Annotated in this window: 209 protein-coding genes, 7 tRNA genes, 1 other RNA gene, 1 pseudogene and 1 riboswitch (1 of these 219 cut by a window edge); of the genes and pseudogenes, 76 read left to right on the top strand and 142 right to left on the bottom strand. The window is 71.6% G+C overall.

Annotated features, from left to right (window positions below; translation table 11 throughout):
• The 4 genes from H283_RS27295 to H283_RS0116210 all read right to left on the bottom strand — a co-directional run.
• Positions 1-581 carry the 5' portion of a hypothetical protein gene (locus H283_RS27295; protein WP_156023245.1) on the bottom strand. Its footprint begins 112 nt before the window's first position, so 581 of the gene's 693 nt are visible here — the first part of the coding sequence; it begins with the start codon at positions 579-581; its stop codon lies off the left edge, out of view.
• The gene (locus H283_RS0116220; RefSeq protein ID WP_020144580.1) at positions 578-2320 is read right to left on the bottom strand and encodes an alpha/beta hydrolase; all 1743 of its coding nucleotides are present in this window, start codon (positions 2318-2320) and stop codon (positions 578-580) included. Before H283_RS0116220 ends, H283_RS27295 begins: the two co-directional genes overlap by 4 nt.
• Positions 2321-2355: 35 nt before the next feature.
• Positions 2356-2658 (bottom strand): hypothetical protein, encoded by a 303-nt coding sequence (locus H283_RS0116215; RefSeq protein ID WP_020144579.1) that lies wholly within the window; start codon positions 2656-2658, stop codon positions 2356-2358.
• Between the two features lie 265 nt (positions 2659-2923).
• Complete coding sequence (locus H283_RS0116210) at positions 2924-3337, bottom strand: LysM peptidoglycan-binding domain-containing protein (RefSeq protein ID WP_020144578.1); 414 nt, start codon at positions 3335-3337, stop codon at positions 2924-2926.
• Positions 3338-3565: 228 nt separating this feature from the next.
• On the opposite strand from H283_RS0116210, the gene lexA reads away from it, so the two are divergent.
• Both lexA and H283_RS0116200 read left to right on the top strand, forming a co-directional pair.
• Positions 3566-4291: a transcriptional repressor LexA gene (gene lexA, locus H283_RS0116205; RefSeq protein WP_020144577.1), complete on the top strand. Its 726-nt coding sequence runs from the start codon at positions 3566-3568 to the stop codon at positions 4289-4291.
• 132 nt (positions 4292-4423) lie between these two features.
• The gene (locus tag H283_RS0116200; protein WP_020144576.1) at positions 4424-5338 is read left to right on the top strand and encodes a hypothetical protein; all 915 of its coding nucleotides are present in this window, start codon (positions 4424-4426) and stop codon (positions 5336-5338) included.
• Between the two features lie 3 nt (positions 5339-5341).
• Here H283_RS0116200 and H283_RS26785 read toward each other — a convergent pair whose 3' ends face one another.
• Both H283_RS26785 and H283_RS0116190 read right to left on the bottom strand, forming a co-directional pair.
• The gene (locus H283_RS26785) at positions 5342-6385 is read right to left on the bottom strand and encodes a phosphotransferase (protein WP_020144575.1); all 1044 of its coding nucleotides are present in this window, start codon (positions 6383-6385) and stop codon (positions 5342-5344) included.
• Positions 6369-7331: a Sir2 family NAD-dependent protein deacetylase gene (locus H283_RS0116190; protein ID WP_020144574.1), complete on the bottom strand. Its 963-nt coding sequence runs from the start codon at positions 7329-7331 to the stop codon at positions 6369-6371. Before H283_RS0116190 ends, H283_RS26785 begins: the two co-directional genes overlap by 17 nt.
• 84 nt (positions 7332-7415) lie before the next feature.
• Between H283_RS0116190 and H283_RS0116185 the strand changes: the two genes are divergently transcribed.
• From H283_RS0116185 to H283_RS0116165, 5 genes are all read left to right on the top strand, one after another.
• Positions 7416-8363: a LysR family transcriptional regulator gene (locus tag H283_RS0116185; protein ID WP_020144573.1), complete on the top strand. Its 948-nt coding sequence runs from the start codon at positions 7416-7418 to the stop codon at positions 8361-8363.
• Positions 8364-8443: 80 nt separating this feature from the next.
• Positions 8444-9967: a gamma-glutamyltransferase gene (locus H283_RS0116180; protein ID WP_028785651.1), complete on the top strand. Its 1524-nt coding sequence runs from the start codon at positions 8444-8446 to the stop codon at positions 9965-9967.
• Positions 9968-10045: 78 nt separating this feature from the next.
• Positions 10046-11371 carry a class I SAM-dependent methyltransferase gene (locus H283_RS0116175; protein ID WP_020144571.1) on the top strand — a complete coding sequence of 442 codons (1326 nt, stop codon included), beginning with the start codon at positions 10046-10048 and terminating at the stop codon, positions 11369-11371.
• Positions 11372-11376: 5 nt separating this feature from the next.
• A complete protein-coding gene (locus tag H283_RS0116170; protein WP_231372299.1) occupies positions 11377-12255 on the top strand; it encodes a DUF1295 domain-containing protein in 879 nt (292 codons plus the stop codon).
• Positions 12256-12312: 57 nt separating this feature from the next.
• Positions 12313-12756 (top strand): cupin domain-containing protein, encoded by a 444-nt coding sequence (locus H283_RS0116165; protein WP_020144569.1) that lies wholly within the window; start codon positions 12313-12315, stop codon positions 12754-12756.
• 8 nt (positions 12757-12764) lie between these two features.
• Here H283_RS0116165 and H283_RS0116160 read toward each other — a convergent pair whose 3' ends face one another.
• Together H283_RS0116160 and H283_RS25425 are read right to left on the bottom strand one after the other, a co-directional pair.
• The gene (locus H283_RS0116160; protein WP_020144568.1) at positions 12765-15209 is read right to left on the bottom strand and encodes a ComEC/Rec2 family competence protein; all 2445 of its coding nucleotides are present in this window, start codon (positions 15207-15209) and stop codon (positions 12765-12767) included.
• A gap of 101 nt (positions 15210-15310) precedes the next feature.
• Complete coding sequence (locus tag H283_RS25425) at positions 15311-16348, bottom strand: helix-hairpin-helix domain-containing protein (protein WP_231372298.1); 1038 nt, start codon at positions 16346-16348, stop codon at positions 15311-15313.
• Positions 16349-16503: 155 nt separating this feature from the next.
• Here H283_RS25425 and purU point away from each other — a divergent pair, with 155 nt between their 5' ends.
• Together purU and H283_RS0116145 are read left to right on the top strand one after the other, a co-directional pair.
• Positions 16504-17346, top strand: coding sequence for a formyltetrahydrofolate deformylase (gene purU, locus H283_RS0116150; RefSeq protein WP_020144566.1), 843 nt, complete (start codon positions 16504-16506; stop codon positions 17344-17346).
• A 73-nt stretch (positions 17347-17419) separates the two neighbouring features.
• On the top strand, positions 17420-17971 hold the full coding sequence (locus H283_RS0116145) for a tetratricopeptide repeat protein (protein WP_020144565.1): 552 nt from the start codon (positions 17420-17422) through the stop codon (positions 17969-17971).
• Positions 17972-18049: 78 nt separating this feature from the next.
• Here H283_RS0116145 and H283_RS0116140 read toward each other — a convergent pair whose 3' ends face one another.
• The 6 genes from H283_RS0116140 to H283_RS0116115 all read right to left on the bottom strand — a co-directional run bounded on the left by H283_RS0116140 (position 18050) and on the right by H283_RS0116115 (position 26383).
• A complete protein-coding gene (locus tag H283_RS0116140; protein ID WP_028785649.1) occupies positions 18050-19606 on the bottom strand; it encodes a PQQ-binding-like beta-propeller repeat protein in 1557 nt (518 codons plus the stop codon).
• 153 nt (positions 19607-19759) lie between these two features.
• Positions 19760-20362, bottom strand: coding sequence for a glycerol-3-phosphate 1-O-acyltransferase PlsY (plsY, locus tag H283_RS0116135; protein WP_020144563.1), 603 nt, complete (start codon positions 20360-20362; stop codon positions 19760-19762).
• Positions 20359-21255 (bottom strand): DegV family protein, encoded by an 897-nt coding sequence (locus H283_RS25420; RefSeq protein WP_020144562.1) that lies wholly within the window; start codon positions 21253-21255, stop codon positions 20359-20361. The genes plsY and H283_RS25420 overlap by 4 nt, the downstream gene beginning before the upstream one ends.
• 33 nt (positions 21256-21288) lie before the next feature.
• Complete coding sequence (leuS, locus tag H283_RS0116125; protein ID WP_020144561.1) at positions 21289-24228, bottom strand: leucine--tRNA ligase; 2940 nt, start codon at positions 24226-24228, stop codon at positions 21289-21291.
• Positions 24229-24578: 350 nt separating this feature from the next.
• Positions 24579-25508 (bottom strand): hypothetical protein, encoded by a 930-nt coding sequence (locus tag H283_RS0116120; protein WP_156023244.1) that lies wholly within the window; start codon positions 25506-25508, stop codon positions 24579-24581.
• Positions 25509-25735: 227 nt separating this feature from the next.
• Entirely contained in the window at positions 25736-26383 is a 648-nt protein-coding gene (locus tag H283_RS0116115; RefSeq protein WP_156023243.1) for a lysoplasmalogenase, read from the bottom strand.
• 110 nt (positions 26384-26493) lie between these two features.
• Between H283_RS0116115 and H283_RS0116110 the strand changes: the two genes are divergently transcribed.
• Together H283_RS0116110 and H283_RS25415 are read left to right on the top strand one after the other, a co-directional pair.
• Positions 26494-26868 carry a thioesterase family protein gene (locus H283_RS0116110; RefSeq protein ID WP_020144558.1) on the top strand — a complete coding sequence of 125 codons (375 nt, stop codon included), beginning with the start codon at positions 26494-26496 and terminating at the stop codon, positions 26866-26868.
• A 40-nt stretch (positions 26869-26908) separates the two neighbouring features.
• The gene (locus tag H283_RS25415; RefSeq protein WP_020144557.1) at positions 26909-27880 is read left to right on the top strand and encodes a hypothetical protein; all 972 of its coding nucleotides are present in this window, start codon (positions 26909-26911) and stop codon (positions 27878-27880) included.
• Between the two features lie 7 nt (positions 27881-27887).
• Here the strand turns inward: H283_RS25415 and H283_RS0116100 are convergent, their stop codons facing one another.
• The 5 genes from H283_RS0116100 to H283_RS0116080 all read right to left on the bottom strand — a co-directional run bounded on the left by H283_RS0116100 (position 27888) and on the right by H283_RS0116080 (position 31091).
• Positions 27888-28217, bottom strand: coding sequence for a 2TM domain-containing protein (locus H283_RS0116100; RefSeq protein WP_156023242.1), 330 nt, complete (start codon positions 28215-28217; stop codon positions 27888-27890).
• Positions 28218-28358: 141 nt separating this feature from the next.
• Entirely contained in the window at positions 28359-28970 is a 612-nt protein-coding gene (locus tag H283_RS0116095; RefSeq protein WP_020144555.1) for a YgjV family protein, read from the bottom strand.
• A gap of 89 nt (positions 28971-29059) precedes the next feature.
• Entirely contained in the window at positions 29060-30298 is a 1239-nt protein-coding gene (locus tag H283_RS0116090; protein WP_020144554.1) for a hypothetical protein, read from the bottom strand.
• Between the two features lie 119 nt (positions 30299-30417).
• The gene (locus H283_RS0116085; RefSeq protein ID WP_020144553.1) at positions 30418-30777 is read right to left on the bottom strand and encodes a multidrug efflux SMR transporter; all 360 of its coding nucleotides are present in this window, start codon (positions 30775-30777) and stop codon (positions 30418-30420) included.
• The gene (locus tag H283_RS0116080) at positions 30777-31091 is read right to left on the bottom strand and encodes a multidrug efflux SMR transporter (RefSeq protein WP_020144552.1); all 315 of its coding nucleotides are present in this window, start codon (positions 31089-31091) and stop codon (positions 30777-30779) included. The genes H283_RS0116085 and H283_RS0116080 overlap by 1 nt, the downstream gene beginning before the upstream one ends.
• A 9-nt stretch (positions 31092-31100) precedes the next feature.
• Positions 31101-31166: riboswitch (guanidine-III (ykkC-III) riboswitch) on the bottom strand.
• A 104-nt stretch (positions 31167-31270) separates the two neighbouring features.
• Here H283_RS0116080 and H283_RS0116075 point away from each other — a divergent pair.
• Together H283_RS0116075 and H283_RS0116070 are read left to right on the top strand one after the other, a co-directional pair.
• Positions 31271-33607 carry a CHAT domain-containing protein gene (locus H283_RS0116075; RefSeq protein ID WP_020144551.1) on the top strand — a complete coding sequence of 779 codons (2337 nt, stop codon included), beginning with the start codon at positions 31271-31273 and terminating at the stop codon, positions 33605-33607.
• Position 33608: 1 nt separating this feature from the next.
• Positions 33609-35552, top strand: a complete 1944-nt coding sequence (locus tag H283_RS0116070) for a caspase family protein (protein WP_020144550.1) — start codon at positions 33609-33611, stop codon at positions 35550-35552.
• 55 nt (positions 35553-35607) lie between these two features.
• Here the strand turns inward: H283_RS0116070 and H283_RS0116065 are convergent.
• The 6 genes from H283_RS0116065 to H283_RS25410 all read right to left on the bottom strand — a co-directional run bounded on the left by H283_RS0116065 (position 35608) and on the right by H283_RS25410 (position 38381).
• Positions 35608-35680: transfer RNA gene (locus H283_RS0116065), tRNA-Ala, on the bottom strand.
• 83 nt (positions 35681-35763) lie between these two features.
• Positions 35764-36429: a histidine phosphatase family protein gene (locus H283_RS0116060; protein ID WP_020144549.1), complete on the bottom strand. Its 666-nt coding sequence runs from the start codon at positions 36427-36429 to the stop codon at positions 35764-35766.
• Entirely contained in the window at positions 36426-36839 is a 414-nt protein-coding gene (rsfS, locus tag H283_RS0116055) for a ribosome silencing factor (protein WP_020144548.1), read from the bottom strand. Before rsfS ends, H283_RS0116060 begins: the two co-directional genes overlap by 4 nt.
• Positions 36836-37477 (bottom strand): nicotinate-nucleotide adenylyltransferase, encoded by a 642-nt coding sequence (nadD, locus tag H283_RS0116050; RefSeq protein WP_020144547.1) that lies wholly within the window; start codon positions 37475-37477, stop codon positions 36836-36838. Before nadD ends, rsfS begins: the two co-directional genes overlap by 4 nt.
• 2 nt (positions 37478-37479) lie before the next feature.
• Entirely contained in the window at positions 37480-37698 is a 219-nt protein-coding gene (locus H283_RS27820; protein ID WP_156023241.1) for a hypothetical protein, read from the bottom strand.
• A gap of 74 nt (positions 37699-37772) precedes the next feature.
• The gene (locus tag H283_RS25410; RefSeq protein WP_156023240.1) at positions 37773-38381 is read right to left on the bottom strand and encodes a DUF402 domain-containing protein; all 609 of its coding nucleotides are present in this window, start codon (positions 38379-38381) and stop codon (positions 37773-37775) included.
• 119 nt (positions 38382-38500) lie between these two features.
• On the opposite strand from H283_RS25410, the gene H283_RS0116035 reads away from it, so the two are divergent.
• Positions 38501-39619 (top strand): glycosyltransferase family 2 protein, encoded by a 1119-nt coding sequence (locus H283_RS0116035; protein ID WP_043649767.1) that lies wholly within the window; start codon positions 38501-38503, stop codon positions 39617-39619.
• On the opposite strand, the gene H283_RS0116030 is transcribed toward H283_RS0116035, so the two are convergent.
• Together H283_RS0116030 and H283_RS0116025 are read right to left on the bottom strand one after the other, a co-directional pair.
• A complete protein-coding gene (locus H283_RS0116030) occupies positions 39604-40299 on the bottom strand; it encodes a class I SAM-dependent methyltransferase (RefSeq protein ID WP_020144543.1) in 696 nt (231 codons plus the stop codon). The genes H283_RS0116035 and H283_RS0116030 overlap by 16 nt on opposite strands.
• Positions 40300-40345: 46 nt before the next feature.
• The gene (locus tag H283_RS0116025) at positions 40346-41629 is read right to left on the bottom strand and encodes a glutamate-5-semialdehyde dehydrogenase (protein ID WP_020144542.1); all 1284 of its coding nucleotides are present in this window, start codon (positions 41627-41629) and stop codon (positions 40346-40348) included.
• 114 nt (positions 41630-41743) lie between these two features.
• Here H283_RS0116025 and proB point away from each other — a divergent pair, with 114 nt between their 5' ends.
• Positions 41744-42856, top strand: coding sequence for a glutamate 5-kinase (proB, locus tag H283_RS0116020; protein WP_020144541.1), 1113 nt, complete (start codon positions 41744-41746; stop codon positions 42854-42856).
• Positions 42857-42878: 22 nt separating this feature from the next.
• Here proB and H283_RS0116015 read toward each other — a convergent pair whose 3' ends face one another.
• From H283_RS0116015 to H283_RS0115955, 13 genes are all read right to left on the bottom strand, one after another.
• Entirely contained in the window at positions 42879-43421 is a 543-nt protein-coding gene (locus H283_RS0116015) for a hypothetical protein (protein ID WP_020144540.1), read from the bottom strand.
• 180 nt (positions 43422-43601) lie between these two features.
• Positions 43602-45248 carry a cation acetate symporter gene (locus tag H283_RS0116010; RefSeq protein WP_020144539.1) on the bottom strand — a complete coding sequence of 549 codons (1647 nt, stop codon included), beginning with the start codon at positions 45246-45248 and terminating at the stop codon, positions 43602-43604.
• A complete protein-coding gene (locus H283_RS0116005) occupies positions 45245-45532 on the bottom strand; it encodes a DUF485 domain-containing protein (protein WP_081633909.1) in 288 nt (95 codons plus the stop codon). The genes H283_RS0116010 and H283_RS0116005 overlap by 4 nt, the downstream gene beginning before the upstream one ends.
• A 276-nt stretch (positions 45533-45808) precedes the next feature.
• Positions 45809-47440 (bottom strand): cation acetate symporter, encoded by a 1632-nt coding sequence (locus H283_RS25405; RefSeq protein WP_020144537.1) that lies wholly within the window; start codon positions 47438-47440, stop codon positions 45809-45811.
• Positions 47441-47456: 16 nt separating this feature from the next.
• Positions 47457-47834 (bottom strand): hypothetical protein, encoded by a 378-nt coding sequence (locus tag H283_RS0115995; protein ID WP_020144536.1) that lies wholly within the window; start codon positions 47832-47834, stop codon positions 47457-47459.
• Entirely contained in the window at positions 47831-48604 is a 774-nt protein-coding gene (locus H283_RS25400; protein WP_020144535.1) for a LytTR family DNA-binding domain-containing protein, read from the bottom strand. Before H283_RS25400 ends, H283_RS0115995 begins: the two co-directional genes overlap by 4 nt.
• The gene (locus H283_RS0115985) at positions 48601-49725 is read right to left on the bottom strand and encodes a sensor histidine kinase (RefSeq protein ID WP_043649840.1); all 1125 of its coding nucleotides are present in this window, start codon (positions 49723-49725) and stop codon (positions 48601-48603) included. Before H283_RS0115985 ends, H283_RS25400 begins: the two co-directional genes overlap by 4 nt.
• A 162-nt stretch (positions 49726-49887) precedes the next feature.
• Positions 49888-51420 carry a GTPase ObgE gene (gene obgE, locus H283_RS0115980; protein ID WP_028785645.1) on the bottom strand — a complete coding sequence of 511 codons (1533 nt, stop codon included), beginning with the start codon at positions 51418-51420 and terminating at the stop codon, positions 49888-49890.
• Between the two features lie 131 nt (positions 51421-51551).
• Positions 51552-51821 carry a 50S ribosomal protein L27 gene (gene rpmA, locus H283_RS0115975; RefSeq protein WP_020144532.1) on the bottom strand — a complete coding sequence of 90 codons (270 nt, stop codon included), beginning with the start codon at positions 51819-51821 and terminating at the stop codon, positions 51552-51554.
• 39 nt (positions 51822-51860) lie between these two features.
• Complete coding sequence (rplU, locus tag H283_RS0115970; RefSeq protein WP_028785644.1) at positions 51861-52169, bottom strand: 50S ribosomal protein L21; 309 nt, start codon at positions 52167-52169, stop codon at positions 51861-51863.
• A gap of 125 nt (positions 52170-52294) precedes the next feature.
• On the bottom strand, positions 52295-55594 hold the full coding sequence (locus H283_RS0115965) for an Rne/Rng family ribonuclease (RefSeq protein WP_020144530.1): 3300 nt from the start codon (positions 55592-55594) through the stop codon (positions 52295-52297).
• A gap of 209 nt (positions 55595-55803) precedes the next feature.
• Positions 55804-56577, bottom strand: a complete 774-nt coding sequence (locus H283_RS0115960) for a TIGR03936 family radical SAM-associated protein (RefSeq protein WP_020144529.1) — start codon at positions 56575-56577, stop codon at positions 55804-55806.
• 58 nt (positions 56578-56635) lie between these two features.
• A complete protein-coding gene (locus H283_RS0115955; protein WP_020144528.1) occupies positions 56636-57409 on the bottom strand; it encodes a 1-acyl-sn-glycerol-3-phosphate acyltransferase in 774 nt (257 codons plus the stop codon).
• A gap of 249 nt (positions 57410-57658) precedes the next feature.
• On the opposite strand from H283_RS0115955, the gene valS reads away from it, so the two are divergent.
• The 8 genes from valS to H283_RS0115915 all read left to right on the top strand — a co-directional run bounded on the left by valS (position 57659) and on the right by H283_RS0115915 (position 67127).
• Entirely contained in the window at positions 57659-60325 is a 2667-nt protein-coding gene (gene valS, locus H283_RS0115950; RefSeq protein ID WP_020144527.1) for a valine--tRNA ligase, read from the top strand.
• Positions 60326-60429: 104 nt separating this feature from the next.
• Complete coding sequence (locus H283_RS26780) at positions 60430-61164, top strand: DUF4129 domain-containing protein (protein WP_020144526.1); 735 nt, start codon at positions 60430-60432, stop codon at positions 61162-61164.
• Positions 61161-61817 carry a hypothetical protein gene (locus H283_RS0115940; protein WP_020144525.1) on the top strand — a complete coding sequence of 219 codons (657 nt, stop codon included), beginning with the start codon at positions 61161-61163 and terminating at the stop codon, positions 61815-61817. The genes H283_RS26780 and H283_RS0115940 overlap by 4 nt, the downstream gene beginning before the upstream one ends.
• A 3-nt stretch (positions 61818-61820) precedes the next feature.
• Positions 61821-62837, top strand: a complete 1017-nt coding sequence (locus H283_RS0115935; protein ID WP_020144524.1) for a MoxR family ATPase — start codon at positions 61821-61823, stop codon at positions 62835-62837.
• Between the two features lie 4 nt (positions 62838-62841).
• Positions 62842-64155 (top strand): DUF58 domain-containing protein, encoded by a 1314-nt coding sequence (locus H283_RS0115930; RefSeq protein WP_020144523.1) that lies wholly within the window; start codon positions 62842-62844, stop codon positions 64153-64155.
• Positions 64152-64763, top strand: coding sequence for a hypothetical protein (locus H283_RS0115925; RefSeq protein WP_231372297.1), 612 nt, complete (start codon positions 64152-64154; stop codon positions 64761-64763). The genes H283_RS0115930 and H283_RS0115925 overlap by 4 nt, the downstream gene beginning before the upstream one ends.
• 119 nt (positions 64764-64882) lie before the next feature.
• Positions 64883-65521 (top strand): TetR/AcrR family transcriptional regulator, encoded by a 639-nt coding sequence (locus tag H283_RS0115920; protein WP_043649835.1) that lies wholly within the window; start codon positions 64883-64885, stop codon positions 65519-65521.
• A 58-nt stretch (positions 65522-65579) separates the two neighbouring features.
• Complete coding sequence (locus H283_RS0115915) at positions 65580-67127, top strand: DHA2 family efflux MFS transporter permease subunit (RefSeq protein WP_020144520.1); 1548 nt, start codon at positions 65580-65582, stop codon at positions 67125-67127.
• A 62-nt stretch (positions 67128-67189) separates the two neighbouring features.
• On the opposite strand, the gene H283_RS0115910 is transcribed toward H283_RS0115915, so the two are convergent.
• From H283_RS0115910 to tig, 9 genes are all read right to left on the bottom strand, one after another.
• On the bottom strand, positions 67190-67828 hold the full coding sequence (locus tag H283_RS0115910) for a hypothetical protein (protein WP_020144519.1): 639 nt from the start codon (positions 67826-67828) through the stop codon (positions 67190-67192).
• Between the two features lie 45 nt (positions 67829-67873).
• Positions 67874-69151, bottom strand: coding sequence for an ATP-dependent Clp protease ATP-binding subunit ClpX (clpX, locus tag H283_RS0115905; RefSeq protein WP_020144518.1), 1278 nt, complete (start codon positions 69149-69151; stop codon positions 67874-67876).
• Between the two features lie 148 nt (positions 69152-69299).
• On the bottom strand, positions 69300-69956 hold the full coding sequence (locus tag H283_RS0115900; protein ID WP_156023239.1) for a hypothetical protein: 657 nt from the start codon (positions 69954-69956) through the stop codon (positions 69300-69302).
• 108 nt (positions 69957-70064) lie between these two features.
• Complete coding sequence (locus H283_RS0115895) at positions 70065-71024, bottom strand: hypothetical protein (RefSeq protein ID WP_156023238.1); 960 nt, start codon at positions 71022-71024, stop codon at positions 70065-70067.
• 174 nt (positions 71025-71198) lie between these two features.
• The gene (locus H283_RS0115890; RefSeq protein ID WP_020144515.1) at positions 71199-71453 is read right to left on the bottom strand and encodes an acyl-CoA-binding protein; all 255 of its coding nucleotides are present in this window, start codon (positions 71451-71453) and stop codon (positions 71199-71201) included.
• Positions 71454-71567: 114 nt separating this feature from the next.
• Positions 71568-72221 carry an ATP-dependent Clp protease proteolytic subunit gene (locus tag H283_RS0115885; protein WP_020144514.1) on the bottom strand — a complete coding sequence of 218 codons (654 nt, stop codon included), beginning with the start codon at positions 72219-72221 and terminating at the stop codon, positions 71568-71570.
• A 34-nt stretch (positions 72222-72255) separates the two neighbouring features.
• A complete protein-coding gene (locus tag H283_RS0115880) occupies positions 72256-72858 on the bottom strand; it encodes an ATP-dependent Clp protease proteolytic subunit (RefSeq protein ID WP_051103674.1) in 603 nt (200 codons plus the stop codon).
• Positions 72859-73135: 277 nt separating this feature from the next.
• Positions 73136-73438 (bottom strand): hypothetical protein, encoded by a 303-nt coding sequence (locus H283_RS0115875; protein ID WP_020144512.1) that lies wholly within the window; start codon positions 73436-73438, stop codon positions 73136-73138.
• A gap of 166 nt (positions 73439-73604) precedes the next feature.
• The gene (gene tig, locus H283_RS0115870; protein ID WP_020144511.1) at positions 73605-74948 is read right to left on the bottom strand and encodes a trigger factor; all 1344 of its coding nucleotides are present in this window, start codon (positions 74946-74948) and stop codon (positions 73605-73607) included.
• A 139-nt stretch (positions 74949-75087) separates the two neighbouring features.
• On the opposite strand from tig, the gene H283_RS0115865 reads away from it, so the two are divergent.
• On the top strand, positions 75088-75603 hold the full coding sequence (locus tag H283_RS0115865; RefSeq protein ID WP_020144510.1) for a hypothetical protein: 516 nt from the start codon (positions 75088-75090) through the stop codon (positions 75601-75603).
• A gap of 48 nt (positions 75604-75651) precedes the next feature.
• On the opposite strand, the gene H283_RS0115860 is transcribed toward H283_RS0115865, so the two are convergent.
• Together H283_RS0115860 and H283_RS0115855 are read right to left on the bottom strand one after the other, a co-directional pair.
• Positions 75652-75948, bottom strand: coding sequence for a DUF2087 domain-containing protein (locus H283_RS0115860; protein ID WP_020144509.1), 297 nt, complete (start codon positions 75946-75948; stop codon positions 75652-75654).
• Positions 75949-75992: 44 nt separating this feature from the next.
• A tRNA-Gly gene (locus tag H283_RS0115855) sits at positions 75993-76066 on the bottom strand.
• Positions 76067-76199: 133 nt separating this feature from the next.
• On the opposite strand from H283_RS0115855, the gene H283_RS0115850 reads away from it, so the two are divergent.
• Positions 76200-76273: transfer RNA gene (locus H283_RS0115850), tRNA-Pro, on the top strand.
• Between the two features lie 228 nt (positions 76274-76501).
• Here the strand turns inward: H283_RS0115850 and trmB are convergent.
• The 4 genes from trmB to H283_RS0115830 form a co-directional block, all read right to left on the bottom strand.
• On the bottom strand, positions 76502-77248 hold the full coding sequence (gene trmB, locus H283_RS0115845; protein ID WP_020144508.1) for a tRNA (guanosine(46)-N7)-methyltransferase TrmB: 747 nt from the start codon (positions 77246-77248) through the stop codon (positions 76502-76504).
• A gap of 159 nt (positions 77249-77407) precedes the next feature.
• Positions 77408-78469 carry a PP2C family protein-serine/threonine phosphatase gene (locus H283_RS0115840; RefSeq protein WP_231372296.1) on the bottom strand — a complete coding sequence of 354 codons (1062 nt, stop codon included), beginning with the start codon at positions 78467-78469 and terminating at the stop codon, positions 77408-77410.
• Positions 78470-78568: 99 nt separating this feature from the next.
• On the bottom strand, positions 78569-79051 hold the full coding sequence (locus H283_RS0115835; protein ID WP_020144506.1) for a ribose-5-phosphate isomerase: 483 nt from the start codon (positions 79049-79051) through the stop codon (positions 78569-78571).
• A 35-nt stretch (positions 79052-79086) separates the two neighbouring features.
• Positions 79087-79722, bottom strand: a complete 636-nt coding sequence (locus H283_RS0115830; RefSeq protein WP_020144505.1) for a DsbA family protein — start codon at positions 79720-79722, stop codon at positions 79087-79089.
• A 139-nt stretch (positions 79723-79861) separates the two neighbouring features.
• Here H283_RS0115830 and pepN point away from each other — a divergent pair, with 139 nt between their 5' ends.
• From pepN to H283_RS0115810, 4 genes are all read left to right on the top strand, one after another.
• Positions 79862-82435, top strand: a complete 2574-nt coding sequence (pepN, locus tag H283_RS0115825) for an aminopeptidase N (protein WP_020144504.1) — start codon at positions 79862-79864, stop codon at positions 82433-82435.
• 167 nt (positions 82436-82602) lie between these two features.
• Positions 82603-83526, top strand: a complete 924-nt coding sequence (locus tag H283_RS0115820) for a mechanosensitive ion channel family protein (RefSeq protein ID WP_043649830.1) — start codon at positions 82603-82605, stop codon at positions 83524-83526.
• Between the two features lie 31 nt (positions 83527-83557).
• Complete coding sequence (locus tag H283_RS0115815; protein WP_020144502.1) at positions 83558-83944, top strand: globin; 387 nt, start codon at positions 83558-83560, stop codon at positions 83942-83944.
• A gap of 138 nt (positions 83945-84082) precedes the next feature.
• A complete protein-coding gene (locus tag H283_RS0115810) occupies positions 84083-84694 on the top strand; it encodes a hypothetical protein (RefSeq protein WP_020144501.1) in 612 nt (203 codons plus the stop codon).
• Positions 84695-84746: 52 nt separating this feature from the next.
• Here H283_RS0115810 and H283_RS0115805 read toward each other — a convergent pair whose 3' ends face one another.
• Positions 84747-85154 (bottom strand): NUDIX domain-containing protein, encoded by a 408-nt coding sequence (locus H283_RS0115805; RefSeq protein ID WP_020144500.1) that lies wholly within the window; start codon positions 85152-85154, stop codon positions 84747-84749.
• Entirely contained in the window at positions 85151-86374 is a 1224-nt protein-coding gene (locus H283_RS0115800) for an NAD(P)/FAD-dependent oxidoreductase (RefSeq protein WP_020144499.1), read from the bottom strand. Before H283_RS0115800 ends, H283_RS0115805 begins: the two co-directional genes overlap by 4 nt.
• Positions 86375-86429: 55 nt before the next feature.
• Between H283_RS0115800 and H283_RS0115795 the strand changes: the two genes are divergently transcribed.
• Positions 86430-86927 (top strand): MarR family winged helix-turn-helix transcriptional regulator, encoded by a 498-nt coding sequence (locus H283_RS0115795; protein ID WP_020144498.1) that lies wholly within the window; start codon positions 86430-86432, stop codon positions 86925-86927.
• A 52-nt stretch (positions 86928-86979) separates the two neighbouring features.
• On the opposite strand, the gene H283_RS0115790 is transcribed toward H283_RS0115795, so the two are convergent.
• On the bottom strand, positions 86980-87834 hold the full coding sequence (locus H283_RS0115790) for an LLM class flavin-dependent oxidoreductase (RefSeq protein WP_020144497.1): 855 nt from the start codon (positions 87832-87834) through the stop codon (positions 86980-86982).
• 108 nt (positions 87835-87942) lie between these two features.
• On the opposite strand from H283_RS0115790, the gene H283_RS0115785 reads away from it, so the two are divergent.
• The 5 genes from H283_RS0115785 (at position 87943) to H283_RS0115765 (ending at position 94733) form a co-directional block, all read left to right on the top strand.
• A complete protein-coding gene (locus H283_RS0115785) occupies positions 87943-89760 on the top strand; it encodes an alpha-amylase family glycosyl hydrolase (RefSeq protein ID WP_020144496.1) in 1818 nt (605 codons plus the stop codon).
• Between the two features lie 129 nt (positions 89761-89889).
• A complete protein-coding gene (locus H283_RS0115780) occupies positions 89890-90243 on the top strand; it encodes a hypothetical protein (RefSeq protein WP_020144495.1) in 354 nt (117 codons plus the stop codon).
• Positions 90240-93134: a hypothetical protein gene (locus tag H283_RS0115775; protein WP_020144494.1), complete on the top strand. Its 2895-nt coding sequence runs from the start codon at positions 90240-90242 to the stop codon at positions 93132-93134. The genes H283_RS0115780 and H283_RS0115775 overlap by 4 nt, the downstream gene beginning before the upstream one ends.
• A gap of 167 nt (positions 93135-93301) precedes the next feature.
• On the top strand, positions 93302-93886 hold the full coding sequence (locus H283_RS0115770) for a hypothetical protein (RefSeq protein WP_156023237.1): 585 nt from the start codon (positions 93302-93304) through the stop codon (positions 93884-93886).
• Between the two features lie 55 nt (positions 93887-93941).
• Entirely contained in the window at positions 93942-94733 is a 792-nt protein-coding gene (locus H283_RS0115765; RefSeq protein ID WP_020144492.1) for a glycerophosphodiester phosphodiesterase, read from the top strand.
• A 68-nt stretch (positions 94734-94801) separates the two neighbouring features.
• On the opposite strand, the gene H283_RS0115760 is transcribed toward H283_RS0115765, so the two are convergent.
• Together H283_RS0115760 and H283_RS0115755 are read right to left on the bottom strand one after the other, a co-directional pair.
• Complete coding sequence (locus H283_RS0115760; protein ID WP_020144491.1) at positions 94802-95440, bottom strand: hypothetical protein; 639 nt, start codon at positions 95438-95440, stop codon at positions 94802-94804.
• Positions 95437-95922 carry a thioesterase family protein gene (locus H283_RS0115755; protein WP_020144490.1) on the bottom strand — a complete coding sequence of 162 codons (486 nt, stop codon included), beginning with the start codon at positions 95920-95922 and terminating at the stop codon, positions 95437-95439. Before H283_RS0115755 ends, H283_RS0115760 begins: the two co-directional genes overlap by 4 nt.
• 122 nt (positions 95923-96044) lie before the next feature.
• Between H283_RS0115755 and H283_RS0115750 the strand changes: the two genes are divergently transcribed.
• Positions 96045-98186: a RecQ family ATP-dependent DNA helicase gene (locus H283_RS0115750; RefSeq protein WP_020144489.1), complete on the top strand. Its 2142-nt coding sequence runs from the start codon at positions 96045-96047 to the stop codon at positions 98184-98186.
• A gap of 52 nt (positions 98187-98238) precedes the next feature.
• Positions 98239-99207, top strand: a complete 969-nt coding sequence (locus tag H283_RS0115745) for an acyl-CoA thioesterase II (protein WP_020144488.1) — start codon at positions 98239-98241, stop codon at positions 99205-99207.
• Between the two features lie 55 nt (positions 99208-99262).
• On the opposite strand, the gene treZ is transcribed toward H283_RS0115745, so the two are convergent.
• From treZ to H283_RS0115690, 11 genes are all read right to left on the bottom strand, one after another.
• On the bottom strand, positions 99263-101086 hold the full coding sequence (gene treZ / locus H283_RS0115740; protein WP_020144487.1) for a malto-oligosyltrehalose trehalohydrolase: 1824 nt from the start codon (positions 101084-101086) through the stop codon (positions 99263-99265).
• Positions 101083-103512, bottom strand: coding sequence for a malto-oligosyltrehalose synthase (treY, locus tag H283_RS0115735; RefSeq protein ID WP_020144486.1), 2430 nt, complete (start codon positions 103510-103512; stop codon positions 101083-101085). The genes treZ and treY overlap by 4 nt, the downstream gene beginning before the upstream one ends.
• Positions 103509-105680 carry a glycogen debranching protein GlgX gene (gene glgX / locus H283_RS0115730; RefSeq protein ID WP_020144485.1) on the bottom strand — a complete coding sequence of 724 codons (2172 nt, stop codon included), beginning with the start codon at positions 105678-105680 and terminating at the stop codon, positions 103509-103511. Before glgX ends, treY begins: the two co-directional genes overlap by 4 nt.
• A gap of 180 nt (positions 105681-105860) precedes the next feature.
• On the bottom strand, positions 105861-106847 hold the full coding sequence (locus tag H283_RS0115725; RefSeq protein WP_020144484.1) for a siderophore-interacting protein: 987 nt from the start codon (positions 106845-106847) through the stop codon (positions 105861-105863).
• Positions 106844-107695 carry an ABC transporter ATP-binding protein gene (locus H283_RS0115720; RefSeq protein WP_020144483.1) on the bottom strand — a complete coding sequence of 284 codons (852 nt, stop codon included), beginning with the start codon at positions 107693-107695 and terminating at the stop codon, positions 106844-106846. The genes H283_RS0115725 and H283_RS0115720 overlap by 4 nt, the downstream gene beginning before the upstream one ends.
• Before the next feature lies 1 nt (position 107696).
• Complete coding sequence (locus tag H283_RS0115715) at positions 107697-108794, bottom strand: iron chelate uptake ABC transporter family permease subunit (protein WP_020144482.1); 1098 nt, start codon at positions 108792-108794, stop codon at positions 107697-107699.
• Positions 108791-109870, bottom strand: a complete 1080-nt coding sequence (locus H283_RS0115710) for an iron ABC transporter permease (RefSeq protein ID WP_020144481.1) — start codon at positions 109868-109870, stop codon at positions 108791-108793. Before H283_RS0115710 ends, H283_RS0115715 begins: the two co-directional genes overlap by 4 nt.
• Positions 109867-110928, bottom strand: a complete 1062-nt coding sequence (locus H283_RS0115705) for an iron-siderophore ABC transporter substrate-binding protein (RefSeq protein ID WP_156023236.1) — start codon at positions 110926-110928, stop codon at positions 109867-109869. The genes H283_RS0115710 and H283_RS0115705 overlap by 4 nt, the downstream gene beginning before the upstream one ends.
• Before the next feature lie 119 nt (positions 110929-111047).
• Positions 111048-111785 (bottom strand): SDR family NAD(P)-dependent oxidoreductase, encoded by a 738-nt coding sequence (locus tag H283_RS0115700; protein ID WP_020144479.1) that lies wholly within the window; start codon positions 111783-111785, stop codon positions 111048-111050.
• Between the two features lie 110 nt (positions 111786-111895).
• Positions 111896-112672, bottom strand: a complete 777-nt coding sequence (locus H283_RS0115695) for an SDR family oxidoreductase (protein ID WP_020144478.1) — start codon at positions 112670-112672, stop codon at positions 111896-111898.
• Positions 112672-113817: an acyl-CoA dehydrogenase family protein gene (locus H283_RS0115690; RefSeq protein ID WP_020144477.1), complete on the bottom strand. Its 1146-nt coding sequence runs from the start codon at positions 113815-113817 to the stop codon at positions 112672-112674. Before H283_RS0115690 ends, H283_RS0115695 begins: the two co-directional genes overlap by 1 nt.
• A 98-nt stretch (positions 113818-113915) precedes the next feature.
• Between H283_RS0115690 and H283_RS0115685 the strand changes: the two genes are divergently transcribed.
• Both H283_RS0115685 and H283_RS0115680 read left to right on the top strand, forming a co-directional pair.
• Positions 113916-114542, top strand: a complete 627-nt coding sequence (locus tag H283_RS0115685) for a TetR/AcrR family transcriptional regulator (protein ID WP_020144476.1) — start codon at positions 113916-113918, stop codon at positions 114540-114542.
• 11 nt (positions 114543-114553) lie between these two features.
• Entirely contained in the window at positions 114554-115096 is a 543-nt protein-coding gene (locus H283_RS0115680) for a 2'-5' RNA ligase family protein (RefSeq protein WP_020144475.1), read from the top strand.
• Between the two features lie 4 nt (positions 115097-115100).
• Here H283_RS0115680 and H283_RS25390 read toward each other — a convergent pair whose 3' ends face one another.
• The gene (locus tag H283_RS25390; protein ID WP_020144474.1) at positions 115101-115820 is read right to left on the bottom strand and encodes a YitT family protein; all 720 of its coding nucleotides are present in this window, start codon (positions 115818-115820) and stop codon (positions 115101-115103) included.
• A 61-nt stretch (positions 115821-115881) separates the two neighbouring features.
• Here H283_RS25390 and H283_RS0115670 point away from each other — a divergent pair, with 61 nt between their 5' ends.
• Both H283_RS0115670 and H283_RS0115665 read left to right on the top strand, forming a co-directional pair.
• Positions 115882-117327 carry a PLP-dependent aminotransferase family protein gene (locus H283_RS0115670; protein WP_020144473.1) on the top strand — a complete coding sequence of 482 codons (1446 nt, stop codon included), beginning with the start codon at positions 115882-115884 and terminating at the stop codon, positions 117325-117327.
• A gap of 35 nt (positions 117328-117362) precedes the next feature.
• Entirely contained in the window at positions 117363-118403 is a 1041-nt protein-coding gene (locus H283_RS0115665; protein ID WP_020144472.1) for a magnesium transporter CorA family protein, read from the top strand.
• 63 nt (positions 118404-118466) lie between these two features.
• On the opposite strand, the gene ettA is transcribed toward H283_RS0115665, so the two are convergent.
• The 7 genes from ettA to H283_RS0115630 all read right to left on the bottom strand — a co-directional run bounded on the left by ettA (position 118467) and on the right by H283_RS0115630 (position 127685).
• Positions 118467-120149: an energy-dependent translational throttle protein EttA gene (ettA, locus tag H283_RS0115660; RefSeq protein ID WP_020144471.1), complete on the bottom strand. Its 1683-nt coding sequence runs from the start codon at positions 120147-120149 to the stop codon at positions 118467-118469.
• Positions 120150-120217: 68 nt separating this feature from the next.
• A complete protein-coding gene (locus tag H283_RS0115655; RefSeq protein WP_020144470.1) occupies positions 120218-120820 on the bottom strand; it encodes a single-stranded DNA-binding protein in 603 nt (200 codons plus the stop codon).
• Between the two features lie 151 nt (positions 120821-120971).
• Positions 120972-122684 (bottom strand): GTPase, encoded by a 1713-nt coding sequence (locus H283_RS0115650; RefSeq protein WP_028785637.1) that lies wholly within the window; start codon positions 122682-122684, stop codon positions 120972-120974.
• Complete coding sequence (locus tag H283_RS0115645) at positions 122681-124390, bottom strand: dynamin family protein (RefSeq protein WP_156023235.1); 1710 nt, start codon at positions 124388-124390, stop codon at positions 122681-122683. Before H283_RS0115645 ends, H283_RS0115650 begins: the two co-directional genes overlap by 4 nt.
• Positions 124391-124523: 133 nt before the next feature.
• Positions 124524-126233: a SulP family inorganic anion transporter gene (locus H283_RS0115640; protein WP_020144467.1), complete on the bottom strand. Its 1710-nt coding sequence runs from the start codon at positions 126231-126233 to the stop codon at positions 124524-124526.
• A 132-nt stretch (positions 126234-126365) separates the two neighbouring features.
• Positions 126366-126438, bottom strand: a tRNA-Arg gene (locus tag H283_RS0115635).
• Between the two features lie 56 nt (positions 126439-126494).
• Positions 126495-127685 (bottom strand): PrsW family intramembrane metalloprotease, encoded by a 1191-nt coding sequence (locus H283_RS0115630; RefSeq protein WP_231372295.1) that lies wholly within the window; start codon positions 127683-127685, stop codon positions 126495-126497.
• A 69-nt stretch (positions 127686-127754) separates the two neighbouring features.
• Here H283_RS0115630 and orn point away from each other — a divergent pair, with 69 nt between their 5' ends.
• The 4 genes from orn (at position 127755) to H283_RS0115610 (ending at position 130576) form a co-directional block, all read left to right on the top strand.
• Positions 127755-128378, top strand: coding sequence for an oligoribonuclease (gene orn, locus H283_RS0115625; RefSeq protein WP_020144465.1), 624 nt, complete (start codon positions 127755-127757; stop codon positions 128376-128378).
• Between the two features lie 146 nt (positions 128379-128524).
• Positions 128525-128600: transfer RNA gene (locus tag H283_RS0115620), tRNA-His, on the top strand.
• 269 nt (positions 128601-128869) lie between these two features.
• The gene (locus H283_RS0115615) at positions 128870-129523 is read left to right on the top strand and encodes a hypothetical protein (protein WP_156023234.1); all 654 of its coding nucleotides are present in this window, start codon (positions 128870-128872) and stop codon (positions 129521-129523) included.
• An 18-nt stretch (positions 129524-129541) separates the two neighbouring features.
• Positions 129542-130576: an XRE family transcriptional regulator gene (locus H283_RS0115610; RefSeq protein WP_020144463.1), complete on the top strand. Its 1035-nt coding sequence runs from the start codon at positions 129542-129544 to the stop codon at positions 130574-130576.
• Here the strand turns inward: H283_RS0115610 and H283_RS27815 are convergent.
• Together H283_RS27815 and H283_RS28700 are read right to left on the bottom strand one after the other, a co-directional pair.
• Positions 130560-130967, bottom strand: a complete 408-nt coding sequence (locus tag H283_RS27815; RefSeq protein WP_156023233.1) for a hypothetical protein — start codon at positions 130965-130967, stop codon at positions 130560-130562. The genes H283_RS0115610 and H283_RS27815 overlap by 17 nt on opposite strands.
• Before the next feature lie 50 nt (positions 130968-131017).
• Positions 131018-131353 (bottom strand): helix-turn-helix transcriptional regulator, encoded by a 336-nt coding sequence (locus H283_RS28700; RefSeq protein ID WP_081633898.1) that lies wholly within the window; start codon positions 131351-131353, stop codon positions 131018-131020.
• A gap of 176 nt (positions 131354-131529) precedes the next feature.
• Here H283_RS28700 and H283_RS28695 point away from each other — a divergent pair, with 176 nt between their 5' ends.
• The gene (locus tag H283_RS28695; protein WP_020144461.1) at positions 131530-131769 is read left to right on the top strand and encodes a helix-turn-helix domain-containing protein; all 240 of its coding nucleotides are present in this window, start codon (positions 131530-131532) and stop codon (positions 131767-131769) included.
• A gap of 290 nt (positions 131770-132059) precedes the next feature.
• A complete protein-coding gene (locus H283_RS0115595; RefSeq protein WP_020144460.1) occupies positions 132060-133232 on the top strand; it encodes a glutamate--cysteine ligase in 1173 nt (390 codons plus the stop codon).
• A gap of 35 nt (positions 133233-133267) precedes the next feature.
• On the opposite strand, the gene H283_RS25380 is transcribed toward H283_RS0115595, so the two are convergent.
• On the bottom strand, positions 133268-133687 hold the full coding sequence (locus tag H283_RS25380) for a DUF5994 family protein (protein ID WP_231372308.1): 420 nt from the start codon (positions 133685-133687) through the stop codon (positions 133268-133270).
• Between the two features lie 437 nt (positions 133688-134124).
• Here H283_RS25380 and H283_RS0115575 point away from each other — a divergent pair.
• Positions 134125-134197 (top strand) — tRNA-Lys (locus H283_RS0115575).
• Between the two features lie 153 nt (positions 134198-134350).
• Positions 134351-135157, top strand: coding sequence for a hypothetical protein (locus tag H283_RS27810; protein WP_020144457.1), 807 nt, complete (start codon positions 134351-134353; stop codon positions 135155-135157).
• Between the two features lie 41 nt (positions 135158-135198).
• On the opposite strand, the pseudogene H283_RS27285 reads toward H283_RS27810, so the two are convergent.
• From H283_RS27285 to H283_RS0115555, 4 genes and pseudogenes are all read right to left on the bottom strand, one after another.
• Positions 135199-135489 (bottom strand): annotated as a pseudogene (locus H283_RS27285) (co-chaperone GroES); the annotation flags it as partial.
• Positions 135490-135559: 70 nt separating this feature from the next.
• Positions 135560-135811, bottom strand: coding sequence for a DUF3618 domain-containing protein (locus H283_RS0115565; RefSeq protein WP_020144456.1), 252 nt, complete (start codon positions 135809-135811; stop codon positions 135560-135562).
• Positions 135812-135841: 30 nt separating this feature from the next.
• Entirely contained in the window at positions 135842-136315 is a 474-nt protein-coding gene (gene bcp, locus H283_RS0115560) for a thioredoxin-dependent thiol peroxidase (protein WP_028785635.1), read from the bottom strand.
• A gap of 65 nt (positions 136316-136380) precedes the next feature.
• Positions 136381-136464: transfer RNA gene (locus H283_RS0115555), tRNA-Leu, on the bottom strand.
• Between the two features lie 100 nt (positions 136465-136564).
• On the opposite strand from H283_RS0115555, the gene H283_RS0115550 reads away from it, so the two are divergent.
• Together H283_RS0115550 and H283_RS0115545 are read left to right on the top strand one after the other, a co-directional pair.
• The gene (locus H283_RS0115550) at positions 136565-136789 is read left to right on the top strand and encodes a hypothetical protein (RefSeq protein WP_020144454.1); all 225 of its coding nucleotides are present in this window, start codon (positions 136565-136567) and stop codon (positions 136787-136789) included.
• Positions 136786-137193, top strand: coding sequence for a RidA family protein (locus H283_RS0115545; RefSeq protein WP_020144453.1), 408 nt, complete (start codon positions 136786-136788; stop codon positions 137191-137193). Before H283_RS0115550 ends, H283_RS0115545 begins: the two co-directional genes overlap by 4 nt.
• On the opposite strand, the gene H283_RS0115540 is transcribed toward H283_RS0115545, so the two are convergent.
• From H283_RS0115540 to clpS, 7 genes are all read right to left on the bottom strand, one after another.
• Entirely contained in the window at positions 137180-138745 is a 1566-nt protein-coding gene (locus H283_RS0115540) for a molybdopterin-dependent oxidoreductase (protein ID WP_020144452.1), read from the bottom strand. The genes H283_RS0115545 and H283_RS0115540 overlap by 14 nt on opposite strands.
• A complete protein-coding gene (gene rdgB, locus H283_RS0115535) occupies positions 138742-139362 on the bottom strand; it encodes an RdgB/HAM1 family non-canonical purine NTP pyrophosphatase (RefSeq protein ID WP_020144451.1) in 621 nt (206 codons plus the stop codon). Before rdgB ends, H283_RS0115540 begins: the two co-directional genes overlap by 4 nt.
• Positions 139359-140099: a ribonuclease PH gene (rph, locus tag H283_RS0115530; RefSeq protein ID WP_051103666.1), complete on the bottom strand. Its 741-nt coding sequence runs from the start codon at positions 140097-140099 to the stop codon at positions 139359-139361. Before rph ends, rdgB begins: the two co-directional genes overlap by 4 nt.
• Positions 140100-140215: 116 nt before the next feature.
• On the bottom strand, positions 140216-141085 hold the full coding sequence (locus H283_RS0115525; RefSeq protein WP_028785633.1) for an aldo/keto reductase: 870 nt from the start codon (positions 141083-141085) through the stop codon (positions 140216-140218).
• A gap of 118 nt (positions 141086-141203) precedes the next feature.
• Complete coding sequence (locus H283_RS0115520; RefSeq protein ID WP_020144448.1) at positions 141204-141971, bottom strand: MBL fold metallo-hydrolase; 768 nt, start codon at positions 141969-141971, stop codon at positions 141204-141206.
• Positions 141972-142027: 56 nt separating this feature from the next.
• Positions 142028-142723 (bottom strand): DUF2017 domain-containing protein, encoded by a 696-nt coding sequence (locus H283_RS0115515; RefSeq protein ID WP_020144447.1) that lies wholly within the window; start codon positions 142721-142723, stop codon positions 142028-142030.
• Positions 142723-143028, bottom strand: coding sequence for an ATP-dependent Clp protease adapter ClpS (gene clpS / locus H283_RS0115510; RefSeq protein WP_020144446.1), 306 nt, complete (start codon positions 143026-143028; stop codon positions 142723-142725). Before clpS ends, H283_RS0115515 begins: the two co-directional genes overlap by 1 nt.
• 72 nt (positions 143029-143100) lie before the next feature.
• Here clpS and H283_RS0115505 point away from each other — a divergent pair, with 72 nt between their 5' ends.
• Together H283_RS0115505 and H283_RS0115500 are read left to right on the top strand one after the other, a co-directional pair.
• Positions 143101-144414 carry a nicotinate phosphoribosyltransferase gene (locus H283_RS0115505; RefSeq protein WP_020144445.1) on the top strand — a complete coding sequence of 438 codons (1314 nt, stop codon included), beginning with the start codon at positions 143101-143103 and terminating at the stop codon, positions 144412-144414.
• Positions 144415-144417: 3 nt separating this feature from the next.
• Entirely contained in the window at positions 144418-145032 is a 615-nt protein-coding gene (locus H283_RS0115500; protein WP_020144444.1) for an isochorismatase family protein, read from the top strand.
• 236 nt (positions 145033-145268) lie between these two features.
• Here the strand turns inward: H283_RS0115500 and H283_RS0115495 are convergent, their stop codons facing one another.
• Together H283_RS0115495 and H283_RS0115490 are read right to left on the bottom strand one after the other, a co-directional pair.
• The gene (locus H283_RS0115495) at positions 145269-145940 is read right to left on the bottom strand and encodes an IclR family transcriptional regulator (protein WP_020144443.1); all 672 of its coding nucleotides are present in this window, start codon (positions 145938-145940) and stop codon (positions 145269-145271) included.
• A gap of 4 nt (positions 145941-145944) precedes the next feature.
• Positions 145945-147219 (bottom strand): homogentisate 1,2-dioxygenase, encoded by a 1275-nt coding sequence (locus H283_RS0115490; protein ID WP_020144442.1) that lies wholly within the window; start codon positions 147217-147219, stop codon positions 145945-145947.
• 82 nt (positions 147220-147301) lie between these two features.
• On the opposite strand from H283_RS0115490, the gene H283_RS0115485 reads away from it, so the two are divergent.
• Both H283_RS0115485 and fahA read left to right on the top strand, forming a co-directional pair.
• Positions 147302-148171 carry a hypothetical protein gene (locus H283_RS0115485; protein ID WP_020144441.1) on the top strand — a complete coding sequence of 290 codons (870 nt, stop codon included), beginning with the start codon at positions 147302-147304 and terminating at the stop codon, positions 148169-148171.
• Entirely contained in the window at positions 148168-149421 is a 1254-nt protein-coding gene (gene fahA, locus H283_RS0115480; RefSeq protein WP_020144440.1) for a fumarylacetoacetase, read from the top strand. Before H283_RS0115485 ends, fahA begins: the two co-directional genes overlap by 4 nt.
• Before the next feature lie 18 nt (positions 149422-149439).
• Here fahA and H283_RS0115475 read toward each other — a convergent pair whose 3' ends face one another.
• From H283_RS0115475 to hppD, 3 genes are all read right to left on the bottom strand, one after another.
• On the bottom strand, positions 149440-151002 hold the full coding sequence (locus tag H283_RS0115475; protein ID WP_020144439.1) for a DHA2 family efflux MFS transporter permease subunit: 1563 nt from the start codon (positions 151000-151002) through the stop codon (positions 149440-149442).
• 134 nt (positions 151003-151136) lie between these two features.
• Complete coding sequence (locus H283_RS0115470) at positions 151137-151961, bottom strand: RDD family protein (protein WP_020144438.1); 825 nt, start codon at positions 151959-151961, stop codon at positions 151137-151139.
• A 133-nt stretch (positions 151962-152094) separates the two neighbouring features.
• Positions 152095-153327, bottom strand: coding sequence for a 4-hydroxyphenylpyruvate dioxygenase (hppD, locus tag H283_RS0115465; protein ID WP_020144437.1), 1233 nt, complete (start codon positions 153325-153327; stop codon positions 152095-152097).
• 107 nt (positions 153328-153434) lie between these two features.
• Here hppD and H283_RS0115460 point away from each other — a divergent pair, with 107 nt between their 5' ends.
• Together H283_RS0115460 and H283_RS0115455 are read left to right on the top strand one after the other, a co-directional pair.
• Positions 153435-153944 (top strand): Lrp/AsnC family transcriptional regulator, encoded by a 510-nt coding sequence (locus tag H283_RS0115460; RefSeq protein WP_020144436.1) that lies wholly within the window; start codon positions 153435-153437, stop codon positions 153942-153944.
• Positions 153945-154023: 79 nt separating this feature from the next.
• Positions 154024-155334, top strand: coding sequence for an alpha-amylase family glycosyl hydrolase (locus H283_RS0115455; protein ID WP_020144435.1), 1311 nt, complete (start codon positions 154024-154026; stop codon positions 155332-155334).
• Positions 155335-155625: 291 nt separating this feature from the next.
• Here the strand turns inward: H283_RS0115455 and H283_RS0115450 are convergent, their stop codons facing one another.
• The 9 genes from H283_RS0115450 to H283_RS25375 form a co-directional block, all read right to left on the bottom strand.
• The gene (locus H283_RS0115450; protein ID WP_020144434.1) at positions 155626-156378 is read right to left on the bottom strand and encodes a class I SAM-dependent methyltransferase; all 753 of its coding nucleotides are present in this window, start codon (positions 156376-156378) and stop codon (positions 155626-155628) included.
• An 86-nt stretch (positions 156379-156464) separates the two neighbouring features.
• Positions 156465-158315 (bottom strand): bifunctional UDP-sugar hydrolase/5'-nucleotidase, encoded by a 1851-nt coding sequence (locus tag H283_RS0115445; RefSeq protein WP_020144433.1) that lies wholly within the window; start codon positions 158313-158315, stop codon positions 156465-156467.
• 136 nt (positions 158316-158451) lie between these two features.
• A complete protein-coding gene (locus H283_RS0115440) occupies positions 158452-160212 on the bottom strand; it encodes a DEAD/DEAH box helicase (RefSeq protein WP_020144432.1) in 1761 nt (586 codons plus the stop codon).
• Positions 160213-160338: 126 nt separating this feature from the next.
• A complete protein-coding gene (locus tag H283_RS0115435; RefSeq protein WP_020144431.1) occupies positions 160339-161307 on the bottom strand; it encodes a zinc metalloprotease in 969 nt (322 codons plus the stop codon).
• 157 nt (positions 161308-161464) lie between these two features.
• The gene (locus H283_RS0115430) at positions 161465-161785 is read right to left on the bottom strand and encodes a DUF3039 domain-containing protein (protein ID WP_020144430.1); all 321 of its coding nucleotides are present in this window, start codon (positions 161783-161785) and stop codon (positions 161465-161467) included.
• The gene (locus H283_RS0115425; RefSeq protein WP_028785632.1) at positions 161782-162585 is read right to left on the bottom strand and encodes a glutamate racemase; all 804 of its coding nucleotides are present in this window, start codon (positions 162583-162585) and stop codon (positions 161782-161784) included. Before H283_RS0115425 ends, H283_RS0115430 begins: the two co-directional genes overlap by 4 nt.
• Positions 162586-162634: 49 nt before the next feature.
• Positions 162635-163195, bottom strand: a complete 561-nt coding sequence (locus tag H283_RS0115420) for a YqgE/AlgH family protein (RefSeq protein ID WP_028785631.1) — start codon at positions 163193-163195, stop codon at positions 162635-162637.
• Positions 163196-163223: 28 nt separating this feature from the next.
• A complete protein-coding gene (locus H283_RS0115415) occupies positions 163224-165587 on the bottom strand; it encodes a DEAD/DEAH box helicase (protein WP_020144427.1) in 2364 nt (787 codons plus the stop codon).
• A gap of 291 nt (positions 165588-165878) precedes the next feature.
• Positions 165879-166247: a VanZ family protein gene (locus H283_RS25375; protein WP_156023232.1), complete on the bottom strand. Its 369-nt coding sequence runs from the start codon at positions 166245-166247 to the stop codon at positions 165879-165881.
• A 71-nt stretch (positions 166248-166318) separates the two neighbouring features.
• On the opposite strand from H283_RS25375, the gene H283_RS0115405 reads away from it, so the two are divergent.
• Together H283_RS0115405 and trxA are read left to right on the top strand one after the other, a co-directional pair.
• Entirely contained in the window at positions 166319-166939 is a 621-nt protein-coding gene (locus tag H283_RS0115405; RefSeq protein WP_020144425.1) for an SIMPL domain-containing protein, read from the top strand.
• Between the two features lie 39 nt (positions 166940-166978).
• A complete protein-coding gene (gene trxA, locus H283_RS0115400; RefSeq protein WP_020144424.1) occupies positions 166979-167380 on the top strand; it encodes a thioredoxin in 402 nt (133 codons plus the stop codon).
• A gap of 104 nt (positions 167381-167484) precedes the next feature.
• Here the strand turns inward: trxA and ssrA are convergent.
• Positions 167485-167851, bottom strand: a transfer-messenger RNA (tmRNA) gene (gene ssrA, locus H283_RS27280).
• Between the two features lie 213 nt (positions 167852-168064).
• On the opposite strand from ssrA, the gene H283_RS0115395 reads away from it, so the two are divergent.
• Complete coding sequence (locus tag H283_RS0115395) at positions 168065-171439, top strand: pyruvate carboxylase (RefSeq protein ID WP_020144423.1); 3375 nt, start codon at positions 168065-168067, stop codon at positions 171437-171439.
• An 11-nt stretch (positions 171440-171450) separates the two neighbouring features.
• On the opposite strand, the gene H283_RS0115390 is transcribed toward H283_RS0115395, so the two are convergent.
• Positions 171451-172293, bottom strand: coding sequence for a winged helix-turn-helix transcriptional regulator (locus H283_RS0115390; protein ID WP_020144422.1), 843 nt, complete (start codon positions 172291-172293; stop codon positions 171451-171453).
• 53 nt (positions 172294-172346) lie between these two features.
• Here H283_RS0115390 and H283_RS0115385 point away from each other — a divergent pair, with 53 nt between their 5' ends.
• Positions 172347-173528: an MFS transporter gene (locus H283_RS0115385; protein WP_020144421.1), complete on the top strand. Its 1182-nt coding sequence runs from the start codon at positions 172347-172349 to the stop codon at positions 173526-173528.
• Between the two features lie 116 nt (positions 173529-173644).
• Positions 173645-174544 (top strand): hypothetical protein, encoded by a 900-nt coding sequence (locus tag H283_RS0115380; protein WP_020144420.1) that lies wholly within the window; start codon positions 173645-173647, stop codon positions 174542-174544.
• A gap of 112 nt (positions 174545-174656) precedes the next feature.
• On the opposite strand, the gene H283_RS0115375 is transcribed toward H283_RS0115380, so the two are convergent.
• The 17 genes from H283_RS0115375 to H283_RS0115295 all read right to left on the bottom strand — a co-directional run bounded on the left by H283_RS0115375 (position 174657) and on the right by H283_RS0115295 (position 190762).
• Complete coding sequence (locus H283_RS0115375; RefSeq protein ID WP_020144419.1) at positions 174657-176633, bottom strand: DUF2207 domain-containing protein; 1977 nt, start codon at positions 176631-176633, stop codon at positions 174657-174659.
• A gap of 78 nt (positions 176634-176711) precedes the next feature.
• Positions 176712-177185: an SsrA-binding protein SmpB gene (smpB, locus tag H283_RS0115370; RefSeq protein ID WP_020144418.1), complete on the bottom strand. Its 474-nt coding sequence runs from the start codon at positions 177183-177185 to the stop codon at positions 176712-176714.
• Between the two features lie 91 nt (positions 177186-177276).
• Positions 177277-178779 (bottom strand): M23 family metallopeptidase, encoded by a 1503-nt coding sequence (locus H283_RS0115365; RefSeq protein WP_156023231.1) that lies wholly within the window; start codon positions 178777-178779, stop codon positions 177277-177279.
• Between the two features lie 171 nt (positions 178780-178950).
• Entirely contained in the window at positions 178951-179856 is a 906-nt protein-coding gene (gene ftsX, locus H283_RS0115360; RefSeq protein ID WP_020144416.1) for a permease-like cell division protein FtsX, read from the bottom strand.
• 24 nt (positions 179857-179880) lie between these two features.
• The gene (gene ftsE, locus H283_RS0115355; protein ID WP_020144415.1) at positions 179881-180780 is read right to left on the bottom strand and encodes a cell division ATP-binding protein FtsE; all 900 of its coding nucleotides are present in this window, start codon (positions 180778-180780) and stop codon (positions 179881-179883) included.
• A gap of 181 nt (positions 180781-180961) precedes the next feature.
• The gene (locus H283_RS0115350; protein WP_020144414.1) at positions 180962-181432 is read right to left on the bottom strand and encodes a hypothetical protein; all 471 of its coding nucleotides are present in this window, start codon (positions 181430-181432) and stop codon (positions 180962-180964) included.
• Between the two features lie 134 nt (positions 181433-181566).
• The gene (gene prfB / locus H283_RS0115345) at positions 181567-182679 is read right to left on the bottom strand and encodes a peptide chain release factor 2 (RefSeq protein ID WP_028785630.1); all 1113 of its coding nucleotides are present in this window, start codon (positions 182677-182679) and stop codon (positions 181567-181569) included.
• A gap of 172 nt (positions 182680-182851) precedes the next feature.
• Entirely contained in the window at positions 182852-183370 is a 519-nt protein-coding gene (locus H283_RS0115340) for a matrixin family metalloprotease (RefSeq protein WP_020144412.1), read from the bottom strand.
• A 283-nt stretch (positions 183371-183653) separates the two neighbouring features.
• Positions 183654-184112, bottom strand: coding sequence for a lamin tail domain-containing protein (locus tag H283_RS0115335; RefSeq protein ID WP_020144411.1), 459 nt, complete (start codon positions 184110-184112; stop codon positions 183654-183656).
• 204 nt (positions 184113-184316) lie between these two features.
• Positions 184317-185825, bottom strand: coding sequence for a hypothetical protein (locus tag H283_RS0115330; protein WP_020144410.1), 1509 nt, complete (start codon positions 185823-185825; stop codon positions 184317-184319).
• Positions 185826-185941: 116 nt separating this feature from the next.
• Positions 185942-186463: a pilus assembly protein TadG-related protein gene (locus tag H283_RS0115325; RefSeq protein ID WP_020144409.1), complete on the bottom strand. Its 522-nt coding sequence runs from the start codon at positions 186461-186463 to the stop codon at positions 185942-185944.
• Positions 186460-186948: a hypothetical protein gene (locus tag H283_RS0115320; RefSeq protein ID WP_020144408.1), complete on the bottom strand. Its 489-nt coding sequence runs from the start codon at positions 186946-186948 to the stop codon at positions 186460-186462. The genes H283_RS0115325 and H283_RS0115320 overlap by 4 nt, the downstream gene beginning before the upstream one ends.
• Complete coding sequence (locus H283_RS0115315; protein WP_028785628.1) at positions 186945-187367, bottom strand: TadE/TadG family type IV pilus assembly protein; 423 nt, start codon at positions 187365-187367, stop codon at positions 186945-186947. The genes H283_RS0115320 and H283_RS0115315 overlap by 4 nt, the downstream gene beginning before the upstream one ends.
• 47 nt (positions 187368-187414) lie before the next feature.
• Positions 187415-187630, bottom strand: a complete 216-nt coding sequence (locus H283_RS0115310) for a hypothetical protein (RefSeq protein WP_020144406.1) — start codon at positions 187628-187630, stop codon at positions 187415-187417.
• A 53-nt stretch (positions 187631-187683) separates the two neighbouring features.
• Entirely contained in the window at positions 187684-188661 is a 978-nt protein-coding gene (locus H283_RS0115305; protein WP_020144405.1) for a type II secretion system F family protein, read from the bottom strand.
• The gene (locus tag H283_RS0115300; protein ID WP_020144404.1) at positions 188658-189527 is read right to left on the bottom strand and encodes a type II secretion system F family protein; all 870 of its coding nucleotides are present in this window, start codon (positions 189525-189527) and stop codon (positions 188658-188660) included. Before H283_RS0115300 ends, H283_RS0115305 begins: the two co-directional genes overlap by 4 nt.
• Positions 189524-190762 (bottom strand): CpaF family protein, encoded by a 1239-nt coding sequence (locus H283_RS0115295; RefSeq protein WP_028785626.1) that lies wholly within the window; start codon positions 190760-190762, stop codon positions 189524-189526. The genes H283_RS0115300 and H283_RS0115295 overlap by 4 nt, the downstream gene beginning before the upstream one ends.
• 251 nt (positions 190763-191013) lie before the next feature.
• Between H283_RS0115295 and H283_RS0115290 the strand changes: the two genes are divergently transcribed.
• From H283_RS0115290 to H283_RS0115280, 3 genes are all read left to right on the top strand, one after another.
• Positions 191014-195294, top strand: a complete 4281-nt coding sequence (locus H283_RS0115290) for an FtsK/SpoIIIE domain-containing protein (RefSeq protein WP_020144402.1) — start codon at positions 191014-191016, stop codon at positions 195292-195294.
• Between the two features lie 28 nt (positions 195295-195322).
• On the top strand, positions 195323-196273 hold the full coding sequence (locus H283_RS0115285) for an acyl-CoA thioesterase (RefSeq protein WP_020144401.1): 951 nt from the start codon (positions 195323-195325) through the stop codon (positions 196271-196273).
• Between the two features lie 93 nt (positions 196274-196366).
• Positions 196367-197239, top strand: coding sequence for a hypothetical protein (locus H283_RS0115280; protein ID WP_020144400.1), 873 nt, complete (start codon positions 196367-196369; stop codon positions 197237-197239).
• A 37-nt stretch (positions 197240-197276) separates the two neighbouring features.
• On the opposite strand, the gene H283_RS26775 is transcribed toward H283_RS0115280, so the two are convergent.
• Positions 197277-198557 carry a glycosyltransferase gene (locus H283_RS26775; RefSeq protein WP_156023230.1) on the bottom strand — a complete coding sequence of 427 codons (1281 nt, stop codon included), beginning with the start codon at positions 198555-198557 and terminating at the stop codon, positions 197277-197279.
• Positions 198558-198685: 128 nt separating this feature from the next.
• Between H283_RS26775 and H283_RS0115270 the strand changes: the two genes are divergently transcribed.
• Entirely contained in the window at positions 198686-200740 is a 2055-nt protein-coding gene (locus H283_RS0115270; RefSeq protein WP_020144398.1) for a PhoX family phosphatase, read from the top strand.
• A gap of 78 nt (positions 200741-200818) precedes the next feature.
• On the opposite strand, the gene H283_RS26770 is transcribed toward H283_RS0115270, so the two are convergent.
• Positions 200819-203041, bottom strand: coding sequence for an FG-GAP-like repeat-containing protein (locus H283_RS26770; protein WP_020144397.1), 2223 nt, complete (start codon positions 203039-203041; stop codon positions 200819-200821).
• A gap of 157 nt (positions 203042-203198) precedes the next feature.
• Positions 203199-204125 (bottom strand): hypothetical protein, encoded by a 927-nt coding sequence (locus H283_RS0115260; protein ID WP_020144396.1) that lies wholly within the window; start codon positions 204123-204125, stop codon positions 203199-203201.
• Positions 204126-204250: 125 nt separating this feature from the next.
• On the opposite strand from H283_RS0115260, the gene H283_RS0115255 reads away from it, so the two are divergent.
• Together H283_RS0115255 and H283_RS0115250 are read left to right on the top strand one after the other, a co-directional pair.
• A complete protein-coding gene (locus H283_RS0115255) occupies positions 204251-204994 on the top strand; it encodes a DUF3105 domain-containing protein (protein ID WP_020144395.1) in 744 nt (247 codons plus the stop codon).
• Between the two features lie 77 nt (positions 204995-205071).
• A complete protein-coding gene (locus H283_RS0115250) occupies positions 205072-205506 on the top strand; it encodes a nitroreductase family deazaflavin-dependent oxidoreductase (protein ID WP_020144394.1) in 435 nt (144 codons plus the stop codon).
• Positions 205507-205539: 33 nt separating this feature from the next.
• On the opposite strand, the gene H283_RS0115245 is transcribed toward H283_RS0115250, so the two are convergent.
• Positions 205540-206502 (bottom strand): lysylphosphatidylglycerol synthase domain-containing protein, encoded by a 963-nt coding sequence (locus H283_RS0115245; protein ID WP_020144393.1) that lies wholly within the window; start codon positions 206500-206502, stop codon positions 205540-205542.
• 33 nt (positions 206503-206535) lie between these two features.
• The gene (locus tag H283_RS0115240; RefSeq protein ID WP_020144392.1) at positions 206536-208551 is read right to left on the bottom strand and encodes a glycosyltransferase family 4 protein; all 2016 of its coding nucleotides are present in this window, start codon (positions 208549-208551) and stop codon (positions 206536-206538) included.
• A 98-nt stretch (positions 208552-208649) separates the two neighbouring features.
• On the opposite strand from H283_RS0115240, the gene H283_RS0115235 reads away from it, so the two are divergent.
• Genes H283_RS0115235 through H283_RS0115220 form a run of 4 tightly spaced genes read left to right on the top strand, consistent with a single transcriptional unit; the run spans position 208650 to position 211633 of the window.
• Complete coding sequence (locus H283_RS0115235) at positions 208650-209336, top strand: glycosyltransferase family 2 protein (protein WP_028785625.1); 687 nt, start codon at positions 208650-208652, stop codon at positions 209334-209336.
• Positions 209333-209761, top strand: a complete 429-nt coding sequence (locus H283_RS25360) for a DUF2304 domain-containing protein (protein WP_020144390.1) — start codon at positions 209333-209335, stop codon at positions 209759-209761. The genes H283_RS0115235 and H283_RS25360 overlap by 4 nt, the downstream gene beginning before the upstream one ends.
• Positions 209751-210905, top strand: a complete 1155-nt coding sequence (locus tag H283_RS0115225) for an LCP family protein (protein ID WP_020144389.1) — start codon at positions 209751-209753, stop codon at positions 210903-210905. The genes H283_RS25360 and H283_RS0115225 overlap by 11 nt, the downstream gene beginning before the upstream one ends.
• Positions 210905-211633, top strand: a complete 729-nt coding sequence (locus tag H283_RS0115220; protein WP_020144388.1) for a TIGR03089 family protein — start codon at positions 210905-210907, stop codon at positions 211631-211633. Before H283_RS0115225 ends, H283_RS0115220 begins: the two co-directional genes overlap by 1 nt.
• A gap of 11 nt (positions 211634-211644) precedes the next feature.
• Here the strand turns inward: H283_RS0115220 and H283_RS0115215 are convergent, their stop codons facing one another.
• Positions 211645-213507, bottom strand: a complete 1863-nt coding sequence (locus H283_RS0115215; protein ID WP_020144387.1) for a peptidoglycan-binding protein — start codon at positions 213505-213507, stop codon at positions 211645-211647.
• 247 nt (positions 213508-213754) lie between these two features.
• Between H283_RS0115215 and H283_RS0115205 the strand changes: the two genes are divergently transcribed.
• From H283_RS0115205 to H283_RS26765, 3 genes are all read left to right on the top strand, one after another.
• On the top strand, positions 213755-214546 hold the full coding sequence (locus H283_RS0115205; RefSeq protein WP_020144386.1) for a CoA transferase subunit A: 792 nt from the start codon (positions 213755-213757) through the stop codon (positions 214544-214546).
• Between the two features lies 1 nt (position 214547).
• Positions 214548-215204 (top strand): 3-oxoacid CoA-transferase subunit B, encoded by a 657-nt coding sequence (locus H283_RS0115200; RefSeq protein WP_020144385.1) that lies wholly within the window; start codon positions 214548-214550, stop codon positions 215202-215204.
• Positions 215205-215437: 233 nt separating this feature from the next.
• A complete protein-coding gene (locus tag H283_RS26765) occupies positions 215438-218572 on the top strand; it encodes a SpoIID/LytB domain-containing protein (protein ID WP_020144384.1) in 3135 nt (1044 codons plus the stop codon).
• A 71-nt stretch (positions 218573-218643) separates the two neighbouring features.
• Here H283_RS26765 and H283_RS0115190 read toward each other — a convergent pair whose 3' ends face one another.
• The 8 genes from H283_RS0115190 to H283_RS0115155 all read right to left on the bottom strand — a co-directional run bounded on the left by H283_RS0115190 (position 218644) and on the right by H283_RS0115155 (position 226789).
• Positions 218644-219045: an adenylyltransferase/cytidyltransferase family protein gene (locus tag H283_RS0115190; protein ID WP_020144383.1), complete on the bottom strand. Its 402-nt coding sequence runs from the start codon at positions 219043-219045 to the stop codon at positions 218644-218646.
• Positions 219046-219115: 70 nt separating this feature from the next.
• Positions 219116-220090 carry a glycosyltransferase gene (locus tag H283_RS0115185; RefSeq protein WP_020144382.1) on the bottom strand — a complete coding sequence of 325 codons (975 nt, stop codon included), beginning with the start codon at positions 220088-220090 and terminating at the stop codon, positions 219116-219118.
• Positions 220090-220896 carry a CDP-alcohol phosphatidyltransferase family protein gene (locus H283_RS0115180; protein ID WP_020144381.1) on the bottom strand — a complete coding sequence of 269 codons (807 nt, stop codon included), beginning with the start codon at positions 220894-220896 and terminating at the stop codon, positions 220090-220092. The genes H283_RS0115185 and H283_RS0115180 overlap by 1 nt, the downstream gene beginning before the upstream one ends.
• Positions 220893-222812, bottom strand: a complete 1920-nt coding sequence (locus tag H283_RS0115175) for a DUF5941 domain-containing protein (protein ID WP_020144380.1) — start codon at positions 222810-222812, stop codon at positions 220893-220895. The genes H283_RS0115180 and H283_RS0115175 overlap by 4 nt, the downstream gene beginning before the upstream one ends.
• Positions 222809-223564, bottom strand: a complete 756-nt coding sequence (locus H283_RS0115170) for an ABC transporter ATP-binding protein (RefSeq protein ID WP_020144379.1) — start codon at positions 223562-223564, stop codon at positions 222809-222811. Before H283_RS0115170 ends, H283_RS0115175 begins: the two co-directional genes overlap by 4 nt.
• Complete coding sequence (locus tag H283_RS0115165; protein ID WP_020144378.1) at positions 223564-224364, bottom strand: ABC transporter permease; 801 nt, start codon at positions 224362-224364, stop codon at positions 223564-223566. Before H283_RS0115165 ends, H283_RS0115170 begins: the two co-directional genes overlap by 1 nt.
• 161 nt (positions 224365-224525) lie before the next feature.
• Complete coding sequence (locus H283_RS0115160) at positions 224526-225746, bottom strand: CDP-glycerol glycerophosphotransferase family protein (protein WP_020144377.1); 1221 nt, start codon at positions 225744-225746, stop codon at positions 224526-224528.
• Between the two features lie 62 nt (positions 225747-225808).
• A complete protein-coding gene (locus tag H283_RS0115155; protein ID WP_020144376.1) occupies positions 225809-226789 on the bottom strand; it encodes a glycosyltransferase in 981 nt (326 codons plus the stop codon).
• Positions 226790-226952: 163 nt separating this feature from the next.
• Between H283_RS0115155 and H283_RS0115150 the strand changes: the two genes are divergently transcribed.
• Positions 226953-228971: a DUF6541 family protein gene (locus tag H283_RS0115150; protein ID WP_020144375.1), complete on the top strand. Its 2019-nt coding sequence runs from the start codon at positions 226953-226955 to the stop codon at positions 228969-228971.
• Here the strand turns inward: H283_RS0115150 and H283_RS0115145 are convergent.
• Both H283_RS0115145 and H283_RS28230 read right to left on the bottom strand, forming a co-directional pair.
• Positions 228946-230109: an acyl-CoA dehydrogenase family protein gene (locus H283_RS0115145; RefSeq protein ID WP_020144374.1), complete on the bottom strand. Its 1164-nt coding sequence runs from the start codon at positions 230107-230109 to the stop codon at positions 228946-228948. The genes H283_RS0115150 and H283_RS0115145 overlap by 26 nt on opposite strands.
• Positions 230110-230183: 74 nt before the next feature.
• Positions 230184-230686: HNH endonuclease signature motif containing protein (locus tag H283_RS28230; protein WP_020144373.1), on the bottom strand; the 503-nt coding region annotated here is incomplete at its 5' end.

The following is a 230686-nucleotide window of genomic DNA, read 5'->3' as shown; positions in this document are numbered from 1 at the left end:
CGAGCGCGGGCGAGCACGACGAACGCCACGAGGAAGGCCGTCGGTGCCCTGACGTCCATGAGGAGCACCTGGCCGACCGTGCCGACGTAGGCCCAGAGGACGGATCCCACGTCGAGAGCCTTGCCGGCGGCGGAGGCACCCGAGGTCGCGGCGCCCTCGAGCAGGGCTGCTCCAGCGACGCTCGCCGCCTCGGCGAGTGCCGTGAGGGCAGCCCACCGCAGTCGGGGCAGGACGGACCCGGTCGTTCCCGTGTGTGGCGTCGGCCGTGTGGGCAGCCGACCGACCACCGGCCCGTCGACAGCCGACCCCGTGCTGACGACGGGCTGCATCCCCCTCCGCGAGAGGGCGACCGCGAGGACGACCCCGAAGCCCACGACGCCCAGCAGAGAGGTGGGTGCGAGCACATACAGGGCGCCGTCGCCCGCGGCGGTCCCGCCGTCGGTGATCCATCCGACGGCGACGTAGGGCAGCGCCTGGAGCACGACGAGCCACAGGCACGCCGACGCGACGAGGCGGTCGCGCCGGTCGAAGACGGCCGCCCCGTCGAGATGCCCGGTCTGCTCGTCGTCGAACGAGATCACGGGACGAGCCTCGGCCAGCGCAGGGGATCGGTCCCGAGGCTCGGTCCGGTCGTCGTGCACGCCCTCTCGTCGGGGCCCTGGAGGAGCCGCAGGTCGGGACGACCGGCCGCCACGGCGACGAGGTTGCGCGCACTGTCGGTGCCGGGCTGGAGGTAGTCGGAGTGACCCGCCGAGGTGCGACGGACGTCGACGAAGTCGGATCGCGGGTGGAGCCAGTGGTTGCACCCGGTCCCGGTCTGCTTGAGCGCGAAGGTCGAGAGCCGGCTCGCGCCCACGACGTCCGCCGGGGCTGTGCCGTGCACCATCCAGCCGTAGCCGAACACGTCGTCCCCCACCGCGCCGAGGACGTTGAGGGAGCCGGGCTTGAGAGCCGTGTGCGCCACGTCCGAGAACGGCAGCCCGGGCGCACCGAAGACGGCGACGTCGTCGATGGCACTCGTGCGCAGCGAGGCGTGGCCGGCCAGAGTGCCGCCGTAGGAATGGGCCCAGACCGTCTGGTGGGCCGGACGGTCACGCGCGGCCTCGACACCGGTCACGAAGTCAGCCAGCAAGCCGGCGCTGTCGCGGGCGAGCCTGCCGTTGAGGACGTTCCGGTCCACGGACGTGACGATCTCGTGGACCTGCGGCGCGTCGTAGCCCATCCACGTCACGAGTGCGACGTCCTCACCGCGCGCCACCGCCTTGACCTCCGAACGCATCCGCACGAAGGTGTCGTCGTAGCGCCGGAGATCGGCCCCGACCCTGGTCGAGAGCCCACCGACGAACGTGACGACGTGCTCGGCCCGGTCGACGTCGCCGATCGCGACGACCGCCCTGACGTCGGGCCCGGTGGCGTCGACGAGGAGCAGGCGCCGGGGTCCACCGTCGCGACGCGCGAGCACGTCGCGCACCGCCTGCAGGGCCTCCATGTGCTCGGCCGCACGGGTGCGCTCGGCGGCGTTGATCGCAGACGCCACCCGCTCCGCCTCCCGTTGGCGGGTCGAGGCCGCTTGCTCCGCTCGGCCCAGCAGGACGAGGTTGGCCTCGTGGCGAGCGGCGGCCGGCACTCCGTCGCGGGGCCCGACCCAGACCGGACGCTCACGGATGACGCGGCGTCGCTCCTCGTCGGTCAGGGACCGCCACCAGGCGGCGGAGGCGAACACCCGACCGTCGACTCCAGCACTCGTCGAGGACCCCGCCGGCGGAGGTGGCAGCTGCGGAACCAGCTGCGCGGCGGTCCCCAGTGATGAGGTCGCGCCACGGGCAGCGGTCAGCAGCGCCCTCCACAGCTCGTCGTCGGTCTGGCTCGCGGCCTGACGGGCCTGCGCCAGACAGGCGTGCACCTCGACCCTCAACAGCTCGTCGAGCCGCGCCCGGTGCGCCTCGCCCGCCAGGTCTCCGAGCGACGCGCGCACGGGAAGGAAGAGCCGTCCCTCGCCGTCGACCCAGGCGCCCTCGTCGGCGGCCCGACGGTCGGCGCGAGCGACGAGGTCGCGCGCCGAGTGCAGACGTGCCGCGGCGTGCCCGACCGCGTGACCGGTCGCCGCGATGCTCCCCGCGAGTCGTCCGAGGCCGGCGACGACGAGGCCGTAGCGGTCGGCGGCCGCCGAGGAGGCGACACCCGACCACCGCGGCGCGGCGGAGCGACGCCACAGCACGAGCTCTGCGAGGCCGAGGACCCGAAGGCGCTGCTCCTCCAGGCGCCGGCCCACCTCGAGCAAGGACTGCGGTCGGCAGCCCCGGACGTCTGCGACGGTCATCGTCAGCGGGGCACCGGCACCTGCCGCACCCGGCCTCATCGGAGGCCACCGGACGACCGTCGCAGGGCCTGCCGGGACGTCTGCTCGACGGCGTCGTAGGCGTCGGCCGCCGCGGCGAGGCAGCGGCCCAGCTCACGCAGCTCCCAGCGGGTGCCGGCCAGGCGCGCCTGCCACGCCGCGGCGACCTGGCCGAGGCCGCCGGCGACTCGACCACCGGGGATCGCCCCTCCGAGCGGCCGCAGCTCCTCGGCGATCCTCAGCCGGTGCACCCGGGCCAGCACCTCGCCGACCGAGGCGGCGTCGTCGCGCAGCGCGTCGGTGTCCACGTCGTAGCGCATCCCCTGCTCCCTTCCGAGGACAGCCACGCTAGGCACGGCACCCTCGGACTCGAGCCCGTCATCCACAGGGTTCGGTCACGGCGACTGCGGGAACAGCAGGACGCCGCACCCCAGGTCAGGGGTGCGGCGTCCGGGGCAGGAACGGCGGGGTCGAAGCGCCGCTACCGCCAGCCGCTGAAGGTGGAGCCAACGCGGCGGATCGGAGGGCCTGGACGGGCGGCCGGTCACACGGCATACGCCCTGGGCGGGCCCGGGAGAGGCTGGGTCAGCGACCCGGGACGACGAGCTGCTGGCCGGCATGGATCGAGGAGGTGCTGAGCGCGTTGGCGATCTGCAGCTCGACGACACCCTCGGCCGTGGTCAGCTCTGGCAGCTCGCGGGCGGCGATGCCCGAGAGCGTCTGCCCTGCCTGGACCGTGACGGTGCGGGGCTCACCCGTGGCCGACGCGAGCTGGCCGGCAAGGCCGACACCGAGCACGGAGACGACCCCGGCGACGAGGAGGGTCACGACGAGACGACCGAAACGCGTCAGGCGCATCGGCGGCCTCGCGGCCCGCGCTGCGCGGGCGGCCTCGGGTCCGGTGGGGACGAGGACGAGACGGGGCCGACCGGTCGGCTGCGACCGCGCGGGCTCCTCGGTGTGCGGCTGACGAACGGCCTCGAGGACGATGGCGCTCATGGTGACCTCCCCTTGCTCCTGATCTGGCGAACACGTGTTCGATAGAACGTCTGTACGAGTTGTAGCACGTATGTTCGATGAAGTCGAGACACGCATCGAACAGGTGTTTGGCAACTGTGTTCGAACTGCGTAGTCTTTCCTCACACCACAGACCTCACCAGCCACCACTGACACTGGCCCCTCATCCAGCGTCACGAGACGGACTGACGAGCCGACGAAGGGGACACCATGGGCGTGACCGAGCTTCCCGATCGCGAGACCGGCGACGGTCTCACCGTCCGCCAGCGGCGGGTGCTCGAGGTCATCCGCAACTCCGTCGACCGGCGCGGCTACCCGCCGAGCATGCGCGAGATCGGCGACGCCGTCGGCCTGGCCAGCCCCTCGAGCGTCTCCCACCAGCTCAACGCCCTCGTCGCCAAGGGCTACCTGCGACGCGACCCCAACCGGCCCCGGGCCCTCGAGGTCGTCTCACCCGACGCGAAGGCCGAGGAGCTCGGCTACCGCGGGGGTGACCCGAGCGCGCCACGTCCACGGGGTGACCACTACGACACCGAGACCGACTCCGGCGATGCGCGGCCCGAGGCCTCCTACGTCCCGGTGCTCGGCCAGATCGCGGCCGGCGTGCCGATCACGGCCGAGGAGGTCGTCGAGGACGTCTTCCCGCTGCCCAAGCAGCTCGTCGGCGAGGGTGACCTCTTCCTGCTCAAGGTCAACGGCGACTCGATGGTCGACGCCGCGATCTGCGACGGCGACTGGGTCGTCGTGCGCCAGCAGCAGCACGCCGACAACGGGGACGTCGTGGCCGCCATGCTCGACAACGAGGCGACGGTCAAGACGTTCAAGCGCACCGACGGGCACGTGTGGCTCATGCCGCACAACCCCGACTTCTCGCCCATCGACGGCGACCACGCGACGATCCTCGGCAAGGTCACGGCGGTCCTGCGCCGGCTCTGATCGCGCCCCCTCCTCCACGGACGACGTATGCCGTCGGCGCCCCCCGCGCCGGCGGCGTCGTCGCGTCCGGGCTGCGTATCGGACGCGGCGACGCGAGACTCTGATGTCGTGAGTCCAGCGAAGGAGACCGCCATGGCACCCGGCCGCACCCGCGACGTCGTCTTCACCTACCGCTACCTGCGGGGCGCGATGATCGCCCTGCTCCTCATGCTGCTGCTCTCGGTGGGCTACCAGTGGTGGTGGGAGACCGACCACTCGTGCTGGCTCGGCTCGATCAGCGCGTACTACTACACGCCGGCGCGGACCGTCTTCGTGGGCTCCCTGTGCGCGCTCGGGGCCAGCCTCATCGCCTACAAGGGGCACTCCCCCCAGGAGGACGTGCTGCTCAACTTCTCGGGCTTCATGGCCTTCGTCGTCGCCATGGTCCCGACGGTGCCGGACGGCCGGTGCGGCCCGAACGCGTACACCCAGACCCCGGCCGAGATCGCCGCGGCCGTGCGCAACAACATCTGGTCCCTCGTGGTCGTCGGGGTCCTCGCTGCCGTCGTGGCCGCCTGGCTCAGGCGTGGCGCCATGACACGTGACCCGTCGGACCGGCCCACGGTGCGCTCGGTCGTCGTCACCGTGGCGTGCGGGCTCGTGCTCCTCGCCGAGCTGGCCCTCTTCCTCGTCCTGCGCGACCGGTTCATCGCACTGAGCCACGGCATCGCCGCGGGCACCATGGTGGCGGGGGTGATCGCCGTCATGGTCTTCAGCGCGATGCGGGCCGAGGAGCGGCACCAGGGCAGCGCAGCGGGCGGCACCGGCACGACCGGGACCACCTACAAGCGCATCTACATCGCGATCGCGGTCGCCCTGGCCGTCGCCCTCGGGGTGACGGTGCTGACGGCCGTGACGGTGCGCGGCTTCGACCACCTCATCCTCATCGCCGAGGTCATCATCATCGTGCTCTTCGCTGCGTACTGGGGCGTGCAGACCAAGGAGCTGTGGGACCTGCGCGACGCCGATGGCGCCGAGGCGCGTTCGGCTCGGTCCGTCGCCGAATAGCCTTCAGGTCAGGGGCGGTTCGTCACCGAGGGCGCCCAGCCACCACGTGCCGGAGTCGCCGTACTCGGCCGCCTCGCCCGGCGTCAGCGTCGCCGTGACGCGGAGCCACGACTCGGCACGCCCGAGCCGACCCAGCCGCAGCGCGGACGGCAGGGCCGTCCGCAGCTCGCCGACCGGGACGACGTCACCCCAGACTTCGATCGCGGCGTCCGCCACCCGCCTCAACCGGGCGTCGTCGGGGGTGGTCTCGAAGCGGTGGAGCAGCACGTTGAGCGGGACGAAGAGCGCCGACAGGGGGTGCGTGAGCAGGGCGTCACCGAAGTCGAAGAAGCGCATGCCCTCCGCCGTCGCGAAGACGTTGCTGGCGTGGAGGTCGTTGTGCACGAGGCTGTCCGGCAGGCCGAGGCTCACCACGTCGTCGGCCCACGTCGTGACCGCCGGCACCAGCTCACGCAACCGTCGTGCGACGTCGTCACCCATGCGGCGCGGGTCCTCCCGGGCCAGGGTCGTCAGGGACGCGACCCTCGCCTCGACATAGGCCGCCGACTCGACGGGAGGCAGGGTCGTGACGCCTGCGCCGACGAGGTCCGCCGTGTGGCCGACGAGCTCGCGCTGGAGGTGCATCGCCTCGGCCGCGACCCGGCACCAGGCATCGACGTCGTCGTCCGCGACCGTCAGGGCGAAGATAGGTCCCTGGTCGGGCACGAGGTGCAGGCCGCGCTCGAGGTCGGCCGCGGTGACCGGGACGACCCGGTGCGGTGACAGGCGGTCGAGGACGACGAGCAGGGCCGCCTCGAACGACTGGTGCACGCAGTTCTGCTTGGCCCAGTAGGTGGCGCCGTCGGATGCGACGCCGCGCCACACCGTCGACCAGGGGCGCTGGTGCACCGCTTCGAGCGACACGAGGTCAGTGCCCAGACCGCCCAGGACCCCGCCGACCCACTCGCGCAGCTCGGTCTCGAACGCGCTGGACGACCAGCGGACGGACGGACCCTCCCCGGACTGCGGGAGGGCGGCATACCAAGGCTGCTCAGTGCCCGAGGGCATGGCGCAGCTCCGTCAGGGTCGGGCCGAGGGGCGCGTGGAGGCGCAGGGTCGCCTCGGCGTCGCCGCGCGTCGCCGAGCGCGTGACGATCGCGACGGGCACGTCGCGCTGGTGGGCGCGACGGACGAAGCGGTAGCCGCTCATGACCGACAGCGACGACCCGAGGACGAGGACGGCGCCGGCACCCTCGACGAGGGTGAAGCACTGCTCCACGACGGCCTTGGGCACCGACTCGCCGAAGAAGACGACGTCGGGCTTGACGGTGTCGTGGCCGCAGACGAGGCAGCGCGGGGGGTGGAACGACTCGACGAGCGCGTCGGCCAGCACGATGTCCCCGTCGGGGCGCACCTGCTCACCCCACTGCGACCCCACCGCGTGCGCCGCCTCGGCGAAGCGGTCCATGAAGCCGGGGTTGGCCTCGGTCATCCTCTCGTGCAAGCCGATCCGCGAGGTGTACTCACCGCACGTGAGACAGACCGCGCGGTCGAGGGACCCGTGCAGCTCGATGACGTCCGTCGCGCCGGAGGCCTGGTGCAGCCCGTCGACGTTCTGGGTGATGATCGGTCCGACGTAACCCGCTCTTTGCAGGTCGGTGACGACGCGGTGCCCTTCGTTGGGCGCGGCGGCGTTGAAGCGCTGCCAGCCGATGTAGCTGCGGGCCCAGTACCGCCGACGGGCCTCGCTCGACCCGGCGAACTCGCCGTACGTCATCGGCTCGACCCGGCGGGTCCCGTCGGGCCCGCGGTAGTCGGGGATGCCGGACTCGGTCGAGAGCCCCGCACCGGAGAGGACGACCACCCCGCCGCCGCTGACGAGGTCGACGAGGTCGTCGAAGGTGCCGAGGTCGTGCGTCTGGAGCGGCAGGGTGCGCGACGTGGCGAGCCGGGTCGTCGCCGTGGTGGCCGTTTCGGCCGTCGCCTGCGGAGGTATGCCGTTCGGCTGCTGCACCCGGCAAGCCTACGTGCCGCTGTGAGACCATTCTCGGCCGACTGGATACAGCAGGATTCCATAATCATCGGTTATGATGAGGGCATGATCGATGCTGCCGGCCTGCGGGTCATGAAGGCCATTGCCGACGAGGGAAGCTTCACGAGCGCCGCCAACGCGCTGGGCTTCACCCAACCGGCCATCTCGCAGATGGTCCGTCGCCTCGAGCAGCGCACCGGGACCGTCCTCGTCGAGCGCTACGGCCGTCAGGTCCGCCTCACCGAGGCCGGTCAGGTCCTCGCCCGCCACGCGGTCGGCGTCCTCGCCGCCCTCGACGCGGCCGAGGAGGAGATCACCGCGATCGCCGGCCTGCGCGCCGGACGGGTCCGTCTCCAGGCCTTCCCCAGCTCGTCGGCCACGCTCGTGCCCCGGACCCTCGCCATCCTCAAGGCCCGCCACCCCGACATCACCGTCACCTTCACCGAGGCCGAGCCGCCCGAGTCGCTCGCGGCCCTGCGCAACGGCGACTGCGATGTCGCGGTCGCCTTCGCCTACGAGGGCGGCGACCTCGGTGAGCTCGAGGAGGACCTCTCGCTCCTCGTGACCCGCCGGCTCATGGACGACGAGGTGCGTCTGGTCGTCCCCGGCACGCACCCGCACGCCGGAGACGCGGCGGCATCGCTCGCCGACTTCTCGGGAGAGGAGTGGATCGCGGGCTGCCCACGCTGTCGCGGCCACCTCCTGTCGCTCGCCGACACCGCCGGCTTCCGGCCCAACGTGGCGTTCGAGACCGAGGACTACGTCGCGCAGCTCGGGCTCGTCACGGCCGGGCTGGGCGTGGCCCTCGTGCCCGACCTCATCCTCAACGCCGCCAAGCACGACGAGGTCGCGACCCTGCCGCTCTCCCCCGCGTCACGGCGCCAGATCCTCGCGGTGACGACCCCCGACCTGCAGCGCGTGCCTGCCGTCGCCGCGGCGCTCGACGCGCTGTGCGAGGCGGCCGGCGCCGACCCGAAGGCCACGACCGCCGAGCTCGTCGGCGCCAAGGCCTGAGGGCCGGCCACCCCGACCACGGCCTCATCGGCCACGGCCACCACCACGCGGCCGGCCACGACGCGGCATACGGTGGCCTCATGACCAGGGTCGCCCTCGCCGCTCCCAACGCCTCCGCGCTCGAGGCCGGCCTCGAGGTGGCCGCCGAGGGCGGCAACGCCGTCGACGTGGCCGTCGCCGCCTCGGTGGCGGCCATGAGCACCGAGCCGGGAGTCGTCAGCCTCATGGGCGGCGCCTTCGTCAACGTGTGGCTCGCCGGCACCGACCCGGTCGTCATCGACGGCAACGTCGAGATGCCCGGACGCGGCCTCGACGCGTCGGCGTTCGGCCACGGCGTGCGCCAGGTGCGCACCGACTACGGCGGCGGCGTGACGATCGGCGCGGGACACGGCTCCGTCGCGAACTCCGGTGCGCTCCAAGCCCTTTCGGTGGCACGGGACCGCTTCGGGCTGGTCCCGTGGCGACGCCTCGTCGAACCCTCCGCGCGGGCGTGCCGCGAGGGCTACCGGATCGGTGCGGCCGCAGCTCTCTACCTCGGCCTCGTCCGCGAGAGCCTCTTCGGGGACGACCCCGAGGCGCACGCCCTCGTGACCGGGGCCGACGGCGGGCCGCTCGAGCCCGGCGAGACCTCGCTCAACCTCGACCTCGCCGACATCCTCGATCTCCTTGCGGCGCAGGGTGTCTCGCTCGTCACCACGGGTGCCGTCGGGCACGTGCTCGTCGACGACATGGCCGCGAACGGCGGGCTCATCACGCGGGCCGACCTCACGGCATACGCGCCCGTCGTGCGCACCCCGACGATGCGGACGGTCGGGTCGTGGCGCATCGCGCTCAACCCTCCGCCCTCCGTGGGCGGCCCCATGCTCGCCGTGATGCTGGGAGAGCTCGCACGACACGAGCACTGGACGTGGGGCGAGGTCATCGAGATCCAGCGCCGGGTCCTCGCGTACCGCCTGTCGGTCCACGACCGCAGCCACGACCTCGTCGCCGACGGCCACGCCCTCCTCGAGGCGGTCGAGCGCCACGGCCTGCCGGGCCTGCCGACGTCGGCCTCGACGGCGCACGTCTCGGTCGTCGACGAGCACGGGAACGCGTGCGCCATCACGATGTCCGCCGGCTACGGCGCCGGCATGGTCGTCCCCGGCACCGGCATCCTGCTCAACAACGCGCTCGGCGAGCCGGAGCTCAACGGGCTGGGACTGCACGCCGTCGCGCCCGGCACCCGTCTCGCGTCCAACATGGCGCCGACGACGGGCCGCAGCGCCACCGGTGGCGCGCTCGCCGTGGGCTCGCCAGGTGCCGACCGGATCACGACCACGCTCATGCAGGTGCTCGGCCGGGGCCTGCTCCTGGGCGAGGACCTCCAGCACTCGATCGACGCCCCGCGGCTGCACGTACGCTTCATGGCGGACGGCTCCCCCCGCGTCGAGCACGAGCCGTCCGACGACATCGCCGCCGCCGTGCAGGCGAGCGGTCTGCCCGCGCACCACTACCCCGGACCCCACATGTACTTCGGTGGCGTCGGCGCGGCCGTGCTCGGGGCGGACGGCCTCGTGGCCGCCGGGGACGCGCGACGGGAGGCCGCCGTCGGGGTATCTCCATGAGGAGCTGCCGAACGGTCCCATCCGGGACGCGCCCGGCACCGAATCATCTCGAGTCGACCCCAACGAGAGGCCACCCCGATGACGATGACCGACGACCGCCCCGACGCTCCCGCCCCCTCCGCGGCGTCCTCCCGTCCGAACGGCATCGCCTCCCGGCTGGCGGCCGTCGTCGAGCCCCTCTTCGGCGGCCAGCTCCCCGTGCGCCTCAAGGCGTGGGACGGCACCGTGGCCGGACCCGCCGACGCCCCGACCGTCGTCCTGCGCGACCCCGCGGCGCTACGGCGCCTCGTGCGCCACCCGGGCGAGCTCGGCCTCGCCCAGGCGTACGTCACGGGCGAGCTCGACGTCGAGGGTGACCTGCTCGAGGGCTTCCGGCGCGTGTGGTCGACGGCGCGCACGCTCGCAGGCGGCCGTCCCTCGGCCGGCACCGTGGCTGCCGTCGCGAAGAACGGCATCCGGACGGCGTTCGACCTCGGCGTCGTGGGGCTGCCGCCCGAGCCGCCCGTCTCGCAGGCCCGTCTGCGCGGCCGCCTGCACACCAAGACCCGCGACCGCAGCGCCATCGAGCACCACTACAACCTGTCCAACGAGTTCTACTCGCTCATCCTCGACCCGCACATGGCCTACTCGTGCGGCTACTGGACGAGCACCGAGCCCGGCTACACCGTCGAGGACTCGCAGCGCGACAAGCTCGACCTCGTGTGCCGCAAGCTCGGCATCGAGCCCGGCGGCCGGCACCTCGACATCGGCTGCGGCTGGGGCTCGCTCTCGCTGCACGCGGCAGAGAGGTTCGGCGCCCACGTCGTCGGCGTGACCATCTCGAGCGAGCAGAAGGCCTTCATCGACGAGCGGATCCGCGAGCGCGGCCTGCAGGACCGGGTCGAGATCCGGCTCCAGGACTACCGCGAGGTGCCGGACGGTCCCTTCGACACCATCTCCTCGATCGAGATGGGCGAGCACGTCGGGCAGAAGAACTACCCGACGTTCACCGGGCAGATCCACCGGCTGCTCCGCCCGGGCGGCCGGGCGCTGATCCAGCAGATGTCTCGCACGACCCGTCCGGGTGGCGGTCCTTTCATCGAGGCCTTCATCGCCCCCGACATGCACATGCGCCCCGTCGGCGAGACCGTCGACCTCATCGAGCAGGCCGGGCTCGAGGTTCGCGACGTGCACGCTCTGCGCGAGCACTACGTGTGGACCGTCAACGCCTGGTACGACACGTTCGAGGCCAACTGGGACAAGGTCGTCGAGATGGTCGGCGAGGAGGTCGGCCGCGTCTGGCGCCTCTACCTCGTCGGTGGTGCGCTCGCCTTCGAGGAGGGCCGGATGGGCGTCGACCAGATCCTCGCCGTCAAACCGACGGCCGACGGCCGCAGCGGTATGCCGCCCGTCCGGGCCTGGTGACGGCCGTGGCGTCGGTCCGGACGACCATCACCCCCCTCCTGGCCCCGGCAGCCGAGGCCGCCGGCTTCGACGTCGGGGCCTTCGGGCGCACGCTGCTGCTCACCGCGCTCGCCGTCGTCGTCGTCCTCGGCATCACCTTCGGCGTGGCGCTGCGCGTCGGCAAGCAGGCCGTCATCGACGTCACCTGGGGCCTGGGGTTCGTGGCCATCGCGCTCACGGCCTTCGCCACGAGCGGCGGTCACGGCGACGCGCTCCGCCGGTGGCTCGCGCTCGTGCTCACGGCCCTGTGGGGGCTGCGCCTCGCGGCGCACATCTTCAGCCGGTCTCGCGGCAAGGGCGAGGACCCGCGCTACGAGGCGATGCTGAAGCGCGCCGACGGCAACCCGAACGTCTACGCGCTGCTGCACATCTATCTCCCGCAGGGCGTCATCATGTGGTTCGTCTCGCTGCCGGTGCAGATCGCGATGTTCGTCGAGGGCGGCATCGGCTGGGTGCTGTGGCTGGGCGTCGTCGTCTGGGCCATCGGCTTCTTCTTCGAGTCGGTGGGCGACCTCCAGCTGACGCGCTTCCGCAACGACCCGGCCAACCAGGGCACGGTGCTCGACACCGGCCTCTGGCGCTACACACGGCACCCGAACTACTTCGGCGACGCGAGCGTGTGGACCGGACTCTTCCTCGTCGCGGCGAGCGCCTGGCCCGGCGTGCTGACGGTCCTGTCGCCCGCCGTCATGGTGTGGAACCTCTACGGCGGCACCGGCAAGAAGCTGCTCGAGAAGGACATCGGCGACCGCCGCCCCGACTACGCCGACTACGTGCGCCGCACGAGCGGCTTCTTCCCGTGGCCGCCGAAGCCGGCCGACCCGTCGGTGAAGCAGCAGGGCTGAGCCGTCGGCGGGACGGCTCGCGTAGGTGTGGGCAGGAGGGGCGGGGATGATGGACGCATGCGCCCGCCCCTCGCCGACGTCCTCGACCTGCAGCCACACCCCGAGGGCGGGTGGTTCCGGCAGACGTGGGTCTCCCCCGACAGCGTGACACTGCCCGACGGCCGCGTGCGAGCGACTGCCACCCTCATCCACTTCCTCCTGCCCGCCGGCGAGTCCTCGGCCTGGCACCGGGTGGCCTCCGACGAGGTGTGGCTCGCCCACACCGGCGCCGTCGTGCTCGAGCTGGGCGGCACCGGACCCCAGCCGCCGTCCGAAGGTGGTGCGGCCCCGGTCGTGCTCGGTCTGGACCTCACCGCGGGCCAGGTGGCCCAGGTGGTCGTCCCTGCGCGCGTCTGGCAGCGCACCGTGCCGGGTGACGACGACACGCTCGTCAGCTGTCTCGTGTCCCCCGGCTTCGACTTCGCGGACTTCGAGCTCGCCGCGGCGGTCGGGCGCGGCTGACGGTCCCCTCATCCCGAGACCGCGCGGACCTCGTCCCCGTCGGTCACGACAGCCACGTCGCCCTCGAGGTCGGTGCGGTGCACCTCGAAACCCCGGTCCTGAAGGGCCTTCATCGTGGCAGGCGCGGGGTGGCCGTAGTCGTTGCCGGCACCGACGCTGATCAGCGCGAGTCGTCCGTCGACGTGGTCGAGGATGCGGTCGTCGCGGTTGCTCGACCCGTGGTGCGCGACCTTGAGCACGTCGACGCGACCCCAGCGCTGCGGGTCGAGCTGCGACTCGTGAAGCACCTGCGCGGCCGCCTCCCGCTCGATGTCACCGGCGAGCAGCACGGTGAGCCCGCGCACGTGCATCGTCATCACGACCGAGCCGTTGTTGGGCACCGATCCCGCGTCGATGCGCCGGGCGGGCCACCAGACGTCCGCGCCGACCTCGCCGACGGCGACGCGCTCCCCGGCCCGCAGCTCGCCCAGCGGTACGTGGTGGGCCTCCGCGAGCCGGGCCACACGGGCCGCCTCGGCGGGCGGGTCGAGCACGGGCGAGGCCCGGATCTCGGCGACAGGACGCTCGAGCACCGCGGCCAGTCCGCCGACGTGGTCGGCGTGGTAGTGGGTCAGCACGACGAGGTCGACGGCCGACGCGCCGATGCGGTCGAGGCAGGCCCGCATCGGCTCGGGGTCGGGCCCCGTGTCGACGACGACGACGTGACCGCCGCCGTTGTCGACGACGAGCCCGTCGCCCTGCCCGACGTCGCAGGCGATGAGGGCCCAACCGGGCGGGGGCCAGGCGATCGGGGCTGTCGGCGCCGCGAACCCCGCGGCGAGCACGACCACGGCGACGGCCACCGTCGGCCGGTGTCGCGTGCGGAACCACGCCCACGGCGCCGCGGCGACGACACCGACCGTGAGGACCGCGAGCAGGACCGCCGCGCCGACCGAGTCACACCAGGCGATGCTGCCGAAGGGCAGGTCGGCACACCATCGGGCCACGGCCGAGATCGCTTGTGCGGGCAGCGCGGCCACCCACGCGAGCCAGCCCGCGCCCGTCACCCAGACGACCGAGACGAGCGCGACGACGACGCCGACGACCGTGGTCGGCGCGACGAAGGGCGCAGCGAGGAGGTTCGCGAGCACGGCGACGAGCGAGACGCTCCCCTGCAGGGGCACGACGACCGGCGCGCAGACGGCTTGGGCCGCGACCGGGATCGCGAGCACGGGGCCCAACGGCTTGAGCGGGCCGGGGAGCCTCCGCGAGATGACCCGTCCCCACGGCCGGGCGAGGACCAGCAGCCCGAGGGTGGCGATGCTCGACAGGGCGAAGCCGTAGGAGCGTGACAGCCACGGGTCCCACACGAGCAGCGCGACGATCGCACCGGCGAGCGCGGGGATGCCCGCCCGGCGCCGCGACGTCGAGAGGGCGAGCAACCCGACGAGTCCCATGACCGCGGCACGCACGACGCTGGGCTCGGGTCGGGCGAGGATGACGAAGCCGAACAGGCCCAGCGCGGCCGCCGGAGGACGCCAGCGCCGCGGGACGCCGAGCACTCCGCACAGCCCCACCACCGCGGCCAGCACGAACGTGACGTTGCTGCCGGACACCGCGCTGAGGTGGCTGAGCCCGGTCTCGAGCATCGCCGCCGTGAGGTCGGGTGGTGTCTGCGCGGTGTCGCCGACGACGAGCGCCGGGACGAGCCCGCGCGCGTCCGCCGAGAGGTCAGCCGTGGCGGCCCGGAAGCGCGCGCGCACGGTGTCGGCCGCCTCGAAGACGCCACCGGCTCCCCCGACGACCTGCACGGCCCCCTTGGGGGTCGCGACCGCGACGACGTCGTCACCGGGCTCTGCAGGTCCGAGCCGCAGGACGGCCTCGACCTCGTCGTGCCACCGCAGCGTCGACCACTGGGTGCCGTGCCCGATGACGAGCACGGGCGCGGTCACCGAGGTGGTGCGACCCCGGCCCACCACCTGGCTCGCGTCGAGACGCACGACGGTGACCACCGGGGCATCGGGACGGTCCGCCCCCACGCCGGTCCCGGCACCGACCGCCCGAGGGTCGGTGGCTACGGTGGCCCGGACCGTGACGACGGCCCGCTCGACGGCCAGTCCCTCGACCGGGCCGACGCTCCGTACGGCGCGGTGGCCGGCCGCGGCGCCGAGGAGCAGGGCGAGCACGCCGCAGAACGCCGCGACGCCGCGCAGGACGAGCGGTCCGCAGGGCAGGGCACCGTCGCGCGACGCCCTGCCTCGACGAGAGGTCCGCACGGAGCGACGGCGACTGCCGCCGCCGGTCCTGCGCGTCGTCGCGGCCACACACAGCACAGCCATCGCGAGCGCTGCCACCGCGACCGCGGCGACGGACCAGACCGGGGCGAGAAGACCCCAGAAGCCCACGACGGGCCACGCGACGAGGACGGGCACGAGAAGCCGCAGGTCGAGCCGGTGAGCCGCTCGGGGACGCACCCGGCGCACCGTCTCCCGACCCGTCAGGACGACGAGCGACGGCCCCCGTGGCGCCTGCTCGCGCTCCCTCGGCGGATCCGGCGCCCGTGGCGGCGGTTGCGTCACAGCGTCACTCTGGGGCGCAGCTGGGCCATGAGCTTGTCGCCGATGCCGCTCACCTCACCCAGCTCGTCGATCGACGTGAAGCGGCCGTGCTCGGTGCGCCAGTCGATGATCCGCTGGGCGAGCACCGGCCCGACGCCGGGCAGCGTGTCGAGTGCAGCGGCGTCGGCCGCGTTGAGGCTCACCGGGGCGTTCGAGCCACCGGACGAGCCGGCGCCACCGGCGCCACCCGCGCCACCCGCGCCGGCATCCCCGGCCACTCCGGCCCCTGGAGCCGCGGCCGGCGACTCCCCCGGCCGCGGCACCCGGATCTGCTCGCCGTCGACGACGGGCCGGGCGAGGTTGAGGGCCGCGACGTCCGCGCCCCCGCGGGTCCCACCGGCCGCCGTGATGGCATCGGCCACGCGGGCGCCCGGGCGCAGCCGCACGAGGCCCGGACGCACGACCTGCCCGACGACGTGCACGACGAGCTCCGCGCCGGACGTCGAGCCACCCGCCGAGCCACCCGTCGGCGCACTCCCGGCCGCGCCGGCCGACGGGCCCGCCGTCGTCCGGGCCGCCGCAGCTGTCGCCGTCCCTCCCACGACCTGGACCGATCTCGACGGTCCGGGTGCGACGTCCGGCGCGGACGCCGAGCGTTCGGCCCACAGGACGCGCACCACGAAGAGACACCCCACGGCCACGACGAGAGCAAGCATCGAGACGACGGCCGCGCTGCTCACCCCGCGTCGCCCGGTGCGCAGCTCGTCCGGCACGGTGAGCACACCCGGCCGGCGCGCCCGACGAAGATCGGCGTCGAGCCGCTCCACCTCGTCGTCGTCCGTGGCCCGCTGGGTCAGCCTCCGGACCGCCGACGCCACCGGGTTCTCGCCGACGACCGCGCCGGGAGCGCGAGGCACCCAGCCGCCGACCTCCTCCGACTCCGACGGAGCAGCGCGGGCTCCGTCATCCCCCGGCCCGGCACCACGGGCATCCGCGCCGAGGATCCGGGCCACCCGCTCGAGGTCCGGGGGTCTCTGGGCGGGTCGGAACGGCATACCCCGACGCTAGGAAGCCGGCGACCCACCCACCGCCGACCGAGCACCAGCTGGGGACAACCCGTCCCCGGCCCGAAGGGGTGTGGACGGCCACGGCCCGAGACGGCCCGCGCGTCGATTCACGCGCTCGCGTCCGGCTGGTCCAGACTGCTCCAATGGCTCGGCACATCATGACCCTCACCTGCGACGACCGACCCGGCATCGTGGCGGCCGTCTCCGCGGCGCTCCTGGCCGTCTCGGCCAACATCGTCGAGAACCAGCAGTACTCCGACGAGGACACCGACCTCTTCTTCATGCGCACGGTCTTCGACGCCGAGCCGCACGAGGTCGAGCAGGTCCTGGCCGCGATCCGTGAGAGCCCGGCCATCGCGCACCACCACCTCGCGGCACGGCCCGAGGACGAGCACTGCCGCACCGTCATCCTCGTCAGCAAGTTCGACCACTGCCTGCTCGACCTGCTCTACCGCTGGAAGTCCGGCGACCTGCCCATCGACATCGTGGGGGTCGTCAGCAACCACGAGGACTGCCGCGGGCTCGTCGAGTACTACGGCCTGCCGTTCACCGTCATCCCCGTCACGAAGGACACCAAGGCCGACGCCGAGGCCGAGCTGCTCCGTCTCGTCGAGGCGGAGGACGTGGGGCTCGTGGTGCTCGCGCGCTACATGCAGATCCTCAGCGACGGGCTGTGCCGTGCGCTCGAGGGCCGGGCCATCAACATCCACCACTCGTTCCTGCCGGGCTTCAAGGGCGCCAAGCCCTACCACCAGGCGCACGACCGGGGGGTCAAGCTCATCGGCGCCTCGGCGCACTACGTCACGGCCGACCTCGACGAGGGCCCGATCATCGAGCAGGACGTCGTCCGCGTCACGCACGCCGAGTCCCCCGAGAGGCTCGTCGCCATCGGCCGCGACGTCGAGCGTCGGGTGCTCTCGCGCGCGGTCCGCGACCACGCCGAGTCCCGCGTCTTCCTCTCGGGCCGCCGCACCATCGTCTTCTGAGCGGGAGCCGGGGACCGCGTATGCCGTGTGCCCGGCGCCGGGGACACCTGACCGCGGCCGGTAGCGTGCTCGCATGAGTGGGGCGTCCTTCGTCGTCGGTGAGCCGCACTTCGGTCGGTTCACGCGGACGCCGGAGGAGAACGAGGACGCCCTCGAGGCGGCTCGCGCGCTCCTCACGTCCGCCGTCGACGCAGCGCCGGACGACGACGCGGGCGGGGCCGTGCTCGATGCCGCCGTGGACCTCGCCGAGGCGCTCACCATCGCGGGACGCGAGCACGAGGCGCTCGCGCTGGCCCGTCCGGCGGTCGACGTCGCCCGGGACACCGGGCGCGGCGAGACGCTGCGCTGGGCGCTCCTCGTGCTCGCGACGGCAGAGCACTACGCCGACGAGGCCCTCACAGCCGAGGCGCACTTCCGAGAGGCGCTCGAGCTCGCCCGCTCATCGGGCGACCGGGTCCTCGAGCACTACACGCTGCATCACCTGGGCCGTCTCCTCGTCGACACGGGGCGCACCGACGAGGCCGTCGCGTGCTTCGAGGCGTGCCTCGCGATCCGCGAGGAGCAGGGCGAGCCCCGCGCGGAGTCGACCCGCGCGGCACTCACTGCCCTGAGCGCCGCGTCCTGACGGGCAGGCGGGCACCCGTCGCCGGACGACCCGTCCCGTCATGGTGAGAGCGGCCACGACGGGACGAGCCCCCGAGCGTCAGAGGCCGAAGGCGTACAGCTTGTTGTTCGGCGTGCCGAAGCCGAAGTTGCTGTAGCCGGAGCCCCAGTAGACGGTGCCGTTCGAGATGGCCGCGCCGGAGAGGCACGAGCCGCCGCTGGCGAAGGTCCAGAGCACCGCCCCGGTCACCGCGTTGAGTGCGTACATGTGTCCCTGCGCGTCCAGGGAGCACCCGAACACGACGCCGTTCGCGGTCGTCACCGGTCCGGAGGTGCTGCCGCCGTTCGGCGGACGCGTCTCCCACACCAGCGCCCCGGTGACCGCGTCGAGTCCGGACCACACGCCCGTCGTCAGACCGCTCGGGCCCCAGGGGACGGCGTTGCTGTTGGCGTTGGCGGTGTAGACCCGCTTCCCGTCGACCGCCGAGCCCCACTGCAGTCCGCCCGCGGTGCCGCCGGGACCGGCCTGGGTGCGCCAGATGAGGGCGCCCGAGTCGGCCCGCAGGGCCCAGTACTGGCCGCTCTTCTGACCGGCTCCGACGACGTCGACGGAGCGGCCGGTGGCGTCCTTGACCGTGTAGAGGTTGGGCGCCTGTCCGAAGTCGTAGTCCGGGCCCGCCGGCTCGGGGCAGTTGACCCCGTCACCGAAGAACGGGATGCACCCGACCGTCCAGGCGTCGAACGGCAGGGCCTGCGTCGCCCACTTGATCGCGCCGGTGCGGAGGTCGAGCGACAGGATCGAGTCGAAGTAGTCGTCGGCCGGAAGGCATGCCCGCTTGGCCGCGTCGGAGGCCGCTGCCGCGACGCAGTCGAGTGTGGCGTCGGGCACGTCGTAGTTGTTGCCCGTGGCGATGTAGACCGACCCGCGCTTCGTGTCGATCGAGGGCGAGCTGCCCCACACCGCGTTGCCCGGGTACCCGACGGGCGTCAGGTACGTCTTCCAGAGGATCACACCGGTCCGGAGGTCGAGCGCGGCCATGCTGCCGCGGAACGAGCAGCAGGGGTAGCCGCCCGACGCCGAGAAGGCCTCCTCCTGGGAGGCGACGCCGACGTAGACGACACCGTCGAAGACGGTCGCAGACTGCGTGATGATCGCTGCGGGGTGGCTCTCGACCTGGGTCTTCCACAGCAGCGCGCCGGTGTTCTTGTCGATGGCCATGACGGCGCCACCGCCGCCGAACGGCCCCTGGTTGCCGATGACGATCGCGCTGTCGGTCACGGCCGGCGTGGCCCTGGCCTTGTCACCCGGGATCCCCGTGTAGCTGGTGATCGTGCGCTGCCACACGATCGCACCGGTGGACCGGTTGACGGCATACAGGTTGCCGGCCCAGTCGGGCACGTAGACCCGGCTCCCGTCGACCGCGGGCGTCGCCGAGACGTCTCCGCCTGTCGTCAGCTCCCACTTCTTCGTCAGTCCCCCGACCGTCGCCGCGGAGATCTTGGTCTCGCTCGCGGCGTACCTCGTGTTCTGCCGGTCCCCGCCGGCGGAGTTCCATCCGTTTCCCCCTGGCGCGGCTGCTGCCTGTCCCCCGACCAGCAGGGTCCCTGCGATCCCTGCTGCCACCCACAGCCGTGCATGACGCATCATCCTGGTCATCTCAGCTCCTAGCCCGACGACCTCTCCAGGTCGCCATGGTGACCCCCGAGTGGACGTCTCCGAACGTAGACCCGCCGGGTCGGCGCGGTCTGCCGTTCGCGGGAGACTGCCGTCAGACTCGTGGGACGCAGCGCTCGAACCGGGACAAGCCGTTCAGGGCAGGTGTCGCTGGCGCCACCAGCCGACGACGTTGTTCTTGTGACGGGCCAGGACCAGCAGCCCGATCGCCATGAGCCACAAGCCGGTCCACACATCTCCGGGCGCGTGACCGGTCCAGATGAGCACGGCGACGACGAGCATCGCGAGGGCGCCGAAGATCGATCCGGCCGCGACCCAGCGGGTCACCGCGACGGCGACGGCGAAGACGATGACGACGACCAGTGCCACCCACGGGTGCACCCCGAGGATCGCCCCGAGCGTCGTCGCGACACCCTTGCCCCCGCGTCCCTTGAGGAAGGGTGACCAGATGTGTCCGAGCACGGCGGCGATGCCGACGGCGTATGCCGCGTGGGCACCGAAGAGGTGGCCGGCGACGAACGTCGGGACGAGACCCTTGAGGACGTCCAGCACGCCGACGACGACACCCCACTTGCGGCCGAGGACCCGGCCGGCGTTCGTCGCGCCCGGGTTGCCCGACCCGGACGAGGCGAGGTCCTTGCCGAGGAGGCGGGCGATCATCGTCGCCGGGTTGAGGGAGCCGACGAGGAAGGCTGCGACCACTCCTCCCGCCCAGGCGAGAACCGTGCCGACGTTCACGACCCGGAGACCTCGCCGGGTGACGGACGGTGCGGCAGGGGGTCGCCCGGACGCGGGCTGACGGCGATGGCCACGGTGCCGGGCCCCACGTGGGCGCCGACGACGGCGCCGAGCTCGACGACGAGCACCGTGGGCGACCCCGGGACCATCGTGCGCAGCTCCGACGCGATCTGGTCGGCGCGGGCGGGTGCGTCGAGGTGGTGCACGGCGATGTCGACCGCCAGGCCGCCCTGCTCGACCTGCTCGACGACCATCGCCTCGATGCGGGCCACCGCGCGTGCGGACGTGCGGACCTTCTCGACGGGCACGATGCGGCCGCCGCGCACGGCGAGGATCGGCTTGATGGCGAGGGCCGACCCGAGCAGCGCCGACGCAGCGCCGATCCGGCCGCCGCGCCGGAGGTGCTCGAGCGTGTCGACGTAGAAGAGGACGCCCGAGGGCCGGAGCCGCGAGCGCACGGCGTCGAGGACGGCCGTCACGTCGGCACCACCGGCGGCCGCCTCGGCCGCGGCCACGACGGCGAAGCCCATGGCCATGCCGATGGTCTCGCTGTCGACGACCTCGACCGGGACCGGGGCCTCGGCCGCCGCCAGCCGGGCCGCCTCGACGGTGCCCGACATCTGCGACGACAGGTGGATCGACACGATCGCGGTCGCGCCCTCGTCGGCGAGTCGTTGGTACGTCTCCGCGAACACCTGCGGCGTCGGGCGCGAGGTCGTGACGATCGTGTACTCGCGCAGGGCCGCCGCGACCCGCTCGGCCGAGATGTCCCGGCCTTCGACGTGGTCGCGACCCCCGACGACGACGTGGAGCGGGACGACCTCGATGCCGTGCTCCTCGAGGACCTCACCGGGCAGGTAGGCCGTCGAGTCGGTGACGATCCTCGTGGTCACGTCCCGCTCCCTCCGTCGTCGGTCAGCAGCTCGTCACATCGGGACGACGTTGACGAGCTTCGGTGCGCGCACGATGACGGTGCGGATGCCGCCCTCCGTCGCCGCCCTCACCTTGTCACGACCGAGCGCCAGCTCGCGCAGGTCGTCCTCGGAGATGTCGGGGCTCACCTCGACGCGGTCGCGCACCTTGCCCTTGATCTGGATGACGCAGGTGACCTGCTCCTCGACGATCTTCGCGGCGTCGCTGACGGGGAACGCGGCATACGCCACCCCACCGTCGTGACCGAGGCGCTGCCACATCTCCTCGGCGATGTGCGGGGCCACGGGTGCGAGCATGAGCACCATCGCCTCGACGACCTCGCGCGGCGGGGCGTCGAGCTTCGTCACGGCGTTGTTGAGCTCGATGAGCTTGGCGATGGCCGTGTTGAAGCGCAGTCCCTCGAAGTCCTCGCGGACCCCGGCGATCGTCTGGTGCAGCTGCGTCGTCAGGGTCTGGTCGAGCGGCGCGTCGACGACCCGCACCTCGCCCGTCGACTCGTCGACGACGTTGCGCCACAGGCGCTGCAGGAAGCGCTGGCTGCCGACGACCGCGCGGATCTCCCACGGCTTGCTCAGCTCGAGCGGCCCCATCGACATCTCGTAGACGCGGAAGGTGTCGGCGCCGTACGCGTCGTACATCTCGTCCGGGCTCACGGAGTTCTTCAGCGACTTGCCGATCTTGCCGTACTCGCGGAAGACCTGCTGCCCCTGCCACGTGAACGTCGGCTCGGCGCCGTGGCTGCCCGGGTGCTCCTCCACCTCGGACGCGGTGACGTACTGGCCGCGGCTGTCGGTGTAGGCGTACGCCTGGATGTAGCCCTGCGAGAAGTACTTCCGGAACGGCTCCTCGCTGTGCACGTGGCCGAGGTCGAAGAGGACCTTGTGCCAGAAGCGGGCGTAGAGCAGGTGCAGCACGGCGTGCTCGACACCACCGACGTAGAGGTCGACGCCGCCGGGGTCGCGGGTGCCGGCCGGGGCGCCCTCCACCGGGGTGTCGTGCCGGCCCATCCAGTACGCCTCGTTGGCCGGGTCGACGAACGCGGCATGGTTGGCCGGGTCGAGGTAGCGCAGGTAGTACCAGCACGAGCCGGCCCAGTTGGGCATGGTGTTCGTCTCGCGGCGGAACTTGCGCAGGCCACGACCGTCGCCGAGGTCCTGCTCGACCTCGACCCACTCCGGCACGCGCGACAGCGGCGGCTCCGGGCTGCTCTGCGAGTCGTCGGGGTCGAAGGTCTTGGGGCTGTAGTCCGGCACGTCCGGGAGGGTCAGCGGCAGCTCGTCGTCGGGGACGGCATACGCCACCCCGTCCTCGTCGAACATGATCGGGAAGGGCTCGCCCCAGTAGCGCTGGCGGCTGAAGAGCCAGTCGCGGATGCGGTAGCTGATGGTGCCCTCGCCGATGCCCTCGTCCTCGAGGAACGCGATGATGCGCGCCTTGGCCTCGGCGACGTGCAGTCCGTCCAGCGAGATGCGGTCGTTGGCGGAGTTGATCGCGACGCCGTCGCCGAGGAACGGCTCGTCGTCGGGGTGGCCCTCCGTGGGCTGGACGGTGCGGACGATCGGGATGTCGAACTTCTCGGCGAACTCCCAGTCGCGGGTGTCCTGCCCGGGCACGGCCATGATGGCGCCGGTGCCGTAGCCCATCAGGACGTAGTCGGCCACGAAGACCGGGATGCGCTCTCCCGTCAGGGGATTCGTGGCCCACGACCCGGTGAAGACACCGGTCTTGTCCTTGCCCTCGGTCTGTCGCTCGACGTCTCCCTTGCGAGACGCCGCGAGCTGGTATGCCGTCACGGCCTCCTTCGGGGTCGCGCTCGCGTCGGCGTCCGCCCCCGTCCAGGCGTCCTTCGTGCCCTCGGGCCACGCGCCCTCCGGGACGAGCGCGTCGACGAGCGGGTGCTCCGGCGCGATGACCATGAAGGTCGCGCCGAAGATCGTGTCGGGGCGCGTCGTGAAGACGTCGATGCCGTCCGTCTCGCCCGTGCCGGTGACGACGGGGAACGTGACTCGGGCGCCCTTGGACCGGCCGATCCAGTTGCGCTGCATGAGCTTGACCTTCTCGGGCCAGTCGACGCCGTCGAGGTCGTCGGCCAGGCGGTCGGCGTACGCGGTGATGCGCATCTTCCACTGGCTGAGGTTGCGGCGGAAGACGGGGTAGTTGCCGCGCTCGGAGCGACCCTCGTTGGTGACCTCCTCGTTGGAGAGCACCGTGCCCAGGCCCGGGCACCAGTTGACCGGGGCCTCGTCGGTGTAGGCGAGGCGGTGTCCCTCGAGGACCGTGGCGCGCTCGGTCGCGGTCAGGTCGGCCCAGCCGCGGCCGCCGGCGTCGACGACGGCGCGACGGCCGGACTCGAACTCCTCGACGAGCTCGCTGATGGGGCGCGCCCTGCCGCGGCCGCCGTCCTCGCGCACGGCGTCGACGTCGTACCACGCGTCCCAGATCTGCAGGAAGATCCACTGCGTCCAGCGGTAGTAGTCGTCGTCGATCGTCGCGAAGGTGCGGCGGTTGTCGAAGCCCAGCCCGAGGCGGCGCAGCTGGCGCTTCATGTTCGTCATGTTCTCCTCGGTGGTCTTCCGAGGGTGCTGCCCGGTCTGGACGGCGTACTGCTCGGCGGGCAGGCCGAACGCGTCGTAGCCGAGGGCGTGCAGGACGTTCTTGCCGAGCATCCGGTGGAAGCGGCTGTAGACGTCGGTCGCGATGTAGCCGAGCGGGTGGCCGACGTGCAGGCCGACGCCGGAGGGGTAGGGGAACATGTCGAGGACGACGAGCTTCTCGCCGCGCGCCGCGACCTTCTCAGGCTCGGCCCAGGGACCTGCGGGGTTGGGGGCGTTGAACGTGCCCTCCTCCTCCCACCGGTCCTGCCAGGAGGTCTCGATCTGCTGCGCCATCGCCGCGGTGTACCGGAACGGGTTCTCGGATGTCTGCTCGCTCATGTCTTCTCTTTCGTCGCTGCTCGGTCTGGGCAAAAGAAAACCCCTCGCACAGGAGGGGAAGCCGCGTTGATGTCGGGAGTCCCGACCTTCGTCAACGCGGCTGCGGAAGGAGCAGCAGGCCAGCCATGCGCCCAAGGTTAGCGCAGCCCCGCTCCCCCATCCCTCGGGCGCCCGCTCCGATGGGCCGGCCCAAACCCACCTGGCCCGCGCCGACACCCCAACCACGTCGAGTGGCCCCGCATCCCCACCCATCACACCCTCCGCGGGCCCCCACCCTCGAGTGGCCCCACATCCCCACGGCCACACCCTCACACCCTCGGATCGTCCCGGTGATCGCAGACGTGGACGCATCAGGTCAGTGCCGAGCGCCTCATCTCCCGCTGTATGGCCTCATCGATGGCGTGGCTCGAGAAGAAGCGGGCATCGACGTCCGCCGGCCTGAGCGCGTCGTGCGGCAGGTGCAAGGCATCCGCGAAACGGTGCAACGTCGCACGCCGCGACGACGACCCGTTCAGGTCGCAGTTCCACATCTCCTGCACGTCCCAGCCGTCAGCCTCCAGTCCGGCGCGCCGGTAGGCATCGGCGACCCGCTGCTCGTCGCCGGAGTGGTAGAGCTCGCCCTGGTACTCGCCGACGACCTTGACCTCCTCTCCATCCGGCAGCCGCAGGCGCCACACGAGGTCGCCGACGCCGAGCAGCACCGTGGGATCCCACGAGGCGTAGATCGGCTCGTTGAGCTTCGGCTCCGGCAGACCGCCTCTCGTGAGCACCAGCCTCGCCAGCGACTCTCGTGCAGAGGCCGAACCGACCCGGATCTCGTCGTATGCCTCGACCAGCGTGCGCTTGCCACGTGGCCGGGTGCGAGCGAGACACGCCCGGAGGAGGGGGACACGGGATCCGAGCTGCGTGGCGCACGCATCTCCGAGCACCACCAGATCGTCCAGACCGACCGGTTTGCCCCGGCCGACCAGCTCACCCAGGTCGACCCACGTGTCGGCGATATCGACCACAGGGAGGCCATCGATGTCGATGACTCGGCGGGTGTGCAGCGCGCGGTGCCCGACGACCCCGGGGAGCCGCACCCTGTTGTTGGTGATCGGGCGCATCACATGCAGCCGGCCGTCCTCCTCCATCGCATACGACATCGGAAGACCGAGGAGTCGGGCGGCGGTCAGGTGGGAGAAGGCGCTCGCGGCAGGAAGAGCGGAGAGGGTGGCTCGACACCGGATGAGCAGGGCTTGCCGTGCAGCCACAGCCGCCTCATCGACCACTGAGTCCACGGCTCGCACTCGATCCATCACGCCCACACCATGCGTCGGACCGACGCCGCATTCGAAGGCGTCGTCACGGCCTGTGCACAAGTCCGGTTGCACGCCAAAGGGTGTGGAAACCATGTGACGACGAGGCCACTCGACGGCATACGCCGTCTGCTCCGTGTGACGACGAGGCCACTCGACAGGTGGGGGGTGGGGCCCATCTGGGGCGGGGCGCGGGGGGCGTGGGTGGGTCAGCGGTAGAGGGCTACGACGATGAGGGTCTGGGCGACGTGGTAGGTGACGATGACCGTGAGCGGTGCCCAGCGTCGCTCGTGGACGAAGCGGTCGTGACCGAGCACGGTGTCGGAGACGACGAAGACGAGACACCCGAGGAGCAGCAGCCAGTCGCCCGTGCCCGCCGCCACGAGCACGAGCACGAAGAGGACGAGCTGGTAGACGAACACCGGTCCCTTCTGCGGCCCGGAGTGGCGCACGATGTCCCGACCGGCCTTCGCGTGGAGCACGGCCAGGAAGGGCACGGCCACGAGGAGCGGCCACGGGAAGCCCTCGGCCCGCACCGTCTCGAGGATCGCCCAGACGTAGGCCAGGTGGGCCACGAGGAAGGCCCCCAGGCCGACGAGGAAGCGGGTCTCCGTCGCGTGCAGCAGCGCGACGTCGCCGACGAGGCAGAACGCGAGCGCCACGATGACCGTCAGTAGCGGCGGTGAGCCCGGCACCCGCCCTTCCCAGTAGAGCGACCACGCCAGCCCCATGAGGAGCAGCACGACGAGCGGCTTGGTGATGCGCTCGACGAGGTGGTCGCCGCGCAGGACGGAGCCCCAGTTGATGAGCGCCGTCACCCCGAGCGCCACGCTGGTAACCCACAGATGGGTGGTCACAGGCCCACATTCCCAGCCGCGGCTCAGGTTCGCCGCGCAGACACGCTGCGGACGTCCACCACCTGTCGAGACGAATCGGCGTACGTCCAGTTCTCTGCCAGACTCGTCCAATGCCCATGCGCAAGTTCCAGCACACGGTGACCGCCGACGACACGTCCTCCCGGGTCGGCAGCGGTGACCTCGACGTCCTCGCGACCCCGCGTCTGATCACGTGGTGCGAGAACGCCGCGTTCCAGGTCTGCAAGCAGAACATCGACGCCGACCACACCACCGTCGGCACCATGGTGAGGCTCGAACACGTGAAGGGCAGCGCGGTCGGCTCCGAGATCACCGTGCTGTGCGCCGAGCCGATCAACGACGGACGCCGCCTCGTCTGCCACGTGACGGTCAAGGACTCCGACGGCGAGGAGATCGCCAAGGGCGAGTTCCACCGTGCCGTCGTCGACCCGGACCGCTTCATGAGCAAGTGCCAGCGGGTCCTCTGACCCGCAGCCACCTCCCAGCCGCGGTTGCCACGATGACCGCGTGACGCTCGGACTGCTCGGTGCGCTCCTCGCAGCGCTCGCATACGGCGCGGCCACCGTGCTCCAGGCCGTGGGCGTACGCCGTGTCTCCGCGCTGCCGCCCGGCACCTCCCTGCCGGACCGGGTGCGGACCGGCTGGCCGTATGCCGTGGGCCTCGCCCTCGACGGGGTCGGTTTCCTCGCATCCGTGGCGGCCTTGCGCACGCTGCCGCTCTTCCTCGTCGAGTCCGCGGTCGCCTCGTCGGTCGCCGTCACCGCGGTGCTCTCGGTCGTCGTGCTCCGCGTCCGTCTGGGGAGGGCGGAGGTCGTCGCGCTGCTCGTCATCGTCGCCGGGCTCACCGGCCTCGCCCTGACCGCGTCGACCGGACCGGCCGGGCACCCGCGGCCGGGGGCGACGTGGTGGCTCCTCGCTGCGGCGGCGGTCGTCGCCCTGCTGCTCGTCGTCGGGACCGTCGACCACGACCGCCCGCGCGGAGCCGTCGTCCTCAGCGTCGGCGCGGGCCTCGGCTTCGGGGGCGTCGGCGTGGCGGCCCGTCTGCTCGAGGTGCCGTCACCCGTGTGGGGCCTCGCCACGGACGGCGTCGCCTGGGCCCTCGTCGCCCACGCCGTGCTGGCGACCGTCGCCTACGGCCTGGCCCTGGCCCGCGGCCGGGTGACGACCGTCGCGGCCCTGACCTTCGCCACCGAGACGGTCGTCCCTGCCGTCATCGGGGTGCTCCTGCTCGGCGACCGGGTCGCGCCCGGGCATGGTCCGGCGGCCGCGCTGGCCTTCGTCGCCACACTTGGCGGCTGCATCGCGCTGGCCGGTCGCGCCGAGCCCGCGAGCCCCGAGCGAACGGGCCCGAAGCGAACGGGCCTGGAGCGAACGGGCCCGGAGCGAACGAGCGCCGGGCCAACGGGCACCGACCCGCGGAACCCCGGCACCGACGCGAGGCGCCGCGGTGCCGCGCCCGAGGTGTCCCGGCGACCCTGACCTGGCGTCACCGACGCCGCAGACGCTCCATCTCGGTCTCGATCTGCTCCTCGGTCGGCGCATCGACGACGTAGGCGTCGACGGCGTTCGCCACGACGCCGATGCCCCAGCCGGCGATCGGGAAGATCGGCCAGAAGAAGCCGGCCCCGGTCATGGCCCAGATCAGGACGAGCATCCCGTTGACGAGCACGTAGATGAGCAGGTGGACGCGGAAGTCGGCCTTCTTCTTGAGCCTGCCGAGCGCTCTGCCGCGCAGATCGACCTCCGTGACAGCGCGGTCGACCGTCGGGTCGGGCGCATCGTGGTGGGGGTCGACCGGAAGCTGGTTCGCGGTCATGGTCGTCACCGCTCCTTCGCGGGCCGCCGCGCAGGAACTCCGCGCAGCTCCCTGCTTCCAGCGTAGGCCGGGCCAGAGGGGCCGGCCGGCGGGCGTGCGGGACGTCACGGTCGCAGACGTCCTCCTCCGGGCGACGCGCGGTCAGAGCACGTAGGCGTCGCCGTCGCGATGGAAGCCGAGGCTCTCGTAGTACGGCTCGACCATGTCCGGGGGTGTCAGCACCCGTCGGAACCCGCGCCGGCGGAACGGGCCCTCCGGGCCGAAGACGAACTCCCCCGGCGTCACGTCGCGGTGGCGCGGCGTCACCCAGTCGAGCAGCAGCTGGGCCGTGTGCTGGCCGGCGTCGCGCATGAGGACCACCCCGACCGCCTCGTCACCGCGCAGCACGAGGTAGGACGGGTCCCCCGCGAACGGGTCGTGCACGAACGCCGGGTTGTAGCGCCGGATGTCACCCTCGTGCACCCGCAGCACGTGCCGAAGGTAGGTGTCGTCGCCCGCGACCTCGAGCACCTCGTAGACGGCGGCGTCGTGCTTCTCACGCGACATCTGCGCCAGGTAGTAGATGTTGATGCCGGCGAGCACGACGTTGAGCCCGACCATCGGCCAGACGTGGTTGACCGCGTTGTAGGCGATGAGGACGACGCAACCGACGAGGTTGATGATCCTCAGCCGGCGCAGCTGCGTCTGCAGCAGCGACCAGACGAGGATCGCCGACCCGATCCAGCCGACGGCCTCGAGCCACCAGGTACCCATGGGCGCGACCCTAGCGCCCGGGGTGACCCGGCTCGCCGGGTTCGGGGCGGTCCGCGTCGCCCGGACGCGGACCGCCCCGGTGGCCCTGCTCAGGCGTCGGGCGCGACGAACTGCGGCAGGACCGCCTCGAACCGGGAGTCGAGGGTGAGCGACGGCAGGACCTGCCCCTGCTTCTGCGCATCGGCCGCCACCGACGCGCCCCACGACGAGGCCCGCAGCCGCTGGTCCGGAGTGCCGTGGTGCCCGGCGCTCGTGAAGGCGCAGTCACCGACCTGGTAGAAGGACTGCTCGGCCTCGAGGACGCGCCTGGTGTTGAGGGCGAGGCCCCGCTTGTGCGTGACGAAGTACGTCCCGAAGGCGTCGGCCATCAGCTCGGTGCGCCGGGTCGCCTCGGGACCGGTGAGCGGCGAGGCGAAGAGGTTCTTGTCGTACTGCACGTGATGGCCGTACTCGTGGCCGAGGACGGCGCGCGGCCCGACGTCGCCCACGCCGATGGCGTCGAGCGCGTCGAGCATCCCGTCGCCGAAGATGAGCTTGTCCGGCAGCGAGGAGATGACCGGGTCGGGGTCGCCCGCCCCGCTGAACGCGAAGGCGTTGAGGGTGAAGATCGGACTGGCCCCGCCGGCGAGGCCGGGGTCGGACGTGACGACGTCGACGACGATCGCTGCGAGCTCGGCCGCGTCGGCGTCGGAGACGCCGTAGAGCACGCCGATCAGGCGGGCGAGCCGGGCGGGGTCACGCATGACGTCGCCGTGCATCGCCATGAGCTGGATGTCCGTGCCGTCGGTGTCCCAGAACTTCTGGGCCGCCCGGAACGAGCTCGTCAGCTCGTTGCGCGAGTCCTTGGTCAGGGCATAGGCCGGGTCGCCCGTCGACCCGAAGAGCAGGGCGTCGTAGGTCGGGAAGTCGAGGCCGCCGAGCAGCGAGAGCACGAACAGGCTCGACGGGTCGATGCGGGCGACGAGCCCGTCGACGTACGCGTCGAGCCGGGTCGGCGCGCACTGGTACTGCGTCGGGTCGATGGCGCGCCCCAGGGCCTCCTGGGCCGCGGACGGCTCGACGCCGAACCTCTCGAGGGCGCTCGCCTCGCGGGCCCGCCAGTCGGCGGGCAGGTGCGCCCGTGCCGCCGCGAGCAGCGCGGACGCCCTCGGGTCGGTCGTCGTCCCCGAGACGTAGTCGTAGGTCTGACCGTCGGTGGCGACGGACGCCGTGACGCTCCGGCTCTGGGTCTGGGCAGCCGGCGCCGCCGTGGCGGCCGCCGCCCCGGTGGCCCCCGAGATGGCCAGCGACGTGACGAGAGCGATCGTCCTGGTCGTGGTCCTGCGCACGTGAGAGCTCCTTCGTGTCGTGCCCCGGCCCGCTGCCGGGGCGACCCGCCCATCATCACCGCCGGGGCCGACACCGACCGCCGAAACACCGCATATCCGGGTGAACGACGCGATGCGTCTCAGCCCGCGGGAGCGTCATCCGTGCCCGGGGTCTCGGCAGGCTCGTGCCCGACGAGCTTGAGTCCGACGACGGCAGCGACGATCCCGGCGAGCAGGACGACCTTGACGGCGGAGAACGCCTCACCGCCCGTCGTCATCGCCCACGTCACGGTGAGCGCGGCCCCGAGACCCGTCCACACGGCATACGCCGTCCCGATGGGGATGGTGCGCACGGCGTGCGCGAGCCCGACCATGCTGAGCGCGCCCGCCACGAGGAAGACGAGGGCCGGGACGGGGCGTGAGAGTCCCTCGGACGCGGCGAGCGCCGAGGCCCACACCGCCTCGAGCACGGCGCTGACGAGCAGGACGACCCACGGCATCACGCCACCGCCTTGAGGCCGGCGACGCACGCGACGAGCACGACCAGCAGCGCGGACCGGGCGCCGCCGAGGCGCTCCTCGCCGCGGGCGACCGCGAGCAGGACGGTGCCGACGGCGCCGATCCCGACCCACACGGCATACGCCGTGCCGGTGGGCAGGGAGGTCATGGCCCACGCGAGGCCGACCATGCTGAGCACGAGGGAGACGGCGAAGAGGGCGGTCGGCCGCGGACGGCGGAAACCGCCGGACGCGGCGAGCGCGGTGGCCCAGACGGCCTCCAGCGCGCCGGACAGGATGAGGACGAGCCAGTGCACGGCGTTCCGATCTGGCCGTCTTGTCGCTGTGCGGGTACGGCTCCCTCGTCCGCGAGCGCGGCTCGCGCGCTCACCGACGATTCTACCGAAGGGGCGCGTCCGGGTCGAAACGACGTATCAGGACCACCCGCCCGGCGTACTGTCGAGTGCAGGCGCGCTCCTGCGAACAGAGGATCGCCATGAGCCGTGACTATCTCGACTTCGACGTCGCCGTCACCCGTGAGGGCCAGGGGTATGCCGCTCACGTCCTCGCCTCGCCCGCGGGCGAGGCGTCGGCCCCCTTCACCCTGCCGTTCGCCGCCACGGACCTCGCCCAGTTCATGATCGCGGTGGGACCACCGCGGGTGTCCTCGAGACGCCTCGTGCCGGCCGAGGCGCGCGTCGTCGACGTCAAGGAGTACGGCCGCCGGCTCGGTGACGCACTGCTGTCCGGCGATGTCGGGCGGGCCTTCCGCGAAAGCCTGACGACCGCCACCAGCCAGGGCCGGGACCTGCGGCTACGACTGCGGCTCGACGCCGTGCCGGACCTCGACCCGGTGCCGTGGGAGTACCTCTACGACTCGAGGCTCGGTCGCTTCCTCACGCTCTCGCAGGAGACGCCGATCGTGCGCCTGCTCGACTCGCTCGAGCGCCCACCGGTGGTCCACGTCGATGCGCCCCTGCGCGTCCTCGTCATGATCTCGAGCCCGAGCGACATGCCGGAGCTCGCCGTGGACCGCGAGCGGCAGCTGCTCATGGCGACGACCAACGACCTCGTGGCGAGCGGCCGGCTCACGGTCACGGTCCTCGAGGACGCGACCCTCACCGGCCTCCAGCGCGCCCTGCTCGACGACTTCCACGTCTTCCACTTCATCGGCCACGGCGGCTTCGACCAACAGGCCCAGGAGGGCGTCCTCGTCCTCGAGCGCGAGGACGGCACGGCCCACCGGGTCTCCGGCGCGCGGCTCGGGACGCTGCTCCACGACGCCCGGACCATGCAGCTCGCCGTCCTCAACGCGTGCGAGGGTGCGCGGACGTCGGGACGCGACGCGTTCTCCGGCGTCGGCCAGGCCCTCGTGCGCCAGGGGCTGCCGGCGGTCGTCGCGATGCAGACCGAGATCTCCGACCGTGCCGCGCTCGTCTTCAGCCACGAGTTCTACTACTTCCTCACCCGCGGACTGGGCATCGACGCCGCGATCTGCGAGGTGCGCAAGGCGATGGCCGTCTCCGACGAGGCCTCGGAGTGGGGCACCGCGGTGCTGCTGCGGTCGGGCGCCGACCAGCCCTTCTCGTTCACGACGAGCGCCACCGCCGCGACCGAGCGGCCCGAGAGCCGGCTCGAGTCCCTCTACGACGCCGCGAAGGGCGCGCTGCTCGCCCGCGCCCCGGCGACGGCACTGCCGCTGCTCGAGCAGATCGCCGCCGAGCATCCCGACTACCAGGACGTCACTCAGCTGCTCGAGCGGGTCCGGCCGGAGGCCGCGCCCGCCGACGAGGGGCCGACGCCGCGGCCACGCCGCGAGCCGGTGACGCCGACCCAGCCGCTTCCACTGCTGGACACCCAACCGGACACCCAGCCGAACACCGGGCAGGAGATCCAGCAGGACACCGAGCCGCTGACACGCCCCGAGCCGCAGCCGGACCCACAGCCGGACCGTGGCGGTGAGGACGCTCCCCCACCGCCGGACCCGCACCCGCGCCGCAAGGGCAACGGCTTCGTCCGCAGTCTCGTCGGACTCGTCGTCCTCTTCGGGCTCTTCTGGCTCGGCGCGACCCAGGTCCCGAAGTGGTTCAAGGGGGCCACGGCCGACGTCACGAGCGCGTGCGGGCCGGCCCCCGCGGCCGCGAGCGCTCCGACGACGACGTTCGTCGCCGGGTGCGCCACGACGACTCCGGCCATCGACGGTGACTTCGCCGACTGGGACGGCGTGCCCACGGCACCGATCCCCCACGTCATCGCCCAGGTGGGCACGCCCCAGCCGGAGTTCGGCGGCGACTGGCAGGTCGTCTGGGACAGCAGCGCGCTCTACCTGCGCGTGCACGTCGTCGACCCGGACATCCGCAGCGTCAACCTCGCCACCCCCGGTGCCTGGTTCAACGGCGACGGCTTCTCCTTCGAGTTCGGTCCGGACGCCCGGAACCTCGACCCCGCGGCCACGACCCGACGCGGCCAGGACGTCCACGTCATGGTGGGCCTGTCCCGTGACGCCCCGACGTCCGGCGTCGCCTCGATCAACCCGGCCGGCCGCGGCACCTTCACCACCGGTACGCGCCACCCCGAGATCACCGTGGGGCGTGCCGACACGCTGACCGGCTACGACCTCGAGGCCCGCGTGCCGTGGTCGTCCCTCCAGCTCAGGAAGGCTCCGGTCCGTGGCTCCGTCTTCTCGATGAACGTCAACCTCAGCGACGCGACGAGCGCCCCGGCCACGTGGAGGCTGCGCACCATGAAGAGCACGAATGCCTCCCGCACTGCCGCGACGCAGGGCTTCCCGCACGGCTGGCAGACGATCACCCTCGCCGACGCGGCCTCCTGAGATGGCCGGACGCCTCCTCGCCCTCCTCGTCGGGATCGACGCCTACCCGGCGCCGATCCCGCCCCTGTCGGGCTGCGTCAACGACGTCACCGGCTTCGCGGACGTCCTGCGCGACCGGGTCGGCACGGACGCCCTCGACCTCGTCGTGCTCACCGACGGCCAAGCCACCCGGGCAGCCGTCACCAGCCGGCTCAGCGAGCACCTCGGTCGCGCGAGCGCCCAGGACGTCGCGCTCTTCTACTACAGCGGGCACGGTTCGCAGCAGACGACTCCCGAGGAGCTCTGGTCCATCGAGCCCGACCACCGCAACGAGACCCTCGTGTGCGTCGACAGCCGCTCGCCCGGCAGCTGGGACTTAACCGACAAGGAGCTGGCCGCTCTGCTCGACTCGATCTCGGCGACGGGCTGCCACACGCTCGTCGTGCTCGACTGCTGCCACTCGGGCGACGGCACCCGGGACGCCGACGAGGTGGTGCGGCTCGCGCCCCCGGACCCGCGTCCCCGACCCGCGTCGACGTTCGTGGGGCTCGGCGACGCGACGGCCGGTGCACCCACCCGGGGTGCTGCGCGCTGGACACCGGCAGGCCGTCACGTCCTGCTCGCGGCCTGCCGGTCGTCCGAGAAGGCGAAGGAGGTCACCGTGCTCGGCCGCCAGCGCGGCGCCCTGTCGGCGGCGCTCGAGGCCGCCCTGCTCGGCAGCGACGGGCGCCCGTCCTACCGCGACGTCCTGCGGATGGTGACCGCCGACGTGACGAACCGCGTCAGCGACCAGCACCCCCAGGTCGAGACGGCCGACGCGACCGAGCTCGACCGACCCTTCCTCGGCGGCGCGATCCCGGCCACCCCGAGGCCGCTCACCCTGAGCCGGCTGCCCGACGGCTGGTCCATCGACTCGGGCGCCGTCCACGGCGTGCCGGAGCCCATCGGTGACGACACGACCGAGCTGGCCGTCTACCCCCTGACCGGCGAGACGTCCGGGTCGCCGCTCGCCACCGCGCTCGTCACGAGGGTCCTGCCCGACCGCAGCCTCGTCCGCCTGACGCCCGAGCTCGACGAGGCGTACGTCTACCGTGCCGTCGTCACGTCGATCCCACTCGCGCCGCTGCGCGTCGGGGTCGTCGGCGACGCCGCGGGGACGGCTGCGCTCCGCGCGGCCGCCGACGCCGCGGACGAGACGCTCGTCGACCTCGTCGAGGGAGAAGGGGACGGTGACGGCACCGCGGACCTCCTCGTCGAGGCCACCCACGAGGGCTTCGTCATCACCCGTCCCGGCGTCACGCGCCCCCTCGTGCCCGTCGTCGCGGGCGAGGCCCGCGAGGAGCGCACCATCCTCGCCCTCGAGCGCGTGGCACGCTGGCTGCGCCTCTCCGCCCTCACCAACCCCGCCACCCGCCTGCCCGACGGCGCCGTCCGCGTCGAGGTGGACGCGGGCGCCGGGCCGGTCGGGGCGGGCGGCACCCTGCCGATCGCGTATGCCGGCACGGACGCCCCCCGCTTCACCGTCCGTCTCGCGAACACCACCTCCACCCCCCTCTGGGCGGCGCTCCTCGACCTCACCGAGACCTACGGCATCTTCACCGACGCGTTCCCGGCCGGGTCCGTGGCGCTCGGGCCCGGCGAGACGACGAGCGTCGACCTCGTCGGCCAGGTCGACGACGCGCTGTGGGAGGCGGGCACCGTGTCACTGCGCGACCAGCTCATGGTCGTGACGAGCACGCTCGAGTTCGACCCGAGGTCGCTCGAGCAGGAGGAGCTCGACGTCAGCGCCGTGCCGGCCACCGGGACGACGAGGAGCGCCGACGAGCCACCGGCCCTGCGCTCCAACCTCGAGCGGGTGCTGGGCGGCACCCGGACGCGGCGCCTGGGGCCGCGCCCCGCGTCAGCGGCGGTCGCCGACTGGCGCACCGACTCGGTCTTCGTCGTCACGACCCGCCCACGCGTCTGACGCACCCGGGGACGGAAGAAGGCCGGACACGATGTGTCCGGCCTTCGTCCTTCGGTGGAGCTGAGGGGACTCGAACCCCTGACCCCCTGCATGCCATGCAGGTGCGCTACCAGCTGCGCCACAGCCCCTTGCGGGTGTCACCTCGTCGAAGCGACTGCGTAACCATAGCGGGTCTCCGGCCGAGAGCCAAAATCGGGGGCGGCCTTTCGGGTCAGACGTTCCAGGGCCCGAGGTTCCAGCCGCTGATGCGCCACCGGGTCACCTCGGAGAAGCTCTTGCCGGCCTCGACGAGCTCGATCCAGTGGCAGTTGTCGAGCCCGCGGAACACCGCGTCCGACACGTCCTGGTCGAGCCCCACGAGGGCGCTGGCCGCGACGCGTGCAGAGACGCCGTGGGCCACGACGACGGCGGTCTCGCCGGGAAGCAGCTCCCGGGCGACGTCCCGCACCGCGGCACCGGCACGCTCGGCCACCTGCGCACGCGTCTCCCCCGTGACCCCGCGGGGCGTGTCCTCCCCCCGGTCGAGGGCGGCGATGACGTCCGGGTAGCGCTCACGCACCTCGTCGGCGTGCAGGCCCTGCCACTCGCCGACGTGCACCTCACGCAGGCGGGCGTCGAGCCGCACCTCGAGGCCCGTCAACCCCGCGATGGCGTCGGCCGTCGAGGCCGCACGCCGCAGGTCGCTCGAGACGATGAGCGCCGGCGCGTAGGCGGCCAGGTGCGGGGCCGCGGCCTCCACCTGCTCGTGGCCGCGGTCGGACAGCTCGGTGTCCTTGTGGCCCTGCCAGACGCGGGCCGCGTTGTCGACCGTCTCGGCGTGCCGGACGATGACGATGCGGCGCGGCCCGACGGCCGGCACGGACCCGGCTGCGGTCACGCCTCGTCGACCTCGTCGACCTCGTCGTCGGCACCCGGACGGGCCGGGGCCGACACGGTCGCGAGGTCGATCTCGGGGCAGTCCTTCCAGAGGCGCTCGAGCGCGTAGTACTCGCGCTCCTCCTCGTGCTGGACGTGGACGATGATGTCGCCGAAGTCGATGAGGACCCAGCGCCCCTCGCGCTCGCCCTCACGGCGGATCGGCTTGCTGCCCAGCTCACGCAGCCGGTCCTCGACCTCGTCGACGATGGCGCCGACCTGCCGCTCGGACGGTGCGGAGGCGATGACGAACACGTCGGTGAGCGGCATCTGCTCGCTCACGTCGATGGCCATCACCTTCTCGGCGAGCTTCTCCTCGGAGGCCAGCGCGGCCACCTTCGCGAGCTGGATCGAGTGGTCTGCTGCGGTCACGAATCTCCTCGGGGTGGTGCCGGCGACAGGTGTCTCGGCACGGTGCCTGCGCTCGCCAGGTCGGCGGCGTACAGGCGGTACTTGTTGATGTACTGGACGACCCCGTCGGGCACGAGGTACCAGACCGGGGCGCCCGCGGCGACGCGTGCCCGGCAGTCGGTGGAGCTGATCGCCATGGCCGGCACCTCCTGCAACGTGACCCGGTCCTCGGGCAGGCCCGTGTCGGACAGCTCGTGGCCGGGACGGGTGACTCCGATGAAGTGGGCCAGCTCGAAGAGGTGCTCGGCGTCCTTCCAGGACAGGATCTCGGCCAGGGCGTCGGCGCCGGTGATGAAGAACAGCTCGTCGTCGGGACGCTCGGTCCTGATGTCGCGCAGGGTGTCGATCGTGAACGTCGGCCCGGGTCGGTCGATGTCGACCCTGCTGACGGTGAAGCGCGGGTTGGAGGCCGTCGCGATGACGGTCATGAGGTAGCGGTCCTCGGCGGGCGAGACGTGACGGTCCGCCTTCTGCCACGGCTGGCCCGTGGGGACGAAGACGACCTCGTCGAGGTCGAAGCGCGACTGGACCTCACTGGCGGCCACGAGGTGGCCGTGGTGGATCGGGTCGAACGTCCCGCCCATGACGCCGAGGCGCATGGTCAGTGGTGTGCCCCGTCGGATCCGCTCGTGCTGCCGTGCGTGCCCTCACCCCGGCGCGGGGACTGCACCTTGTAGGCCGTGTTGCGGAAGCTCCACGTGACGGCGAGCGCCACGAGGAACAGCGCGAAGGTGATGAAGAAGTAGGCGATCACCGGCATGGGAAGCTCGCGGGCGGCTTCCTCCCCCTCGGTGACGAGTGCGAGGACACGATCAGACATGCGCCCAGCCTAGCGCCCGCAGGCCCCGGCCGACGCAGCGCGTGCCCACCGAGGGCGTGTGCCGGTCGGCTCGCTCAGTCACCGACCCGCCCCTCCCCCGACTCCGCGCGCTGCAGCCACGCGTGGCCCACGGTCGCGAACGGCTCGTCTCCGGCCGCGACGGCCGTGTGGACGCGGTCGCGCCACCGTTCGGCGAGGGCGACGACCTCCTCCGGGTAGTCGAGCTCGACCTGGTGCTGCGCGAACTCGTCCTCGTCGTCGACGTAGAGGTGACCGTCGCGGGTCAGCACGACGTCGAGGTCGAGGTCCACCATCGTCACCTCCCACTCCGGTCCGTCGTCGGCGCCCTCCCGGCGCTGCCAGACCGGTTCGGTGGTCATGTCGACGTAGACGCTGATCTCGCGGTGGGCCGGGTAGAAGCCCACGACGAATGCCCCCTCGTGCGGCACGAGGGACACCCAGCCGCTCGACTCGACGAACTCGACACCGGGACGCACGCAGCGGGTGCCCACCGGCGCGTACCACCAGTGACCGTGCTCGTCGGACCCGAGATACCGACCGTCCCACTCCCAGTGGCGGCCACCGCCCCACTTCGTGAAGCGCCCGGCGACCGGGGTGCCGGGCTCGAGGCCACCCGGCGGCATACCTCGTCGGGACGGACGGTCGGCGGCGGCAGAGGTCACGCCCGGCACGCTACCGGCGAGGGGGCGGACGTGCAGGGGACGGGCAGGGGACGTGCGGGTACAGCACGCGCACAGCGAGGTGACAGGCACAGCCCATCCGCGGCCGTACCCTAGAACCCATGGTTCCCGAGTTGTCCGTGGTCATCCCGATGTACAACGAGGAGGAGGTGCTCCCCCTCCTCGTCGAGCGGCTCCGACCGCTCCTCGACGGCATGGGCACCACCTACGAGGTCGTCGCCGTCGACGACGGCAGCAAGGACCTGACGGCCGCGCTGCTCCAGCGCTACCACCGCGAGTGGTCCCAGCTGCGCGTCGTGCGCCTGCGCGCCAACGCCGGGCACCAGGCCGCGATCTCGGCCGGCCTCGTCAGCGCCCTCGGCGACTACGTCGTCACGATCGACGCCGACCTGCAGGACCCGCCCGAGATCATCCCGCAGATGCTCGCGGCCGCGAAGGACGACGGCGTCGACGTCGTCTACGGGGTGCGCAACGACCGCTCGACCGACACGTGGTTCAAGCGGGCCTCGGCCCAGGCGTTCTACAAGCTCATCGGTCTCATGTCGCAGACCTCGGCCCACGCAGACGCCGGCGACTACCGCCTCATGTCGCGTGCCACCGTCGACGCGATCAACAGCCTCCCCGAGCACAACCGCGTCCTGCGCTTCATCGTGCCGGCCCTCAACTTCCCGTCCGACACGGTCGAGTACAAGCGCGAGGAGCGCGCGGCCGGGGACTCGAAGTACCCGCTGCTCAAGATGATCAAGCTCTCGCTCGACTCGCTGACCGGCTTCTCGACGGCGCCGCTGCGGCTCGCGACGTTCGCCGGCTTCGGCGGTGCCGTCCTCGCCGTGCTGCTCGTCCTCTACACCCTGATCTCCCGGTCGCAGGGCCACACCGTCGCCGGCTGGACCTCGACCGTCGCCATCGTCGCAGGCGTCGGCGCCGTCCAGCTCGTCTGCGTCGGCATCCTCGGCGAGTACATCGGCCGGATGTACGGCCACATGCAGGGCCGCCCGACCTACTTCATCGCCTACGACTCGATGACGGCCGACACCGGCGCCCACGGTCCGACCGACACGCCCCTGCCGGCCCAGCCGAGCGAGGAGCACATCCTCACGACGTCGGACGAGTCGGAGACCGACACCACCGTGACGCTGCTCGACCCGACTGCCGCCCCCGCGGCCCAGCCGGCACCCGAGCCCAAGCCCGAGCCCGAGCGCACTCAGCTGCGCGGCTGAGCCCGCACGAGCAGGCTGACGCCGGGCAGGCCGCCGACGGGCAGATAGCGCTCGGCGGTGATGATCGTGCGCAGCCCGAAGTTGACGACCGGGTGGAGGTTCTCGAGGTCCGAGCCCGAGCTCGTCCGGCGGCGCATCGCCACGACCGGACGCAGCAGCACGTTCCACGACCGCACGTCGGTGACCTCGAAGCCACCGCGCTCGAGCAGGTCGAGCAGGCCCTCGCGCGTGTAGCGGCGCACGTGGTCGACGGCCTCGTCGTGCTCGGACCACAGCCTCGGGTCGGCCGGAACGGCCACGAGGTAGGTGCCGGTCGGCTTGAGCACGCGGTGCACCTCGGCCACCGCGGCGTCGTCGTCGTCGAGGTGCTCGAGCAGGTCGAAGGCCATGACGAGGTCGAGCGAGTCGTCCGCGACGGGCAGCCGGGTCGCGTCGCCGCGCAGCGTCGCGAGCCCGCGACCGTGCGCCACCTCCGCGCCGTCCGAGCCGTACTCGAGCGCGACGGCGTCCCAGCCGTGCTCGCGCAGGACACGGGTGTTGCCCCCGCCCGCGGCGCCGATGTCGAGGGCGCGTCCGGGCACCAGCCCCGAGATGGCCTTGGCCAGGAGGTGACGCCGCTCGCGGTACCACCAGTGGTCGTCCTCCAGCTCAGCGAGCTTGCGGACCTCGGTGCCTTCCATGGTGCGACATCATGCCACCCGGCGTCGCCGGCCGCGCCGGCACCCGTCAGCGCGTGTGGCCGTCGCCCTCGACGATCCACTTCGTCGTCGTCAGCTCGGGCAGGGCCATCGGCCCGCGTGCGTGCAGCTTCTGCGTCGAGATGCCGATCTCGGCGCCGAATCCGAACTCCCCGCCGTCGGTGAAACGGGTGCTCGCGTTGACCATGACCGCCGCCGCGTCGACCTCCGCGGTGAAGCGCCGGGCCGCCGCCCGGTCCTCCGTGACGATCGCCTCGGTGTGCCCGGTGCCGAATCGACGGATCCGGTCCATCGCCTCGTCGAGGTCGTCGACGACGGCCACGCTCATCTCCAGGCCGTGCCACTCGGTCCCGAAGTCGGCCTCGCTCGCGAGGGCGTATGCCGCCCCGGCCGCCTCGGCGTACGGCGTGACGTCGGGTGCCACGTGCAGTCGCACGCCGGCCCCGGCGAGGTCGGTGAGCGCCTTGGGCAGGAAGTCGGCGGCGACGTCTCGGTGGACGAGGAGCGACTCGGCGGCGTTGCAGACGCTCGGGCGGTGGGTCTTGGCGTTGAGCGTGATGGCCCGGGCCTTGTCGAGGTCGGCGCCGCGGTCGACGTAGACGTGGCACACACCGACACCGGTCTCGATGACGGGGACCGTGGACTCGCGGACCACCGTCTCGATGAGGTCGGCGCCGCCGCGCGGGATGACGAGGTCGACGTGGCCGCGCGCCGTCATGAGGGCCCGAGCCGCGTCGCGGCCTCCCTCCTCGAGCAGGGTCACGGCATCGACCGGGAGACCCTGGTCGGCGAGGGATCCGCGCATCGCCTCGACGAGGGCGTGGTTGCTGCTCGCCGCGGCCGACCCTCCGCGCAGGAGGACCGCGTTGCCGGACTTGAGAGCGAGGCCGGCGGCGTCGACGGTGACGTTGGGGCGTGCCTCGTAGATCATCCCGATGACGCCCATCGGGACGCGCACCTGGCGGATCTGCAGCCCGTTGGCGAGGGTCGAGCCTCGGACGATCTCGCCGACCGGGTCGGGCAGGGCAGCGACGTCACGCAGGGCCTGGGCGACGGCGGCGACGCGGGCCCGGTCGAGGCGTAGCCGGTCCTGCAGGCTCTCGTTCATCCCCGTGGCTCGACCGCGCTCGATGTCCTCGGCGTTGGCCTCGATGACCGCGGGTGCGGCGGCGTCGACGGCGTCGGCGAGCAGCAGCAGGGCCGCGTCCTTCTCGGCACGGGACATGAGGGCGAGCCGTCGTGAGGCGGTGCGGGCGCGCTCCGCCATGGCCGTCACGTGCTCGACGACGGCGGGGTCGATCGTCTGGGACATGCCTCCAGCGTAGGTCGTGACGCACTCGCGCGACCGACCGTTTCCGGGGGCTGGACCGTCGGCCGCGGCGGACAGCCCTGCGTCGTCGCACGGCCCGTCACTAGAGTTCGAGGTGTGTCGCCCCACTCCGTCATCAGCACCGCCCGACGGCTCGTCGTCAAGGTCGGCTCCAGCTCGCTGACCGGGGTGGACGGCGGCATCGACCACGGGCGGCTCGTGGCTCTGGCCAACGCCCTGGCGCACAAGCACCTCGACGGCACCCAGATCGTCCTCGTCAGCTCCGGTGCCATCGCCGCCGGCATCCACCCGCTCGGCCTCACCGCCCGACCCCGGGACCTCGCGACCCAGCAGGCAGCAGCCTCCGTCGGCCAGGGGGCCCTGCTCGCCGGCTACACGCAGGCGTTCGCCGGACACGACATCACCGTCGGGCAGGTCCTGCTCACCGCCGACGACGTCACGCGGCGCACCCACTACGCGAACGCGCGACGCACGCTCGAGCGGCTGCTCGACCTCGGCGTGCTGCCGATCGTCAACGAGAACGACACCGTCGCCACGAGCGAGATCCGCTTCGGCGACAACGACCGGCTCGCCGCCCTCGTGGCCCATCTCATCGACGCCGACGCGCTCGTGCTCCTCTCCGACGTCGACGCCCTCTACGACGGACCCCCGAGCCGCCCCGGGGCCCGGCGCATCCCGGTCGTCCGCGGCCCGCAGGACCTCGTCGGCGTCGAGATCGGGGGCAGCGGCTCGAAGGTGGGCACGGGTGGCATGACGACGAAGATCGAGGCGGCCCGGATCGCGACCGCCGCCGGCGTCGTCACGTCGGTCACGGCCGCGGACCGGGTCACCCAGGTGCTCGCCGGCGAGGACGTCGGCACGGTGTTCCTGCCGATCGGGGTGCGCGGACGGTCGAGACGGCTCTGGCTCGAGCACGCGACGACCGCGCGCGGGCGGCTCATCGTCGACGACGGCGCCGTCACGGCGCTGGTCCAGCGCAAGACGTCGCTGCTCCCCGCCGGCATCACGGCCGTCGAGGGCACCTTCCACGACGGCGACCCCGTCGACGTGTGCTCCCCCGACGGGACCGCGATCGCCCGCGGCCTCGTCAACTACAGCTCGTCCGAGCTCCCGTCCCTGCTGGGACGGTCGACGAGGGAGCTCGCCCGCGAGCTGGGCCCGGAGTACGAGCGGGAGGTCATCCACCGCGACGACCTCGTCGTCATCTGAGGACGGCCACCCGGGCGCTCCGTCACGGTCCGCCCGAGAGGTAGCGGCCGGCCGGCGCCGGCGCGGCCGACGGTCCCGGGACGCCCCCACCGGTCGGCTGCCCGCCCGCGCGGTGGCGCAGGCGCCCGCTCGTGCGCGGGAGCCGGTCGCGCGTCGAGACGAGCGCCGCGACGACGGCGGCGAGGACCGACAGTGCCGCGAGCCCCGCCGTCTGGGGACCGCTCGACGGTTCGACTCCCGCGGCGGAGCCGAGCAACGGCGCGACGAGCAGGCGTGCCACGAGGGCGCCCGCGGCATACCCTCCGACGGCAGCGGTCCGGCCGGCGTCGCGGAGCACCCGCCCGACGAGGGTGAACACGGGGACCGCGACGAGGAGGGTGCCGAGGAACTGTGCCGCGACCAGCGCGACGAGCCCGGCCCGCCACCCGGACCCGATGACGTCGACGACGCCGGTGAGGACGGTGAGCACCGCAGCGAACCAGACCCCGGTCACGGCACCCCCGGCATACCCCCGTCCCGGTCGCCACGCGTACGTCGAGCCTTCGCGTCCTGCGTCGGTCGTCATCGGACCCTCCTGTCTGCGGCCGCACCCTGACGCGGCACCCGACGTGTACGACGGCCCACCCGGTCGAAAGGTTGCCCGTCCACCGGGTCGACCTTCGGACGCGCGAGAGCGGCCGCGCACACCCCTGGCGTGCGCGGCCGCTGCCCGTCCCCCCACCAGCAGGCAGGGGGACGGATCGACTCAGTGGTGCGTCGCCGTCTCGGCACCGTGTCCGGTGAGCGAGCGCACCTCCATCTCGGCGTACTTCGCCGCGTTGTACTCACGGCTCGTGACGGTGCCGATGTAGCCGAGGACGAAGCCGAGCGGGATCGAGATGATGCCCGGGTTGTCGAGCGGGAACCAGTGGAAGTCGACCCCCTGGAGCATCGACGGGCTCTTCTTCGTCAGCGGGTCGATCGGCTTGCCGGAGACGACCGGGCTGAAGATGATCAGCGTGATGGCGCTGATGAGGCCGCCGTAGATGCTCCACAGCGCACCCCTGGTGTTGAACCGCTTCCAGAAGAGCGAGTAGAGGATCGTCGGCAGGTTCGCGCTCGCGGCGATGGCGAAGGCCAGTGCCACGAGGAAGGCGATGTTCTGGCCGAGGGCGAAGATGCCGCCGATGATGGCGATGGCGCCGAGGACGAGCGCTGCGATGCGCGCGACCTTGACCTCCTCCTCGGGGGTGGCGGTCCCCTTCTTGACGACCGTGTTGTAGATGTCGTGCGACAGGGACGCGCTCGCCGTGATGGTCAGGCCGGCGACGACCGCGAGGATCGTCGCGAAGGCGACCGCCGAGATGATCCCGAGCAGGATCTCGCCACCGAGCTCGAATGCGAGCAGCGGTGCGGCGGAGTTGACCCCACCCGGTGCCGCCTTGATGGCTGCCGCCCCGACGAGGTCGGCCGCCCCGAAGCCGAGGATGAGCGTGAAGATGTAGAAGATGCCGATGAGCCAGATGGCCCACACGACGGACCGACGGGCCTCACGCGAGGTCGGCACCGTGTAGAAGCGCATGAGGACGTGCGGCAGACCTGCCGTGCCCAGCACGAGCGCCATCGAGAGGGAGATGAAGTCGACGGGGTTCTTGTACTGCAGACCCGGCTGGAGCAGGTCCTTGCCGCCGGCGTCCTGCGAGGCCGTCGTCGCGTCGCCGAGCAGCGTCGAGAGGCTGAGGCCGAACTTGGCGAGGACCCAGAAGGTCATGATCGCCGCGCCGATGATGAGCAGCACGGCCTTGATGATCTGCACCCAGGTCGTGCCCTTCATGCCGCCGAAGATCACGTAGAAGATCATGAGGATGCCGACGACGACGATGACGAGCCGCTGACCGACCGCGCCCTCGATGCCGAGCAGCAGGGCCACGAGACCACCGGCGCCGGCCATCTGGGCCAGCAGGTAGAAGAACGACACGACGAGCGTCGAGATGGCCGCGGCGATGCGGACCGGCCGCTGACGCAGCCGGAAGCTGAGCACGTCGGCCATCGTGTACTTGCCGACGTTGCGGAGCAGCTCGGCCACGAGCAGCAGGGCGACGAGCCAGGCCACGAGGAAGCCGATGGAGTAGAGGAAGCCGTCGTAGCCGTTGATGGCGATGGCGCCGGCGATGCCGAGGAACGAGGCCGCCGACAGGTAGTCACCGGCGATGGCGATGCCGTTCTGCCGGCCGGTGAAGGCACGGCCACCCGCGTAGTACTCCGCGGCGCTGCGGTTGTTGCGCGACGCCCGGATGACGATGGCGAGGGTGACGACGACGAAGAGGGCGAAGATCCCGATGTTGATCGCCGGGTTGCCGACCGTGGTCGCCGCGGGGACGAGGGACGGGGCCGAGCCGAGGAGGGCGCTCACTTCGTGACCCCCATCTTCTGCGCGAGGGCTTCGGCCTCGGGGTCGAAGACGCGGTCGGCCCAGCGGGCGTAGACCATCGTGATCGTGAAGGTCGAGACGAACTGGAGGAGGCCGAGGATCAGGCCCCACGTGATGTTGCCGAGGACCCGCGTCCCCATGAAGTCCTTCGCGAACACGGACAGCAGGACGTAGAGGAAGTACCACGCGAGGAACAGCGCGGTCAGCGGGAAGACGAACCTGCGGAACTTGCTGCGCAGCTGGTCGAACTCGGGCGAGTTCTGCATGGCGACGTTGGGATCGTCGACCACGCGCTCTGGAGCCTCTTTGCTCACTGGGCCACCTCCGGGGCGGTTGGGTCGTGCCTGGGTGCTGGGCATTCGGCGCGGTCCTGCCGCCGCCGACGCGTCCCCGGACGGTCCCGTGGTGACGTCGACGCCCCTGTCGCTCCGCGCTGCCGGCACAGGGCCGGCGAGAGCCAAGGTAGGAGCACGGGCGGCGCCTCGGCAGGCACAGCGTGGGCGGCATCGCCCAGCGGCGCCGACGGCTCGCCGTGCGCGGGATCAGCTGCGACGAGCGGTCGTCCCGGGGCGACGAACGGTCTCCCCCGTGCTGGGGCGTGTCGGGTGCTGCGTCGCGTCGGACCCCGCCTCCGCGGTCGGCGGGCGACGGTACCAGCGCTCGGGGTGGAACGAGCCCCGGTTCAGGTCGATGTGCTCGGGGGCGTGCAGCCGGACCATCGTCTGCGCGACGTGCTCCGGCGTGCTCGAGCGGGTGGCCAGTGACACGAGCACCATCGTCGCGAAGGCCAACGGCACGCTGACGGCCGCAGGCTGCGTCAGGACGACGCCGAACCAGCCAGCGGTGGCGATGCCGAACGTCGTCGTGACGACGGCGCCCATCGACAGGGCGCCCCCGACGACGAGGCCGGAGATCGCCCCACGCGACGTGAGCCCCCGCCACCAGATCCCGAGCAGGAGCATCGGGCAGAACGTCGACGCGGCCACCGCGAAGGTCAGCTCGACCGCGTGGGCGACGGGCACACCGGCCGAGACGACGGTGAGCAGCAGCGCGCCGGCCACGACGGCGACGGTCGTCAGGCGGAAGGTGCGGATGCCTTGGCGGTGCCCGGCGCCCCAGCGCACGAGGTCCTGGCTCACGACGCCGGCGACCGACACGACGAGGCCGGTCGACGTCGACAGGAACGCGGCGAACGCCCCGGCGGCGAGGACGGCGGTGAGCCCCTCGGCGACCGGGCCGTCGAAGAGCCGGCTCGGCAGCTCGAGCACGACCGAGTCGGCACGGCCGGCGGCGACGAGGTCGGACGCGACGTACCGCCCGATGACGCCGTAGACGACGGGCAGCAGGTAGAAGCCCGAGAGGAGCACGAGCACCGCGAGCGTCGTCCGCCGCGCGGCCCGACCGTCGGGGTTGGTGTAGAAGCGGACGACGACGTGGGGCAGGCCCATCGTCCCGAAGAAGGTCGCCAGGACGAGGGAGTACGTCAGGTAGAGGGCGTGGTCACCCTGGAGCGGCTCGACCCAGTCGGTCACGAACACCGTGCCGACGGCAGGGTCGTCGCTGCGGTCGCCGACCGCGCCGAGCAGGAGGAAGAGGGGCGTCAGCAGCGCGAGCAGCTTGAGCCAGTAGTGGAAGGCCTGCACGAGGGTGACGCTCCGCATGCCGCCGGGGAGGACGTTGAGACAGACGACGACGGCGACGGACAGCTGCCCGACCCACGACGGGGCCCCGGTCAGGGTGCGCAGCGTCAGGCCCGCGCCCTGGAACTGAGGGATGAGGTAGAGCAGACCGATCGCGACGACGAGCAGGCTCGACGCCCGGCGGGCGACGACGGACTCGAGGCGCAGCTGGGCGAAGTCGGGCAGCGTGTAGGCCCCTGACCGCCGCAGGGGCGCCGCGACGAACACGAGCAGCAGCAGGTAGCCGGCAGTCCAGCCGATCGGCAGCCAGAGCATGTCCACGCCGCGCGCGAGGATGAGCCCGGCGACCCCGAGGAACGATGCGGCAGAGAGGTACTCACCGCTGATGGCTGATGCGTTGAGCACCGGGCTGACGCCGCGGGAGGCGACGTAGAAGTCGCTCATGGTCCGCGAGAGCCGCAGCCCGAAGGCGCCGACCGCGAGGGACGCGACCGAGACGAGGACGACGGCGACGATGCTCGCGGCGTTGTTCACCGGTGACGCACCCGGGTCACCGACCGTCGAGCAGGTCGCTGAAGGTGGCCTCGTTGCGCTCGGACCGCCGCACGTAGAAGGCGCCGAGGCCGATGATCTCGGCGAACGCGACGACCGTGAGCAGGATCCACGGCAGCGGCACGCCGAGCAGGTGGATCCCGGCCAGGCCGGGGACTGCCGTGAAGAGCAGGGGCAGCAGCCCGAGCGTCGAGGCGAGCACGAGGAGGACGCCGAGGGCGAGGCGGAGCTGGCTGCGCATGAGCGAGGTGATGTAGACCTCCCCGAGTCGGGTCTGCTCGTCGATCTCGGAGGCGATCGAGACGTTCCGGGTGCGCGCGGCCGAGGTGCGGGGGCTCGTGACGCGGACCCGCGCTCGGGGGGCCTCGGGCGTCATGATCCACCGCGCCCGAGGGGCTGCGCACGTCTCACGAGCAGGTCGCGCAGCGCGCGCGTGTGGCGTCGGCTCACGACGAGCTCGTGCCCGCCGACGACGACGGTCGTGCGCCCGCCCTCGGTGCGCCATTCGGTGATGTGGCCGAGCGCGACGAGCGAGGACCGGTGGATGCGGACGAACCCCGCCTCGCGCCACTGGTCGGCGAGGGTCGTGAGCGGCACACGGACGAGGTGGCTCTCGCTCGCGGTGTGCAGGCGGGCGTAGTCGCCCTGGGCCTCGACGTAGAGGACGTCGGAGCGCGGCACGAGCCGGCTCACCCCGGCCAGCTCGACGACGATGGTCTCGTCGCCCGCCGACGTGGACGTCTCACGCCCGTGGATCTGCCGGACGACGCGGCGCACCGCCTGGTCGAGCCTCTCGTCGCGCACCGGCTTGAGGACGTAGTCGACGACGTTGAGCTCGAACGCGTCGACCGCATGCTGCTCGTGAGCGGTGACGAAGACGATCGGGGGCTGGGTCGTGAAGCGCGACAGCACCCGCGCGAGGTCGAGGCCGCTGAGGCCCGGCATCTGCACGTCCATGAAGATGGCGTCGACCTGCTCCTCGTGGAGCACGCGCAGCGCCGCCTCCCCCGAGCCCGCCGGGACGACCTGGCGCACGCACTCGTGGCGGCCGAGCATCCACGTGAGCTCGTCGAGGGCCGGCGCCTCGTCGTCGACGGCCAGCACCCGCAGCAGCGGCGCCGTCTCGGTGTCCGGGGTCGTGGTCACACGTGCACCCCCGGCCGGAACTTCGGCAGGCGCACGACGACCTTGGTGCCCGCGCCGGGTGCGGTCTCGACGACGAGACCGTAGTCGTCGCCGAAGGCGGTGCGCAGGCGCTCGTCGACGTTGGCCAGGCCCACCGAGTCGCTGCCCGGGTCGCCCGCGAGGACTCGGCGCACCCGCTCAGGGTCCTCGCCGACGCCGTTGTCCTCGATCGTCACGACGCACTCGTGGTCCGCGTCCTGCGCGAGGATGCTGATCTCGCCGCTGCCCGCCCGGCCCTCGATGCCGTGCTGCACGGCGTTCTCGACGAGCGGCTGGAGGCAGAGGAACGGGACGACGACGGGGAGCACCTCGGGCGCTACGCGGACCGTCACGGTGAGCCGGTCACCGAAGCGGGCCTTCTCGATGACGAGGTAGGCCTCGATGGAGCGGAGCTCCTCTGCCAGCGTCGTGAACTCGCCGTGCCGCCGGAAGGAGTAGCGGGTGAACTCGGCGAGGTCGACGAGCAGCTCCCGGGCCCGCTCGGGGTCGGTGCGCGTGAACGACGCGATGGCGGTCAGCGAGTTGTAGATGAAGTGCGGACTGATCTGCGCCCGGAGGGCACGCACCTCGGCCTCCATGAGCCGGGTGCGCGAGGCGTCGAGCTCGGCCAGCTCGAGCTGTCCCGAGACCCAGCGAGCCACCTCGTTCGTGGCGCGGACGAGACCCGCCGACGCCCGCCCGGTGAAGACCTGGAGCGTGCCGACGACCTTCTCGTCGACGTCGAGCGGCGCGACGATCGCCTGGCGCACGATGCACGAGGGCTCGGCACACGCGACGTCCGCGCCGTCGACGACGGTCGTCCGCGCGTGGCCGAGCGTCCCCGCCGAGATGACGGCGGGCTGGTGGGCGTGGTGCGAGCGCCCACCCTCCCAGGCGAGCAACGCGCTCGTGTCGGTCATCGCGACCGCCGGTGCCCCGAGGAGCGAGCGGAGGTGCTTGAGCGATCGCTCAGCGGCGGCCGGCGTCAGCCCCATCCTCAGCGGGGGCGAGGCCAGCAGCGCGGTGTGCAGGGTGCGGTACGTCGCACGGTCGGCCTCCGTGCCGAGGTGACCGCGACGCAGCAACGCGCCCCACGAGCTCATGCCGACACTGTAGGCGGTCACCCCTCGCCGGGTGCCCGTCCCCGCGGCCCTGGAGACCCGACCTCAGGGAGCGCAACACACCGTGCAGGTCGCGACCCACCGGGATCCGATCCGGGCGCGTCGTGACCTGCACGGTGTGTTGCCGCGGAGGTGCGGGTCGACTCAGGCGTCGTCGCCCTCGTCGGCGGCGACGTGCCAGAGGCCGGAGCGACGCTCGGCCTCGAGCTCCTCCTGCGTCTTGGCACGAGCGGCGTAGCGGTCCTTCTGAGCCTCGCGCTTCTCGTCTCGCGTGGGGCGCGAGGACTCCGCGAGCCGGAGGTCGGTGCCACGGGTGCCGAGCAGCTCGGCGCCGGCCTGCAGCGTCGGCTCCCAGTCGAAGACGACGGCGTCCTCGGCGGTGCCGATGACGACCGTGTCGCCGGCGACGGCGCCGACCTTGTAGAGCTCCTCCTCGACACCGAGACGGCCGAGCCGGTCGGCGAGGTAGCCGACGGCCTCGTCGTTGGAGAAGTCGGTCTGGCGCACCCAGCGGTAGGGGCGCTCTCCGGCGACGCGGAAGATCGGCCCGTCCGGACCGTTCTCCTTGACGATGGTGAAGCCCTTGTCGTCGACGGACTTCGGGCGCAGCACGACGCGCTTCGGCACGGCGGCCTCGGCCTCGATCTCGGCGCGGGCGGCGTCGACGTGGCGGGCCATCGCGAAGCTCAGCTCACGCAGGCCCTGGTGGGCGACCGCGGAGACGATGAAGACCTCGATGCCACGCGCCTCGAGGTCCGGCTTGACCATCTCGGCCAGCTCCCGGGCCTCGGGCACGTCGGCCTTGTTGAGCACGACGATGCGGGTGCGGTCGGCGAGCGGCTTGCCACCGAGGTCGGCGTCGGGCACGTAGAGCGACAGCTCGTTCTCGATGACGTCGAGGTCGCTCATCGGGTCACGGTCGGGCTCGAGGGTCGCGCAGTCGATGACGTGGACGAGGACCGAGCAGCGCTCGACGTGGCGCAGGAACTCGAGGCCCAGACCCTTGCCCTCGTGCGCGCCGGGGATGAGGCCCGGCACGTCGGCGACGGTGAAGCGGGCCGAGCCCGCGGTGACGACGCCGAGGTTGGGCACGAGCGTCGTGAAGGGGTAGTCGGCGATCTTGGGCTTCGCGGCCGACAGCACCGAGACGAGCGAGGACTTGCCGGCGCTCGGGAAGCCGATGAGCGCGACGTCGGCGAGCGTCTTGAGCTCGAGCACGACGTCGACCTCCTCGCCGGGCTCGCCGAGGAGCGCGAAGCCGGGCGCCTTGCGGCGGGCCGACGACAGCGCCTTGTTGCCGAGACCTCCGCGGCCGCCCCGGGCGATGACGTGCTCAGTGCCCATGCCGACGAGGTCCATGATGATGCGTCCGTCGCCGTCCTTGACGACCGTTCCCTCCGGAACCGACAGGACGAGGTCGTCGCCGTCGGCGCCGTTCTTCTCGTCGCCGGCACCGGGCAGGCCGTTGACCGCCTTGCGGTGCGGGTGCCGGTGGTAGTCGAGCAGGGTGGTCGCCTGGGGGTCGACCCGCAGGATCACGGAGCCGCCGTGTCCGCCGTTGCCGCCGTCAGGACCGCCGAGCGGCTTGAACTTCTCGCGCTTGACGGAGGCGACGCCGTGCCCCCCGGCGCCGGCGCTGAGGTGCAGCACGACGCGGTCGACGAAGGTCACTGCCATGGGGGTCACTCTTCCAGATCAGGGTGGGCGGACGGCATACGCAGCTTGCGAATGCCGTGTGCCCGGGAAAGGCGGAAGGGCGGGCCACGCGGGCCCGCCCTTCCGGTACAAACTCAGTGGTGATCAGCAGATCACTCGGCAGCTGCGGTCTCGACCTGCTCGATGTTGACCGTCTTGCGGCCGCGCTTGGAGCCGAACTTCACGGCGCCGGCGACGAGGGCGAAGAGCGTGTCGTCGCCACCGCGACCGACACCCTCGCCCGGGTGGAAGTGCGTGCCGCGCTGACGGACGAGGATCTCGCCCGCGTTGACCTTCTGGCCACCGAAACGCTTGACGCCGAGGAACTGTGCGTTCGAGTCGCGACCGTTGCGGGTCGAGGACGCACCCTTCTTGTGTGCCATGTCAGTCCTTCTCTCGTGAGTCTCTGGGTTCCGGGTGGATCACGCGTTGATGGCGGTGATCTTGACCTGGGTCAGCGGCTGACGGTGGCCCTGACGCTTGCGGTAGCCGGTCTTGTTCTTGTACTTCATGATGACGATCTTGGGGCCCTTGGCGGCCTTGACGACCTCGGCCTTGACCGACACCTTGGACAGCTTGTCGGCATCGGACGTGACCGTGGTCCCGTCCACGAGGAGCAGCGGCGTGAGCTCGATGGCATCGCCGGGCTGACCCGTCACCTTGTCGACGAGCAGGACATCGCCCACCGACACCTTCTCCTGGCGACCGCCAGCGCGAACAATCGCGTACACAGTGAAACTCACTCTCTCATCAAGGGTTGGTATCGCCGCTTTCGGCACCGGCCCGTCAACACGGGCCCGGTGGGCGCACCAAGGGAAAAGATTACCGGCTGGGAGGTCCGACCTCCAAACCGAGGTCAGGCCCCGCCGGTGCCGCCCGACTCGCCGCCGGACTCGTTGCTCGCCCGCGGCGGGCCGGCCGGGGCGACGACACGGCCCCGACGACGGCGGCCACGGGCGGCAGGCGCCGCCGCGGCAGCCGGCTCGGGAGCCTCGGGCGCCGAGTCGTGCGTGGTGTCGTCGGAGACGGTGGTCGTGTCGGTCGTGGTGTCGGTCGTGGTGTCGGCGACGTCGGACTCGAGCTCGACGTGCGTGCCGCCCTGGGTCGCCTGCTCGTCGGCGGGGTCGACGTCGTGCGCGTCGTCTCCCGACCACGGGCCGTCGTCCTGGGGGAAGGCCTTGTCACCGTGGACCTCGGCGCTCATCTCGGCGACGGCCTCGGCAGCCGCCTCCCCCGCCGGCTGGCCGGAGGCGCTCTTCAGCGCTGCCGCGTGGGCCGCTGCCGCGATCTGGGCGGCCGTCGGGCCGTTGGTCTTGGACTCCGCCTGCGGTGCCTGCTGGGACTGCTGGCTCGCCTGCTGCCCGCCGTTGGCCTGGTTGCCGCCCTGGCCCGAGGCCTGGCCGGCACCCTGACCGCGGCCCCGACGACGGCCGGTGCCAGCACCTGCGCCGTTGTCGCCATGGCTCTGCTCGTGCGCGTGGGCGCCCTTGTCGACGGGGTCGGTGTGGATGATGAAGCCACGGCCGTTGCAGTGGTCGCACGTCTCGGAGAAGACCTCGATGAGGCCCGACCCGACCCGCTTGCGGGTCATCTGGACGAGGCCGAGCGAGGTGACCTCGGCGACCTGGTGCTTCGTGCGGTCCCGGCCGAGGCACTCGAGCAGGCGACGCACGACGAGGTCGCGGTTGCTCTCGAGGACCATGTCGATGAAGTCGATGACGATGATGCCGCCGATGTCGCGCAGCCGGAGCTGGCGCACGATCTCCTCGGCCGCCTCGATGTTGTTCTTGGTCACCGTCTCCTCGAGGTTGCCGCCCGAGCCGACGAACTTGCCGGTGTTGACGTCGACGACCGTCATCGCCTCGGTGCGGTCGATGACGAGGGAGCCGCCGCTCGGCAGCCAGACCTTGCGGTCCATCGCCTTGGAGAGCTGCTCGTCGACCCGGTGGTGCGTGAAGAGGTCCTCCTCGGAGGTCCACTTCGTGACGCGGTCGGCGAGGTCGGGCGCGACCGAGGAGATGTAGGGGTGGATCTCGTTCCACGCCTGGTCGCCGGCCACGACGAGCTGCTTGAAGTCCTCGTTGAAGACGTCGCGGATGACCCGGACCGTGAGGTCGGGCTCACCGTGCAGGAGCATCGGGGCCTGGCCGCCGGTGACCGAACCCGGCGCACCGTTCTTCTTCTTGCCCTTGCTCTTGCCGGCGCGGGGCGAGGACGCCGCCTCGGCTTTGGCCTGGATGTCCTCCCACGTGCGCGTCAGTCGCTCGACGTCGGCACGCAGCTCCTCCTCGCTGGCGCCCTCGGCCGCCGTGCGCACGATGACGCCCGCCGAGTCCGGGACGACGTCGCGCAGGATCTTCTTGAGACGCGCACGCTCGGTGTCGGGCAGCTTGCGGCTGATCCCGGTCATCGAGCTGTTGGGGACGTAGACGAGGTAGCGACCCGGCAGCGAGATCTGCGAGGTGAGTCGGGCGCCCTTGTGGCCGATCGGGTCCTTGGTGACCTGGACGAGCACCGTCTGGCCCGAGCCGAGGGCGTTCTCGATGCGCTTGGGCTGGTTGGCCTCGAGGCCCGCGGCGTCCCAGTTGACCTCACCGGCGTAGAGCACGGCGTTGCGGCCCTTGCCGATGTCGACGAAGGCGGCCTCCATCGAGGGCAGGACGTTCTGCACGCGACCGAGGTAGATGTTGCCGGCCATCGAGACGTTCGTGGCCTGGTCGATGTAGTGCTCGACGAGGACGCCGTCCTCGAGCACCCCCATCTGGGTGCGCCCCTCCTTGTTGCGCACGACCATGACCCGGTCGACGGCCTCGCGGCGGGCGAGGAACTCGGCCTCGGTGATGATCGTGCGGCGGCGCCCGGCCTCGCGACCTTCGCGCCGGCGCTGCTTCTTGGCCTCGAGGCGGGTCGAGCCCTTGACCGCGACCGGCTCGTCGCTCTGGCTGCGCGGCTGGCGCACCCGGGTCGAGACGTTGGGGGTGTCGTCACCGGAGTCGGGGGTGGAGCCGGCCCGGCGGCGACGACGGCGGCGACGGCTCGAGCCGCCCTCGTCGTCGGAGTCGCCCTCGGAGTCGGAGTCGCCCTCGGAGTCGGAGTCGTCGGAACCCTCGGGGGCCTCACCGCGAGCGTCGCTCGAGCGCCGTGCGTCGCGGGAGTCCCGCTCCTCGGTCTCGGACTGCTGGTCCTGTGCGTCGTCGTCGTCGGTGGCGCGACCCCTGCGGCCCTTGCCGCCGCGACGGCGGCGCGAGCGACGCGGGCTGCTCTCCTCGTCGGTCTGCTCGTCGGTCTGCTCGTCGACGTCGGTCTGGTCCTCGTCGGCGACGGTGGGCTCGTCCTCGACGACGGGGGTCGGCTCCTCCGCCTCGGGCGGGGGCGTGCCGCGGCGTCGGCGCGTCGGCACGGCCTGGCTCGCGTCCGGGGCCTGGAAGAGCACGCTGAAGCTGGGGACGACGGCGCCCTGGCGGTCGTCGTCGGAGTCACCGACCGAGGCAGCGTCGTCGATGTCCTCGGACTCGTCGAGGGCGTCGACGTCGATGAGGGCGGAGAGGTCGATCGCTCCGGGGTCGGCGGCCGTGTAGGTCGCCGTGCTCGCGTCTGCGGCGCTCTCCGTGGTCGCGTCGTCGCCCGAGAGCGCACCGGCGACGAGCTCCTCGACGGCAGCGTTCGCCCGGTCGGCCTTGGTGCGCGACCCACGCTTCGTGGCCCGAGCGGCTCGCGGTGCCCTCGCGGCCCTGGGGGCCTTCTCGGCAGGCGCGGCCTCGGTGGACTCCTCGGCGACCTCGGAGACCTCGGCGACCGGGCTCGGCCCGTCGGTGTCGGGGGCCGGCTCGACCGTCGCCTTCTTGCGCGTCGCGCGCTTGCGGGCCGGACGCTTGGCCTCGGGGGCAGTCTCGGGGGCGGCCTCGGCCGGGGCGTCGCCGGTGGAGACTCCCTCGGGTGCCGTGGCGACCGCGGGCTCGCCGGTGGACGCCTCGGTGGCGGCCTCAGCGGGCGCGTCGGCCGGGGCCGCGGCGGAGGGCACGATCGTCGTGGCCTTCTTCGTCGTGCGACGCGCGGCGCGGCGGCGTGGCGCCGGCGCGTCCGTGCTCTGCTCGTTGCCCTGCTCGGAGGGGAACAGCGTGGCTTCGTCGCCGGTGGTGGTGTCGTTGGGTGCCATCAGGCAGCCTCCCGTCAGGTGCGGTGTGACCCACACGCGGCCGGGGCCGTCGACACCGCACGAGTGCGGTTGCAGTCGTCGCGCCGCGTCTGCGACGGGACGGAAGTCGTCTCGCTACACCCGAAAACGGTTCGCGCTGGGCGCGGCCCCGTGATCGAATGCCGTCGGCGTCCTGGTCGGCAACCATTTCGTCGTCATGACCTGGCAGGTCATTCCAGCGGGTCGGTCACCCGCACGTTTGCGGTGTCGAGCGGTCCCTGCGCCAGTCGCGTCACCAGTGGGGGGCGCGGAGGCTGCAGGTCGGCGATCTCACGCAGCGCGGTCAGAATGTCGTCGGGGCGTACAGCAGGTGTGGTGTGCCGTACGACCATGCGCAGTATCGCACAGTCGGTGCCGACTTCGTGAGTCGTGACCGTGTCGTCGAGCGCGTCGCGCGGGCCCAGGACGCGCGCGGCCACGATCGAGCCACGCACGTCGAAGGTGCGCGGACCGGACTTCGTCAGCCGGGTCACCTCGGCCGTGTCGCGCTCCATGAGCGCCGCGACGGCTGCCCCGAGGACCTCGAGCGGCACCCCGGCGAACTCGAGCACCCAGTCGCTGGCCTCGAGACGGTCGGCGAGCGCCCCGGGGGAAGCCTCGACGACCTGGAGGATGTCGATCCCCTCGGGGAGGGCCTCGTCGAGCGCGGCACGGACCGACTCGGGCTCGACGCGCTGGGTCACCGAGATCTCGAAGTACTCCGCCTCGCTGGCCGTGCCCGTGGCCGCGGCGTTGGCGTAGCTGATCTTCGGGTGCGGGTGGAAGCCGGCCGAGAAGGCCATCGGCACGTCCGCGCGGCGCAGCGCCCGCTCGAGCGCGCGCTGGAAGTCGCGGCTCGAGGTGAACCGCAGCCGACCCCGCTTGGTGTAGCGGATCCGGAGCTTCTGGACCGCGGGGTCCGGGGCCGGACCCTCGGGGACGCGCTGACGTGCCTGACGAGCCATGTCCGGAAGGCTACCGGCGCCGGGTCATCGCCCCGAACGTCAACTCCCCCGGACCGCGTCACTCGGGCGGGAAGCCCCGCTGCTCGTCGGCGCGCCGCTGCCGCTCCAGCGTGTCGGCCTCGTCGAGGCGGGTCGCCTCGGCGAGCGTCGGCGCGGTGCCGCCCATGCTCGCCGGGAGGAACTTGAGGTCGGGGCCGGTCAGGGGCTCGTATGCCGCCCGGGCGACCGCCAGCAGGTCGGCCATGACGGCCTTGTACTGCTCGGTGACGGCCACGGGGTCGGCGTCGGGCGCGACGGCGATCGGCTCGCCGACGTTGATGAGGATCGGCACGTTCGTGCGGCCGAGCCGCTTGGGGTGGCCCTTGGTCCAGACCCGCTGCGAGCCCCAGATCACGACCGGCAGGATCGGCACGCCCGCCTCGAGGGCCATCCGGGCCGCGCCGGTCTTGAACTCCTTGAGCTCGAACGAGCGCGAGATCGTCGCCTCCGGGAAGACGCCGACGATCTCGCCGGAGCGGAGCGCGTCGACAGCGGCGGCGTAGGACGCCGCTCCCGCGGTCCGGTCGACCGGGATGTGCTTCATGCCGCGCATCAGCGGACCACTGACGGCGTGCGAGAAGACACCGTCCTTGGCCATGAACCGCACGAGTCGGTCGGACTTCTGGGCGGCGAGCCCGGCATACGCGAAGTCCATGTAGCCGGTGTGGTTGATCGTCATCACCGCTCCCCCGACGCGCGGGACGTTGTCGTCGCCGAGGATGGTGAACTTCAGCCCCTGCATCGCGAACACCCCGCGGGCGAAACCGATGACGGACGAGTAGACGGGCTCCATGGGGACACTCTGCCCTGCGCCGCTCCGGTTCGGCACGCCGATGGCCCGGTCGCCCCTGCGAACGGTCACGGGATGACCGTGATCGCGGGCGCGGCCGTGACGCACGCCACGCCGGTCACGGCTCGCAGTGCCGACTCCGGGGTGGCGCGCGGACCGCGCCGGACGGCATACGTGCGCCGTTCGACCGTGCCGGCCGATCAGGGGAAAGCCGGTCGAGGGCACCCCGGCGCGCATGGAAGGATTGGGCGCATGACTGACACACCTGCACCCACGACCTCGCGGATCCCCGAGCGACCCACGCTCGACGGGCTCGAGGAGAAGTGGATGCAGGTATGGGCCGACGAGGGCACCTACGCCTTCGACCGCGAGAAGGCCCTCTCGCTCCCGCGCGACCAGGTCTTCGCCATCGACACCCCGCCGCCCACGGCGAGCGGCAGCCTGCACGTCGGCCACGTCTTCAGCTACACCCACACCGACTGCATGGCCCGCTACAAGCGGATGCGGGGCCTCGAGGTCTTCTACCCCATCGGCTGGGACGACAACGGCCTGCCGACCGAGCGGCGGGTCCAGAACTACTACGGCGTGCGCGGCGACGCGAGCCTGCCCTACGAGGAGGGCTTCGCGCCGCCCTTCGAGGAGGGCGTCGACGCCAAGGGAAAGGCGATCAAGGCCGCCGACCAGCGCCCGATCAGCCGCAAGAACTTCATCGAGCTGTGTGACGTCCTCACCGTCAAGGACGAGGTGACCTTCGAGTCGCTCTTCCGTCGCCTCGGCTTCAGCCTCGACTGGAACATCTCCTACCGCACCATCGACGAGCGCTCGCGCGCCGTGGCGCAGCAGGCCTTCCTGCACAACCTCGAGCGCGGCGAGGCCTACCAGAGCGAGGCCCCGGGCCTGTGGGACGTGACGTTCCAGACCGCCGTGGCGCAGGCCGAGCTCGAGGCACGCGACTACCCCGGCGCGTACCACCGGGTCGCCTTCCACCGGGACGGCGGCGAGCCGGTCTTCATCGAGACGACCCGGCCCGAGCTCATCCCGTCGGTCGTGGCCCTCATCGCGCACCCCGACGACGAGCGCTACCAGTCGCTCTTCGGCACGACGGTCACCTCGCCCCTCTTCGGCGTCGAGGTGCCGGTGGTCGCCCACCGCGCCGCCGAGATGGACAAGGGCGCCGGCATCGCCATGTGCTGCACCTTCGGCGATCTCACCGACGTCATGTGGTGGCGCGAGCTGCAGCTGCCGATCCGGTCGCTCATCACCCGCAACGGCCGCCTCCAGGCCGAGACGCCCGAGTGGCTGGCCGGCGGTCCCGGCGAGGCGCTCTACGCCGAGTCGCTCGCGACGAAGACGACGTTCAGCGCGCGCGAGGCCGTCGTGGCCGCGCTCCGCGAGTCCGGCGACCTCGACGGCGAGCCGCAGAAGACCCAGCGCAAGGCGAACTTCTACGAGAAGGGCGACAAGCCGCTCGAGATCGTCACCTCGCGCCAGTGGTACATCCGCAACGGCGGCCGCGAGGAGGCGCTGCGCTCCAAGCTCGTCGGCATGGGTGACGAGGTCGACTTCCACCCCGCCTTCATGCGCTCGCGCTACAAGAACTGGGTCGAGGGGCTCAACGGAGACTGGCTCATCTCGCGCCAGCGCTTCTTCGGCGTGCCGTTCCCCGTCTGGTATCCCGTCGACGCCGCGGGTGAGGTCGACCACGACCACCCGTTGACGCCGCCGGCGTCGGCGCTGCCCGTCGACCCGCAGATCGACGTGCCCGAGGGCTACGAGGAGTCGCAGCGCGGCCAGGCGGGTGGCTTCGTCGCCGACCCCGACATCATGGACACGTGGGCCACGTCGTCGCTGACACCGCAGATCGCCGCCGGCTGGCCGGTCCGCGAGGGAGCCGCCGACGGCGACCGGCTCGGGTCGGACGAGGCGCTCTTCGCGAGCATCTTCCCCTACGACCTGCGCCCCCAGGGGCACGACATCATCCGCACCTGGCTCTTCGCCACGGTGACGCGCTCGTACTTCGAGCACGGGGTGGCGCCGTGGAAGCACGCCGCGATCAGCGGCTGGATCCTCGACCCCGACCGCAAGAAGATGAGCAAGTCCAAGGGCAACGCCGAGACGCCCGAGGACGTCGTCAAGGCCAACGGCGCCGACGCGGTGCGCTACTGGGCGGCCTCCGGGCGCCTCGGCACCGACGCCGCCTACGACACCGGGCAGATGAAGGTCGGGCGACGGCTCGCCATCAAGGTGCTCAACGCGAGCAAGTTCGCCCTCGGCTTCGGTGACGTCGACGGCGACCTGCGGGCCGCCGTGACCCACCCCCTCGACCTCTCGATGCTCGCGGCCCTCGCCGACGTCGTCGACAAGGCCACCCAGGGCTTCGAGGGCTGGGACTACACCCGCTCGCTCGAGGCCACCGAGACCTTCTTCTGGACCTTCTGCGACGACTACCTCGAGCTCGTCAAGGACCGCGCCTACGGCGGCCAGGGCGACGAGGCCGCAGCGAGCGCCCGTGCCGCGCTGCGCCTCGCGCTCGAGACGCTGCTGCGCCTGCTCGCGCCGTTCATCCCCTACGCCACGGCCGAGGTGTGGTCGTGGTTCGGCGAGGGCTCGGTGCACCGCCAGCCGTGGCCGACTCGCGACGAGCTGCCGTCCGGTGGCGAGCCCGCGCTCCTGACGTCGGTCGGCGCGGCCCTCGCGGGCGTGCGCAAGGTCAAGTCCGAGGCCAAGGTCGGCATGCGCGCCGAGGTGCGCACCATGACCCTCGTCGCCCCCGCGGCGTCGGTCGCCCACGTGCAGGCCGCCGAGTCCGACCTGCGGGCCAGCGGTCGCATCAGCGAGCTGTCGTATGCCGAGGGCGAGGTCGTCGAGGTGCGTGACGCCCAGCTCGTCCCCGTCGAGAAGCCGGCCACCCAGGGCTGACCCACGAGGCGACCCGTGGGTCGTCGCCGTCCGGACCTATCGGGACGGCAACGATCGGTCGGCTCCGCGACCGTCGACGAGCCCGCTGGCATAGGGTCACTCGCATGTCGAGGCGGGGGGCTCAGGTCACCATCGTGGGTGGCGCCGTCGTCATGGCCGCACTGGTCGTGGCCGCGCTGGGCCAACCCGTGCCGTTGCTCTCCCGACCGGTCGACACGGAGACGGCCACACCGCTGCCGACCCTCACGTCGCTGCCTCCCTCCGCGACGCCGTCCCGGCCGTCGTCGACGTCGACGGCGATGCCCTTCGACCCGTCTCCGGTGCTGGTCACCCTCGTCCAGATCGTGCTCGTGCTGGCAGCCCTCGTGGTGCTCGTCGTCCTCGCGCAGCTGGTCCGGTCGCTGCTGCGCCGACGCCCGCACCTCGAGCTGCACGAGGAGCCGGACTTCGCCGTCCCGCTCGTGCCGACCGAGCTCCTCGAGGAGGCGCGGGACCGGCTGCGGGACCTGGAGAGCGGCGAGCCGCGCAACGCCATCGTCGCGGCCTGGCTCGGCCTCGAGACCTCCGCCGCCGCGACCGGCCTGCCCCGCCTGCCCGCCGAGACGTCGACGGAGTACACCGAACGCGTCATCGGCGTCTGGCCCGTCGACTCTGCCCGGCTCGGCGACCTCGCCGCCCTCTACCGGGAGGCGCGCTTCTCGGTCCACGACCTCGGCGAGAGCCACCGTGACCGCGCGATCGCCGACCTCCGCGTCCTCATCGCCGACCTCGAGCAGGTGGCCTCGCGGCAGGCTGCCGACCGAGGGGCGTCGGCGGCCGCTCACGAGGAGCTGTCGTGAGCAGCCAGCCGGACGGCACACCACCTCGGACCCGGCGTGAGGCGCGTGAGACGCGGGAGGCCCGTGAGCGCGCCGCTGCCTCCTCGGTCGTACGGCCACTCCCCCGTGGGGCGGTCGGCCGGGCGCCGTCGCGGGCCCGGGAGATCGCCCTGGCGCTGCGCCCGTGGCGTCGTCGACTCGTCGGACTGCTCCTGACGTGGGTGGTCCTCGCGGCGCTCACGGCGGGGCTCGGTCTCGCACCGGACGTGCCGGTGCTCCTCGCGATCCTGCTCGCCGCCGCGCTGCTCGTCTGGCATCTCATCGACCACACCGCGCCGCAGCACCTGACGGTCTGGCCGCTCGTCGACGGCGACCTCGGCGGCCACTCGCGCGGCAACGACTTCCGCGTCACCAACCTCGCCGGGCGGCTCGAGGCGGCCAACACCCGCCGCGAGGGACGCGAGAGCGTCGTGCACGACCTGCACCTGCAGCTGCAGGTGCTCATCCGCGAACGGCTCTACGCCCGGCACGGCATCGTCGCCGAGGAGGAGCCGAAGTGGGCCCAGAGCGTGACGCCTCCCGAGCTGTGGGACCTGCTCGTCGGTCTGCCCCCACCCGACCTGTACCGTCCCCAGCGCCTCGACCCCATCCTCCGACGAATCGAGCAGTGGTAGCGCATGACCGACATGAACCTGACCCGCGTCAGTGAGCTGAGCGGCGCCGTCCTCGACGAGGTCGACCGCGCCGTCGTCGGCAAACGCGAGTCGCTGCAGCTCGTCCTGTCCGGCATCCTCGCCGGCGGCCACGTCCTCATGGAGGACTTCCCCGGCCTCGGCAAGACGCTGGCGGCACGCAGCTTCGCGCAGACCCTGGGGCTCGACTTCAAGCGGGCCCAGTTCACGCCCGACCTCCTGCCCGGAGACATCACCGGATCCTTCATCTACGACCAGCGGTCGGGCGACTTCGAGTTCCGCGCCGGGCCGCTCTTCGCGGGGCTGCTCCTCGCCGACGAGATCAACCGCACGCCGCCGAAGACGCAGGCCGCGCTCCTCGAGGCGATGCAGGAGAAGCAGGTGACGGTCGAGGGCCGCACCTTCCAGCTCCCACGCCCCTTCCACGTCCTCGCGACCGCGAATCCCGTTGAGTACGAAGGGACCTACCCACTCCCGGAGGCGCAGCTCGACCGCTTCCTCATGCGCATCTCGTTCGGCTACCCGACGCTCGACGAAGAGTGGGAGATCCTCTCCAACCGCATGGCCCGCCAGCGCGAGGAGCAGGAGCTGCGCCGCATCGTCGACGCGGAGCAGCTGCTCGCCATGCAGGCCGCCATCGAGGCGACGGCCGTCGACGAGTCGGTCGGGCGCTACTGCGTCGCGTTGACCGCCGCCAGCCGCACGCATGCCGACGTCCTCATGGGCGCCTCGCCCCGTGGCGCCCTCGGTCTGCTCCTGTGCGCCCGGGCGTATGCCGTCGTCGACGGTCGCGACTACGTGACCCCCGAGGACGTCAAGGCCGTCGCCGTGCCGGTCCTCGCGCACCGCATCACGGTCAAGCCCGAGCTGTGGATGAGCAACGCCTCGGGCCGGAGCATCGTCGAGAGCCTCCTGCGTACGGTCGCGACCCCGTCAGCCCGGGAGCACCTGGCTCCGGGGCCGGCCGCCGACTCGGCAGCAGGCCCGGTGGCGGGCGGCTGAGCCGGTGCAGCCCTGGCGCCCCCACCGGACCGCCACGCGCCGACTCGGCGGGTGGGAGCCGACCGCTGCCCACCAGCGGGCGATCCTGCTCGCCGCCGGGGGCGCGATCGTCGCCGTCGTCGGTCGACGGGCCGACCTGCTCGTCATCGTGGCGCCGCTCGTCGTCGCCGCGCTGTGGGGTCACCTCGTGCGGCCACGCACCGAGGTCACCGCGACGGCGCGACTCGGCGACACGACGCTGCGCGAGGGCTCGGCGACCGGGGTCTACGTGACCACCGAGCCGGCCCTGCACGACGTCCACGGCGTCGTCACCCTGGCCCAGGCCCCGTGGGTCGAGCGCAAGCCGTCGAGCGGGATCGCCGAGCTCGAGGACGGGGCCGCGACGCTCGGGCTGCGGTCCACCCGCTGGGGACGTCGTCGCGTCGGCACCGTCAGCGTCGCGCTCGTCAGCACGTGGGGAGCCTTCCGGGCCGGCCCGGTCGACCTGCCCGACCTCGACTCCGCCACCCTCCCCGTGCCGGCCTCCTTCGACGCGAGCGCTCCGACACCGCACCCGCGCGGCATCGTCGGGCTGAACCGGTCGAACCGACCGGGGTCCGGCTCGGAGTTCAACACGATCCGGCGGTTCCACCCGGGAGACCGGCTGCGACGGATCCACTGGCCCGTCTCGATGCGGACGGGAGCCTTGCACGTCACGTCGACGTTCACCGACGAGGACGCACACGTCTTCCTGCTCGTCGACTGCTTCAGCGACGTCGGCCCTCGCGAGGGCATCGACGGACGCCCGACGAGCCTCGACGTCACGGTGCGGGCGGCCGGCGCGATCAGCGAGCACTTCCTCCGGAGCAACGACCGGCTCACCCTGCGCACGGTCGGAGCGGCCGAGGTCCCGACCCTCGGCGTCGGCTCGGGAACGAACCACCTCCGCCGCGTGCTCGACACGCTCGCCGCGATCTCCCCGGCGACGGAGCGACGCGACACCGGCGAGCACGCGATCCGCGGCGTCGACCCCAACGCCCTGTGCCTCGTGCTCTCACCGCTCATCGACCCGACGATGGTGACGCTGGCCCACACGCTCGCGGCGCGCGGCATGACGGTGGTCGTCGTCGACACCTTCCCCGAGCACCTCGTCGCCGACCCGTCGAGCGTCTACCAGGCCCTGGCCTGGCGGATCCGGCTGCTGTCCCGCGACGCCGAGGTGCACAACCTCCGGCTGCGCGGTGTCCCTGTCGTGCCCTGGCGCGGCGCCGGCTCCCTCGACCAGGTCCTCCGCGACATCGCGCGTCGGGCGTCGGCGCCACGGATGGCGAGGCGGTGACCGTGCGCGCGCCCGCCGAGGACCCGCCCGGGCCGACGCGTACGCCGTGGGTGGCCCGCCGCGTCCGGCTGCGCCGCACGGTGCGGTTCGGCGCCGGCCCCGAGTGGTCCCTGAGCCAGCTCGGCGCGACCGGCGCGGCGATGGGAGGTGTGGCCGTCTACCTCGCGAGCCTGTCCTTCGCGGTCGGCGGGTTCGACGCCCTCTGGTGGGCGCTCGTGCTGCTGCCGCTCGTCACGATGGCCTGGGCCGGCTCGGCGGCGCCTGTCGTCTACTGGACCCTGTTGCTCTACGGGTGGTTCACCCTGACCTCGGCCGGGAGCTTCTCGTGGTGGTCGCTGCCGGCCGCCGCCGGCTGCGTCGTCGGCCATGCGGCGGCCGCGCTCTCCGCCTCGTCCCCACCGGCCGGGTCGTTCACCGCCGCCACCACCCGTCGCTGGGTGCGCCACACGGCCCTCGCCTTCGCGGCGGCCGTGCCCGTGGCCATCCTCGCCGGGCTGCTCGCCGGACGTTCGCCGGGACTCGTCCCGGCGGCATACGTCATCGGGCTCGGCGGCGTGGCCGCCGGCCTGTGGTTCGTGCGCACGAGCCCACCCGTCGAGCGCCTGTGAGCGGCCCGGCCCGGCATCGGGCCACGGCTCGACAACGGGTTTGCCAAACGCCGTCGCCGCGACCTACTCTTTGATGAAACGAAACAGTTTCGTTTCATCGGGGTGGGACCGGGGTGAGCATGAGCACGACCAGCGCGAGCACGACGGACGCGGCACACGCGAGCCGTCCGCGTGTCGCCGGTGACCGCGAGGTCGAGATCCTCGAGGCCGCGATCGACGTCCTGCGCGAGAGCGGTTACGACCGGCTCACGTTCGACGCCGTCGCCACGGCCGCACGAGCGTCCAAGGCGACGCTCTACCGGCGGTGGCCGCACAAGCGCGACCTCGTCATCGACGCCGTCGGGCTCTTCATCGACTGCCCCGCCGAGCAGGACCCCGACACCGGGAGCCTGCGCGGCGACCTGCTCGCCCAGGCCTGCGCTGACGGAGGCCTCGACGACGAGGTCGTCATCGGCACGTGGGGGGCGCTGCTCCCCGTCGTCCACCGTGAGCCAGAGCTGGCACGCGGCATCCACGAGCGGTTCCTGGCCCCGAAGATCGAGGCCACCCGCACCATCTTCGAGCACGCCCGAGAGCGGGGTGAGGTCGGCGCAGACGCCGACCTCGACACCCTGCTGATGATCCTCCCGTCCCTGTCGATCCACGAGGCGCTGCTCTCCGGTCGTCGACCCGGGCCGGACCGCATCGCCGAGTTCGTGGACAGCGTCGTCCTCCCGGCCTGCGCCGCCACCCTCGCGCCCGCGCCCAGCACTCGCTGAGCCGGCCCGCGTCGGGGCGACCCACCACCACACCTGCACGTCTTCGAGAGGAACACCCATGTCTTCGACCACGGTCGATCAGGTGGACGAGCCACAGAGCGAGTTCACCTCCCACGACACACCGCCGAAGCGGCTCGGCCTGGCGCTTTTCGTCATCTGCGCTGCCCAGCTCATGATCGTGCTCGACGGCACCATCGTGAACATCGCGCTCCCCCACATCGAGACCGACCTCGGCTTCAGCCAGGCGAACCTCCAGTGGGTCATCACCATCTACACGCTCGCCTTCGGTGGCGTGCTGCTGCTCGGCGGTCGCCTCGGCGACCTCTACGGCCGGCGTCGCCTCTTCTTCTGGGGCATCGTGCTGTTCACGCTGGCCTCGCTCGTCGCCGGCGTCGCCCAGAACGAGGCGATGATGCTCGCGGCCCGCGCCGTCCAGGGCCTCGGTGGCGCCCTCGCGGCCCCCAACGCGCTCGCGCTCATCACGACGACCTTCCCGGCCGGCAAGGAGCGCAACCGCGCCATGGGCGTCTTCGCCGCCATGTCCGGTGCGGGCGCCGCGATCGGCCTCATCCTCGGCGGTGCGCTGACCGAGATCGACTGGCGCTGGAACTTCTTCATCAACCTGCCGATCGGCATCGTCGTCGCGTTCCTCGCCCAGCGGATCCTCACGGAGTCCGAGGACGGCGGCGGCACGCTCGACGTCCCCGGCGCCATCACCTCGATCGCGGGTCTCTCCTCGCTCGTCTACGGTCTGACCCACGCCGCGAGCACCTCGTGGGGTGACGCCACGACGGTCACCTACCTCGCCATCGGTGTCGTCCTGCTCGTCGCGTTCGTCGTCATCGAGACGCGGGTCAAGCACCCGCTCCTGCCGATGCGCATCCCCGGCGACCGGACTCGTGGCACGTCCTACTTCGTCATGCTCATCGTCGGCGCCGGCATGTTCGCGATGTTCTACTTCCTCGGCATCTACATCCAGACGATCCTCGGCTACTCGCCGCTCAAGACGGGCCTCGCGTTCCTGCCCTTCTCGGTCGGCATCGTCGTGGCCGCGCAGGTCGCGTCGTTCCTCATCGCCAAGGTCGACCCCCGCTGGATCTCCGGCGCGGGTGCGGGCTTCGCGGCGCTCGGCATGTGGGGCTTCACCCACCTGACGCCGCAGAGCACGTATGCCGCCGACCTGCTGCCGTGGATCGTCGTCCTCGCCTTCGGCCTGGGCCTCATCTTCGTGCCGCTCACCCTGACGGCCGTCCACGGCGTCGCCCACGAGGACTCCTCGGTGGCCTCGGCCGTGCTCAACACGATGCAGCAGGTCGGCGGCACGCTCGGCCTCGCGACGCTGAGCACGATCTTCGTCAACAACATGGGCGACAAGGTCGCCGAGCTGACCGCGAAGCTGCCGCAGGGTGGCCCGGCTCCGTCCAAGGAGCAGCTGGCTGCGGCCCAGAAGATGATCGCCGACGAGGCGTTCACCTACGGGGCCAGCCGCGCCTACCTCGTCGCGGCGATCATGATCGCCGTCGCCGGCGTCGTCACCCTCGTCGCACTGCACGTGCGGCACCAGGAGCTCGCAACCGACGGGGCCGCTCCGGCCCACATGGGCTGACCCGCTCCGCTCCCCCGCACAGAGGCCACCGTTCATCGCGAACGGTGGCCTCTCCGCGTGGGTCAGGTCCGCGGGTCGTCCCACACGGCGGCCCAGGGCACGTCCCAGCCGGCGATGGCGAGCCGGCGCTCGACGAACGCATGCTCGGGCAGGTCGACGACACGACCGACCGACGGCTCGTAGACGTCGAGCTCCTGCCCACCCGTCGGCGGCATGACGAGGACGACGTGCCGGGGCGCCCACGCGTTGCCGACGTAGAGGAGCGCGGGGCGACCGGGGCGCACCCGGGCGCGCAGGGCGGCATACGTGTGCCGGAGCCCGACCCGGCCGCGCTGGCGGAACCACGCGAGGTCGTAGTCGGCGTCGGGATCGGCGGCGCCGTACTCCAGCTCGTTCAGCGCGCCCCACGGGGGCGTGCCGAGCGCCCGCGGCCACGGCAGCTGCAGCCGGCGCCCCGCGCCGACCAGGGCGTTGGTGCGGGACGCGACGACCTGCTCGTAGGCGGCGAAGCGCTGGGCCTCGGTGCCACCGTCCGGCACGTCCCCGTCACGCGCGTCCTTGCGTATGCCGTCCCGGATCCACTGCGCGAACGCCGGGTTGGCGAGCATGCGGGCGACGGTCAACGAGGCCGACCCGCACGTCGTGCTCGTCTGCTGCACGGGCGCGTGGTCCCCGGCCACGAGGCGGAAGGGAGCGACCACGGGTCAGCCTCCGTTCACGCGGACGCGGCGCGGGCGACCACGAGGTCAGGCGGATTCCTTGCGCGGACGCTTGGCACGCGGCTCGGCCTCACGGCGCACGATCGTCGGGTTGACGTTGTCGAGCACGACCTCGCGGGTCACGACGACCTTGGCGATCTCGTCGTCGCTCGGCACGTCGAACATCACCGGGAGAAGGACCTCCTCCATGATGGCGCGCAGTCCGCGGGCACCCGTGCCGCGCAGCAGCGCCTGGTCGGCGACCGAGGCGATGGCGTCGTCGGTGAACTCGAGGTCGACGCCGTCGATCTCGAACATCTTCTGGTACTGCTTGACGAGCGCGTTGCGCGGCACGGTGAGGATGTTGACGAGGGCCTGCTGGTCGAGCGGCGCCAGCGTCGTCAGGACGGGCAGGCGGCCGATGAACTCCGGGATGAGACCGAACTTCAGCAGGTCCTCGGGCATGACGTCCTGGAAGCTGTCGCCGAGGTCCTTGGGGTTGTGCAGCGGCTGGCCGAAGCCGAGGCCCTTGCGACCCGAGCGCGACTCGATGATCTTCTCGAGGCCGGCGAAGGCGCCGCCGACGATGAAGAGCACGTTCGTCGTGTCGATCTGGATGAACTCCTGGTGCGGGTGCTTGCGCCCGCCCTGCGGAGGCACCGACGCCGTCGTGCCCTCGAGGATCTTGAGCAGCGCCTGCTGGACGCCCTCCCCGGACACGTCGCGCGTGATCGACGGGTTCTCGCTCTTGCGGGCGATCTTGTCGACCTCGTCGATGTAGATGATGCCCGTCTCGGCCTTCTTGACGTCGTAGTCGGCGGCCTGGATGAGCTTGAGGAGGATGTTCTCGACGTCCTCGCCGACGTAGCCGGCCTCGGTCAGGGCCGTCGCGTCCGCGATGGCGAACGGGACGTTGAGCATCTTGGCGAGCGTCTGCGCGAGGTACGTCTTGCCCGAGCCCGTGGGGCCGATGAGCAGGATGTTCGACTTCGCGATGTCGATGTGGTCGTCGTCGCGCTTGACGCCCTCACCGGCCTGGATGCGCTTGTAGTGGTTGTAGACGGCGACGGCGAGCGACTTCTTGGCGACGTCCTGGCCGATGACGTAGTTCTCGAGGAAGTCGAAGATCTCACGCGGCTTCGGCAGGTGGTCGAGACCCAGCTCGCTGCTCTCGGCGAGCTCTTCCTCGATGATCTCGTTGCAGAGGTCGATGCACTCGTCGCAGATGTACACACCGGGACCGGCGATGAGCTTCTTGACCTGCTTCTGGCTCTTTCCGCAGAAAGAGCACTTGAGGAGGTCTCCGCCTTCTCCGATGCGTGCCACCGATTCGCTCCTGGTTCGTCGGCGCCGAACGCTGGGGTGCACCCGGCAGGCCCCAACCTAGGGGCCGACTCCTATTAGACGACGAGGTGACCCCCTCCCGCTCGCGCAACGCCGCTTGTCCGCTGATGGCGGACAAACGACGAGGCTGTCACTTGAACGGCGTTCCATTCGAATCGCGCTGTGTCGCATCGTCGCTGCCATCGGTCCGAGCGCGCCGACGACGGGTGAGGAGCCCGAGTCCGACCGCCAGCGCGAGACCCCCGAACGTCACGACGAGCAGCCCCACGAGCGCGATGACGAGCATCGTCGTCAACGACATCCCGCCGCCGTCGAGGTCGGGCGCCACGCTCCCGGCCAGGTCCGCCGTGTCGGTGCCCGGCGGGGACGCGGTTCCGGCGGCCGCGATCAGCGCTCGCCCCGTGTCGCGCGTCGGGTCGTCGAGGCCCTGGCACGTGTCGAGAACCAGCCGCCCCTCGCGCGCTGACGCCGCGAAGACCTGGAGCCGGCCGGGCTCGGGCGCGGCCGGGCCGCACATGTCCTGGGCGATGACGTAGGTCGTGGTCGCCGCGCGCCCCTTGAAGACCTGGGCCACGTGGAGCGCCCACACCACGTCGTGCGGGCTGCTCGAGCCACCGGGGTCGTCGACGTCGGTGAGCGTCCCGGTGACGACGACGCCGTTGCGTGCGGCCACCACCTCCGGGGTCGCCGGGCCGCACGAGCACGCCGCGGCAACGGATGCCGGCACCACCACGGCACCGAGCAGCAGACCCAGCACCGCAAGAAGCCGGGCGACCTGTGACCTCATGCGCTGCAGCGTACGACGCGCGACAACCCACCACATGGCGTGATGTCGCGGTCCCCGCAGCCGGTCGCCCGCAACAACCCACCATCTGGCGCCCTCACGCGCGCACGATCACCCGGGCACCGCGACGTCACCCGGGAGGCTCGGGAAGTGCAGCCGCCACTCGTCCGAGAGCCGCGGCACGCACATGCCGCGGGCACGCATGACCGCCGTGATCCGGCACAGGGTGCGTGCGGGAGTGCGGTAGACGTCCTTGGACCTCACGACGACGAGCCGCACGTCGTTGCCGTCCATCCACTCGCGCCGGTCGATGTCGTGATCCCACTGCTCGTCGGACTCGGCGTGCTGCCGGCCGTCGTACTCGATCACGATCCTGAACGCCGGGAACGAGAGGTCGAAGCGCCACCGCGTCCGGCCGTCGGGCAAGCGGACCACGTGGTTGACCACGGGCTCCGGGAGGCCGGCGAGGACCATGAGCATCCGCACGCGCGACTCCATCGGGGAGTCCACGCCGTCGCGGACGAGCCCGGCCGCGCGTCGAGCCAGCCGGCGGGCCCTGCCACGGTAGCTCCCTGCCGCCTCGACGAGCTGGCGAGGCGTGACCCGTTCGGCGCGTACGAGGGAGTCACCGAGAATGACGAGGTCGACGAGCCCGAGCTCGTCGCTGAGGTCCAGGAAGGTCGACGTGGGTGTCGTCACCGCGAGTCCGGCGATCGTGGTGCCCCACTGGCCCCGCTTGGGGCGGTGCGCCTTGAGGCCGGCGCCCCGTGGACGTCGCGCGCAGGTCACGTGAATCAGGCCGTCGTCGGGCACGACCCCACCCCACACCCGGGCGGCCGTCTGGTGCGACGCGACGGAGTCTCCGCCGACCATGAGCAGTCCGGCCTCGGCGAGGACGAGGGGCGTCACCCTGGCCGAAGCCGCGATGTAGACGCCGCGCAGCAGCCGTCGGAAGCGGCCCGACCGCAGGTCCCACGGCGTGATCCCGTCAGGCGGGTCAGGGACGCGGCGACCGGTGACGGGGTCAGTCGCGGTGCCGACGCGAAACGGTCGTCGGCTCGAGGTGGTCACGAGCGTGATCGTGCCCGGGTGGCCCGGACCGCGGCACGGGTCGTCCACAGGACGCCAACGACCACCACGACAGGCCGCCATGTGGTCGGTTGCCGCGGCATTCCCCTCTGACCGGCCACGACAACCCGCCAGGTGGCGTGCTGCTGCGGTCACCCCCGGGGTCGCTGGATCCGGTCAGGCGGAGGTGAGGTCGCGGACGATCGCGACGTACTGCTCCTGCGCCGCCTCCGGCGCAGTGCCCGAGAGCCTGGCCCAGGCGTCGTACTTCGCGCGCCCGACCGGGTTGGTGAAGCCGGGACGCGACCCGCTCACGTCGCCGGCCGTCGCCTGCTTGAAGAGGCCGTAGAGCCGCAGCTTCACCTCGTTGCCGGGGTCGGTCGCCAGACCCTTGACCGACTCGACCGCCTGCTCGAACTCCGCACTCGCCATGACCGGACCTCCGTGCTCGACAACAGCTTCACCGCCCATCCAAGCAGGTACGCCGAGGGCCGGGTCCCAGCGGAACCCGGCCCAGCGGCATACGTGCTCGTGACGAGCGGGAAGTCAGTCCTCGAGCGAGGCCTTGCGCGAGGCGAGGACCTCGTCGATGAGGCCGTAGGTCTTGGCGTCCTCGGACGACAGGATCTTGTCGCGCTCGATGTCGCTGCGGACCTGCTCGGAGGTGCGACCGGTGTGGTGCGCGAGGGTGTCCTCGAGCCACGTCCGCATGCGCAGCACCTCGTTGGCCTGGATCTCGATGTCCGAGGCCTGGCCGTAGTCGCCGCCCGAGAGCGCCGGCTGGTGGATGAGGATGCGGGCGTTCGGCAGGGCGAACCGCTTGCCAGGCGCACCGGCGCCGAGGAGCACGGCGGCCGCCGAGGCGGCCTGGCCGATGACGAACGTCTGGATGTCGGGCCGGACGAACTGCATCGTGTCGTAGATGGCCGTCATCGCCGTGAACGAGCCGCCCGGGCTGTTGATGTACATGAGGATGTCGCGGTCGGGGTCGAGCGACTCCAGCACGAGCAGCTGGGCGATGATGTCGTCGGCCGACGCGTCGTCGACCTGCACGCCGAGGAAGATGATGCGGTCCTCGAAGAGCTTGTTGTAGGGGTCGGACCGCTTCATGCCGTAGGAGGTGCGCTCCTCGAACTGCGGCAGGATGTAGCGGCTCGACGGCGCGGCGACCGCGAGGCGGTTGGTGGGTTCGATGTTCATGCGTGTGGTCTCCAAGTCCTGTGTCAGGCCGCGGTCAGTTCTCGGCCTTGGCGTCGGCCTGGCCGACGCCCTTGCCCTCGACGGCCTGGTCGGAGCGGCTGAACACGTGGTCGACGAAGCCGTACTCCTTGGCCTCCTCCGCGCTGAACCAGCGGTCGCGGTCGGAGTCCTTCTCGATCTGCTCGACCGTCTGGCCCGTGTGCTCGGCGATGAGCTGCGCCATCTGCTTCTTGACGTAGAGCATCTGCTCGGCCTGGATCTTGATGTCGGTGGCGGTGCCGCCGATGCCGCCCGAGGGCTGGTGCATCATGACGCGGGCGTGGGGCGTGGCGTAGCGCTTGCCCTTCGTGCCGGCCGACAGCAGGAACTGGCCCATCGAGGCGGCCATGCCCATCGCGACGGTGGCGACGTCGTTGGGGATCCAGTTCATCGTGTCGAAGATGGCCATGCCGGCGGAGATCGAGCCGCCGGGGCTGTTGATGTAGAGCCAGATGTCCTTCTCGGGGTCCTCGGCCGAGAGCAGCAGCAGCTGCGCCGCGATGGCGTTCGCGTTGTCGTCGCGCACGTCGGACCCGAGGAAGATGATCCGCTCCTTGAGCAGGCGGTTGTAGATGTGGTCGTCCAGACCACCCGGCATGCCGTTGCCGTTGGCGGAGGTCTCCGAAATCACCGTGTCTCCATCGTCGAAGTGGTCCAGCCTCTCGCCACGGGATGTGGCGCCTGGCTGGCTCGTCACTGACCCTAACGCCCGACCCCTCGGCCAGATTTCCCGAACCGCGCCGTGTTCGCCGTGAGCGCACAAACCTGAGCGGGAGCGGCGCAACCACGCGCGCGGACCCCGCCGGGTCGTATGCCCTCCGGCGGGGTCCGTGACCAGCTGTCGTGCCCGGTGGGGGCACTGAGCGGCGGGGCGCTCAGTCGCCCCGGCCGTTGTCCTGGCCCGAGTCGCCCAGGTCGGAGGCGTCGCTCTCCGTGCCGGTCTGGTCGGCCGCGTCGTCGAAGGACCCGTTGCCGCCGGCCTGGTCGAGCGAGCGGTCCCGGGGCTCGTCGACGGCGTTGCTGCCGTCGAGGTTGCCGCGGTCGGCGTCGTCGCCCTGGCCCTGCGGCGCGGCCCCGTCACTGCCGTCGTCGTGCCCGGGGACGTTGGTGCCGTCGGCATCGGTGCTGTTGATGTCGGTGTCCGCCATGCCGGCGCCCGACTCGTCGGTGCTGCTCATCTCTGGCTCCCTCGTCGAGGTGCGTGCCGCCGGACGGCGACCGTAGGCCACGTACCCGGGCCACCGCACGGACAACCGCGGGCAGGAGCCGTCGGTCGGGCCCGGACACGGCGTGAGGCCGGCTCCCGTGCGGGAGCCGGCCTCACGGCATACGTGGTGGTGACGGTCAGGCGTCGGCCTTCTCGGCCGTCGCCTCGTCGGTGGCCTCAGCGGCGTCAACGGCCTCGTCCTCGTCGCCCTCGGTGCCGGGGACGGCCTCGTTGAGGTCGATGACGTTGCCGGCGGTGTCCTTGACGGAGACCTTCTCGAGGACCGTGGCGAGCGCCTTGCGGCGGGCGACCTCGGCGACCATGGCGGGGATCTGGCCCTCCTGGTCGAGCGACTGGGCGAACTGGTTCGGGTCCATGCCGTACTGCTGCGAGCTCATGACGAGGAACTCGATGAGCTCCTGCTGCTCGACCTTGACCTCTTCCTTCTCGGCGATGGCGTCGAGGACGAGCTGGGTCTTGAGGCCCTTGCGGGTGCTCTCGCCGACCTCGGCGCGGTGCTCGTCGTCCTCGAGGCGACCCTCGCCCTCGAGGTGGCTGTGCACCTCGGCCTCGACGATGCTCTCGGGGATCGGCACCTCGATCTTGTCGAGGATGGCCTCGAGGAGCTGGTCGCGGGCCGCGACGCCCTGGGCGAACTTGGCGTCGACCTCGGCCTTCGCCGTGAGGTCGGCCTTGAGCTCGTCGAGCGTGTCGAACTCCGAGGCCAGCTGGGCGAACTCGTCGTCGAGCTCGGGCAGCTCGCGCTCCTTGACCGCGGTGACGGTCACGGTGCAGCTGGCGTCCTGGCCCTCCTGGTCGCCACCGGCGAGGGGGGCGGTGAACTGCTTGGTCTCATCGGCCGTCATGCCGACGAGCGCCTCGTCGAGACCCTCGAGCATGTTCTTGCTGCCGACCTCGTAGGAGACGCCGGTGACGGAGTCGATCTCCTCGCCGTCGATCTCGGCGGACAGGTCGATGGAGACGAAGTCGCCGTCCTGGACGGCACGGTCGACGCCCTTGAGGGTGCCGAAACGGGCACGGAGGTCGGTGAGGCGCTGCTCGACGGCCTCGTCCTCGACCTTGGCCTCGTCGACGGTCAGCTCGATGTCGCTGAAGTCGGGCAGGTCGATCTCGGGACGCTTGTCGACCTCGGCCGTGAAGACGAAGTCCTCGCCATCGGTCGCGGGCACCTGGAGGTCGGTGATCTCGGGCTGGCCGAGGGGGCGGACCTCGTTCTCCTCGAGGGCCTGGCCGTAGAACGTCGGGAGGGCGTTGTTGACGGCCTCCTCGAGGACGGCCGCACGGCCGACGCGCTGCTCGATGATGCGGGCCGGCACCTTGCCCTTGCGGAAGCCGGGCACCTGGATGTGCTCACCGATGTGCTTGATGGCCGCGTCGAGGCTCGGCTTGAGCTCCTCGAACGGGACCTCGACGGTCATCTTGACCCGGGTCGGGCTGAGGGTCTCGAGCGCACTCTTCACTGCGGGTTACTCCATTGGGTGGTGCCGACGTGGTCGTCGACGGTGAACGGACGGGCCAGCGCACCATGCTATAGGCCGCGCGCCCGATGGCTAAATGCACGGATCGTCCGCGGACCGTCCGGACCTATGCTCGGGAGCCATGAGCACCCCTCCCGGTCCCTTCGCCTCCCCCGAGAGCGCGGCCCTGCGCCCGATCCAGATGGTGTCGGTGGCGGTCGGCATGGGAGCGCTCATGCTCAGTGCCGTACGCATCCTCGTCGACCCGTCCGCTCCCCTGCCGTCCCCGTGGGCCGTCGGCATCGTGCTGGCGACGCTCGTCGGCTCGGCCACGCTGATCCGCTACGTCGGGTATGCCGTTCCGGCGCTCCCGCACGGCCTGCCCCGCGAGAACGCCGAGGCGACGAGCCTGCGCTACTTCACGTCGACGACGACGCTGCGCACCGCGCTCGCAGAGGCTCCCGTGCTCGTGGCGTTCGCCTGCTCGTTCGTCTTCACGCCGCACTCGTGGCTGACGCTGCTCATCGCGCTGCCCGGGGGTCTCGCCCTCTTCTGGGTGCACGGCTGGCCGTCGCCGCGCACGGCTGCCGCCGTCGAGGCTGGCCTGGAGGCCGACGGCGCGGAGAGCTGGCTGAGCGAGGCGCTCGGCTTCCGCTGAGCCCGACCTGGCGTATGCCGTGTGGCGCGGGCGGAGGCACCGGCGCGGTCAGTCGACGGTCCCGCCGCTGCGCCAGTAGAACCCGTCGGCCCGGTCGAGGAACCCTTCCTCGACGAGGTAGCGGCGCAGGGCGGCGACGTCGGGGTGGAAGGCCCGCAGGCGGTTGTTGACCTCGGTCTCGTCGTAACGCTCCCCGGGCTCGAACTGCTGCGACAGCAGGTCGAGGACGACGAGTCGCTTGCGGATCTTGGTGGGGATGCTCGTCAGGGTGCCGTCGGCGGCGAGGAAGGAGCGGAGGACGGCGTCGCGGTCGCGGAGGGCGTCCTGCAGGTCTGGGCGGAACATGCGACCCACGCTAGGAAGCGGGGCGTGCCGACGCCAAGGGGTTTTGGAGCGGGCGACGAGAATCGAACTCGCGTAATCAGTTTGGAAGACTGAGGCTCTACCATTGAGCTACGCCCGCGGGGCACCGGCGATGCCGGCGATCCGAGGCGTCAGCCTACTGGTTGGCGCCCGATCCGCAGAAATCGACCCGCCCGCGCCGCGTGGGAAGTGGTCGGTCCGCCCGCCGGTTGTCGGCTACGATTCCGACGCCACGGGGTGTGGCGCAGCTTGGTAGCGCATTGCGTTTGGGACGCAAGGGCCGCAGGTTCAAATCCTGTCACCCCGACTGCGCCGATGGGCCTGGTGGAGAGCGACGGAGTCGCCTTCCACCAGGCCCATCGGCTTGTCGGGAGACAGGATGCCGGGAGGCCGAGCAGGCGCGGCGAGGAACGAGCCGCGGCAGCGAGGCCGGCTCCTGTCACCCGTGGCACCTGACCGGACTCGTCGCGAGGGTCGTGGAGTTCTACCGGCGCCAGGTGCCAGGAGAACTCCTCGACCCTCTGGTTCTCGACCCCTAGGGCAGCAGGTCGAGGCGGAGCTCGTTGATCCTGCGGCCGGCCGCGATCCCCTTGGCCTCGAAGCCGTCCCGCGGTCGCCACTGCGGCCGGTCGACACGACGGGCCTCGAAGCGCGGGTGCGCCGCGACCTCGGCGAGCGCATGCTCGGCGTAGAAGTCCTGGTCGGTGGCGATGAGCACGTGGCCGCCGGGCTTGAGCACGCGGGCGAGCAGGTCGAGGTTGGCGGGGCTGACGAAGCGCCGCTTCGTGTGCTTCTGCTTGCGCCACGGGTCGGGGAAGAAGAGGTGGACGGCGTCGAACGTCTCGTCTGCGACGCGGTCCTCGAGGAAGGGCACGGCGTCGCCGATCTCGACGCGCAGGTTCGGCACCCCCGCCTCGTCGGCGTCGGCGAGCATCCGGGCAAGTCCCGGGGTGTGGACGTCCATGGCGAGGACGTCGCGCTCGGGGAACGCGGCGGCATACGCGATCGCGGCGTGGCCGTGGCCGCAGCCGATCTCGAGGACGACGGGGGCGGTGCGCCCGAACGCGACAGCGGCCTCGAAGGGCCCGTCCGGCACGGACCGCGCGGGTGCGAGCCGCTCGACCCGGTCCTTGGTCAGGGACGACAGCCGACCCCGGCGCACGAAGCTGCGGACGCGTGCGGGTGTGACGCCGGGCGGCAGGTCGGGCACGACGTGCTCCTTGCGCCGGTCGGGGCCGGCCTCTCGGGCCGTCGTCGTCGCTTCGGTGGGGAGCTCGCTCACGCAGGCATCGTAGTGACGGCCGCGTTCCACCCGAAGTTCGCAGCGGCACGCCGGCTCCGAGGGTGAGGCGCGGGGCACGGCGACAGGGTGCCCGGGTGACCCGCGTCGGGCCGCTGCCCCGTCGTCCTGCACCCCCCGCTGCCCGGAGGATCGCGACCGTCAGGTGCGCCAGATCGTCACGACGGCGCGGTCGTCGCCGAGGCCGGCCGCGGCCTGGTCGCAGAGCCGCTGGGCGAGCCCCTCGAAGCCGGTGCGGATGAACGACTCGGCGCGGCCCAGCATGCGGTCGATGCCGTCGACGAGGGCCTTGTCGCGGGCTTCGATGACCCCGTCGCTGTAGAGCACGAGGGCGTCGCCGCGACGGATGGTGCCGTTCTCCCGCGGGTACTCGGCGTGGTCGATGACGCCGAGCAGCGGCCCGCGACCGCCGGAGAGCATCCGCCAGCGGCCCGACCCGGCCGCGAACTGCGCGGCGGCGGGGTGACCGGCGTAGCCGATGGTGAAGTTGCCGGTCTCGAGGTTGACGGCGACGTGCACGGCCGTCGCGAAGCCCTCGGGCCAGCGCAGGCGCAGCAGGTGGTTGTTGGCGGACTGGAGGAAGCCCCGCTCGCTCATCTCGCCGAGTAGTCCCCCGAGCGCGCCGGAGAGCAAGAGCGACCGGGCGCCGACCTCGCGACCCTTGCCGGAGACGTCCACGAGGGCGATCTCGAGAGTGCAGCCGTCGGTGGAGCGGCTCGCGACGACGAAGTCACCCGCGAAGCTGTCGCCGTACGCCGACTCGAGCGCGACCTCGGCTCCCCACTGCGCGGGCAGCGGCGGCAGCTCGCCCTGGGCGCGGAGGCGGTCGCGCATGTCGACGAGCATCGACTCACCCGTGACCCCGACGACGCCGACCTGGGCCCTGGCGTGCGAGAGCCAGATCATGAGCAGCATCGTGACGACGGTGACGATCTGCGCCCCCGTGGTGGTCGGCTTCACCGGACCGAGGTAGGCCCCGAGGATCGCCATCGCGAGGAAGAGGCCGATGTAGACGACGAGCAGGTAGCGCGGCTCGAGGAACAGGCCGGCGGCGACGACGATGAGGCCGTAGACGCCCCACGGGACCACCGTCGGCCACACGAAGACGGCAGCCGTCGCGAGGATGCTGAGGAGCAGGAACGCCGTGACGACGACCCAGGGGGCACGGCTGAGCCACGGGCCCAGGAGTCGGAGTCGTCGCATCGGTCCGGCAGCGTAGCGCGGGCGTCGAGAGACGGAGCTCTCGTTGTGGGCCACGTGCCTCCCTTGCGGCGATGAAGGGGGACGGCGGACGTCGCGACGTCAGCGTGCGTCCGAGTCCGGCAAAGCCGGCAAGTCCCCCGTGGTCTCGTACGCGGAAACCATACCCAGACGACGGCTGTGGCGCGCCTCATCGGTGAAGTTCGTCGCCACGAAGGTGTCGACGATCTCCTTGGCGACGTCGTCCGGCGTGAACCGCGCCCCGATCGAGACGACCTGCGCGTTGTTGTGCTCGCGCGCGAGGCTCGCGAGCTCGGCGTTGTAGGCGAGCGCCGCCCGGATGCCGCTGACCTTGTTGGCCGCGATCTGCTCGCCGTTGCCCGACCCGCCGAGCACGACGCCGAGCGAGCCCTCGTCGGCCGCGACGGCCTCGGCCGCACGCAGCACGAAGACCGGGTAGTCGTCCTGGGCGTCGTACGTGAACGGGCCGTGGTCGACGACCTCGTGGCCCGCGTCCCGCAGGTGCGTGGCGAGGGACTGGTGGAGCTCGAAGGCCGCGTGGTCGCCGCCGATGTGGATGCGCATGTCCGTCCTTGGGTGCGTCGGGTGGAGGGGAAAGGTCAGGTGAAGATGGGACCGAGCGTGCGGGTGCGCTTGAGCTCGAAGAAGCCCGGCGTGCTCGCGACGAGCACACACCCGTCCCAGAGCCGGGCGGCGTCCTCGCCCTTGGGCGCCGGCGTCACGACGGGGCCGAAGAAGGCGACGCCGTCGACGGCGATGATCGGCGTGCCGACATCGGTGCCGACGAGGCTGATCCCGCGCTTGTGGCTCCGGTGCAGGGCCGCGTCGTGCTTCTTGTGGTGCGCCTCCTTGGCCAGGTCGACGGGCAGGCCCACCTCCTCGAGCGACTCGCGGATGACCTCGTCGAAGTCGTTCATCCTGCGCAGGTGGATGCGGGTGCCCATGGCGTCGTAGAGCGGCTTGACGACGGAGTCACCGTGCGCCTCGACCGCGGCGATGATGACCCGGACCGGGCCCCACGCCTCGTCCATCCGGGCCCGGTAGGCGGCGTCGAGGTCGTGACGGTGCTCGTTGAGGACCGCGAGACTCATGACCGACCAGGTCACCTCGATGTCGCGCAGCGTCTCGACCTCCATGAGCCAGCGGGAGGTCATCCACGCCCATGGACAGATCGGGTCGAACCACATCTCGACGGCGTCGCGGCTCGTCTTCGGGCTGTCCTTCGCATCGGCCATGCGGCCCATCATGGCACTGCCACCTGCCCACCCATCGCGGTGGTGGACGGGTCGGGGTTCCGTGCGAGGATGGCCCGCGACCACGGCGTCCGACCGACGATCCGTCGCGCCCCCAGCACCCTTCCCAGGAGGTCCCTACGTGCCCGGCAAGAACCTGACCCGCGACGAGGCGGCGAGCCGCGCCAGCCTCCTGCGCGTCGACTCCTACGACGTCCGTCTCGACCTGACGACGGGTCCGGAGAGCTTCCACACCGTCACCACGGTCACGTTCACCTGCTCCGAGCCCGGCGCCGACTCGTTCATCGACCTCATCGCCGACTCCGTCGAGAAGGTCACGCTCAACGGCGTGGACCTCGATCCCGCAGAGGTCTTCGCGGACTCCCGCATCGCCCTCGCCGGCCTGGCCGCCGAGAACGAGCTCACCGTCGACGCCACCGGTCGCTACACCAACACCGGCGAGGGGCTGCACCGCTTCGTGGACCCGGTCGACAACGAGGTCTACCTCTACACGCAGTTCGAGGTCCCGGACTCCCGGCGGATGTACGCCGTCTTCGAGCAGCCCGACCTCAAGGCGTCCTTCCGCTTCACGGTGACCGCCCCCGCGCACTGGAAGGTCATCAGCAACTCCCCCACGCCCGCCCCGCAGGCCGCCGGTGTGGCGGACGGCGTCGAGCGCGCGACGTGGTCGTTCGAGCCGACGCAGCGCATCTCCTCGTACATCACGGCACTCATCGCCGGCCCCTACGACGAGGTCCGTGACGAGGTCGAGACCCGCAAGGGCGTCGTGCCGCTCGGTGTCTTCTGCCGCAAGTCGCTGACGCAGTACCTCGACGCGGTCAACATCTTCGACTGCACCAAGAAGGGCTTCGCGTTCTTCGAGGAGGAGTTCGACCAGCCGTACCCGTTCGAGAAGTACGACCAGATCTTCACGCCCGAGTACAACATGGGAGCGATGGAGAACGCCGGCGCGGTGACCTTCGTCGAGGTCTACATCTTCCGGTCCAAGGTGTCCGAGGCGAAGATCGAGCGCCGGGCCCTGACGATCCTGCACGAGCTGGCCCACATGTGGTTCGGCAACCTCGTGACGATGAAGTGGTGGGACGACCTCTGGCTCAACGAGTCGTTCGCCGAGTGGGCGTCGACGACCTGCCAGGCCGAGGCCACCGAGTGGACGAGCGCGTGGACGACCTTCGGCACGTCGGAGAAGGCGTGGGCCTACACCCAGGACCAGCTCTCGTCGACGCACCCGATCGCGGCCGACATGCGCCACCTCGAGGACGTCGAGGTCAACTTCGACGGCATCACGTACGCCAAGGGTGCGTCCGTGCTCAAGCAGCTCGTCGCGTACGTCGGGCGAGAGCCCTTCGTGGCCGCGCTGCGCGAGTACTTCCGCAAGCACGCCTGGGGCAACACGACGCTGGCCGACCTGCTCGGCGAGCTCGAGAAGGCCTCGGGCCGCGAGCTGACCGAGTGGAGCAAGCTGTGGCTCGAGACGGCCGGCGTCAACACGCTGCGCCCCGTCTTCGAGGTCGACGCCGACGGTCGCTACAGCTCGTTCGCGGTCACGCAGACCGCGACCGAGGAGTACCCGACGCTCCGCCCCCACCGCATCGGCGTCGGGCGGTATGCCGTCCGGCCGAGTGAGGGCGGCGACGTGCTCGAGCGCATCGGCTACGACGAGGTCGACATCGCGGGCGAGCGCACCGACCTGGCCGAGCTCGTCGGTCAGGAGCAGCCGGACCTGCTGCTGCTCAACGACGACGACCTCGCCTACGGCAAGATCCGCCTCGACGAGCGCTCGCTCGCGACGGCGCTCTCGCTCCCCCGCGGTTTCACCGACTCGCTGCCGCGCTCGCTCGTGCTCGGCGCGACGTGGGACATGACGCGTGACGGCGAGATGCCGGCGCGCGACTTCGTCCGCTTCGTCCTCGAGTCGATGCCGGGCGAGACGGACTCCACGCTGCTGCGGGTCCTGCTCGGCCAGGTGTCGACGGCGGCCCGGCTCTACACGGCTCCGGAGCACCGGTCCGAGGTGTCGGCCCTGCTGTCGTCGTCCCTGCGCTCGCTCGCCGAGACGGCCGAGGCCGGCAGCGACGCCCAGTTCCAGCTCGTCGAGGCATGGGCGGGCTCGACGTCCGACCCGGCCGACGAGGCTCGCCTGCGCGCACTGCTGACCGGGACCGAGACGCTGCCGGGCCTGACCACCGACACGGAGCTGCGGTGGACCTTCCTCAAGGCCCTCGCGGCCCTGGGAGTGGCCGACGACATCGAGATCGAGACCGAGCTCGACCGTGACCCGACGGCCACCGGCAAGGAGCGCGCCGCCGAGGCGCTCGCCGCGCGTCCGACCGCCGAGGCCAAGGCCGACGCCTGGGCCAAGGCCGTCGAGCGCAACGACCTGTCCAACCAGATGGTCGAGGCGGTCAGCGCCGGCTTCCGACGCAGCCGCGACCTGACGCTGCTCGAGCCGTACGTCGAGAAGTACCACGCGATGCTCGTCGACGCGTGGGCCGAGCGCAGCGTCGCCATCGGTGAGCGGGTCGTCGGCGGCTTCTACCCGTTCTCGCTCGCCAGCCAGGAGCTCAAGGACGCCTCCGACGCGTGGCTCGCGGCCAACGCCGACGCCGCACCCGGCCTCGTGCGCACGGTCGCCGAGAACCGCGACACCATCGCGCGCGCCCTCGTGGCGCAGGAGCGCGACCGCCGCGGCTGAGTCCGCGGTGCGGGGTCGGCCGTCCTCGGTCGACCCCGCACCCTCTCCACCGAACCTGACCCCCACCCCTGACTGAGACCTCTGTGATCGACGCCTTCACGACCCTGACCCCCTCCACCTCCACGCCACCGCCGACCCCCGTCCCGACGCCTGCCCAGGACCAAGCCATGACGTTCTCCCTGCCTGACCTCAGCACGCTGACGTGGGCCGAGGTCGGCGACTGGCTGACCGGTACGCCGTTGCTGGTCCTCACGACCGTCGTCCTCGGCATCGTCGCGCGCTGGGTGCTGCACCGACTGATCGACCGGGTCGTCACGACGGCCACATCCCGTCGGGCCGAGCACCTCGCCAGGATCCCCGGCGCCGGGAGGGCCCTGCAGGCGGTCGGGGTGGCCAACGCGCGGCACGTGCAACGCACCGAGACCGTCGGCGCGTTGCTGCGAAGCATCACGACCTTCGTCGTCTACGGCATCACCGCGCTCACCGTGATGTCGCTGATCGGCATCCCCCTCGGGCCGATGCTCGCCTCCGCCAGCGTCGGCGGCGTGGCCCTGGCCTTCGGAGCACAGAGCCTCGTCAAGGACTTCCTCTCCGGCGTCTTCATGATCGTCGAGGACCAGTACGGCGTCGGCGACGTCATCGACACGGGCGAGGTCGTCGGCACCGTCGAGAACGTGTCGCTGCGCGTCACCCAGCTGCGCGACGCGGGCGGCATGACGTGGTACGTCCGCAACGGCGAGATCATCCGCATCGGCAACAAGACGCAGGGTTGGTCGACGGCCATCGTCGACGTGCCGATCGCCTACGACCAGGACGTCGAGAAGGCGATCACCGTGATCCGCGACGTCGTCGGCGTCATGGACGACGACGACGCCTACAAGGACATCCTCCTCGAGGAGCCCAACGTCGTCGGCGTCGAGTCGATCGCGAACGGCGTCATCACGATCCGCATCATCGCCAAGACGATCGCCAACGAGCAGTTCGGCGTGCAGCGCGAGATGCGCGAGCGGGTCAAGGCGGCCTTCGACCGCGCCGGTGTGCGCAGCCCCCAGCCCGTCATGCCGCCCTACGGCGGGGCGGCCCCGCAGTGACCACCGGCACGGCTCTGGGAGACTGACCGACGTGACGTTCTACGACGACTTCGGCGGCCACGAGACCTTCGACCGGCTCGTGCGCGAGTTCTACCGCGGTGTCGCCGAGGACGAGCCGCTGCGGGCCCTCTACCCCGAGGAGGACCTCGGGCCGGCGCAGGAGCGGCTGCGGATGTTCTTCGAGCAGTACTGGGGCGGACCGACGACCTACTCCGAACAACGTGGCCACCCCCGACTGCGGATGCGTCACGCGCCGTATGCCGTGACGCCCGACATGCGGGACCGCTGGCTGCTGCACATGATGAACGCCGTCGACTCGCTCGAGCTCTCCCCCGAGAACGACGACCGGCTGCGGGACTACCTCACCCGGGCGGCATACTCCCTCGTCAACGCGCCGGGACCCGACGGCACCTTCTGAGGGCGGCCGCTCGCCCCGACGACTCACAGCAACTCACAGCGCATTCACGGGTCACGGGCCCCGGCCAGGGTGTTCTCTGGAGTCAGGTGTTTCCGCGGTCGGACCACGCGTCCGACGTCCACGACAGAGGGGTGCGGCATGGTGTCGATCAACAAGAAGGTGGCGAGCGTCGCGGTGGTCGGGGCCGCAGCGGCCGCCATCGGACTCGGGGTCTCACAGGGGGCCCGAGCAGACGACGCGACGACGGCGACCCCCACCCCGACGGCGACGTCGACCCAGGGCGACCCCAACCAGGGCACGACCGACAGCACGCCGGGCAACGGTCACGGCTGGGGTCCCGGTGGGCGCCACGGCGGTGGCCTGGGTCCCGGCATGGGCAAGGGCGCGGACCTCTCGGCCCTCGCGACGAAGCTCGGCGTCGACCAGACGAAGCTCGAGGACGCGCTCAAGGCGGTGCGAGACGAGCTCAAGGCCAGCCGTACGCCCGGTCAGGGCACGACGAAGCCCGACCCCGCGACGATGCAGGACGAGCTGGCGACGAAGCTCGCGAGCAAGCTCGGCATCGACGCGGCCAAGGTCAAGGCGGCGTTCGCCGACCTTCGGGCCGCGCACGAGGCCGAGGAGCAGAAGGCGTTCGACGACCGCCTCGCCCAGGCCGTCAAGGACGGCACGCTGACCCAGGCCGAGGCCGACGCGGTCAAGAAGGCCGCGAAGGCCGGCGTCATCGACATGCACGACGGTCCCCACTGACGCAACGGCGCGCGCGCCGCTGAGGGCGTCACCCGGGTCCCGGGTGACGCCCTCAGCGTGTCGCGAGGTGTGCCCGCAAGGAGGGCACGACGTGGTTGCGCAGCAACGGCGCGAGGTCGGCCGGCAGCTCGTCGTCGAGACCCAGCCAGCGCTGCTCGGCGATCTCGGCGAGCGGCGCCGGGCAGTCCCCGGGGAGCAGGTGCGTGACGTAGACCGTCGCGTCGACCCACGCACCCGGCTCGTTCGCCGCCACGTCGTGGAAGCGGCCCAGCGGCTCCCCGACACCCGACACGTCGAGTCCGACCTCCTCCATCACCTCGCGGACGGCCGCCTCGCGCGCGGACTCCCCCGGGTCGATCTTGCCGCCGGGGAGCATGAACCGCGTCGAGCCGGCCTTGCGGACGGTCAGCAGGTGGCCGTCCCGCACGAGGCAGAACGCAGCGGTGACAAAGGTCGTCATGCCTCCGACGGTAGTGCCGACTCCTCGGCGGGCTGCTCCCCGGGCTCCCAACGGACCCGGTGGCCCGTGATCCAGGCGCTCGAGCGCTCGGTGACGACGAAGCGGAAGACGAGCCGCATCATCGCGTCGCGGACCGCGCGCCCGGCCCTGCCAGGGATCTTCGAGCTGCTGCTGCGCGCACCGGCGGCGACGATGCGCTCGACGCGCGTCCGTCGCGCGGCGTCGTAGGCCGTGAGGGCCTCCTCCACCGTGCCCGCGTCGCGCACGCACGTGGCGAGGACGACGGCGTCCTCGAGCGCCAGAGCGGCTCCCTGCCCCGAGCTCGGGGACGGCGCGTGCGCGGCGTCGCCGATGACGACCATCCGGTCGCGGTGCCAGCGGGTGACCCGGGGCAGGTCGTGGGTGTTGTCGGCCCAGAGCTCGAGCCGGCCGCTCCGGACGAGGTCTACGGCGGGTCCGGCGTCGTCGGCCACGAGCTCCGCGAGGTGGTCGCGCCACTGCTCCGGGGTGCGCTCCGCGCGTTCGGCCGGGGTGATCGCCGGGCCGGGGACGTTGACGAACCACACGACGTCGCCGTCAGGGGTCGGATGGGCGCCGAAGAAGGCTCGCGACCCGAAGACGAAGAGCCACTGCCTGGCCGGGAGCGCGCCGGCGATCGGCGTCGCCTCGGTGATGCCTCCGAAGTTCGTCAGCCCGACGTAGCGCGCCGGAACGGCCTCCGGGTCGATCGTGCGACGGACCATCGAGTGGACACCGTCGGCGCCGACGAGCAGGTCTCCCTCGAGCGTCGACCCGTCCTCGAGGGTCACGGTGACCCCGTCGGGGCGGCTCGCCACGTCGACGACGCGGCTGTCGTGACGCACGTCGATCCCGCGCCGCCCGGCCTCGTCGAGGAGAGCCGCGGCGAGGCGCGAGCGCTTCAGGGTCACCGCGACGGTGCCGTCGTCGAGCGGGAGGCCGAGGCTCATCGTGCCGAGCACGCGACCGGTGGCCCCCATCATGACGTTGCGCTCGCTCGGGAAGCCGATCGGTGTGACGAGGTGCCGTGCGCCGAGCAGGTCGAGGGCGTGCAGCCCGTTCGAGGCGAGCGTGAACCACGACCCGGCCTCGCCGTCGGATCGCGGCCAGGCCTCGAGGACGACGGGCTCGATCCCGGCCTGGAGCAGGGCCAGGGCAGCGGCCGGACCGGCGATCCCGCCTCCCACGACGAGAGCCTTCATCTTGGTAACCTTCCTTACGAGAATCGAATGTTTCGAGATTCGAAAGGTAAGGCCCATGTCGTCCGTCCGTCAACCTCCGGCCCCGGGCAGCCGGGAGCAGCTCGTCCACGCGCTCGGAGACGCGATGCAGCAGTACCAGCGCTCCGTGCAGGCCTTCGACGACACGGTCGGGCGGGCCCTCGGCCTCGGTCCGGCCGACCTGCGGTGCCTCGACTGGCTCGTCGACGGCCCGAAGTCCGCCGGCCAGCTGAGCACCGCGACGGGACTGCGTCCCGCGGCGACGACGGCCCTCATCGACCGGCTCGCCAAGCGGGGGCTCGTGCGGCGGACGCGCTCCGAGGCCGACCGCCGCACCGTGCTCGTCGAGATGACCGAGCTCGGCCAGACGAGGACGTGGGAGGCGTACGGTCCCCTGGTCCGGGCCGGCCAGCCGATGCTCGAGGAGCTGGACACCGAGCAGCTGGAGTTCATGGCCGACTACCTGCGCCGGATCACGGCGCTGACCGACGAGCACCGGGCGCTGCTTGCTCAGCACCCCCCGCAGCCCGCCTGACCGACCGACACCACCACACGGCATACGCCGTCCGGTTCGCGCGGTGGCAGGGTCAGCGGGTCGTGGGCGGGCCTGCCTCGACACGACGGCGGACCTCGACGAGCCCGTCGGGGCCCTGCGGCACGTCCCACCAGCTCTCGACCCACCACGTGGCGCCGGCCTGCTCCCAGGCGACCGGGTCGGCCGGCTCGAGCGAGGTGAACGAGCCCCACGAGTCGGCCTCGATGACGACGTCGTAGGGCTCCGGGGGGAGGTCCGCCTCGGCGCGGAGCCGGCGCACCGCGTCGACGACGGCGGCGAAGGACTCGACGGTCTTCGGCCCTCCGTCGGGTGGGTGGATCGCCGGGATGAGCCCTTGCCAGCGGGCCGCCCGCTCGAGCGAACGCTGTCGCCCACCGCCCGGCGTCGGTGCTCCGACGACCCAGACCGGCGGGTGGGGACGCTGCGGCGTCGGCGGCGGGAGCATGAAGTCGTTGGGGCCGGCGCTGTAGTGCTCACCGGCATACGTGAACGTCGCGGCGTCGCCGAGCAGGCCGGCGTAGATCGCCAGGGACTCGTCGAGCTTGCGGGCGCGCACCGCGCGGCCCTCGTCGGCCTCGTAGGCCGTCCACCCGGGATGGAGCGCGCCGAGCCCGACCGACATGAAGGCTCGCCCGCCGCTGATCCGGTCGACCGAGCCGACCCGGGACGCGAGGTCCCACGGGCGGTGGCGGGACGCGGGGGTCAGCAGCGTGCCGAGACGGATGCGCTCGGTCACCATCGCCGCTGCGCCGAGCTGCACCCAGGCATCGACGCCGAAGAGCGCCTCCCAGCCGAGCACGGCGTCCCACCCCCGCTCCTCGCCGAGGCGTGCGAGCTGGGCGAACTCGCGCTCGGTGGCGTACGGGACGACGAAGCCGCTCTGCATGCTCCGTTCCTACCAAGGGGCGGTGACAGGCCGGGTCTCGAGGGCGCGTTGCAAGAAGTTGCAGAACTTTCTTTGAGTTTTCGACGTGATGCGGAACGATGGTGGCCCGTGACGCGATCAGCAACCCAGACCCTGACCCACCCCGGGCACCTCACGGAGGTCCGCGAGGACGCGACCCCGGTGCATGCCGCGGACCGCCTGGACGCCGCCTGGTGGCGCCAAGCGGTGATCTACCAGATCTACCCGCGCTCGTGGGCCGACAGCGACGGCGACGGGATCGGCGACCTCCCCGGCATCACCTCGCGCCTGCCCCACCTGCGCGCGCTCGGGGTCGACGCCATCTGGCTCTCACCCTTCTACACCTCCCCGCAGGCCGACGCGGGCTACGACGTGGCCGACTACCGCGACATCGACCCGATCTTCGGCACGCTCGCCGACGCCGACGCGATGATCGCGCGCGCCCACGAGCTCGACCTCAAGGTCATCGTCGACATGGTGCCCAACCACTCCTCCGACGAGCACGTGTGGTTCCAGGCCGCCTTGGCCGCCGGTCCCGGCTCGGCCGAGCGCGAGCGCTACATGTTCCGTGAGGGACGCGGTGAGCACGGCGAGCTGCCCCCCAACAACTGGGAGTCGGTCTTCGGCGGAGCCGCGTGGACCCGGGTCATCGAGGCCGACGGCAAGCCGGGCCAGTGGTACCTCCACATCTTCGACGCGAAGCAGCCCGACTTCAACTGGGAGCACCCCGAGGTGCGCGCCGAGTTCGAGTCGATCCTGCGCTTCTGGCTCGACCGTGGTGTCGACGGCTTCCGCGTCGACGTCGCCCACGGCCTCATCAAGGAGCAGGGTCTGCCCGACACCGAGGAGGAGCGCACGACGATGCTCGGCCACTCCGAGCACGAGCACGGCCTCGAAGGACTGCACGAGGCAGCCTCCGTCGACGCCGCCGTCGAGGCGCCCCGGATCGACCACACGAAGCGCAGCCCGATGTGGGACCAGGACGGCGTCCACGAGATCTATCGCGCCTGGCGCCAGATCCTCGAGTCCTACGGCACCCCTGACCGCATCCTCTGCGCCGAGGCATGGGTCGAGCCGCAGGAGCGTGCCGTCGCCTACGTCCGTCCCGACGAGATGCACCAGGCGTTCAACTTCGACTTCCTGACCGCCTCCTGGACGGCCGAGGACCTGCGCGCCGTCATCACCTCGTCGCTGCACGCCGCCGACTCGGTCGGTGCGCCGTCGACGTGGGTGCTGTCGAACCACGACGTCGTCCGTCACGCCTCCCGCCTCGGCTTCGCGCCGGGCACGCCTCGCATGAACGGCATCGCGGCCACCGACCCCCAGCCCGACCGCGAGCTCGGTCTGCGCCGGGCCCGCGCGGCCACGTCGCTCATGCTCGCGCTGCCCGGTGGGGCCTACATCTACCAGGGCGAGGAGCTCGGACTGCCCGACTCCACCGACATGCCGGCCGAGTTCCGCCAGGACCCGACCTTCGCCCGTACCCACGGCGCCGAGACGGGCCGCGACGGCTGCCGCGTCCCGATCCCGTGGTCGGCCCACGGCCCCTCGCTCGGCTTCGGCCCGAGCGACAGCACGTGGCTGCCGCAGCCCGCCGTCTACGCCGACTACGCCGTCGACCGCCAGCAGGGCGTGGCGGGGTCGACCCTCGAGCTCTACCGCTCGCTGCTCGCCGCGCGTCGCGAGCTGTCCCTCGGGACCGGCTCGCTCACGTGGGTCGAGGGGTATGCCGGCGACGTCGTCGCGCTGACCAACGGCTCGTCCCGGCGTGACCGGGTTCTCGTCGTCGCCAACCTCGGAGCCGAGCCCGTCGCCCTTCCCGAGGGCGCGGAGATCATCGTGGCCTCCGGGCCGCTCGAGGACGGGCTCGTCCCGACCGACACGACCGTGTGGGCCCGCTGGTCCTGATGTCCTGACGAGCGGGTCCGCGACCCGCCCGCCGTGAGGCCCCCGTCCTGCCGGACGGGGGCCTCACGGCATGTGCGGGCCTGTGGATGACGGCTGAGGCGGCGTCGCCGGCTCTCCTACGGTGCGGGAATGACGCGCTACGCCATCGACTCCGACGGGGTGTCCCGGGAGCGGCTCGCGCTGGCGCACGACCCGGCGGAGCTGCGCGCGTGCGCGTCGCAGGTGGCCACGGCGACGGCCGGCGCGATGGCCTCCGCCGGCGACGCGGGCGCCGTGCTGAGGGTCGAGCTCGATCGCTTCCGGGTGGTCCATGCCCATGCACTCGACGCCGTCGCCGATGCTGCCGGCGCCCTCGGCGACCGGCTCGACCGCTCGACGCTCGAGGCCCGGTCGGTGGAGCTCGTCGTCTCCGCCGGGTTTGCCGGCGTGACGACGAGCAGCGCTGCGGCGCTGAGCGATCCGGCGAGCGCGACGGTCTCGTGAGCCACGTCCACGACGGCGGGCACGCGTCCGCAGCGATCCCCGGCGACGTCGCGCTTCCCCTGCCGGTCGGTGACGCCACGGGCCTGCGGGCTGCGGCGCGCTCGCTCGATCGGGCGGCGTCACGGGCCCGTGCGACGGCCACGGTGCAGGGGACTCTGGGCCCGCGGCTCTCGGCCGTCTGGACCGGTGACGCGGCGGCCGCGGCCTGCTCGGAAGCGGCCGAGCTGGGCACCCGTGCACGCCGTGTCGTCGACGCGTTGCCCGCCGCCTCCCGCTCGCTGGTGACGTATGCCGGAGCGCTCGACGGGGCTGTCGCCCGGGTCCGCTCGCTCCAGCGCGAGTGGGACGCGCTCGACGCCGAGCACGCACTGACGCTGCTTCGTGTCGCGGCGCTGCCCGACCCGACGGGTGCCATCGGGGTGCTGGGCACGGAGCGGGCTCGCACGGAACAGGCGGAGGGGCGGGTCCGGCTGAGCCGTACGTACGCCGGCGTCCTCGACGACCTGCACGCGGCCGCTCGACGATGCGCGCGGCTCGTGGCCGGGACCACCGACGCGACGTTTCCCTCCGCGGCCTCGGCCGGTGCGGGACGGGTGCGGGCTGCTGTCACCGGCGGACTGTGGTTCGCCGACGGCGCGGTCGCAGCACGGGTGTCGCGGGACGCCGCTCTGGCAGACGGCCTGCTGGCACGCCGGGTCCTGGCCGGGGGTGGCGCGTCGGGCAGGCTCGGATTCCCGGACGTGGCCGAGCTGGCGGCGCATGTCCGGGCACGAGTCGACGACCCTGTCTACGCGCAGGCTCTCCTCTCGGAGATCGGGACCGACGGACTCGCCCGGCTGCTCCTGGCCGCCGGTGTGACTCGGGGCGCGTCAGGCGCACACGTCGACACCGTGCGTGCGCTCCTCGGGGCGCTCGGCTCGCTCGTCATCACGGCCACGAGTCACGGAGCGCCCGCCGGGACCGACCCGCGGACACGCACCGAGCTGGGCTCCGGCGCCGCCCTGCTCACGGACGACCTCGTCGCCGACGTCGCCACGGTCCACGTCGACCCCGTGGGCGGAGGTCGGGCGACCGGGGCGTGGCTGCTGGGGCAGCTCCTCTCGGGCGCTCGTGCCTCGGGCGACGACCGTCGCCTGCCCGCGCGCTTCGCTCGACGGGCAGCCGCCGCGGCGGCCACCGCCGAGGTCGCCGAGACCCGCGACGCCGACGCCGTTCTCGCACACGGGACGACGCTGCACGCTGACGCCGGAGCGACGTTCGCCTCGTGGTTCGACGACGGCTCGAGCACCGGTGACCCCGTCCACGTGCTGCTCGGTCACGTCGTCCACGATCCCGCCGAGGAGTCGGCGCTGCTGGCCGAACCGCTTCCGGACTCGGAGGTTGCTGCGGGTGCCGTGACCAACAGCCGGGGTGACCGGATCACCCTCGGTGAGTACCTCGTGCGTCGATGGGTCGTCCACGAGGCCAACGGGATCGAGAGTCATCCCGAGCTCCGCCTCACCACCGACACCGACCTCGCGCAGCTGCTCGCGAGCGTCGCGACGTCCACCGGCGCGGGTGCAGCGGACACCCGTGCGCGCGTGATGCTCGAGGTCTCACGCACGAGTGGACACGCGATGCTCGAGGCCTCGACGACGGGCATCTACAACCGGGCCACGGCGCCGATCGAGCCCCTCGTCGCCGACTGGCTCTCGGCGATGCGTGAGAACGTCGACATCGCGCTGGCGACACCACTGCTGAGCGCGGACACGCCCGCGAGGTACGTCCGGCAGACCTCGGGCGGGGCCGAGCCGTGGCTCGACGCCGAGGAGCTGACCGGAGTGGTCGCCGCCCTGGCCGTCGACACCGGGATGGGGTTGCGCGCCAGGGACCCCGGTGCGGCCTACGGCCGACTCGTCGACCGTGAGCTCGGTGCGGCGCAGGACTCGGTGGGACGTGGTGGCGACGTGCGTCGCGATGTAGTGCGACTGGGCTTCCTCGACCAGGCGGCATCAGCGGAGCTCGTCGCCGTCGCCCGACGACAGGACGTGCTGAACCGCTCGGCCTGGCAGGGACTCGCCGAGGCCGGTCACGTCATCGACGAGATCCGTCGCGGGAGCGTGGCGGGCCTGGCTTCGACGGTGCGTACCTACGTCGACGGCGGGACGATGCGCTCGGCCGACGACGACCTCGTCATCGCACTCGTCCGTTCGGACGTCGAGCTGAGCCAGACCGATCTCGACGACGCACGACGCGCTGAGCTCGTGAACCGTATCGGGGCCATCGCCGCCGGCCGCACCGACGTGCTGGCGGCCATCCGGCTCGGCGCCACCCGCGCTCCCCTGCTCCCGACGGTCGACGAGCTCCGGGCGGCCCGTGACGCCGAGATCCGGGCCGCGTTCGACGCTGTCGTCAAGGACGGCTCACGAGGCCGCGCCATCTCGGCCCTGGACCGTCTCAAACAGCGCACTGGCCCCAGCCACCGAGTCCACGTCACGAGTCATGCCAGCGATCCAGCCAATGGGAGTCCGCGGGTCGGCAGTATCGACCTGTCTCGGGTCAAGAAGGTCGAGGCCCACGAGATGCGGACGGCCGAACGACTGGCAGCCTTGGGCCACGACATCACGTTCCTGCCCCCTAACCATCGAGACAAGTCCGCAGACGGACTCGTCGATGGGGTCGCCTGGGAGTTCAAGGCTCCTGAAGGGAGTTCCAGGGACACCGTGGTGCGCAATCTCCGAAAGGGAAGCATGCAGTCACCGCGTGTGATCGTGGACCTGCAGAGGAGCCCACTGTCCACGTCGGAGGCACTGCGCCAAGCCGAGCAGGCCCTGGCTCGCTACCCTCGGCTCGAGTCGATCCTGATCCTCGACCAGGCCGGCATCGCTCATGAGAGGAAGCGCCAAGGATGACCTCGTGGGACATCACCATCGAGCTGCCCTCGGATGACGTCATCAGGGCTCTGCGGGGCCTTCCCGATGCAAGCGTCCTCGACATCCCGACCGGGATCGGGATCGAGTTCGGGGACGGTCGAGCAGCCTGGGTCGACTCCGAGCCGTTTCCGGGAGACCCCGACGACGTGACCGACATCTGCATCAAGGACTACTCGACGCGCGGCGCCTGGCAGATCTACGTCCGTCTGGAGGAGCAGACGGCCGCCCCGATGTCGATGACCGACTTCGGGGGAATCCTCGTCCGCGACCGCCACTGGAAACCGTTCCCTCCTGCGTACGCCACGCGCCCGGAGTACCGACGCCTGCACACCTGGGACTCCCGCGCGGTGGGCGCGCAACTTCTCGAACAGGCCCGCGCATCCGCGGTATCGCCGGCCGGCGCGCTCGAGGTCGTCCGGGCGTCAGAGCCGCTGCCCTGGCAGCTCCTGGATCGGACCTCCGATCTTGTCGCGTCGCTCGTCGGCGCCGGCCTGCTCACACCGACGCCGATGGTCCTTCCTGAGCCTTCCGACCTACCCCCGTGGGACTCCTCGGATCGGTGGACCTTGCGTCAGACTGTGTCCCAGGCCCACCGGTTCTTTCCGCGAGAGGGCGAACGGCCCGCGCCCGAGGGCGCTCGATTCGAGAGCGGTCCCGTTCTGACGACGCACGGCGACGCACCGATTTCGGCGAGCGACGTCAACGAGTGGCTCCTTGCCGAGGCGGGCTGAGCAGCCACTCGGATGCCAGGGGCTGACAGCAGAACGGGCAGATACCCTCGGGCTCATGGTGACGACGCGGGCCTACCTCGCACACACGCCCGTGGCGCTGGCCCACCGGGGCGGTTCGCTCTACGCACCGAACGTCGGCCTCGAGAACACGATGACGGCCTTCGGCAACGCGGTCGACCTCGGCTACACCCACCTCGAGACCGACGTCCACGTCACCCGCGACGGCGAGCTCGTCGCGTTCCACGACACGAGGCTCGACCGGGTCAGCAACGCTCGCGGGCGCATCCGCGACCTGCCCTGGTCCGAGGTGTCGCACGCCGAGGTCGGCGACGGCGGCCACGTGCCCCTTCTGACCGACGTCCTCGACGCCTGGCCGGACGTCAACCTCAACATCGACCTCAAGGCGCCCGGCACGGCCGAGCCGCTCTGGCGCATCATCGAGGAGCGCGGGCTGCACGACCAGGTCTGCGTCGGATCGTTCTCGCAGCGCAACATCTCCCACTTCCGCCGCCTGTCACGAGGCACCGTGGCGACCGCCGCGGCCCAGGTCGGCACGGGGCTGGCCCGCTTCGGACCCGGCGTCCTGACCTCCGTCTTCCGCACCCCGGCAGACGTCTTCCAGGTCCCGCCGTCGATCCCGCTGCGGGGACGGTCGGTGCCGGTCGTCACCCGTCGCCTCGTCGACACCGCCCACCGCTACGACAAGCAGGTCCACGTCTGGACCATCGACGACGCCGCCGAGATGGGACGGCTGCTCGATCTCGGCGTCGACGGGATCGTCAGCGACCGCATCGACGTGCTCAAGGACGTGCTCGTCGAACGCGGCCTGTGGACCGGACGCGCCTGAGGCAGCTTCCCTGGCCACGTCGCGACCCCGCTGCGCCCGGGCCGCAGCGAAGGGCATACGCCATCCGGTCAGCGGACGAGGACGTGACCCCGCGACGTGCTGAGGCGCGTCCATCGGCCGTGGGCCGCGATCGAGGCCGGCTCGCCCGGAGCCGTGAAGCCGAGCACGTGCGCGCCGAAGGCGAGTCCCGCCGCGATGGGCGGCACGGTGTCGCTCATCGCGCCCCAGGTGCGCCGTCGGAGCGCATCGACCGCATGACCCCCTGCGTTCTCGGGAGTCCCCTCGGCGACCTGCGAGATGCCTTGGCGCGCAATGGAGTCGACGGTCCGGCCATCGAGCTGACCAACCGGCTCCCAGCCGTCTCGCGGGGGCGTGAGCCCACTCCACGGCGCCCGGACGGTCGTCGGCGGGACGCTGAGCACGGCGCCCGCACCGTCTCGGGCGAGGCGGTCGGCGACGGACGCGAACGACACGGTCGTGTCGACGGCGTCGGACGGCGCGATCGTCACGACGCGCATGCCGAGCACCGTGCCCTCACCCATGAGCCCGGTGCCCTCGATGACCGCCACCGTGGTGACGAGGAGGGTGCCGAGCACCTGAAGGCGCACAGCGCCGTCGGGGTTGGCGCGGCTCGCGCGAGCGAGGTAGGTGCCGAGGTCGGCCAGCCCCCGCGGGTCGCCGAAGTCGATCTGCGGCGAGCCCGTCACCGGCGCCGCCTCCGGAAGGGAGCGGGAGCGCCGACGTGGACCTGCACCGACGCCCGCTCGTCGGGGCGCATGCGCCGCGGCGCCTCGCTCGCGAAGTCGTAGAGGGCGAGCTCGGTCTCGGCGACGGCGTAGACGGGCCGCTCGCCCTCGCCGACGCCGTCGGGGTCGGTGACGATGTAGGCGACGTCGAAGCCCGCGCCACCCACCCGCGAGACCCACATCTGGATCTCGACGGGGGCGTGCCGGAAGCCGAGGGGACGGCGGTACTCGATCTCGTGCCGCGACACGAGCACCCCCTCGTCGAGCAGGGTCTTGTCGCCCGCTCCCCCGCCGTCGAACCAGTCGCGGAAGGCGATGACGCGGGCGTCCTCGAGCAGGCGCAGGAACTGCACGTTGTTGATGTGCGCGTAGGCGTCCATGTCGGACCAGCGCAGCGACACGTGCGCGGCATACGGCGTGGCCCGCGGTTCGGTCTCCGTCATGCCCCCATCCTTCCAGCCACGCGCGCCGACGCTCATCCACATCCCCTCGGTGGGACGCCGGCCCGTCCACAGCCCGGGTATGCCGGTCGGCCCGGTCGGCGGGGACACGTAGGTTGGGTGCCATGACGTCACCCCCCGCCGCTCCCCCCGTTGCCGACGTCGACCCCGCCCTGCGCGAGCGGGCGACGACCGCGCTGCGGCGGCTCGTCGGGCGGGACGACGTCGACTTCCGCGACGGGCAGCTCGAGGCGGTGAACGAGCTCGTCGCCGGTCGTCGGCGCGTGCTCGTCGTGCAGCGCACCGGCTGGGGCAAGTCCGCCGTCTACTTCGTGTCCACCGCGCTGCGCCGCGCCGAGGGCGCCGGGCCGACCGTCATCGTCAGCCCGCTCCTCGCGCTCATGCGCGACCAGATCGCCGCCGCTGAGCGCGCCGGCATCAAGGCCGTGACCCTCAACTCGACGAACGCCGACGAGTGGGGCGCCGTGTCCGGCGCCCTCGCCCGCGGCGAGGTCGACGTGCTGCTCGTCAGCCCCGAGCGCCTCAACAACCCCCGGTTCCGCGACGAGCAGCTACCGGCCCTCGCCGAGTCGTGCGGGCTGCTCGTCGTCGACGAGGCGCACTGCATCAGCGACTGGGGCCACGACTTCCGTCCCGACTACCGTCGCATCCGCGACCTGCTTCTCACGCTGCCCGAGCGCACTCCGGTCCTGGCCACGACGGCCACGGCCAACGCGCGCGTCGTCACCGACGTCGTCGAGCAGCTCGGCGCCGGTGGCCGTGACGTCCTGACCCTGCGCGGTCCCCTGGCCCGGGCGTCGCTGCGGCTCGGGGTGCTGCCGCTCGCCGCCCCCGAGCAGCGTCTCGCGTGGCTCATCGCCCACCTGGGCGAGCTCCAGGGGTCGGGCATCGTCTACGCCCTGACGGTGGCCGCCGCCGAGGACGTGGCGGTCGCGCTGCGCGAGGCCGGCCACAAGGTCGCCGCCTACACGGGCCGTACCGAGCCCTCCGAGCGGATCCGTCTCGAGGAGGCGCTGCGCGACAACGAGGTCAAGGCCCTCGTCGCCACCTCGGCCCTCGGCATGGGCTTCGACAAGCCCGACCTGGGCTTCGTCCTGCACCTCGGGGCCCCGTCGTCACCCGTCGCGTACTACCAGCAGGTCGGGCGAGCCGGCCGCGCCACGGAGCGCGCCGACGTCCTGCTCATGCCGGGGCCGGAGGACAAGGACATCTGGCGCTACTTCGCGTCCGCGTCCATGCCCAAGCAGGACCAGGCCGATGCCGTCGTGCGCGCCCTGTCCGAGTCCCCGCGAGCCCTGTCGACGGTCGCCCTCGAGTCCATCGTCGACGTCCGCCGCACGCGCCTCGAGCTGCTCCTCAAGGTCCTCGACGTCGACGGCGCCGTGCACCGCGTGCCCGGTGGATGGACCGCCACCGGCGAGCCGTGGACCTACGACGCCGAACGCTATGGGCGCGTCACCGAGGCGCGTGAGCGTGAGCAGCAGCTCATGGTCGACTACGAACGCACCGACCGCTGCCGCATGGCCTTCCTCCAGCAGACCCTCGACGACGACTCCGCCGAGCCCTGTGGCCGGTGCGACCGGTGCACCGACCCCTGGTTCGACACGACGATCCCCGAGGCCGCCGTCAACACCGCCCGTGCGCGCCTCGAGCGGCCCGGCGTCGTCCTCGAGTCCCGCGCGCAGTGGCCGTCGGGCATGGACCGCCTGGGCGTCCCGCTCAAGGGCAAGATCGCACCATCGGTGTCGATGCAGGAGGGCCGCGCCGTCGCCCGCCTCAGCGACCTCGGATGGGGTCAGCGGCTCCGAGAGCTGCTGCGCGGTGAGGACCGAGAGGTCCCCGCTGAGGTCGTCCGCGCCTGCGTCGACGTGCTCGCCGGATGGGGCTGGCAGGAGCGGCCGGCGGCCATCGTCTCCGTGCCGTCGCGTCGGCGCCCGCTGCTCGTCGAGTCCCTGGCCACCGGCCTCGGACAGCTCGGACGGCTGCCCTACCTCGGTGCGCTCGACCTCGTCGAGGGCGGCCCCGTCGGCGAGCCGGGCGGCAACAGCGCCTTCCGCCTCGCCAACGTGTGGGGTCGGCTCGCCGTCGGCCCCGAGCTCGCGGCGTCGCTCAGTGGCGTCCCGGGTCCGGTGCTGCTGCTCGACGACGTCAGCGACTCGCGGTGGACGCTCACGGTCTGTGCCGGGCTGCTGCGCGAGGCCGGTGCGCCGGCCGTTCTGCCGATGGCCCTGGCGATGGAAGGGTGACGCGGGTCGCGGGCCGCAGCGAGCAGTCGTCCGGGGCCACTAGGGTCGACCTGTGAGTGCCGACGCCCCCGCCGAACCGCGCCCGCTGCCCCCACTCGAGGACCTCATCGAGGTGCTGACCCTCCGTGACGTCGGCACGGCGCACATCGCCGTCACCGACGTCCGTGGACGTGACGCCGCGGAGTCCATCGGCGCATCGTCCGCGCGGGTCTTCGAGGGGCGCTCCCAGAAGATGCCCCACGGGCGCGTCTTCGGTGGTCAGGTCCTCGCCCAGTGCGTCATGGCCGCCGGCATCACGGTGCGTGACCTCAACGACGGCGACGGCGCGCGGCCGATCCACTCGCTGCACGGCTACTTCATGCGTCCCGGCGACGACACGCTGCCCATCCGCTTCGCCGTGGAGGAGATGCGTGACGGCAACTCCTTCTCGACCCGCCGGGTCCATGCCGTGCAGAAGGGTGCGCCGATCATGTCGATGGTGTGCTCCTTCCAGGAGCGCGCCGGGGGTCTCGACCACCAGAACGCGATGCCACAGGTCGCCGGACCCGATGGGCTCACCTCCCTCGCCGACGCGTTCCGGGGCGTCGACCACCCCGGCGCCCGGCACATCGCCGAGTCCCGGCCCATCGAGCTGCGACCCGTCGAGAGCAACATGTTCCTCGACGCCGGGCCCGAGCAGGTCGCGACGAACCACGTGTGGATGCGCGCCATCGACCGGCTGCCGGACGACCCACTGCTGCACGCTGCGGTCCTGGCCTACTCGAGCGACTACTCGCTCCTCGAGCCCGTGCTGCGCCGGCACGGTCTCGTCTGGACCGACCGCCGCCTGCGGGTCGCCAGCCTCGACCACTCGATGTGGTTCCACCGCGACGTGCGCCTCGACGAGTGGCTGCTCTACGCCCAGCAGTCTCCGTCGGCCGTGAGCGGTCGCGGCCTGTCGATCGGTGAGATCTTCAGCCAGGACGGCACTCTCGTCGCCACGACTGCCCAGGAGGGCATGGTCCGCGTCAAGGAGTCGTGACGCAGATCCCTGGTGCGGGCGCGGCGACCGACGGCGCCGCTCGACCCGGGTGAGGTCAGGGAGTCGTGCGCAGGACGGCGACGTCGTGGCCGTCGAGGCTGACACCGTGCGAGTCGACGATCGGCGACCGCCCCCACGAGGCGAGCACGTGCTCGACCTCGCCGGCGAACGGAACGACGCCGGCGCGGCCTGCGAGGTTGGCCACCACGTGCACCGACCCGCGCGACATGATCATCCAGCGGGCCGTCTCGTCGAAGGTCACCGTCGTGGCACGCAGGTCACCGGAGGCGACATCCGGCTGCGTGCGCCGCACCTTGATGAGCTCCCGGTAGAAGTGGAGCATCTCGTTGTGTCCCGGCGCGTTCGGCTCGCTCCAGTCGAGCACGCTGTGCGCCCGGGTGGCGGGGTCCTGCGGGTCCGGGACGTCGGCCTCGTCCCACCCGTGGGCGGCGAACTCGCTACGCCGGCCGGAACGCACGGCGTCGGCCAGCCACTCCTCCTCGAACGAGGTGAAGAACGCAAAGGGAGTGCTCGCGCGCCACTCCTCGCCCATGAAGACCATGGCCGTGAACGGTGAGAGCAGGTAGAGGGCGGCGCCGATCGCCTGCTGCCCGGGCGAGACCTGGTCGCTGATGCGGTCGCCCGTCGCGCGGTTGCCCACCTGGTCGTGGGTCTGCAGGTAGGCGAGGAACTCGTGCCCCGACCGCGTCTCCGGGTCGACCCGTGCACCCCAGACCTCACCCCGGAAGGTGGAGACCCGACCGTCGTGCAGGAAGGCGTCGGTGAGCGTCTTGGCCAGCACCGAGATGGGCCCGCCCTCGGGCCAGGCCTCGTTGCCGCCGGCGAAGTCGGCGTAGTAACCCTGCGTCTCGCCGGTCAGCGCGACGTGGAGGGCGTGGTGGATGTCGTCGTCCCACTGGGCCGTCATGCCACGACCACCCTCGGCCGTGGGCATCACCATGACGGCGTCGTTGAGGTCGCTCTCGGCGATGAGGTCGAGTGGCCGACCGAGCTCCTTTGCGAGAGAGGCGGTCTCGTCGGAGAGCTGGGCGAGGATGTGGGGCTCCGACTCGTCGCGCAGCTCGTGCACGGCGTCGAGCCGGAGTGCGTCGACGTGGAAGTCGCGGAACCACCGGAGGGCGTTGTCGACGACCCAGCGCCGCACCTCGTGGCTGCCGGCCGCGTCGAGGTTGACGGCCGGACCCCACGGTGTCGTGTGGGTGTCGGTGAAGTACGGCCCGAACTCGGCGAGGTAGTTGCCGGTCGGACCGAGGTGGTTGTAGACGACGTCGAGGCACACGCCGAGGCCGCGCGCGTGGCACGCGTCGACGAAGCGCTGGAACGCAGCCGGGCCGCCGTAGCTCTGCTGGACGGCATACGGCGCGACCCCGTCGTAGCCCCAGCCGTGCGTGCCTCCGAAGGCGGCGACGGGCATGACCTCGACGACGTCGACCCCGAGCTCGACGAGGTGCCCGAGGTGGGCGATCGCCGCGTCGAAGGTGCCCTCCGGAGTGAACGTCCCGATGTGCAGCTCGTAGACGACGCCGCCGAGGACACCACGGCCGTCACGGGTGCCGCGCCACGCACCGTCGGCCCAGGCATGGGCCGCCGCGTCGAAGGTGCGACTCGCGCCGTGGACGCCGTGTGGCAGCCAGGCGCTGCGCGGGTCGGGTCGGGCGTCGCCGCCGTCGATGCTGAAGGCGTAGTCGAGGGTGGCGTCGTCGGAGCGCACCCACGTCCACCAGCCACCGTCGGCGGCGGTCATGGCGTGCCGCTGCGCCGCCGAGGTCGGCTCCGCACCCGAGCCGTCGACGCGCGAGACGACGACGTCGACCCGGGACGCCGACGGGGCCCAGACGGTGAGGGTGTCGGAGGTCATGACTCTTCCCGTACCCGCACGAGCAGCGCGACGGGCAGGCCCTCGTCGCCGATGAGGTCGGCCAGACGCGTGGGGCCCCCGTCGAACGTGCGTGGGGAGACGACGTCGGACCACCGGCCGTCGGGGAGGTCGAGGGCGGCGTCCCCGAAGCCGCCCGCGTCGGAGAGGCGACCCGCGAGGCGGGTCACGACGGTGACAGTCCCGAGTCCCTCAGCCGTGCCCCGCCCGAAGGCGACGACGTGCTCGGAGCCGGTCTCGACCGGGACGTAGGTCGCGTCCTCGCCCGTGAAGCACTCGGGCCACTCACGGCGCGTGCGCAGGGCAGCCGTCGTGACGAGCAGCTTCTCGTCGTCGAGGTCCGCGGGCGTCGCCCCGCCGTCGAGCCGGGCGAGCCGGTCTCGCCGGTCGGCGTAGTCGACGAGCCGCCGGTTGTCGGGGTCGACGAGCGACAGGTCGACGAGGTCGGTGCCCTGGTAGACGTCGGGCACGCCCGGCATCGTCAGCTGGACGAGCTTCTGGCCGAGCACGTTGGCTCGCGTCGCGCGCTCCGTCGAGCCGACCCAGGCCTCGACGTGCGCCACGATGGCCGGCGTCGTGACGACGCCCGAGACGAACCGCTCGACCGCCGACTCGTAGGCCTCGTTCGGCTCGGTCCAGCGCGTGTGCAGCTTCGACTCGCGGATCGCCTTGAGCGCGTAGGCCTGCAGGCGCTCCTCACTGATCGGCCACGCCCCGACGACGGTCTGCCAGAGGAAGTACTCGGTGAGCGCGTCGAGCTCCTCGGCGCGGACCGGTGCCGCCAGCTCTCGTGCCGTACGCACCCAGGTCGCCCACGCCTCGGGCCGCTCCGCGAGCACGAAGAGCCGCGCCCGCACGTCCTCGGACCGCTTCGTGTCGTGCGTCGAGAGCGTCGTCATCGACTGCGGCCACTCACCGAGCAGGTCTTCGGCGAAACGATGGAAGTCCGCCGTCGGCACCCCTACCTGCGTCGGGTCGCCGCCGACCTCGTTGAGCCCGACAAGCCGGACGTACCGGTAGTACGCCGTGTCCTCGATCGCCTTGGCCATGGCCGGGCCGCACGTCTGCTGGAAGCGCACGACGACCTCGTCGCGTGCCCCGTCGTCCTGCGAATCTCCCACGCCGAGAGCGAGGTCGACGAGTCCGTCGACGACAGCCTCTGCCAGGGCACCCGACGCACTCTCCGCACCACGCGTCGCCGCCGCCCGCAGCTCGGCAGCGTCCTCGCTCGCAGCAGCTGCTCCGGGCCGCACGTAGACGCGGTAGCGGTCCATGCCGACGAGCATCGCCTCGAGCACCTCGCGCGCGGCGGCCTCGTCGAGGTCCGGCCGCGCACGCGCGACGAGACGCATGAGCCGGTTCACCTCGGCGGCGAGCATGACCTGCACGACCCACCGCTTCGACTGCGTGACGATCGCTCCCAGGTCCTGCCGCTCCCCGAGCAGCTCGGTCGAGAGGTCGTCGAGGGGCCCGGCCCCGGCGGGATCGACGAAGAGCCCGCCGATGCGCAGCAGGGCGTCGTAACCGGTCGTGCCGGCCGTCCGCCAGGCATGTGGAAGGTGCTCGTGACCCTCGAGGATCTTCTCGACGACGACCCAGGCGTCGCCCGTCGCGTCACCGAGCCGCTCGAGGTACCCCTCGGGGTCGGCGAGTCCGTCCGGGTGGTCGATGCGCAGCCCGTCGATGGCGCCGGAGCGGATCCCGTCGACGAGGAGGGCGTGCGTAGCGTCGAACACCTCGGGCTCCTCGACGCGCACCGCGATGAGGGACGTGACGTCGAAGAAGCGGCGGTAGTTCAGCTCGGAGTCGCCGACGGTCCACGACGCGAGGCGGTAGTGCTGCGCGTCAAGCAGGTCACCGATCGGCAGCCCGGGGTCAGTGCCCGGCGCGAGCGGGAAGACGTGGTCGTAGTACGTCACGACCGGCTCGCCCTCGTGGGTCCGGACCGAGATCTCCCCTGCCGCCAGCACCTCGTCGAGCGGGGCGCCGAGCACGGGCATGAGGACGCGCCCGTCCTGGGCGTCCCAGTCGACGTCGAACCACGTGGCGTATGCCGACTGCCGGCCCTCGCGGAGCACCGACCACAGCGGGCGGTTGAGCGAGAGCGGCGTCGGCGTCGTCATGTGGTTGGGCACGACGTCGACGACGACGCCGAGCCCGGCCTCGTGGGCCGCCTCGACGAGGCGGGCGAAGCCGGCGTCACCGCCGAGCCCCTCCGCCACCGACGTGTGGTCGGTGACGTCGTAGCCGTGCTTGGAGCCGACGGTGGCCTGCAGGACCGGCGACAGGTAGACGTGCGTGATCCCCAGTGCCGCAAGGTGTCTCACCTGCGCGACCGCGTCGTCGAGGGTGAAGTCCGGCTCGAGCTGGAGCCGGTGGGTCGAGACGGGTGCGCTGGCATACCTCACGCGGTGGCCTCCTCCGTGACGCCCGGGATGATGGGCGAGACGATCTCGCGCGGGCACCTCAGCACGACGATGCTGCGCGGCTGGACCTGGATCTGCCACGTCGCGTCGAGGTGGTTGGCCTCGACCTCGTGCAGGGCGGTGTCGATGACCGGGATCCACTCGGCGCCGTACTCCTCGTCGGGCAGCGTGAAGGTCAGCGGCTCGTCGTGGGCGTTGAACATGACGAGGAACGAGTCGTCGAGGATCTGCTGCCCGCGTGGGTCCGGCTCGGGGATGGCCGAGCCGTTGAGGAAGATCATGAGCGACTTGGCGAGCCCGTTGCTCCAGGCCTCCTCGTCCATGTGCTGCGCCTCCGGAGTGAACCAGGCGATGTCACCGAGCTCGCTCTCACCGCCGTGGTCGGCGCTGCCGGCGAAGAACCGGCGACGCCGGAACACCGGGTGCTCCCGCCGCAGCTTGACGAGCGACTGGGTGAAGACGAGCAGCTTCTGGTCGTCCTCGTCGAGGACCCACTGGATCCACGAGATGTCGTTGTCCTGGCAGTAGCCGTTGTTGTTGCCGCCCTGGGTGCGGCCGAGCTCGTCACCGTGGAGCATCATCGGCACGCCCTGCGAGAAGAGCAGGGTCGTGAGGAAGTTGCGCTGCTGGCGCAGCCGCAGGTCGCGGATGACCGGGTCGGTGGTGGGCCCCTCGACGCCGCAGTTCCACGAACGGTTGTGGCTCTCCCCGTCGTTGTTGCCCTCGCCGTTGGCCTCGTTGTGCTTGTCGTTGTAGGAGACGAGGTCGCGCAGGGTGAAGCCGTCGTGGGCCGTCACGAAGTTGATCGACGCGATCGGCTTGCGGCCCGAGTGCTCGTAGAGATCGCTGGATCCGGTGAAACGAGAGGCGAACTCGCCGAGGGCGCCTCCCTCTCCGCGCCAGAAGTCGCGCACCGTGTCGCGGAACTTGCCGTTCCACTCGGTCCAGAGCGGCGGGAAGTTGCCGACCTGGTAGCCGCCCTCGCCGACGTCCCATGGCTCGGCGATGAGCTTGACCTGGCTGACGACCGGATCCTGCTGGATGAGGTCGAAGAAGGCCGACAGCTTGTCGACCTCGTGGAACTGGCGAGCCAGGGTCGCGGCGAGGTCGAAGCGGAAGCCGTCGACGTGCATCTCGGTGACCCAGTAGCGCAGCGAGTCCATGATGAGCTGCAGCACGTGCGGGCTGCGCATGAGGAGGCTGTTGCCGGTGCCCGTCGTGTCGTAGTAGTGGCTGAGGTCGTCGCTGACGAGGCGGTAGTAGCTGTTGTTGTCGAGGCCGCGGAACGCCAGCGTCGGGCCCATGTGGTTGCCCTCGGCGGTGTGGTTGTAGACGACGTCGAGGATGACCTCGATGTTCGCCGCGTGCAGCGCCTTGACCATCGCCTTGAACTCGAGCACCTGCTGGCCGCGTTGCCCACCGGCGGCGTACTCGTTGTGCGGCGCGAGGAAGCCGATGGTGTTGTAGCCCCAGTAGTTCGACAGGCCACGGTCGACGAGCGGCGCGTCCTGGACGAACTGGTGGACGGGCATGAGCTCGATGGCGGTGATGCCCAGGTCGCTCAGGTGCTTGATCATCGCGGGGTGCGAGATGCCGGCGTACGTGCCGCGGATCTCCTCGGGGATCTCCGGGTGGAGCATCGTCAGGCCCTTGACGTGGGCCTCGTAGATGATGCTCTCGTGGTACTCGTGGCGCGGCGGGCGGTCGTCGCCCCAGTCGAAGAACGGGTTGATGACGATCGAGTGCATTGTGTGGCGCACGTTGTCGTCGGTGTTGATCTTCGTCGTCGTCGCGGCCTTGGGGTCGCCGAAGGTGTACGAGTAGAGCGACTGGTCGTTCTCGGCCTGGCCCTCGATCGCCTTGGCGTACGGGTCGAGCAGGAACTTGCTCGGGTTGCACCGGTGACCGTTCGCGGGGTCGTAGGGCCCGTGCACCCGGAAGCCGTAGCGCTGCCCCGGCTGGACGTAGGGGACGTAGCCGTGCCACACGAAGCCGTCCGTCTCGGGCAGGTCGAGGCGCGTCTCGTTCAGGTCGTCGTCGAGCAGGCAGAGCTCGATCCGTTCGGCGACCTCGGAGAAGACGGCGAAGTTGACCCCCGAACCGTCGTACGTCGCTCCGAGTGGGTAGGGCTTGCCCGGCCAGATCTCCATGGACCTTCTTCCGTCGTTCGGTCGCGGCAGCGCCGCGGCGCCACGGCGTGGCGACCTGCGGACGACGGTGGCCGCACAGCGCATTCTCCCCTGCCCGGGCCCGTCGAGCGCAAGCGGCCGTATGCCGGTCGGCGCGCCGTGCCGCGACGCGCCGTCCGGGCGGGGTGGAGAAGGCGCTGCTCAGCTGGCGCGTCCCTGCTTCCAGTACCCCATGAAGGCCACCTGCGGACGGTCCATGCCGCCCTCGCCCACGAGGAGCCGTCGACAGGCCTTGACCGTGTCGGAGTCACCGGCGACCCACGCGTACGTCTCCCTGACGTCCGCCCGCACCGGCGCGCTGCTCACCGTCGTGATCTCGGCACCCGAGGAGCTGTGGACCGGGGTCTCCCACACGTCCTCGTCGAGGTCGACGCCAGGACCGAGGCCCGCCACGTCCGCGACGGCGCGCTCGTCCGGTTGCAGGCCCAGGCACGCACGCAGCAGGGCAAGGGTCTGCTCACCCCGCGGTCGGGTCCCGCGAGCGATCCAGTGACGCTCGATCCCGGGAGGGAAGCGGACGTCGAGGAAGTCCGTGGCGTCGGGCACCTCCACGACGGCCACGCCCCGGGTGCCCGCCGGCAGGGACTCGACGATCGAGGCGAGGGCGGGGAGCGCCGTCTCATCGGCGACGAGGACGAGACGCCTCGCCGTCCCCGGGTCGAACTCGATGCCTCCGAAGGCGCGTTCCTGACCGCGGCGCGGCGCGAGCAGGCCGATCTCGTCGCCGACGGCGGCGCCCGCCGCCCACGTTCCGGCGGGACCGGCAGCTGCGCCGGCTGCATCGCGCGGGCCGTGACCGTGCAGGACGAAGTCGACGACGAGATGGCGGTCGTCCCCCTCCCCCTCGACGGCACGGGCCGTGTAGGTGCGCAGGTGCCCACGGTCGGCCTCGGGCAGCGCGAGCCACGCGGCATACCACCCCTCGGGGTGCAGGAGCGCGCTCGGAGCAGGGCGCCCCGGTGCCGGGATGAGGAGCTTGATGCGCTGGTCGAGCGTCGGCCCCTCGGGGCCGACGTGCTCGAAACCACTGCCACCGAACCTGATTCGGACGAACGACGGACTGAGACGCTCGACCCGGCGGACGACCGCCGTGAGGAGCAGGACGGGGCTGACGGTGGTCGTGGTCACGGGGCGGGTCCGCTCTGGTGGTGGGTGGAGGTGGGCACGACGAGCGGCGAACCGGTGACGGGGTCGGCGATGACGCGGCTGCCGAGGCCGAAGACCTGCGCCACGAACTCCTCGTCGACGAGATCCGCCGGCGCGCCGCTGCCGACGAGACGGCCGTCGCGCAGGGCGACGACGTGGTCGGCGTAGCGGGCCGCGAGGTTGAGGTCGTGCAGGACCATGACGACGGTCGTCCCCCGGCTGCGGTTGAGGCCGCGCAGCAGGTCGAGGACGTCGACCTGGTGTGCGAGGTCGAGGTAGGTCGTGGGCTCGTCGAGGAGCACGACGTCGGTCTCCTGGGCGAGGGTCAGGGCGATCCACACGCGCTGCCGCTGGCCGCCGGACAGCTCGTCGACCGGTCGCTCGGCCAGTTCGAGGGTCCCGGTCGCACGCATGGCCCGGGCGACGGCCTCGTCGTCGGCCCCCGACCACCGGCGGACGAGGGTGTGGTGCGGGTGTCGACCGCGACCGACGAGGTCGACGACGCTGATGCCCTCGGGCACCGGCGGGCTCTGCGGGAGGAGCGCGACGCGGCGGGCGAACTCCCTGGGCCGCAGCGACCAGACGTCGTCTCGGGCGCCGTCGGAGGCGAGGTGGACGCTGCCCTCGGTGGGGCGCAACAGACGTGACAGCCCGCGCAGGAGGGTCGACTTGCCGCAGCCGTTGGGCCCGACGACGACGGTGATCCTGCCGGCCGGCACGTCGAGGTCGAGGTGGTCCACGACCCGCCGACCGTCGTAGGAGAGCGTCAGGCCCCGTGCGCGCACGGCGACGCCGTCCGCGGTGGAGCGCGCCAGGGTCGAGGAGGTCATGTCAGGCCTTTCCGGCTCGGCCCGCGGTGACGACGACCGCGAGCATGAGGGGTGCCCCGAGGGCGCCCGTGACGACCCCGACGGGGAGGTTGACGTCGGGGATGAGGTAGTCGCCGGCGAAGTCCGACAGCACGACGACGACCGCTCCGACGAGGGCGGCCGCCCACAGGGAGGGCCGGCCACCGCAGAGCCGACGCGCGGTCGGCCCCGCCAGGAAGGCGACGAACGCGATGGGGCCGGTCGCACTCGTCGCGACGGCGGCGAGGGCCACGGCGACGACGAGACCGAGACGAGCTCGACCCGCGGGCGCCCCGAGCGTCGTCGACAGGTCGTCGCCGAGCTCGGCGAGCCGCATCCACCGCGCACACGCCGCGAGCAGCGGCGCGAGCACGACGGTCGCGACCGAGAGCAGCCCGATGACCGGCCACGTCGCGCGCGCGAGGCTCCCGGTGAGCCAGACGAGGGCAGCCTGCGCGTCCTGGATCGAGGTGCGCGTCATGACGAGCTGGATGACGCTGGACAGCAGGGCGGCGACGCCGATGCCGACGAGCACCATGCGCTGGCCGGCGAACGTGGCCCCCCGGCCCACGGCATACATGATCAGGCAGACGGCCACGGCGCCGACCAGGGCAGCAGCCGGAAGCCAGAGGCCCTGCGCGTCGAGGAACGTCAGGGCGATGACCGCTGCGGCGGACGCGCCGAGGCTGATGCCGATGATGTCGGGGCTCGCCAGCGGGTTGCGCAAGGTGGTCTGGAACATCGCCCCGGAGGCCCCGAACGCCAGACCCGCGAGGAGCCCCAGCAGGGCACGCGGCAGCTTGGCCTCCATGACGATGAAGGAGGCGCCCGGGACGTCGGGCAGCGTCTCGCCCCGGAGGATCGGCAGCAGGTCGGTGAGCGCGACGACGTAGTCGCCGAGGAGCACGCGGACGAGGACTGCGGCGAGCGCAACCACGGCGAGAGTCGCGACGACCAGCCGCACGCGACGCGCGGGACGCCGGCGGGCCCGGACGACGTGCGCGACGTCGACCGAGTCCACGGCCGTCACGTCACGGGCACCGGCGCGAGCCCCGGCGTGGGTGAGCAGGTCGGCGGTCACAGGCTCGCCATCCGTCCGCGGCGCACGAGCACGACGAAGACGGGCACGCCGATGACGGCGGTCATGATGCCGGCCTGCACCTCGCTCGGCTGCGCCACGAGCCGTCCGACGGTGTCTGCGGCGAGCAGCAGGGTCGGGCCCGCGACGAGGCAGACCGGGATGATCCTCCGGTGGTCGGGGCCGACGACGAAGCGGGCGACATGGGGCACGACGAGGCCGAGGAAACCGATCGGCCCCGCGAGGGCGGTCGCGGCGCCACACAGGACGGCGACGCCGACGGCGACGGTGGCGCGGGCGAGGAGGACGTTCTCGCCGAGGCCGCGGGCGAGGTCGTCACCCAGCGCGAGGGCGTTGAGCCGACGGACGGCGAGGAGGACGACGACGAGCCCGACGCCGAAGAAGGGCAGCACGGTGACGACGAGGTCGAACCCCCGTCCCCCGATGGTGCCCACCTGCCAGAAGCGGAAGGAGTCGAAGGACTGCTTGCTCGAGACGAGCAGCCCGGACGACCAGCTCGCGAGGCCGGCCGTGACGGCGGCCCCGGCGAGGGTGAGTCGCAGGGGTGTGACGCCGCCGCCGGCGAGCCCGGCGAGCGCGTGGACGAGGACTGCCGCCAGGCCCGCACCAGCCATGGCCCACCAGACGTAGCCGCTGAGCGAGCCGACGCCGAAGACGGCGATCGCCACGACGACGGCGAGTCCGGCGCCGGCATTGACGCCGAGCAGGCCCGGGTCCGCGAGAGGGTTGCGGGTGAGTCCCTGCATCGCGGCGCCCGCGACGGCGAGGGCCGCACCGACGAGGACACCCACGAGCGTCCGGGCGACCCGGGCATCGACGATGCCTCGATCGGCCACGCCGTCTCCGTGTCCCGTGAGGACCTGCAGGACGTCACCGAGAGGAATCGCCTTGGAGCCCAGCACGATCGACGTGACGACGGCCACGACGAGCAGGGCGGCCAGCGCGACCAGGAGGGCGGCGAGCCCTGGCGTGCGGCGGGGCGCACCCGAGGATCCCCTGCCGCCGCCCCCGGGCGACGTCACCGGGCCCTCCCGTTCGAGCGTCGGGGAGGTGCTCATCGGGCGGCGTCGGCCTTGTCCGCCGCGGCCGCGACGAGCGGCACGAACAGCTCGGTCATGTACGGGATGGACAGCGGCGTCGGCGAGCTCATCGTCAGGCCCACCTTCTGGTCCTTCGTCGCGACGAGCGCACCGGCCCTGATCGCGGGCACCTGGCCGACGAGCGGGTCCTTCGTCATGACCTCGACCTCCGAGTCCTCGGTGATGTAGGTGAGGAAGACGTCGGCCTCGAGGGTCGCGGCCCGCTCGGCGCTGACCGTGAGGTAGAACTCCTTGGAGCCCCTGGCCCGTTCCTCGACGAACGGCGCGTTCTTCATGCCGAGCGCGGTCAGCATCTGCGGGCGGAGGTCGCTCGGGGTGTAGAAGCCGATCTGCGAGAGGTCGGTCGGGGCGACGTAGCCGTAGATGAAGGTCTTGCCCGCGAGCTGCGGGTACCTCGCCCTGGCCGCCTCGAGTGCCCCGACGGTCTTCGCCTCGACGGCAGCCGCCTGCTTCGAGCGCCCGAGTGCCTTCCCGGTCGTCTCGAGCGAGTCCTGCCACGGCGTGCCGTAGGCGACCTCCGGATAGGCGACGACGGGTGCGAGCTTGCTCAGCGTGTCGTACTCGTCCTTCGTGATGCCGGAGTTCGTCGCGAGGATGAGGTCGGGCTGCAGCCGGGCGATCTCCTCGACGGGGTTGCCGTCGGTGTCGTCGAAACGTGTCGGCGCGGTGCCGCCGAAGGTGGCCAGCTGCGCGTCGAACCAGTCCGTCGAGAGGTTCGCGTTGCCGCCCCACGTGACCTTGGGGGCGCCGACGGGGGCAACGCCGAGCGCTGCCACGTGGTCGGCGTCGGACCAGCCGAGGGTCACCACCCGCTGCGGCTCCTTCGTGATGGTGGCCGTGCCGAAGGCGTCCTTCAGGGTGACGGGGTATGCCGTCGGGTCGGCTCCCGTGGCGCCGGCTCCTGCCGCTGCAGTTCCGGCAGGAGAGGCGGAGTCGCCGCTGGGACCGGTGGTGCAGCCGGCGAGGACGAGGGCCGCGGCGACGGCGGCGAGGAGGGCGGTGCGAAGGCGCGACACGGTGACGGTCTCTCTGTCGGGGACGGGTCCCACGCCACCTCTGTCGGACACTCCCCCGAGACGGCATTAGGTGAGGCTTACCTTAGTAAGCCTCACCTAATTCATGTCAAACCGATGCCCTACCAGGGCAGGGGACGGCCGTCGCGGTAGGAACCGCCGGAGGGGCCGCCGTCGGGCAGGGTGGCCGCGAAGACCACCGAGGCCGCCCCTTCGGAGACGGGACGGGCCCCCATCTCCTCGGCTCCGGGCCACGTCGCCGTGAGTCCTGGGCAGACGGCGTTGACGAGGATGCCCGTGCCGTCGAGCTCGGCAGCCAGGGTCGAGGTCAGCGCTCCCAGCGCGGCCTTGCTCACGCCATAGCTGGCCGCCCGGCCACTCCGTCGCGCGAGCCCGAACGCCTCGTCGCCGTGGGAGCCTGCGCCGCTCGAGACGTTGACCACCCGGGCGTGCGCGCTCTCGCGCAGCAGCGGGAGCAGGGCCTGGGTGACCCGCCAGGCACCGAAGAGGTTGGTCTCCATCACCGAACGCGCGAGCTCCAGGTCGGCGTCGGACCCGAGCTCGTCCCAGTCGACGAAGGCCGCCGCGTTGTTGACGAGGACGTCGAGCCTGCCTGCGACGCGTCGCACGGCATCGGGGAGCAGCGCGACCGATGCGGCATCCGCGACGTCCAGGTCGAGACCCAGAGCCCGGACGTCTGCGCCCGGGTCGGCGGCGACGACCCCCGCCGCAGCCGACATCGCGTCGGCGTCGGACCGCCCCGTCGCGATGACCGTGAAGCCGCCCCGACCGAGCTGTGCCACGACCTCCCGCCCGATGCCGCGCGTCGCACCCGTCACCAGCGCCACCTGCCGGTCCATGAGCTCTCCTCTGCCCACAGGGATTCGGGACCACGCTGACATGACGAACGGCCGGCGGGAAGGGTCTTGTCCACCCTTCCCGCCGGCCGTCACGGCGTCTGCCCCCGTGGCTAGAGTGCGCCGCCCAAGGTGACGCCACCGTCGATCGTCAGCGTCTGACCGGTGACCCACGACGCGTCGCTGCTCAGCAGGAAGCTGACGGCGCCCGCGACGTCCTCCGGGAGACCGAGACGCTTCATCGGGTAGGCGCGCACGACCTTGTCCTCGCGCCCCTCGTAGAGCGCCTCGGCGAACTTCGTCTTGACGACGGCCGGCGCGACGGCGTTGACCCGCACGTCGGGACCTAGCTCGTAGCCGAGCTCGGTGGTCAGGTGGATGAGCGCCGCCTTGGACACGCCGTACCAGCCGATGACGCCGCTCGCACCCTGACCGGCGACGGAGGCGAGGTTGACGACCGACCCGGGATGGGTTTCGTCGCCGAGCCCCGCCGCGACCGCCTTCTTGATCCACGAGAACGCCGCGACGACGTTGACGTCGAGCACCTTGCGCGCGATGTCGAGCCCGGAGTCGAGCATCGGGCCGTACGCGGGGTTGATGCCGGTGTTGTTGACGAGCAGGTGGAGCCCGCCGAACGTCTCGCGCGCCGCCGCGATGACGTCGTCCTGGTGGGACTCGTCGGCCGCGTTGCCCGCGATGCCGAGGGCATGAGCCGGTCCGCCCAGCTGCTCCACGGCCTCGGCGAGCGCCTCGGGCTTGCGTGCCGTGATGACCACCTTGGCACCCTCGGCGACCAGGCGTTCGGCGATGCCGAGGCCGATCCCCCGGCTGGCCCCGGTGATGATCGCGACGGCGCCCTCGTGACGCCTGCCGCCCACGTCGGGCGCCATCAGAAGCCGAGGTCCCGGCCGATGAGCTCCTTCATGATCTCGTTGGAGCCGGCCCAGATCTTCGTGACGCGGGCATCGCGCCAGGCGCGGGCCACGCGGTACTCGTTCATGAAGCCGTAGCCACCGTGCAGCTGGACGCAGTGGTCGAGCACGTCGTTCTGCACCTCCGAGCTCCACCACTTCGCCTTGGCGGCGTCGACGGCCGAGAGCTTGCCCTCGGCGTGGGCCGCGATGCAGTCGTCGACGTAGGCCTCGGCGACCTCGATCTTCGTCACGAGCTCGGCCATGAGGAACTTGTTGTGCTGGAAGGCGCCGATCGGCTGGCCGAAGGCCTTGCGGTCCTTGGCGTACTGGATCGTCTCCTCGAGGATCGCCTTGGCGTGGGCGACGTTGGAGACGGCGGCGCCGACGCGCTCCTGCGGGAGGCGCTGCATCATCGAGATGAAGCCCATGCCCTCGGGGCCGAGGCGGTTCTCGTCGGGGACGCGGACGTTCTCGAAGAACAGCTCGGCCGTGTCCGACTCGTCCATGCCGACCTTGTCGAGCTTGCGGCCGTTCTCGAAGCCCTCCATGCCGCGTTCGACCATGAGGAGCGTGATGCCCTTGGCGCCCTTGGACGGGTCGGTGCGCGCCGCCACGATGACGAGGTCGGCCTGGTAGCCGTTGGTGATGAACGTCTTGGAGCCGTTGAGGATCCACGAGTCACCGTCCCGGACGGCGGTCGTCTTGAGCGCGGCGAGGTCGGAGCCGCCGGAGGGCTCGGTCATGGCGATGGCGCAGATGAGCTCACCGCTCGCCATGCCGGGCAGCCAGCGCTGCTTCTGCTCCTCGGTGCCGAGGTCGACGATGTAGGGCGGGCACACGTCGGAGTGGATGCCGAAGCACGAGCTCGTCGCGGCGTTGAAGCGCGACATCTCCTCGGCCACCACGGCGTTGAAGCGGTAGTCGTCGACGCCGGCGCCGCCGAACTCCTCGGGGATGTCGAGGCCGAAGAAGCCCTGCTTGCCGGCCTCGAGCCAGATGTCGCGCGGGATCGACTTGCCCTCGATCATCTCCTCGGCGCGCGGCGCGAGCGTGCGGGCGACGAACTCGCGCGCGGAGGCGCGCATCGCCTCGTGGTCCTCGTCGTAGATGTTGCGGGGCATAACGTCCTCCATCGGGCGTGCTCACGGGTGCGACGCGCCGGTACCCGTCGGTAACTAAGCGCTTGCTTAGTTTCCCTCCCCTGCGGCATGCTGTCAACGTGCCGCAGCCCACCACGACCCCGCCGTCCGTCGGCGCCCGGACGGCCGACCCCGACGCCTCGACCGTCGAGCGGCTGCTGCAGGCCGCGGCGCACGCGTTCGCCGACAAGGGCTTCCACGCCACGACCACGCGCGACATCGCCTCCGGGGCCGGGCTCTCGCCTGCCGGGGTCTACGTCCACTTCGGCTCCAAGGAGGAGCTGCTCTTCGCCCTGAGCCGCAGCGGCCACGAGTCCGCGCTGCGGCTCATGCGCTCGGCCATCGCCGAGGGCTCGACGCCTTCAGAGCAGCTCGTCACCGTCATGGCGCGCTTCACGGAGTGGCACGTCGAGCAGTACCAGGTGGCTCGTGTCGTGCAGTACGAGCACCACCACCTGACCCCCGAGCACCACGCCGAGGTCCTCAAGCTGCGCAAGGAGATGGACTCGCTGGTGCGCGACGTCCTCGACCGCGGTGTCGCCGACGGCACGTTCTCCGTCGACGACAGCGCCGACACGGCCCTGGCCCTGCTCTCGATCGTCGTCGACGTGGCCCGCTGGTACTCCCCGACGATCCGACGCAGTCCCGCCGAGATCGGCGGGACGAACGCCGCCCTCGCGCTGCGGCTCGTGGGCGCCGGCCACTGAGTGTCGCCACCGTGACCTCGGCCGCCACCGGCCACTCGGTGCTCCACGTGCCCGTGCCCGCGCTCGAGCCGTTCGTCCTCTCCCGCACGGCGCACTACGACACCGACTACGTCTCGGCAGACCCGGACTTCGTCCACGCGCACGTCACGGCGCTCGCGCCGTTCCTCGACCTCGGCGCCCTGACCCGGACCGCCCTCGACGTCGTCGCCGAGATCGCAGCGACGACAAAGCCGTTCGCGTTCACGCTCGAGACCGTCGACACCTTCCCCAACGGGATCGTCCACCTGCTGCCCGAGCCGTCGGCGCCCTTCGCCACCCTCACCTCACGGCTGTGGGACGCCTTCCCCCAGTGCCCGCCGTATGCCGGTCGCTTCGGTGACGTGGTGCCGCACCTGACGCTCGACGCCCTCTCCGACGTGGTCACCGAGGAGTCGACCCGCCGACTGGCCGGCCCCCGTCTCCCGGCTCGCTGTCGGGCCGAACGGCTCGACCTCGCGTGGTACGAGCCGGGTGCCTGCAGGCTGCTCCGGTCCTGGCGCCTCACCGGCACCTGAGCCGTCAGCTCGTCGTCGACCCCAGCGCCGACGTCGGCGTCACCGGGACGGCGCCCTCCTCGGGCGTGACCTCAGGCGCTCCCGCGTGGCCGAGGTCGATGGTCAGGCGGGGCAGGAAGAACTGGACCAGGGGGCCGATCGTCACGGCATACAGCACGGTGCCGAGACCGACGGGTCCGCCGAGCAGCCAGCCGGCCGCGAGCACGACGACCTCGATCGTGGTGCGGACGAGGCGGATCGACACCCCGGTGCGCCGCGCGAAGCCCGTCATGAGCCCGTCGCGGGGGCCGGGACCGAGCTGGCTGCCGATGTAGAGGCCGCCGGCGACACCGTTGAGCACGATGCCGGAGGTGAGCAGCAGCACCCGCGCCCACATCGCCTCGGGCGGCTCGATGAGGGCGAGGCCGGCGTCCGCGGCGAGGCCGATGACGACGACGTTGGCCACCGTCCCGAGCCCGGGCCACTGCCGCAGCGGCACCCAGAGCAGCAGGACGAGCGCACCGACGATGATCGTCACCTGCCCGAAGGTCAGCGGCACGTGCGTCGCGATCCCGGCGTGGAAGACGTCCCACGGGTCGAGGCCGAGCGTCGAGCGGATCATCATCGCCATGGAGACGCCGTAGAGCACGAGCCCCACGAGGAGCTGGACGACGCGGCGCGGGAGGCGCCCGGCGCGCAGCTGCTGGCGCGGGGTGAGGTTCGCGAGGGGGACGTGACGTCTCATACCGTCCATGATGCCGACCAGTGGACTGCCTTTTAAGGGCCAGTCGTGCGACAGTGGACCGGTGCGCACCATCTCGGCTCGGTCACTGGCCCTGCTTCTCGGGTCCGGTCCCCTCCCCCGGCCGGCCTATCGCGGCCTCGCCGACGGCATCCGCCGACTCGTCTCCGACGGCCGGCTGCTCGTCGGGACCCGACTGCCCAGCGAGCGCACGCTGACCACCGAGCTGGGCCTGAGCCGCACGACCGTCGGCGCTGCCCTCGACGCCCTGCGCGACGAGGGCTTCGTCGCGACGCGGCGTGGGTCCGGGAGCGTCGTCTGCCTGCCCGCCGGCCCCTCGGGCCTCGCGCTGTCGCAGGCCGGCCTCATCCCCACCGACGTCCCCCCGGACGTCATCGACCTCACGTATGCCGCCCTGCCGGCCGCGGCCGGTGTCACCGCGGCGTACGAGCGGTCCCTCCTGGAGCTCCCGCGGTTCCTCGCGACGGCGGGCTACGACCCACGCGGGCTCGCCGAGACCCGCGCCGCCGTGGCCGCCTGGTTCGAGGACCGGGGGCTGCCCACCTCACCGGACCAGGTCGTCATCACCTCGGGCGCCCACGGCGGCCTGTCGGCCGTGCTGCGCTCACAGCTCGAGATCGGGGACCGGATCCTCGTCGAGAGCCCCACCTACCCGAACGCCCTGGTGGGAGTGAGGCGTTCGGCGTACCGAGCGGTGCCGGCCCAGCTGACGGCGACCGGGTGGGACGTCGAGGCGATCGAGGTCGGGCTGCGCCAGAGCGGCGCGCGGGCGGCCTACCTCATCCCCGACCACCAGAACCCGACCGGGCTCGTCATGGATGCGCCGACGCGACAGGCGCTGGCCGGCGTGCTGGCCCGGGCGAACACCGTCCCGGTCGTCGACGAGACGTTCGTCGAGCTCGGCCTCGAGGACGAGACGACCACGAGTCGACCGTCTCCCTTCGCAGCCTCCTCCCCCGCCGCCCACACCCTCGGCAGCGCCGGCAAGACGTGGTGGGGCGGCCTGCGCGTCGGCTGGGTGCGAGCACCCCGCGGCGGTGCCGAGGCCGTCATCGAGGCTCGCCACAGCCTCGACCTCGGGACGGCGGTCCTCGAGCAGCTCGTCGTCACCGACCTGCTGCGGCAGGGTGAGTCCCTGCTGACCGAGCGCCGCCGCGAGGCGCGCTCCCGGCGCGACGCCCTCGTCACGGCCCTGCGACAGCACGTCCCCGACTGGCGCCTCACCGTGCCCTCGGGCGGCCTCAACCTCTGGTGCGAGCTGCCCGAGGCCCGGGGCGACGAGCTCGCTCGGGTCGCCGAGTCCGCCGGTGTCCGGCTGGCCCGTGGTGGACAGTTCGGGGTCGAGGGCGGTTTCACCCGCTGGGTCCGCGTGCCCTTCTGCGTCGCACCCGACGAGGCCGACGAGGTCGGTCGACGGCTCGCCACCGCCTGGCAGCTCGCGCTCGGCGAGCGCCCCACGACCCGCGACGTCACTCCCCTCATCGCCTGACCGTTCCAGAGCCTCGCGGCTGAGAGACTGGCCGCGTGAGCAACGACGGAACCGGGCGCATCACCTCCTGCCGGTGGGAGCACGGCAAGGTCGTCGACGAGGGCTTCCCGCTCGAGGACGTGTCCGAGCTACTCGCTCGCGAGGACTCGCTCATCTGGGTCGACCTGTGCGAGCCGGACCACGCCGGGCTGCGCGCGCTGTCCGCGGAGCTCGGGCTCGACCCGCACGCCGTCGAGGACGCCGTCTCCGCCGGCGAGCGTCCGAAGGCGACCCGGCACGCCAAGCACACCTTCCTCACCGTCTACGCCACCCGTCTCGAGCACCGCGGCACCTCGACGGGCGCCGACGACCGTGAGCCGCTCGGGCCGGAGTCCCGCCTGCGCACCGCGCGGATCTCGGCGTTCGTGCTCCCCGGCGGCATCATCACCGTCCGCGGCAGCGACGAGGTCGACATGCAGCAGGTGCTCGACCGGTGGAACGACGACCCCGAGCTGCTCGCGCTCGGTGTCGGGGCACTCGTGCACGGACTGCTCGACACCGTCGTCGACGGGCACTTCGAGGCGATCCAGCAGCTCGACGACGCGATCGAGGACCTCGAGGACCTCCTCTTCGACGAGAGCGGACGCACGCACGCCGTCCAGGTGCGCACCTACCGGCTGCGCAAGGAGCTCGTCGAGCTGCGACGTGTCGTGCTGCCGATGCGCGACGTCGTCAACGCGGTGCTCCGGCACCGCGGTGAGCTCGACCAGAGGCACACCGAGCTCGACGGCTTCTACGACGACCTCTACGACCACGTCCTCCGGGCCGCCGAGTGGACCGAGTCGCTGCGCGACATGGTGACGACGATCTTCGAGACCAACCTGTCGCTGCAGGACGCCCGGCTCAACACCGTGATGAAGAAGCTCACCGGCTGGGCCGCGATCATCGCCGTCCCGACCGCCGTGACGGGATGGTTCGGCCAGAACGTGCCCTACCCCGGATTCGGACGACCCTGGGGGGTCCTGCTCAGCGCGGCCGTCATTGCCGGAGTGGCCGTGACGCTCTACGGCGTCTTCCGGCGCAAGGGCTGGATCTGACGCGAGAGGGCCGGGATGCGTGCATCCCGGCCCTCTCGTCGTCGGCGTCGCCGTCGCTCGCGGTCAGTCGCGCGTCAGCTTGCGGTAGGTGACGCGGTGCGGACGGGCGGCCTCCGGACCGAGACGCTCGACCTTGTTGGCCTCGTAGGACTCGAAGTTGCCCTCGAACCAGTACCAGCTGGCGGGGTTCTCCTCGGTGCCCTCGTAGGCGAGGATGTGCGTCGCGACGCGGTCGAGGAACCACCGGTCGTGGGTGATGACGACAGCGCAGCCGGAGAACTCGAGCAGCGCGTTCTCGAGGGAGCCGAGGGTCTCCACGTCGAGGTCGTTGGTCGGCTCGTCGAGGAGCAGCAGGTTGCCGCCCTGCTTGAGCGTGAGCGCGAGGTTGAGGCGGTTGCGCTCACCACCGGAGAGGACGCCCGAGAGCTTCTGCTGGTCGGGACCCTTGAAGCCGAACTGCGACACGTAGGCCCGCGAGGGGATCTCGACGTTGCCGACCTTCATGTGGTCGAGTCCGTCGGACACGATCTCCCAGAGGTTCTTCTTGGGGTCGAGACCCTCGCGGCCCTGGTCGACGTAGGAGATCTTGACGGTCTCGCCGATCTTGACCTCGCCACCGTCCGGCTCCTCGAAGCCGACGATCGTCTTGAAGAGGGTCGACTTGCCGACGCCGTTGGGGCCGATGACCCCGACGATGCCGTTGCGCGGGAGGGAGAAGGAGAGGTTGTCGATGAGGACGCGCTCGCCGAAGCCCTTCTTGAGGTTCTTGACCTCGATGACCGTCGAGCCGAGGCGCGGGCCCGGCGGGATCTGGAGCTCCTCGAAGTCGAGCTTGCGGGTGCGCTCGGCCTCGGCCGCCATCTCCTCGTAACGGGCCAGACGTGCCTTGCTCTTGACCTGACGACCCTTGGCGTTGCTCCGGACCCACTCGAGCTCGGTCTTGAGCCGCTTGGCCAGCTTGGCGTCCTTCTTGCCCTGGATCGTCAGTCGCTCGGACTTCTTCTCGAGGTAGGTCGAGTAGTTGCCCTCGTAGGGGTAGAGGCGACCACGGTCGACCTCGGCGATCCACTGCGCGACGTTGTCGAGGAAGTACCGGTCGTGGGTGACCGCGATGACGGCGCCGGGGTAGCCCTCGAGGTGCTGCTCGAGCCAGAGGACCGACTCGGCGTCGAGGTGGTTGGTGGGCTCGTCGAGCAGCAGCAGATCCGGCTTCTGCAGGAGCAGCTTGCACAGGGCGACGCGGCGGCGCTCACCTCCGGAGAGGTTCGTGACGGGCGAGTCCGGCGGCGGGCAGCGCAGGGCGTCCATCGCCTGCTCGAGCTGGCTGTCGAGGTCCCACGCGTCGGCGTGGTCGATGTCCTCCTGCAGCTTGCCCATCTCCGTGAGCAGCGCGTCGTAGTCGGCGTCGGGGTCGGCCATCTCGGCCGAGATCTCGTTGTAGCGGTCGAGCTTCGCCTTGATCTCGCCGGCGCCCTCCTCGACGTTGCCGAGGACCGTCTTGTCCTCGTTGAGGGGCGGCTCCTGCAGCAGGATGCCGACGGTCGCCCCGGGGGCCAGACGCGCCTCGCCGTTGCTCGGCTGGTCGAGTCCGGCCATGATCTTGAGGATCGTCGACTTGCCGGCGCCGTTGGGGCCGACCATGCCGATCTTCGCGCCGGGGTAGAAGGACATCGAGACGTCATCGAGGATGACTTTCTCGTTGTGTGCCTTGCGCGCACGGGTCATGGTGTAGATGTACTCGGCCATGCGCAGAAGGCTATCTGTCAGCGAGCGCGGCACCGAATCGGTGTCCGCGCTCGCGGACCTCGTCGACGTCAGGCCGTGAGCCGCTCGACGACCTCGTAGTCGTCGGTCTCGGGGTCACCGGTGGCGAGCACCCCGCCGGCGTCGTCGCGCGCCGCGTCCGCCGCGTCCGGGTCGTAGTCGTCGTCGACGACCCCGTCGGCGTCGACGTGGGCGGGGCGCTGGTCGGCGACCGCCGACTCGCCCTCGGCCAGGGCACGCACGGACGCCTGCACGTCGGGGTCGGCCGTGCGGTCCTGGCCGAGCGCGGCCGCGCGGCTGACCCGCTCGAAGCTCGCGCGTCCCCACGACAGGTCGTGACCGACGTGGTCGGCGTCGATCTCGGGCGACGTGCGCGGCTGGCCGTCGTTGCCGACGTACTGCTTGATCGACAGGTTGCCCTCGACGATGACCGGCTGGCCCTTGCGCAGCGCCGAGGCGGCGTTGGCCGCGAGCGCGTTGAACGCGATGACGCTGTAGAAGCTCGTGTCGCCGTCGACGAAGCGACCGTCGGCAGTGCGGCGGTAGGGCGTCGTGGCGACGCGGAAGGTCGTGAAGATGCTGCCGTTGCGGCCGTGTCGCTCGACGGGCTCGGTCACGACGTTGCCGTGCACGGTGATGCGGGTCTCGTTCATCGCTGCTCCTCGGAGGGTTCCAGGGGCGGCCTCGCGCCGCCTGCACCCACCCTCGGACGCGACGGGTCCGGACGACAGGGGGCGTCGGCCGCCTGTGGACAGCAGGGCACCGGCCGGCGGGGATGTGGACGGAGCAGTGCCCTGGCGCGCGTCAGCCGGCCGCGGCCTCGAGGTGCTCCCGGGTCTCGCGGTGACGCAGCAGGACCTCGTCGACGGGGATGAGGATGTGCTCGTCGGCCACCGCCGCGACGGACTCGGTCAGCCGCTTGCCGACGACGGACCGCCGGTGCCTGGCACCGACGCGCGCCCACCACCGGGACAGGATCCCGAGCCCGACACCGATGAGCACGCCGACGACGAGCATGACGAGCGGGAGCGGCAGGATGCCGACAGCGGGGGTCTCGGGGCGCGGGAGCTGCAGCAGCGCGAAGACCCACAGCACGGCATACCAGATGAGTCCGGCGAGGGCGACGAGTCCCAGCACCCACTGGAGGATGTTGACGACGAACCACCAGACGGGGCGGCGCGCGCGCAGGGACGTGCCGATGACCGCACGGTCGAGGGAGTCGCTCATTCCGCCGTCGCCGCCGTCGACGGCGTCCTCGACGGCCTGGGCCCAGCGGACCGGCAGCCCTTCGGTCGCGTCGCGCACGAAGCTGCGCGTCGCGAGGTCGACCGCGGAGACGGTCGACACGGTCGGGGCCGGGATCGACGACCGACCGAGCACGGCCCGCACGTCGGCGCCGTCGATCTCGACGGGGATCGGCGGCCGACCACCGGTGCGGTCGAGACGGAGACGTCGGAGCGGGTCCGAGGCGAAGCCCTTCGTCCACCGGGCGAAGAGCCAGCCGGTGTGCGCGAACGCCTCGCGACGGTAGTCGCGCGCGACGGCGTCGAGGACGATGGGGACACCGGCCGCGCGAGCCAGCGAGGCGTCGAGGGCCTCGCGAGGGACCCGTCCCACATCCGCCTCGGAGTCGGCGACCCCGGGACGCAGCTTCGTCGCGGCACCGACGACATCGGCCTTGAGCCGCTGACGCGAAGCGGCATGTCCGGCAACGGCATTCGCCAGTCGCTGCTTGAGCTCGGGGATCCCCTGACCGGTCAGGGCGGAGGTCGCAAGCACCTTGGCGTCGGCGACTCCGTCGGCCACGAGGAGCTTCGTCAGGTCCTGCGTGAGGACCGTGACAGTCTCGGCGGTGAGGCGGTCGGCCTGGTTGAGCACGCCGAGGGTGACGGCGTCGTGGTGTGACAGGAGGCTCACGAACTCGTCGTGCAGTCGGGCGTCGGCGTACTTCTGCGGGTCGGTCACCCAGACGAAGACGTCGACGAGCTCGAGGACGCGCTCGGCCTCACGTCGGTGCTCGAGCTCGCGGGAGTCGAAGTCGGGCAGGTCGAGGAGCACGAGCCCGTCGAGGGAACCCGCCACCTGGACGGCACCCGCACCGAACCCCACACCGGGCCCCTGCCCCTCACCGGCGGCCGGGTCGACGACGTGACGGGAGGCCACGCCCAGCCAGTCGAGCAGCTCGGACGCGTCGGCGTCGCCCCAGAGCCCGGCCGTCGGCCGGGACGTCGTCGGGCGTCGGGCACCGATCGTGGCGACGTCGGCGCCGACGAGGGCGTTGAAGAGCGAGGACTTGCCGCTGCCCGTCGCCCCGGCGAGCGCGACCACCGTGTGATCACCGGCGATGCCGGAACGCTCGACGGCCCGGTCGACGACCCGTCGCGCGAGCTCGACGCCCGAGGGGTCGAGCTCGTCGGCGCCCGACACGAGCGCCATCGACAGCTCGGTCGTGCGCGTGCCCAGCTCAGCCGCCGAGACCGTCGCCACCCGGGCGCGGCCCATCCTGATCGGGCTCATCGCGCAGCCTTGACCGCTGCTGCGGCCGCGGTCAGGTGCTCGGTCTGGTCGGTGTCGACGTGCAACGTCGTGACAGCTCCTTCGTAACGGGCGAGCTCGGCGGCATACAACGTGTCGACGCGCGCGGTCAGCTGCTCGCGGGCCTGGCGCGCGAGCTCTCGGACGGCCTGGTCGCCGAAGACGGCCTCGAGCAGCTTCTGGCCGACGAGGGCCGTGCCGCCCGCGATGCCGACCTCGGCGCCCGTGATCCCAGCCGTGCTCGCGAAGGTCACGAGCATGAGGACCACGCCGAGACCGTTGACGCCGTAGGCCATGATCCGGGCCGTCGTGCGGCGGTCGCGACCCTCGTCACGGACCATCTGGAGGATGTCGCCCTGCCAGTCGCGGACGAGGCGCTGGATCCGCTTGTCGACGTCGGTGCCGGACCGCGCCAGGGTCGGGTCGGCGGTGAGCAGCTGGTCACCACCGGGCAGGGTGCGCCACGAGCGCGCGATGGCGCCGGCCGCGAGCTCGGCGCGGTTGACGACGAGGGACTCGACGCCCGACTGGAGCGCCTCGCCGAGGTGGTCGGCCCGGGCCGGCTCGCCCTTGAGGAACGACGTGAACCGGTCGCGCACCCTCGAGACGGTCGACTCGACCTGCCGGAAGAACTCTCCGGTGCCGACGAACTCCTGCCACCGAGCGAGCACCTCGCCGCGGAGCAGCGTGCCGTCGAGCATGCCCTCGTGGACCTGCGCCCTGGCCTCGTCGTAGGCCGCTGCGGCCGCGTCGACGAGCGCCCGCCCCGCCGCGGTCTGGTCCTCGGAGGCGGCCACGAGCGACCGGGTGCGGGTGTCGAGCGAGACGAGCGCGCCCTGGAGCGTCTGGCGCACGACGTCGGCGCGAGCCTGCGCATCACCGGCGAGAGCCGCGAGCCAGCCCCGCAGGCGTTCGGTCTGGTCGGCGGGCAGCAGGCCGTCGACGAGCTCGGACTCGACGACCGTGAAGATCGGCGCCTGGTCGAGCCCCTGCTCGCGCAGCATCGACGCGAAGTGCGTGCGGATCTCGTCGACGGCGCCCGCAGGCACGCGGTCGAGGACGACGGCGACGGCGGTGCCACGCTCGGAGGCCTCGCGCAGCAGCTCCCAGGGGACGGCGTCGGCGTAGCGGGCGGCCGTCGTGACGAAGACCCAGAGGTCGGCCGCGGCGAGCAGCTGCGTCGCCAGGTCTCGGTTGGCCTCGACGACGCTGTCTATGTCGGGCGCGTCGAGCAGGGCCAGCCCGGCGGCGACCTCGTCCGTCGAGACGAGGCGCACCGCGCCCGGGCCGTCCGACGACGAGTGGCGACCGGTGATGCGGGCCAGGGTCGGCAGGATGCGCGGACCCGAGAACCACGCGGCGTCGGATGGGTGGTGGATGAGCACCGGCGAGCGGGTGGTCGGCCGCAGGACGCCGGGCAGGGTCACCTCGCGCCCGACGACCGAGTTGACGAGCGTCGACTTGCCGGCGCCGGTCGAGCCGCCGACGACAGCGAGGAGCGGGGCGTCGAGCGAGGTCAGGCGCGGGATGACGTAGTCGTCGAGCTGGTCGAGCAGCCGGGTGCGCGCGAGGCGCGCGGCCGGCGCAGACGAGAGGTCGAGGGGCAGGGAGGCGTCGGCAACGGCAGACCGAAGTGCCTGAACGCTCGCGAGGAGACGGGCATTGCCCACCCCTGAATCACCTGCCACGCCCGTATCCTTCCGTGTCGCACTGGCACAACCAAACTGAAAGGCGGCGCGCCCCTACGACATACCCCGAGTCGTGACCTGAGAGTGCCACGCGGGCACCGGATCCGCCCGACGGACACGGGCGTCCGGCCGCTCACTCGTCCGGCTGACCAGCCCGTTCCCGGCGCTCGGCCGCCACGGCCCGGGCGACGTTGCCGTGGACGTGGTCGGCACCGAGACGCTCCATGACGCCGTCGAGCTCGAGCGTCGACCGCACCGCCGCCTTGAGCCTGGCCAGCCGCAGGACGACTCCGGAGTCCTCCGCGAGGTCGAGCACGTCAGCCATCTTGGCCGACCCCTGGGAGTCGACGAAGTCGATGCCGCCACAGTCCAGCACGATCGCCTTGACCGCCGGGTCCTCGTGGATGACCTCACGGACGCGGTCCTCGAGGGCGTCCGACGTGGCGAAGAACAGCCCGCCGTCCATCCGGATCACCACGATGCCGGGGACGGTCTCACCGTCGGGGTGGTCGGCGAGGTCGCGGAAGACGTCCGTGCCCGGCTCGCGTGCGAGCGTCGGGATGTACGGACGGGTGGAGACCTTGATGAGCCAGAAGATCGACAGCGCCACACCGATCATGACGCCGGCCAGCACGCCGAAGACGAGCGCGCCGAGCAGGGCCGCGACGGCCACCGCGAAGTCGAAGCGCTTGACGCGCAAGAGGCGTCGCATCTCCGGAAGATCCATCATCCCCATGACGACGGCCTCGATGATGATGGCGGCCAGCACGGGCGTGGGCAGGTCGGAGAAGAGGGGCGCCAGCAGCAGCAGCGTCAGGAGGACGGCGAATCCCGTGGTGAGCGAGGCCAGCCCCGACCTGGCCCCGGAGTGGTCGTTGAGCGAGCTCGCCGACAGGCTGGTCGAGACGGGCATCCCCTGGAGGACGCCCGAACCGGCGTTGGCGAACCCCTGCGCGACCGACTCCTGGTCGATGTCGATCTGGTAGCGGTGCTTGGCGGCGAAGGCGCGTGCGTCGCCGGCGGTCTGCGAGAAGCCGATCAGCACCAGGGCGAAGGCCGCCACGGCCCCGACGCCGACGTGGTCCCACATCAGCTGCATGTCGGGCAGGACGACCGTCGGCAGACCTCTCGGTACGTCTCCGACGAGCGCGACGCCGTGGTCACCGAGACCCAGCAGCCACGAGGCGAGCAGACCGCCGACCACCAGGACGAGCGCACCCGGAACCTTCGGCGCGACGACGCGCAGACCGAAGACGACGGCCAGCGAGATGAGGCCCACCACCACCGTCGTGCCGTGCGCGTCGCCGAGCGTCGTGAACCACGAACGCAGCTCCTGGAGCGGGTTGTTCCCCGACACCTTCGTGCCGGTGAGCTTGGGCAGCTCGCCGATGACGACGTCGATCGCGGCCCCGAAGAGGAAACCGGTGACGACGGCACGGGAAAGGAACTGGGCGATCCACCCCATCTTCAGCACCGCGACGAGCAGGTAGAGGACCCCGGACGCGAGGGTGATTCCAGCGACGAACGACGCGACGGCCTTCTCGTCGACGATGCCGGCCGCGAGGACGGCGCTCGCCGCGACGGCCGCGAGTCCCGAGCTCGGCCCGACCGAGATCTGCCGGCTCGTCCCGAAGACGGCGTAGAGGATCGCCCCGGCGGCGGCCGCGTAGAGGCCGTTCTGCACCGGAATCCCTGCGATGCCGGCATACCCGAGGTTCTTCGGGACGACGAGCGCGAGCACGGTGATGCCGGCGATGAGGTCTCCCCTGAGCCAGCTGCGGTCGTACGAGCGCAGCCAGCCGATGATGGGGATCCTGCCGACTCCAGAGGTTCGATCCGACATGAGCGCGCCGCCCTCCCGTCAGGCGCGCGGGCGGCACCGGGGGCGGTGCGATCCCTCACGCGCCGGCTGACGCCTCCCAGCATCGCAGCCGCGGAAGGAGCGCGCCGGGGATTCCGGCAGGCCACGGCACGGTGCCCCCGGCAGGACTCGAACCTGCGACCAAGAGATTAGAAGGCTCTTGCTCTATCCGCTGAGCTACAGGGGCGGGTCGCCCGATCCGGGCGCCGTCCAATGATAGGCACCGCGGACCGGCAGGCCCGCTCAGGTCACGGGCGAGCCGACGAAGTCACGACGGTGCGACGTGATCGCCTCGAGCAGCACCATCTCGCGCTCGGACGCGCCGTCCTCGGCGGTGCCGTGGACGAGCCGCGAGCGCAGCAGCGCCAGGTCGCTCGCGCTGTCATGGAAGGCGTCCATCGACCTCTTCGCAGCGCGACCGCCGTTCTGTCGGGCCCAGGCACGCGCCGCACGACGCAGCCGGAGGTGGGAGAGCATCGTGACCTCCGCGTGCGTGAGCCAGCCGGCGTCGGCGTACGGGGAGAGGTAGCGACCGATGAGCCGGCCCTCCCGGCGCCGCAGCCAGAGCAGGAAGCCGATGAAGGCGAGGAAGAGCGGCACCTGGTAGGAGACGTAGGCCGCGAAGAAGCCGTCCATCCCGGCGAGCGCCGAGAGGTTCCATAGGCCGTGGAGCAGCATGGCGCAGATCCACCCGGCGAGGATCGAGACGACGCGGACGGCCGGACGTCGGGCAGACACGGCGATGCCGATCCCGATGCCCGTCAGCGACGTGAAGAGCGGGTGGCCGAACGGACCCATGAGCCCACGGACGAGGAAGGTCGACGTCAGGCCCTCACCGCCGTATTCGTTGTAGGCCTGCCCGAGGTAGAGGATGTTCTCGCTGAAGGCGAAGCCCGCCCCGATGAGCCCGGCGTAGACGATGCCGTCGATGATGCCGTCGAACTCGCGCCGACGGAACAGGTAGATGAGCAGGATGCCCAGGCCCTTGAGCGTCTCCTCGGTGACCGGGGCGAGGTAGACGGCCCCCGTCTCGAGCGGGTCGGTCCAGCGCGCCTCGAGCAGCATCTTGAGGCCGAAGGTGTTGAGGAAGAAGGCACCGACGACGGCGACGAGCGCCCCCCAGAGGAAGGCGAAGACGATGTAGCGCGCCGGCTCCGCCTCGTAGCGGTCGAGCCAGAGGAAGGTCGGCACGATGACGAGCACCGGGATGATCGCCATGAGCGCCGACGTGACGATCGTCTGGGTCGTGAGCCGCTCGCCCAGGATGCCGAGCAGGATGAGCAGGCAGACGAGGAAGACCGACGCCGCGACGCCGATGGTGAGCGCGGTGCGCAGCATCGGTCGCCGGGTCGGGTTGCGCGCCGGGCTCCATTGCTGCGCCTGCCCGCCCGGGCTCGCGCCGGTCCCCTGCGTCGTCACGTCCCCTGAGGTCATGAGGGCAGGCTAGTGCAGCCCTGTGGCCGCCGAGCGGGGCTCGACCCCGTCAGCCTCTATGGTGGACCGGTGAGCGACACCAACCACCGAGCCATCGCCGACCGGATCATCTGGATCGACTGCGAGATGACGGGCCTGTCCCTGAAGTCCGACGCCCTCGTGGAAGTGGCCGCCCTCGTCACGGACTTCGAGCTCAACCAGCTCGGCGACGGCATCGACGTCGTCGTCAAGCCGCCGGACGAGGCCCTCGAGCAGATGGACGACTTCGTCCGCGACATGCACACCAGCTCGGGCCTCATCACCGAGCTCGACTCCGGGGTGACGCTCCAGGAGGCCGAGCACATCGTCCTCGACTACGTGCGCACCTTCGTCCCGGAGCCCCGCAAGGCCCCGCTCGGCGGCAACACCGTCGCCACCGACCGAGGCTTCCTGTCGCGCGACATGCCGGTGCTCGAGTCCTACCTGCACTACCGCATCATCGACGTCAGCTCGATCAAGGAGCTCTCGCGTCGCTGGTACCCCCGGGTCTACTTCAACGCGCCGAAGAAGTCCGGTGGGCACCGTGCCCTCGCCGACATCCGTGAGTCGATCGCGGAGCTGCGCTACTACCGCGAGGCGGTCTTCGTGCCGCAGCCGGGCCCGGACAGCGCCACGGCGAAGGCGCTCGCGTCGCCGCACGTCATCGACCACTGAGCCCTGCCGGGCAGCCCTTCGGGCGATGGCGTATGCCGTCGACCGCGCCGTCGACGGGGTGGTCACGAGCACCGCACGAGAACATGTAGCATTGTCGACGCCGTGACACGGTGCCGAGCCCCCGGGCCCGGCTCGTGTTGTGCATGGTGGGTGTAGCTCAGCTGGTAGAGCACCTGGTTGTGGTCCAGGTGGCCGCGGGTTCAAGTCCCGTCACTCACCCCATGAGAACGCCTCTGACCTGCGGAAACGCGGGTCAGAGGCGTTTTTTGATGTTCCCAAGGTGTTCCCACGGACACCTTGGGCGTACGGGACCAAGTCCCGTCACTCGGATGGACAGAAGCCCGCTCGCTTGCCGTTTTCTTCAACGGCTCTGCTGCGCTGACGGCCATGCGATCCACCCCCAGACGGACCAGCCGCCGCGACACGCCGCGGTTGCGCGTTTCGCGACCACAAACGTGGTAGCGTTTCGAGCAACAACCGGGAGGGGAATGATGACTGCCGCCAATGCTTCACCGCAGGGAGCCAACGACGAGGGCCGCTTGAAGGCCTTCGGCTTGTCGAGCGAGCTTCTCCACGCAGGATTGCGCGCAGGGGCGTCGCGCGCAGCGAACCGCAGCGCGCTTGCCCTGCGGTCTTCAGCGGGAACCGACATCTACCACGACGGCATGGAGCAGTTCGCTCAGCTTCTCCATGCCGACGGTTGGCGCCTGAGGTCAGTTGATCAGCAGCCGCGACTCCTTCACCCCCAGGGACTTGTCGCCTTCGCCATCTCCTCTGGAGTCAACGTGGGAAAGTCCACGATGCGCATGCCGCGCACGAAGCGCAAAGGACTGGCGACCCGAAAGGCGCTCGCAACCCCGCCCCGCCCGGCCTCGCTGTTCGACTTCAACGACGCCGCGCATGAAGGGCAGATGTCGGGCGCGGCCTCGGACGCACCCCTCTACTTCCTTCTCTGCGAGCGTATTCACCATGGCAACGGGCTGCTCCTTGAGTTCTCAAGGCCTGCTCAAATGACCTGGGGTGGAAGCGTCACCGAATGGGCGGACCGCATCGCGGTCGAGCACTTGGATCTCGATGGAGATCTTTCAGTGTTCGATAATCCCGACGGCGACGACGCTTTCGAAGTCCAGGTCGAACCACGCTGAAAGCAGCTGAGCCTCCACATGTTCAACCCGTCTCGACTCAGACTGGCCCGCCTGCGGCTGGGCCTTACCATCACCAAACTTGCCGAGACCAGCGGCGTGTCGTTGCGCTCGCTCACCGAGTACGAAAACGGCAAACGGGAGCCGAGCGAGGAGAACCTGACCCGCCTCGCTGGCGCACTGTTCGTAGCGCCTCACTTTTTCGAGCGGGAGGCGATTGACCCCGTCCCCGTGGAAGCCGCGAGCTTCCGCAAGTTGAGCAAGGCCACGGCAACTCGACGTGGGGCTGTGCTTGCGACAGCGGCGCTCACGATAGAGTTCTTCAAGACGATTGAGAACCGTTTTCGACTACCCGATCCAAGCATCCCTTCTTTCGACAAGCTTTCCCCAGAGCAGGCCGCCGACTTGGTGCGGCGCCAATGGAACCTGGGCGATCGTCCGATCTCCAGCATGGTCCACCTTTTGGAGTCCAAGGGTGTCCGCTTGGCCTCGCTGAACCACGAATACAGCGATATCGACGCCTTCTGCTTCATCCAGGACGGTGTCCCATATGTGTTTCTCAATACGTCGAAGTCCGGTGAGCGCCAACGGTTCGATGCTGCTCATGAACTGGGCCACCTTGTCCTGCACGGTCACCTAGAGATGGTCCCGGCCACCTCAAAGTCACGTGAGGCAGAAGCCAACGCCTTCGCTGCAAACTTTCTGATGCCCCGAAGTGCCGTGCTCGCTCAGTCCATGAATGGTGCCGGCATCGATCGCATCCTTGCCGCCCGGTCCTATTGGCGGACCTCAGCCATGGCTATGACGCACCGCCTGCGCGAACTGCAGCTGCTAAGTGATTGGCAGTACAGGTCGACTTGCATCACGCTGTCAGACCGCGGGTATAGGAGATCAGAGCCGGACGGGATCATGCCCGAGACTTCGCAGCTACTGCGCAAGGTGATGTATGGCTCGCAGTCACGGGTGAGCGCGAAGGATGCGGCAACTGCACTGGATATCCATCCAGGCGAGATTCGAGAGTACGTCCGTCATCTTGTGCCTATAAGTGCGGCTTAGCGTCACCGGCCTGCACCTCGAGGAAGTCGCCCTGGCCCTCGTCGTAGATCATGCGACGCGCTGCGGGCTGGGCCAGCGACCACTGGATCGCCTCGTCATGGGTCATGCCTTCGGGACCCTCCAGATGTCGGACCACGGGGGAACCCTCATCCGCATGCGCCCAGCTGGCGAACCAGTAACCCTCTACTGGCGTGATCCAGACCGTGCCCGTGCCTGGCGCTGGCGGGGTCCCGTCGAGCGCGTCCACTTGCCCAAGTTCCTTGGGCGTTGGTGGCACCCAGTCGCCACCTTCCTCAGTGGGGACTGTGCGCAGGTCCCGCACTACACCGTTGATGTTGACCACGACCGCGTCGTCTGGGAGCCCATAGTCACGTGGGTTGGGGATGGTCATGCTCCCCATGATGTACCCACACCGGCCATCAGCGGCGAGTGTTGGGGACCCTAGCGACTGGTCCCTAGTCGCCCTGCGAGTTCGGCCAGAAGCTGTTGGTTCGTCGCTTCCGCGAGAAGGGGCCCCTTACCACTGGCAGGAGCGTCACCCTCTACGCGGCTGCCCCGCTCTAGGTAGATCTGACGGGCTGTACCCGGACTCCAGCCCAACCCTGTATCCAATCGGCGGAGGGTGCGTTCCGCCAGACTCGATGGGCTGGCCGATTCGATTTTGGACAACGTGGTGTCGGACGGCCCCCCGCGCTCGGCCACGTCCGACTGGGTCCACCCCATCGAGGCTCGCCGGCTTCGCACGGCGTCTGCGAGAGCCTGAGGTGAGCCGGTCATGCAGCCGTCCTGTCATTTCGTGGTGAGCACGTGGACCGTAGCGGGGGTGGCTAGCGTGCGTCCCGATAGCAGGGGCGCGCCTTCCCGATTGGCTTGTTTTTGCCGACTATTTGGCTCACTCTTGGTCCAGGCGACGCAGGCAACGTTGACGGATCGACGAGAGGGCAGGGGGCGCGATGAAACCGCTCATGACCGTCGCGGAGGTCGCGGAAGTGTTGGGCCTGACCCGAGCGACGGTCTGGCGCATGTGTCGTCAGCGACGGATTCCCCACCACGTGTTCGGGCGTGACATCCGATTCTCGGAGGCGGACTTGTTGGCGATCCTGCAGGAATCGCGCGTCGATCCGGAGACGACGATTGACGCCCTCCCCGTACCCATCCGGGCCCGACGACGGCCAGTCGACGATGTTCCCTGAGGGAACATCGACACCCAACTCAACAGCAGTCCACGCATGAGAGACGCACAGATGGTTGAGCGTGGAGCGTGAATCGGTCGGGTTCAAGTCCCGTCACTCACCCCAACGGTCCTGCTCGTCAGGACGAACGCATGGCCTGGCTCCCCGAGGGGAGCCGGGCCGTGCTGCATCTCGGGCCGGTCCCGGACCGAGGCAGTCCGGCCCGGCTAGGCTCGAGACAGCCGCTCATACCGGCCCGCAGCCCGCAACGCTGCTCTGCGGTCGCTTCCCCGACGACCCCGAGGTGACCCATGAACGACCCGAGCCCGCCGTCGGTGGACGCGCGGTTCTCGCCATCTGCCGGTCAGACCCTGGGCGTCGAGTGGGAGATCGGTCTGCTCGACCCGGCCACGCTCGACCTCACCTCGCGCGCCGTCGAGCTGCTCGGCCTCGCCAACGGACCCGAGGACACCGGTCACGCCCGACCGACGAAGTCCCGGTCGACCGTGACGCAGGAGCTGCTGCGCAACACCGTCGAGATCGTCACCGGCATCTGCGCGAACGCCGAGGAGGCGGCCGCGGACCTCGCCGACGGCCTCGGGCGCGTCCAGCGCGCGGCCTCGGAGCTCGACGTCCTGCTCTACGGCGGTGGCGCGCACCCCTTCGCCCGATGGGAAGACCAGCAGGTCACCGAGGGCCAGCGCTACGCCACCCTCATCGACCGCACCCAGTGGTGGGGTCGCCAGATGGTGATCTTCGGTGTCCACGTCCACGTCGGCGTCCGCTCCGCCGCGAAGGTGTGGCCCCTCGTCAACGCCCTGCTGACCTACCACCCCCATCTCACGGCCCTCTCGGCGTCGTCCCCCTACGGCTCGGGGGCGGACACCGGCTACGCGAGCAACCGCACGATGCTCTTCCAGCAGCTGCCCACGGCCGGCCTGCCCTTCCAGTTCGAGACGTGGGCCCAGTACCGCGCCTACCTCCACGACGTCTTCACGACCGGGGTCGTCACCGACGCGAGCGAGCTGCGCTGGGACGTACGGCCGTCATTGCGCCTCGGCACCATCGAGGTCCGGGCCTGCGACGGCTTCTCGCGGCCGCAGGACGTCGCCGCCGTCGCCGCGCTCATCCACTGCCTCGTCGCCCACCTCGAGCACCAGCTCGACGAGGGCGTCCTCGCGCGCCCGCTGCCCCCGTGGCACGTGCAGGAGAACAAGTGGCGGGCAGCCCGCTACGGGCTCGACGCGATCATCATCCGCGACGCCGACAACACCGAGGTCCACGTCGTCGACGACATCCACGACCTCCTCGAGCAGCTGCAGCCCGCCGCGCGGCGCCTCGCCTGCACCCGTGAGCTCGCAGGGATCGAGGACATCCTGCGTGACGGGGCCGGCTACCAGCGAATGCGCGCTGCCGTCACCGGCGACGGCAGCGGCGACCTGAGGGCGGCGGTACGCGCCATGCTCGTCTCGGACGGCCGCTGACGTCCTGCGGACCGCCGGGATGGCGCCCGCGCCCGCTACTGCCCTGCCGTCGCCAGCGCCGAGCGGGCGGTCTCGTCATCGGTGTCGGGCGGCAGGACCGTGAGCACGAGCCGTCCGTAGTTGCTGAGGGACAGCAGGACGTGGTCGGGGAAGCGACTGTGCTCGAACCAGCCGAGGTGCGTGATCCCGATCGGGCTGCGCACCGTGCGAGGCCCGTCCTCCCACCCGGCACGCTCGTAGCCGAACCGGGCGATCCGAGCGCGAGTGCGGTCGTGGACGGCGACGTCGAGCAGGGGCACCTCGACGCGTAGGTCGCCCGACCTCGGCCACCACACGCCGTCGGAGGCGCTCACCCCCGGACGGGGCGACAGGGCGAGGCGACTCGTGAGGTCCAGGGGCGGCCCGGCGGCGAGGGCCTCCGGCTGGGAGGGGGCGCTGGGCGGGGACAGGGGCATGGCGTTCACGGTGGCTCCTCCGGGAGCATGGCGAGGTGGGTGACCGCGGCTCGCTCGTCACTTCCTGCCCTGGAGGACCGACGCCGCGCAAGGGTCGGGTCCTCTGCTGCCGACGGGCACCCTGACCGGGTGACCCTGTCTCGACCTCAGCGTACGCCCGTGGCGACGCACCGGCCCCTCGGCGGCATACCGCACAATGGGGTCATGCTCATGGGGAACAAGAAGGCCCAGCGGATCACGGTCGGTGTCATCATCGGCGTCATCGTCGTCAGCCTCGCGCTGTCACTCATCTCGACGGCGAGCGCGACCCCGTAGTCACGCGAATCCGCCCGCAGCACCGGGTCGCCCGGGCCCTGCGAGGGTCCTGACGGGCAGCTCGGGACACCCCAGGCCGATTTTGTCCCGGCACGGGACGGCTGCTAACGTTTCCCCTCGTTGCGCCGCTAGCTCAATTGGCAGAGCAAGTGACTCTTAATCACTGGGTTCGGGGTTCGAGTCCCTGGCGGCGCACTTCAAGACCCCCGTTCGGAGCGATCCGGACGGGGGTCTTCCCCTTGTCCCCGTCGATTCGCGTATCAGGCTGACAGCGCCGCGCCTCCCTTGGACGATGGAGGTACCACCCGGGGCGCGGGTGACCGCGTCGCCGGCTCGAGGGGAGATGCGATGAGCGGCTGGGACGACGAGCTGGACCGAGGCGACCAGGGCGAGCGGGAGGTCACGCCGGACCTGCCGTGGGTCGAGGAGCCCCCACCCCCGGGCGGGGGCGACCGCGACGTCACGGTGCGCGGTCCGGGAGCGAGCGTCAGCAAGGCGCGCGCCTTCACGACCTACCTGCCCGTCGGGATGTGCTGCAACTTCGTGTGGAACTGCATCGCCGCTCCTCACACGTTCGGGCTGGCCGACGCCAACGCCGCCTGGGCACGCGCGGCACAGCGCCGCAGCGGCACGGACGCCCCAGCGGGCGCCCCCGTCTACTGGGCCGGCGGCAAGCACGGCCACATCGCCCTGTCCGTCGGCGGGGGCCGGGTCCGTTCGACGGACTGGCCCGCCAAGGGCAAGGTCGGCGAGGTCGACATCGACGTGATCACGAAGGCCTGGGGCATCACCTACCGAGGCTGGTCGGCCGACTTCGCGGGCACCGCGATCCCCGGGATCGGCGCGGGCCAGACCGCGCTGGCCGGTGGCGGCGGTGCCGTCGACGACGAGGCGATCCGACCGGGCAAGCGCAACCCCTCGGTCCGACGGTTCAACAAGGCGCTGTGGGACTCGATGCCCGCCGACTACCGCGCCTCGCACCAGAAGGCGTGGATGAGCGAGGCCTCAGACCTCTACGGGCCGGTGTCGCAGCAGGTCTGCTTCGACAAGTACGCCATGCTCAACCAGAAGGACCCGAAGAAGTGGCCGCTGCCGAGCAAGCCGGTGTGGCCCGGTCCGGGGCTGCTGCGCAAGCTCGGGCTGCGCCCCGACTGACGCCCGGCCGACGCCCGACCCACAGCCGACCGCCGGGGCGAGAGGTAGAGGCCGGTCTGGCCGTCCTCGACGCGACGCGCCGCGACGGCGTGCAGGTCGCGCTCGCGGAGCAGGACGTAGTCCTTGCCGTGCAGCTCGACCTCGCCGCGGTCCTCCGGATCGAAGAGGACACGGTCGCCCAGCTCGACCTGGCGCACGTTGGCGCCGGTGGCGACGACCTCGCCCCACGCGAGGCGCTTGCCCACCGACGCGGTCGCGGGGATGAGGATGCCGCCGCCGGAGCGTCGCTCACCCTCGTTCTCGAGGGAGACGAGGACGCGGTCGTGCAGCATCCGGACGGGCAGTCGGGCCGCCGCGGCGACAGCATCCTTCTTGGCCACGGGAGTGGGTGCGCCGGTCGGCTCAGCGACGGCGACGCAGGAAGCCGACGGCGACCACCACGACGACGGCTGCCGCCACGACGGCGCCGATGCGCTCGATGCGCAGCTCCCCGTCCTCGGTGTGGGTGGCCGCGGCGAGACGCAGCCTGAGGCCCTGCACCTGACGCTGGGCGATGACCTGCGGCTGGGCCCGGTAGGCCAGCTCGTTGACGGTGCCCTCGAGGCGCGCGCGGGCGGCCTGGATGTCCTGCTCGATCCGTGCGGTGTCGCTCATCTGGCTTCCTTTCGGGGGACGGTTGCGACTCTAGTCGGCGATGCCGAGGTCGCGACGGAGCTTGGCCACGTGGCCGGTCGCCTTGACGTTGTAGAACGCGTGGCTGACCTTGCCCTCCTCGTCGACGACGAAGGTCGACCGGATGACGCCCTCGACGGTCTTGCCGTAGAGCTTCTTCTCACCCCAGGCGCCGTATGCCGTGTGGACCGCGAGGTCCTCGTCGCTGAGCAGCGGGATGGTGAGGTGGTCGCGCTCGCGGAACTGCGCGAGCTTCGCCGGCTTGTCCTTGGAGATGCCGACGACGTCGTAGCCGTCCTTCTTGAGCGAGTCGAGCGACTCGGAGAAGTCGCAGGCCTGCTTGGTGCAGCCCGGCGTCATGGCGGCCGGGTAGAAGTAGACGATGACCTTGCGGCCCGCGAAGTCGGCGAGGCTGACGGTCTGGCCGGTGTCGTCGATGAGGCTGAAGGCAGGCGCCTGCTGGCCGGGCTCGAGTCGTGTGGTCACGATCTGCTCCTTCGTCGTCATGTCTGCCGGGCTCGTACCCGTTCCGGACGCGAGGTCGGTCCGGCTGGTGCGGACGGCGGGACTCGAACCCGCACACCTAGGGCACAGGAACCTAAATCCTGCGTGTCTACCAGTTCCACCACGTCCGCTCGCGCGATGCGCGGCCCCCACTGTAGTTGGCGGCGGTCGGGTATCAGGAGCCGCCGTCCCGCCTCCGTCTCCCATGACCCACGGACGAGGAGGTGCGTCATGGACAGGACCAACGCATCGGTCGGGGCCGCGCTCGACACGACGACGTGCCCGGAGTGCGGAGCCCTCGCCGAGGTGACGGAACGCGCGGTGCTGGAGAGCACCGACGGGCCCGTCGAGCACGCGCGGGTGCTCTGCGTTGCCCGGCACTGGTTCCTCCTGCCGGCCGCGTCGCTGTCGAGCCCGCCCGCCCGCTCACCGGTCAGGACTAGCCTGCGCTCATGAGGCGCAACATCGGCACGGGCGGTCCGTGGGAGAGCGTCGTCGGCTACTCGCGGGCCGTCCGCATCGGGGACACCGTGCACGTGGCAGGGACCACGGCGATCCGCGAGGGCCGGGTCGTCGCACCCGGCGACGCCTACACCCAGGCCAAGGTCGCGCTCGAGATCGTCGTCGAGGCCCTCGCGGAGTGCGGAGCCTCGCCCGCGGACGTCGTGCGGACCCGGATGTTCGTCACCGACATCCGTGACTGGGAGGCGGTGGGTCGCGCACACGGCGAGGTCTTCGCCGACGTACGGCCGGCCTCGACGATGGTCCAGGTGACCGCCCTCATCGAGCCCGACCTGCTCGTCGAGATCGAGGCCGACGCCGTCGTCGGCTCGGGGACGTCCGGCGTCACTCCACCCTGACGTTGACGACGTGGATGCCCGTGGCCCCGTCGGGGGCGGGCGGCGCCTCGAGCGGCGACTGCACCTGCCCCTTGGCGTCGTAGGCGCGCACGCGGATGTCGTGGCTACCCGGCGTCGCCTCCCACTCGTAGACCCACTGACGCCACGTGTCGATGCTCGCGTCGGCGGCGAGGCGAGCCGCGGTCCACGGCTGCTGGTCGACCTGGACCTCCACCTTGGAGATGCCGGTGTGCTGCGCCCACGCGACCCCGGCGACGGCGACGGTGCCGGCCTTGACGCTCGCCCCGGCCTGGGGGACGTCGATGCGCGACGCCGTCTTGATCGGTCCGGTCGCCGACCAGCCTCGCGGCGTCCAGTAGGCCACGTCAGCGGCATACGTCGTCACCTTGAGCTCGGTGACCCACTTCGTCGCCGAAACGAAGCCGTAGAGACCCGGCACGACGACACGCACGGGGAAGCCGTGCTCGAAGGGCAGCGGCTCTCCGTTCATCCGGATCGCGAGCAGGGCGTTGCGGTCGTCGGTGAGCGCACCGAGCGGGGTCGAGGCGGTGAAGCCGTCGATGCTCGTCTGGAGCACCATGTCGGCACCGGCCTTGGGGCCGGCCATCGCGAGGAGCTCGCGCACGGGCCAGCCGGTCCAGACGGCGTTGCCGATGAGGTCGCCCCCGACCTCGTTGGAGACGCACGTCAGGGTGACGAGGGCCTCCTGCATCTGCTTGCCCTGCAACGTCTTCCAGTCGATCTCGACCTCGCGGTCGACCATGCCGGTGACCCTGAGCTTCCAGTCGTTGGCGTCGATGCGGGGCACGACGATCGCCGTGTCGATGCGGTAGAAGTCGGCGTTCGGGACGATGTACGGCGTCAGCCCCGGCACCTTGAGGTCGGCTCCGGCGGGGATGGCGAGCTTCGTGCCCTTGAGCGGTGTGCTCTTGAGCGCGTCACGCGAGACCGTGGCGGCTGCGGAGTCGCCGCCGAGGTAGCTGCCGGCGTAGGCCGCGACGGCACCGACCGCTCCCCCGATGACCCAGCGTCGGCCGGGACCCGCAGCGCCCGCCGCGCCGGCCGAGGGGGCGGAGGCGCGGCTGAGGAACCAGATGCCGGCTGCGGTGCCGAGGATCGTCGGCAGGACGTCCGCGGGGCCGGCGCCCGGACGCGTGAGCACCGCGGCCGCACCGATGACGCCGAGGACGGCGAAGACGACGAGGCCCGCGACGAGGTGGCGGCTCGCGAGCACGCCGACCGCGGCGCAGGCGAGGGCGAGCACGACGACGGTGCCGACGAGCAGGGCCCGCTTGTCGTTGGTGCCGAAGGTCGCGATGGCGAAGTCCTTGAGCCACGGCGGAGTCCGGTCGATGAAGGCGCCGCTGACCGCCGCGATCGGGGCCGGCTGGCCCGAGGACTGGCCGACGGCCGTGAGCAGCGCCGCGGCCAGCGTCGCGAGCCCGACCGTGAGCAGCCCGGCCACCAGCCCGTCGACGGCGCCCCACCACAGCGGACGGGCCGGCTGCTGTGGGGCGGTCTCGGGACGGGTTGCCGGGCTGGTGGTGGTCATGGCCTCAGGTGCTCCTTCAGGTGTGGCACGAGTGCACGGAAGGCGAGCGCCCGGTGCGAGACGTGGTTCTTCTCGTCGGCGTCGTACTCCGCCAGTGTGCGTTCGTTGCCGTCCGGCTGGTCGGATGGCAGGAAGATCGGGTCGTAGCCGAAGCCGTTGGTGCCTCTCGGCTCGCGTCCGACGGTGCCGGGGAAGCGACCGAGCTCCGCGGCCGAGCGACCGTCCGGCAGCACGAGGGCGGCGGCGCAGACGAAGGCTGCGGCGCGGTGCTCGTCCCGGACGTCCCCGAGCTGTGCGAGGAGCAGCTCGAGGTTGGCGCGGTCTCCGCGCCCACCGGACCAGCGGGCGCTGAAGATGCCGGGTGAGCCGCCGAGCACGTCGACGGCCAGCCCCGAGTCGTCGGCCAGGGCGGGCAGGCCCGTCACGTGGGCGGCGGACGCGGCCTTGAGGATGGCGTTCTGCTCGAAGGTGACGCCGTCCTCGACGACGTCCGGCGCGTCGGGGAAGCCGTCGAGACCGACGATCTCGAGCCCGAGGTCGGCGCTGACGTCGGCGAGGATCTCGCGCAGCTCCTCGACCTTGTGGGCGTTGCGCGTGGCGAGGACGACCTGCGTCACGGGGCGACCTCCCCGGCCAAGGCGGCGTGCTGCCGGTCGGTGAGGTCGGCGCAGCCCCTCGTCGCGAGATCGAGCAGCTGGCCGAGCAGGTCACGGTCGAAGGGCGCACCCTCGGCGGTGCCCTGGACCTCGATGAACCGGCCGTCGCCGGTCATGACGACGTTCATGTCGGTCTCGGCCGTCGAGTCTTCGGGGTAGTCGAGGTCGAGGACCGCTCGGCCCTCGACGATGCCGACGGACACGGCGGCGACCGAGCCGGTCAGCGGCTGGGCCTTCTTGCCGATGAGGCCCTGGGAGCGGGCGTGCTCGACGGCGTCGGCCAGGGCCACGTACGCGCCGGTGATGGCGGCGGTGCGAGTGCCGCCGTCGGCCTGCAGGACGTCGCAGTCGAGGACGATGGTGTTCTCGCCCAGGGCCTTGGTGTCGATGACAGCACGCAGGCTGCGCCCGATGAGACGGCTGATCTCGTGGGTGCGGCCGCCGATGCGGCCCTTGACGCTCTCGCGGTCGGAACGGGTGTTGGTGGCGCGGGGCAGCATGGCGTACTCGGCGGTGACCCAGCCGGTGCCCTTGCCCTTGAGCCAGCGCGGGACGCCCTCCGTGAAGGACGCCGCGCACAGCACGCGCGTGCGCCCGAACTCGACGAGGACACTGCCCTCCGCGTGGTCGAGCCAGTTGCGGGTGATCCGCACCTCACGGGTCTGGTCGGGGGCACGGCCGTCATGTCGGTCAGTCATGCCCACGAGGCTAGCCATGACTCCACGCTAGGCCTCAATCGCGGGTGCGGGGACGGGCCCGCACGGCTCGTTCGTGAACCGTAAGGACCCGTCCCCGCGACGTGCTGACGGGCTGATCAGTCGAGCGTCTCGGCCGAGAGTCGCTCGACCTCGTCGGCCGACAGCTCGAGGTCGACGGCCTGCACGGAGTCCTCGATGCTCTCCGGCCGGGAGGCGCCCGGGATGGGCACGACGGTCGGCGCGAGCGCCAGCTCCCACGCGAGGGCCACGCGCTGCGGGCTCACGTCGTGGGCCTTCGCCACCTCCGCGAACGCGTCGTGCCGGTTCCCGAGGTCACCCGCCCTGCTGATGCCGCCGAGCGGGCTCCACGGCAGGAAGGCGATGCCGAGCTCGGCGCACAGGTCGAGCTCCGACCGGCTGCTGCGGAAGGCGGGCGAGAACTGGTTCTGCACCGACACGAGCCGGTCCCCGAGCACCTCCTGCGCCTCGCGGATCTGGGCGGGGTCGGCGTTGGAGATGCCGGCCATCTCGATGACGCCCTCGTCGAGCAGGTCGACGAGCGCACCGACGGACTCGGCGTACGGCACGTCGGGGTCGGGCCGGTGGAACTGGTAGAGCCCGATGGCGTCGCCGCCGAGCCTCTGGAGCGAGGCCTTGGCGGCCTCCTTGAGGTGGTCCGGCCGACCGTTCAGGGTCCATGACCCGTCCCCGGGGCGCAGGTGCCCGCCCTTCGTGGCGACGAGGACCTCGGCCGCACTGCCGGACCACGACGAGAGCGCCTTGGCGATGAGGGACTCGTTGTGGCCCACCTCGCCGGCGTCACGGTGGTAGGCGTCGGCCGTGTCGATGAGGGTCACGCCGGCGTCGAGCGCGGCGTGGATGGTCCGGACCGAGCGGTCCTCGTCGGGCCGCCCCTCGATGGACATCGGCATGCCGCCGAGACCGATCGCGCTGACCTTCCTCGATCCGATGGTTCGCTGCTGCAACGGTGCCTCCTTGGTTCGGTCGTTCCGGTCGTCGGCGAACGTCCGGCGACTGCCGGGCGCGCGACGCACCGTCACGGTCCATACCCGGGTTCCGGGGCCGTCACCCGCAGCCGGACCGTCAGAGGCGGTAGGTGGCGTCCGGCTCGGCGAGCTCGACGCATCCCGGCCACACCGCGGCGGCCTCCTCCCGACACACCTCGGGGTCGTTCCAGGCCGGGATGTGGGTGAGCATGAGGCGGCGTACTCCCCCGGCCCGGACGGCCGCCTCGGCGGCGCGGCGACCCGAGAGGTGGATGTCGGGCACCGTGTCGCGACCCTCGACGAAGGCCGAGTCGGCGAGCACGAGGTCGGCGCCCGTCATGAGCTCGTCGAGCTGGTCGCACGAGTCGGTGTCGCCGGTGTAGGCGAGCACGCGACCGTCGGCCTCGACCCGGAAGCCGTAGGCCTCGACCGGGTGGTTGACGTGGACCGGCGTGATCGTGAACGGACCGACCGTGACCGGCTCGCGGTGGCGCAGGTCGTGGAAGTCGAAGACGGACAGGACACCCTCGGCCTCGCCACCGCCGTACGCGCGGGCAAGGTGCACTCCGGTGCCCGCGGGACCCCAGACCGGCATCGTCGCGCGCCCGGGTCCGCCGGGGAGGTAGCGCATCATGACGTAGAGCCCGCACATGTCGATGCAGTGGTCGACGTGCAGGTGGCTGAGCAGCACCGCGTCGACGGCATACGGCTCGATGTGGCGCTGCAGGGCGCCGAGGGCGCCGTTGCCGAGGTCGAGCACGATGCTCCACGTGCGGCCCTCGTGCTCGGTGCGGACGAGGTAGGACGAGGCGGGCGAGCGTGGACCCGCGAAGGATCCCGAGCACCCGACGATCGTGACGTCCACGTCACGAGCCTAGGTGCCGGCACCGACTCCGGCCCGACGGCGCGGCGTCGGGTGCGTCACACCGTGTTGTCCGGGCGCCGACCTTCGTCGTCGTCGAGGTCGTCGTCGAGGTCGTCGTCGAGGTCGTCGTCGTATGCCGCCACGACGTCACGCAGGTCGGTGCCCATGAGCGCGTGGGTGAGGGTCTCCTGCAGCCAGGTGAGGAAGTCGTACCACGCCATGGCGTAGCCGAGCGGGTCGTCGTCCTCGATGTCGTCCATCGCGGCGTGCAGCGCCTCGGCGTCCTCCTCGGTGCGCATGCCCATGCGTTCCCCGAGGAGCAGGCGCACGTCGGTGAGCGCCATGAGGAAGGCCGGCGCCTGCGACTCGTCGAGCACGACCCGGTTGCCGACCGCCTCGTCGACGCACGCGAGCGCGACGTCGAGGTTGCCGCTCTTGCGCTGGCGCAGGCCCTCCTCGGTGAGGCGACGGAACTCGGCCGCGATCTCGTGGTCACCGCGATGGGCCGTCGGCAGGAGCCGGTCGAGAGCCGGGTCGCGGTCCTCGAGCGACGCCGAGTCGGTCTGCTGGTCGGCAGCGCTCAGCGACAGGCCCATGGACGCCACGAGGTCGTCGAACGCGTCACCGGTCGGCTCGATCTCGGGCGAGAGCAGCAGCCGCGTCTGCTGCATGAGGCCGAGGAGCACCGTGCGCTCGGTGGACTCGAGGAGCGCGACGTAGTGGTCCTTCTCGCGCAGGAAGGCGCGGGCCATCAGCTGTCCTTCTCGAACGTGGCCCAGAGGCCGTAGCCCTGCAACGCCTCGGCGTCGCGCTCCATCGACTCGCGGGGACCGTTGGAGACGACCGCGCGGCCCTTGACGTGGACGTCCATCATCAGCTTCTCCGCCTTGGGACGGGCGTAGCCGAAGTACGTCTCGAAGACCCACGTCACGTAGGTCATGAGGTTGACGGGGTCGTTCCAGACGATCGTCACCCACGGCACGTCGGGTGCGACGACCTCGTCGGTGGACGTCACCTCCTGCTCGACGGGAGCGAGGGAGAGGGTGGCTGGGCTCACAGAGCCACCCTAGGTCCACCGAGGGCGTGAGGCGGACGGTCCCCGGGGGCCGGTGACACCTAGGGTGGGCACGTGAGCCCGACGAGCCCTCGCGCCGCGAGCACGGCGCTGCTGACCGACCACTACGAGCTGACGATGCTCCAGGCCGCCCTCGCCTCGGGCGAGGCGCACCGGCGCTGCGTCTTCGAGGCGTTCGCCCGCCGGCTGCCCGACGGACGTCGCTACGGGGTCATCGCGGGGACGGGCCGGGTGCTCGAGGCGCTCGAGCAGTTCCGCTTCGGTGACGACGAGCTGCGTTTCCTCTCCGACCGCAAGGTCGTCGACCGGGCCACCGTCGAGTGGCTCGCCGACTACCGCTTCTCCGGTCACGTCAGCGGCTACGCCGAGGGCGAGTGCTACTTCCCGCAGTCTCCGGTGCTCGTCGTCGAGTCCACCTTCGCCGAGGGCGTCATCCTCGAGACGCTCGTTCTCTCGATCCTCAACCACGACACGGCGATCGCGTCCGCGGCCTCGCGCATGACGACCGCCGCCATGGGCAGGCCGTGCATCGAGATGGGCTCACGACGCACCCACGAGGAGTCGGCCGTCGCGGCCGCTCGGGCGGCCTACGTCGCCGGGTTCGACGCGACGAGCAACCTCGAGGCCGGGCGTCGCTACGGCGTGCCGACGACGGGCACGGCCGCGCACGCCTTCACCCTCCTCTACGACTCGGAGAAGGAGGCCTTCACCGCTCAGGTCGAGTCGCTCGGCAAGGGCACCACCCTCCTCGTCGACACCTACGACGTCCGGACGGCCGTCGCCCTCGCCATGGAGATCGCCGGACCCGAGCTGGGAGCGGTTCGGCTCGACTCGGGCGACCTGCTCATCCAGGCCACCGAGGTGCGCGCCCAGCTCGACGCCGCGGGCAACACCGACACGAGGATCATCGTCACCTCCGACCTCGACGAGTACGCCATCGCCGGCCTCGCGGCCGGTCCGGTCAGCGGCTACGGCGTCGGCACGGCGCTCGTGACCGGATCCGGAGCGCCCACGGCTTCCATGGTCTACAAGCTCGTCCAGCGAGAGGACGCGTCGGGGCAGATGCGGGGCGTCGAGAAGAAGAGCAAGGACAAGACGTCGATCGGGGGACGCAAGTGGGCCATGCGGCGCCTCGGCCGCGACGGGATCGCGCAGGCCGAGGTCATCGGCATCGGTGAGCAGCCGCGCGACGACGGCAACGACCGTCGGCTCATGATCGACCTCGTCCGCGCCGGCGAGGTCGTCGACCACCAGGACATCCACGAGGCCCGTGCCCGCCATGAGGCCTCGCGCGCGGAGCTGCCCCGGGCGGCGGCCCAGCTGTCGCGAGGCGAGCCCGTGATCCCCACCGTCTACGAGAAGGACTGAGCCATGGCCGGATCCACGCATGCCGACGGCGCACGAGCGCTGATCATCGTCGACGTCCAGAACGACTTCTGCGAGGGCGGGTCCCTCGCCGTCACCGGGGGCGCGGACGTCGCCCGCGAGGTGAGCGAGCACGTGAGCCGGCACGCTGCGGACTACGACCACGTCGTCGCGACCGCCGACTGGCACGTCGACCCCGGACCGCACTTCTCGTCGGCCCCCGACTTCGTCGACTCGTGGCCCGTGCACTGCGTCGCCGGCAGCGAGGGTGCCGAGTTCCACCCCAGACTCGCCGGCGCCCTGGGTCACGTCGAGGCGGTCTTCCGCAAGGGCGAGCATGCCGCTGCCTACAGCGGATTCGAGGGACGGTCGGACGACGAACAGCACAGCACCCTTGCTGCGTGGCTCACCGAACGCGGCGTCTCCCGCGTCGACGTCGTCGGCATCGCGACCGACCACTGCGTGCGGGCCACCGCGGCCGACGCGCAGCGTGAGGGCTTCGAGACCACGGTGCTGCTCGACCTCACCGCGGGCGTGTGGCGGGCCACGACCGACGCGGCGCTCGCGGGCCTGCGCGAGGCAGGCGTGCGCCTGCTCGGCTCCCCACACGTGGGCAGCTGACCCTTCCCCGCACGCCCCCGTAGCCCATTCCCTCATCCCACTCGAGTGAGCGCCCCGTACCACTCGAGTGAGCGCGCCGTACCACTCGAGTGAGCGCCCCGTACCACTCGAGTGAGCGCTTCGTCCCACACGCCCCGGTCACAAGGGAACCCGCGCTCACTCGACTGGGGTTGCGCGCTCACTCGACTGGGGTTGCGCGCTCACTCGAGTGGTGCGCGACGAGGGCGCGGGAGAGGTCAGCGGAGGACGGCTCGGAGGGCGCGAGCGGCGTCCTCGAGCCGCGGGCCCACGGTGCGCACGTCGAGCGGCTCGAGGGAGACGACACCGACCGAGGCCTCGACGCCTCCCGGGAGCGGATCGGTACGGGTCGACAGCGACACCGCGAGCCCGTGCGCGCCGGCCTGCAGCTCCCCGTCGGTGCCGACGACGCCGCTCCTCCCCGCCCGACCCGCGAGGATCGCGCGTCCCGCAGCGCCCTGGTCGAGCCGGTGTCGGGCGCCCGAGCGGTAGGCGACGTGGACGTCGGTCCACGACGGCTCGACGACGACGAGGGCCAGGGCCTCGTCGCCCTCGGCGATCGTCAGGTGCGCCGTCGCCCCCACGGCGTCGGCGAGGCCGCGCAGCACGGGCCGGGCCTCGCTGCGCACGACGGGAGTCACGGCAGAGGCGAGTCGGCTGATGCCCAACGCCAGACGCACCCGCCCGTCGGATGCCCGGGAGACGAGGTGGTGGTCCTCGAGCGTCGTCACGAGGCGGTAGACGACGGGTCGTCCGACGCCGAGGTCCGCTGCGAGCTCGGTGATCGTCAGGCCTGCCGCCCCCTCGGTGCCCGCGAGCGTCTCGAGCACGCGGATGCCGCGGTCGAGCGTCTGGGAGGACTCACCTCGTGGGGCAGCCGGACCGGGCACGCGGTCAGCCCTCGGAGTGGGCGCCGCCGGACGTCCTCGCCCGCCCCGCCCCCTTGGACCACGACATCGCGTAGAGGCCGTCGTCCACGGCCACACCGCCCTCGCCGAGCTCGAGCGGGCGGAACGTGTCGACCATGACGGCGAGCTCGTCGAAGCTCTCGACGCCGATCGAGCCCTCGGTCGCACCGGGCTGCGGGCCGTGCGGGTGGCCTCCCGGGTGCACCGAGATCGACCCCTTGCCGATGCCCGATCCCTTGCGGGCCTCGTAGTCGCCGTCGACGTAGAACATGATCTCGTCGCTGTCGACGTTCGAGTGGTAGTAGGGGACGGGGATCGCGAGCGGGTGGTAGTCGACCTTGCGGGGCACGAAGTTGCAGATGACGAAGTTCCAGCCCTCGAAGACCTGGTGCACGGGCGGCGGCTGGTGGATGCGGCCGGTGATCGGCTCGAAGTCGCGCACGTTGAAGACGTACGGGTAGAGGCAGCCGTCCCAGCCGACGACGTCGAGCGGGTGGAACGGCAGCGTGTGGATCGTGCCGACGACGCCACCCGGCCCGTTGCCGCGGTGCTTGATGTAGACCTCGGTCTGCTCGTCGGGGTTGGCGCCGACGTCCTCGGCGAGGAGCGGACCGTCGGGCTGGCGCAGGTCGCGCTCGCAGTAGGGGGCGTGCTCGAGGAGCTGGCCGTACTTGCTGAGGTAGCGCTTGGGCGGCGCGATGTGGCTGTTCGCCTCGATGCAGTACGCCCGCAGCGGCTCGTCGCCGGAGACCTCGGGGAGCCACCGGTGCGTCGTCGCCCTCGGGATGATGACGTAGTCGCCCTCGGCGACGTCGAAGGAGCCGAAGACTGTCTCGACGCGAGCTCGGCCGCGCTCGACGTAGACGCACTCGTCGCCGATCCCGTTGCGGTACCACGGGCTCGGTGCGCCGGCGACGGCATACGAGATGCGCACGTCGCCGTTGCCGAGGACGAGGCGGCGACCGGTGACGACGTCGGTGCGCTCGACGGAGGCGGCGTCGAAGAGGTCGTGGAGCTTGAGGTGCCGGGGCGTCAGCGGGTGGTTCGGCGTCGTCGACTGGTCAGGGACATCCCACACGGCGGCGCCGACCGTCGTCGACGGGATGTTGCGGTGGTAGAGCAGCGAGCTGTCCGAGCTGAAGCCCTCCTCGCCCATGAGCTCCTCGTAGTAGAGCTCGCCCGGCGTGGTCCCGGTGCCGGGTCGACGGTGCTGGGTGTGCCGCTTGGGCGGGATGCTGCCGACCGACTGGTAGTGCGCCATGGGCGAGGGCCTCTCCGTCGAGCGCGTCCGATGAGCGGACGCGGATGTATCGCTATTGCAACAGTGGAGTACGCTCCCGGTCATGTCAAGGACGCCGTTCGGGCCCCTCTTCGACCACCTCGTCGACGACGCCGCAGTGTTCCCGCCGGGACTGGCTCCCCTCGACGCCGCCGTCCGCGAGCACCTCGACCGACGCGAGGGGCCGTATGCCGCCCACATCGGTCCGCTGCTCGTGCCGGCCACCGCGGCGGCCGAGCTCGCCGGCCTCGCCGCGAGGGACGACCGGGCCGTCGCGGCGCCGCTCGAGATCTCGCTCGTCGTCCGTCCGGGCTCCCTCCTCGAACCGCTCCTCGACGCGGTCGACCTGCTGCGCGACGACCCCCGGGTCCTCGTGTCCGCCGCCGAGCTCGGCTGGACCGAGGGGCCCGACGGCTGGCGCCGCGCCCTCGACCTGGGCATCCCCCTCGTCGTCGAGGTCGGCCTGGGCTCGGACCAGGAGTCGGGCCTCGACGACATCGCCCACGCCGTCGACCACGAGCACGACGTCACCGCCAAGTTCCGCACCGGCGCCACCCCCGCGTGGCCCTGGCCCGACGAGGCGACGCTCGCCGGCTTCCTCGATGCCGTCGTGCTGCGCGGCCTGCCCTTCAAGCTGACGGGCGGGCTCCACCACGTCGTCCGCGGCACGCAGGAGGGCAAGCCGATGCACGGCCTGCTCAACGTCCTGCTCGCCACGCACGAGGCGCTGGCCGGGGCCGAGGCCCGCGAGCTGTCCGGCGAGCTCGCCCGCCGCGACACCGAGGTGCTCGTGACCGCGGTCTCCAGTCTGGGCACCGACGACGCGGAACGCATCCGCGAGAGCTTCACGGCCTACGGCTGCTGCGGCGTGCTCGACCCGCTCACCGAGCTCGAGGCACTCGGGCTGATCACCACCGAGGAGTCCCACGCATGACGACGACCACCCGGCCGAGCACCTGGCTCGACGTCCCCGCCGACCACCTGTTCGGCATCGACACCCTCCCCTACGGCGTCTTCAGCACGGCCGCCGACCCGGTGCGGCGCGTCGGGGTGCGCATCGGTGACCTCGTGCTCGATGCAGGCGCCGTGGCCGCGATCGGCCGCGACGCGGGGCTCGTCGGCGACGGCCCCGACCTCGCGACGGCCTGGCAGACCCCCAGCCTCAACGCCTTCCTCGCCCTCGGACGCCCGGCGTGGACCGTCGCCCGGCAGTGGCTGACCGAGGTGCTGCGCGACGAGGTGCACCGCGACGGCGTCTCGCCGCACCTGCACCCCCTCGCGGAGGTCACGCTCCACCTGCCCCTCGAGGTCGCCGACTACGTCGACTTCTATGCCAGCGAGGACCACGCGAGCAACGTCGGCCAGATCTTCCGCCCGGACAACGCCGCGCTCCCACCCAACTGGAAGCACCTGCCCATCGGCTACCACGGCCGCGCCGGCACCGTCGTCGTCTCGGGCACCGAGGTCATCCGCCCGACGGGCCAGCGCAAGGGCCCGAACGACCCCGCCCCCGTCTTCGGGCCGAGCGTCCGTCTCGACATCGAGGCGGAGCTGGGCTACGTCGTCGGCGGCGCGACCGCCCTCGGGTCGCGCGTCTCGGTCGACGAGGCGCTCGACCACCTCTTCGGCGTCGTCATCCTCAACGACTGGAGCGCCCGTGACATTCAGGCCTGGGAGTACGTGCCGCTGGGGCCGTTCCTCGGCAAGTCCTTCGCCACGTCGGTCTCGGCGTGGGTCACCCCGCTCGAGGCGCTCGCCGCGGCCCGCGTTCCCCTTCCGGGACAGTCGGATCCGGAGGTGCTGCCCTATCTGCGCGGTGACGCCTTCGGCCTCGACGTGCACGTCGAGGTCAGCCTCAACGGCACGGTCGTCTCGCGGCCCGAGCACGCCGGGATGTACTGGTCGCCATCGCAGATGCTCGCGCACCTCACCGTCAACGGCGCCTCCCTGCGTGACGGCGACCTCTTCGGCTCGGGGACGATCAGCGGCCCGACGCGCGACACCCGGGGCAGCCTGCTCGAGCTGACGTGGAACGGCACCGAGCCGCTGACGCTCGCGGACGGCTCGACCCGCGGCTTCCTCGAGGACGGCGACACGGTCACCATGACGGCCTGGGCGCCGGGCCCCGACGGCTCGCGCATCGGCCTCGGCGAGGTCACCGGCACCGTCCGACCCGCCCGCTGAGGGGCCCGCGCACCGGCCTCAGTGGATGATGACCGGCGCACCCTCGGTCTGGTCGTCGAGGAAGTGCGACTTCTCGTGCCTGCGGGGCAGGAAGGACGCCGGGATCAGCGTCAACGCCACGAGGATCGCGGCGACGAGGAACGTGGCGCCGAAGGCGTCGGCGGCCTCGGCCAGGCCCTGCTGGACCGCCGCCGGCCCACCGACGTCGTCGACGAGGGTCGGGTCGTGCAGCGCCGCGATGGCCGGGCCGGCCAGCGCCGACGCGCTGAGGTAGTTCGTGAAGACCACGGAGATGACGGCGACACCGACCGAGCTCGCGATCTGCTGGGTGATGTTGAGCAGCGTCGAGCCTCGCGCCACCTGGTGGCTCTGGAGCGTCTTGAGCGCTGAGGTCATGAGCGGCATCATCGTGGCGCCCATGCCGAGACCCATGACGAAGAGCACCGGGATGAGGAAGCCCCAGTACGGGGTGTCGACCCCCACCTGGGTCAGGGCGAACATCCCGCCGGTGATGGCCAGCAGTCCGAAGGGCACGATGCGGCCCACCGGGATGCGGTCCGAGAGGGCGCCGGCGATCGGCATCGTCACCATCGCGCCCAGGCCCTGGGGCACCATGAGGAACGCCGCGTGGAGCGTGTCGAGTCCCCGCACCTGCTGGAGGTAGGTCGGCACGAGGAGCAGGCCACCGAAGAAGGCCGCGGCGAACAGGAACATCGTGATCGTCGCGACGCTGAGGCGGCGGTTGCGGAAGAGCCGCAGGTCGAGCAGCGGGTGCTGGGGCCGGAAGCTGTAGAAGACGAAGGTGACGAGCATGGCGAGCCCGATGCCGAGCGGGACCAGCACCTTGGTGGAGATGAAGGTGCCCTCGCCGGGGATCGAGCTGATGCCGTAGAGGAAGAGCGCCAGGCCGGGAGACATGAGCAGCATGCCGACGACGTCGAAGGACTCGGAGGGCTCAGGGGCATCGGACGGCAGGGCCCACAGGGCGTAGACCGCCGCGACGACGCCGATCGGCACGTTGATGAGGAAGATCCAGTGCCAGCTCGCGACCTCGATGAGCCAGCCACCGAGGATGGGTCCGAAGATCGGTCCGAGCAGCATCGGGACACCGAGGATCGCCATCAGCCGACCCATCCGGGCCGGACCCGCGGCGCGCGTCATGATCGTCATGCCGAGCGGCATCAGCATGCCGCCGCCGAGGCCTTGCAGGACGCGGAAGCCGATGAGGAACTCGATCGACCCCGCCGTGGCACACAGGGCCGAGCCGGCGGTGAAGAGCGCCACGGCGAGGACGTAGAGCCGCTTCGTGCCGAACCGGTCGGCGGCCCAGCCGGTGAGCGGGATGACCGTGGCGAGCGCGAGGGTGTAGGCCGTCACCGTCCACGCGACGGTGGAGTAGGGCAAGGGCTGATCGGGGCTCTCGGCAAAGACCGTCTGGAAGGTCGGCAGGGCGATGTTGACGACGGTGATGTCGAGGATCGACATGATCGCCCCGAGCACGACGACACCGGCGATCTTGAGGACCGGCCCGTCGATCTTGTCGGGATAGCTGGGCTGGCTGGTAGCGCTGGGAGCAGACACGATGACTCCGGGGGACGAGGGTGCTCGACGGCATCGGCGCCGTGGGCGCGGGACTGCCCGCGCAGTCTCCATTCTCGCGCCGACCACCGACGGCGGCGCAAGCGAGTTATGCCGCCGGCCGAGCCCTCCCGGCGTCAGCCCTGCTTGCGCGGCTGCTTGCCCTCGACGACCTGGGTGCTCGCGACCTTGTCGTGCAAGGCCTGGCGCTTGTCGTCCCACAGCGGCCAGAGGCCGTCGAGCAGGGACAGGAAGGGGACGAACTGGCCCGCCAGCGGGACGAGCCGACGCATGACGGCGGTGCCCAGCGGCAGCGGGCCGGGCGCGGCGGCACGGCGGACGCTGATGCCGAGCGCCATCTTGCCGGGCGTCTGGGCGATCGTCGTCCAGAACACGAGGCAGTAGGCCGTCGTGATGAGCCACAGGAAGAGCGAGAACTGCACAGCGGGTCCCGTGAGCTCGTTCTGGATCTCGACGAGGCGCGCCTGGTCGCCGGCCTGGGCGGCCGTCAGCATCTGCGAGAAGAGCTCGGACAGGCGCGGTGTCGCGGCCCACGAGATGATCCCGCCGACGACGGCGAGGATGAGCCCGTCGACGACCCACGCCGCGAAACGCTTGCCCCAGGAGGCGAGGGGGACGCCGTCGGCGGTGGTCTTGATGTTGTGCATCCACTGCGTGTTGGCGGGAGCCTGCTGGTAGTAGCCCTGCGGCGCCTGCTGCTGCGCGGGTGACTGGGTCTGCCAGCCGCTGCCCTGGGGCATCGGCGTCGTCGGCGCCGGAACACCGGTGCGGTCCGGCGGGACCTGTCCCTGCGGGCTCTGCTGCGGCAGCCCGATGGTGCTCTGCGCGATGGTCGGCGACTTCTTCGGGGCGGTGTGGTTGGTCCACGACACGCCGTCCCAGTAGCGGAGCATGTCGGTGTTGCTGGGGTCGTCGTACCACCCGGAGGGCTGCTGGCTCATGCCCCAACTGTGCCACGGCATCGGCGTTCCCAGACCCGCGGCGCCCCGACTGGTGGCGGGTGGGCCTCGACCCCGGCCCGTTCCCGCCCGAGGGCAGGGACCGGACCGGGGCCGAGGGTCTCCCCGGTGCGACTCAGAGGTTGCCGCGCTTGTCCTGCTCGCGCTCGATGGCCTCGAAGAGCGCCTTGAAGTTGCCCTTGCCGAAGCCGAGCGAGCCGTGCCGCTCGATGAGCTCGAAGAAGACCGTCGGGCGGTCGCCGAGGGGCTTGGTGAAGATCTGCAGCAGGTAGCCGTCCTCGTCGCGGTCGACGAGGATCTTGCGCTTCTGCAGCTCCTCGATCGGGACCCGGACGTTGCCGATGCGCTCGCGCAGCTCGGCGTCCTCGTAGTAGGAGTCGGGCGTGTCGAGGAACTCGACACCGTTGGCGCGCAGGGCGTCCACCGAGGCGAGGATGTCGTTCGTCGCGACGGCAAGGTGCTGCGCGCCGGCGCCGCGGTAGAACTCGAGGTACTCGTCGATCTGGCTCTTCTTCTTCGCGATGGCCGGCTCGTTGAGCGGGAACTTCACACGGTGGTTGCCGTTGGCCACGACCTTGCTCATGAGCGCGGAGTAGTCGGTGGCGATGTCGTCACCGATGAACTCGGCCATGTTCACGAAGCCCATGACGCGGTTGTAGAAGGAGACCCACTCGTCCATGTGGCCGAGCTCGACGTTGCCGACGATGTGGTCCAGGGCCTGGAACAGCCGCTTGGGCTGGCCCTCGCGACGGACGATGGACGACGCGGCGGGGACGTAGCCCGGGAGGTACGGGCCGGCGTACGTCTGCCCGTTCACGGCGCGCTGGACGAGGGTGTGTCGGGTCTCGCCGTACGTCGCGATGGCGGCGGTGCGCACCGTGCCGTGCTCGTCGGTGTGGTCGGTGGGCTGCTCGAGGACCGTCGCGCCGGCCTTGACGGCCTGGGCCACGCACTTGTCGACGTCGGGCACCTCGAGGGCGATGTCGACGACGCCGTCGCCGTGGCGGCGGTGGTGGTCGGCGAGAGCGCTGTCGGGGTCGACGGCGCCCTTGATGACGAAGCGGATCGAGCCGCTCTTGAGGACGAAGGCCTTGTGGTCGCGGTTGCCGTTCTCGGGGCCCGAGTAGGCGACGAGCTCCATGCCCCAGGCGCTCTGGTAGTAGTGCGCGCTCTGCGTGGCGTTGCCGGCGACGAAGACGATCGCGTCCCATCCGGTGACGGGGAAGACGTCGGTGTTCTCGTCGTACTCGACGAGACCGACGAGCTGCTTGAGCTGGTCGAGGTCGAGGTCGGCCTCGCGCTCCTGGTCGGTGAGGTCGGTGGCCTGAGACGGCATCGTGTCGGTCATGGAGCGAGAGTGACCGAGTGGACCCGAGTGTGCAAGAGCAGCGCTCCCGGCTGAGCAGAGTGCACAAAGTGTTGCCCGTATGCCGTGTGGTGCTGGACACTGTGTCCATGACCTCAGTAGCGGGATCGTCGGCGCGCGCACCCGTCGACGCACTCGACTGCCGCATCCTGCTCCTGCTGCTCACCGAGCCGGGCATCGGCGTGCTCGGCGCCTCACGGAGGCTCGGGGTGGCCCGCGGCACGGTGCAGGCCCGGCTCGACCGGCTGCAGCGCACCGGGGTGCTGCGCTCGATGGCTCCCGACGTCGACCCCGCCGCGCTCGGCTACCCCGTGACGGCGTTCTGCACCCTCGAGATCCGGCAGGGGCGCGGTGGGCACTCCCCCGTCGTCGACCACCTCACCGCCATTCCTGAGGTACTCGAGGCGCATACGATCACCGGCTCCGGTGACGTGCTCATCCGCATCGTCGGTCGCGACAACGCCGACCTCCAACGGGTCATCGACCGCGTCGTCGACGACACGCACGTGACGCGGGCCTCGACCGTCATCTCGCTCGCCACGCGACTCGACCACCGCACGATCCCGCTCGTCGAGCACCTCCTCGACACGTCGTCCTGACGTGCGACGCTCGCACCACGTGCAGCACCGAACGACCCACCGCACCACTCACCCCACCGAGCCGGACCAGGAGCCACCCGTGACCGCCAACCCCTACGCCCCGCGGCCCGACGTCGAGCTGACCCACCCGGAGTGGAGCCAGAGCGCGACGATCTACCAGATCAACCAGCGCCACCTCACACCCGAGGGCACGTTCCGGGCCGCCGAGGCGCACCTGCCCCGCATCCGCGACCTCGGGATCGACATCGTGTGGCTCATGCCGGTGCACCCGATCGGGGAGCTGAACCGCAAGGGCGTGCTCGGCAGCCCGTACGCCGTCAAGGACTACCTCGCCGTCAACCCGGAGTTCGGCACGCTGGAGGACCTGCGCCACTTCGTCGACACGGCGCACGGTCTCGGTCTGCGCGTCATCCTCGACTGGGTCGCAAACCACACCGCGTGGGACAACCCGCTCGTCGATGAGCACCCCGACTGGTACGCCCGGGACTGGAAGGGCGACCTGCGCCCCACGCCCTGGTGGGACTGGGACGACATCATCGACCTCGACTACGACAACCCTGAGCTGCGTCGCTACATGACCGAGGCGATGAAGTTCTGGGTCCGCGACGTCGACGTGGACGGGTTCCGTTGCGACGTGGCCGGGTTCGTGCCCGTCGACTTCTGGGACAACGTCCGCCGCGAGCTCGACGAGATCAAGCCGGTCTTCATGCTCGCCGAGTGGGAGTCGCGCGACCTGCACGTCCGCGCCTTCGACATGACGTACGGCTGGAGCTGGAACGAGACGCTCCACAAGATCGCCCACGGCAAGGCGGACGTCGAGGCCCTCAAGGTCTACTACGCGTGGAACGACCGCTTCTACCAGCGCGACGCGTACCGGATGCTCTTCGTCAGCAACCACGACAAGAACGCGTGGGAAGGCACCGAGTACGAGCAGTTCGGCGACGCCCTGCTGCCGGCGATCGTCCTGTCCGTCGTCAGCGAGGGCATGCCGCTCGTCTACAACGGGCAGGAGGCCGGCAGCGACAAGCGGCTCATCTTCTTCGACAAGGACGAGATCGAGTGGCGCGAGGACGAGCAGGGTGAGCTCTACCGGCAGCTCTTCGCCCTCAAGAAGGCGCATCCCGCGCTGTGGAACGGCGCTGCGGGCGGGCGCATGGTGCGCGTGCCCAACTCGGCCGAGGCCGCGGTGCTGAGCTTCGTGCGAGCCGTGGGCGACGACCGGGTCTTCGGGGCGTTCAACTTCAGCGACGAGGACCGGACGGTGACGCTCGGCGTCGGCCCGCAGGCGGGCGCGTGGCGCGACGCCTTCAGCGGCGAGACCCTCGAGCTGGCGCAGGGCCAGCAGTACACCCTGCCGGCCTGGGGCTACCAGGTGCTCGTCGGCGCCTGACGCGACGGAGCAGGGCCTCGGGCGCTCCTCCACGGGCGGCCCGAGGCCCCGGACGGCACAGGGGTCGTGTCCCGTCGACTGGTAGACGATCGAGCCCCCAGATCATGACGTGATCCCGTCGAAACCGTTCACGCAGCGGCCTCGGATCCGCGAGAATGGAGCTGCGTACCCGTCGGTGCTCCCCTGTCCCGGCGGGTACGTCTCTGCCGTGCCGACGTCCCACCAACCGGTCGGCCGGGACGGGGCGTCCCGCTGAACTCCCAAGCAGCGGGACGCCCCCGGTGGGACGTGTCAGCGGCGGCGCGCCTCGATGAGGTGGCGCGTCGAGTGAGCGACGAACGGCCGGCCCTCCCGCATCCCGGCGTCGAGGCGCTCGAGGGTCTCGCGGTAGGCCTCCACGGTGAAGTCCGGCACCCACCACACGCACTTGCGCAGGAGCCACACGACGGCACCCACGTCGTACAGCTCCATCCGGCAGCGCGCGGTCTGCAGGTCGACGACGTCGAGCCCCGCTGCGCGGGCCTCCCGGGCCTCCGCCTCCGGGTCGCGACCGAGCCGCTCGCGCGGGAGTGGACCGAGGAACTGCTCGATGAGCTCGAACGCCGAGGCCGGGCCGACGTGCTGGGCGAGGTAGGTGCCGCCGTCGACGAGCACCCGGGCGATCTCGTCCCAGTCCGGTCGCACCGGGTGACGGCTCGTCACGAGGTCGAAGGTCGCGTCCGGGAACGGCAGCGGGTCACCCGGCGCGACCGGCACCACCTCGACGCCGCGGTCCCCGAGCAGGGCGCGCGCCCGCTCCGTGTTGGGCGCCCAGCCCTCCGTGACGACCATCCGCTCCGGCAGGGCCGGCATCTGAGCGACGATCTCGCCCCCGCCGGTGTCGAGGTCCAGAGCGGCCGTGGCCGTCGGCAGCCGAGCGGCGAGGAGCCCGGCGTAGCCCCAGGCCGGCCGCTCCTCGGTGGCCCGGCCGTCGAGCCAGCCGAACCCCCAGCCGGTCACGTCGGCGTCGGTCGCCTCGTCCACGAGATCCTGGAACGCACGCATCCGGCCATCCAACCGGCTCGTCGGCCCGGCCTCCACCGGATAACCGCGGAAGGCCCGGCCGGGACATCCCGGCCGGGCCCGCGTCGTCAGGGCGTGACGGTGATCGCGCTCCCGTTGCTGACGAGCCTCCAGTCGAGGCTCGAGAAGGCCGCCGGGTCGATGACCTTGTTGGCGGTCGCCCAGTCGATGAGCAGCTGCCGGATCTCGATCTGACGGTTGTAGACGACCGGGGCGGCCACGACGCCCGGGAAGTTGCCGCCTCCGGACTGGCGGTAGTTGTTGATCGCGACGACGAAGCGCGCGTCCGGCGCCACGGGGCTGCCGGCATACGCGAGGTTCACGATGCGCGAGCCGACCGCCTTGGCCAGGTCGATGTCGTAGGTGAGGTCGGCGTCGAGCCCGCCCATGACGTCGTAGTTGTAGTCCGGGGTCGCGTTGGCGTTGGTGATCGTGTCGGCTGCGACCGGACCCGTCGTCGTGCACGGCTTGAAGTACTCCGCGCTCTTCTCGAGGTACGCCTTGACCTGGGCTCCGGTGAGGACGATGCCGAGGAGCGTGTTGTCGTAGATGTAGAGCCCGGCCACATCGCGGATCGTCACGTCACCGGCCGGGATCGCGGCGAGCTTGTTGAAGGGTGCGGCGATCGACAGGACCGGGAGCGCGGCCTCGGGGGTGCCGGCGAGCGCCTTCTTCACGGCGTCGGCCTGGACGTAGTTGATGAAATCGATCGCGGCGGTGTCCTCGTAGCGCGACGTCGCGGCCGACATGGCCTGTGTGCACGTGCCGATGACGCCGTTGACGTACGTGAGGACCTTCTGGTGGGCGGCCGCGACGGCGCCGGTGACGGCGGGATCCTCGGGGGCGACGTTGGAGTTGTAGAGCGTCGCCTCGGAGTGGACGACCTCCCACTGGCCGCGCACCTTCTGGACGTCGATCGACATCCGGGTCACGCGCATCCCCCAGTAGTAGGGCTCGGAGAGCAGGACCTGCTTGCCCGTCTGCGCGTTCGTGACGTAGCGCTGCGGGATCTCGAGGTGCGCGTGGCCGACCAGGATGGCGTCGATGCCGGGAACCTGCTCGGCGAGCAGGGCGCTGGCGTTCTCGACGTAGGGCAGTGCGTCGCCCCACGACGACTTGCCGTTGTCACCGGAGTGGCACGCGACGATGACGACGTCGGCGCCGGCGGCCTTGAGGCGAGGCACCATGACCTTCGCCTGCTCGATGATGCCGGGGAACCTCACCTTGCCCTCGACGTTGGCCTTGTCCCAGATCGCGACGCCGGGCGTCACGAGGCCGAGGATGCCGACCTTGATCGCCTTGGTGTCGGTCAGCTTGACCGTCCTGATGACCCACGGCTTGAAGACGGGGGCACCGGTGTTCCAGTCGACGGAGTTGGCCGACAGGAGCGGGAAGTTCAGCTGCTTCTCGAAGGCGCGCAACGTGTCGAGGCCGTAGTTGTACTCGTGGTTGCCGAGCGCGGCGGCGTCGTAGCCGACCTGGTTCATCGCCGCGGCCATGGGGTGCGTCGAGCCGCCGGTGATGGGGTCGATCTTGGCGTAGTAGTAGGCGAGCGGCGTGCCCTGGATCGTGTCGCCGGCGTCGATCGTCAGGGTGCGCTCGGCGCCGACCTCGGCCCGGATCGCCTTGATGATCGAGGAGGCCTTGGCCACGCCGATGTCGTTGGCCTTGGCGTCGGTGTACTCGGCGTTCTTGAAGTAGTCCCAGTTGTAGACGTTGCCGTGCAGGTCGGTCGTACCGAGCACGGTCAGCCGGACGACCTCGCCGTTCGTGCCCGGGCCGGCCGCCGCAGCAGCGGCGTCGGCGGGCGCGGCCGAACGCACGGCCGCGAGGCCCGCGCCGCCGACGGCGGCGAGGGCCAGCAGCTGGCGACGGGTGGTGGAGGATCCGAGGAGGTCAGGGGTGGGGTCGGTGCTCATGTCGTCCTTCGCTGTCAGGTGCTCGATCGGAGCAGTCCCGGTTCACGGTGCGCGGCTCGCCCCCGAGGCGCAGTGCACGACCATAGCCGGACACATCCACCCATAGGCCGACAGCACCGGTCGGTTCCGTGAACCCTCAGCGTCGGCCGACGAGCCAGAGCCGGATCTTGGCGATGCGCTCGGTCACCTGCTCGGTCGAGGCGGCCGCGAGGTCGGGTCCGCCACAGACGCGCCGGAGGTCCATGTGGACGTTGGCGTGCGGCAGCCCCTTCTGACGGGCGTACGTCGAGACGAGCGTGTTGAGCTCCTTGCGCTGTGCGGCGAGGGCACGGTGGGCCGCGACGGGCATGGGGGCGGTGGCGCCCTGGGGCGCCTTCTTGACCTGACGGCTCTGCCGCTCGCGGAGCAGCGCCGACACCTGGTCGGGCTCGAGCAGGCCGGGCAGGCCGAGGTACTCCTCCTCGGCCTCCGACCCGATCTGGGCGTGCATGCCCCACTGCTGCTTGTCGAAGAGCACGTGGTCGAAGTGGGCGTCGGACTCGAGCGCCTCGAAGGCGCCCTCGTCGAGGGCCCCGCTCGCCTTGTCAGCGCGGTTGGCCTCGTCGAGCAGGCTCTGCTCCTCGGCCCACATCTGGCCGATGTCGTCGGGGTTCGGCTTGCGGTCGAGGGCGTGGTCGCGCTGCTCCTCGAGCCGCGCCGCGTGGTCGAGGACCACGGGCACCGAGGGCAGGAAGACCGACGCGGTCTCACCACGCCGGCGGGCGCGCACGAAGCGTCCGACGGCCTGGGCGAAGAAGAGCGGCGTCGAGGTGGACGTCGCGTAGACCCCGACCGCGAGCCGCGGCACGTCGACCCCCTCGGACACCATGCGGACGGCGACCATCCAGCGCTCGTCGCTCGCCCCGAAGTCCTCGATGCGCTTGCTCGCGCCGAGGTCGTCGGAGAGGACGACCGTCGGGGCCTCGCCGGTCAGCGACCGGAGGATGGCGGCATACGCCCGCGCCTGGGTCTGGTTGGAGGCGATGACGAGGCCGCCGGCGTCCTCGACGTGGCGCCGCACCTCGGTGAGGCGCCGGTCGGCGGCGGCGAGGACGGCAGGGATCCACTCCCCCTTGGGGTCGAGCGCCGTGCGCCACGCGTGGGCGACGAAGTCCTTCGTCATCGGCTCGCCGAGGCGTGCCTCGAGCTCGTCGCCGGCCTTGGTGCGCCAGCGCATGCTGCCGCCGTAGGCCATGAAGAGGACGGGGCGCACGACGCCGTCGCGCAGCGCCTCGGCGTAGCCGTACGTGTAGTCGCTCGAGCTGACGAGAGTGCCCTCGGCGTCGAGCTCGTACGTGACGAACGGGATCGGCGAGGTGTCGGAGCGGAAGGGCGTGCCGGTCAGCGAGAGCCGGCGGGTCGCGGGCTCGAAGGCCTCGCGGATGCCGTCGCCCCAGCTCTTCGCGTCGCCACCGTGGTGCACCTCGTCGAGGATGACGAGGGTCGATCGTGACGTCGTCAGCTCGCGGTGCAGCGACGGACGGGAGGCGACCTGGGCGTAGGTGACGGCGACACCGTGGTAGTCGTCGCTGTGCCGGCCGATGCTGTTGCTGAACTTCGGGTCGAGACTGATGCCGACGCGGGCGGCGGCGTCGGCCCACTGGGTCTTGAGGTGCTCCGTCGGGGCGACGACCGTGACGCGGGAGACGATGCCCGCGCTCAGCAGCTCGGTGGCCACGCGTAGGGCGTACGTCGTCTTGCCGGCGCCCGGCGTCGCGACCGCGAGGAAGTCACGCGGCGACTTGCCGAGGTAGAGGTCGAGGGCCTCCTGCTGCCACGCGCGCAGCTTGCTGGCGGTACCCCACGCAGCCCGCTCTGGGAAGGCGGGTGGGAGGTGGAAGGCGGCCCCTGAACTCATAGAGAGGCCACCGTAACGAATCCGCGAGGACGACATGCCGAGGCCCCGCCTTGCGGGCGGGGCCTCGGCCTGGATGGTATGCCGCTCAGTCGGTTTCGCGGAGCCGAGCAGCAGGCGCGCTGGTGGTCACCGACCGGCGCGGTAGGCCGTCCACTGGGCCTGCATGCGCGAGACCTGGCCGGCCGTGAAGGTGTTCATGCAGGAGTCGTACGTGTAGTCCATGAAGTTCTTGATCGGGTCGAGGCCGGGGCTCGTGCACGTGTCGCGGCCGGTCGGGCACTGGTAGGCGGCGCTGGCCTCGGCGGGCGTGTCGTCGACGTAGTCGCCGTTGCCGTTACAGCCGCCCTGGAAGGTGTGGTAGAGCCCGACCCAGTGACCGACCTCGTGGGTGGCCGTGTCGCCCTGGTTGTAGTTCGTCGCGCTGCCACCGGGCACGGACGCCGTGAGGATGACGACGCCGTCCATGGCGTCGTAGGTGCCCTTGGGGAAGGTCGCCCAGCCGAGCAGCCCCTGGCCGATGTTGGCCGAGTAGAGGTTGAGGTCGGCCATGGTGCCCTTGCGGAGCGTCGTCTTCATGCTCTTCTCCGCCGCCGAGCCGGGCGTCACGGTGTACCACGACGAGTTGCTCGTCGAGTCGGAGCCGGCGAGGCTGAAGCGGAGTCCCGTCCCGGAGTAGGCGTTGTTGAGGACGCTCAGCTGGCTGTTGATCGTGCTGCTGCTGACCGCGCCCTGCGTGCCGTTCGTGATGGTGTGCCAGTAGACCTTGACCGTCGTGGCGGCGAACGTGCCGCCGGTGCCCGGCTTGCCCTTCTGTCCCGCCGTGACGACCTTGCCCGACGAGTCGCGGGTCAGTCCCTTCGCCGCGAGCGCCTTCGTCAGGGCGGCCTCGTTGGCACGCACCTGCGCGTCGGTCAGCTCGTGCGGGTCCTTGGCGGTGCCATGGGTGCCGCGGGCCCCGACCGCGCCCACGGCCGCCGGGTCGAGGCACGCGGCGCTGCCGTGGCCCTCCATCACGGGCGCGGCCTGCGCGGGTGCGCCGAGGGACGCTGCGGCGAGTGCGAGCGGTGCCGCGAGCATCAGGGAGCGAAGCTTCATGGGGAGACCTTTCTCGTCCGACCCGACGCCCGATCGGGCGACGATCCCAGCGACTGTAGGTACGCGACAGTCAGTGGCGGAGCCGGGGCGAGTAAAGAACCCTTAAGGAAAGACCCTCGGTCGGACGGGGGCGGTCAGGCGCTCGCGGACGCGTCGCTCAGGACTCTCCGCCGCCGCCCTGGTCGCCGTCGCCGCCGTCCTGGGGGTCGCGAAGACCTTCGTAGATCTCCTTGCAGACCGGGCAGACCGGGAACTTCTGGGGGTCGCGCCCCGGGACCCAGATCTTGCCGCAGAGGGCCACGACGGGCTCGCCCGACAGTGCGCTCTCGAGGATCTTCTCCTTGCGCACGTAGTGCGAGAAGCGCTCGTGGTCACCCGGCTCCTGGAGCTCCTCGCGGACCTCCTCACGCTCGATCGTGGCCGTGCTCGTGCGCCGCAGCGGCTCGGGCTCGAACGGGTCGGGAGGCATCGTGCTCATGACGAGAGTGTATGCCGCCCTGCCGCACCCCGAAGGAGCCGCTCCCCCGCGGGGTAGGCCGCCCACGAGGCCGGGAGCGCACCGGGTCGGCCGCTGAGCAGCACCGCCTCGACACCGGCCTCCGGGGCGTCCGGCGCAGGCTCGAGACCGAGGCGCCGCAAGGTCTGTCGGGCCACCGCCACGGGAGAGTCGTGGATCGTGACCCCGTCACCGAGGGCCGCGACGATCCGGTCGACGACGAGACCGTAGTGGGTGCACCCGAGGACGAGCGAGCGCACGCCCGCGGGGGTCTGCGACGCGGCATACGCGATGCAGGCGTCCACCGCGTCAAGGTCACCGGACTCGATGGCCTCGGCGAGCCCCAGCGCCGCGACGGCATACGTCTCGACGTCGGCGGCGAAGGCGTCGACGAGGCCTCTGAGGTAGTCGCTCGACGTCGTGGCAGCCGTCGCCCACACGGCGACCGGCCCGCCCCCGGCGGCCGCCGGGCGGATGGCCGGCACCGTGCCGATGACGGGGACGGCCGGCTCGAGCTCGGCGCGGAGGGCACCGAGCCCGTGCACCGAGGCGGTGTTGCAGGCGACGACGATCGCGGCCGGCTCGTGGGGCAGGGTGGCGCGCGCCGAGGAGAGGATGAGTCGCTGGACCTCCGCGGGCGTGCGCGGGCCGTACGGCATGTTGTCCGGGTCGAGCGACAGCACGAGCCCGAGGTCGGGTCGCAGCGCGTGGAGGGCGTCGGCATACCCGAGGAGCCCGAGACCGCTGTCGACGAAGGCAACTCGCCTGGACGACCTCGACATCCCGGGATGCTCCTCGGTGTCGGGCCGCACGGGCCCCGTGACGCCCACGTCAGTTCATCGACGGGTCGTCGGGGAAGTTCGCGACGTAGGCGAGGCTGTCGCGCTGGCGTCGGAGCACCTCGCGCCACAGCCCTTCGGGCCGCGGCGTGAAGGCGTCGCGCACCTCCGCGTCGACGACGTACCAGTCGCCGCGCAGCACCTCGTTCTCGAGCTGGCCGGACTCCCACCCGGAGTAGCCGGCGAAGATCCGCAGCCCCGCCAGCTCCGCCGCGACGACCGGGGTGGGCACGTCGAGGTCGACGAGTCCGATCGAGCCGAAGAGGCGCTTGACCCCGAGCGGCTCCGGCTCGTCGCCCGGCACCGTGACGAGCCCCAGCGCCGACGACGTCGACACCGGCCCGCCCTGGAAGAGGACGTGCGGGGCGGTCACGACGCGCTGCCAGCCCGGCAGGACCGAGTCCACCTCGGCCGACAGGGGCTTGTTGAGCACGACGCCCTGGGCGCCACCGTCGTCGTGGTGGAGCATGAGGATGACGGACCGATGGAACACGTCACCCCCGACGGACGGCGTCGCCACGAGGAGGCGGCCGGTGTGGAACGTCGAGCTCACGGGCCCAGCCTTCCACACCGGCGACTGCTCAGAAGCGCGCGCCCCGCTGACCACGGCGGTCGTCGTCGCCCCAGCGGGACACGAGACCGTCGCCGCGGTCGTTGCGACGGCCTCGGCGGTCGTCGGAACGACCGCCACCGTGCTGCGGACGCGAGCCGCTGCGCTGGCCCTGGCGCGGACCACGCGGACCGGCAGGCGCACGACGGTGCTGCTTGGGACCGGCGATGAGGCGCTGGAACTCGTCCTCGGCGATCGCGACACCACTCGGGGTCGTCGCACCGGTCGCCGCGATGATCGCGTCGCCGGGCGTGGCCCGCACGGGCGAGATCTCGAGGCCGGCATCCTTGAGCTGGCGCTCCATCGTCCGACGCTGGTGCGGCAAGGCCAGGGTCACCACGGTGCCCTTGTCACCGGCGCGAGCCGTGCGGCCCGATCGGTGGAGGTAGTCCTTGTGGTCGGCCGGCGGGTCGACCTGCAGGACGACGGAGACGTCGTCGACGTGGATGCCGCGGGCTGCCACGTCGGTCGCCACGAGCACCGGGAGGGTGCCGTCACGGAACGCGCCGAGCACGCGGTTGCGCTGGCCCTGGTTGAGGCCACCGTGGAGCGCGGCCGCCATGACGCCCTGCTCGCGCAGCTGGAGCGCGATGCGGTCGGCGCCGAGCTTGGTGCGGCAGAACACGACGGTGCGGCCCTCGCGGTTGGCGACCTCGGCCGTGATGACCTTCTTGTGCTGCGGGTCGATGAGCAGGACGTGGTGGTCCATGCCCTCGACCGACGCGGTCGCGTCGTTCGTGGAGTGCGTCACCGGGTCGGTGAGGTACTTCTCGACGAGCGCGTCGATGCCACGGTCGAGCGTCGCCGAGAAGAGGAGGCGCTGGCCGTCGGACGGGATCTTGTCGAGGCTCGTCGTGATCTCGGCCATGAAGCCCATCTCGGCCATGTGGTCGGCCTCGTCGAGCACGGTGATCGCGATGTCATCCATCTCGACCGCGCCGCGCTCGAGCAGGTCGTTGAGGCGGCCCGGCGTCGCGATGAGGATGTCGACGCCCTTGTTGAGGGCGTTGATCTGCGTCGTGTAGCTGAGGCCACCGGCCACGAGCTTGTGGCGCAGGCCGGCGACGTGCACGAGCGGCTCGAGCGCGTCGGAGATCTGCATCGCGAGCTCGCGCGTCGGCGTCAGGATGAGGGCGTGCGGCTTGCGCGGGCGACGCTTGAGGTCGGCCTCGAGGAGCCGGGCGATGAGCGGCAGGCCGAAGGCAAGGGTCTTGCCCGAGCCGGTCTGGCCGCGGCCGAGGACGTCCTTGCCGAGCAGCGCGTCGGGGATCGTCGCGGTCTGGATCGGGAACGGCGAGGTGATGCCCTCGCGGGCGAGGCGCTCGACGAGCCGCTCGGGCAGGCCGAGGGCGGCGAAGCCGTTGTCGGCGGCGACGTCGACGGGTCCCTCGGACACGTCGGCACGGGTCGACTTCGTCCAGGTGTCGGCGTCCATGCGCTCGGCCTCGGCGTCGTCGAAGCTCACGGGAGCACGGTCGGCGAAGCGGTCCGCGCCACGGTCGTCGCGACGCTCGAAGCGGGGGCGCTCCTCGCGGCGCTGGAAGCCACGGTCACCACGGTCGTCACGACGCTGGAAACCTCGGTCACCACGGTCGTCACGACGCTCGAACGACGGACGGTCCTCACGGCGCTGGAAGCCACGGTCACCACGGTCGTCGCGACGCTCGAAGGACGGACGGTCCTCACGACGCTGGTAGGCAGGACGGTCGCCACCACGGTCGTCACGACGCTGGAAGCCACCGCGGTCGTCGCGGCGCTCGAAGGACGGGCGATCGTCACGACGCTGGAAGCCACCACGGTCGCCACCGCGGTCGTCGCGGCGCTCGAAGGACGGGCGGTCGTCACGACGCTGGAAGCCACCACGGTCGCCACCGCGGTCGTCGCGGCGCTCGAAGCTCGGGCGGTCGTCACGACGCTGGAAGCCACCACGGTCGCCACCGCGGTCGTCGCGGCGCTCGAAGCTCGGGCGGTCGTCACGACGCTGGAAGCCACCACGGTCGCCACCGCGGTCGTCGCGGCGCTCGAAGCTCGGGCGGTCGTCACGACGCTGGAAGCCGCGGTCACCGCGGTCGTCACGGCGCTGGAAGCCACCACGGTCGCCACCACGGTCGTCGCGGCGGTCGGAGGAACGGTGCTCGTCACGCGGGGCGCGCCACTCGCGGCCACCGACGTGCGAGGAGCCCGACGATGCCGGGCGGGAGGTCTTGGGGCCGGAGAAGGAACCGGAGGACTTCTGTCCGCCCTGTCCGCGATGCGGCTTCTTGGTCGCGGCGGCCTTCTTCTCGGTGGACCAGCGGGCCTTCTTGGGCGCGCCGGAGGAGGTGTGCTTGGGCATTGCGTATTCAACTCTCTTGACTCGATGCAGACTTCGCCTCGAGCCGTGAGTCACACCACGACCATGCAGACGAGCCTCAGGCGCAGGAATCTCTGCGCCCCATGTGTCCCGGTCCCCGGCATCTGTGCCGTCCGGTGTTCGGATCCGCTCCGCGTCGGTGCCGGGCCGCGCCGTCTGCGCGGTCTTCCGGTAGGGGTGTCACCTCGTCGGACGAGCCTGCCCGCCGGGCATCCCCGGCGCCATCTCTTCCGTCGTGATCCGAGGAGACCTCGGAGTCGGATGCCGCCAAGTCTACCAGCGACGCAGCCGAGGCCCGACCACGAGCACGGCCGCCCCGAGGGCCACGCCGACGAGGTCGAGCACCGCGTCCCACACGTCGCCGGAGCGCCCGGGGAGCAGGTAGTGCTGCACGAGCTCGCTCACCGGCGCATGGATCGCGAAGACGACGACCGCGGTCCGGACGGACCGCAGGGCCCGCCCCACGGCATACGTCGGCACGGCGAAGACGAGGAGGTGGACGACCTTGTCGGTCCAGCTGACCGGGCCCTCGATGGTGACGACGGGCCAGTACAGGACGAGCAGTTGCGTCACGACGGCCGCGACCGCCAGGCCGACCACGAGACGCGAGGTGGGGGCTGACCGTCGCGGGAGGCTCGTCATGGCACGGCAGTCTAGGTAGGTTGCGACGAGGGCCCCGACCCCTCGGCGAGGGCCGCGACGAGAGGAACCCCATGGGCAAGCGCACGGTCACCGTCAACGGCGTCGGCCGGGCCGCCGTCTCCCCGGACGTCGTGCGGCTCGACCTGCGGCTCGGGCACGACGCCGACGACGTCGCGGCAGCCCTCGCCGGGGCGGCAGAGGGCCTCACCACGGTCGGGGCCGTCGTTCGCGACCACGACGTCGCCGACGCCGACATCCGCACCCTCGACGCCGGTGTCAACCAGCGCTGGGACAACACCGGAGTCCCCGTCGGCTTCACGGCCCAGCAGCGGCTCGCCGTCACGGTGCGCCGGCTCGAGTCGGTCGGCGAGATCCTCGAGGCCGCCGCGGCCGCCGTGGGCAACGCCCTGCTCGTCGACCAGGTGCGCCTCGACGTGTCCGACCGCAGCGAGGGGCTGCGGCGCGCCAGGGACGCCGCCTTCGCCGACGCCCGCGACAAGGCGCAGCAGTATGCCGCCCTCTCCGGCGCCGAGCTCGGCGCCGTCCTCGGGGTGGCCGAGGCGGGCGCCATCCCGGTCCAGCGCCGCGAGATGAAGCTCATGGCGGCGTCGATGGACGCCGGCGGCATGCCCGTCGAGGGGGGTGACCTCGACCTCGGGGCCTCCGTCACTGTCACCTGGGCACTGCGCTGAGGGCGGAATACCCGTCACACGCCGATCGTTGGGAGAGACATGGCTACCACTGACCTGACCGCGCAGTCCTTCGAGAAGACCGTTCTCGACAACGACATCGTCCTGGTCGACTTCTGGGCGTCCTGGTGCGGCCCGTGTCGACAGTTCGCCCCGGTCTACGACGCCGCCTCGCAGAGCGGTGACAACGAGGGCATCGTGTTCGGCAAGGTCGACACCGAGGCCGAGCAGTCCCTCGCGTCGGCGGCGAACATCACCTCCATCCCGACCCTGATGGCCTTCAAGGAAGGCGTGCTCGTCTTCGCCCAGCCCGGTGCGCTGCCGCAGTCCGCGCTCCAGGACGTCATCGAGCAGGTCAAGAACCTTGACATGGCCCCGATCAAGGAGCAGATGGCGGCCGAGGCGGCCGGCGCCGCTCCGAGCGGCCAGACCGAGCAGGCCTGACGAGGCCGGCCACACGGCATACGGCACAGACGAGGAGGGCGTCCCGCGAACGGGACGCCCTCCTCGCGCTTGTCAGCGACAGCGTGACGTGGCCACCACGTGAGTGGTGGAGGTGGCGGGAATTGAACCCGCGTCCGATGACGAGAAACCAGGGCTTCTCCGGGTGCAGTGCGCTATGGCTTTTCTCGGCCCCAGGGCTCGCACGCACACGTCCCCTGACAGGCCCAGTTGAGTAAGAGTCCCGCGCAGCCCCCCAACATGACTGCGCAGCAAGTTTCCTAGCTGATGCCAGACACTGAGTCGGAAACTAGCTCAGGCTGACAGACTTCGAGGCTCGCTCAGGCGGCGAGGGCGAAGTCGGTGCGCTTGGAATTGGCACCTATGGTTTTGCAAGGAGCGTTTACGAGATAACCCTGCATCCTCGACCCGCTTCCCCTGGCATGTCGACCACCGTCGAAACCGATCACCCCCATGAGGGGTGTCCACGTCACGCTGTTCACTTGTCAAGCTGCTCTGCGTCCCACCGAGGTGGAGTCCACAGTATGCAGGAGGAACGCTCGGGCGGTCCAAGCCATTCCCGTCTCGGATGGGAACACCCCTCTCGGGAGCGACGGGCCCGCCACTAGGCTGCCGACCGTGGTCGACGCGGACCACACCCGTCGCCCCCGGCACCCTGGAGGTCCGATGTTCCGCAAGGTTCTCGTCGCCAACCGAGGCGAGATCGCCGTCAGAGCCTTCCGGGCCGCCACCGAGCTCGGCGCCCGCACGGTCGCCGTCTTCCCCTACGAGGACCGCAAGAGCGAGCACCGGCTCAAGGCCGACGAGGCCTACCAGATCGGCGACGAGGGACACCCGGTCCGCGCCTACCTCGACCACGAGGCCATCGTCGCCCAGGCCGTCGAGGCCGGCGCCGACGCGATCTATCCCGGCTACGGCTTCCTGTCGGAGAACCCCCTTCTCGCCGAGGCGTGCGACGCCGCCGGCATCACCTTCATCGGCCCCCCGGCCTCCGTGCTGCACCTCACGGGCAACAAGGCCCGCGCCATCGCCGCCGCCCGCGAGGCCGGCCTGCCGACGCTGCGCGGCTCCGAGCCCGGCACCGACCTCGACGCCCTCGAGGCCGCGGCCGAGGAGATCGGCTTTCCCGTCTTCGTCAAGGCGGTCAGCGGTGGCGGCGGTCGGGGCATGCGCCGCGTCGAGGCCCGAGAGGGCCTGCGCGACGCGCTCGAGGCCGCCCAGCGCGAGGCCGAGTCGGCGTTCGGCGACCCGACGCTCTACCTCGAGGAGGCGGTGGTCAACCCGCGCCACATCGAGGTCCAGGTGCTCGCCGACAGCACGGGCGAGGTCGTCCACCTCTACGAGCGTGACTGCTCGCTCCAGCGCCGCCACCAGAAGGTCGTCGAGATCGCGCCGGCGCCCAACCTCGACGCGGCGACGCGCGAGAGCATGTGCGCCGACGCCGTCGAGTTCGCGCGCTCGATCGGCTACGTCAACGCCGGGACGGTCGAGTTCCTCCTCGGTGAGGACGGGCGCTACGTCTTCATCGAGATGAACCCCCGCATCCAGGTCGAGCACACGGTGACCGAGGAGGTCACCGACATCGACCTCGTCGTCATGCAGATGCAGATCGCGTCGGGCGACACCTTCGCGTCGATGGGCCTGCGTCAGGACGACATCCGCACCAAGGGCTTCGCCATGCAGTGCCGGATCACGACGGAGGACCCGGCTAACGGCTTCCGTCCGGACGCCGGCACCATCACCGTCTACCGCTCGGCCGGCGGCAGCGGCGTGCGCCTCGACGGTGGGACCGTCTTCGTCGGTGCCGAGATCAGCGCCCACTTCGACTCGATGCTCGTCAAGCTCACGTGCCGGGGGATGACCTTCCCGATCGCCGTGCGCCGGGCCCAGCGCGCACTGGCGGAGTTCCGCATCCGCGGCGTCTCGACCAACATCCCCTTCCTCGAGGCGGTCCTCGGCGACCCGGTCTTCCAGGAGGGCCTGGCCACGACGTCGTTCATCGACGAGCGCCCCGAGCTGCTCTCGGCCCGCGTCAGCGCCGACCGGGCGACGAAGCTGCTCACCTACCTCGCCGACGTCACGGTCAACCAGCCCAACGGCCCGGTCACGACGCGGGTCCGCCCGCGCACCAAGCTCCCCCGGCTCCCGGACGCACCGCTGCCGCGCGGGGCCCGGGACCGGCTCGTCGCCGACGGGCCGGCGGCCTTCGCGCGAGCGCTGCGCGAGGCGAACGACGTCGCCGTCACCGACACGACCTTCCGCGACGCACACCAGTCTCTCCTCGCGACCCGCATGCGCACCCGCGACCTGCTCCACGTCGCCGCGCACGTCTCGCACCTGACGCCGCAGCTGCTCTCGATGGAGGCCTGGGGCGGCGCGACCTACGACGTCGCGCTGCGCTTCCTCGCCGAGGACCCGTGGGAACGACTCGCCGCCCTGCGTGAGGCGATGCCGAACATCCCTCTGCAGATGCTGCTGCGCGGGCGCAACACGGTCGGCTACACCCCCTACCCCACGGCCGTGACCGACGCCTTCGTGCGCGAGGCTGCGTCGACGGGCCTCGACATCTTCCGCATCTTCGACTCGCTCAACGACGTGTCCCAGATGCGCCCCGCGGTCGAGGCCGTGCTCGAGACGAACACCGCGGTCGCCGAGGTGGCGCTCTGCTACACGGGCAACCTGATGAGCCCCGGCGAGAAGCTCTACACGCTCGACTACTACCTCCACCTCGCCGAGCAGATCGTCGACACCGGCGCCCACGTGCTCGCCATCAAGGACATGGCCGGCCTCCTCCGCGCGCCGGCTGCCGCCCGGCTGGTCCGGGCGCTGCGCGAGCGCTTCGACCTGCCGGTGCACCTGCACACGCACGACACCGCGGGGGGCCAGATCGGCACGCTCCTCGCCGCCATCGACGCCGGGGTCGACGCCGTCGACGCCGCCACGGCGACGATGGCCGGCACGACGAGCCAGCCCTCGCTCTCGGCCCTCGTCGCGGCGACCGACGACACCGACCGTCCGACGGGGCTCGACATCGAGAACGTCTTCGCGCTCGAGCCCTACTGGGAGGCCGTGCGTCATCTCTACCGGCCCTTCGAGTCGGGTCTCGACTCCCCCACCGGCCGCGTCTACTTCCACGAGATCCCCGGCGGCCAGCTGAGCAACCTCCGGCAGCAGGCGATCGCCCTCGGTCTCGGCGACCGCTTCGAGGCGATCGAGGACATGTATGCCGCGGCGAACCGGATCCTCGGCAACGTCGTCAAGGTGACGCCGAGCTCCAAGGTCGTCGGCGACCTCGCGCTCGCGCTCGTCGGCGCCGGCGCAGACCCGAAGGACTTCGAGGACGACCCGCAGCGCTACGACATCCCCGACTCCGTCATCGGCTTCCTCAACGGCGAGCTCGGCGACCCGCCCGGGGGGTGGCCGGAGCCCTTCCGCACCAAGGCGCTCGCCGGCCGCCAGTCCAAGCCGCGGCTCACCGAGCTGACGCCGGAGCAGGAGCAGGCGCTCGTCGACGCCCCGCGACGCACGCTCAACGAGCTGCTCTTCCCCGGACCGACGAAGGAGTTCGAGACCTCCCGCGAGTCCTACGGCGACCTCTCGGTGCTCGGCACCGTCGAGTTCCTCCACGGCCTCGAGGCGGGTGAGGAGTACGAGGTCGAGATCGAGCCGGGCAAGCGCCTCATCCTCGGGGTCCAGTCGATCGGCGAGGCCGACTCCAAGGGCATGCGCACCGTCATGTGCACCCTCAACGGGCAGTTCCGACCGATCACCGTCCGCGACCGCTCCGTCGAGGCCGACGTCAAGTCCGCCGAGAAGGCCGACGTGGGGGTCGCGGGCCAGGTCGCAGCGCCCTTCGCCGGCGTCGTCACCCTCGCGGTGTCCGAGGGCGACACCGTCGAGGCCGGCGGCGTCGTCGCGACGATCGAGGCCATGAAGATGGAGGCCAACATCACGAGCCCCACCGGTGGCACCGTCTCGCGGGTCGCCATCGGCGCGCACCAGCAGGTCGAGGGTGGCGACCTGCTCGTCGTCATCGGCTGACGCCGGGCGCCTCAGCCGCGTCCGAGCCCACGCACGAGGCTCAGTGCGTCCTCGACCGAACCCGTGACGTCCGGGATCGGGAAGAGGGTGGCGCGCACGACGCGGTCGCGGTCGACGACGAGCGTCTGCCGCTTGAGGCGGGTCGTGCCGCCCGCGCGGAAGGTCGGGAGGCGCAGCGCGGTCGTCAGCTCGAGGTCGGCGTCCGACAGCAGCGGAAAGCGAATGCCGTTCGCCGCGGCGAACTCGGTCTGCTCCCTCGGTCGCTGGGTCGAGACCCCGACGACCGAGGCCCCGAGGTCCGCGAACTCGCCGAGACGGTCGCGGTACGTGCACGACTCGAGCGTGCAGCCGATGCCACCCGGGATCTCGTCGGCCCCGGGGAACGCGTTGCCGGGGTAGCAGTAGACCACCGTGAACGGCTCGTCGGTGACGGGATCCAGGGTGTGCAGTCGCGGGATCGCCTGTCCGACGAGGCTGCTCACCCGGGTGGCCTCGTTGGAGTCCGCGGCGGCACCCGCGTCCGGGCGCCCGTCGCCGAGCAGCCACGTGTCGCCGAAGTCCTGCAGGGCAGCGAGGACGGGGAGCGCACCGCGGCCGAGGGCGCTGAGGACGTACTCGTGCCGGGGCGGACGGTCGGAGTAGGCGCGGCGCTCGAGGACGCCGTCGGAGACGAGGGCGTCGAGACGCTGCGCGAGGACCTTGCGCGAGATCCCCGTCTCGGTGACGAGCTGGTCGAAACGAGTGCATCCGCCGGCGACGTCACGCAGGACGAGCAGGCTCCACGGGTCGCCGAGGACGCCGACCGCGTGGGCGATGCCGCACGGGTCGACGGCGCTCGCATGTCGCCTCGTCACGTCCTCATCCTAACTTAGTTCCCAAAAGAGACTCACTGTGGTCTGATGTCCGGGTGCGCGACCTCCGAGACCTCCCGAGCGTCGTCTGGGTGCTGGCCGCAGGGCGCTTCGTCAGCTCGGCCAGCGCCTTCCTCATGCTCTTCCTCGTGCTCTACCTCACCGGACCGCGGGGGCTGGGTGTCGTGCCCGCGGGCATCATCGCCGGCTCGAACGGTGTCGGAGCGCTGCTCGGAAACGTCACGGGCGGCCGGTTCGGCGACCGCTACGGCCACCGTCGGGTCCTGCTCCTGACCGCCAGCCTCGTCGGGGTCCTCACGATCCTCATCCCGTGGCAGCCGGCGTGGCTGCTCGCCGTGACGATGCCGGTGACGGGCTACCTGGGCGCCGTCGCGTCGCTCGGGCAGGGTGCGCTCGCGGCACTCGCCGTGCCGGTCGGGTCACGCCGGTCGGCGGTCGCCGTGAGTCGCGCCGCCTCCAACGCGGGCTTCGTCATCGGGCCTCCCGTCGGCGCCCTGCTCGCCACGCGCGGCTACGACACGCTCTTCGTCGTCGACGGCGTCCTCACCCTCGTGCTGCGCCACGTCACGTCGCGCTTCCTGCCCGAGGAGGCGCCCACCGGCCCTGAGACCGATGCCCCGGCCGGGCTCTGGCGATCCCTCCGGGCGGACCGGTCCCTCCTGCTGCTCCTGCCCGGTGTCGTGCTCGTCGACCTCGTCTACCGTCAGCTCTACTCGACCCTCCCCCTGCACCTGCGCGACCACGGGCAGCCACTCGCGCTCTACACCCTCCTCGTGGCGATCGGCTCCGGCCTCATCCTCGCCCTCGAGATCCCCGTCGCCCTCTGGCTCCGGGACCGACCGGCCATCCCCATCATCGCGACCGGATACGCCCTCGTGGCAGTCGGTTTCGTCATCTTCGGGCTGACGTGGATGGGCGTCGCGGCCTCAGCCGTCGTCGCCATGGTGGTGCTCACCGCCGGCGAGATCCTCTACAAGACGACGGCCACCGCGCACGTCCTGGACGCGGCGCCCGCCCACCTCGTCGGCCAGTACCAGGGCCTCTACACCGGCGCCGCCACGAGCGGGACGATGCTCTCCGCCCCGCTGGGCGGGATGGTGTATGCCGCCGCGCCGGGTCTGCTGTGGCCGCTCTGTGGCGTCGTGGCCGGCGCGGGAGCCCTCCTCGCCCTCGCGTCGCGAGGACCCTCACGAGACGCCGAGCCGGCGGCGTCGTAGCGAGGGCGTGTATCACCGGGACCCGGCCCGGCACCGAAGGTCACATCGATCGTGCCTCCGGACCTGGTGACGCCCTCCCCCTCAGCCGAGCGTGCCGGCCGCACCCGGAGACGGCGATGGACACCAGGTCCCGGGGGAAGGACGGCGAGCCGTTCGCCGTCCTGCCGGGTCTCCACCACTCCACGGAGGCACCCATGCGCTTCATCAGCACTCTCGCCGTCGTCGCGGCGACCACTCTCGGCACCGTCGCCGCCGGCATCGGCATCGCCAACGCGGGGCCCAACGCCCCGACTCCCCCGCCGAACCCGTCGGCCAACCAGGTCGTCGCGGAGCAGACCGCGCTGGCGGCCACGATCGAGCCGAACCCCATGGCCGTCTACGTGCCGCTCAAGAACTGCCGGGTCGTCGCCACGGCCACGGCAGGCGGGAAGATCCCCAACGGCGCGACGCGCGACTTCCAGGTCACGGGCACGACGGGCTTCACCACCCAGGGCGGCACCTCGGGCGGCTGCGGCATCCCGGCCTACGCCACGGCCGTCAGCGCACGCGTCACCTCGACGGCCTCGGACGCCAACGGTGCGTTCATCGCCTATCCCACCGGCACCCCCGTCGGCCAGGGCACCCTCTACTACGCCAAGGGCGTCAACGTGACGACCGGCTCGAACCTGCAGATCGGCACCGCCGGCAAGGTCACGGTCAAGAACGTGCAGGGCCCGTCGCACCTCGCGATCGACGTCAACGGCTACTTCTCACCCCAGATCCAGGGACACGTCGAGCTCGACGGCACGCTCACCTCCGGCACCCCGCTCGTCGTGAGTGCCCTGCGGAGCACCACCGGCGTCTACCAGGTGACGACCGCACGCAACGTCTCCACCTGCGCCGCGCACGCCGACCCTGACGGGTCCGGCGGCTACATCTCCAGCGCCGTCCCCTCGGGCAGCACGGTGACCGTCTACACCTATGCCCTCAACGGCACGCCGACCAACATCCGCTTCACCCTGAGCGTCACCTGCTGAGCCGTCACCTGTGAGCCGTCACCTGTGAGCCGTCACCACGGCGGCGGTACGCACGAGGGACGCGACGAGTCCGGCGGATCTCCGCCGGACTCGTCGCGTCTCGTGAGTACGGCTACCAGGAGCCGGAGGACGACCCGCCGCCACCGCCGCCTGAGAAGCCACCACCGCCGGAGAAGCCGGACGATCCCGACGAGCCCGGCGTCGAGGTGAAGGTGCCGGTCGACGTCGTCGAGAAGGAGTCGACGCCGTCGGCGATGCTCGTGAAGTCCGGGAAGGCGTTGCCGCTCCAGACGTACCACGTCGGCATCACGAGCGGCTGGTTGGCGGCCTCGGCCGCCTTCGCGACGTCGGCGAACGTGCTGGCCCACCGGTCCGCGACACCGAAGACGACGGCATACGGCAGGTAGCGGCTGAAGATGTTGGACGCCTCCTCGAACTCGATCTGCCCGGCCTCGGCGGTCGTGAGGTACTCCTTGAAGCCGAGGGACTGGGCGAGCACGGCCGAGCCCTCGGCCGTCTTGGCGGCCATCCGCCCGCCGAGGAACCAGACGATGAGGCCGGCGACGACGAGACCGATGCCGAGGGCGACCCCGCCACCGAAGCTCCCGCCGAGGATCGCGCTGATCGCGGGTCGGCCGTAGAAGAGCATGAGGCCGCCGAGCACGGCGATGACGAGCCCGAGGCCCTGCCACGCGCCGCGCTGGGTCTGGGGCGAGGAACGGAACCAGCCCCGCGTCACGACCTCCTCGTACATCCCCGCCTGGATGCGCTTGAGGGTGCTCGCGAAGGTGTTCTTCAGCTCCGAGAGGCGCACGACGTCGCCCCGGCTCGAGAAGATGCCGTCGAGCAGCTGGCGCTCGTAGGGCAGCAGCCGCTCGTCGGCCGGGGGCGCGAGCCGGGTCAGCGTCCAGTCGGTGCGGCTGAAGACTCCCCCGCCGTCGCTCTCCTCGATCCGGATGAAGCCGCGCACCGCGAGGTCGATGACCGTGGCCGACACGTCGATCGGGTTGGCGGTCTCGTCGATGATGGTGCCGACCATGCCCGGCTGCACACCCTTCGGCGGCTGGAACTGGACCGCGACGGTGCCCGAACCACCGCGGACCGTGGCCGCGCCCGGCGTGCCGTCGCCCGTCGCACCGGTGCCGTAGGCGGGCGAGAGGCCCGGCGTGAGGTCGGCGTAGCGCTCGTCGCGACCGCGGGTCCACACGAGGGCACCCATCACGGCCAACGCCAGCACCGGGGCGCCGATCGCGCCCGCCCACGCGGCGGCGTTGGCTGCCGGGGCCGCGTCGGAGCCGATCGACGATGTCGAGTCACCCTGTCGGACGTCGGGCCGCACGTCGCCGAAGGCCGAGGCGGGATAGGAGGCGAGCACCGACATGGCATCGCCCGCGGTGAGCCCGGTGGCCGAGAAACGGGCCGGGTCACCCGACGTCGCCTGACAGGGGGTGGCCGAGCGGTCGACGCCCTGGTAGCAGGCCACCTGGGTCGGCGGCGCGGGCGCCTTGACGGTGATCGAGACGCGGTCACGCACGGTCGTCTCGTTGGTCCCGAAGACGTTGTAGTAGAGCTCGACGGTGTCGGCCTTGCTCGAGTCGGCGGCCGGCTTGCCGTCGGCGGTGATCGGGTTGAGCACGTCGTGCAAGGTGTAGCTGACCGTGTAGACCTGCGTGCCGCTGGTGTACTCGTCGGCGGAGCCGATCCGGATCTCCTTGGCCGCACCGTTGTCCGTGACGCGGAAGGCGTCGGGGGCGCCGCTCGGGCTCGACACCGCAACGTCCGTCAGGTCGTAGTAGCGGTAGCGGTTCTCCTCGCCGTTCCAGCCCATCCGCACGACGACGTCGCGGAAGATGCCGTGCTTCTGCTCGCCGCTCGGGAAGCGCCACGTGATGGTCTCGGTGACCTTCATGCTGCCGTCGGGCTGCACGTCGTAGACCGCCGCGAAGGCGTCCATCCCCTCGTCGCCCGCGGCTCGGGCGCCGGCAGCCGGGGCGAGCACGAAGAGGGCGACCGCCAGGAGCAGACCCAGCACGCCGAGTCGGCGTCCGCGCGTCACGCTCGATCGGGTCGGTCCGGTCGGTCCAGCCATCGGAGTGCCTCCACGTCGTTGGTCCCTTGCATCCTGACACCGGACGCAGCGTCGGGTCGCGCGGTTCCGGCGGAAGGGTCAGCGGCGGCGGTTGGCCGCGCTCATCGCCCGGTCGGCCTCACGGTTGTCCTGGCGCTCGCGGAGCGCATGACGCTTGTCGTACTCCTTCTTGCCGGTCGCGATGGCGATCTCGACCTTGGCGCGGCCGTCCTTGAAGTAGAGGGACAGCGGCACGATGGTGCGCCCGCTCTCACGGGTCTTGTGCGCGATCTTCGTCAGCTCGGCGCGGTGCAGGAGCAGCTTGCGCTTGCGACGCGGGGCGTGATTGTTCCACGTGCCGTTGTGGTACTCGGGGATGTGGACGTTCTCGAGGTAGAGCTCGTCACCGGTGAACATGGCGAAGCCGTCGACGAGGGACGCACGCCCCATCCGCAGCGCCTTGACCTCGGTGCCGGAGAGGACGATGCCCGCCTCGAAGGTGTCGTCGATGAGGTAGTCGTGTCGGGCCTTGCGGTTGCTCGCGATGAGCGACCGCCCCTTCTCCTTCGGCACCGGACCGTCCTTCCGCCTTTGAGGGTGTGTGGTCAGCGCACCAACGCTACCCCGACGGAGCCCTCGGCTCAGAGTCGGTTTTGTCCGGGGGTCAGAGCCACTTGCGGGGGTTGACCGGCGTGCCGTCCTCGTAGGTGCCGAAGTGCAGGTGGCAGCCCGTCGAGTAGCCCGTCGTGCCGGAGTAGCCGATGAGCTGGCCGCGGTTCACGCTGCCGCCGAACTTCACGATGCTCGACAGGTGGTTGTAGCTCGTGACGAGGTCGACGCCGCGGTGGATGCCGTGGTCGATGAGGATCTGGTTGCCCCAGCCGCTCGCCCGCCAGCCCGCGCGGATGACCTCGCCCGGCGCCGCGGCGTACACCGGGGTGCCGCACGGGATGCCCCAGTCGAGACCGTCGTGGAGCATCCACTTCTGGAGCACGGGGTGCCACCGCATGCCGAAGCCGGAGGTCGTCGGGCCGACGGCGGGATAGCTGAGGTAGTTCGACGGCGTCGGGTCGCTCTGCACCGGCGGCGGCGTCTTGGGGATGTAGACCTGTCCACGCCTTTTGGCGGCGGCGGCCTTGGCCCGCTCGGCGCGGATCTTGGCGGCGCGCTCGGCCCGCAGCCTGGCCTGGCGCTTCTGCTCGGCGATCCTGGCCTTGCGGGCCCGCTCGACGAGGACGGCCTGCAGGCGGGCCGACTCGGCGCGGGCGGAGGCGAGGTCTGCGGCCTCACTCTGCTTCTGCACCGCGAGGTCGGCGGTGTAGGCCGACTGCTTGGACTTCAGCTGGTCGAGCTGCGTCTTGGCCGCGGCGGCGTTCTGGGCAGCGGTGACGGCGTTGTTCTTGGCGACGATCGCCTGGTTCTTGGCCTGGGTGGCGGCCGCGGCAGCTGCCTCGGCCCCGCGCAGCGCGGCCTCGGCCTGACGCTTGAGCTCGGCGATCTCGCCGCGCACCGAGGTGAGGTACGAGCGGGTCGAGGTGTTGTCGGCCGTCATCGCGGCGAGCTTGTCGATGGTGTCGCTGGCAACCGCGCTCGCGGTGTCGGCCATGACGAGCCGGTTGGCGAAGTCCTCCGGCGAGGTGGATCCGAAGACCATGCCGAGCTGGGACTCCTGGCCCGACCCCTGGAAGACCTCGGCGGCATACGAGTCGAGGGCGTCCTGGCTGCTGACGAGGTCGGCGCCGCTCTTGGCGAGCTGCTCCTTGGCGCGCTGCTCGTTGGCCCGGGCCACGGCGAGCTTCTGGGCCACGGCCTCGTTGTGGGCGCGGGCCTTCGCCTCGGCGGCGATCGCGCGGGCCTCGGTGGCCTCGGCCGCGACCTGGGCGGCCTGGGCGCGCACCTGGGCCGCCTGCGCGGAGGTGACGCGCTGCTGGGCGATCGGGAGCGCCGCGTTGGTGCGCTGGAGGTTGACGTAGGCGCGCGCGAGCGCGGCGTTGGTGCCCTCGAGCTGCTGACCGAGCGCCGCGATCTTCTTGTCGTTGCGCTTCTTCTGGTCCGACACCGAGTCAGCACGCGCGACGAGCGCCGATCCCAGGGAGACGGAACACGTGATGACGAGCCCGGCGGCCGTCAGTCTGGTCGCGGGCCCGCTCTTCTCAGAACGCCTCATGAGCCACATATGCTCCATTGGTACCACACGTCACTCGCGTTGGGGAGAAATCGTCACGATCGCGCCATCGCGTCGATGTGGATCGAGAAGCCGTCGACCGGCGGGGACAGCATGCGACGCCGCTCCGGCGCCCGGGAGCGAATTCGGGAAATCTTGCAGTTCGGGCGCGCGTCAGACGCGCAGGTAACGGCGCAGCGTCACCCAGGAGGTGAGGCTCGAGAGCACGATGACGCCGACGACGACGAACGGCGCGACGTAGTAGACGTCCGCGACCCCGATGAAGGCGGTGTCCGTCAGGGTCTGGCTCAGGAAGCCGACGACGCCGTAGCGCACCGTGGCCCAGAGCATGCCCATCGCCAGGACCGCGCCGAACACGCTCGACAGGACGGTCTCCATGACGAACGGGAAGCGGATCGTGAAGTTCGAGGCGCCGACGAGGCGCATGATGCCGGTCTCGCGCCGGCGGCTGAAGGCGGTCTGGCGGATCGTCGTCGAGATGAGCATGACGGCCGCGAGGACCATGAGCGACGAGAGCGCGATCGCCGCCCACGACACGGTGTTCATGAAGGTGAAGAACTTCTCGAGGAGCTTCTTCTGGTCCTGGACGTCGGCGACCCCGGGCATGCCCTTGATCGAGCTCGCGACGACGTCGAACTTCCCGGCGTCGTTGAGGTTGACCCGGTAGGAGTCGGCGAAGTAGGACTCCCCCGCCCGCGCGAGCGGGGAGTTCTTGTAGGTCTGCTTGAATCGCTCGTACGCCTCGTCGCGCGACTCGTAGTAGACCTCCTTGACCGTCGGCTTCAGCGCCTCGAGCTCGGCCTTGATCGCCGTGCGCTGGGCGTCGGTGGTGGCCTCGCCCGCGCAGTTGGTGAAGCGGGTCTTCTCGGCGCAGAGCATCACCGTGACCTGGACGCGGTCGTACCAGTAGTCCTTCATGGTGTCGACCTGCCGCTGGCCCATGAGGCCGAGGCCGAGGAGGTACATCGAGATCATCGTGACGATGACGACCGAGACGGCCATCGAGAGGTTGCGCCGGAGGCCGTTGCCGATCTCGCCGAGGAGGAACTGGAATCGCATGTCGTGTCTCGCTTCGTCTCGCGCTCAGCGGTCGCTCGTCTGGACGGCCTTGTGCCGCCGGAACATTCCGCCCTTGCTGCGTGGCGCGTCGGCGTCGCGCCCGATGGGCGGCAGCCCCTCCGGCTCGTCGTCCGTCTCGTATGCCGCAGGGTCCCCGTCGTCGTAGCCGTCGGACACCTCGGGCTCGGCCGCGCGGCGCGGCGCCTCGGCCTCCTCGTCGAGCCGGATGCGCGGGATGGAGCCGGTCGTGTAGTCGCCACCTTCCATGTCGCTGACGAGAACGCCCCGGTCGAGGCGGATGACGCGCTTGCGCATGGCGTTGACCGTGACGGTGTCGTGGGTGGCCATGACGACGGTCGTACCGGTGCGGTTGATGCGGTCGAGCAGCTGGACGATGCCGAGGCTCGTGTCGGGGTCGAGGTTGCCGGTGGGCTCGTCGGCGAGCAGGATCGGCGGCCGGTTGACGAAGGCCCGGGCGATGGCGACGCGCTGCTGCTCACCGCCCGAGAGCTGGTGCGGCAGGCGCTTCTCCATGCCGGCGAGACCGACGAGCTCGAGCGTCTCCGGCACCGTCTGGCGGATGCGGGCCCGGCTGCTGCCGAGGACCTGGAGGGCGTAGGCGACGTTCTGGAACACCGTCTTGTTGGGCAGCAGGCGGAAGTCCTGGAAGACGCAGCCGATCTCGCGCCGCAGCGCCGGCACCTTGCGCTCCGGCAGCCGGTCGAGGTCGCGACCCGCGACGAGGATGCGCCCCCGGGAGACGTCCTGCTCCTTCATGACGAGCTGCATCATCGTCGACTTGCCGGACCCGGAAGTGCCGACGACGAAGGCGAACTCACCGCGCGGGATCTCGAGGCTGACGGCGTCGAGGGCCGGACGAGTCGTCCGCGGGTAGGTCTTCGTGACGTTCTCGAAGAGGATCATGCGACGGGCCTCGACTCGTACTGGACATCAGCTGGGCATCAGCGGGACGGCGGCTGGCCCCGGTGGCACGTGACGGCATACGCCGGTGTGAACAGGACCGGCTCCGAGGCTACGGGCCGACGGGCGAAACCCCCGGAAAACGGCCGGCCCCGGCGTGGCGGCCCGCGGTGCCCGGCAGGGCTCAGCAGACGAGGGTCGTGAGGCCCTGGGCCGACTCCGAGCCGGCGCGGGAGAGCTTGCCCCAGCCCTGCGTGCAGAACGAGGTCGTGCGCACCGGGGTCGAGTAGCTCAGCTGCTGGCGGTTGGCGCTCGTCGTGAAGCCGCGCGTCTCGGGCTCGCCGCGGACGGCGACGCCGGCGAGCGAGCGGTAGGCGAAGCCGCGCACGTGGTACTGGTCCCAGACGTAGACGGAAGCGAAGTTCATCCACGCCGACCCACGGGCGTCGTGGCACCAGCCGATGTACTGGCGGACCGTGAAGGCGGACATGCCGAGGTCGGACACGACCTTCCGGTCGCCGATCTGGCGGACGCTGCTGCACGGTGGAGAAGTGCTGGTGGTGGCGGCGGACGCGGAGGGCGCCAGCCCGACGGCGATGGTGGCGGCGGCGAGCAGGGCGGCGAGGGTCGTGACGACGCGGTGGAGGGGTGACATGGGCGGAACCTCTCAGGCGGGAGCGTGAGCTGCGCCGACCCACCGTGGGCGGGGGCCGTCGGGTGGAGCCGACGACGTGACCCTACGAGCGCAGAGGCCGTCGCGCCCGCCGAACGACGAGATCGCCCGAAATGTCAGTCCTCGCGGCGGTTCTCGCCGATCTGCCACCGGATGCCGGCCTCGATGAAGCCGTCGATGTCGCCGTCGAAGACCGCGCTCGGGTTGCCGGTCTCGTACTCCGTGCGCAGGTCCTTGACCATCTGGTACGGGTTGAGCACGTAGGAGCGCATCTGGTCGCCCCAGCTGGCCTTGACGTCGCCTGCCATCTCCTTCTTCACCGCGGCCTCCTCGGCCTTGCGCTGCAGGAGCAGGCGCGACTGGAGGACGCGCAGGGCGGCGGCGCGGTTCTGGATCTGGCTCTTCTCGTTCTGCATCGAGACGACGATGCCGGTCGGGATGTGCGTCATGCGCACCGCCGAGTCGGTGGTGTTGACGCTCTGGCCGCCGGGGCCGCTCGAGCGGAAGACGTCGACCTTGAGCTCGTTCTCGGGGATGTCGACCGAGTCGTCGCTCTCGATGAGCGGGATGACCTCGACTGCGGCGAAGCTCGTCTGGCGACGGCCCTGGTTGTCGAACGGGCTGATCCGGACCAGGCGGTGCGTGCCGGCCTCGACGGAGAGGTGGCCGAAGGCATACGGCACGTTGACCTCGAAGGTGGCGGACTTGAGGCCCGCCTCCTCGGCGTAGGAGGTGTCCATGACCTTCGTCGGGTAGCCGTGGCGCTCGGCCCAGCGGAGGTACATCCGCATGAGCATCTCGGCGAAGTCGGCGGCGTCGACGCCACCGGCGCCGGAGCGGATCGTGACGACGGCCTCGCGCTCGTCGTACTCCCCCGACAGCAGGGTGCGCACCTCGAGCTCGCCGACGTCCTTCTTGAGCGTCGCGAGGTCGCGCTCGGCCTCCTCGAGGGTGGCGGCGTCGCTCTCCTCCTGGCCCATCTCGACGAGGGTCTCGAGGTCCTCGATGCGCGCGTCCATCCCGAGGATGCGGTCACGCTCGGAGTTCGCGCGGGACAGGGCGCTCGTGACCTGCTGCGCCGCGTCGGGGTCGTCCCAGAGGTCCGGGGCGGAGGCCTGCTGCTCGAGCTCGTCGATGGTCCGGGCGAGCTCGTCGAGGTTCGTGACCCCGCGCACGGAGTCCATCGTCGCGCGCAGGTCCTTGATCTCTTGCGTGAAGTCAACAGCCACGAGGCAGCAGCCTACGGCAGCGGCGAGCCGCCCCGCGCACGCCGGGCGCCGTGCTGGGCGACGCTTCCCGACCCGTCATGAGGGCCGCCGGGACGCGCATCGGGCCCACGGCATACGCCATGGGCCCGATGTGGTTGCGGTGCAAGCTCCCCCGAGCAGTGGTGCAGGTCGGTCAGTAGTCGCCGGCCATCCACTGGATGTCCGCGCCGCTGGGGCGGGTCATCGCCGTCGCGGAGCTGGTGGCGGCGTACATGACGCTCTTGAGGTTGGGCGAGTGGGGCAGTCCACCGCAGTGGCCGAGCTCGTGGATGGCCATGTGCTCGGAGTAGAGCTCGTTGGCGAAGGCCGGGCCGAGCTTGACCGTGCAACCGGTGATGACCGCGCCGCTCGTGACGAGCGAGGCCTCGCCGATCGCGCCGCTCGCCGGCTGCTCCGGGAGCACCTTGATGTTGGCCTTGGTGGCGTCGGTCGTCATGCTGACGTTCCAGCCCGACTTGCGCCACTCCGAGACGGCCTCGGCGACCTTGAACCTCGTGTTGGCGCCGGTCGCGTCGTAGACGAGGGCCGGGCTGCTCCAGTGGCCCCAGTAGGCCGGGTTGACCGTGGGGGTGGGCTTGGCGGCCTGCGAGGGTGCGGCCGCGCCGACGGCGAGACCGACGGCTGCGAGGACGACGAAGATGATCCGCTTCATGTGCCTTCTCCTGCTGTGGGGGACGTGCTGGGGGCTCAGGACTGATAGGGCTCCATGCGTGTGCTCGGACAGACGCCGAGACCACCCGTGGGGTAGGTGGTCTCGAGGGGAATGGCGCTGTTTGTCCAAATTATCGATTTCGTGACGTAATGCGGCCCTTTTGACGATCTCTTGACCATTACTGGCGCTTTGTTGGGACAACTCCCAGATATGGGGGCGCGACGAAAGGCCCGCCCCGGGGTGCGGGACGGGCCTTCGACGTGCGGCGTGCGGAGCTCGAGACTCAGCAGTACTTCGCGGTGCCGCCACCGCTCCACGCGCACGTGTCGACCGTCGTGCCCGAGGCGTTCTTGAGGTATGCCGTGTCGCCCGAGTTGTTCCAGAGGTACCAGGTCTTGTTGTAGTAGCGATGCGTCGACGTCGCGGACCCGCGGCCGGTGTGGACCGTCACGGTGGCGCCCGCCTTGAGGGTGAAGGTCGGGAACCGGTAGGTGTAGCCGGTCTTGTCGCGCAGGGTCCAGCCGGTGAGGACGCGGTTGCTGCGCGTCGTGTTCTTGATGACGACGTACTCGGCGTTGAGGCTCGTGTTGCTGCCGGTGTCGGAGCCGGGCGAGTCGTACTGGACCTTGTAGATCATGATCGCCGGCAGCGCCTGGGCCGAGGTCGCGGCGGAGATGGGTGCGGCCACGGCGAGGCCGAGACCGGCGGTGGCCACGAGGGCCTTGGTGATGAACGTGCGCATGCTTCCCTGTCTGTCGTCGCGGCCCCGTGGCCGCGGGACGTGCGGATGGCGCCGCCCGTCGGGCGGCGCCATCACTCCCTGTCTCGACGCGCCACGCCGCCAGGCCTTGGACGTGCTGGGCGGTGTGGGCGTCGTCGACGGACGCTAGTGCGGATCGGTCTGACCCGTGGGCGTTTTGGAGGATTTGCGTCGTTGAGCTGGGGATCAGGGGTTGGCGACGTCCTGGGTGCGGCCCAGCTTCCCCCCGACCACGCCGGTGCGGGCCACCACCCCTGCCGCGAGGACGGTGTTGGAGGACACGTCGAGGCACAGGTAGGACAGCGACTGGGTGCCGTCGGTCGAGAAGCGGTCGGCGAGCCAGAGTGCCCGGTTGGATGTCGTCATCGTGACGTCGCCCTTGCCGGCGCGGACGAGCACGACGTGGGTGATGGGCCGCCCCTCGGGGACGGACGACGCACCAGCTCGGGGCGGGAGGTGGAGCCACTCGAGCATGCGCGCCGTCGCCCACGCCGAACGGCCGGGGGCCGGCGTGGCCGCGACCGAGACGAGGAACGCATCGACCTGGGCGAGCACGAGCGTCCCCTTGTCGGCCACGAGCGTCACGGCGGCCAGGTGCTCCTGAGCGGCAGCGAGGGCGAGGCGCGCCGTCTCGACCGCGTCCTCGAGGACGGACTTCTCCGAGTCCTGGACGGGAGGGCGGGCGACGAGCTCGGCGAGGTCGGACCTGGCCGACGCCACCGCGCGGTCCGCCTCGGCCACGGCTGTGGCTGCCTCCGCCTTGGCCGTCGCGAGTCGGAGCAGCGCGGCTGCGAGGTCCTCCCGCCGTGCCGCGAGGCGGCCGAGCCGCTTCTGCAGCGGACTGCGACCCAAGGTCCGGAAGGTGTCGAGGGACACCGTGCATCCGGCAGCGGCGAGTGCGCCGACGACCGCGACCGCACACGTGGAGTCCTCGTGCGTCACGGCGGACGTCGCGACGGTGCGGTCCGCCACGAAGAGGTTGAGCACGCCCGGGACCAGCTTCGCGACGGCTGCCACCGCCGCGCCGACGCCGGTCACGTCGAGACCGGGAGCGGTGACACCCCCCGGGCCGAGCTCGTCCCCTCCCCGGGTCGTGCCGGGGCCGGGCGCCTCCTGCGCCCCGGGCTCCTGCAGCGACAGCTCCGCGTCGAGGACCGTGCGGACCCGACCGCGGAGCTCGGCGAGCGTGGAGAGCACCTGCCAGTAGACGGCGTCCCCCGCAGCGAGCTCGGGGTCGGTGGTGACGAGCAGCGCCGGCGTGGAGAGATCGTCGGGAAGAACGTCCGTGACCTGCTTCGCGGCCTCGGTCGCCGCCGCGCCCAGAGCGAAGGTGCTCACGGCCACGCCCCGCACCGGGTCGCCGGTCACGGTCAGGGCGCTCTTCTCGAGCTTGCTGAGGTCAGGCACGAGCGCCGTGGCCGTCGCCGTCCGGGCCGCGGCCGCGTCGCGCTCTGCCTCGGCCGCTGTCTTGAGGTTCGTCGCGTCAGTGGCAGCGACGGCCGTCGAGCGCTGGGCCGCCTCGTTGTCCGCCGTGGTCTTGTCGGCGGTGGCCCGTGCCTGGTCGGCGTCGGCCCGGGCCTTGGCGGCGTCGGCCGTGGCCTTGTCCGCCTCGGCCCGTGCCTTGTCTACGGCTGCTTGCTGGGCCTCGCGCCGCAGGTCAGCCGGAAGGTGCTCGTACGGATCGGGGTCGGGCACGGCGGCTCCTGACGATCGGCGACGCGGATCAGGCGGTTGCGCCAAGTATGTCCCTCGCACCTCCCTACGGGTCGGTGATCACGCCACGTGGTTCGCTCGCCGCGTCGCAGCCCCGATCACCCCAGCGGCGCGCGGGCCCGTGACGTCACGGTGATGGTGACGCTGCCACCGAGGGACTCGAGGACCCAGCCGCTCATCGGCAGCGTCGCCGTCCCCTGGATGGTCACGACGGCCGTGGCGCCGTCGCTCGTGCCGGTGTCGGGGAGGACGGACCACGAGGTGATACCGGACGGCAGCGGCGTGCGCGCCAGGTGTGCGGTGGCGGCGCTGGCCACGGACGCGTCGGTGATGGCTAGCTGGTCGAGGACGCCACCCTCGTAGGCGGCTCGCTCGTCCAGCGTGTCGGCGGCGTCGAGAGCCGCCGAGTCCGCGGCGTCGAGCAGGCGCATCCGCGCCAGCTGGGCCGCGGTGACGTCGACCGCGCCCAGGACCAGGAGGGTCGCGAGGACGAACAGGCCGAGGGCGAGGACGCCGATCTGGCCCTCGTCGCGGGCTCGCCGGACGCGGAGCCGGCGGGCGAGCCGGACTCGGAGCCGGCGGGCGACGGCCTGGGAGCGGACGGCATACGTGCTCGTCATCGCGCCACGAACCGGTCGACGGAGGCGACGTGCGTCGACGAGATGGTGACGGAGGCCGGCACGTGGGCCGCGATGAAGTCGGGCACGAGCGGGAGCCGGACCTCGATCGTCGCCGTGGAGGTCACCGTTCCATCGGGTCGCAGGCAGGGCGAGCCGTCGCAGGCGACGGCGACCGCTGCGTTGTCCTCGAAGGAGAAGTCGGTGAAGGCCAGCTGAGCCGCCGCTCGGGCACGGGCGTAGGCGTCGTCGTCGGACGGCGCCGTGACGAAGGCACGACCGGCCTCCCGCCCGGCCAGCGACGCCGAGAACGAGGCGGCCTGGAGGCGGGCCGCCGTGAGCACGAGGTAGGTGAGCGGGATCAGGAGCAGGATGCCGAGGAAGATGAACTCGAGGATGGCGCGACCCGTCTCCCCGTCGCCGCGACCGTCACCGCCGCTGCCACCGCGGCCGGCGGCCCGGGCCACCACGTCCTGCGGCCGGATCATCGGCTCGCTCCGGCCACGACCTGTTCCTCGCTGAAGGCGCGACCGGACGCCGTGAGCGCGCCCGCTGGTCCGATCGGACCGATGACCGGCAGCGGCGCCGTCACGCGGACCTCCACGACGCGTACCCCCGAGGCGGTGACAGATCGGGTGGCGCTCACGTCCTGGGCGAACGTCGCACTCAACGCCGAGGTGATGAGCGCCTCGGTGCGTGCGACGCCGTCACCCGGCTCCGCATCGGCCCGAGCGCCGTAGCGGGCGCCCTCGGACGCGGCCGAGATCAGCGTGTTGCGCACGTAGAGGGCCAGGCCGAGCTGGAAGACACCCATCGCCACGACCAGAAGGAGTGCAGCCACCATGACGAACTCCGCTACGGCAGAACCTTGCTCGCGATCGGCTGCCTTGGTCGCTCGGTTCGCCAGACGGGTCAGGATCGACCCGGGGCTCACCGCGGCCGGGTCGGCGGACCTCACGGGCCCTTGACGTCCGAGATGGCGTCGCTGAAGAGCTGCCCGAGCTGGGGGCCGGCGAGGGCCCACAGGGCGGTGACGAGGCCAGCGGTCATGATCGTGATGAGGACCCAGCCGGGGACGTCGCCGCGGTCACGAGAGCCGGCGATCCGGCGCGACACGGCGGTCGTGACTGCCGCACGGGCTCGGGCGTGTGCCGTGATGATGCGGTTCATTCTCTTTCTCCCTGTGTTTGATTGCGGTGAAAGGACATTCGGTGGGCCGGGTGTCAGAGCTTGAGATGGAGGAAGCTGAGGCCCGGGTAGAGCGCGAAGAGCACCGTCACTGGCAGGGTGAGGAACACGATGGGCACCATCATGTAGATCTCCTTCTTCCCGCCCTCCTCCATGAGGGTGCGTCGCCCGTCCTCGCGGACGTCCTGCGCCTGGGCCCGGAGCACGTCGGCAAGCGGCGTCCCGCGCTCGACGGCGACGACGATGCCGTCGACGAAACGGCTCAGGCTCATCAGCCCGGTGCGGTCTGCGAGGCCCTGGAGCGCCGTGGGCAGGTTGGCTCCCGCGCGAGCGTCCGCCAGGCACCGGCGCAGCTCGTCGGACAGCTCTCCTCGGGACAGACGGCAGACGCGTTCGAGGGCGCCGACCGCTCCTTCCCCTGCGCTCACGGCCAGGGCGAGCAGCTCTGCCACGGTGGGAAACTCGGTGAGCATCCGAGCCTCGCGGCGGCTCGCGGCACGGCTGAGAAGGTAGTCGCGACCGGCGATCCCGCCGAGCACTCCGACGATCACCATCGACACGAGGACCGGCACGGGGAAACGCCGCTGCGCGACGGCGACGAGGGCAGTGAAGGCGAGACCAGCCAGTCCCCCGGCTGCCCCGGCCATGACCTGCTCGGCGCGAAACCGTTCGACGTCCGCCGGCTGCCCCGCACGGAGCTGGCGGCGCGCTACGGACGGGGCACCCCCGACGAGCGAGCCCACCCCTGATCCCAGCCTGGCCACGTAGGGCGCGAGCAGCTCGCCGAAGCCGAACGGCCCACGTGGCGGGGCCGGCCGGGAGAGCAGCGTCGACGGGCGGGGCGTGTCGCGCAGGTAGGGCTCGAGGCGGTCGTCGAGGGTCGGACGGCGGCTCGCGGGCAGGCCCGCGACGACGAGAGCGACCCCCGCGACAAGGAGTACGCCCGCGCTCGCGCCGACCCACGACCACCCGTCGGTGACGAGCTGGCCGAGTCGACCCGCCAACCCGTTCACCGGAGCACCCGCTCTTCCTCGGGAAGTCGCCCGATCCACACCATGGCCCGGTAGGCCACGACGCACAGGGCGGCGCCGACCGCGAGGACGGCCCAACCCGTGGGTGACGAGTAGGCCGCGAGCGAGCTGCCGTTCAGGGCGAGCAGCCCGAGGACGACCCACGGGGCACCGGCCGCGAGACGGGCCGCGTTGACCGTCCAGCTCTGCCGGGTCTCGAGCTCGGAGCGAGTGCGGGCGTCCTCACGCAGGAACGACGACAGCGTGCGGAGCAGCTTCCCGAGGTCACTGCCACCGACCTCGCGCGCGATCCGGAGCGACTCGACGATGCGGTCGCCGACCGGGTCGCTGAGGCGGTCCTTGAGCCGGTCGAGACAGTCGTGGAAACGTCCTGTCGTCCGGTAGTCCTCCGCGAACGCGGCGAAGGCGGGACGCAGCTCGGCCGGACCGCGGACGGCGAGCTGCGACAGTGCCTCGGGGAGCGCCAGGCCCGCGCGCACGCCCGACGTGATGTTGTCGACGACGTCGGGCCACAGGTCGCGAAGCTTGTTGCGGCGCTTGCGTGCCCGCATCCGCACGAGCGAGAGCGGGATCGCGCCGGCCATGAGGCTGAAGCACAAGGAGATCGGGACGACGCGCGTCAGGGCGAGGACCAGGATGAAGGCGACGACGAAGAGCACCACCGACCCGGCGACGACGTTGCCGGGCGTGACCGACGAGTATCCGGCCTGGGTGAGGTGGTCACGCAGCTCGACCATGAAACCGCCCCGGTCGGCCTTCTCGCGAGCGGGCTCCTGGGGCCAGAACGACCAGTAGACGAAGAAGACGCCGACGCCTAGCACCAGGCCGATCGCGAGAGGCGAGATCATGAGTTCGCCTGACCGAGAAGGGCCGCCACGTCGTATCCGGCCCGCTCGAAGGCCTCCCGATGGGGCGGGAACCCGTCGGCCCGTTGCAGGGCACCGTCGCGCGTGACGAAGAGGTCCGCGATCTCGATGACGTCCCCCTCGGCCCGTCCGGGGACGGCGACGATCTCCCGGACCCTACGAACACCGTCGCGCTCGAGGGCGACGTGGACGACGACGTCGACCGCTGCCGCCACCGTCGGCACGACGAAGCGGCTCGAGACGTTCTCGCCGGCGAGGAGCGGCAGCGTGCACATCTTCGTGACGGCCTCGCGGGCGCTGTTGGCGTGCACGGTGCACATGCCCGGTACCCCGCTGTTCAGGGCGATGAGCAGGTCGAGACTCTCCTCCTGGCGCACCTCGCCGACGATGATGCGCGACGGACGCATGCGCAGTGCCTCCTTGACGAGGCGCCGCAGCGGGACCTCGCCCGTGCCCTCGAGGCTGGGCTGGCGGCACTGCATGGCGGCCACGTCGCGCTGCGGGATCTTCAGCTCGAAGACCTCCTCGCAGGTCACGATGCGCTCGCGCGGCGGGATCGCGGCGGCGAGGCAGTTGAGGAGCGTCGTCTTGCCTGCCTGCGTGCCACCGGCCACGAGGACGTTGAGACCGCTGGCGACGGCGGCCTCGAGGAACGTGGCCGCCTGTCGTGGCATCGTGCCGAGACGGACGAGGTCGTCGAGGTGGTCGGCCTTGACGACGAACTTGCGGATGTTGACCTGCCAGTGGGCTCTGCTGATGTCGGGGATGACGACATGGAGCCGTGAGCCGTCGGCGAGCGTCGCGTCGACGAAGGGGCTGCTGAGGTCGACGCGCCGGCCGCTGCTCTTGAGCATCCGTTCCACGAGGTCGCGCACGTCGTCGGCCGTGAGGATCGTGGGGGTCAGCTCGGCGATGCCACCGCGCGCCACGAAGACGCGCGAGGGCTCGTTGATCCAGATCTCCTCGACCGCGGGGTCGTCGAAGTACTGCTGGAGCGGACCGTATCCGGCGACGACGGCAAGGATCGAGTGAACGGCGATTCGCTGGTCTCCGAGCGTCGGCAGACCTCCGTGGAGGGAGCGCTCGTCGTAGTCCTGCACGGCGTCCTGGACTAGACGGCGTACGGCTTTGGAGTCACGTGCGGGGTCGAGACCCGAGCGACGGATCAGCTCACGGACCTCGCCCTCGACGTGGCGCACCGCTTCCTGTGTGGACATGCGTTCCCCTGAACCCTGTGAGTTGCTACGCCCGACATCCTGCCCGGACTGCCCCGATCTGGCGCGTCCAAGCTAGGTCAAATGCGATCAAACGCGGGATCTTCCTCCACAGGGCCGCCGTCGGTCGGTGCGAGCGCGGGGCACCGTAGCGAGCTGCATGATCCCCCCGCCGCCATCGTCCACACCTGTGCACACGACGGAGGGCGGGCGGCACGGGGGCTGTCTCATGGGGGGACGAGAAGGAGGACCTGGTGCGCCTGACCATGACCGTCGTCGACACCCGTGTGCCCGGCGCGCGTCCGCGACACGTGACGATCGAGGCCCCGTCAGGCACACGCTTCGGGGAGATCCGTCGCGAGCTCACCGAGATCTCCGGCGTCCCGAGCTGCGGCTTCCGCACCGACGGCCACCTCGTCACCGACGACGCCCTCGTCGGGGCACCGCCCCTCCTGCGGGGCGCTCTGCTGACCATCACTCGTCCGGACGATCCCGCCGTGATCGCGGCGGGTCGCGGCGCGGTGGAGCTGCGGCTCGCCGGTGGGATCGGCGCAGGACGGCTCGTGCGCCTCGGTCGGGGCGAGCACGTGGTCGGGCGCGCTGCGTCCGCGGACGTGCGCCTCGACGACCCGGGCGTCTCCCGCGCTCACGCGGTCGTCACCGTGACTCCCGACCACGTCAGCGTCGTCGATCACCACCCGACCAACGGGTCACGCATCGACGGGACGCTGCTGCCGAGCCACGGGGCGCGTCTCGAGCCCGGTCAGCTGCTGACCGTGGGGTCGACGACGCTCATCCTGGGCGGCGTGGACGTCCGCGGCGGCCATCACGAGGTCGTGGACGGCGAGGTCCGGATCCACCGCCAGCCGCGCTTCCGCGACGCGGGCGTCACGTCGTCGGTGACCTTTCCCGAGGTCCCGTGCCGCCCGGACCGACACCGCGCACCGCTCCTGACGTCGCTGGCTCCGGTGGCCCTGTCGGCCGTGCTCGCCGTAACACTCTCCTCCCCCGCCCTCCTCCTCTTCGCCCTCATGTCGCCGGTCCTCCTCATCGGACAGTGGTGGAGCGACCGACGCGCAGGTCGGGTGTCGTACCGCCGGCAGGTCCGTGAGCACGCCGTACAGCTCGCCGAGGCCCGCAACGACCTCGCAGAGGCCGTCGCGGCGGACGTGACCCGACGGCGCGAGGGCCATCCCGACCTGGGCCACCTCGAGGCCGTCGCCCGCCGACGCGGGACCCGGCTGTGGGAGCGACGGCCCTCGGACGACGACCACCTGGTGCTCCGCCTCGGGACCGCCACCCAGCCGACCCGGGTCGACGTGCGTGGTCCGGCACCCGACGGCGTACCCCACGTGAACGGGCTCCCCGCCCTGCTGGATCTCGCGACCTCAGGTGTCGTCGGCGTCGCAGGCCCCCGGGACCACACGCTCTCGCTCGTCGGCGGCCTGCTCCTGCAGGTGGCGACGTGGCACACGCCCCGCACCGTCCAGGTCCACGTCCTCGCCGACACGCATGATCACGCGCTCGACTGGGAGTGGGCCGCGCACCTGCCCCACGTCCGGGACGACGACGGGTCGCCGGCGCGCGTCGCCGGCCGAGCGGCAGACGTGGCACGCCACGTCTCGGCCCTCCGCGAGCTCGTAGACAGCCGAGGTGCGGCGGTCGACGGTCGCTCGACGGGTTCACGGCGTCCCGCTCCCGACGTCGTCGTCCTCCTCGACGGAGCCAGCGGGCTCCGGGCCCGTCCGGGAGTCGCCGACCTGCTGCGCGCGGGACCCGAGTCCGGGATCGTCCTCGTCTGCGTGGACAGGGACGTGTCCGCCCTTCCGGCCGAGACGCGCGCCACGGTGGAGCTGGACGGCTCCGCACCGTCGGCCACGGTGCGAGCGGACGGGCGCGCCCTCACGGAGGTGGCCCCGGACCTGCCGTCGATCGGCTGGCTCGAGAGCGTCAGCCGGGTCCTGGCGCCGTACGTCGACGCCACACCGGAGTCAGGATCGGCAGCGCTGCCCCGGCACGTGTCGTTCGTCGAGCTGCACCGGGAGGCGGGCGTCGACCCCACGACCGGCGAGGGCCTGCTGCGGTCGTGGGCACGCAGCACCGGTCGTCCCGTCGCACTCCTCGGGCGGTCGACCGAGGGCAACCTCACGGTCGACCTGGCGACGGACGGGCCGCACGTGCTCGTCGGCGGGACCACGGGGTCGGGCAAGTCGGAGCTCCTCCAGTCCCTCGTCACCGGCCTCGCCGTGAGCAACCGGCCGGACGAGCTGGGCCTCCTGCTCGTGGACTACAAGGGTGGATCGGCCTTCGGCGACTGCGCCCGACTACCGCACACGGTCGGCATCGTCACCGACCTCGACGCGCACCTGACGGCGCGGGCTCTCACGTCGCTCGATGCCGAGATGAAGCGCCGTGAGCGGCTGCTAGCGCGGGCGTCCGCGCGTGACCTCGACCACTACCGGCGCTCCGCGGGCGTATGCCGTGAGCTCCCTCCGCTGTCCCGTCTCGTCATCGTCGTGGACGAGTTCAAGGCCCTCGCCGACGAGTTCCCCGACTTCATCGCGGGCCTCGTGCGCGTCGCGGCCCTCGGTCGGTCGCTCGGTCTCCATCTCGTGCTGGCGACCCAGCGCCCCGCGGGCATCGTCTCGGCCGACATGCGGGCCAACGTCGCCCTGCGCATCGCGCTCCGGGTCCGTGACCGCGCAGACAGCGAGGACGTGGTCGACGCCGTAGACGCCGCCTCGCTCGACCCGCGAGCGCCCGGACGAGCCTGCCTGCGCTCGGGCGACCGGACCCTCACGACCGTGCAGACCGCCTACCTCGGGGACCCGCTGGCCGTAGACCCCGGCACGACGGATCGGACCCGCGTCGTCCTGCGCGACCTGCTGTCCCCGGTCGAACCTCCCACGGACGTCGCGGACGACCAGCCTCACCCCACCGAGCTCCTCGCCGTCGTCGACGCAGCGCGCGACGCTGCTCGCCGCGCCGCAATCCCGTCCCAGCCCTCTCCCTGGCTGCCGCCACTGCCGACCGAGCTGACCCCGGCCGACGTGATGGCCGCTGGGCGCTCGTCGGGGTCGCCGTCGGCGCTCGACGTGCCGATGGGGCTCGTGGACGTGCCCGACGAACAGCGCCGGGGCACCCTCTGGTGGCGCGCGGGCGACCGGGGCCACCTCGGCATCGCCGGTGGGCCACGCTCGGGGCGCTCCACCGCGCTCGTCACCCTCGCCCTCGGCCTTGCCGCGAGCGCCTCACCCGACGACCTGCACGTGCACGTGCTCCAGGGCGTCGCCGGGCCGTGCGCTGCGCTCGCGTCGCTCCCACACGTCGGGACCGTGACCGACGGCGCAGACCCGACTCGCACCCGACGCGTCGTCACCCGCCTCCTCCGGATGGTCGACGGCGCCGAGCCCGCGGCTCCCCGCACCGTCGTGCTCGTCGACGGCTGGGAGTCGCTCGAAGAGGCCCTGTGCGGCGTCGACCACGGCGCTGCCGTCGACGAGCTGCACCGCCTGCTCCGGGACGGCCCCCGTGCGGGAGTGAGGTTCGCCGTGACGGGTGGGCGGGCCATCCTCTCCGGCCGCCTGCCGGGTCTGCTCGACCACCGGCTGGCCCTCCACCTGCCCGACCCGCTGGACCTCACCCTGGCCGGCGTTTCCCCCGAGCTCGCCACCACGACGAGGACGCCAGGACGGGCGATCGACCTCGTGAGCGGCCACGAGGTGCAGCTGGCCGCGACCTCAGACGTCGCGCAGGCCGTGGCAAAGGTCGTGGACGTCCACCGTGGCCGCTCTCGGGAGCGACGCGATCGCGTTCCCTGGCGCATCGCGGCGCTGCCGGAGCAGGCGCGGCTCGAGGACCTTCCGCCGGCCCACGACGACCTGTGGGTCGGTGTCGGCGGTGACGACGCCGCACCCCTGGCCCTGCCGTTCGGGGACGGTCTCCGCCGCGTCGTCGTCGCGGGACCGAACCGGTCCGGACGCTCGACCACCCTGGTGACCCTCGGCGAGCAGCTGGTCCGGCTGGGACGACGCGTTCTCGTCGTCAGTCCACGCCGCTCCGTCCTGTCCCTGTGGGCGGACGGCCGCGCGTGCCCGATCCTGACACCACACGACGCCACGGAGCTCATCGGCGTTCGGCGTGGCGATCCGGATCTGTGCCTGCTCGTCGACGACGCCGAGCTCGTGGACGGCAGCGGGGTCGAGGCGGCGCTGCTCGAGGCCGCTCGCCTCGTCGACGGCACGGAGGGCATCCTCGTGGTCGCAGCGGAGCTGACCCGCGCGAACGGCGCCTTCCGGGGACTCCTCCCCGAGGTGTCACGCGACGGCGTCGGGATCCTGCTCGGCGCGACGTCACCGGGAGACGGCGACGTGCTGGGCGTCCGTCTCGAGATCGAGGGCACGCGCCGCCCTGGTCGCGGCCACCTCGTGGTCCACGGCGGCTCGACACCGGTCCAGGTGGCGCTGGTCGATCCGACGACAGGCCGGACGTCGGACTCGCCACGCACGATCGGGCCCGCTCTGCCACTCTCGTGACGCACACCCCCGGCCCCAGGAGGACCCCATGCCGCGCGGCGCCCGAGAGATCACCCTGCGCTTCCTCGCCGCACCCACCGACGCGGGCTACTCCGGCACGGTCGGCGGCGGACGCGTCCTCGAGTGGATCGACAAGGCGGGCTACGCCGCGGCCGCGGGATGGAGCGGGACCTACAGCGTCACGGCATACGTCGGCAACGTGCGCTTCACCCGGCCCGTCCAGGTCGGCGACCTCGTCGAGGCCACGGCACGCATCATCCACTCCGGCACGACGAGCATGCACATCCTCGTCACCGTCTCGGCGGGCAACCCCAGGGACGGCGAGCTGCGGCCGACGACCGACTGCATCATGGTCTTCGTCGCCGTCGACGAGCGGGGCCGCCCGACCCCGGTCGCCCAGCTCGTCCCCGAGGACGAGCACGACCGCGAGTGGCAGGAGAGCGCGGTCACCCGGATCGGTCTGCGCAACGAGATCGCCGCAGCCATGGCCGCTCAGACCTACAGCGACGCCGGCACGGCACCCCGCGTCGTCCTGCGCTTCCTCGCAGCCCCGACCGACGTCAACTGGGGCGGCAAGGTGCACGGCGGGATCGTCATGCGCTGGATCGACGAGGCTGCGCACGTGCTCGCCACGCAGTGGACCGGCTCGGCGTCCAACGTCGCCGTCTACGCTGGCGGGGTCCGCTTCTACCGACCGCTCCGGATCGGACACCTCGTGGAGGTGGAGGCGCGGCTGCTGCTCACCGGCACCTCCAGCATGCACATCAGCGTCCACGTCCGCTCGGGTGATCCCTCGACCGGCGACCTCGACCTGACGACCCACTCGCTCATCGTCTTCGTGCCGCTCGGCGTCGGCGGCACCGCCATCGCCGCGCGCCCGTGGGTGCCCGTCAGCGCTGAGGACGTCGCGCTGCGCGACCACGCGCAAGCCCTCGTCGAGATGCGCAACGAGGTAGACGCCGAGCGCCACATCCCCTGAGCCGCCGTCAGTGGGAACCACCGTTCGCCCATGAACTCACGTCATCATGGGTACCGTCGATGGATCACTCCCAGCGCACAAGGAGTCAGACCCATGACCGCACAGGGGACCCTGCGTCCGCAGGGGCGCGCGACCGTGACGTACGTAGACCCGCTGGAGAGGCCGTTCGACTTCGGCGTCGACCGGTTCAGACCCAGCATGAGCGACGGGTCGCCGATGCCCTCGACCGTGGAGCGACGCCTCCGCGAGCTCGACGAGGCCGCCGGAGCTCGCGACGAGACAGCCGCGCGCTCCGCGGCGCGCGATCTGGGTCATTGGTGGGGCGACCGGGACCGGTACGAGGTGCTTGGATCCGGTGAAGGTCATGTGGACGTACCTGCGCTCGTGGCGGCCTCACCACCCGGCGCGGACGCTGAGGTGGCCACGTCGTTCAGCCGCTCTGACGCACACGGCGGTGGTCTCGAGTTCAAGATCGCGGGCAACGGGCTGTCGGCTGACGCGAAGGTCACGATCACGGACACGTCCGAGATCACGGCCGGCGACGGCGAGACCCAGGTCTTGTTCGTCTCGCTACCGGTCGCGTGGGAGGCGCGTCTCGTGACGCACGAAGGGCAGTACGAGGCCACCCGTCAGCTCGTGGTCTGGCCTCGACGGGTCGAAGGTCCCTTGGAGCTCGCGGTGCGTGTCGTCGACCAGGCGCCCGTCTTGGTCATCCAGAAGTCCTTCGTCGTCGACCTCCGGGATGCGGGCACGAAGCCGACGAGCTTCGAGCGTGACGTGAGCATCGAGGCAAGTGGCGGGTTCAGCCTCGGCTTCAAGGCCTTCGGCATGGATGCCACGCTCTCGGTGACCCGCGAGTCGAGCCTCGAGGTGAAGATGAGTGCGAAGCTCCCCTCGGGCAGCGAGTACCAGATCGACTGGCTGGGAGCGCCTCCGGGCGTGCGCGTGGCCCCACGAACAAACTAGGCGACTCAAGAGCTTTCGGACTCTGAAGCCCGGCTCGTCAGCCTGTGAGTCCGCTCGAGACGATTCCTTCGATGGAGGTCACGATCTCCGACGCATCGGGGAGCGCCGCGACCTCGTCGGCCAACGCGGCCGCCCTGGAGCGGATGGCGGCGTCGCCGAGGACCCTGGTGAGGGCGCCGGCCAGCTCGGGAATCGCGCCGTGGCGACCGCCGAGGCGAAGGCCGGCCCCGACCTCCTCGATGCGCCGCGCGTTGACCTCCTGGTCGAAGGCGAAGAGCGGCACGAGCACCTGCGGCACCCCGGCGACGAGGGCGGACATCATCGTGCCGAACCCACCGTGACCGACCACCGCCGACGCGAGCGGCATGACGTCGTCCTGTGGCCACCACCGCTCGACGTGCGCGTTGTCGGGCCACGGCCGCAGGGTCTCGGGGTCGCCCGCCTGCCCGGTCGTGAGGAGCACCCTCACCGGCAGGTCGGCGAGCGCGTCGAGCGAGAGCCCGAAGACCGAGCTCAGCGCGTCGAAGCCTGCTGTCACCGACCCGAACGTCACGTAGACGAGAGGGAGGTCGGGGTCGCCCCATCCGGTCGGTACCGTCCCCGAGCCGGACCGGGCCGCAGCGTCGCGATAGCGGGTGACCCTCGGGACGCCCTGCGCGCCAATGCCGTTCGCGCCCGTCACATGGTCCGTGACGTCGAGACTCGGCGGGACCTGTGACAGGACGGGCGCCGATGCCATCGCCGAGGCGCACGACCCGCCGTCCAGGCCGGCGATGGCGTCGAGCTCGGCCAACGGGTCGACGAGCGCGGGCCCGGCCCACCGCTGGAGGGTCCCCAGCCCGATCGCCACCTCGACGTGCGGCACACCGGACCGAACCGCGGCCGCCAGGGACCCGAACTCGCACGGCTCACGCAGGACGACGTCCGGCGCCCACGCGTCGACGAGCTCCTGCACCCGCGGCCACGCGGCCTGCGCGTCGAGGCGACCGAAGACGTCCCGGACCACCGTCGCGTTGGCCTCCTTCGGGGTCATCGACGGCAGCCGCGCGAAGACCGGGCCCATGACCTCCGGTGGCACGTCGTCGAACGGCACGTGCTCGAGACCGGCCCGGGCCACGTGGCTCGCAAACGACTGCGGGGCTGCGACCCGCACCTCGTGCCCCGCCTCGGCGCACGCCCGGGCCACGGGGACCATGGGGCCGAAGTGCCCTGTCCCCGCCGTCGTCGCGAAGAGCATCCGCATGGCGACCAGCGTGCCACCCACGGCAACGCGCGACGAGTGGTTTGGGACGGCATACGCCTCTGACGAAGGGGACACGCGGAGTTCACCGGATGGCCACCGAAGCAGCACCCGGCCGCTCCCCCAGCGCTCCTAACGTCACAGACGGTTCCCAGCCGCGCCGACCAGAGGGGCGCGGCGGACTCACTCGCCGAAGGAGCACCCGCGTGACCCCCAAGCTTCTCCCCCTGATCGCCACGCCACGTCACGGCTCGCGCAGCCGCATGACGTGTCACTACCGCTGCAACAACGCCTGCGACGCCCCGGTCCCCAACGAGAGCGCCAACCCAGCGATGCGCGACCTCGTCGAGGGCGCTCTCGCTCGCCGCTCGGTCCTCAAGGGCGGCGCCATCGGCGCCGGCGCACTCGTCGTCGGCGGCCTCGCCACCGCCACACCCGCCGCGGCCGCTGACACCAGCGCCTCAGCCGGCCGGAGCCGCACCACCGCGGACGTCGGCCACGCCGCCTTCACGCCCGTCGCACCCAACCGTGCTGACGCCGTGACGAACGCCCCGGAGTTCACCCACAACGTCGTCATCCGCTGGGGCGACCCGGTCGAGGCCGGCGCCCCCCGCTTCGACGCACACGCCCAGACGCCGGACGCTCAGGCCCAGCAGTTCGGCTACAACAACGACTACGTCGGCGTCCTGCCCCTCGACGGCCGACGCGCGCTGCTCGTCACGAACCACGAGTACACGGACGAGAACCTCATGTTCCCGACCGGCGAGTACGACGACGCCACGATCAAGAAGATCGCGATGGCCGCGCACGGCATGGCCGTCGTCACGATCGAGCGCGGTCGCGCCCAGGGATCCTGGATCCGCGCCGACCACCGGCACGCCCACCACAACCGCCGCATCACCGTGCACACCGAGTTCGCCTTCCACGGCCCGGCCGCCGGCCACGAGCTGCTCCGCACCGCAGCCGACCCGACGGGGACCCGGGTCAACGGCACCTTCGGCAACTGCGCCGGCGGCACGACCCCGTGGGGCACCGTGCTGTCCGGCGAGGAGAACTTCAACGGCTACTTCGACGCGAGCGGCGCCGTCGACCCGGCGAACGCCACGTCGTTCAAGCGCTACGGCCTCGCGACCGCACCGGTGACGAACCGCGGCTGGTCGACCGTCGACGAGCGCTTCGACCTCAGCAAGCACCCGCACGAGGCCTACCGCTTCGGCTGGGTCGTCGAGGTGGACCCCTTCGAGCCCGGCTCGACGCCGGTCAAGCAGACGATGCTCGGCCGCTTCAAGCACGAGGGCGCCAACGTCACGATCTCCGAGTCCGGGCACGCCGTCGCCTACATGGGTGACGACGAGCGCGGCGACTACCTCTACAAGTTCGTCTCGACGGACCGCTTCCGCAAGGGCGGGTCGCGCGCTGCGCGCGCGCACAACAAGACCCTCCTGACCAAGGGCACGCTCTACGTCGCGAAGTTCGTCGGTGACGGCACCGGCGACGGCGAGTTCGACGGCGCGGGCACGTGGGTCGCGCTCACGTCGGACACCCGCTCCTACGTCCCGGGCATGAGCGTCGCCGAGGTGCTCGTCAACACCCGGCTCGCTGCCGACACCGTCGGCCCGACGAAGATGGACCGCCCCGAGGACGTCGAGCCCAACCCCGTCAACGGCAAGATCTACGCCGCCCTGACGAACAACTCCGACCGCGGCGTGAAGTACCCGACCGACGAGACGAACCCGCTCGCCTCGAGCATGGTCCGCGCCAGCCTCGGCGCCCCGCTCACGAGCAAGTCGGGCAACCGCAACGGCTACGTCCTCGAGCTCACTGAGCTCGGGAACGACCACACCGCAACGACGTTCACGTGGGACCTCTTCCTCGTGTGCGGTGACCCCGAGGCGCCGGAGACGTACTTCGCGGGCTACGACAAGTCCAGGGTCAGCCCGATCAGCTGCCCCGACAACGTCGCCTTCGACGCCGTCGGCAACCTGTGGATCTCGACGGACGGCAACGTCCTCGGCTCCAACGACGGCCTCTTCCGGGTGCCGGTCGCCGGACCGGACCGCGGCCGCGTCGAGCAGTTCCTCACCGTGCCGTTCGGCGCCGAGACGTGCGGCCCGCTCGTCACGGAGGACCAGCGCTCGGTCTTCGTCGCCGTGCAGCACCCCGGCGAGACCGACGGCGCGACCTTCGAGACGCCGTCGAGCACCTGGCCGCACACCGACGGCTTCCCGCGCCCCAGCGTGGTCGTCTCCTACCGCCGCTGACCGCGCGTCACGACGCACGAAGGCCCGGCACCGTCAGGGGGTGCCGGGCCGTCGTGCGTCCCGAGGGGCGTATGCCGGTCAGGACGTCAGCGTGAACGATCCCCAGCCGGTGCCGACGCTGTAGACGTCACCGGGAGAGAAGACGCCGTCGCCGCGCATCTCGAAGCTGACGAGCTCGCCGGCCGTGGTGCGCACCCACAGCATCGGGCGGTGCCACGTGACCTCGGTCATCGTCATCGCGTTGAACTGGCCGAACCCGGAGCCGATCTGGCGACGGGCGAGGAAGCCGCCCGTGCCGTTGCCCGGGTAGACGAACAGTCGGCCGGCCGAGTCGCGCGTCATGAGGTCGGCGCGGTTGTCGAAGTCGACGTCGCCGGGGCCGATGATGGTGAGGCCACCCCAGCCGGTTCCGAGCTTGACGCGGGCAGCGAGGGTGCCGCGGCCCGTCCCCGGGTAGAGCCAGAGGGTGCCGGCACCGTCGCGCGCGACGATGTCGGCGCGGCCGTCACCGTTCCAGTCGCCGGGGGCCACGAGCGTGTAGCTGTTCCAGCCGGTCCCGAGGGCGGTCCGCGCGAGGAAGCCACCGGTCGGCTTGCCCCGGTAGAGCCACAGCGCGCCGTTGGCGTCGCGACCGACGAGGTCGGCCTGGTCGTCGCCGGTGAGGTCACCGGCGGCGAGGACCGCCGTGTAGCTCTTCCAGCCGGACCCGATCTGGACGCGTCCGCTCAGCTCGTTGCCGGTGTTGCGGTAGGCGAAGAGGTTGCCGCTCGCGTCGCGGGCGACCACGTCGTGGTGCGCCTCGGCGGTGAAGTCCGACGTGCCCTTGCTCTGCGGCTGGCGCAGGTCCCAGCCGTTGATGAGCGTGTCCTCGAACTCGAGGCCGACGGCCGTGACCTCGTCGTCGATCGCGTTGGCGGGGTCGACGTAGTGGACCGCCATCGAGTAGCTCGTCGGGTCGGCGACGTCGGGCGTGTCCCGCTCGACGTAGAGCGTGCCGTCCGACGTCAGTCGCGGGGAGATGAAGAAGTCCGTCGTCGACGTGCGCACGTCCGAGACCGCGCCGCTCGTGGCCTTGCGGCGCAGCGCGCTCGACGAGTCGTCGCTCGCGGTCCAGGCGAAGAGGATCGTGCCGTCCGGGGCGACGTCGGCGGTGTAGCCGCCGGCGGTACCGCTGAGGGGCGTGACGGCGCCCGTCGCCTTCGTCACGACCGCGAGTCCCGGCGTCGGCACGCCGAAGGTCGACACGACGAGGCTGGTGCCGTCGGGACGCCACGAGGGCTCACCGACGCGCGTGGACGGGCTGAGCACGGTCTGGGTGTGCGCACCGAAGACGTCGACGAAACCGAGTCCGAGCGACTGCCCCGTGGCAGCGGCGTAGCGGGTGTAGGCGATCGTCTGCCCGTCGGGCGAGAAGTCGGGGTCCGCCGGGAACGCGCTCGTGCCGAGGTCGACCGTGAAGACGAGCGCCGAGTTCGACGAGCGGCGCACCTCCAGCACGGCTCGCCCGGCGGCGTCGTCGATGACCCTGGTGGCGGCGTAGAGACGCCCGTCCGTCGAGTAGCGCGGGCTCTGGTACTCGTTGGCGACCGCGCGGCTGCCGACGCTGAACATCCCCTGCTGGAAGATGCCGGTCGTGCCCGCGACGACGGCGTCGGGGTCGCCCGCACCGTCACGGGTCCACATGCCGTACATGAACTCGGTCGTGCAGTCGAAGTCGGGGTCGGTGCCGTTCTTGGCCAGCAGGCGGTACTGGTAGGAGACGTTCTCGTTGACCGTCGTGTCGTTGACCTTGAGCGTCGTGCCGGAACCGGAGGCGATGGTGCGCCACGAGCCGTACTCGCGCAGGCGCTGGAGCGTCAGGGCGCCACTGATCGGCGACGTGGCACGCACGACGGTGCGGTCGACCATCGGGTTGACGTCGATGGTGCCGTCGGCGCACGTGCCCGCGACGGCCTGCGGCGCCGCCTGGGTGGACAGCGAGGGAGAGCCGCCGTCGGCGGTGGCCGACGACAGGGACAGCGAGCCGAGCGTCCTCGCGGCGGCGCGGCCGGAGACGGCCGAGCGCGGGGCCGTCGTGCGGCGCTGGACGGAGTCGGCGGCCTTCCGGGCGCTCGGAGCGACCGTGCCGGACGGCGCCTTGGCGCCGCCGGCGATGACGAGACCGGTGCGTCCGCGCAGGTCGAGACCGTGCGAGCCCTGCGTCTGCCCCGCACCCGCCGGGACGGCGAGGGCGATGGGGCCGAGCAACGCCGCCGCGGCCCCGATGGTGAGGGCGCGTGCCCCCAGGTGATGACGAGCCACGTGGCTGCCTTTCGTGAGTTGTGGGAGGCCGCGTCCCCGAGCGGCCGACCGGAGCATAGGCGACACGGGCGACATGTGGTGGCTTGGGGGCCCATGTCTGCACGAACCTGCACCCCGCTCCCGCCCGGCCGAGCCTGCGTATGCCGTCCGGCGTCGCTCAGCGGGTGCGCGTGGGCAGGTGCGTGCGCGGCGCCATCCGCGGCCCGCGCCGCGGCCGGTGGTGCCCGGCGAGACCGAGCAGGTGCTGCACCCGGTACCGGTGCCCGCGGTAGGGCTCGAGCAGCTCGGCGAGGCCGTCGTCGTCCACCGGGGTCCCGGTCAGCGCCCACCCGATGTCCTTGGCCACGTGGTAGTCGCCGAAGGACACCGAGTCGGGGTCGCCGAGCGCTCGCTGCGCGACCTCGGCGGCCGTCCACACCCCGACCCCCGGCAGGGCCCGCAGGCGACGGTGCGCCTCCGCGACGGACACGGTCGCCCCCTGCTCGAGCCGGCCGGCATACCCCGCTGCCCGCACGACGGTCCGCGAGCGCGCGCCGTCGACGGAGGCCTGCAACCACGCCCACGACGGGACCGCCGCCCACCCGGCTGCGGTCGGTGGGGCCATGAGCCCCGGGAAGGGGCCGGGGGCCGGCTCTCCGAAGCGACGGACGAGCACGCGATAGCCCGAGAACGCCTCCTGGCCGGTCACCTTCTGCTCGATGACCGCCGGTGCGAGCGCGTCGAAGACGAGGCCCGAGCGCGGGACCCGCCAGTGGGAGAACCGCCGCCAGGCCTCGGCGACGAGGTCGTGGTGGGGCACGAAGCCGGAGGGGTCGTCGTCGTCGCCGAGGAGACCCGGCACGGCGTCGAGCAGCCACGCCGCCCCCGGGCCCCAGGCCTGGGCCTGCACCTCGGCGTCCCCCGGACGGCACACGAGGTGGAGGGTGCCGACCCCCTCGGGCGTCTGCGCGGCCCGCGTCACCGTGCCGTCGCGTCCGAAGCGTGAGGTGGGGTCACCCGAGCCCCGACGGAAGACACCGAGCTGGGCACGCAGCGCGATCTCGCGGTCGCTGCGCCACAGGCGGGTCGGGGCTTCGGGCACCACATCATCCTCGCCTACACTCGGCACCGTCGCCGCACGGGACGCCCCGTCCGTCGACGAGCGACTCACACCCCCCGCCCCACCGGCCCCACCGGCCGCCGCCGACAGACCGACAGGAACGAGGAACGATGGCCCGCGAGACGAGCCGAGACCGCCGCGAGCGCGTCGCCGAGATGCAGGCCGCACAGAAGAAGGCCGAGCGCCGTCGCCTCTTCGTCGTGATCGGCGCCTGCGTGGCCGTCATCGCCATCATCGGCGCGGCTGTCGCGTGGGCGATCATCGGTGAGCAGAACAAGAAGGACGAGGCGCTCCAGAACATCAGCGGCGACGTCGCCGCCGCCTCGTGCGACCCCGTCACCAACGACCCCGCGAGCGGCTCGAGCGACCACGTCGGCCCGGGCACCAACCAGCCGGACGTCACGAAGATCACGTACTCCACGATCCCGCCGTCGAGCGGCAAGCACTTCGCCGTCCCGGCCGTCGACGGGCGTCGCGTCTACACCGTCGCGGACGCCCCGCAGATCGAGACGCTGGTGCACAACCTCGAGCACGGCTACACGATCCTCTGGTACGACCGCTCCGTCGAGAAGGACCAGGCGGCCACGTTCCAGGCCCTGTCGACCAAGGTCAACGCCATGAAGGAGTCGGCCAACAAGTTCCTCATCAGCCCGTGGGACCCGGCCTACGGCGCGTTCCCCGCGGGCAAGAAGTACGCCCTGTCGCACTGGTCCGCCGACGTCGACCAGGCCACCGGCAAGGTCGGCACCCAGATGGGTCACCGCCAGCTGTGCGGAGGCCTCAACACGGCCGTCGTCGAGGACTTCGTCAAGAAGTACCCGTGGAGCTCCGCCCCGGAGCCCGGCGCCGCCTGAGCCCTCCCCCGTTTCGCCTCCCAGCCCCCGGTGACCACCGGGGGCTGGTCGCGTGTGGCGCGGGTTACCCTGCCGTCATGGCGATCACCGGCGAGTACGTCCCCAGCCCCAGCGAGTGGGTCCGCAAGCAGGTCGAGACGATCGAGCGCACGGGCACCACCGAATCGGTCGACATCATGGGCCTGCCCGTGGTCATGCTGACGATGCGCGGCGCGAAGACCGCGGCGATCCGCAAGGTGCCGCTCATGCGCGTCGAGCACGACGGGTCGTTCGCTGCGGTGGCGAGCCAGGGTGGGGCCCCGACGCACCCGAAGTGGTACCACAACCTCCTCGCCCACCCCGACATCGACCTCCAGGCCGGCACCGAGACGTTCCCCGTGCACGCGCGCGAGCTCGAGGGCGAGGAGCGCGAGCAGTGGTGGCAGCGGTGCGTCGCGGCCTACCCGCCCTACGCGGAGTACCAGACGAAGACCGACCGTCTCATCCCCGTCTTCGTGCTCGAGCGCCGCTGAGCGTCGGCGCGCGCAGGGTCGGACCGCGAGGGGTCAGACGCTGACGTCGCTCTCGGCGGCGGCGTGCCGCTCGGTAATGAGGTGGTGCGAGCGGGCGTAGAGCCAGCCGCCGAGCGCTGCGACGACGTCGACGATCGTGACGATGAAGCGCGACATGATCGCGACGGCAGCCGCCGCCGGCGTCGGCATGGCGGTGGACAGGATGAGGGTGAGCAGTCCCTCGCGGGCACCCAGACCGGCGGGCAGGACGATCGTCAGCATGCCGAGCGACACCGACAGGGCGTAGCCCGTCATCGCCGCGGTCGTGAGGTCGGGGTGCGGGGAGGCGTCGCCGGCGACCGCCCGGGCGAGCAGCAGCGTGTGCACGCCGAAGGCGACCCACACGAGGACGAAGATGACGACCGCGCGCAGGACGGCACCTGCCGAGAGGCTGTGCTCGAGGGGCTCGCGCTTGATGGTGCGCAGCATCTTGTCGATGATCGCGTTGAGCAGCCTGGGCACGCAGAGCACGACGAGGATCGGGATGCCGAGGAGCAGCCACCAGTCGAAGCCCGACGAGGTGCTCGTGATCAGGAACGACGCCGCCGGGAGCCCGACGAGCAGCCCCGTGAGCAGGGCCAGTCCGAGCGCGAGCAGGCCGGTCACGGCGGTGCGCCGACGAGGCACCTTGAGGTGGCTCGCGATGTCGGCCTGGACGAGCACCGACCAGAGCGAGCCGGGGAGGTACTTGCCGAGCTGGCCGACGAAGTAGACCCCGGACGCGGGCGCGAGGTGCAGGTCGGAGCCGAGGTCGCGCAGCAGCGTCTTCCAGCCGATCATCGTCAGCCACGTGCCGATGCCCGCCGCGAGGGTCGACCACAGGAACGTCGTCCACGAGATCTTGTCGAGGTGCACGGACACGTCGGCCCAGTTGTGGACGACGGCGTAGACCACGGCTGCGAGGGTGATGAGCGCGATGGCCACGCGCAGGACGGTGAGGATCTTCTTACGGGTCATGTCGCACCCATCATCGCAGTGTCATCCGGGTGCTCAGCGCCGTCTCAGCGTGAGACGCACGAGGCCGTATGCCGCGTCGTCGGCCCGGGCGCGTGACGCCGCCTCCCGCATCCGGGCGTTGACGTCGCCGTCGAGGTCGCCGATGAGCACGAACCCGAGGTCGTGGGCGCGGGCCAGGATGCCACGCACGTCGGCGGGTCCGACGGCCCCCTGGGCCGCCCGCGGGCCGATCGGGACGGTGACGACGAGGAGGCCGCCCGAGCGGAGCGCCCACGAGGCCTGCTCGAGCACGTGGTCGACGTCGTCGGCGTCGCAGCCATGGGGGTGGATGCGGACGATGACGTCGAGGGAGCCGGTGTCGACGTCGAGCGCCGCGACGCTCGGGTGCGAACCCGTGAAGTCGATCTCGACGGGGGCGAAGCCGACGGCGCGGGCCCACCGGGACAGCAGGGAGCGCGTACCGCCCTCGTCGACGATGACCGCGCTGCGACGACCGTCGTCGCGCACGCGCAGGACCGCCGCCAGGCTGCCGAGCGCCGCCCACGCGGAGACGCTGTCGAGCGAGCGGGGCAGACCGAGGATGCGTGAGAGCCGGCGGGCGTCGTCGGCCTCGTCGGGCTCGCCCAGCACGTCGGTCGCGAGCACCCACTCGGGCAGGTCGTCGGGGCGCAGGGAGACGAGGGGACGGCGCGCCGCGACGGCCCGGGTCGCGGTGCGACGGGCCCGGCTGGCGACACGGCGAGCCCCGCTGCCCAGGACGCGGCGGGCGTGCGGGAGCAGGCCCTGCCCCGCCGGCCGGTCCTCCGCCGTGGGATCGGGGTCGTCGACGCCGTCGGGGTCGTCGCCGTCGTGAGCGGGCACGCCGGGCTCGTCGGCGGGGACGTCCGGGTCGCCGAGGAGCACGCTCTCGTCGACGGAGAGCGCCTCGAGGGTTCCGAGGTAGTGCGCCCACGGTCCCGACAGGTCGGGGGTCTGCACGCCCTCGGCGAGGCGGCGGCGGAGCTCGGGGTCGCCGAGACGACGCAGGGCACCGGCGAGCGCCCGCTCGTCCTCCGGCGGGACGAGGATCCCGTTGACGCCGTCGGCCACCTGCTGGGAGAAGGGGGCGATGTCGGAGGCGAGGACGGGGAGCCCGTGGGCGTGGCCGAGGATGACGTTCTGCGAGGCCGTCGCCGAGCGATAGGGCAGCGCGAGGACGTCGTGGTCGGCGAGGAGCGAGGCGAGCGCGTCGGCGGGGACGTAGCCGTCGCGGATCTCGACCCGTCCGGCGAGCGCCGGGTCCGAGGCGAGGCGGGTGATGACGCCCCGGTTCGTGCCCCAGATCTCACCGGCGATCGTGAGGGTCACCTCGGGCACCGTCCGCATGGCGCGCAGGAGCACGTCGATGCCCTTGTACTCGCGGATCAGGCCGAGGGCGAGCAGCCGGGTGGGCCCGGGCCGCGGTCCGCGGTGGATCGGGTCGCCCCCGGGGAGGTGGGGCGGGAGGTCGGCCACGGAGACGCGCCGGGCACCCAGCTCGTGGGCCACGGTGGCCTGCTCCGCGCCGTGCACGAGCACGGAGTCGACGCGCGAGAAGAGCACCGACATGAGCCGGGCGTCCCCCGGGTGCGGCTCGTGCGGCAGGACGTTGTGGCAGACGACGACCGACTGCGGGCGCGGCGCGGCGCCACCCGGCACGGCGCCGGCGGCCCGCAGCAGCGCCAGGTGCGCCGGGACGACGGCAGGCATGACGTGGACGACGAGGATCGCGTCGACGTCGCGCAGCCGCCGACCGGCCCGCACCCACGTGTCGGGCCGGGCCCAGCTGAGCGCCCGGATCGTCCGCGGGAAGGGAGGCACCTCGGGCACCCCGTCGGGGACGGACGCATCGGCGTGGTGCAGCTTCGAGGGGTAGAGGTGGGCCCACGACACGAGGGTGACGTCGTGCCCGGCGTCCGCGAGGTGGTGGGCGAGCATCGTCGTGTGCGCCGCGACGCCGCCCTTGTGCGGGTGCGTCGGGCCGACGATCGCGATGCGGAGCGCGGCCGAGCCCGTCGAGTCGTCCGTCATGGTGCCCCGACTCTAGTTCCCGGCCCCTGCTCCCGGGCGTGCTGCCGCTCGCCCCTCGCGTGTCGGTCAGGGCACCGGAGGCGCTCTACGCTGGGCGCATGCAGAACGAGGACGTGTGGCTGGTCGTGCCGCTCTACGACGAGGCAGCCGTCATCGGCGACGTCGTGCGAGAGGCCCGCGCCGTCTTCCCCAACATCGTGTGCGTCGACGACGGGTCGCACGACGCGTCGGCCGACCGTGCCGAGCAGGCTGGTGCGGCCGTCGTGCGCCACCCGGTCAACCTCGGGCAGGGCGCGGCCCTGCAGACCGGCTTCGACTACGCCCTCGGCGACCCGGCCATGCGCTACGTCGTCACCTACGACGCCGACGGCCAGCACCAGGTCCACGACGTCGAGGTCATGGTGGACCGCATCCGGCAGGGCGACGTGCGTGTCGTCTTCGGCTCACGCTTCCTCGACGAGCGCACCGAGGCCTCGGCCTCGAAGCGGCTCGTCCTGCGGGCCGCGGTCGCCTACACGAACTTCACGACGGGCACCCGACTGACCGACGCGCACAACGGCCTGCGCGTCCTGCACCGTGACGTCGTGGAGCGCCTCGACATCACCCAGAACCGGATGGCGCACGCCTCCGAGATCGTCTCCCAGATCGGCTCGATGCGCTTCGACGGCGCGAAGGTCGCCTACACGGAGGAGCCCGTGCACATCCTCTACACCGACTACTCCAAGGCCAAGGGCCAGTCGCTCTGGAACGCCGTCAACATCCTCGCGGAGCTGATCTGGCGATGAGTCGACAGAGTGTCATCCAGATCCTGCTCATCGCAGCCGTCCTCGCCATCGCGTGGCGACTGCTCATCGGGTCGGGCCAGCGCACCCAGGCCCTGCGCCGACTGGGGCTGCTCTTCCTCCTCGGCATCGTCATCTACTCGATCATCGACCCGAGCAAGACGTGGACCAACCTCGCCAAGGCGCTGGGGATCGGACGTGGCGCCGACCTCATCCTCTACGGCCTGGTCGTGGCCTTCCTCGGCTTCGTCGTCACGACGTACAAGCGCTTCCGCGCGATGGAGACGCGCTACACCCGACTCGCACGCCGCATCGCGCTCGACGAGGCGGGGTCCGCGGCCGAGCACGTGAAGTCGACAGGAACGGCTGTCACACTGTCCGGCGAAGTTCCCCCGTCCCCGAGCGTGAAGGCAGCCGATGCCGACTGATCCGAGCACTCCGCGTCGTCCCGGCCACGACGACGCCTACGTCGTCGACACCCGGCGTCGCCCCAAGCGAGCCGGAGGCGTGGGCGTCGCCCCCTCGCGCGCCGACGAGAGGGACGCCGGACCGGGCACCCCGACGCCGGAGCCTCGCTACCGCTGGCGCCGCGGACGCATCACGCTCGTCGTGCTCCTCGTGCTGCTCCTGGCGTGGATCGGCTTCATGGTCTGGGTGCCGATGCAGGCGTGGGGGGCCGTCAACAAGGTCGACAACATCCCCGACGGCGAGCGGCCCACCGACACGTCGGGCTACAACTACCTCCTCGTGGGCTCCGACAGCCGTGAGGGCCTGACCAAGGAGCAGCGCAAGAAGTACGCGACGGGCAACGCGGCCGGCAACCGCACCGACACGATCATGCTCGTCCACGTCTCCGAGAGCGGCGGCAAGCCGGTCATGGTCTCGCTGCCCCGCGACTCCTACGTGCCCATCCCGGGCCACGGCTCCAACAAGATCAACGCCGCGTACTCCATCGGCGGACCCAAGCTGTTGACCGACACCGTCGAGCAGGTCACCGGCATCCACGTCGACGGCTACATCGAGATCGGCCTGGGTGGCTTCGCCGCCGTCGTCGACAGCGTCGGCGGGGTCGACCTCTGCGTGCCGCGCAACATGAAGGACAAGAAGGCCGGCATCGACCTCCAGAAAGGCTGCCAGACGCTCGACGGTGGCAACGCCCTCGGCTACGTCCGCTCCCGCTACGAGGACCCGCTCGGCGACATCGGGCGCGCGGCCCGGCAGCGCCAGTTCCTCGGGGCGCTCATGAAGAAGGCTGCGACGCCCTCGACCGTGCTCATCCCGTGGCGCTACAAGAGCTTCGCCGACGCCTCCGCCGCAGGCCTCGCCGTCGGCCAGGAGACGGGCATCATGGACGCCGTCCGGGTGCTCCAGGCCATGCGTGCCGTCAGCAACGACGAGGGCCTCTCCCTGTCCGTGCCGACCTCCGACCTCGCGTACCGCACGAGCGCCGGAGCCCTCGCCGTCAAGTGGGACACCGAGCGCGCCAAGGCCCTCTTCAAGGCCCTCAAGGACGACGAGCCGCTGACCGAGCCGCCGGCCGGCACCACGGTCGAAGGAGCGAAGAACAGCTGATGGGCGACCTGCTGCCGGCCGACGTGCTCGCGCGGATGGTCGCCTCGGACCCGGGTCGGCCGCGCCTGACGTGGTACGACGACGAGCCGGGACCGACCGCGGGCGAGCGCATCGAGCTCAGCGCCCGCGTCCTGGCCAACTGGGTCGCCAAGGCGGCGAACCTCCTCCAGGACGACGCAGCGGCGGGGCCCGGCACCACGGTCGGCATCGACCTCCCGGCGCACTGGCGCTCGCTCTACTGGGCCCTCGCGACGTGGTCGGTCGGTGCGACGGTCGTCGTCGGCGATGCGGCCACCGGGGCCGACGTGCTCGTCACCGGATCCCCCGCTGCCGCCGCCGGCCACGGAGGCGACGCGGTGCTCGTCTCGCTGCCGGCCCTGGCCCGCCGACACCCCGAGGCCGACGACGCGGGTGGCGCCGTCGACGAGGCCCGTGAGCTCGCCACCCACGGCGACCTCTTCTCGCCGATGTCCGACCCCGAGCCGGGCGACGTCGCCCTGGCCGCGGACGGCGTCGACACGGCATACGGCGCCGTCGTCGTGCCCGACGAGCGCTGGGGCTCGTCGCCGCGGGTCGTGATCGCCGGGACCCTCGAGCCGGTGCTGCGCCGAGCGCTCGCCGCCTGGGCGGTCGACGGGTCGGTCGTACTCGTGCGCGGTCAGCGCGACGACCTCGCGGACCGCTTCGCCTCGGAGGGTGTCACCGTCGACGCCCGCGAGAACGCCTGAGCGGCAAGGCGCTACGCCGACAACCGGTCGAAGAGCGACCACGTCCGGGACGCGACGACCCCGGTGCTGGCGAGGCCTGCCCGCGCCTGCGCCGACTTGACGGCCTCGCGCGTCGCCAGGTCGAAGACACCGGTCTGACGGACGCCGAGCAGTCGCTGCACGGCGACGACCTGGGGGCCCGTGTCACCCGCCCGCAGCACCGTCGAACGGTCGGCCACGAAGGGGAAGTCGCGGGCCTCGAGGACGTCCCAGAGCTCGGGGGTCATGACCCCCGTCTGCGGCAGAGCGAGAGATCGCTGCAACGAGACGACCTTGTCGCGCGTCACGGAGCCGTAGACGCCGTCGACGGCGAGCCCGCCGAGCGCCCGCTGGAGGACGCGCACCGCGGCGCCACGCGACCCGTTCGCGAGCGTCAGGCTCTTGTATGCCGTGTAGGTCGTGCCGATGTCGACGCTGGCGACCCCGGCGCTGCTGCGTGACGACGTGCTGGCGTAGGCGGTCATGGCGAGGTCCCTCCCGGTCGTGGTGCTGCTGGTGACGAGCGCGACGGTGCTCGTCGTCGCCGACCAGCCCCTCGTGTAGAGCCGCTGCTGCGTGGCCGAGTCGGCGACGCCGGTCTGCGGCAGCCCGACGAAGCGCTGGTAGGCCGTCACCCGGGCGCGGGTCAGCGTGCCGTAGTAGCCGGTCGTCGGCAGCGAGCCGAGCCTGGCCTGGAGCGTCTTGACGGCCGCCGACGTCATCCCGAACCGCAGGGTCGGGTAGGCCTTCGTCGTCGTGCCGGACGCCGCCGCGGTCCCGGTCCAGCCGCGGACCCACAGCCGGGCCTGCGTCACGGGGTCGGCGACTCCGGTCTGCGGCAGGCCGACGAACTTCTGGTACGCCGTCACCCGGGCCCGGGTCAGGCTGCCGTAGTAGCCGGTCGTCGGCAGCGAGCCGAGCTTGCCCTGGAGGGTCCTGACGGCGGCCGAGGTCGTCCCTGACGTCAACGTCGGGTAGGCGGCGGTCACGCTCCGCCACCCGCGGGCCGCGAGGATCTCCTGCGTGCGCAGGTCGGCGACACCGGTCCGCGGCAGCCCGACGAAGGTCTGGTAGGCGACGACACGGGCCTTCGTCTGGTCGCCGAAGTAGCCGGTCGTGGGCAGGTTGCCGAGCCGGACCTGCAGCTGGCGCACGGCCTCGGAGCGCATGCCGTGGGAGAGCACCGCGGGCTTCGTCGTCACGGGCGGGGACGGCGTCGTCGGGGTGCTCGGCGGGGTCGTCGGCAGCGTCGTTGCCGCCCGTGGGAGTGCGGTGAGGTAGCTGCGGGTCGCGGCCCCGGTCCACCACGACGTGCGGCCGGCCGCCCCGTCGTAGTTGAAGCTGAAGTGCACGTGGTCCGTGTGGGGCGAGGAGCCGTAGTACGGCGCCCAGCCCCGCTCCGTCGCGTAGGAGCGCCACATCTTGCGGTCGTGGATGATGTACATGATCCCGAAGCGACGGGCCATGGCGCCCTTGACGCCGTTCTTGTCGGGGGCGGTCAGCCAGGCCAGCACCGACTGGGCGACGGCCTCCTGCGAGGGGTTGTCGACGTTGAGCATCCAGTCCCAGGCGCGCCCGTCGTAGTGCTCCGACGGACCGCTGCCGCAGGCGCGACCGATGAGGCCCGTCGAGCCCATCCCGTAGTGAGAGGTCATGAGCCGGGCGAACGCGAGCACGCCGGGTCGCGCCACGGGGTCGCAGACCGTCTGCTCCTGGTAGGGCACGTACACGTCGAGGGTGCTCGGGAGCGTCCGGGTCGGGGGCGCCTGGACCGCCGCGGCCGGGCTCGCCGTCATGGGCACGGTCAGCGCGGGAAGAGCGAGGACGAGGCCCAGCTGGTGTCGGCGCAAGGCCATGGTGAACCTCTTGTCAGGGGAGGGAACGGGTTTACTCCCGCACCATTTATGCACTCCAGTCACACCCATCACAAGGCAGTCCGACGAATTACAGAGGTGTTCTTCGCCGGCCGTCGCGAATGCCATGCCTGTCATTCGTCTTCGCCGCGCGCCCGACGGCATACGTGCTCGGCGACCACAGGTCGGCGCGCTCGTGTGGGGCGACCCCACGGCACCGCGTCGCGTCGGCGCGGATAGAGTCCGACCCATGGACAAAGTCGTCTCCACCCCCCAGGAGGCCATCGCCGGGATCAGCGACGGAATGTCGCTCTCGGTCGGCGGCTTCGGCCTCTGCGGCATCCCCTCCGTCCTCATCGCGGCGATCCACGACGCCGGCCTCACCGACCTCGAGGCCGTCTCGAACAACTGTGGCGTCGACGACTGGGGCCTCGGCATCCTGCTGCGCGACAAGAGGATCCGCCGCATGGTCAGCTCCTACGTCGGCGAGAACAAGGAGTTCGAGCGGCAGTACCTCTCCGGCGAGCTCGAGGTCGAGCTGACGCCCCAGGGCACCCTCGCCGAGCGCCTGCGCGCCGGCGGTTCCGGCATCGGCGCGTTCTTCACGATGACGGGCGTCGGCACCCAGATCGCCGACGGCGGACTGCCCTGGCGCTACGACGACTCCGGCAACGTCGCCGTGGCGTCCCCGCCGAAGCAGACCCAGGACTTCGAGTGGATGGGTGAGACGAAGACCTTCGTCCTCGAGCAGGCCATCACGACCGACTTCGGGCTCGTGCGGGCCGCCAAGGGCGACCGACACGGCAACCTCGTCTTCAACCAGTCCGCCCGCAACTTCAACCCGCTGTGTGCCATGGCCGGCCGCGTCACGGTCGCCGAGGTCGAGGAGCTCGTCGAGCCCGGTCAGCTCGATCCCGACGAGATCCACCTTCCCGGCATCTTCGTGCAGCGCGTCCTCCCCCTCACGGCCGAGCAGGCCTCCGAGAAGCGCATCGAGCGCCGCACCGTCCGCCCGCGCACGACCACCGAGCAGGAGGCCTGAGATGGCTCTGACCCGTGAGCAGATGGCGGCCCGCGCCGCCGCAGAGCTGGCCGACGGTGCCTACGTCAACCTCGGCATCGGCCTGCCGACCCTCGTGCCCAACTACGTCCCCGACGACGTCGAGATCGTGCTCCAGTCCGAGAACGGCATCCTCGGCGTCGGCGCCTACCCGATCGACGGCGAGGAGGACCCCGACCTCATCAACGCCGGCAAGGAGACCGTGACCCTGCGCAAGGGCGCGGCCTTCTTCGACTCGGCGACGAGCTTCGGGATGATCCGCGGCGGCAAGGTCGACGCCGCCATCCTCGGCGCCATGCAGGTCTCGCAGGGCGGCGACATCGCCAACTGGATGATCCCCGGCAAGATGGTCAAGGGCATGGGCGGCGCGATGGACCTCGTGCACGGTGCCAAGAAGGTCATCGTGCTCATGGAGCACAACGCCAAGGACGGGTCCTACAAGATCGTCAAGGAGTGCTCGCTGCCCTACACGGGGCGCGGCGTCGTCCAGCGCATCATCACCGACCTCTGCGTCCTCGACGTCACGGAGAACGGGCTCGTGCTGCGTGAGCTCGCGCCCGGGGTCACCGAGGCCGAGGTGCGCGAGAAGACCGAGCCCGAGCTCACGGTCGACCTCCAGCCGGCGCCGTCGCACGGCTGAGCTCCCTCCTCCGGATCACCGGAAAGGCGCGGTCACGAATGTCGTGACCGCGCCTTTCCCATTCAGCGGTGAGCAGCCGGAATTTACCGTCCGCTGTCATTCACCGGGCCCGCGATGCGCTTTTCCTGTGAATTCGGCTGGCACGGTCACGAATTGGCCACCCAGGCCTTGCGTTCGCTGCAATAAATGGGACATTTGGGACTATTGCGTCTTCCGACCCAGGAGTGACTCCCGTGCGCCCCATCCCCACCTCGCTCGCCGTCGTCGCGCTGACCGCCACCTTCATGGTGGTCCCCACCGTGACGTCCGGTGCCACGCCGCGCCCCGTCTCACCGGTCGTCCACGACGTCGCCGTCCCGGCCGTCGCCGGCGTCGGCACGGGCACCGCGAAACGGTCCGCGACGTCCTCCGGGACCGCCGCCGCTGCCGGTGACCGACACGGCGCGGGCGACCCCGTCGTGGCCACGAAGCAGGTCCAGGGCGTCGACTTCGACCTCGCCGGCGTCACCTTCGACACGACGCCACCCGCCGGCACCCACGTCGAGGTGCGCACCCACGGGGAGGGCGGGTGGTCGGGCTGGACCGATCTGGGCCTCGACGGCGACGGACCCGACCCGGGATCCGCTGACGCCCGTCACGCGCGCCCGGGCACCGAGGCCGTCGCCGCGGCGGGCTCGGACGGCATCGACATCCGGGTCACCACCCCCGACGGCACCGTCCCGCGTGGCCTGCGGGCGAGCCTCGTCGACGGCGGCCGGTCGAGCGCCGACGCCGCTCTGTCCGCCCCGGCCGGTTCGGCCGTCGCGGCCGTGACCCGCCCGACGATCATCTCGCGTGCGCAGTGGGGCGCGGACGAGAGCCTGCGCACGTGCGACGCCGAGCGTCTCCCCGGCTTCAAGGCCGTCGTCGTGCACCACACGGTCAACTCGAACACCTACACCGCCGACCAGGCGCCCGCCATCATCCGCTCGATCTACGCGTACCACACGCAGAGCCAGGGCTGGTGCGACATCGGCTACCAGATCCTCGTCGACCGCTTCGGCCGTGCCTACGAGGGCCGCAAGGGCAGCCCAAGCGGCTTCGTCCAGGGCGCCCAGGCCGGCGGCTTCAACGCCGAGACGACGGGCATCTCGGTCATCGGCGACTTCACGTCGTTCCCCTTCCCGGCCGCGACCCAGAGCACCGTGACCAAGCTCGTCGCCTGGGAGGCCGACCGGTCCCTCTTCGACCCGACGTCGTCGGTGACGCTGACCTCGAGCGGCAACTCGAAGTTCGACCCGGGCCAGAAGGTGACCCTGCCGCGGACCATCGGGCACCGCGACCTCAGCCTGACCGGGTGCCCGGGCGACACGGCATACACCAAGCAGCTGCCGACGATCCGCAGCAACGCCGGCGCCATCTGGCGTGACGGCCAGTGGGACCCCCAGCCGGCCGTGCCCGCGCTCGAGACGTACGCGCGCCCGGCCTCGTCGACGTTCGCCCTCTCCGGTCGCGGCTTCGGCCACGGCGTCGGCCTCTCCCAGTGGGGTGCCTACGGCGCGGCCACGAAGGCCCTGACGTGGCCGCAGATCGTCGGCTTCTACTACCCCGGCACGACGCGCACCGCCCAGGGCGACCCCACGCTGCGCGTGTGGCTCTCGGCCGTCGGGACATCGGGCACCCAGTTCTCGAAGGTCAGCGGCATGGTCGTCTCGGACGGCAGGCGGCAGTCCACCCTCTCGAGCGCCTACCGATGGCGCATCGTCCCGGAGGGCTCGGCGCTGACGCTGCAGGCGAACTCGGGCGCGGGCTGGTCCACCGTGACGACGTGGCGGGGCTCGACGCTGCCGCTCACGGTGAGCCGTCCCTCGACGTCGGCGGTCCGGGTGCTGCTGCCGAGCGGCACCCAGCGTGAGTACGCCGGGTCGGTCCGCGTCGTGCCCGTCTCGGGCAAGGCGTATGCCGTCAACCTCGTCGGCTCCGAGCGCTACACGCGCGCCGTGGTGCCCGTCGAGATGTCGCCGAGCTGGCCCGCAGCAGCCTTGTCGGCGCAGGCGGTGGCCGCGCGCACGTATGCCGCCCACTCGCGTGCCGCGGCCGGCTCTCGCGTCTACGACATCTGCGACGTGTCGTGCCAGGCGTACAACGGCATCGCCGACTACAGCTCGGCAGGCACCCTCGTGCGCCGCTACGAGGACACGCGCTCGACGAACGCCACGACCGCCACGGCGGGGACCGTCCTCACGTACGGCGGCAAGGCCGCATTCACCCAGTACTCCGCGTCGAACGGTGGGCGCACGGTCAGTGGCGGCACGGCCTACCTGCCGGCCAGGACCGACCCCTACGACGGAGTCGTCGCCTCGTCGTCCAACCCGAGCACGTGGTCCGCCTCGCTGGCCGCCACCTCGGTCGAGAAGGCGTTCCCGACGGTCGGCACCCTGCGCAGCGTCGCCGTCGTCTCCCGCACGGGCGGCGGTGGCACGGGGACGTGGGGCGGCCGCGTCGCCTCGGTGACCGTCACCGGTTCCGCGGGCACGAGCACCGTGAGTGGCGACACGTTCCGCACGCGGCTCGGCCTGCGCAGCACGTGGTGGACCGTGACGTCGGCCCCGGCCCGGTCCGTCCCGATCTCCCCCCGCGACGTGACGGGCGAGACCCTGCCCGACGTCATCCTGCCCTCGGGCTCGACCCTCAAGACCGTCAGCTACACCGGGTCGATGGGGTTCACGACGAAGCAGATCCTGTCGGGCGGCTTCAGCGGCATGCGGGCCGCGGCCGCCGTCGGCCCGTGGAGCCAGGACAGCCTCGGTGACGTCGTCGCCATCGACGGGGCCGGCACCGCGTGGTACTACCCCGGGCTCGGCAAGAGCGGCCTCAACGCCGGCCGCTACCAGCTCGCGACGGGCTGGGGGTCGGTCAACCTCGTCGTCCCCGTCGGCGACTGGGACGGCGACGCCAAGACCGACATCGCCACCCGGATGACCGACGGGCGGCTCGTGCTGCACCGCGGCGACGGCACGGGACGCATCGTGTCGAGCACGACGATCGGCAGCGGCTGGAACGGTCTGAGCCAGGTGACCTCCGGCGAGTACGACGGTGACGGGCGCCGCGACCTCGTCACGGTGCGTGCCCAGGACGGCGCGCTCGTGCTCTACCCGGGCAACGGCACCGGAGGCTTCCGCCCCGCCGTCGTCATCGGCGCGTCCGGCTGGAACGGCATGAGCGCGGTCCGCGGGACCGGTGACATCACCGGTGACGGCCGGGACGACATCCTGGCCCGGCGCGCGAGCGACGGGAAGCTGCTCGTCTACCGCGTCCAGGGAGCAGCTCGCCTCACGGCGCCGCTGTCGGCGGGGACCTACGCGTCGACGGCAGCCTGGGGGCAGTAAGGCTGCCGTCGGCGGGGGCCCGGGACCGGGTGCGTCGGTCCCGGGCCCCTTCCGTGCCGGTGGCGCGCGCCTCAGCCGAGGCTGGCGATGTGCTCGATGAGGCCGGTCGTCGACACCGACGGCGTGCGCGGCAGGTAGACGACCTCGCAGACGTCGCCGACCCAGTCGAACTTGCCGGCCCAGTCGTCGCCCATGACGAGGACGTCGGCACCGTGCTCGACGATGTAGTCGCGCTTGAGCTCGAGGGACTCCTCGACGAAGACCTCGTCGACGACCTTGAGCGCCGAGATGATCTCGAGGCGCTCGTCCTGGTTGAAGACCGGCGGGCGACCCTTCTTCGCGATGTTGAGCGCGTCCGCGGAGACGCCGACGACAAGGCGGTCGCCGAGCTCGGCGGCTCGCTGGAGCACTCTGACGTGCCCGACGTGGAAGACGTCGAAGGTCCCGAAGGTGATGACGGTCCGGTGGGTCACTCTTCTCCTAGGGCAGGTGGACGGGGCGGGAGACCCACCGCGTCGTCAGCGAGGGTACCGGTCCGCGTGTTCAGCGACGAGTCGCCGCGGACTCGGCGGATCGCACCGCGTCGGCCAGGGTCGTCTGGGCGAGGCCACTGCCGTCACTGACGGGTCCTCCGTCGACGACGGCTGCGGCGAGCGCGTCGGCGTCGAGAGGGGCGAGCACGACGCCGGCCGGCCGTGGCGCCGTGTCAGTCGCGACGACGGTGGCGCCGGCCGCCTGCGCCTCCCGGACGATGACGGAGTCCCCGTCCCAGCTCGTGGGGCGCAGGAACGTGCCGACGCGCGACAGGACGGCCGACACCTCGTCGGCGCTGGAGTCGAAGGCCACGGTCAGCCACGGCTCCACGTCGGCGAGACGGCGCAGAGCCTCGACCTCCGGGGAGTCGTGGCCGTAGGCGAGGACGGTGAGCGTCGCGTCGCTCCAGCGCTGACGCACGCGACGGACCGTGTCGATGCCGAGCTGGGCGTTGTAGTGCGCCAGTCCGGCGTTCGTCGCGAGGGCGAGTGCGTGGGGTTCCCGCTCGTACGGGCTCGGCACCGGCGCCGCGGACGAGTCGAAGGGCGTCACGACGGTGATCCGCGCGCGCAGCGCGGCGGGGAGGATGGCCCCGATCTCGTCGTTGACCGCCCAGATCTCGTCGTACGCGTAGAGCGCGAGCACCAGCGCCCGGCGCCGCCACGCCGTCATCCGCGCGACCTGCCCCCCGGTCGAGCCGGAGTGGAGCACGAGCACGGTGCGCCCCGGCAGCAGTGCGAAGGCCGGTGCGAGGAGCATGGCCCGCCACAGGCGGGTCAGGTGCAGCAGGTGGAGCGACCGGTGAGCCAGCCGCGGCAGCATCGCGGCGGCCCGCCGCGCCGATCCGGTGTCGACGTAGGAGACGGGGACGCCCTCGCCCCGGAGGACGGACGTCAGCTGGGCATGGCTCGTGCGCACACCGCCGACCTCGCCGTGCTCCTGGGCCCACTGGAGCACCGGCAGCGGCGCGACCGCATCCGCCATCAGTCGAGCCTCGAGCTGGACAGCACGCCCAGCAGGTGACCCCCGGCGGTGACCACGATGAGCGGCACCATCGCGACGACGAGGACCTGCGTGCCGAGCAGGTCACCGCGCACGGCGTCGACGACCGCCGCGACGAGCGCGAGGATCGAGGCCTCGACGGCGACGAAGGCCCGGAAGATCGGGACGTAGTCGAAGGCGCGTCGGAGCCGCGCCATGCCCGACGCCTTGGGCCGGGCCGTGCCCTCGACGTCCTCGAGCGGCGGACGTCCGGTCTTGGCGCGGGCCACGTGGACGAGATCGGTGAAGGCCTTGTTGAGCAGGACACCGAGCGCCACGAGCATGCCGAGCGCGGTCCAGCCCCCGACGTCGCCGGGCGCCGACAGGCTCCACCCGTCGGCGCGGAGCCCGATGGCGACGGGGATCGCCCCCTCGGTGACGTAGTGCCCGATGCGGTCGAGGTAGATGCCGGCGGGCGAGAACCGCTGGCGCCACCGGGCGACCTCACCGTCGGAGCAGTCGAGCAGGATCTGCAGCTGCATGGCGACGACCGCGACGATCGGTCCGACCAGTCCGCCGAACGGGATGGCGAGCGCACCGACGAGGCCGGTGAGGATCATCAGCCAGGTGACGCCGTTGGGCGAGATGTGCGTCGGCAAAAGGGCGCGCGTCGCGTAGATCGAGAGGTGACGGATGTAGAGCGCGCCGGCCCAGTGCTCCGCGTTGTAGCGGGCGATGTGCTCGGGCGGCTGGGCGACGGCCTTGAGCTCGGCGATGGTCGGGCGGTCGTTCGTCGGGTCGTGCGTCACGAGGAGCCATCCTGCCGTGTCGAACCGTCCGCTGCCGCATCGGTGGCCCCACCGGAGGGGGCCGACCCGATGACCGCGCGCCACGCGCGGGCGGACTCGGCGGCATACGCCACGATGAGCAGGACCGCGCCGACGAGCAGCGGCACGGCGGGCCGGTCGGTGAGGCCGCCGATGATCGCGAGGACGACGACGCGGCCCTCGACCCCGAGCGTGGCGCGGACGAGGGCGTGCGGCGTGCCGCGGCCGGTCTCGCGCAGCCGATAGACGTTGTCGTAGACGTGCCAGCACACGGCCGCCAGCCACGCGTACGCGGCGGCGCGGGCCACCGGGTCAGCGCCCGCGGCGAGGAGCAGTGCCGCCGCCTCGACGGCGATGAGCAGGCCGGGCAGCTGCCAGGCGAGCCGTCCTCGACCGGTCGGCCGCGGCACGACGGCGAGGTCGACGAGGTGCGGCAGCGTGGGGTCGGGCCGGTCGGCGCGGAAGTGGTCCCGCCCGGTCAGGGCCTTGCCGAGGCGCCCGACCTGGGTCCACGCGAACGCGATGGCCGACGCGACCCCGAGCGCCCACAGCAGGAGGGCCGGGCTGTAGAGGAGGAGCCCGATCGACATGACGAGGTAGCGCTCGGCGATGGGCAGGTGCAGCACCTGCTTGACGTCGCGGACGAGACGAGCACGGCCCGTCGGGGCCGCCGGCACGTCGGTGCGGGCGCCCTGCGCTCCCCCGTCGCCGGGCACGTCGAGAGCGCGTGGCACGACGGGTCGGGCCGAGAGGGCACGGTGGCGCGTCGCGTAGGCGAAGTCCTCGGCGTGACGGATGGCGAGGAGGGCCAGCACGACGATCGCGAGCCACCACAGGTCGTCGCCCCGGCGCGCTGCCACCCACGCGACCGCCGCCACGAGCGTGAACTCCTTGATGCGGTCGCTGACGGCGTCGAGCCACCCGCCGAGCGGGCTGTAGCGACGCGTGAACCGGGCGAGCTCACCGTCCACGCAGTCGACGACGAGCGAGGCCTGGAGCAGGACGGCGGCGAGCACCCACGTCCAGCGCGTGTCCACGGCGGCGAGGGCGCACGCCGCCAGACCGAGCAGGAGGCTGACTATCGTGACGACGTTGGGCGTCCAGCCGCGCCCGAGGCCGTATGCCGTGAGGCGCCGTGAGAGCGGGCGGATCGCGTGCGTCGAGAAGACGCCGTCGTTGCCGCGCGAGGCGGCCCGCAGGCGCTGCTGCCAGGCCGAGCCGACGACGCCGGGCCGCTGCTCGTGGCCGCGCTCGACGGTGACGTGAGCCAGGGGCGTTGCCGTGACCGGGACCACGGCGTCGCGGACGACGGAGAGCAGGGCCAGGTCGAAGGCCTGCATGCCGGGCTCCCCCGCCGACTCGCTCGTCGCTGCCGCCCGAAGGACCTCGCCCACGTGGGCGCGATCGGCGGCGGCGACGCGGAGGATGCCGGCGGCATACGTCGTCGGTCCGCTCACGACGTGGCGCACCGTTCCGACGGAGGTGACGCGGCGGGGCCCGGGGTCGACCCGCACGGGGGCGAAGCCGCCCGGCGTCAGGTCGGGGGCGTCGCCGCGCAGGTCGGTCACCGGGCCGTCGACGACCGCGGTCGACGTCACGTCGCGGGGTCCGTCGAGCAGGTCGAGGAGCGCGACCGGGCTGATCCGCACGTCGTGGCTGACGACGACGAGCGGGACGTCGCCTGCCCGCGCGGCCGCATCTGCCGCGGCCAGCAGGTCCGACGAGGTGGTGTGTGCCTCGACGGGCGCGGAGGGACGGGCGAGGCCAAAGGGCTCGAGCGACTCGAGCAGGTCCGAGGCCGGGGCACCGCCGACCACGACGAGGTCGCCCCCGGAGGACCGGCCGTGCACGGCCCGGGCACGAGCGTCGCCGACGAGCGGGCGCTCGTCGAGCCTCACGAAGCGGCGTCCGCGTCGGCGTCGGCGTTGTACTGGGCGATCACCTCGTCGATGGGACCGTCGCTCTTGAGCTGGCCCGAGGCGAGGTAGAGGCCACGCTCGGCGAAGCGACGCAGGTCGTGCTCGCTGTGCGACACGAGGAAGAGCGTCTTGCCGCCCGAGAGCATGTTCTCCATCCGCTCGTAGCACTTCTCGCGGAACGCCCGGTCGCCGACGGCGAGGACCTCGTCGACGAGGACGACGGGCTGGTCGAGGGTGGTGATGAGCGCGAAGGCGATGCGCACCTGCATGCCGGAGCTGAAGTGGCGGAACGGCATGTCCATGCCGGCCTGCACCTGCGGGCCGGCGAAGTCGACGATCTCGTCGAAGCGGGCGTCGATCTGCTCCTTGGTCAGGCCGTGCAGACCCGCCGCGAGGTAGACGTTCTCGCGCGCCGTGAGCTCGCCGAGGAAGCCACCGGTGAGCTCGATGAGCGGGGCGACCCTGCCCCGGACCTTGGCGTGGCCCTCGTCGGGCAGCATGACGCCGGCGATCATCCGCAGGAGCGTGCTCTTGCCGCTGCCGTTGCCGCCGACGAGACCGACGGCCTCGCCCCGGGCCACGTCGAAGGAGATGTTCCGCAGTGCCCAGAAGGTCTCGCTCGGCGCGCTGTTCTGCCGCTTGAGCACCATCTCGCGCAGCGACATGCGCCGACGACGGGAGCGGTAGAACTCGATCCCGAGGTTGCGCACCTCGATCACCGGCTTGGCCATCAGATCTCCTTCAGCACGGCCGGCTCGAGCCGCTTGAACACGATGGACCCCACGAACAGCAGGATGACCGTCAGCACGATGGCCGAGCTGACCGACAGGATGTTCATCTCACCCTTGAAGAAGCCGGAGCGGAAGAGCTCGAGGATGCCGCTCATCGGGTTGAACAGGAGCAGCTTCTGCAGCACCGGCGGCGCCATGTCGGCGCTGTAGAGCACGGGGGTGGCGTAGAAGCCGAGGCGCAGCACGATGCGGACGACGCGAGCCATGTCGTTCACGAGCACGGTGACCGGCGCGAGGATCATGCCGATGCCCACGGACAGCAGGAAGGTCAGCACCAGCGAGACCGGGAGGAGCACGATGGTCCAGTGCAGCTTCGTCTGCCCGGTGATCATGTAGAAGATCGTGAAGGCGGCGATGACGGGGAGGGTCAGGACGAACTCGACACCCTTGGCGAGGACGACGCGTACGACCCACAGCTCACGCGGGAGGTTGGCCGAACGCACGAGGCGCGCCTCCGACAGCAGCGCCCGGGACGTCTCCGTCATGTTCTGGGCGAACCACTGCCACAGGAACAGACCGGTGACGAGGTGCAGGAAGTAGGGCTGGTGGCCGCCTCGTCGTGCCTGGAAGATCACGGTGAAGACGACCAGGTAGATGAGGGCCATCAGCAGCGGGTCGAGCACCGTCCACACCCAGCCGAGCACGCTGCCGGCGTACCGGACGCGCAGGTCGCGCTCCACGAGGGTGCGCACCACCTGACGGTTGGCCATGAGGCCACGGAACTGGGACACGCCGATCATGCGCGCAGACCACCTTCTCCTTCGTGCTGTCTCGAGGCCTCTGCATCCGGGGCCGGGCTGGGCGGTCCCCCACCCGATCCTCGCCGAAGTCTAGGGGTGCTCGCCATGTGCCGCGTCCACGGCCGCGTCGGGTCCGTGCCGGGGCACTCTCTCGGGTCGGTCTAGGTCTGGCGCACCATCCGGGTGAGCCGTGCCTCGATGAGATCGGTCGAGGCCCGCACGAACCGCTGCGTCGCCGCACCGGGGCTCGTGTCGCCGAAGTAGTGACGCACGACCTCGGTCCGGGAGTCGTCGGACGCCGACATCGCGTCGTCGAGGATGCCGATGATCTCGCGCGCACGGTCGACCTCGACCATCGGCACGCTCGTGTTGAGCCGGGTGGGCTCGACGTCGGCGCGCGGGTTCGCCGGACGCGTCAGCACGAGTGGCTTGCCGGTGGCGAGCCAGTCGAGGGCCACGGCCGAGATGTCGGTGATGCACGCGTCGAGCCGGGCCAGGTGCCAGCCGAACGCCGTCTCCGTGTCGACGAGGTGCCCGGCCGCGGGGTCGGTGTGGTTGGCCTCCGCGACGAGGCGGGCCAGGTGCGTCGACGCCGTGCCGTATGCCGGGTCGAACGTCCCTGAACGTGGGTGCGGTCGGTAGACGACCCGGAACCTGCGGTCGGCGAGCAGGCTCGTCAGCAGCGCCGCGCCGTGCGTCGCGATGGAGCCGTAGGCCATGCTCTGCCGGTCGCCCTCCCACGTGGGGGCGTAGAGGATCGTGGTGCGCCCGTCGTCGGGCAGCTGCGGCGCCTCGTAGGTGACGTCTGCCTGCGGTCGACCGATCTCGACGGCCCGTGCGTCGACGTCGAACTCGACGAGTGCACCACGGAGTCGCTCGGCGGCGGCCGGTCCCGCGATGAAGACGCGGTCGTAGGCCTTGAGCTGGTTGGAGGCCATGTAGGACTTGTCGCTCTCGCCGTGGCTCACGAACACGTGGGCCGGCTCGGCGAAGCGCAGCATCTGGAAGTTGCGGACGTTCTGGTTGACGTAGAGGACGAGACCGATCTCGTGGGCCGCCATGAACGCCTCGATGTCGGTGACGCGAGGTCCGTGCATGACGGGGAGCGGACACTCGTCGAGGAGCACGCTCGTCGTCTCGGGCATGCGCGAGATGACGACGACGGGCTGCGTCTTGGCCAGCTCCTGGAGGGGGGCGTACCACTGCCGGATCTGGTAGAGGTTGACCGGGTCGTCGGAGAAGTAGACGGCGCAGCGGAACGGGGCATCGGTGCCGCGCTCGAGGCCCGAGCGCTCCATTCGCGCGGAGAGCCTGCGCTTGGCCAGCTGGCGGCGCACGGCCTGCTGGCCCAGCTGCACCAGCAGCTTCGCGTTGTCGAGCACGATCGACGTCCCTTTCCGATGAGGTGTCGTGTGAGAAGAGGTCTGGCGGTGTCGCCCGCGAGTCAGCGCTTGAGGCTGCTCGGGCTCGTCAGGAACCCTATGCCCCACGACCAGTGCATCGTCGCGAGGACGACGGGCGTCGCGGCCCGGGTCGCCGCCGACTCGCCCCTGCTGATCGCGAGCCCGCCGGCCGTCACGCCCACGGCATACGCCGCCGGGACGATCCAGGCGGGCGGCCACACGAAGCCGGCGATCGTGGCCACGGTCGTGACGCCGACCATCGTCGGCGGGGCGAGGTAGCGCGGGTTGATGGTCCCCTCGTGGTGTCGCGCGACGACACGGCGCCACCGCCCGTAGTGGAAGTACTGCTTGGCGAGGGCCTGGACGGATGCGCGGGGACGGTAGGTGACCTTGAGGGCGGGCGTGAACCACACCTTGCCGCCCGTCTCGCGGATGCGGTGGTTCATCTCCCAGTCCTGCGCCCGGGAGAAGTGCGGGTCGTAGCCGCCCACCCGCTCGAGCGCCCCGCGTCGGAAGACACCGAGGTAGACGGTGTCGGCATCGCCCGCTTCGCCGCCGGTGTGGAAGCGGGCGCTCCCGACGCCGAGCGGGCTGCGCATCGCGGCGGCCACCGCACGCTCGAAGGCCGACGTGCCCTGGGCGTCCATGATCCCGCCGACGTTGTCGGCGCCGACCCGGAGCAGCTCGGCAACCGCGACGCTGATGTAGTCGTCGGGGATCTCCGCGTGACCGTCGACGCGGACGATGACCTCGCCGCTGCTGGCGCCGATCGCGGCGTTGAGCCCGTCGGGCGTTCGCCCACTGGGGTTGGCCACGACGTGCACGCGGGCATCCGCGGCAGCAAGCTCGGCAGCGACCTCGTCGGTGCGGTCCGTCGAGGGCCCGAGCGCGAGGACGACCTCGAGCGGTCCGGAGTAGTCCTGCGCAAGGATCATCGCGACGGCGTCGCGAAGGTGCCTCTCCTCGTTGAGGATCGGCATGATGACGCTGACCGGGAGCACGTGGTCAGGGGTGACGTCCACTGAGAGGTCCTTGTCGTCGTCAGGCAGGAAAGGGAGCCCGAACCCGTTCGAGCGGTTCGTCAGCCTAACGTGAGGTCGGAGGCGCCCGAGCACCCGTGGGCTAAGGTGAGGCGCCAGCGTACGTGGGTCTCGTGGGTCGACCGAGCCCCCGGAAGGAGTGCACGTGGGGGTCCTCGTCCCCGGATCGTCGACGTGGTTCGACACCCTCCCCGCCTCTCTTGCGGCGATGCTGCTGCTCTTCGTTCCCGGCGCCGTCGCCCTGTTCCTGCTCGGGCTCCGCCCCCTGGCGGCCCTTGCCGTCGCCCCGGTGGTCAGCACGGGGCTCGTCGCCGCCACCGGGGTGCTGCTCCCTCTCGTCGACATCAGGTGGGGGGTGGGGCCGCTCCTGGTCGCCACCGCCGTCCTGTGGCTGGTCTGCGCCGGCCTGCGGGCCCTCCTGCAACCGGACCCCACCAGTGACAGGACCCGTGGCGCGGGCATCGACGTGTCCCGGTACGCCCTCGGCGCCGTGCTCCTCGCCTTCGTCGTCGTGCTCGTCTCCGTGCTGCCTGAGCAGGGCTCCCCCGAGTCCTTCCCGCAGAACCCAGACACGGTGTTCCACCTGGCCGACGTGCAGTGGATGCTCCGGAACGGCACGATCTCCTCGTTGCAGGCAGGACAGTTCCAGATCCCGAGCTGGTCGGGCTTCTACCCCGCTGCCTTCCACGGCCTGACGGCGACCGTGTCGCTGCTCACGGGCGCGTCCGCGCCGGTGGCGAGCACGGCCTTCGTCCTCGTCGTGGTCGGTGTCGTCTGGCCCCTGGGCTGCGTCGTCCTGGCCCTCACCGTCTTGGGCAACCGGCCCGGCGTGGCACTCGCCACCGGACTGACGAGTGTGGCGTTCGGCGCCTACCCCTACCTCCTCATGGGTTACGGCGTGCTGTGGCCGCTCGTGCTCGGGATGGCCCTCGTCCCCGCCTCCTTGGCTGTCGTCGCGGGGCTGGTGGACGGCCCGACCGGCCACCCGTACGTCGTCGCCGGACGAGGCCGGTGCGCGCTCCTGCTCGTCGTCGCCGTGGGAGCCCTCGCGCTCGCCCACCCGAATGCCCTTCTCACGTTCGGGCTCCTGGCCGGGCTCGCGCTCGGGCAGTGGGTCGTCACGACCGCCTGGGGCCTTCGGACGACACGTCGCGGCCTGGCGGTCGGCCTCGTCGTCGGCAGTCTCGTGGCCGCGGCGCTTGCGGTCGGGGCCGTCGTCGTCCTACGGAGCCCGTCGATGTTCGACATCGGGCGCCTCGGACCGGGCCTCAGTGCCGACAGGGTCTGGTCGTACGTCCTGCTCTTCGCCGCCGACGGGGTGGCTGTGCTCCCGGTGCTCGCAGCACTAGTGGGACTCGGGTGTGTAGCCGTTGCGCTCCGTCACCGGAACGCAGCCTGGTGCGTCGTCGCCCTCGGGGTCTCCCTGACGTTCCTCTGGTTCAACATCGCCGTCGACGACCGGTCCGTCCGCGCCCTCACGTGGCCTTGGTACAACGACACCCCGCGGATCCAGGCGATCGCGGTGCTGCCTGCAGTCCTCATCGCATCCGCTGCACTGCTCTGGATCGCAGACCTCGTCATCGCCGTACTTCGACGGTCCCTTCCCGCCCACGGGTTGCGGGAGCACGAGGGATGGGCGAGCGGTGCGGCGGTCCTCGTGCTGGGTCTCGTCACGCTCGTCCACGTGAGCGCGCACCAGCAGGTTCTGAGGCCGTACTTCCACCCGACGGCGGCCCGGTCCTGGGTGTCCGACGGGGAGCTGCGCGCCCTTCGCGAGCTGTCGACCTCGTTGCCCGACGACGCCGTCGTCGCCGCGAACCCGTGGAACGGCGCCACCTATCTCTACGTCGTCAGCGGTCGCCGCCTGCTCGTTCCGACCGAGAAGACGAACTACCCCGGCGACGTGGCTCTGCTGTCGCTCCGGCTCCGCGACGTCGGTACGGACTCGGCGGTCTGCGCGGCAGCCGCCCGTCACCACGTCGAGTGGGCGATCACCGGGGGCCAGCCCGCCCACCCCGTGACAGCGAAGATCCTGTCCGCCTACCGCGGGGTCGACGGCATCCGCAGCTCCTCGGCTTGGCGCCCCGTGCGCACGGAGGGGCCCTACACCCTCTATCGGCGCAGCTCCTGCGCTGGGCTCAGCGCAGCAGCTGGCGGGCCATGACCACGCGCTGGACCTGGTTCGTGCCCTCGTAGATCTGGGTGATCTTGGCGTCACGCATCATCCGCTCCAGCGGGAAGTCGCTCGTGTAGCCAGCTCCGCCGAGCAGCTGCACCGCGTCGGTCGTGATCTTCATCGCGACGTCGGAGGCGTAGCACTTGGCTGCCGCACCGAAGAAGGTGAGGTCCTTGTCGCCGCGCTCGGACTTGGCGGCCGCGACGTAGACCATCTGGCGGGCAGCCTCGAGCTCCATCGCCATGTCCGCCAGCATGAACTGGATGCCCTGGAAGTCGGCGATGCGCGTGCCGAACTGCTTGCGGTCCTTGACGTAGGCGACCGCCTGGTCGAGTGCACCCTGGGCGATGCCGACGGCCTGGGCACCGATGGTGACGCGCGTGTGGTCGAGGGTGCGCAGGGCGATCTTGAGGCCGTCGCCGACCTCACCGACGACGCGGTCGCCGGGGATCCGGACGTTGTCGAAGATCAGCTCGCGCGTGGGGCTGCCCTTGATGCCGAGCTTGCGCTCCTTCTCACCGAAGGTGAAGCCCTCGTCGGACTTCTCGACGACGAACGCCGTGACGTTGCCGCCGCGGGGTCCGTCGGGGTCGGTGACGGCCAGCACCGTGTAGTACTCCGACACACCGGCGTTCGTGATCCACGACTTCTGGCCGCTGAGCACCCAGCCGTCGCCGTCCTGGCGGGCCCGGCACTTCATCGACGCGGTGTCGGAGCCGGCCTCGCGCTCGGACAGACCGTACGAGAAGGTCGTCTCTCCCTTCGCGAGGGGCGGCAGGTAGCGGGCCTTGACGTCGTCGCTCGCGGCGAGGATGAGCGGGAGGGAGCCCAGCTTGTTGACGGCCGGGATGAGGGACGCCGAGGCGTCGACCCGTGCGACCTCCTCGATGACGATGCACGTCGCGAGAGCGTCCGCACCCACGCCGTCGTACTCCTCAGGCACGTGCGGAGCGAAGAAGTCGGAGGCGACGAGGGCGTCGTGCGCCTCCTGGGGATAGCGGGCCTGCTCGTCGACGGCGGCGGCGTACGGGGCGATCTTGTCCTCGGCGACCGCGCGGACGGCCTCCCTCAGGGCCTCGTGGTCCTCGCTGGTCCGGAACAGGTCGAAGTCGGCATTCGTGCTCACGAAGCGTGATCCTACTCGCGAGTTCGGATTAGTAGGACGTCCTCGTGATTCACGCCACGGCGGCGTCGACCGCGTCAGAACGGGGGTGGGTCGTCCTCGGTCCCGAGCGTGCTCGGCCGGCTCGGTGGATCCGGCGCTTCCGGTGGACCGGGCGGATCGGGAGGATCGGGAGGATCGGGAGGATCCGGTGGGTCGATGCCGTCGCGCCAGTTCTTGGGGTGGGTGGTGTAGGTGCGGCCGGTGAGGGTGGTCCAGGTGAGGCCGTCGTCGGTGCTGGGGGCGCAGGTCCAGGTGCCGTTGGTCTTGAGGTTGTGGTGGAGGCGGTGCTTGGCGTGGAGGTTGTCGATGCTGGTGGGGCCGGTGGGCCAGGGGGTCTCGTGGTCGAGGTCGCAGCGGGTGGCGGGGACGTGGCAGCCGGGTCCGCGGCAGATGCCGTCGACGGCCTGGACGTGTTCGACCATGGCGGGGGTGGGTCGGTAGCTGCGGGTCGGGCGGGAGATCGCTCGTCCGGTGCGGATGTCGACGGGCAGGGTGGCCCAGAGCGAGCCGGGGCGGGTGATGATCTCGCGGGCGTGGC

The sequence above is a fragment of the Terracoccus sp. 273MFTsu3.1 genome (assembly GCF_000383675.1).
Lineage (GTDB): Bacteria > Actinomycetota > Actinomycetes > Actinomycetales > Dermatophilaceae > Terrabacter.
Note: the sequence above shows the minus strand (reverse complement) of the source record. Positions and strands in the feature narration are given on the sequence as shown.

Excerpts from the sequence above, each read along its gene's own strand:
- H283_RS0115890 (WP_020144515.1), bottom strand. The coding sequence starts at position 71,453 with ATGGCGAGTGCGGAGTTCGAGCAGGCGGTCGAGTCGGTCAAGGGTCTG.
- H283_RS0115830 (WP_020144505.1), bottom strand. The coding sequence starts at position 79,722 with ATGGCCGATGCGAAGGACAGCCCGAAGACGAGCCGCGACGCCGTCGAG.
- H283_RS0115310 (WP_020144406.1), bottom strand. The coding sequence starts at position 187,630 with ATGAACCGCATCATCACGGCACACGCCCGAGCCCGTGCGGCAGTCACG.
- H283_RS0115320 (WP_020144408.1), bottom strand. The coding sequence starts at position 186,948 with ATGATCCGGCCGCAGGACGTGGTGGCCCGGGCCGCCGGCCGCGGTGGC.
- H283_RS0115795 (WP_020144498.1), top strand. The coding sequence starts at position 86,430 with ATGTCGTCCGTCCGTCAACCTCCGGCCCCGGGCAGCCGGGAGCAGCTC.
- H283_RS0115365 (WP_156023231.1), bottom strand. The coding sequence starts at position 178,779 with ATGAGGCGTTCTGAGAAGAGCGGGCCCGCGACCAGACTGACGGCCGCC.
- H283_RS0115300 (WP_020144404.1), bottom strand. The coding sequence starts at position 189,527 with ATGATCTCGCCTCTCGCGATCGGCCTGGTGCTAGGCGTCGGCGTCTTC.
- H283_RS0115285 (WP_020144401.1), top strand. The coding sequence starts at position 195,323 with ATGCCGCGCGGCGCCCGAGAGATCACCCTGCGCTTCCTCGCCGCACCC.
- H283_RS0115650 (WP_028785637.1), bottom strand. The coding sequence starts at position 122,684 with ATGAGCCCGATCAGGATGGGCCGCGCCCGGGTGGCGACGGTCTCGGCG.
- H283_RS0116185 (WP_020144573.1), top strand. The coding sequence starts at position 7,416 with ATGATCGATGCTGCCGGCCTGCGGGTCATGAAGGCCATTGCCGACGAG.
- H283_RS0115490 (WP_020144442.1), bottom strand. The coding sequence starts at position 147,219 with ATGGCGCACTACCAGTCGGTCGGCAGCATCCCGCCCAAGCGGCACACC.
- H283_RS0115350 (WP_020144414.1), bottom strand. The coding sequence starts at position 181,432 with ATGTCACCCCTCCACCGCGTCGTCACGACCCTCGCCGCCCTGCTCGCC.
- H283_RS0115245 (WP_020144393.1), bottom strand. The coding sequence starts at position 206,502 with ATGACCCGTAAGAAGATCCTCACCGTCCTGCGCGTGGCCATCGCGCTC.
- H283_RS0115460 (WP_020144436.1), top strand. The coding sequence starts at position 153,435 with ATGACCTCAGTAGCGGGATCGTCGGCGCGCGCACCCGTCGACGCACTC.
- H283_RS0115720 (WP_020144483.1), bottom strand. The coding sequence starts at position 107,695 with ATGACCTCCTCGACCCTGGCGCGCTCCACCGCGGACGGCGTCGCCGTG.
- H283_RS0115185 (WP_020144382.1), bottom strand. The coding sequence starts at position 220,090 with ATGGCGGATGCGGTCGCGCCGCTGCCGGTGCTCCAGTGGGCCCAGGAG.
- H283_RS0116005 (WP_081633909.1), bottom strand. The coding sequence starts at position 45,532 with ATGCAGAACTCGCCCGAGTTCGACCAGCTGCGCAGCAAGTTCCGCAGG.
- H283_RS0115215 (WP_020144387.1), bottom strand. The coding sequence starts at position 213,507 with ATGGCCTTGCGCCGACACCAGCTGGGCCTCGTCCTCGCTCTTCCCGCG.
- H283_RS0115205 (WP_020144386.1), top strand. The coding sequence starts at position 213,755 with ATGGACAAAGTCGTCTCCACCCCCCAGGAGGCCATCGCCGGGATCAGC.
- valS (WP_020144527.1), top strand. The coding sequence starts at position 57,659 with ATGACTGACACACCTGCACCCACGACCTCGCGGATCCCCGAGCGACCC.
- H283_RS0115800 (WP_020144499.1), bottom strand. The coding sequence starts at position 86,374 with ATGAAGGCTCTCGTCGTGGGAGGCGGGATCGCCGGTCCGGCCGCTGCC.
- H283_RS25360 (WP_020144390.1), top strand. The coding sequence starts at position 209,333 with ATGAGTCGACAGAGTGTCATCCAGATCCTGCTCATCGCAGCCGTCCTC.
- H283_RS0116030 (WP_020144543.1), bottom strand. The coding sequence starts at position 40,299 with ATGGAAGGCACCGAGGTCCGCAAGCTCGCTGAGCTGGAGGACGACCAC.
- obgE (WP_028785645.1), bottom strand. The coding sequence starts at position 51,420 with ATGGCAGTGACCTTCGTCGACCGCGTCGTGCTGCACCTCAGCGCCGGC.
- H283_RS0115595 (WP_020144460.1), top strand. The coding sequence starts at position 132,060 with ATGAACGACCCGAGCCCGCCGTCGGTGGACGCGCGGTTCTCGCCATCT.
- H283_RS0115900 (WP_156023239.1), bottom strand. The coding sequence starts at position 69,956 with ATGAGGTCACAGGTCGCCCGGCTTCTTGCGGTGCTGGGTCTGCTGCTC.
- H283_RS0115690 (WP_020144477.1), bottom strand. The coding sequence starts at position 113,817 with ATGCCCCGCAACATCTACGACGAGGACCACGAGGCGATGCGCGCCTCC.
- H283_RS0115470 (WP_020144438.1), bottom strand. The coding sequence starts at position 151,961 with ATGAGCCAGCAGCCCTCCGGGTGGTACGACGACCCCAGCAACACCGAC.
- trxA (WP_020144424.1), top strand. The coding sequence starts at position 166,979 with ATGGCTACCACTGACCTGACCGCGCAGTCCTTCGAGAAGACCGTTCTC.
- H283_RS0115695 (WP_020144478.1), bottom strand. The coding sequence starts at position 112,672 with ATGGCGCCCGACGTGGGCGGCAGGCGTCACGAGGGCGCCGTCGCGATC.
- H283_RS0115835 (WP_020144506.1), bottom strand. The coding sequence starts at position 79,051 with ATGCGCATCCACATCGGCGGCGACCACGCGGCCTTCGAGCTCCACCAG.
- H283_RS0115380 (WP_020144420.1), top strand. The coding sequence starts at position 173,645 with ATGGACACCAGGTCCCGGGGGAAGGACGGCGAGCCGTTCGCCGTCCTG.
- H283_RS0116095 (WP_020144555.1), bottom strand. The coding sequence starts at position 28,970 with ATGGGTACCTGGTGGCTCGAGGCCGTCGGCTGGATCGGGTCGGCGATC.
- H283_RS0115790 (WP_020144497.1), bottom strand. The coding sequence starts at position 87,834 with ATGCAGAGCGGCTTCGTCGTCCCGTACGCCACCGAGCGCGAGTTCGCC.
- H283_RS0115335 (WP_020144411.1), bottom strand. The coding sequence starts at position 184,112 with ATGCGCACGTTCATCACCAAGGCCCTCGTGGCCACCGCCGGTCTCGGC.
- H283_RS0115165 (WP_020144378.1), bottom strand. The coding sequence starts at position 224,364 with ATGATCGGCGTGTCCCAGTTCCGTGGCCTCATGGCCAACCGTCAGGTG.
- H283_RS0115615 (WP_156023234.1), top strand. The coding sequence starts at position 128,870 with ATGACTGCCGCCAATGCTTCACCGCAGGGAGCCAACGACGAGGGCCGC.
- rph (WP_051103666.1), bottom strand. The coding sequence starts at position 140,099 with ATGACTGACCGACATGACGGCCGTGCCCCCGACCAGACCCGTGAGGTG.
- H283_RS0115750 (WP_020144489.1), top strand. The coding sequence starts at position 96,045 with ATGACGTCACCCCCCGCCGCTCCCCCCGTTGCCGACGTCGACCCCGCC.
- H283_RS0115440 (WP_020144432.1), bottom strand. The coding sequence starts at position 160,212 with ATGAGTTCAGGGGCCGCCTTCCACCTCCCACCCGCCTTCCCAGAGCGG.
- H283_RS0115640 (WP_020144467.1), bottom strand. The coding sequence starts at position 126,233 with ATGTCGGATCGAACCTCTGGAGTCGGCAGGATCCCCATCATCGGCTGG.
- H283_RS0115540 (WP_020144452.1), bottom strand. The coding sequence starts at position 138,745 with ATGACCACCACCAGCCCGGCAACCCGTCCCGAGACCGCCCCACAGCAG.
- H283_RS0115500 (WP_020144444.1), top strand. The coding sequence starts at position 144,418 with ATGGCCGGATCCACGCATGCCGACGGCGCACGAGCGCTGATCATCGTC.
- H283_RS0115755 (WP_020144490.1), bottom strand. The coding sequence starts at position 95,922 with ATGACGGAGACCGAACCGCGGGCCACGCCGTATGCCGCGCACGTGTCG.
- H283_RS0116180 (WP_028785651.1), top strand. The coding sequence starts at position 8,444 with ATGACCAGGGTCGCCCTCGCCGCTCCCAACGCCTCCGCGCTCGAGGCC.
- rpmA (WP_020144532.1), bottom strand. The coding sequence starts at position 51,821 with ATGGCACACAAGAAGGGTGCGTCCTCGACCCGCAACGGTCGCGACTCG.
- H283_RS27820 (WP_156023241.1), bottom strand. The coding sequence starts at position 37,698 with ATGTCTGATCGTGTCCTCGCACTCGTCACCGAGGGGGAGGAAGCCGCC.
- H283_RS0115340 (WP_020144412.1), bottom strand. The coding sequence starts at position 183,370 with ATGAAGCGGATCATCTTCGTCGTCCTCGCAGCCGTCGGTCTCGCCGTC.
- H283_RS0115810 (WP_020144501.1), top strand. The coding sequence starts at position 84,083 with ATGGTGTCGATCAACAAGAAGGTGGCGAGCGTCGCGGTGGTCGGGGCC.
- H283_RS0115765 (WP_020144492.1), top strand. The coding sequence starts at position 93,942 with ATGGTGACGACGCGGGCCTACCTCGCACACACGCCCGTGGCGCTGGCC.
- H283_RS0115630 (WP_231372295.1), bottom strand. The coding sequence starts at position 127,685 with ATGACCTCAGGGGACGTGACGACGCAGGGGACCGGCGCGAGCCCGGGC.
- H283_RS27815 (WP_156023233.1), bottom strand. The coding sequence starts at position 130,967 with ATGACCATCCCCAACCCACGTGACTATGGGCTCCCAGACGACGCGGTC.
- H283_RS0115240 (WP_020144392.1), bottom strand. The coding sequence starts at position 208,551 with ATGACGGACGACTCGACGGGCTCGGCCGCGCTCCGCATCGCGATCGTC.
- leuS (WP_020144561.1), bottom strand. The coding sequence starts at position 24,228 with ATGAGCGAGCAGACATCCGAGAACCCGTTCCGGTACACCGCGGCGATG.
- purU (WP_020144566.1), top strand. The coding sequence starts at position 16,504 with ATGGCTCGGCACATCATGACCCTCACCTGCGACGACCGACCCGGCATC.
- H283_RS0115885 (WP_020144514.1), bottom strand. The coding sequence starts at position 72,221 with ATGAACATCGAACCCACCAACCGCCTCGCGGTCGCCGCGCCGTCGAGC.
- H283_RS0115550 (WP_020144454.1), top strand. The coding sequence starts at position 136,565 with ATGGACAGGACCAACGCATCGGTCGGGGCCGCGCTCGACACGACGACG.
- fahA (WP_020144440.1), top strand. The coding sequence starts at position 148,168 with ATGACGACGACCACCCGGCCGAGCACCTGGCTCGACGTCCCCGCCGAC.
- nadD (WP_020144547.1), bottom strand. The coding sequence starts at position 37,477 with ATGCGCCTCGGCGTCATGGGCGGGACGTTCGACCCGATCCACCACGGC.
- treZ (WP_020144487.1), bottom strand. The coding sequence starts at position 101,086 with ATGACCTCCGACACCCTCACCGTCTGGGCCCCGTCGGCGTCCCGGGTC.
- H283_RS0116165 (WP_020144569.1), top strand. The coding sequence starts at position 12,313 with ATGCGCCCGCCCCTCGCCGACGTCCTCGACCTGCAGCCACACCCCGAG.
- H283_RS0115515 (WP_020144447.1), bottom strand. The coding sequence starts at position 142,723 with ATGGCCCGCGCCTTCCTGCGCGAGAAGGACCACTACGTCGCGCTCCTC.
- H283_RS25375 (WP_156023232.1), bottom strand. The coding sequence starts at position 166,247 with ATGACGAGCCTCCCGCGACGGTCAGCCCCCACCTCGCGTCTCGTGGTC.
- H283_RS28700 (WP_081633898.1), bottom strand. The coding sequence starts at position 131,353 with ATGACCGGCTCACCTCAGGCTCTCGCAGACGCCGTGCGAAGCCGGCGA.
- H283_RS0115700 (WP_020144479.1), bottom strand. The coding sequence starts at position 111,785 with ATGGACCGGCAGGTGGCGCTGGTGACGGGTGCGACGCGCGGCATCGGG.
- H283_RS0116140 (WP_028785649.1), bottom strand. The coding sequence starts at position 19,606 with ATGACCAGGATGATGCGTCATGCACGGCTGTGGGTGGCAGCAGGGATC.
- H283_RS0116025 (WP_020144542.1), bottom strand. The coding sequence starts at position 41,629 with ATGTCCCAGACGATCGACCCCGCCGTCGTCGAGCACGTGACGGCCATG.
- H283_RS0115920 (WP_043649835.1), top strand. The coding sequence starts at position 64,883 with ATGAGCACGACCAGCGCGAGCACGACGGACGCGGCACACGCGAGCCGT.
- H283_RS0116145 (WP_020144565.1), top strand. The coding sequence starts at position 17,420 with ATGAGTGGGGCGTCCTTCGTCGTCGGTGAGCCGCACTTCGGTCGGTTC.
- H283_RS0116200 (WP_020144576.1), top strand. The coding sequence starts at position 4,424 with ATGGCACCCGGCCGCACCCGCGACGTCGTCTTCACCTACCGCTACCTG.
- glgX (WP_020144485.1), bottom strand. The coding sequence starts at position 105,680 with ATGGAGATCTGGCCGGGCAAGCCCTACCCACTCGGAGCGACGTACGAC.
- H283_RS0115250 (WP_020144394.1), top strand. The coding sequence starts at position 205,072 with ATGGCGATCACCGGCGAGTACGTCCCCAGCCCCAGCGAGTGGGTCCGC.
- H283_RS0115200 (WP_020144385.1), top strand. The coding sequence starts at position 214,548 with ATGGCTCTGACCCGTGAGCAGATGGCGGCCCGCGCCGCCGCAGAGCTG.
- H283_RS0116100 (WP_156023242.1), bottom strand. The coding sequence starts at position 28,217 with ATGACCGCGAACCAGCTTCCGGTCGACCCCCACCACGATGCGCCCGAC.
- ftsE (WP_020144415.1), bottom strand. The coding sequence starts at position 180,780 with ATGATCCTCTTCGAGAACGTCACGAAGACCTACCCGCGGACGACTCGT.
- H283_RS0115710 (WP_020144481.1), bottom strand. The coding sequence starts at position 109,870 with ATGAGCACCTCCCCGACGCTCGAACGGGAGGGCCCGGTGACGTCGCCC.
- H283_RS25380 (WP_231372308.1), bottom strand. The coding sequence starts at position 133,687 with ATGCCCCTGTCCCCGCCCAGCGCCCCCTCCCAGCCGGAGGCCCTCGCC.
- H283_RS0116075 (WP_020144551.1), top strand. The coding sequence starts at position 31,271 with ATGAGCCGTGACTATCTCGACTTCGACGTCGCCGTCACCCGTGAGGGC.
- H283_RS25425 (WP_231372298.1), bottom strand. The coding sequence starts at position 16,348 with ATGCCGTTCCGACCCGCCCAGAGACCCCCGGACCTCGAGCGGGTGGCC.
- H283_RS0116035 (WP_043649767.1), top strand. The coding sequence starts at position 38,501 with ATGGTTCCCGAGTTGTCCGTGGTCATCCCGATGTACAACGAGGAGGAG.
- hppD (WP_020144437.1), bottom strand. The coding sequence starts at position 153,327 with ATGACCGACACGATGCCGTCTCAGGCCACCGACCTCACCGACCAGGAG.
- H283_RS0115280 (WP_020144400.1), top strand. The coding sequence starts at position 196,367 with ATGACCGCACAGGGGACCCTGCGTCCGCAGGGGCGCGCGACCGTGACG.
- H283_RS0115780 (WP_020144495.1), top strand. The coding sequence starts at position 89,890 with ATGACGCGCTACGCCATCGACTCCGACGGGGTGTCCCGGGAGCGGCTC.
- H283_RS0115415 (WP_020144427.1), bottom strand. The coding sequence starts at position 165,587 with ATGCCCAAGCACACCTCCTCCGGCGCGCCCAAGAAGGCCCGCTGGTCC.
- H283_RS0115880 (WP_051103674.1), bottom strand. The coding sequence starts at position 72,858 with ATGCCGGGTGGTCTGGACGACCACATCTACAACCGCCTGCTCAAGGAG.
- H283_RS0115450 (WP_020144434.1), bottom strand. The coding sequence starts at position 156,378 with ATGCGTGCGTTCCAGGATCTCGTGGACGAGGCGACCGACGCCGACGTG.
- H283_RS0116215 (WP_020144579.1), bottom strand. The coding sequence starts at position 2,658 with ATGCGCTACGACGTGGACACCGACGCGCTGCGCGACGACGCCGCCTCG.
- H283_RS28695 (WP_020144461.1), top strand. The coding sequence starts at position 131,530 with ATGAAACCGCTCATGACCGTCGCGGAGGTCGCGGAAGTGTTGGGCCTG.
- H283_RS0115295 (WP_028785626.1), bottom strand. The coding sequence starts at position 190,762 with ATGTCCACACAGGAAGCGGTGCGCCACGTCGAGGGCGAGGTCCGTGAG.
- ftsX (WP_020144416.1), bottom strand. The coding sequence starts at position 179,856 with ATGCGATTCCAGTTCCTCCTCGGCGAGATCGGCAACGGCCTCCGGCGC.
- H283_RS0115395 (WP_020144423.1), top strand. The coding sequence starts at position 168,065 with ATGTTCCGCAAGGTTCTCGTCGCCAACCGAGGCGAGATCGCCGTCAGA.
- H283_RS0115170 (WP_020144379.1), bottom strand. The coding sequence starts at position 223,564 with ATGGCCAAGCCGGTGATCGAGGTGCGCAACCTCGGGATCGAGTTCTAC.
- H283_RS0115655 (WP_020144470.1), bottom strand. The coding sequence starts at position 120,820 with ATGAACGAGACCCGCATCACCGTGCACGGCAACGTCGTGACCGAGCCC.
- H283_RS26785 (WP_020144575.1), bottom strand. The coding sequence starts at position 6,385 with ATGCCCTCGGGCACTGAGCAGCCTTGGTATGCCGCCCTCCCGCAGTCC.
- H283_RS0115325 (WP_020144409.1), bottom strand. The coding sequence starts at position 186,463 with ATGACGAGCACGTATGCCGTCCGCTCCCAGGCCGTCGCCCGCCGGCTC.
- H283_RS0115485 (WP_020144441.1), top strand. The coding sequence starts at position 147,302 with ATGTCAAGGACGCCGTTCGGGCCCCTCTTCGACCACCTCGTCGACGAC.
- lexA (WP_020144577.1), top strand. The coding sequence starts at position 3,566 with ATGGGCGTGACCGAGCTTCCCGATCGCGAGACCGGCGACGGTCTCACC.
- H283_RS0115805 (WP_020144500.1), bottom strand. The coding sequence starts at position 85,154 with ATGACGACCTTTGTCACCGCTGCGTTCTGCCTCGTGCGGGACGGCCAC.
- H283_RS0115425 (WP_028785632.1), bottom strand. The coding sequence starts at position 162,585 with ATGTCGAGGTCGTCCAGGCGAGTTGCCTTCGTCGACAGCGGTCTCGGG.
- H283_RS0116210 (WP_020144578.1), bottom strand. The coding sequence starts at position 3,337 with ATGAGCGCCATCGTCCTCGAGGCCGTTCGTCAGCCGCACACCGAGGAG.
- H283_RS0115430 (WP_020144430.1), bottom strand. The coding sequence starts at position 161,785 with ATGAGCACGATGCCTCCCGACCCGTTCGAGCCCGAGCCGCTGCGGCGC.
- H283_RS0115445 (WP_020144433.1), bottom strand. The coding sequence starts at position 158,315 with ATGAGCACCGACCCCACCCCTGACCTCCTCGGATCCTCCACCACCCGT.
- H283_RS0115220 (WP_020144388.1), top strand. The coding sequence starts at position 210,905 with ATGGGCGACCTGCTGCCGGCCGACGTGCTCGCGCGGATGGTCGCCTCG.
- H283_RS0115235 (WP_028785625.1), top strand. The coding sequence starts at position 208,650 with ATGCAGAACGAGGACGTGTGGCTGGTCGTGCCGCTCTACGACGAGGCA.
- H283_RS0115405 (WP_020144425.1), top strand. The coding sequence starts at position 166,319 with ATGGGCAAGCGCACGGTCACCGTCAACGGCGTCGGCCGGGCCGCCGTC.
- H283_RS0115820 (WP_043649830.1), top strand. The coding sequence starts at position 82,603 with ATGACGTTCTCCCTGCCTGACCTCAGCACGCTGACGTGGGCCGAGGTC.
- H283_RS0115860 (WP_020144509.1), bottom strand. The coding sequence starts at position 75,948 with ATGTTCCGCCCAGACCTGCAGGACGCCCTCCGCGACCGCGACGCCGTC.
- H283_RS26780 (WP_020144526.1), top strand. The coding sequence starts at position 60,430 with ATGTCGAGGCGGGGGGCTCAGGTCACCATCGTGGGTGGCGCCGTCGTC.
- H283_RS25390 (WP_020144474.1), bottom strand. The coding sequence starts at position 115,820 with ATGAGACGTCACGTCCCCCTCGCGAACCTCACCCCGCGCCAGCAGCTG.
- H283_RS0115610 (WP_020144463.1), top strand. The coding sequence starts at position 129,542 with ATGTTCAACCCGTCTCGACTCAGACTGGCCCGCCTGCGGCTGGGCCTT.
- H283_RS0115915 (WP_020144520.1), top strand. The coding sequence starts at position 65,580 with ATGTCTTCGACCACGGTCGATCAGGTGGACGAGCCACAGAGCGAGTTC.
- H283_RS0115565 (WP_020144456.1), bottom strand. The coding sequence starts at position 135,811 with ATGAGCGACACCGCACGGATCGAGCAGGACATCCAGGCCGCCCGCGCG.
- H283_RS0115995 (WP_020144536.1), bottom strand. The coding sequence starts at position 47,834 with ATGACGCCCGAGGCCCCCCGAGCGCGGGTCCGCGTCACGAGCCCCCGC.
- H283_RS0115955 (WP_020144528.1), bottom strand. The coding sequence starts at position 57,409 with ATGGAGCCCGTCTACTCGTCCGTCATCGGTTTCGCCCGCGGGGTGTTC.
- H283_RS0115875 (WP_020144512.1), bottom strand. The coding sequence starts at position 73,438 with ATGAGCAGCACCGACGAGTCGGGCGCCGGCATGGCGGACACCGACATC.
- H283_RS0116085 (WP_020144553.1), bottom strand. The coding sequence starts at position 30,777 with ATGCCGTGGGTCGTCCTGCTCGTCAGCGCCGTGCTCGAGGCGGTGTGG.
- H283_RS0115375 (WP_020144419.1), bottom strand. The coding sequence starts at position 176,633 with ATGGCTGGACCGACCGGACCGACCCGATCGAGCGTGACGCGCGGACGC.
- H283_RS0116220 (WP_020144580.1), bottom strand. The coding sequence starts at position 2,320 with ATGACCGTCGCAGACGTCCGGGGCTGCCGACCGCAGTCCTTGCTCGAG.
- H283_RS0115865 (WP_020144510.1), top strand. The coding sequence starts at position 75,088 with ATGAGCACCCCTCCCGGTCCCTTCGCCTCCCCCGAGAGCGCGGCCCTG.
- H283_RS0116070 (WP_020144550.1), top strand. The coding sequence starts at position 33,609 with ATGGCCGGACGCCTCCTCGCCCTCCTCGTCGGGATCGACGCCTACCCG.
- H283_RS0115960 (WP_020144529.1), bottom strand. The coding sequence starts at position 56,577 with ATGGCTCGTCAGGCACGTCAGCGCGTCCCCGAGGGTCCGGCCCCGGAC.
- H283_RS0115985 (WP_043649840.1), bottom strand. The coding sequence starts at position 49,725 with ATGAGCTCGTGGGGCGCGTTGCTGCGTCGCGGTCACCTCGGCACGGAG.
- H283_RS0115965 (WP_020144530.1), bottom strand. The coding sequence starts at position 55,594 with ATGGCACCCAACGACACCACCACCGGCGACGAAGCCACGCTGTTCCCC.
- H283_RS0115935 (WP_020144524.1), top strand. The coding sequence starts at position 61,821 with ATGACCGACATGAACCTGACCCGCGTCAGTGAGCTGAGCGGCGCCGTC.
- H283_RS0116110 (WP_020144558.1), top strand. The coding sequence starts at position 26,494 with ATGCCCATGCGCAAGTTCCAGCACACGGTGACCGCCGACGACACGTCC.
- H283_RS0115255 (WP_020144395.1), top strand. The coding sequence starts at position 204,251 with ATGGCCCGCGAGACGAGCCGAGACCGCCGCGAGCGCGTCGCCGAGATG.
- H283_RS0116015 (WP_020144540.1), bottom strand. The coding sequence starts at position 43,421 with ATGACGACCGACGCAGGACGCGAAGGCTCGACGTACGCGTGGCGACCG.
- H283_RS0115435 (WP_020144431.1), bottom strand. The coding sequence starts at position 161,307 with ATGAAGCTTCGCTCCCTGATGCTCGCGGCACCGCTCGCACTCGCCGCA.
- ettA (WP_020144471.1), bottom strand. The coding sequence starts at position 120,149 with ATGGCCGAGTACATCTACACCATGACCCGTGCGCGCAAGGCACACAAC.
- H283_RS27810 (WP_020144457.1), top strand. The coding sequence starts at position 134,351 with ATGAGCGGCTGGGACGACGAGCTGGACCGAGGCGACCAGGGCGAGCGG.
- H283_RS0115225 (WP_020144389.1), top strand. The coding sequence starts at position 209,751 with ATGCCGACTGATCCGAGCACTCCGCGTCGTCCCGGCCACGACGACGCC.
- H283_RS0115545 (WP_020144453.1), top strand. The coding sequence starts at position 136,786 with ATGAGGCGCAACATCGGCACGGGCGGTCCGTGGGAGAGCGTCGTCGGC.
- H283_RS0115840 (WP_231372296.1), bottom strand. The coding sequence starts at position 78,469 with ATGCGACGACTCCGACTCCTGGGCCCGTGGCTCAGCCGTGCCCCCTGG.
- H283_RS0116175 (WP_020144571.1), top strand. The coding sequence starts at position 10,046 with ATGACGATGACCGACGACCGCCCCGACGCTCCCGCCCCCTCCGCGGCG.